Below are 200,867 nucleotides of genomic sequence, written 5' to 3' on the forward strand. Positions count from 1 at the left end.
TTACTAGAGGGAAGTACCCGAGATTTTTCCCACTTAATTGTCCAGGTCATAACGGTATTGGCCAATCAACCTGACCGGCTCACTCAACAGCTCGATGAAGAGGCTGTACTGATTATCAAAGCGGGTGAATTAACGCTGACACTTGGGGAGAAACGCAAAACCCTGAGGCCCGGTAGCGCCGTTATGATCATGCCTGGTGATGAGTACCAAATAGAAAATAAGGCTGCCCAGCCCCTAACCTATTACTTCATTCGATACACCTCCAACGAAGTGCCGGATCTGGATTTGTATCGACTAATGGGTAATTCGTTCTGGGTCGACTGGCGGGAGGTGCCTTCTGTTTCTGATAATCATAGGGAGAGCCGGCGGTTGTTGGCGCCAGCGACCATAATGAGTAGCCGGATTGTTATGCAAGTCACTAAACTCGACCCTGGCTCACGGAGCGATGCACCTCACTCCCACCGGGCAGCTGAACTCCTACTCATTCTGGGAAATCCGGTTCAGGTTAATCTTGATGGGACGTTGAAAGTGGCGAAGGCAGGTGATGTTGTCTTTGTGGAATCGGACGTGTATCACGCTATACAAAATAGCAATCAAGAAGGCAGTACCTACTTATCGTTTCAATTTTAGTCCTCAGAAATGGTCTGGCTAAATCGGGGCACGGCAAGTGCTTAAGAATTGCGGCTAGTTTCCCCCGTAATCACTCGTGTGATCGCGCCAGACTGAGTGCGGATGCACCGTCCCTGGAATATCGCGACTGGGTTGTCCCGAATACTCAATCCAGACACGCGGGCCGTCGATTCGTACGTAATCACCGGGTTGGCTCATGGTGCCACTTCCCGAAAATGCGACGTACGTATTGTCGAGATCGGTCGTGTAATTCGTCAGCACCGTGGCGACTGTAGCCGGGTCCAGATCGTTAACGTAGAGTTTGATGGCGTTCAGTACGAGTTTTTTCTGCGTAGCGCTCAAAGTACCCACTTTGATACCCTGTTTGGTGGTGGGGAATTGACCATCTGCGCCAGGCCCCAGCAATATATCGCGAAACGTAGCCGACAACTTGGCGGTAGTCTGCTCAGCATTAGTCAAGCTACCCAGCATGTCAGCAAAGGCCTGCCGCTCCTGTTCCATCGACTGATGAGTACGCCCATTAATCGTGACAGGTGCGATGGGTTCAACACCACGAAAAGAAGGAGTTAGGCCAATTGCTTTACCATCCTTGTACGTGTTCGCGACAGCGAAATGGTGCCCTCCAAACTGCAATTCCCATAGACCGGTCGCGCTAGGCGTACCCAGAAACGCCAGATAATAATTGCCCGCGTTGAAGGTGCTGGTTTTATTAATGAGCTTACCCAGGTATTCGTCGGCGGCCAGATTACCTTCCAGTTCATCGAATCCCTCATTGGGTACGTTCTGAGCCATTGCAGCTGCCAGCAGGGTTTTAGCCGCTTTGAGCTGGACTTCATTGAGCGATCCCAGCTGGATACCCACCCGCCGGGGACGTTCAGAAAATTCAGGAAAGTTCGACCACTTAGCCGCGTCGGTTTTCGAATAGGTTCGTTGCACCGTGGCTACCTGATCGGCAGAAAGCGTCGCTTTGAAGGCCTCCGCCAGACAAACTATTCGGGCCAGTCCTTTGGCAGATGAACAATCATCCTCTATCCTGGCTAGTGGTATGCCGGGAATAGGATTCGTTGAAAAAGCGTGATATTGACTTTGCAGGGTTACCGTTAAGGAAAGGGCAACCAATCCTGTGCTGTATAGAAGCGAGAGCGATTTCATGCGTTTAAGCTTATCTGGAAAATGAGATTTATTCTTTATTTACCTAGCCATTCCTTGAAATCAGCTAGTCGATCATTACTAACAAACACCTCCTGACGGGGTAATGGCTGCAAATCAAGTTTGAGTTTACTACCCGAATAGGTGTGAATCGTGCGAATGGCCTCCATCGAAACCAGAAAAGCCCGATTGACCCGAAAAAACTGACCAGGGTCAAGCATCGCAATTAATTTATCTAAACTGTATTCCAGGCTAATATGCTGCCCATCGTGGGTAGTGAGCCAGGTGGACTTTTCTTCGTAGTAAAAGTAGGCAATCTCCGATGTGTGGATACTGCGAATTTTGGTACCTATTGTCACCATGAACCGATTTTTATAGGGCGACGGTGACGTTTGCAGCGTTTTGAGAAGAGCGGTTAGATCAGGTTGGGTAACAGCGGTCGCCGACGCTCTCAGGCGTTTAAACTTATCCAGGGCAGCGCCCAGTTCATTGGCGTCAATGGGTTTTAGCAGGTAATCAATACTATTGGTTTTGAAGGCCTGAAGGGTATATTGATCATAGGCGGTCGTAAAAATGACTGGCAACGTCAAGCCCGCCCGTTCAATAAGTCGAAAGCCCGAATCATCTTCCAGATGAATATCCAGAAACAGCAGATCGGGCTGGGGCAAGCCCTGCTGAGCCCTGTCAGCAAACCAGGCAACTCCTTTGGCCACTGAAGTTAACACGGTTAATACTGTTATGGCTGGATCATAGGCCTTCAGCAATCCTTCCAGTCGCCGGGCCGTTAGTTTTTCGTCTTCAACAAGAACAACATTCATGATAGCAACGGTATTTTCACAACAAATTCACCATCCTGTTCACCCACCCAGACCGGCTTGGCAGACAGCAACTGATACCGACTCACGATATTCTGTAGCCCTACTCCGGTCGAGTCATCGGGGTGAGGGCGAGGCTGATACCGATTGGCCACCCGCAGATAGTCGTCCTCCCGACTGATGGTAACAACCAGAGGTTCCTCATCCGACATCTGGTTATGCTTGACGGCATTTTCAACCAGTAACTGAAGTGTCAACGGAGCAATTTGATAACGATCCCGGTCGGCTTCTGCTACATCGATACGTACCTGAAGTCGTTCATCAAAGCGAATCATCAGCAAAAAGGTATACGCTTGAATGAAATCCAGTTCTGTTCGTAGCGGTACGCGTTCATTGTCCCGCTGCTCCAGAATGTAGCGATAGGCTTTCGATAACTGATTGATGAACTCGATCGATAGTTTGGCATCATACTCCACCAGTGACGACAGAATGCTTAAACTATTAAACAAAAAATGGGGATTAACCTGATTGCGTAAGGCAGCAAACTGGGCCTGGGCAGCTTCTTTTTCCAGCCGTTCGGCCTTCACCAGCAGAGCCTGCATTTGTCGGCTTGATCGGCGATTAGCGGTAAGGTAATAAGCAGACAGCAGCGACATCACGACCAACCCATCATTCAACCGTTTGCGTTGCCCTCCACCCTCATTCGGATGCCGGCCATGTGCGAAGTTGGGCGCATGTTTTAATCGGGGAAATTCGTGCTCAATTCCCTGATCCATTCGCCGGTGGGCATGCCCGAATAGATTATTGAAGGTCAATGCGAATAAAGCCGCCACCAGCAACGCGATTAGTTGGGCGATTAATTTAACTTCACCTGGGCGCTGTCCAGTCAATTGCCGGGCAAATTGGCCAAGTAGTTTATCGACCAGACTTATCCATCCCCAGAAGAAGAAAAATGTCATCGTCATTTCGATGGCTAAAAACGGAAGCCTACTGGTCAGGTCCGACCCTTTCAGCGGAAATACATTTAAGTACACCCGGATTGGCATGTAAATCAGCAGTAAACCGGCGGCTAGTCCGGCCGTTTGAGTCCAGGAGAGCGAAGCGGGGTCAGGCTTTTTTGTCATCATAGGAAAGTTAGGCATCACCCAGGATATTCCATTCATCGGTACCAGCTACTAGTCCCAGCATTAAACCAATTACTTTTTTCATGGCTTGTTTACTTATTTATGATGTTTCACCGAATCGTCGATCTGGTGAAACAAAGTTGTCTTAGTAAGGTCGCTCAGAAAAAAGAATGGGTGTGAATGTCTGTTTTGTAGGGTCGAAGGTGGTCTTTTCCCCGGCAAATACGAAACATGAAGTAATGCTGAGAGATTTGTTTAGCTTATCCTTTTAGTCGGTACAAATAGCGCCGGTCCTCCCCTTTGCCTGGAAAACTTTAGTATTTCTTTAGAATCTCCCTATTGATTTGATCAAAAAACAACACTATGAAAAAGATCATGTTAGCCGGTGTAGCCGCTCTTCTGGCCGGAGGACTGTACGCCCAAACCCTAAAGGAATCAGCCGTACCAGCGGTGGTAAAAAGTTCCTTCACGAAGATGTTTCCCAATGCTAAGTCCGTCAAATGGTCGAAGGAAAGCGCGACTGAATTTGAAGCCGAATTCAAAAACGGATCATTGACCCAAGCCGCCAATTTCGATGCTTCAGGAAGTTGGGTAGTCACGGAAACGGAAATTAAAAAGGCAGACTTGCCAGGCCCAGTAGCTAAAGCGATCGCCAAGGATTTTGCTGGCTATAAGACGGGGGAGAGTGAAAAGGTCGAAAAGCCAAATAAGCCCATGTATTTCGAAGTGAAAGTAGAAAAAGGCGAAGTGGGTTATGTTTTAGAGATTTCTCCAGAAGGGAAAATCCTTAAGAAGGAGAAAGATGTATAAGAGAAAGACGAAAAAGAAGGCAAGAAGAATTAAACGTGTCAATCTCCTCACTCCTTAACAAATCCGCCCAACCAGATCTGGTTGGGCGGATTTGTTAAGGAGTGACTTATACACTGTCTATGAGATACAATTCGTAAAAATTTCGGGTCGCTTGACAGTAGTCAATTCGTTTTCTTGCTATAGCGCAATTTTTGTTCGTCTGCACTCTAGTAATTTTGAGTCCCCTAAAACAAGCAAACATGGAAGTATCCGCAAAACTTTTGGAAGACAGCCTACTCGTCATTTGGAATGACAGGAATCCAGAAAGCAGATTGAAAGCAATGAATGAGATTTATGCACCTGACATTCTCTTTTATGAATCCAATGAAGGCCAGGCAATTACTGGCTATCTTGCTATAAATGAGCTGATTTCAGGATTGCAATCCCAATGGCCATCCGAGTTCAAATTTGAACTCACCGGCCCGGCAAAAGTTAACCACCAGATTCAGCACATCGCCTGGAGGCTTGGTATTCCCGGCCAGGCGCAGGCAGCCTCTGGAATGGATGTGGCCATTATTGACAATCACAAAATAAAGTCGCTTCATTTATTTCTGGATGCCCCGGAGAACGGCTAGATTGAAGAGACCATTGCAGTTGACAGAAGCCATCAGAGCTTATGGAAAGATAGCCAGTTCAATCAATCATTTTGCCGATCTGACTGATTCATTAACGATTTGTTTGCTAACTTTTTTTGGCTTTGTGGCAAAAAAAGGTGTCTATTGCACCACTAGTAGGGTGTTACAAACGAGGCATCGTTACTCATAAGTTGGCGATTAAGCGTTCTGGCTGATCATCACAAAGAGCCCTAGTACACCCGACTATTTTTTCAATCCTCACAATCAATACACAACGACATGAGCACGATTCGAGTAAAGGACGGAACCGAGATTTATTACAAAGACTGGGGAACAGGACAACCGATTGTTTTCCACCACGGCTGGCCGTTATCCGGCGATGACTGGGACGCCCAGATGATGTTTTTTCTCAACAAAGGCTTTCGCGTAATTGCTCATGACCGTCGTGGGCATGGACGATCATCTCAAACGGCTGATGGTCATGATATGGACACTTATGCTGCCGATGTGGCCGAGTTGACAGCCTTTCTTGATTTAAAAGATGCGATACATGTCGGCCATTCAACTGGAGGTGGCGAAGTGATTCGTTATGTAGCCAAACATGGACAAGGTCGGGTTGCGAAAGCCGTGCTGATTAGCGCTGTGACGCCCATTATGGTAAAGACTGATGCAAATCCGGATGGTATCCCCATGTCGATATTTGATGAAATTCGCGAAGGTACGGCAACTCACCGACCCCAGTATTTTCAGGATTTTACTCTGCCATTTTATGGCTATAACCGAGAGGGAGCCAACGTTTCGCAAGGCATTCGGGATAACTGGTGGCGCCAGGGCATGATGGGGGGAATCAAAGCCCATTATGATTGTATCAAGGCTTTTTCGGAAACTGATTTTACCGAAGACCTTAAGAGTGTGGATGTGCCTGTGCTGGTCATGCATGGTGAGGATGATCAGATCGTTCCTTTCCCTCTGACAGGAGTCAAAGCCGCTAAGCTGTTAAAACATGGAAGCCTGATTTCGTATCCAGGGTTTCCGCATGGTATGCCAACGACCGAAGCCGCTACGATTAATGCCGATCTGTTGACATTTATTCAGTCGTGATGAGATCAAGGTATAGCTCATTCTGAAAACGAAAAGCGACCATTAATTTGGTCGCTTTTCGTTTAATCGGTGAACGTGTTAAGGGCAAACGTGGATTAATAGAGTCCACAAAATCTACACAGTATTCCCTATTAATTTTTCAAATGCATGAGCTTTTGAATATCCAGCAATGTAATCTGGGTGCCAGTAATGTCAATTAGGCCCTCATTTCGAAAATCACTCAAGGTTCGAATGACCGCTTCAGTAGAAGCCCCTACTAGCTGCGACCAGTTCTCCCTCGATAAGCTCATAGGCAATGAACTAGCAGGAGCAGGCACGTCAGGTAAACCCGCGGGCATCGCATAGAATTTACGCTGAACAAGTAATAATGCTTCAGCGACTCGTTTTCGTACCGTCTGATAGGCCAGTTTGAGCAATCGTTCCTGAGCTTCGGTTACGTTCAGGGCCAACGAGCGCACAAACAGGTTAGCCACATCCTGGCTATTATATAGAAGTGTGAGAAAATCATCTTTGGGTATACTGCATACTTCCGCATCGGTTAATAATTCAGCCGATTCATAATACGTACTACCTCTTAACAAAGCCAGATAGCCCACAAAATCACCATCGCCAACCAAACGAGTGATGAATGTATTGCCAGCTTCATCCCTGTCAATTAGTTTCACCTGGCCATGACGGATAAAATATAAGAAATTCGGGACGCTACCCGCCTGAAAGAGGATCTGTTTCTTTTTGAGCTGACTGGTTGGGTACGTTTCACAAAGTCGCTGGCTGGCCTGGTAGCCATGCGTGAGTGCTTGTCGTAGTGTATCAAACCCCTTGAGTCGCGATTCATTTTTTTCTTTACTGAGCCGTAAAGCGACTACATTGAGCAGCACTACATTTTCAAACGGTTTAATCAAATAATCGTCGGCTCCTAAGTCCATACCCTGCCGAAAATCTGTCACTTCGGCTTTAGCCGATAGAAAGATAAATGGAATACCAGCCATAGCAGGATCTTTACTTAGAATATGACGTACCCCGTAGCCGTCTAATTCGGGCATCATAATATCGCACAGGATCAAATCAGGACGGAATTGTCTGGCGAATTCAATACCCTGTTTCCCATTACTCGCTGAGACAACTGTGTACTGGGCTAATTTGAGAATTTCGGTAATATTCTCCCGCATTTCCAGCGTATCGTCAATAACCAGTATAGTTTTCATGCGGGTAACGACGGTAAGGGTACCTGAACGGTAAAGGTGGTTCCTAATCCCAGCTCACTATGAAACGTAATTGTGCCGCCCAATAGATCGACAGACCGCTTCACGATGTAAAGACCCAGGCCCGTTCCGGAAACGTGGCTGACATTGCGGGCCCGGAAGAAATTGGTAAACAAGTTAGCCTGATCAGGTTCAGGAATACCTATACCCCAATCCCTGACGGAAAGTACCAATTGGTTGCTCTGAACAGCTATCGTCAGCAAAATATCTTTCTCTTCCGAAGAGTATTTACTGGCATTGGACAACAGATTAATAAGTATATTCTTAATCATATAGCCATCGATCGTAATTGTTTCAGGGCCTTCCAGGTATTGATAGATAATGCGCTGTCCAGGTTTGAGGAAGCTCTGCATCTCCTCAATCAGTTCCTCGCAAAAATCGACCAGAACGAGCAACTGCGCTTTATTTGCCCACTTTTTCTGTTCTAACTGGGTAATTAACAGGAAGTCATCCAGTATACGTGTCAGTCGCTGAATAGCTGACTGAATGCGCTGGACATGCCGCTTGCGGTTATCGCCATCATCGACACCACTATACTCATCGATCAGGGTTGCTGAGGAGAGAATAGTAGCCATTGGGGTACGAAATTCATGGGAAGCCATCGTCACGAAATTCGACTTTAGTTCATTTAACTTCCGCTCCTGAATCAGTAGCTGCTCAGTCTGTTGCCGAATCTGAGTTCGTTTGGTTGCATCAACCGCTGTAACAATAATGCGTTCCACCCGTCCATCTATTTCGGGAAAAGGCTCATAAGTAAACTCAAAATAAACCGTTTCCAGCTGTCCATGCCGTTTTAATGTAACGGGTAACTCTGTTCCCACAAAGGGTTGACCCGTACGCAGCACCTCGGTTAAAAGTTCTTCAAATCCTTGGCCTTGCGCTTCGGGTAGGGCTTCAAATATGGGAATGCCCAGCAGTTGCTCTTCGGTACGGTCCCACAACGCACACATAATCGGATTCGTCAACTCAACCACGAATGTCGGCCCTCTAAAAATGCAGATAGCCGTTGGAGCATGGTGGAAAATCCGCTCCAGATAAGCCGCGCTGGACTCCACCCGATGCCGGGCAATTACCTGTTCAGTTACCTCCACAAGCACCACCGTAATACCCGTAATCAGGCCATCTACTTCCCTAAGAGGAACAAAGCTGGCATTGATATAGCCTCTTTGGAGTAGCCCATCGCGTAGCAAAGTAGTGGGCAATTCGTTTCCGACAAATGGAACTCCTGTTTGCAGGACACCCAGAAGTAATTCTTCAAAACCCTGTCCGGCGGCTTCGACAAGTACCTCAAAAGCAGGTTTGCCCAGCATTTGCTCCTGCGTACGACCTATAATCAGGCACATTTGCTGATTAATTAGTTCGGTGATGAACTCAGGGCCACGCATCACCGAAATGGCTACTGGTGTGTCATCCAACAGGCGTTGAAACCTATGTTCAATTTGTTCAAGCTGCGATTGAGTGCCTTGCTCCCAGGTCACCTGCTGGGTAGTGCCTTTAAATTGACTGAGTTCGCCTACTTCATTAAAAAAAGCCTTACCTGTGGATTGTAACCAACGCAGCTGTCCATCATGGCCCCCAATAACACGGTAGGATAATTCAACTTGCTCCCCGGAACGGGCCGTTACTATCCATTGGATAATCCGGCTAATACGAATCACATCATCAGGATGAATAAGTGGAAGAATTTGCTGATATGTAAATTCTTGACCATTAACCACCCCGTAAAGTTTTTTACATCCGTCATCCCAATCAACCAACCTAGTACGCATATCTACGGTCCAGTGGCCTACCTGGCTAGATTCAGATGCTAATTGAGCCTGCTTTAGATAGGCTTGATAGCTTTCCCCCTGTCTAAGTATCTCCTGACAGATAAATAGTACACCCGCAACCAGACCAGCCTCATTCCAGACCGGGCTATATTCAGCAGCCCAGGGTACCTTACTGATGGCACTACCCCGAACTGTAGAAATCAACTCCGCATCGCTCTGGTTTGCCTGGCCTTCAACAAACGCCTGAGTAATATGGTGGGCAATGCTGGGCCACTGATTAGCCCAGCAAGCTTCCCCTCGCTGGCCAAGTGCAGTGGGATGTTTGCCCTGGTTACTTAGGAAGTGACGAAAGGCATCATTGTAAAATTGAAGCCGATCTTCACCCCACCATAGGAACATGGGGAAACTCGAATGCAACATCGTGCCCAGGATCGTGCATAAACTATTGGACCACTTAGTCATTGGTCCAATAGAGGTAGTTCCCCAGTCAAATTGCTGGATTAAGTACCCCATCTCCCCGCTTCCCCTTAAAAATGAAAACGTTAACTGGTTTGGATCAGATTTCATGGATAGAAGTGAAAACGCAGCGCATAAACTTAATCTTATCAAGATGCTACAGTCAAATTTATGACTTTAATCAATCTTTTATATGATTAAAATCATAACAATGTACAAATTTTGTGACCATTTCCATTACACATAGAACTTGATGATTCTATATTTGACAATAAGCTACTTAATAGATTGCATCAAGATTATGAGGCCATTTTCCTCGACTCAAACGTATATGAAAGTCCCGCCAGCCCAAAAAGAACCTCCGCTATGCTCTGGAATAATGCCTGACACGGTGTTTAAGAATTGGATGATAGCCGTCGCATTATTGCTTCAAAACTACAGGCAACTACGCAATTTGCAGGCTAGATATTACCTGGAATTACACTTGCCGATGGCTCATTCGGCTGGGATTGGTCAGTGCTCTCTTCGAGAATTGCAACGGTTGATTAACCTATTTGAGAGCGAAATTGAAGCACTTCTAAAAGACATGAATAAGTCAGGCAAGCAAAGGCCTCTGACTCTTTCTGAGAGTCATAATCAGGTAATCGCCCATACACAGCGCCTGCATCAATTAAATTATCAAGCCCAGCTTCGACTTCAGGTAGCAGACCAATCCGCTTCTTAACAAGCTTTCATCTGCAATAAAAGCACAGACGCTACCACCAGGCCAGGTATCGAATCCATTTTGCCATTGCCCATAAACTCAACAACCCATTGGCCTTGCGAGGTATAGAAGCCACTAGGGTTTGTTATGATCTCCCCTTCAATAATACAACCATGAGCGACAAAGAGTTACTAGCTTTTTCAAAGGCCTATCACAAGCTGATCACACGGGGCATGGGCCCTGGGTTTACCATCCAGGCTGAGGGTCTGGGACTTTTTATTTTAGACCAGCGGGCTGGGTATACGAGGCCGACTAAGTTTCCTAAGGTAAAAAATCTGTTAATCAGCGCCCTATCCCAGCTTCTGCGTACTACCCACTACAAGGCGTTCCAGTTGCAAATGGCAGCCTGGCAGCAAACCATACTCAGCGCTTCGTCTAGTAAGGAGCTTGGCCAATTTTGCGTTCACCTGGCTGAGCTACTGTTTCCGCCGGGTGAAGAAGAGTCCATTTTTACAGGGGAAAAGGGACTTCAATAAAGGGGACGCCTACTTCTTGAGAATCTATTATTCACACTAAACAGACGATCTTATGAACAATGATGATTTACAGCGCTATGCTGGGGCCTTTGAACTTCTTATTAATAAAGGGTTGGGGGCAAAGACCACCCAACCCGCAGGCAGCTTTGAGCGGGTCGTCCAGATCCGAGAAGGCCTGATTCCAGGCACCAAAACACTGACTTCAATTAAAAGCCTGCTAGCCAAGGCATTAATCCGGTTAACCCGCTCGACGGAGTTTAATCACCTGTATTCGAACCTGACGGACTGGCAACAACAGCTTACAGTCATCCGTACCCCCACTGAGCTTGGCCGGTTTTGTGAATACCTGACAGGGGAGTTTTTTCCTAATAGTGATAAGCAGAACGCATGAAAATTTAATCGTGTTTGTCAATTCTCTTCATCACCACTCGCCGATTTGCCTTTCTTCACTTTGGCTCCATTCAGGTTGCCAATTTTATAGCTGAATGTCAGGCGGATACTGGAGTTGTAGATATACTGACGGAAATCCTGGTTGAACTGGGCCGAGTTCAGCACCGATGTAAAGCCCATACCATTGGTCAGAAAATTCTCGGCGGCAAGTCCCAGGCTGCCCCGTTTGTTGGTGAATGATTTGCGGGCACCTAACGAATATTGAGCAAAGCCAATTCGATACCCTTGCAACGCGATGTCTTTACCCCGATAGCCGATGTTAGCCTGAATGGCCCAACCTTTGTCGAATTGTATCTGGCTATCGAATCGGCCACCCCACCGAACACCCGTGTTACTGAGTGGAATGGATAGCCCCGATACATCCAGAGCCAACCCACTGATATAGCGGTACATAATGTCGATGTTCGTATTGACGCTCCATCGAGGGGTAATATTTACCGTAGCGAACAGATTAGTGCCGTAGTTGTATTCCTTACCAATGTTTGATCGGCGGCTAACGACCGCACCGATCAGCGTGTCGGACCGTTGACTAATCGACTGGATATCATCCCGATTGAGTCGCGTGTAAAGTGTCAGGTTCAGGTACGTTTTTTTGACGTAGGTACTATAGCCAAATTCAATCCGGTCGGTTATTTCTGGTTTTAAATAAGGGTTACCGATGGAAATATTGTACGGATTGGCTGCGTTGAAATTGGGGTTCAAATCCTGAACGTTCGGGCGCTGAATCCGGCGGTTGTAGGCCAGTTTAATCGTAGTCGACTCGTTAAGCTTTTTCGATAGATTGATACTGGGCACCAGTTTTCCGTAGTTCGGAATGGAAATCGGCCCCTGGTTTCCTGTCGATGACCCTCCAGTCTGAGCCTGAATGCTGGTGTATTCGTAACGCGTTCCTGCCTTGATCGTGATCTTATTATGCGTCGTTAGTGTATACGACAGATACGCTGCCCCAATGTTCTGGTCATACAACAGGGAACCATCTGGGCGCTGGTTATCAACCGAATACTCAGAGGTTGGGCCCGCTAGTAAGTACTGATACTGGCTGTTCACCCGCCGATAGGTCTCCTTGGCCCCAAATTCCAGTTGTTGGGTTTGGCTGATAGGCGTCTGGTAATCCACTTGCAAAACGAATTCCTGACTGGTATTGAAATTCAGATTCCGTTGCCGAGTGGTCAGGACACCCAGCGTATCCAGATTATTGGCGTCGAAATTATTGGTCAGGTGATTCTGACTGTACTGGGTCGAAATGCTTAATTCACGATTAGGTTTGTCGCCTGTGCCGGGATAGGTATGCAGGTAGTCGATGTTCATATCCACTGAATTCGATAAATCCTGGCTATTCACATCCCGTCGCGACGGTGCGCCTACGATATTTCCATTCAATAAACTGGTCGCCAAGTGCTGGTCTCGATTTAAGTTGCGGAGTCCAAACCGGACACCTCCCGTTAGCGATTGATTTTTTGCGATATCATAGTCCAGCCCCAGCGCATACTGTCCAAACAGACCCTTATCAAAACCATCCGAATGCTGGCGAGTTCGAACGGGCGCAATGGATTCACCCAGAAACGTCGTCTGATTCAAATCTGAACCCGATGGATTGTAAACTCCCCGACCATTGCCGTTCAGACTAACACCCAGTTTCCCTTTTCGGAAACTACCATTCAGCCCCAGCGTGGAGGTTCGATTACCGACACCACCATCCACATCCAGATGCAACCCCTGCAATGTATTTTTCTTGGTGATGATGTTGATAATACCGCCCGAACCTTCGGCATCATATTTTGCCGAAGGGCTCGTAATAACCTCTACCGTTTTAATTAAATCGGCGGGAATCTGCCGCAAAGCATCGGCCAGGTTTCCTGCCAGAATCGATGAGGGTTTGTTATTGATCAACACCCGTACATTGGAACTGCCCTGCAACGACACATTCCCGGTCAAATCGACTGATAGCATCGGCACTTTTTTAAGAATATCCGTCGCGTCTCCTCCTTTAGCCGCCAGATCGACATCGGCATTATACACCAGCCGATCAACCTTATCTTCTACGAGCGCTTTCGTTCCAGCCACGGTTACCTCGTTGAGTGTGCGGGTGCTGGCACTGAGCCGGATAACACCCAGATCCTTAACCTGACCTTTGCCAATTACCACGTTGTCAATTGGTTTGGCGTTGTAGCCCAGAAAAGAGATGAGCAGTTTATAAGTACCGGGCGCTACTTTGGTGAGTGTAAATTTACCTTTGTCATCGGCGACAGTGCCGTCAACCAGTTTATCGGTAGCCGTATTATAAACAGCGATGTTGGCATATTCAACCGCTTTAGTCAAGGTTGAATCGACCACATAGCCCGAAATTTTTGCATTTCCTTTTGACAATGGTTCCCCAACGGTTGCAGGTGCTAGTTGACTAGGTTGACCAGAAGGCGACTGTATAGGCGCTCCGGTGGGTGTTTGAGCCAGCGCAATACTCGTAGTCAGCAAAAAGAGAAATCCCGTAATTTTAAAAGACATAATGAGGGAATAATCAAGTAAAGTTTTTCAAACGCAATAGGCAACCAAGGCCTGATTGTAACTCATTTTTTGTCCTTCCGACGCCAGGAGGAATCTCAAGATTGACTAATACGAAACTTGAGATTTCTCCTGGCGCCGGAAGGACAGAAAACGCCAATTGGTATATAGGAAAGCTTAGATTACAGTGTGCTTAGCTTACTTAATAAACTGGCCTTTTTCGTCAAAAATCAGGTCTTTACCACCTACCTCTGCTTCGTAGGTTTTCTTGCCTTTCGCATCGACGATTTCAGCAGCTTCCTTAATTTTTTTCCCAGCGTAATGTTTGGCCACATACTCCCGAACGGATGCAGGCAACGCCGATTCGGCAATGGTCGTTTCTGTTTCGAGTACATTGCCTTTGGCGTCGATCACTAACGACAACTCCTTCCCATTATGGGTCAGACCTGCCTCATAGTTCCCATCTTCTTTCTCCCATTTCACGTTTTTCACACCCGGATACAATCGGGCAACAGTAGCTTTGGCGGCCGCTGGCACATCAATCGTAAACACAGTTATGGCAGGCGCTGAATGAATTATGTAGTTAGTCAAAGAAACCGAAGCAGCGTATGCCGTAGTGAATATTACCAGGCCACTGATCAATAACGTATACATTTGTTTCTGTTGTTTTAGTTTTCGAATCAAACCTACTACTGGATTCTAAAGCAATTTTGAAGTTGTAGCAGTTAGTAGCCCTATAATGTCGATAGCTACCACTAGCACCGGTTCGTCTTCAGTCGGCAAAATTTTCATATTAGGTTTCCTCCTTTACGCTACCCTCCTATCCGCCTGATTCTATAAAGTGCCGTAGCCACCCCACCCTTACGACTCTCGACACGTAATGACTAGTGAATAGACCATATGAATACAGGCGATCGTCCTTGCAACAGGCGTAGGAGAATATTCGTAATGGGTAACGAAGGCGACGAATTCTTTGTCCCGTAAAACAAACACAACCAAATTCTGTAAAAAATCTGTTTGCAGCCATTACGACGGCCCTAACTTATTTATAGTTCACACAATCAATCGCTTATGACCACTTTCACCCATCTATGCCGGTATATAAACCAGCAGTTCACACTACCGGTATCAGGCATCAAATCGTACCACCGCCTGCAAACCGATTTAGGACTAAACGACATTGAGGCAATCGAAGTGGTCGTTTTTATGGAATTATTGTATGGGCTAACCTTACCCGATGAGACTCTTACGTCTTCACTCTCGGTGGCGCAATTATGTAAGCTCATTGAGCAATATGCAGAAAAAGAACAGCCTGATTCGACATTTCTAGTGTATCGAAATCCACAACAAGTTTTTGCCCGAGTCAGCTAGATCGAAAATCGTCTGTAGTAAAAAAACCTGTTACGTGGTTCCAAGAAGATGGTTTTCAGCCTACCTGTCCCATTGGAGAAAGTTGTTCCAATTACTCAATAAATTTCAGTAAACCGGCATTCGCTTACTATTTCTTCAGTTATTTTTCTAGGGTTTCCTGTTGCCAAAGTACAAAACATTGGGAGCGTCTGAACGAGCGGCAGCGATGTCAAGTTTGCCGTCTTCGTTGAAATCACCAACGGCAAAACCATACACAGTCCCTTTGGAATCACCAAACGAAATTGAGTTAAAACTGCGACCTGTCCCGTCATTAAAAAATACGGACGACGGTGCTTCTACATGGCCAACAAGAATATCAACTTTCTTGTCGTTGTTTAGGTCAACCAGGGTAAGCGCATAAGGAACTATCCTGGAATCAGCGATACGAATACCGGCTGAAAAGGTTTGATCTTTTTGGCCAAAATACAGGCTTACTCCCTTGTTTTCGTCTACAGTTACAATGTCTAGTAGCTTGTCTGCATTAATATCAGCTACGGCTGCCACACGAATAGTGGCGTCAGACGGGCCGAATGGAATACGACGCGTATCTGAAAAGGTGATCGCTGAGCTGCCCAGATATACATAACTCTGACCACCGTCCCGATGTGGTACAACAAGGTCAATAAACCCACCATGATTAATATCCGCAGGGGCTATGGTCGTGGCAGGATAAGGAGCGACTGGGATGCAATTCGCAGTAAACTGCCCTTTCCCGCTGTTTAAGCAGATATAATTTGATGTTTTCCCCAAATCACCTCTGTTTGCCAAAATGATATCCGGCAATCCATCGGCGTTGATATCAGCGACGGACAAATTCCGTGTTGGCCATTCAGGAAGACCAAATTCAGACCCAATCGTGAAACTCCCTTTCCCGTCATTCAGATAAATTCGCTTCGAGTCTGGCGAATCATTGCTAATCGCAATATCAGGAAAACCATCTCCATTAAAATCAGCCAGACCACCGGTATAGGAGCGGTCTGCAACCTTCCCGAGGTTATACGCCTTTCGTATGCCGCCCATTCCATCACCAAGAAGGACGCGGTCTACAATAGGCCAATGCCGTCCCTTCACCAGCAATAGGTCAAGATGGCCATCGCCATCGAAATCGCCCATACTTACGTTCGCCGTTGTATCGACTTTCTCTTCAAGTTGTAACGTATGATTGAAGTCTGGTAAATCCTGAGTAGACTTCCTCTTTTCCTGATTGTGACTGGCAGCATCCTTGTTCTGCTGAGCAAGAATTTCAGGAGTTACAGTACCGACAAGGCAAATAAGTACTAAAAAAAATTTCATAGCAGTTTAGTAAACGTGTGAACTATAACCCCAGCTTGCTTAAAAACGAATCCCGGTATGTTTCGGCAATGGGGATTTCTTTTTGTTGAACATAGACCCGGTTGCCGTCAATATGATTGATCATCGATTTATTGATCAGAAAGGATCGATGCACGCGGATAAATAAATCGGCGGGCAATAACGCGGTCAAGGTGGAGAAAGCCATTTTAGGTAAAAAAGTTGACCCGATAGTCACCACTTTGGTATAGTTACCCTGTGCTTCAATATACAGGCAATCGTCATAAGCCACCTTGTAAATCTTGCCCTCTGACTTGACAAAAAAATACGTTTGCGGGGATGGCGTGTTGGCTTCGGCAACCCGTTTTGGGCTTCCCTGAAGTTTTTCCTTCGCCTTATCCACCGCCACGATAAACCGCTCCAGCGAAAAGGGTTTGAGTAAATAATCACAGGCAGCCAGGTCAAACGCGGTTACGGCATATTCCTCATAAGCCGTTGTGAAGATAACCTGGGGCGAATTTTTCAGGGTATTTACAAAGCTGATACCGGTGAGTACCGGCATGTGAATGTCCAAAAAGATCAGGTCGATCGATTGCTCGGATAAGATCGCTTTAGCCTCCAGCGCATGGCCACATTCGGCAATAATGTGCAGCTCCGGCAAATGGCTACAATAGTTCCGAAGGATCGTTCGGGCGACCGGCTCATCATCGACGATCAGGCAATTGATCATGGCGTTCCTGTTTTATTTTTATCCGAAGCTCAACGGTATAGACGTCATTGGCGGCCTCCTGTCTCAGCGAATAGTCACTCCCATACAATAGCTCAAGCCGCCTAAGCGTATTCGCTAGTCCAACCCCTGACTCTTCGTTCAGGAATTGATCGTTCTGGTTTTCAGATTGATACGAGTTACTCACAGTAAAGCAGATAAAGTTATCCGAAATTTTCAAGGAGATCGTTATGTGAATCTGCGGCACCAATGTGTTTTTGGCATGTTTAAACGCATTTTCCACAAACACAATGAGCACCAAAGGGGCAATCTTACTGGTTGGCGCAATCACGGGTTCGATATCTGTTTGCAGGACGAGCCGGTCACTGATTCGGATTTGCTCAAAATCAATGTAGTTCTGAATATAGTCCAGCTCCTCCTTCAGAGGCACAAATGGCTTTTTGGCGCTGTATACCGAATACCGTAAGAGGTTGGATAGCTTCAGCAGTAAAGCCGGAACCCGTTCGTGCTCGTCAATTGAAATGCCGTATAGATTATTCAGCACATTGAACAGAAAATGCGGGCTTAACTGGGCCTGTAATACATTGAATTCACTTTGCTTTTGTTCGGCTTTGATCTGGGCCTCCTGTACTTCCTTTTGTACAGTTGCCCGAATCAGTTTCAAGAACATACCCATGATCAGGCCAATCAAAAAGAAGGGCATGATGTCGACCCCTAACTCCCAAAGTTCTGCATGCGGATGACTGAATACATACCTGACAACTAACCACTTAAGAACAAGTAACCCCAAACTCGACAGCAGCGTGTAGCCTATAAAACGAACCAGTTCCTTCCGGAGATACCAGCGGCCCAGCAGCCAGCGACCCGTATACATGCAGAGCAGGAAGAAGATACAATCAATCCCCGTCGACCAGTTATTCTCAAATCGATACCCTTGCAACTGCATCAAATACCAGCCCACTCCTAAACCGGCCAAAACGGAGGCCGAGAAAATGAGGTGCAAGCTTAGCTTGTTTCCGCTGATGAGCTGCCGAACGGTTTTCAAGAGTGTAGGACAAGTTTAAGTTGACTGTTTATCGGCACAGCTTGTGCCTATTTTTTTTCGACAGGATTACAGGATTTAACAGGATTATATTGACTAAAAATCCTGTTAAATCCTGTAATCCTGTCGAAAAAGAAACTTGTTTTGCATCCGTTTTCATGGCTCAAAGATCGATGAATCCAACTACCGAAAAAGTTCGGGGGGCCACTCTGCCCGATTGGGGGACGGATCACGACAAACGGGTGACGAAAGGGCTTACCCACCGAAAACACCATTCTACATCCCACTCCACAGCACCCGTCCCCAAAAATTGAGCGTGTTCAGCATAGGATCGATGTTTGGGCAGGATTTCTCACGAACGAGCCTGCCCTATGAACCGCTATTTTTTGTTGCCGCTGGCGATGCTGGCAATCCTCTGTACGCCCACGAAAGCCCAATCGATCACCGGAAAAATCAGTGGGCAAATCCGGGATCCCCAAAACAGAGCCCTCCCAGGTGCCACGGTTATCTTACAGGAAAGGCAGGACTCTACGGTCAAAAAAGTCAGCCTTTCTGATACTGATGGCGCTTTTGAGGTTAAAAACCTACCCAAAGGCGACTATGTACTGAGTTGTTCCTACGTCGGTTTTCAGGCGTACAAAAGTGGCCTTTTAACGATTACCGAAACACAGACTGCCTTACGTCTGCCCGTCATTGTTTTACAGGCTTCCACGCCAAAAACGTTAAACGAAGTAGTCGTTACAGCTAAAAAACCCCTGGTTGAACAAAAAATAGATCGACTCATTGTCAACGTCGATGCCATGCTTACTGCAGCGGGTGGCAATGCCCTGGACGTATTAGCCAAAAGCCCCGGTGTGATGGTGAGCACGAATGATGATATCAGTCTGAATGGCAAACGGAATGTGCTGGTACTGATCGATGACAGGCCCACCTATATGTCGGCGCAGGATCTGGCGGCTTATCTACGATCTCTGCCCGGCGGTTTGCTGGATAAGGTCGAATTGATCAGTAATCCTCCGGCCCGGTACGATGCAGCCGGGGGCGCCATTATCAATATCGTGTTGAAAAAAAACAGAGCGGCTGGTTTTAACGGCAGTTTAAATCTGGGCTATAACCAAGGGCGCTATGGTCGCAGCAACAACGCATTACTCCTGAATTACCGCACCAAAAAGTTCAACATCTTTACCAATAGCAGCTTCAGCCGCGACCGGAATTTCAGCGAAGAAACCTACAGCCGTTATTTTTTTACGGACGCAGGATTACCTCAATCTACTATCCTGCAAACCAGCCAGTCAAACTATACGTCCAATGGCTGGAACGGGCGGATCGGAATGGATTATGTTGCGTCGCCTAAAACAACCATCGGTATCCTGTTTACCAGTTCTACCCGTCCTAAATCCGACCGACTCGATTATACCAGCAATCAATATACTGGCTTAATGCAATTGGATTCGGTATCGAAAGGCTATACCGATGGCCACTATCAATCCAGGAATACTGGGCTCAATCTGAACCTATCGCATAAATTCGACAGTACGGGTAAGCTATTGATGGCCAACGTAGATTACCTGACTTTTCAGACTAACACAAATCAGTTTTCGCCGATTGACACGTATCGACCTGACGGTCAGTTGGCAAATACGCAGGAGCGGCTTTTTATTATCCCCTCGACGGTTCGGATTTATGCGGGAAAATTGGATTATACGCAGCCCTTAGCTGGCAAAGCCGAATTTAGTGCTGGCCTTAAATCGAGTTATGTGATGACTGACACGGAATCGAATTGGTTCAACCAGACAGGAGATGGCTCGGTTCCTGATTATGGAAAAAGCAACCATTTTCAATACACCGAAGCCATCAATGCCGCCTATGTCAACCTGAAAAAGGAGTGGTCGCGTTGGGCCATCCAGACGGGTTTACGCCTGGAGAATACCCAATCAACAGGCCATCAGTTAGCTAACCCAGCAACGGTTGATTCCACGTTTCACCGAAGCTATACCTGGCAATTTCCATCGCTGTATCTATCGTATAAACTCGATAAGCGTGGCGATAACACCCTTGTGCTGAGCTATAGTAAACGGATTCGGCGACCCGGCTACCAGCAACTGAACCCATTCCTGTTTTTCCAGGATCGATACTCCTATTCCGGTGGCAATCCGAACCTGATTCCCGGCTATGGCCAGTCCATTGACCTACGCTATACCTACAAACATTATCTGGGTGTTACGCTTGCCTATAGCTGGGACAAAAATGGCATCAATCCCATTACGAAAGCCGTTGGCGATCAGTTTATTACCCGCCCCCAAAACTTTTACCAGGGTCATTCGCTTGGGATAATACCCAACGTATCGTTTTCACCAACCAGTTGGTGGACAGTCAATATTAGCGCCGTTTTATTAGCCATTAGAAATCAGGGTAATGCAGCGGGTGTGACAATCGATCAACAATCGAACCTTCACGAAGTGGAAACCATGAATCAGTTTCAGTTGGGCAAAACCTGGAGTGCCGAATTGACCGGCTTTTTTCCTGGTAGCCAATTCTTCGCCCAAACCAAAAGCAGCTCGATTTATAACATTAGTGCTGGCCTCCAAAAAACCATTCTCCAGAGACAGGGAACGCTGCGCTTAACTGTAAACGACATCTTCTATACGCTGGTGATGCACAGCCAAACCGTTGCCCTTAACCAGATTTCGGCGTTCTATACCCGACAAAGCGATACACGTCGGGTTGGACTCTCCTTTATGTATCGCTTTGGCAAAGAGGCCAATGCCCGAAAACGGAATACTGTTGGGAGCGCCGAAGATGAGAAGATGCGAACGAATTAAATGGAGACACTTCTACTAAAGCGTTGCCATATCGATCACAAAGCGATAGTTAATGTCTCCTTTGAGCATTCGGTCATAGGCCGCGTGAATGTCTTTTATGTCGATGATTTCAATATCCGCTACGATAGTATGCGCTGCACAAAAGTCAAGCATTTCCTGTGTTTCCGGGATACCGCCGGAGGCTGAACCTACTACACTTTTGCGACCTAATTGCAACAGGCCCACTTGTTTAACCTGAAAGCCTTGAGGTGGAATGCCAACAACAATGTGTATGCCATCCAGTTTTAACAGCGAAAGATAAAAGTCGAAATCATGTTCGGCGCTAACCGTATCGATGATAAAATCGAACGATGATTTTACTTTTTCAACCTCCTCCGTATTACTGGTTACGACAAAGTGTTGAGCACCTAATTTTTTAGCATCCGCTTCTTTATGGGGTGATGTGCTCAGGATGGTTACTTCGGCCCCCAGGGCTACGCCAAACTTCACTGCCATATGCCCAAGTCCACCTAAACCCAGCACGGCTACCTTATGCCCTTTGCCTACTTTCCAATGCTTCATTGGTGAATAGGTCGTTATACCGGCACACAATAAAGGGGCTGCCGCAGCCAGATCCAAGTTCTGGGGAATGCGTACGGTAAATGATTCATCAGAGACAATTGTGTTCGAGTAGCCACCATAAGTTGGTCGGTTGTCCAGATATTTATCCAGGGCATTGTAGGTCGGAATTACTCCATTTTCGCAATAGACTTCCAATCCTTCCTCGCAGTGATGGCATTTCCTGCAAGAGTTAACCAGCGTTCCCACACCGGCCAGGTCGCCAACCTTAAACCCTTTTACGTGGTCGCCAACTTTACTGATGCGACCTACAATTTCGTGTCCCGGAACCATTGGAAAAATACCCGGAAACCATTCATTGTTTATCTGAGCTAAATCAGAATGGCATACACCACAGTATAAAATTTCTACTTGCACATCATGTGCGCCTACTTCTCTTCTTTCAAAGTTCCAGAGCGCTAATGTTTCGTTGGCACGTTGTGCTGCATACCCTTTTGCTGCTATCATTGGTTGTGATTTTTGTTGTTTTGACCGCTGCAAAAGTACCGGCAAGGCATACGCCCCCAGATGTGTATATCAAACAGAAAACTGAGAAAATCAAAGCGTGCTTACGCATGAACGAGAAAGTACCATAAGGGTCAACCCTCTATTGCTTAATACGGGCAATATTTGATTTTTACAGCTTTTTATTTGGTATCAGTAAGTTCAGTCTCTTCTTTTTGATGAATTTTGGGTTCACCAAGGGAACATCACCAAGTGACAAGAGAGGCAATCAGGAACAAGATGAAAAAGACCAATTTAAGTGAAGACCTGAAGCTGGATGATCGTGTTTGGATGCCCGCCGATATCAATAAGGATATTCAGCATTTCAATGTTTTTTATGTCAGGCACAATAACGATGACCGGTTCAACTGTAAACCTTTTAGCAGGAAGTCGTTATATAAAATCAGCCTGTTGAAAGGAAAAACGAGACTTTATTATGCTGACAAAACAATGGAGTTTGATTGCGGGCTGCTATTTTCTAATCCCAACATCCCTTATTCCTGGGAGCACCTGGAATCGGAACAGGTGGCCTACTTTTGTATCTTCACCGATGAGTTTTTTGATCAGTTTATCAACCTCAATGAATACCCCGTTTTCCAACCCGGCTATGTACCACTTTTCCAACTAAGCCCGGAGCAGTTCACTGATTTTGAGAATCTATTCAAACAAATGCTGAGCGAAATTGCGCTTGAGTTCAGTTATAAATATGATTCGCTCAGGGCCATGGTTCTCCAGCTTATTCTAACAGCACTAAAGCTGAACCCTTCTACTTTTCATCGGTATAAGGACTCCAATGGTAGTCAACGAATTGTGTCCATTTTTATGGAACTATTGGAAAGACAGTTCCCCATTGAGTCGACGATGCAGCGGATGGAATTACGCTATCCAACCGATTTTGCCAATCAATTATCCATCCATATCAACCACCTGAACCATGCCTTGAAGCAGGTAACGGGTAAAACGACTTCTCAACTCATTGCTATACGAATTATGCAGGAAGCCCGGAGTCTTCTTCAGCATACGGATTGGAATATCACTGAAATAGCCTGGTGTTTGGGCTTTGATGACCTTCCGCATTTTATTAATTTTTTCAAACGAAACCAGCAACTCACGCCAAAGCTTTATAGAAAGATACAGGCTAGTTGATCGTTGATAAATACAATCTAATCGTTCTACTTCCTATATTTGCCATCAATACGGGAAATGGTGTCTTCCTGATCCAACCGCCCTCTTGAAGGGATGATGGCGCCTATTAGGGCTAAACGTTTTTTCAGCGTTCTAATAGGTATTGTTATATGTCATCATTCCGGTTTCGCGTTCCTCGTTCAATTGCCCCCCTGTTCTGGCAACAACCCATTCTGTTTTTCCTGGCCAAATGGCTACTCCTATCAGCGCTAATCGGCTTGCTGGTTGGCTCAGCCTCAGCGTTGTTTCTGGTATTGCTGGATTGGGCTACCTCATGGCGGGAAGCACATGTATGGGTTATTTCCCTATTGCCCGTTGCTGGATTTCTAATTGGTTGCCTATATCATTATGCAGGCAAAGATGTAGAAGCGGGCAATAATTTATTGCTGGAAACGATTCACCGGCCATCCGGGATCATTCCGTTGAAGATGGCCCCGTTTGTGCTTGTCGGTACCATAACTACCCATTTATTTGGCGGATCGGCGGGCCGTGAAGGAACGGCCCTGCAAATTGGTGGCTCGATTGCGGATCAATTTACCTACTTATTTCGCCTTCGCCCCCGCGACCGTCGCTTACTTCTGATTGCTGGAATTGCGGCTGGGTTTGGTTCTGTCTTTGGGACACCCCTGGCTGGGACGATTTTTGGGCTGGAAGTATTTTTACTTGGCCGGTTGCAATACGAAGGCCTGTTCCCAGCCTTAGCCGCGTCCTTCTTTGCCGATCTGACCACCAGGGCGTGGGGTGTTGGTCACACACACTATCACATTCCCAGCATTCCCTCACTCACCGTTCCACATGTACTCTGGGCGATGTTGGCTGGCATCATCTTTGGCCTTTGCTCGATTGTATTTAGTGAACTTACACATCGAATCAGCGGGTTCTTTAAAACGCATGTAGCTTATCCTCCTTTGCGTCCGGTTATTGGCGGAGCCGTTGTGGCTTTAGCTGTGTTCGGATTAGGCACGACTAAATACATTGGCTTAGGCATTCCCACCTTGATCGCTTCGTTTACAACTCAGCTACCACCTTATGATTTTGCCCTGAAAATCCTGTTTACCGCATTAACGCTTGGAGCAGCCTTCAAGGGTGGTGAAGTAACGCCCTTGTTCTTTATTGGCGCTACACTGGGCAATGCGCTTTCGTTTTTCATTCCCTTACCTACCGGCTTGTTGGCGGGAATGGGATTTGTAGCGGTGTTCGCCGGGGCAGCTAATACACCCCTGGCCTGTACGTTAATGGCCATCGAGCTCTTTGGCGCAGATTGTGGCCCCTATGCCGCTATTGCCTGCGTAATGGCTTACTTCTTCTCTGGGCATCGGGGCATATACGGTTCGCAGGTAGTGGGTCAGTCTAAACATTTGGTTTACCGACGTCATGAAGGCCAAAAGCTGGCGAGTCTGAGATCGATTCAGCGGAAAAATAGACCCTAAAAGCGCATACCATTCTGAAATGAAGTGAGAAGTCATTAATCTCCTAGACTATTCACGATTAGAATTGCATCAGAATTGGGCCATATCTTCGCTTGCATTCCTGCAGAACCATGAGACTTTTAGTTGTTGAAGACGAACCAGCCCTCCGAGAATCCGTTCGTGCTTATATGGAGAAAGAAGGGTACCGTGTATCGACGGCTGGCCGATTTAATCTAGCCTCGCAACAAATTAATGATGCCGACTACGATTGTTTTCTGGTTGATATTGGCTTACCCGACGGCAGTGGACTCGATCTGGTACGTTCCATTAAAGAGAGTCAGCCGCAGGCGGGCATCATCGTGATTTCGGCCCGGACTGGTTTAGACGATAAGCTAACCGGATTAGATCTGGGCGCTGACGATTATCTGACCAAACCCTTTCACCTTTCCGAATTAAATGCACGGGTTCGGTCGGTGCTGCGCCGGCGACTCTTCGAAGGAGAACGCATGATCACCTTCGGCGTCATTAGTATCCAGCCCCAGAACCAGTCGGTTAGTGTAAATGGGCAACCGATTGAGGTGATTGGGAAAGCGTATGAGTTGCTACTCTACTTTATTGCCAATAAAAACCGGCTATTGAGTAAGGCAGCTATAGCCGAACACATTTGGGGAGAGTCGATGGAATTGGCGGAGTCGCACGAGTTTATTTATCAGCATGTGAAGAACTTACGGAAGAAATTGCTGGGCGCGGGTTGTCCTGATTACCTGAAAACGCGCTACGGAGTTGGTTATCTGTTTTCTCTGACACCATGAAAAACCTGCTTTCACTCACCTTTCGGTATTATGCGGCTCTGGCCGCTTTACTGTGGTTGCTGAGTGTCCCTGTTTCCTATTTTATCATTCAGCGCCTGGTTATTCAGGATGTGGATGATGCGCTGTTAGCCCGTAAAACCGAAATTGGTCTCCTCCTTACTAACGATCATCATCAACTCCTCGAATACCTGCCTCGCGCAGACCCAGATGTGCAACTAAAGCTGATCACCAGACAACCGGGTTTTAAACAGCCTATTTCAGATCGGCTCTATGATACGACCTATTACTTACCCCTGCTCGATGAGTGGGAACCTCATCGGGAATTAAAAACCGGGTTATCCGTGAATGGTCAGTTGTATCAACTGCGACTTCGTCAGTCACTGGTTGAACGGGAAGACTTTATTGTGACCATAACTGGCCTGCAAACCGGCGTTTTCTTGCTGTTACTGCTCGGTTTGGGATTAATTAACCGGCAGATGACCCGTCGGCTCTGGCAGCCGTTTACGGATGTACTGGGAATTATTCGACGATTCAGACTTGAAAAAGACCCGCTTCCAGACTGGCCTGCTACGCAGGTACTTGAGTTCAATGAGTTACAAGGTGATCTGACGACACTCATCCGCAGGAACCAGGTTGTGTACGCTTCCCAAAAACAATTTACGGAAAACGCATCGCATGAACTGCAAACACCACTGGCGGTAATATCCGCTGAATTGGAAGTCTTATTTCAGTCAGAAGGACTTCCTGATGAAGAGCTAGCCCATGTACAGCGAGCGACCGAAGCTGTCCAGCGACTGGCGCAACTGAATAAAGCGCTCACGCTGCTCACGCAAATTGAAAATCGTCAGTTTATCGAAGACAAATCAGTGCATATTGGTCAACTCATCGACCGACTGCTCAAGACAAACGCGGAATTTATTCGCCACAAGCAACTTCGCCTGACCTATACTCAGAGCGCTGATCCAGCCGTATTGATGAACCCACAATTAGCCGAAGTGCTGCTGGGAAACTTAGTACGAAACGCCATCCGACATACGCCCACGGGTGGAGACATCACCATCCACTTATTGGCTCATCAATTACGAGTAAGCAATTCCGGTGAATCATTACCGTTTCCCGAAGAGGCAATTTTTGAGCGGTTTGTTAAAAATCCGGCGTTGCCTGAAGCTACCGGACTAGGTTTGGCCATTGCTCACCAGATCGCTGACCGCTACGGCTTATCGTTAACTTACACTTACGAGTCCGATCAACATCACTTCATAGTAAGCTGGCGCATCAATTGACACTGCCTTATCAGAATTCCTTCATAATTGATCGGTAAGTTTAGTCTTCACAGTCAAGTTTTAAAGCTATGTGGTGGATTTATGCATTGGGATCGGCGGTTTTCGCTGCGCTAACGGCGGTTTTAGCCAAAGTTGGTATCAAAGGAGTCAATTCGGATCTGGCCACGGCGATTCGTACGGTTGTTATTTTAGTTGTCGCCTGGGGAATTGTTTTGGGCCGTGGCGGTCTGGAGAGTTTACCTACCCTGACCCGTCAAAACTGGTTATTTCTGATCCTCTCCGGGATGGCAACCGGCTTATCCTGGATTTTCTACTTCAAGGCGCTTCAACTCGGCAAAGTCTCGCAGGTAGCGCCTGTCGATAAGCTCAGTGTCGCCATTGCCATCTTACTATCCGTGCTGTTTCTGGGGGAAGTGCTGACCTGGAAAGCGGCACTCGGTGCTGTCCTGATAATAGGCGGTACGCTGGTATTGATTTTATAAACGTATCCAGAGAACCCTAACGCAGGATTCAGATTTCCATTAGAATTGACCTGTACGTTTGCTTCCCACAATCAAGTTTTCATGTATTACTTGTCTTAAGTCGAGGAAAACTTGATTGAATTTGACACGTATATCCAGAAAATAGACATGGAAAAATGGGTTGCTTACGCCATCATCTCAATGCTGTTTGCCGGTCTTACTTCGGTCATTGCAAAGTTTGGGCTTAAACACGTTAGCGGAGATACGGGCCTGGCTGTGCGTACCGTTGTCGTGTTTCTGCTTGTCTGGAGCAACGCCCTGATTGGGCAAGGGATTAACCAATTTCGTGCCCTGGATCGATCATCAGTTATTTTTCTAGCCATATCCGGCGTCACAACCTCACTATCCTGGATCTTTTATTATCGAGCCATAAAGCTCGGTCCGGTTTCGCAGGTGGCCATGATTGACAAGGGCAGCATCGTTATTGCGTTAGTGCTCTCGGTCTGGATACTCAAAGAACCAATCACACTAAAAACGATGGGGGGAGCCATGCTCATTCTACTGGGCCTTGTCGTTATTGCCTGGAAATGATTATTTAGTTAACAATATTGGCATTTCAGGAAAGCTGTATTCGTTGCTGACCTGTTAGTTGACCGCCTGTTTGAGTTGATCCATAAAGACCCGGAAGAATTTACACCCTTACCATAGGATTCAGATTTCCATTAGAATTGGCCTGTACGTTTGTGCTATAACCCTGGTACTAATCACCAGTTATAGCATATGCGATACACAATAGCTTTCCTACTTGTGATAGGAGTTGCCGGATCTCTACAGGCCCAACTCATATCCGAAAAACAAGTGCCGGTTACGATTCAACAGGCCTTAAAAAAACTTCACCCAACGGTACAGAACCTCCAGTGGGAACGGTCAACACCGTATTACGAAGCCATTTTTACGCTGAATAATAACCACCGGGCGATCAAATTCGATACGAAAGGCCAGGTAGCTGAAACAGAAGTTGGCATTCCTATCGCAACCCTTCCGGCTTCCATTGCTGCCTATATGAAAGCGCATTATCCTAAAGAACGGATTCAGGCTGCGGAGACCGTCACGAAAGCGAACAGCGAAAAGACCTACGAAATTCGGATTACGGGTATGGAAGTCGTCTTTTCCAGTACCGGTAAATTCCTCGAAGAAGAAAAAGATTGACGACTGTATTCACTTACGTTATGAGCGCTATCATTCGAAAACAGCACCACTATTTAAAGCTGGGCCTGAGTTTAGGATTATTATGCCTTGCCGGCCTGATTCCCTTGCTGGCTCAGCCACCTCAACAAGGTTTGGAGGTATACTTAACTAGTGCTCGCCAAACCAGTCCACTGATCCGGGACAATCAGCTTCAGATTCAGGGTAATGCCCTGGAAGCGCAGCGGTTACTGGCGCTCTACACCAAACCATTGGTGCAATTAAACGGGAATGCCCAATTCGCTCCGATTTTTTCCATGGACAATGGAGGAGTAAAACCCGATTTTAACTCCAATGGAGCCAGCCGGTATTACGGTTATGATCTGGCCGTTTCCAATGGAGGGTTGTATCAGGGGTTGGTGAATGTGACCCAACCCATTTCTAATCTGTTTCGGGCCAAAGCCTACGCGGAGCCATTAGCGCTGGCTTCCCAGATTAGTCAGGCTGTTATTGGGTTGGGGCAGCACGATGTAGAGCGGATTGTCACTGATCAATATATCCTTTGTCTGCAGGATCGCTTGCAGGTTCAGTACACCGACAGCCTGCTCCAAGTACTGAGTGATCAACGGCTTATCGTCAAGAAATTCGTCGAATCCTCCCTGCTCAAACAGTCCGATCTAACGCTGGTGGATATTGAAGCCGAAACCCAACGCAACCTGCGGGTGGGTTATCAAACCGCCTATCGGCGGGATGTTCTGGAACTGAATGCTCTGAGTGGGATTGTCGATACAACCCAGGTCGACCTGGCTCCCCTGAACCTGACGATGGCCCCTGATATTGGGTTTGCTGAATCTGGGTTTACCCGACGTTACGCATTGGATAGCCTGACCCTACGCGCCCAGCAGAACATCTTCGAGCTGAAGTACCGGCCTCAGTGGATTTTCAACGCCAATGGTGGTCTCAATACATCGTACCTACCCGAGATCCCGATGCGATTTGGCTTCGGTGCGGGCGTATCGCTGGTCTGGACACTCTATGACGGGCATCAAAAACGACTAAACGCCCAGCGAACGGCCATTTTGCAACAGAGTTACGGCAATTATCGCCGGTTCATGATCAATCAGAATGACGTGCGTCGGGAACGGATTCGCGGAGAATTACGTGGATTGGAAAATCGACTACTCGTCTACCAACAGCAGATCGCGGGCTATCAATCGGTACTGGCCTCCTATCGCCGGGAGCTGTTGCAGGGCCAGTTGCCCATCATCAATTATATCACCGTCGTGAAAAACATGGTAGCCGTCCGCCGGGACGCGCTATTGCTTCAGTCAAACCGACAACTCCTCATCAATGCGTACAATTATTATAACTGGTAGCCTCTGGGTTACTTTGCTACTGGTGCTGGGTGCCTGTAGTTCGTCGGATCAAGCGGGTTCTGCTCCAGCGCAGGATCAGGCGGTTGCCCGCACACCCGTTACGGTACAGGCAATCGGTCGGGGCGGCATCAGCAACAGTCTGACGCTGTTTGGTACCACGCTCTATCTGCGTCGAAACGCGGTTACTGCGCCCGTAGCCGCCTTTATTACCAAAGTTTATGTAAGCCTGGGTCAGCGGGTTCAGAGCGGGCAGCCTCTCTATCAACTCGAGACTAAAGAGCGTCGGGCGCTGGGAAACCTATCCGTTGGGGGCGACTCGGCGCTATTGGGACGGATCATCGTCAAAGCGGCCTCCGGTGGTCTGATTAGCACTTTCGATAAACAACAGACCGGCGATTACGTGTTGGAAGGCACTCAGCTTTGTACCATTGCTGAGGATAATGCGCTGGCCGTTCAGGTCAACGTTCCTTACGAATATCAGGCGCTGGCCAAACCCGGACGGAGTTGCCGGGTTCGCCTGCCCGATGGACGTGCCCTAACCGCTACGTTCCAAACGCCCCTGACAACGGTTAATGCGCTGGCACAAACCCAGAGCGTTCTGGCCCGAATCAATAGCCCTGTGCCCTTGCCCGAAAACCTCACCGTACAAGTCGATGTGACCAGTCAGGCTAATCCACAGGCACAATTGCTTCCGAAGGCTGCTATCCTGAGCGATGAAATGCTCCAACATTTTTGGGTGATGCGGCTAATTAACGACAGTACCGCCGTGAAAGTCCCGGTACAATTGGGCGAGAAGACTACGACCACCGTCGAGGTGAAAAGCCCCATTTTCGGGGCTGGCGATCGAATCATCACGGAAGGCAATTACGGCCTGCCCGATACCGCTCGGGTGCTGGTAAACGCGAAAAAGCTATGATCGAGCAACCAACCGTATCGGAACCCGTTAGCCGGCCCGAACAACCCAAACGGTCGTATTTCGAGGTGTTTAGTCGCCCCATTTTGTTTACCGGCGTGTTGCTGCTTCTGGCGGGTATATACGCTTACACCCGGATGCAGACGAATCTGTTTCCCGAAGTACTCTTTCCACGTGTGTCCATCATCGCCGACAATGGGCAGCAACCCATTGATCGGATGATGATTACCGTGACCAAACCGCTCGAAAGTGCGGTTAAAAAGGTCAATGGAGTGACCATTGTGAAGACCAGCACCAGCCGGGGTAGTTGCACCATCGACGTGTTTTTTGAGTGGGGGCAGGACATTTATACCCAGAAAACCCAGGTGGAAAGTCGCATCAACGAGATTCGGAATTTCCTGCCGCCGGGGGTGAACCTGTCCATCGAGGCCATGAATCAGTCCCTGTTTCCGGTCTATGGATTTACGCTGGAAAGCGACCGGCATGGGCTAGTGGCCCTCCGCGACAAGGCGAATCTGCTCGCCCGACCCTTATTTTCTCAGGTACCCGGCATTTCCAATGTGGTCGTTCGGGGTGGGAAAGCGAAAGAAATTGTGATCCTGCCCAACGCGGTGAAACTGGCCTCGTTGAATCTGTCAATTTCGGCCCTGATGACGGCTATCAATGCCAATAACAACGTGCTTTCCAACGGCTACATCGCCGATTACCGACGGCTGTACCTAACCCTGACAGACACGCGGGTACTGGACGTGGACGCGCTGAGTGCACTGATCGTCAAGAACGACGGCACCCGGATTGTTCACCTCTCTGAAGTGGCCCAAATTCAGGTGCAGGAACAGCAGCAGGAATTTCTGGTGGTCAATGCCAACGGTCATCAGGCCGTACAGATTGATCTGGTCAAGCAACCGGGGGTCAATCTGATTGATTTTGCCAAAAATGCCGAAGCCAAAGCCGTCGAAATCAACCGGATTCTGCCCAAAGGGATGCACGTCAAGCCGTACTACAATCAGTCGGCTTTCGTAGGCGACAGTATTCACAGCGTGATCAAGACCATCTATGAAGGCTTGATTCTGGCCATTCTGGTGATGATCGTTTTCCTCCGCTCGTGGCGAGCCTCAACGGTGGTGTTACTGACGATTCCGGTTACCCTGGCATTTACGGTGCTGGTGCTTTACGTTGTGGGTATTACCATCAACATCATGTCGCTGGGGGCCATTGCCGCATCGATTGGCCTAATTATCGACGATGCCATTGTCATTATCGAGCAGATTTACCGCGTGCATGAAGAGCAACCTAAAAAGGACAAGTTTGCCGTCGTGCAGGAAGCGATTCACAATCTGTTTCCGGCGATGGTCGGTTCCTCGCTCAGCACAATTGTCATTCACTTTCCGTTCCGGCTGATGAGCGGACTGGCCGGTAGTTTCTTCCGGGAGTTATCGGACACGATGCAGATTACGATGGTCTGTTCCTTTCTGGTGACCTGGCTCCTACTGCCCGTACTCCACTTACTAATTGGCTTTAAGCATGAGAAAAATGCCAAACCGATTGATGAAGCTGCGAACGTTCGTCAGTTAAGCTGGCTAACGAACCTGTTCACCAAACCGCTGATTTCCATTCTATTTGTAGCCTTACTCGGTGTGGGAGCGTGGTTGTCCTACAGCAGACTGGAAACGGGTTTCCTCCCCGATCTGGACGAAGGCACGATTGTGCTTGACTACTTTACACCCCCCGGTACGTCCATTCAGGAGACCGACCGGATTCTGCGCGAAGCCGAAAAAGTCATCGTGGCCCACCCGGACGTAGCTACGTATTCACGCCGGACAGGTATACGCATGGCCTTTCGGGGCGTACCACCCAACTTTGGGGACTACTCCATTCAGTTAAAATCGACCCGAACGAAAACCACGATTGAGGTCATCGACGAACTGCGGACGCGCATTCATGCTGTTGAGCCCGTGTTAGATATCTCCTTCGGTCAGCGAATTGCCGATTTGCTGGGCGATTTGATGAGCACCTCTCAGCCAATTGAGATCAAGCTGTTTGGAGATAACTACACTCTGCTTCAGCGTTTATCCAAACAGGCATCGGGGATATTGGAAAAGGTGCCGGGTATCGTCGATGTGAACGATGGGCTGGTCGAAGCGGGGCCATCGCTGGTCTTTGAGCCGGACCAGGAGAAGCTAAGCCAGTACAAGATTGGACTAACCGATTTTCAGACGCAGCTAACCGCTTATACGGGCGGGGTGGCACTGGGGCCAAATGCCGCACAGCCAGTACCATCGCCCGCACAGGCTGCGCTAACAGCCGGTATTCAGGTGGGCTCGTTTCAGGATGGTGAGCAGATGCGCCGAATGGTGCTTCGATTCGCCAATTTTGATTCGAATGATCTGGACAAAATGCGCAACGTACTGATTTTTCTACCCGATGGCACCACCCGGCCCCTATCGTTTTTCTGTAAAGTGAGTGTACTGGCGGGCGAAATCGAGCAGCGACGGGAAGACCTTAAATCGACCGTTGTGCTCACTGCCCGTCTGGATGCTCGTGACCTGGGAAGCGCTATCAAAGAGATCCAGACCCAATTCGCCCAGAAATTACCCCTGCCACAAGGCTATACAGTTGGCTACGGCGGAGCCTATTCAGAACAACAACAATCGTTTAGCGAGTTACTGCTGATTCTAACGCTGGCTTCGCTGCTGGTGCTGGCCGTTCTGATGTTCTTATTCAAAGACTGGTGGCTGTCGGTGCTGGTATTAGTCCTGTCGCTACTCGGCATTACCGGTTGTATTACGGCTCTTTTTGTCACGGGGATTCCTCTAAACGTCAGCAGTTATACAGGCATCATCATGATTGTGGGGATCATTGCGGAGAATGCCATTTTCACCGTCAACCAGTTTGAACATACCCTGCAACGCACTGGTAATGTCGATGAGTCGGTCAACTACGCTATTGCGTTGCGGCTACGCCCTAAACTGATGACGGCTATTGGCGCGATCCTGGCGCTGATGCCCTTAGCGCTCGGTTTTGGGCTGGGCGCTCAAATGCAGCAACCGCTGGCGGTGGCCGTCATCGGGGGGTTTGTGGCCGGTTTGCCGCTGCTGCTATTGGTATTTCCGACCGCGCTACGGGCATTGTATCACCGACGAGAAAAAAAATAGATAAACATGACGTTACGATTCATTCATGGTCTAACAGTCTTTTTCAATCCTATGGTCAGCCAGTGTCTATTTCCGCTTATACCAGTAAATCGTTTGCGGAGTAGCGTTAGGGTTTTCGCTAGTTGTGTAATAGCCCGACCTATCGATAGCCCAGCCAATGGCTTCGCCCTGCGGTTCATTGGCCAGTGGGATAAGTCGGGGCGTACGCTTGAGCGCGTCCGCAACAGACTCCCCCGTTCGGCGGGAGTAGTAAAACAACTGTCCGTATGTACGAATCAAAATTTCCCGATTATCAGGCGAAATTCCCGCCGAAGTCACTTTATCAAAGGGCATCACCAGCAGACGTTTCATCATGATGGTTTGCGTTAACGACTGCGGGTAAGTGGCCTGATACAGTTCCGCACGATCACCTTTCGAGAGGATATATAAATCTTTCGTAGCTGGGTCAATCAGAATAGCTTCGGCATTTTGTGGGCCGTCGGGCAGTGTCAGCCGAATGGCTTCGGCATTAGTTACCGTACCTGTATAGGGTAATTTCTGTCCAGAAATGGTGGGCTCCGGGAATCGGTAGATTATCTTTTCGGGATAGCGCCGTTTGTTATCCCCAATTTCAGCCAGATATACATAGGTTTCACCCGACACAGGCCCTGGCCCAACGGTTATATCTTCCCAGTCACGGTTGGTGGCTCCATCAATGGTAAACCGAGCCGCAACGCTCCCATCTGGTCGTAGTAACTGAATCTGATTAGAATTTCCAGAATCCTCTTCTGTCCATAGAAAGCCCGGATTACGGCGGCTGGGTGCTACTCCCGACGATTCCTCCAAATCGGAGTCGGTCATTGTGCCTATCTGTTTAGGCTGGGCAAATAGGGTGGTATCACTGGCTATATCATCGACTACGTAGCTTACCCTGGGCAATGGATCTGACGTAGCAGCTGTGCTGGTTTCGGATGTCGATTCACCTGATTGCTGACAGGAATTCAGCAAACCAACCAGCAGCACAGGTGGGAGGAGGAATAGATATTTCATAAAACGGAAAATAAATAATCCCCGATTGCGGACGTTCCCATGACCGCAACCGGGGAGATGATCTACTCCGTGATAACCTGACGGACTTAATGCAGGTTCCCTTTGCCGTTGCTCGGATAGGCACCAATGTCCGTACTGGGTGGTGTAATTTCCGTTGAACCAAAGTTGGGACTCACGGGCACCACGATCAGCGGGCTGAAACTGGTTGTGCCTTTGCCAATAGCGGGTGATGTTGACTGTAGGCGGAAGTTCCAGGTCCCTGCATACGTAACATCTGATACTTTCTTCGTTGCTACGTAAGGCAGCGGAAAGTTCACGAACTGTGGGTTGTTTTTCTGAACCACCGCCGACCCGTCATAGACCTGACCAAGCTTATAGCCAGCGGGCAGGAACGACGCAGGAGCGGGAATATCGCTGGTTTGCGGCTTGGTAGTGAAGAGAACCGGATAAATCTGGTTCGCCATCTTCAGCGAATCGACATAGTTGTAGTTATTGCTGTACTTGATATTGGCGGTATCGGCTACCACCAGTGCGTTACCGGCATACGATTGCGTGGCACCCACAATCCGCGGACCATACTTGTCGTTCACCATCAGGTTGTTATAATAGCCACCTTTTGCGCCTTCCTCGAAGTTGATCGAACCCCCACGCCCATCGGCAGAACGACGATAACCGCTATGAACAATAGTGTTATTATAGAACATAAGGTTTGTTTGGGGCTGACCGGGTTTCTGACCATTGTTTGACGCTTTGGGGCCGTTCGTGGCTGAACCAATGACCAGGTTATAGGCAAAGTTCCCCACCGTTCCGCCTTTTACGTTCCAGGCTTCGCCACCCGTGAATCCGCACTTTTCGAAGGTATTTCGCATCACGTTGTACCGGCCACCGAAGGGGCGCATCGGATCATCGACCGAGCCATAAACCCATGAATCTTCCAGAACAACAATTCCATCCGAGTTAGCCGAAGAGACAACATATGCTTTGCCACCGTTCGCGATAAACGACACAGGCGAGGTCACGACCGTACCGCCACCGAATTCAAGGTGCGTCCATTTAATGATGATATTTTTGAACGTCGTTTCGCCCAGGATACCACCCCACAGACCCGCATAAGCTGGATCTTTTGTTACATCGGCACCAGGTGTGTCGGTTTTAGTCGCCGTGGGAACGGTGAAATAGATAGGTTTTTCCTGTGTACCCAACGACAGGAACGAGCCTTTCACGATGAAACTCCACACGCCCTTGCCATCGAAATACACCTTGGCTCCGGGCTGAACAACCAGCGTATCGCCTTCATTGATAAATACATCGCCGGTAACCCGGTAGGTCGAATCGGCCAGGAGTGTCCCTTTCACTACGCCAGATAAGGGCGTTTTTGTACTAATGGCAACCCCGGCTTTAAAAAACGGAGCCGATACCTGTACATCTTCTGATTTGCTACAGCCGGAAAGACCAGCCATCAGCCCGGCAGCTACGGTCATAGCGGCCAATCCCAAACGAATTTGATGGTTCATAGTTGAAAAAATAAATAAGCAATGGGTGATAAAACGACTAGTGTTTATAGCGGAACCCAATCAGATAGGTCTGACCAAACAGATCTTTCTGCACCAAAATCCGATCGGTGCGGAGTTGCTCCGGCAGAGTACTCAGGGTATTGGGCTTAAGAATCTCGGAAATGATCGGGTTATTGAGCAAATTGGTCAACTTGGCAAAAACCGAGAACCGAGTTCCCGAAGCCCGGTTGATCCCGAAGCGTTTCTCCGCCGAAAAATCCAGTTGCGAGGTGCCCCGCTGCCAATAATCCAGGTTCAAATACGGCGACACGACGTTGATCCGCTTACCCGTGTACACCCAGGCCAGTTGCGCATCGACATTGATCCGCTGATTTTTATACACCAGTGATAGGTTCGCAATGTGATCGGATTGCCCCTGCAAAGGCCGTGTCTGCGACGCGTTAGTCACCACGGTTGAGCCTTGGGCATCGCGGCCGTATACCAGTTTCGAGGTCGTAATACTCGATTTGGTAAAGGTGTAGTTACCCGTCAATCCCCAGTCACTGAAGAACTTAGCGAATACTAATTCAGCACCAAAGTTGGTGGCCGTACCGAAGTTAAGCGGCTGGTAGAGCGTATTGACCTGGCTCACCTGGTTGAAGCCATATTCAATCGGGTTCTGGATGTTTTTGTAAAATCCACCGATCAGCAATTGCTGGCTTCCGCCTGGAAATAGTTCATACCGCAGGTCAATGTTATCGGCAACGGTATGCTTGAGGTATGGATTACCCGACTCGGTATAATAATCACCGGGAAACAGCGCCGGAACCAGTTCGAAATAACCGGGTCGGCTAATGCCCCGGAAGTATGAAAACCGGACATTTTCGAGGTTCGACAACTGGTATTTGAGGTGCAGACTCGGTAAGATATCCAGGTAACTGATCTTGCCTGTCTTACCCGTCGAGGTGACCGGCAACTGCGATACATAGGCCTGATTGGTATTTTCGAAGCGAACCCCTCCCACCAATTGCCAGCGACTGGCCAGGGTGACTTTCCCCTGCACATAGCCCGCTGCGATTTGCTCCTTAGCGGTATAATTGTTTCCGTTCGCACTGTCCGACAAGGCCGTTGCCGCGGGAAAGAACGACAGCGTTGCCTGGTTGATGCTCGTGTACACCTGCCGATCACCGCCGGGCAAAACCGTCGATAAGCTGTAATCGTTGTAGTAATTAGTCCGATCTTTATCGCGATACATCCCGCCCACCGATACTTCAGCATTCGAAATCGGGTAGTACGTCAGGTTGAGATAACCCGTCAGATCACGGTCACTGTTGCGGGTCCAGATATAAGTCACCGGGTTAATGAACTGCGATCCGGCGATGGGGTTGCCGTTTATATCGGGTTCTACCCGGTAGGTAACGCTATAACTGGCCCAGCTCGGCGTTTGGCTCTTCGCCTGTGAATACACCGCCGACCAGTTCAATTTAAGCTTTGCGTTGGTTGGTTGTCCCAATAGAATATGGTCGCCCTGCAAGGTGGCACTATAGATGTTTTGCCGCCGGAACACCGACCGTTCACTGGTAGTAATATCCCCAAATTTGGTCAATTGGTCGCCCAGAATGGTTCGGTGTTGTTTGTCATCGAGCTGCATAAAGAGACCGTACAAACTCAGCTTATGGCGATCAGTAAACGCATAATCGAACTTGGCATTCAGCCCCGTCCTGGCCTGTTCGTTGGAGTTAATCCGGTTATCGACCGATGTAAAAATGGGGGTATTCGGCAGCGGGTCTGGACTTGGCTGGCCATTGATGGTGAAAAACGTAGTGGTGCCGCCCCGGTACGTATGCTGGTAACTACCGCCCAGTAAAAAGCCCAGACGGTGGTTGAAAATCCGGTTTCCAATCGACAGGCTAAACAACCCGTTTACAGGCAGTGATATCTTGTTGTAATTGAGCGACGTACGCGAAAACTGCGACGGTTGCGCGTAGGCCGTATTACTGCCCATGATCTCCGAGGGGGAGCGGAAGTTGATGTCTTTCGTACTGAATCCCTGAAAAGGCTGGTTACCAAAAATCTGGCTGTACCCGCCCGATGCGGTAGCCGATAGCGTCAGATAATCCGGTGCCGATTTCATGATCATGTTCATCGAACCCCCAATTGCATCGCCTTCCATATTGGGAGTAAGCGCCTTCACGACTTCCAGACGTTCGAGTAGATCGGCGGGAAAAATGTCCATCGGCACGTAGCGGTTTTTATTATCCGGGCTGGGGATTTTGATCCCGTTGACCAACGTATAATTGTACCGCCGATCCATACCCCGGATGATGGCAAATTGCCCGTCGCCGGTACCATTTCGCACTACCGAAACGCCCGATACGCGCTGCAATACGTTGGCAACTGTAATGTCAGGCAGTAGCGAAATAGCTTTGGCGCCAATGATATTCAGGACATTATCAGCCTTCTGTTCCGTTTTTCGGGTGTTATTCTCCTGTTCCCGATCACCGGATGCCGTCACGACCACCTCGGTTAAGTCGTGGCTACTTTCCGCCAGAGTAAAGTTTTGAACAACCAATTCACTGGCAATGACAACCGTTTTCTGAGTTCGCTGGTAGCTAACATACTGCACCATACAGGTGTATGTCCCGGCAGGAACGCCTTTAATGAGATAACTCCCATCCAGCCCGACCGTACCCCCGAATTTGGTATTGGCCAGACTTACAGTCGCGCCGATGAGTGGCTCGCCGGTTCGGGCATCCATCACGGAGCCTTTCAACGTAGCCGCCTGCACCGAAAGCGATCCAAGTAACAGCAGTAGTGTGTAAAAAATAGATTTCATGTGTATGGCGTCAACTTGTACCCGTGTATTCATTAGTTACCCTGCACCATGAGTGGCTCAATCTGAAACAGCCCCGGCGTGGCTGGATTGATCGTCACTTTTACAGCATGGATATTATCTTCCCCGAAGGTTTGTAGTCGAGTGAAATTGTCTAGATCTTTCTTACCCTTTCCGCCCTTTACGTACAGCGGCTTATCGACCAGAAAAACGTGCGAATCTCCATTGACCAGCAGCACTGGCTTTTTGAAGTCTACGGTCAGCGTCTGGAGCTTTTCTTTCAGGGCAATAAAGGCGTTCGCTTCCTTGGCGTCTTTTGCCGGATTGTACATATCGGCCTGCGTGAATAGCACCACCGCGATGTTGTTAGCTGCCTTCGCCTGAGAAAAAACTTCGTCCAGCCACGCCAGATTAGCCTTATTCCGGTCGTAGAATTCGGCATTGTTCCCCTTCGGATCGGGGTAAAAATTGTTGTTTGTTCCGACTATGTGGACGGTGGCAAACGCGACATTTCCGTGCTGCCAGCGGTTGTTTTCAACGTAGGTAGCAAACTCAGGATGTTTAGCCTGTGAGGTCAACGGTAATTTGGATTTCCCCAGACTGGCTTTCCCATCGAAAAACAGTTTCCGAATGGTGGCGAGTCGCTCGTCGATGTCGTATTTGCCAGGTGTGTGTTTGTTGCAATCCGTCCACTCATTATCACCAGGCGTATAAATCAGCGGCTTATCAAACTGGTTGAAATAGCCGTGAATCTTTTGATAATACGCATCCGAGCAATCATTCTCGCTCGACTTGATATCGCCGACGTGCACATTGAAGACCTGATTCTGTTTGTTCACATCCCGAATGAGGTTCTCGAAACGGCCATAATCTTCGGGAAGATTATAGGGCATATCGCCGAACGCAACAAAGCTAAAGGTCGGTTGTGCAGTGAGTTGTTGGGCTTGGGCAATAGCCCCAAATGCCATTAAGACACTAACTATCAGCAGGAAAGAAAATTTTATTTGTCTCATTGGTATAAAATGGGTCATTAACTAGATTGACTTACCGCAGCTTTACATCACGGCAAATGGTGCCAAACGTTTCGGCATTGAATGCTTTTAAGCTAACCGTTGATCCGTTCACCGAAATCAGGCCCAGTACAGGCGGTTCCGTGAAATACTGAAACTGCTTCATCCAGGGCGTTGCCAGCATCGCGTAGGGCGCCGAACCTCCTCCCCCATTGTTGATGTGATAAAACGTACGGCTCAATTTCAGTTTAGGCAGCGTGTAGCTTTCAGGATACATGGGTGTATCGGGCGTTACGTGCAGAAAAGCGAAGTTGTGTTCGTCGCCCGATAGGAAGGCCAGGAACTTTTTGCTCTTGTTGACACACAAATCCAGCAACTGATCTCTACGCTCCAGAATGCCCGTTTTCACCGGTGTTCCAGCCACTTTCGGCCGTTCAGCGTTGTTGCCTTCGTACCACATAGCCCCATTTGCATGATCGCCATTGGGAAATACGGCACTGTGGACATTGACAAAAATGTGGTCGATACTGGGGTCTTTCTCCAGTTTCTGCATGGTTTCGGTCAGCCACTTGAACTGTTCGTCCATGATATAGCCTTCCGGCGATCCGTCAACACCCGGATAATGCGACTTCCAGTACTCAGTATTCAGGACAATCATCCCCACATTGTCGTAGCTATAGTAGTATACATTTTCCTGGTACGTTGGAAAATCAACCTGCTTGTTATCAGGGTCGTAACTCGCGCCGTCTTCACTTGCTGGGCCGTTGGCTGGGTGCACAAACGCTCGAGCAAACGTGGCCTCCCCTGATTCGGTTTGATACGGGAACCGGTCGATCTTCGGGTTTTTCTTCGTCTCCGGGTCTGGCGCAAACGTCAGGTAATTCACTTCATGATCACCCATACCGGTATAAACCGGAATCTTGTGCCAGAATGGCTCCAAAGCTCGCTTCCAGTTCGTATACTCCATCAGGTGGCCATCTTCACTCGGATTGCCGCCCGTCGTTAGATCGCCCGTGGCCTGCATAAAAACGGCTCCATTGAGTAAAGCGGCTGCCATAATCGCCCGAGATGACTGGTAATTTGTCCCCCCGAAATCACGCTCTCCCCCACCCGACGTTGCCCGGTTTGCGCAGGCAAACGCGAACGTAAAAGGCTTTCGGCTACCCGAAGCAGGCGCTGTTCGAAAGGAATGTTGTTCGGCTCGCGACGCTAACGATATGCTATATACGTTATCCGTGGCAGGCCGCAAACCCGTGACTGTAATCTCGTGGTGAGTCGTTTCCTTCGAATCGCCGAACGTCTGGTTGCCGACCGAAATCGTCGTCTTTACCGGTACCTGCGTTTCATAGGAAATGACACAGCCCGTCGGTGTTAGGTTGTTGATAAATGGCCCTTCAATAACCGTCGGCACGACCGTGTAAGGCCCCTTCCCGGTAAACGCAACCCGACCTTCGTAAATAATTCGCCCGGCATTGTCGAGAACCCGGTAGCCAATAACGCCCTGGCCTTTCTCGCTTAGCTTAAAGAAATCGTTTACGGCTTTAACCGCACCTTTAATGTCCAGCAGGGCTTTTCCATCCTGAATGGCTACCGTACGGGGCAGGAACGCGATGGCAGGGTATTCAGCCTTTTCATTGTATGGCCCATAGGCCACGGTTCCAGTAAAACCCGGTTTGCTGAAATCAAGGAGAATACCAGTATCATTACCAACCGGGTTGCCTACCATCTGCGTCAATGAATAGGCATCTTTTTTATCCATATCAACCAGTTTCTGGCCGTTTCGGGTCAGGACTAACTGGCCCGTTTCGCTATAGTTGAGGCCGGATAAAACAGTGGGTATAACTGGCTTTTCAGACTGAGCCTGGGTTAGGAACGGGCAAAGCGTGGCCAGACAAGCCCCCAATAAGGCTTTATGAACGAAAGACAACATGTGTAGTTGGATGATTAGTTATTCGACCGATTACTGCTTCGGACTTGGCCCGTAAACATACACCCCGAACGTACCGGGTGCAGGTGTTTTACCATCGGCCTGATAATCGGCTCCGCTCAGGTAAATGCGGTGCGTTGTGCCTCGGTGAACCATTGTCTTCTGACCTGGTTTTGTTGTAAGCGTCTGAACAACAGAATATTTATCGGGTGAGTCCTGATGGATGATCGTGACATTACCCTCACCGTTTGAGGTCATGATCAGTTTCAGATCTTTCTCATAAACGACTGCATCGACACCGCCACCAATCGGTAAAGACTGGACGATTTTCCCGGTCGAAGCATCCATCACAACCAGTGCCTGTGGCTTACGGCATACTGAAAACAAGCGGTTCGTACTCGCATCGAAGGCTATTCCAGTCGGTACACCGCCATTGGGAGCCACAGAATACTTGTTTTTTACCTTAAGTGACTTCGTATCAATCTCGAAAATCTCGTTGGTATCTTCGTTGTTATTAAAAACGCTCCCCTTCTCATTCGCTACCGCAAACTCTGGTGCGCCACCCATTTCTACCGTTCCAACCACTTTGTCGGTTGTGGCGTCGATAGCCACTGCATCTCCACTGCCATTGTTAAACACAAAAATTCGCTTCGTACCCTTATCGTACATAACGGCATCTGCCTTCTTACCCGTAACCGAAATCGTTTGCAGGACTTTGAAGGTATTGTAATCGAACACCGTGATGGTGTTATCCGTACCGTTGGTGATGTAACCTTTATTCAGGTCTTTCGCCAGGCCGATACCATGAACGCCCTTCAGACCGGTGATCTCACCAATCTGTTTGTTCGTGTTTAAGTCAATGACGTGTACCCGATCAAAGTGCGATACGAAGAGTCGTTCGCGCTCGCCATCCATTTTCAGGTAATCCCATTTGCCATCGCCTGTGGGCAGGCTGATTTTCTCAATAAACGAATACGTAGGCGTTGTTTGCGCGAGAACTTGTACCTGGCTGGCTCCGACAAGGCAGGCAGCAATCGTAATTTTCTGGATAAAAGAGACCATAGGTTATGGAGTGAAAGGGAAACTAGTTTCGACCCTTTTCGCCAGCAAACTTATAGACTATTTCCAAGACACAACGATACAATAATTTAAATTAATCATTTGATAACAAGAGATTTACAATTAATTAATATTAATTATTTATAGAACAAAAGCCATAATCGATCGACTGCCTTTTGTGGCAGATCTAGCGGTTATGGCTGCGATATGATAGGGTTGATCAGTTTGTAAAATCTACACTAGTCGAACTAGTCCATAAACGACTAGTCCAAAGGAACAGAATGGGAAATCCTGATTTCATCATGACCACAAAAGTGATGGTCAATTTTGAAGCAAATCTGAAGTTTATGCAGATTTGGGGACCTTCTGTCCATAGTTCTAGCGATCCCACTATTAATCCTAAAACCAACTCCATTAAGGCCCAGGCTTGTTTCAAAAATTGGCCCTGTAGCCTTATTCTGCTTAATGAAGTGTGACTCTAAGCGAAAGCCCTACTTCAAAGTCTCTTCAGAATATCCCTGTTAGTTTGTAGCCGTTATCGTAATGGCTAGATTAAATTTTTACCGAATGACAACGAACCAGCTTCAACATCATATTCAGCATCGTTTCGGTCGACTCGCTACCCGTTACCCGGGCCTTGTGCATTGGTTGGCTGAACGTTTGACGACCGAACATTTTCGTGGCTTACCCTTTACAGTACTAGCCGGACTCCTGGTCGTTAATGTGATGGTACTCTCCGAAATTGCCGAAAATCTGGTCAACACCGAGCCAATGGTTCGCGTCGATCACGGCTTCACACAGTGGCTCTTTCGGGAGCGGAGTACATCGATCAGCCAATTGCTCTATGCATTAACCTGGCTGGGTTCTGCTTATGTAACGGTTGCTCTAACACTAGTTGGATCGCTGGTTTTGTACCGCCAAAAAAAGGGGCGCAACATTATAATCCTTTGGATTTTGATGGCTGGTGTCGGCCTGTTTGTGCAGGTTGGCAAACGAACGTTTATTCGGGCACGGCCTACAGAGGTGGCCTATTATACAGAATCAGGCTATTCTTTTCCCAGCGGTCATTCGGCCACGGCCATGACACTCTATGGACTACTCGGTTACTGGCTGGTTCGGGGACGGCGTCGGATTCGGAACCGATGGCTGGTGGGTCTTAGTGCCGTGGGGCTGATTTTAGTGGTTGGTTTCAGCCGGATTTACCTGGGTGTTCATTTTTTGAGCGACGTATTGGGCGGCTATCTGCTAGGCGCCTGCTGGCTAATCGTAGGCATTGTGCTCACCGAATGGCAGCGGACGAGTCATTCAGCCAATATTGGTTAGAATTTTCCAATTGATAGCAGGCTCACGAGGTTAAAAGTTTACTCCTCTCACCAGGAATTAACGAACGAAAGTGGCGAGTAAGAGCCTTTTCAGGACTTACTCGCCAAACGATCGGGTAGTGGTGTAGTTTATCTTAAAATGACTTTAGGATCGGGGCCGGCCACCACCACTAGGCGCAGCCTGTTGTTGCTGGTTATCATTACCACCACCTTCTCCTCCTTTCACATCGTCGTTGTTAATCGATTTCTTCTGTTTGGAGTCCACAAACTTCATCTTGCCAAGTTTATAGGTGAAGGTCAACCGTACACCCGCGTTGTAAAAACTACTGATACTCGATTGACTCAGAATGGACGAGTTCGACTCAGATCGGACCGTAAACGGGTGATTGAAAAAGTTCTCGGCTACTAAGCCAATACTGCCTTTTTTCTGAGCGATGTCTTTCTTGAAGCCCAGGTTATAGAAGGCAAACGAACCCTGGTAGCCCTGCAACTGAATGCGTCGGCCCATCATACCACCTCCACCCTGGAGTCCCCAGCCGTTGCCGATCGTGTAGTTACCAAATAGTCGGCCCCCTAATACCCAGCCCGTATTTGACGCGGAATAAATTGGATTGGCATTGTTATTAGTCAGATTTACGTGCATCAGGTCCAAGCCGCCATTAAGTTGTAGTTTCGACGACAGGTTGATGTTGCCAAACAAGTTTAGCCCGTAAGTATCTTCGTAACCTACATTCTGGTAGGTCGTGCGAATGGCCGTCTGCGCTACATTGTTCACCAGCACCGTTGCCGTATCACGCACGCTGGTGATCTCATTGTTGGTGCGTCGGGCAAACAGAGCAGCCGTCAGGTAAACCGATTTGATGGGCATCGACAGGCTCAACTCGACGTTGTCGGTCAGTTCGGGTGAAAGATAGGGATTACCCTGGCTGATATTGGTGGGATTGGATGTGTTGATGTTGGGATTCAGGAACTGGATGCCCGGCCGCTGAATCCGGCGATTATAGGCCAGCTTCAGCATTTTATTGCCTTTCAGCGATTTCGAGATATTGATACTTGGCACCAGATTCCCGTAGTTGGCCAGCGAAATAGGCGTACCCGTCTGCTCAGAACCAAACCGGGCGTTCAAGATCGTATATTCATAGCGAGCTCCGGCTTTAAGGGTGTATTTCTTGGGCAGCGATGCTGTTAATGAGGCATATGCGCCTACGATATCCTGCTCATAGTTCAAGGAATTGTTTGATCGGGTATTGTCCACTGCGTAGTCGCCGGTTGCGCCCTGGGCCAGGTAGTACGTATAGTCACTGTTTACCTGACGCATAATCCCTTTGCCACCAAATTCCAGAAGTTGCTTCTGCCCGATAGGTGTCTGGTAATCAATCTGAAGCGTTGACTCCCGATTGGTACTAGGATTATCGTTACGCTGCCGCGAGAGAATCGTTTGCATATCGGTTGTGCTCAGCAAGTCGGCAGTGAAGTTGTTTTGCCGGTTATTTTGACTGAAGAGACCTAGAATGCTCAGTTCCTGTTGCGGCTTGTAGGTTTTGGTATAGGTTACGTTGGCATCGATGGTCCCATTGATGTCATTGGTAACCACATTGCGGTCATTGAGCAAGGGCACAGTAACACCAGGTAGATAGGTGGTGGTCAACAAGCCATTCTGGGTTGCGTTGCCGTTTCTGGCTCCATACCGTACGCTGGCCGTCAGCGATGTATTCTTGTCAATCGTGTAATCCCAGCCTAACTGATAGTTACCAAATAGCCGTTCGGTGAGTGTACTGGCATTCTGAATGGTAGTCTGATCACCGGCAGCCGTTTTCGTTGTCTGCGTATTCTGAAACTCGCCTTTCACGTTGTATTCAGCCCGACCAAAGCCACTCAGAGAGAAACCCATTTTACCGGTGCGATAGTTGGCATTCAGGCCAAGCATTGAGCCCCGGTTGCCTAACCCACTGTTTACATCGAGCGTCAGACCCTGCAACGTTGTCTTCTTGGTCACGATATTGATAATCCCACCCGACCCTTCGGCATCATACTTGGCCGAAGGGCTGGTGATGACTTCCACGCTCTTGATCATATCGGCCGGAATTTGTTTCAGGGCGTCGGCTACACTGGCTGCTACGATGGTACTGGGTTTGTTGTTGATCAGCACCTGAATGTTACTACTGCCACGCAAGGTAAGGTTACCGTCGAGATCGACTGTCAGCATCGGTACCTTCCGCATTACATCAGAGGCATCGCCCCCTCGGGTAGTCACGTCTTTTTCGGCATTATACACCAGACGATCTACTTTCTCTTCAAACATCGCAGCCTGCCCAGTCACGGTGGCTTCGGCGAGCGTCTGGACATCGGGAGGCAGGTTCACCACACCCACGTTAATGTCAGACCCTTTTACAATCGTGATCGGGGCTGATGTGCGATTTTTGTAGCCGATAAAGGAATACTGGAGTTTATAGGTACCGGATGCCAATCGGGTGAGTGCGAACCGCCCTTTATCATCGGCCGTCGTGCCGTCAATGGGCTTTTTGGTCTGCACATTGATCAGCGCAATCGTTGCATATTCGACGGGCTTACTAGTCGTCGAGTCCATCAGTATACCCGCAATTTTACCATTTCCCTTGGGCTTGGTATCGGTATCTGTTCCAGGGATAAATGTTTTTTCCTGTTTCTGACCAAACCCATCATTGCCCGGCCCGCCGGGTCGACCGCCAGGGCCACCGGGACCAAACTGTGCAAAAGCCGTACTGGTAACAAAGAACAAAAGGACTATATTTTTCATGGGATTCATCCGCCGTGGCAGGTTATTTTAATGACAGAGCAAAATTGTCAGACAGACCCAGCGTCGGAAAATGAATCTTGCCGAATGGCTGATTTAAGGGGGTGGATCGAATATTTGGAGGGACAGAGCTACGCAAGTGACCTTACAGCATAAGTTTTCCAACTATACTGACTGGCAAGGGGGATTTGATTATACAGTACGAGTACAAACCCCGACCCGATTGCGGTCGGGGTTTGTACTCGGTATCGTTCGCCAGAAAAACGGGTAAATGTTTCAGGCTAGTTTCAGTAAATGAATTACATCATCCTGATAACCAACACAATACATTCTTTTTATTGATTTTTCGCCAAAACTAGTGAATTTTAAGGGCGTAAAGCGGCCCGGTTACTAAACGAATTGGCAAACGCTTCCCGTTATTTCGTTAGAGACTTACAAAACGGCTTTATCTCGTTATGAATACAATCCGACTTCTGCTGGTATGTACCGCGCTGTTGATTACACTAACCCATTGCAAAAAAGATGATGGGGCCACTCCTACTGAAGCCTCACAAACTGATTTGCTGGTTGCCAACAACTGGCGTACCGTTCAGGTATCGACTCCAGATGGTCAGGCTATCAATAAAAGCCGCCTGAATTTGGCCACTCAGGTATTGTATGATCTGAACATGCAGTTTCGTAACGACGGAACTGTTCGCGCTCTCGACCCGAAACAATCCAATTCGGTCGTTAACGGCGGCACCTGGAAGTTAGCTACCGACAACCAATCGATCGACGTAGATGTATCGGGCTTCAAAGGCAACTTCCCAATTATTCAACTGACCAAGAATAAACTTATCCTCCGTCAGCGCGCCCCTGTCGATGGCAAAGACTCCGATATCAATCTGGAGTTCGATCCTACTTTATGAGTAGTATGATTTTTTCATACTTATAGCATACGCTATTCTTCCCCCAATCAGCACTTGCTCCAGAACCTACTTTGGAGCAAATCGAGTTGCTGTGTTTTTTCCTTTCGTAGCCGCTGAATAGCCCAGCCTACTCCAAGATGCTGGACATTTTGGAGTAGGCTGGGCTATTTCTGTTACTATACACTCAACTAACGTCTAATAGCCGGAAATCTCGAAATATGAGAACATGCCTATCTTTAATTATAATATTCTCTATAAATAGATATTTATTGGTATAAATTTTGCTACTATAAGTTTACTATAGGGTATAATCCCTGCATCAGTTTGTGTGTCGACAAACCTATTTTGTAGCTACACTAGCCTGGTGAAACGGCTCTAGAGCGGTCTTTAGGCAAGAATTCTCTTGTCGGAAGGCTAAACCTGGGAAATTTTGCGCCTATTATGATTTCCTACCGTAAACGACTACTGGCTTATTTTAACATTCTGGCTCTGATCAGCCTACCAAGCCGTCGGGATATTGCTTTAGCCTATTTGTGTGGGATTGCTTTATGGACAATTGGCTGCGTATCGTCCAGGCAAGTCGTCTATTTTCAGGATAATTCCGGAACAACAGGTAGTGTCCCAATTGCCGAAGCTTACACACCTCGTATTAAGCCGGGCGATGTACTCTCGATTCAAGTGAGTAGCCTTAACCCCGAAGCAAGTGTCTTCTTCAACCCGTATACGCTTCCAACGGCAACTGGGCGCATACAACAAACGAATACGAACGGGCTACCCGAAATGGCAGGCTATCTGGTAGCAGCAACGGGTGACATTGAGCTGCCCTTAGTGGGCAATCTGACCGTTGGCAATCTGACTGTAAGTGAGTGCAATGCATTGATCAGGCAAAAACTAACGCCCTTTTTAAAAGAGCCAACAGTTAACGTACGCAACCAGAATTTTCGCATTTCGGTGCTGGGCGAAGTAACGCGACCTGCCTTATTCACGATCCCCAATGATCAGATTACCTTGATTGAAGCGCTTAGTTTAGCGGGCGATGCAACCATCTATGGCCGACGGGACAATGTGCTGGTGATTCGGGAAGAAAGTGGCAAAAAAACATTCTCCCGAGTTGATCTAACCCAGCGTAATTTATTCCGATCTCCTTATTACTATCTGCATCCTAATGACATTGTTTATGTCGAGCCAGGTAAGGCACGCGTCGCAAATGCCGACCGCTTTTATCTGGTTGTCCCGACCATATTGAGCGCCCTGTCATTTGTTGCCATCCTACTCACCCGTAATTAATCCATACTCACCCGTTATGTCTACTTCATCCAACTATTCATACGTACCCTACCAGGTGATGGATGCAGATAGCACCTTTCGCACAACGCTGCTTCGCTATGTCCGTCACTGGTATTGGTTCCTGATTGCCCTCGGTCTAATGCTGATGGCCGCCTATTTCTATCTACAGTTTAAGCAACCAATCTATCTGAGTCAAAGCAGTTTATTAATCAAAGATGAAAAAAAGGGCCTCGACTCCGACAATATCCTGAAGGATCTGGAAATTTTCGCCCCTAAAAAAATAGTCGAAAACGAGATCGAAGTGTTCAAATCACACACCTTGATGAATCAGGTGGTGAAAGAACTTGGGCTCGATGTAACGTATTTCCACAACACCCAATACGGTCGGCGGGAGGTGTTTCAGCAATCTCCCCTCCGACTTATCATTGAGCAACCCACCAGTGCTTTGTATCAGGACAAGCCTTTTACGGTCGAGTTCATCAATGCGAATACTATTAAGGTCGCTGATAAGCTGTACTTACTCAATACCAGCGTCCAGACACCCATGGGGCGCCTGCGCTTCTTTCCCCGCCAGACAGTATCGGCCAGCACCGAGCCGTTGTTCATACAAGTAGCGCCACGCAGCCAGACCGCTAATGCCTATTTACGGGTGCTAAAAGCTGAACCTACGAGCAAAGCATCGACAGTCATTATGCTCTCGATTGAGACCGGAGTACCTGATAAAGGCGAAGCCATTTTAAATCGACTGATCGATTTGTACACCAAAGCTTCGGTGCTCGATAAGAATCGAGTGGCATCAAATACACTGAATTTTATTGATGATCGATTACAGCTAGTATCAGGCGAATTACAAACCGTTGAGAAAGGCGTTGAAAATTATAAATCCTCGGAAGGCATTACCGATCTGGGCGTACAGGCTAAAGGCTTTCTGGAAAGTGCTCAACAAAACGATACGGAACTGAGTCAGGTCAATATTCAATTGCAGGCCCTGAACGACATTCAAAAGTATGTGTATAGTCAACCCGAACACCGCAGCGGCACACCCGCAACGCTCGGTTTAAGTGACCCTACCTTACTTGGGCTTTTCGAAATGTTCACGAAACTGGAAGCCCAGCAAGATCAATTAATGCGGACAACTTCGGAGCAGAATCCACTCCTGCAAACCGTTAATAGCCAGCTCCGTACCACCAAGTCCAATATCTCCGAGAATATTGAGTCAATGCGTGAAATTTTGTCCGGAACCCGGCAGCAATTTATGGCCAACAACCGGAAAATAGAGGGTGTTATCCGAACGATCCCGGCCAAAGAACGTATTCTGCTGAACATTACCCGGCAACAGGCCATTAAAAATGATTTATATACCTACCTGCTGAGAAAACGGGAGGAAACCGCCGTTTCATACGCGTCGGCTATATCAGATTCCCGCGTCATTGATGCCGCTCTTACGGATGCAAAGCCCATAAAACCCAATCAATCCTTACTCTATCTACTGTTTGGGCTGGCAGGCTTGGCGCTCCCTGCCATCTTCTTAGGCGTATACGATCTGGTCAATAACCGCGTTATGCACCGATCTGACGTAGAAGAAGGCACTCACGTTCCTATTCTGGGTGAGATCGTCAAGAAAAAGCAGTCGGAAGCACTCGTCGTTGCCAACCGAAGCAATAGCGTTATTGCTGAACAGATTCGAATGTTGAGGACAAACCTCAACTATCTGCGTAGTAGCCAGGAAAGCAGTCAGGTACTCTTATTCACCTCTAGCATTGAGGGCGAAGGGAAGTCCTTTATCTCATTAAATCTCGGTGCTAGTCTGGCATTAGTGGGTATGCGTACTGTGATTCTGGAAATGGATCTGCGTAAGCCCCGGCTTCGCCAATCGCTGAATATGCCCGATGGACCTGGACTGAGTGACTACCTCTCCGGCGAAATAGCCTTAGCACAGATTGTCACGCCAATACCTGACAAAACAAATTACTTCATTATCACCAGTGGAGCGCTCCCCCCTAATCCATCTGAGATACTAACTGGGGCCCGGCTACAGCAGCTTATACTTGACTTAAAAAAACACTTTGATTACGTCCTGATCGATGCCCCACCTATTGGCTTAGTGACTGATGCCCAACTTATTGCGAAGCATGCCGATGCAACACTTTACATCGTTCGGCATGATGTAACGCCAAAGAACTGCCTGAAAATGCTAGAGTCGCTATACCGGGAGAAACGTTTCAACAAACTTAATGTCATACTCAATGCTGTACAGAACGACGCATCCAGCTATTATAGTTATGGTGGTTACAAAAGCGAAGCGTATCAGACCAAAGAAGTGCTGAAAAAGAAGACATTTCTCAGTCGGTTCAACCTTACTTAATTCTGGTATCTTATGGTTTCCGAGGCAATCAAAACCCAGGGGATTGAGAAACGAAAAGCCCAGCTCATTGCAGCCTATTCAATAGGTTATCCAGCCAAACGAGTAGTTGATCTGGTTGTGAGTAGTCTGATCATCGTCTTTTTTCTAAGCTGGATGATTCCGCTTATCGGGATCGCTATTATCCTTACCTCACCGGGGCCTATGATTTTTGTACAACTTCGGTCGGGTCGAAACGGTCGGCAATTTCGGTGTTTAAAATTTCGAACGATGTATACATCGGGTCAGGGCGTTTTTCTGCCAGCTACTAAAAATGATCCCCGGGTTACGCCCCTGGGGCGGCTATTACGCCGGACAAACCTGGATGAACTACCACAGTTTCTGAACGTACTGTTGGGCGATATGAGTCTGGTAGGTCCCCGTCCTCATCCACTCGATTTAGATGCAGAGCACTGGTTCACTCTCCCAAACTATCCCCTCCGATACGGCATTCGTCCCGGTATTACGGGTCTGGCGCAGGTTAACGGCTGCCGGGGCAGCATCAGTTATAATTTGATGATGAAACACCGGGTTCGCTACGACCTGCTATACATCCGGAAGGCATCTTTTGTGCTTGATATCTACCTATGTCTTCGAACAATTAGAGCGATGTTCACCAACAACACGGACGCCTACTAACATTCACTAACCTATCCTGCTTGTGGTTAAATTTATTAATCTAAAACGCATTGATGCCCGAAGTCTGATCGTCTATCGAAACGTAATCGAGTCGATTTTCCTGAAAGGTGCAGGCGTGGTGATTGGTTTCCTGACTGTTACACTCACGGTTCAGTATATCAGTGTCAAAGATTTTGGTATCTGGATGACCATTACCTTTCTGACTAGCTGGTTCAGCTTAGTCGATGTAAGTTTTGGTAACGGGTTAAGAAACAGCTTAGTGCTGTTTTTTGATACGGGAGATCATGAGCAGGCCAAAAAGTACGTCAGTACACTGTATTTTCTTTCGGGTGCGTTTGCGCTGGTACTTTGTGTCATTTTTGGAGCCATTCATTTTTTTCTGGACTGGACAACCCTCCTCAATATTGATAGCGACCAGCCTGCGCTCATTAATACCATCATTACGTATACACTTATCAGTTTCAGCCTACAACTCCTGCTGAAACCAATCACGTCGATTTTGCTGGCCAATCAGCGAGCGGCAGCCGTAGCCTGGATTTTACTAATCGTCAACACGGCGGTAATCGCTCTGATTTATTTCGCGTCAATCTTCCTGAACGAATCGTTATTAGTCATTGCCCACATCTACAATCTGGTACCCGTGCTGGTATTTGGGGGAGCCTCTGTCTATTTTTTTCGTACTGATTATACTCGTTTAGCCCCTGGCTTAAGCTATATAGACGTTTCGTTAATCCGGAAATTAGTGACGATCAGTGGTCAGTTTTTCTTTCTTCAACTCGTCAGTATCATTGTATTTACGTCTGGCGGGCTTTTCATTTCCTATTATCTGGGTTCAGATAGCGTAGCCCCTTATAGTATTGCCAACAAATACTTTAGTGTTTTACCGTTCATTTATGGCATCTTCATTACACCGTACTGGTCAGCTTTTACTGATGCCTACATCAAACAGGATATCGTCTGGATTCAGTCTACAATCCGGCGGCTCAATCTAATCTGTGCTTCCATGGCAGGGCTGGCTTTATTGATGCTGGCCGTGGCCCAGCCACTATTTTCTCTCTGGATAGGGTCGAAGATTCAGATCCCGACCAGCCTTTCTGGTTGGTTGACGGCCTATGTCATCAGTTTTATTTTCCTGAGCAATTACAATTATTTCATCAACGGAGTGGGGCAGATCAAAAAACTTGTCCAGACATCCTTGATCGGTATTGTGCTCTACTTCCCCTTCAATTATGTCCTTTTTCATTTTACTGATGCTGGCCCAGCCAGTGTAGTTATTGCCGGTACACTCTGGAATTGTTTTTTGCTGGTCGTGTGTATAAGCCAATACCGTCAGATCATGAACTCATTGAGCCATAAAACCGAGAATTATGCTCTTCAGGATTAGCAGACTTGTCTACAGAACGGTTCGGTTTGTGAAACGACGGATTTGGCAGGCAGTCCAGCGGCTGATAACTCATCTGTATTTTTACCTGAATGGAGTGCATTATGGCAAAGGAATGAGAAGCTATGGCGTTCCGGTTATCGACATTATGGATGGCAGCCAAATGGTTGTAGGCGAGTCTTTTGTGTTGATCAACGGCATGAATTATAACAACCGGATTGGCAGGCAACAACCCTGTTTTTTCATTGCGAATCTGGGGGGTAAAATTCGTATTGGCGATCATGTGGGTATGAGTGCCACGGCTCTGATATGCCATGAGTCAATCACGATTGGCAACAATGTGACCATAGGCGGCAACACGGTCATTTATGATACAGACTTTCATAGTCTGGATGCGAATCAGCGGGCAGGTTATGCCGACAATGCGCTGGCGGCCACGGCTCCCGTACGTATTGAAGATGGTGCTTTTATAGGTGCTCACGTTACGATACTCAAAGGGGTGACCGTCGGCCATCATGCAGTCATAGGCGCCGGTTCGGTAGTAACAAAGAGCGTTCCGGCCAATCAGATTTGGGCGGGCAATCCAGCACGGTTTGTTAAAGAGTTATCAACGGACGCAGGATCATGAAAAAATATCTGCTGATCATCGTTTGTTGCCTGGTTGCGCAACTTACTCCCCTAGTCTATCGGGCGGTGTTCAACTACAACGAGTATTTTATCTATCCCTCCTTACTGAGCCATACGCTCTTAATCGTACCCATCTTCATCCTATTTCATCTTAAGAATCGCTTTACCAAAGCTTTTTTGACATTCTGGATGCTGTGGCTTTACCTGGGCGAATTTAAAATATTGAATTACTACGCCATCAATCCTTATTACATCTCTATGGATGAAGGCTGTATCATTTACAATATCTTCCTGATTGCCATGAGTGTTGGCATGCTCATTCATGATACAAACTACGTATTCCCAACGAGAACAGAGGAGGGACAGGAAAAAGGCTATTTACTCTACCACGATTTGACCTGGTTTGAATACCCACTCCTCCTTTTTCCGCTCATCTGGTTTGTCGATTTCATTCGAAATGTCGGTTTTATACCCATCTTTTCCGGTAGTGATGTTACCGAAAAAATGTACCATATCAATTATGGCTACGTATATAATTTCGGTTTCTTCAACTGCGTTTCAGCAGTTTTGCTATACGAACGCTTTCTAAAGAGTAGCCGAAAACCAGAAAAGATAGTCTGGCTTTTGATGACGATCCTGGCCATTCTGATTACGTCGATTGACAGTAAGCGTTTGTTCCTGCTGATCTCGATTAGCGCCATCTTTTTCTATGAGAAGATCATGGCGGGCAAGTTTACCATCAACCTGCGATCTGTAATCATGATCCTTGTCGCAGCAGTACTTTATGTTAGCTTACAAAACCTCCGATTGGGTAGTAGTTCAGCCTCTCAATTTGCCAGAGAAGGACTTCCAATGGGTGTTGAGTTTCGGGAATATATTCGAGCCGTAAACGAGTTTAAACCAGGTGAAATTCCAGGGTATGATCTGACTGCGAGTACACTGGCCAATCTGATTAATTCAGCCATTCTGAACGTTGCGGATATCAATAAAGCGGACCTGGTTACAAAGGATAGTGCGATGACGTTTATGACCCTCTTTGACCCAGACAATACAATGGGGATTCGTACGGGCCTGATTTCAGAGCTGTACTTCGCCTATGATTTCTACGGACTGATCATTATGCTTGTGTTCGGGTATATGGTCAGTTATGTTGCCTATGCCATGCTAGCGACCCAAATGAAATCCAATATGATCCTGCTCACCATTATTTTTTCGTTGCTGATGCTGACTGTGTTTGGACAAAGCTCGGTTACCGCTGGCTCGTTATGCGTATTATTTTATTTGCATCTCGTCATTCGGTGGGCCAGACCCTCCCGCTATACAAACGGCGTCGATTTTTTAGGTTTATGAAAAAGCTATCCATCATTACAATAAATTATAACAACGCACAGGGGTTAAGGAAAACCATAGAGAGCGTTGTCAGCCAAGAAAATCCTGATTACGAATATATTGTGATAGATGGTAACTCAACTGATGACAGTGTAGTTGTCATCGAACAATATGCTGACCAGATAACGTACTGGGCATCAGAGTCTAACAGAGGCATTTATGGCAACATGAACCAGGGCATTCAAGAGGCAACAGGAGAATATTGTTTATTCTTGAACTCCGGCGATTGGCTGGTACCGGGCGCGCTAAACAGGATATTACCCCTTTGTAAAAATTTTGATATTTTTTACTGCAATACGTATCTAAGCTACACTATAACCAGGACAAAAGAATTGCGTTACCCCAAAGAATTAACGCTTTTTAGTTTTTACAAAAGGAACATTAACCATCAATCCACGTTGATAAAAACCAGTCTTTTTGACACATATGGTTTGTACAATGAGAAAAACAGGGTTCACTCCGATTATGAATTTTGGATTAAAGCCATAATAATGGGTAACTGTTCATGTAAGCATTTAGACGATTTTTTGGCTTACTATGATATGAATGGCATTAGTTCGAAGCCAAATCCGTCATCACAAGCTGAATTGTTGAAAATTCTGAATACGTATGTTCCACCAAGAATTTTAGCTGATTACCAATATTGGCTAGGAGACAACAAGGTGAGTAAAGTAATACATTGGCTTAAATCTAAAGAAATTTGGTAGTGGCTACCATCACCATTAACCAGTTTCGGACATGAAGGAGTTGTCGAAAAACCTAATCCACTCTCTTTGTCGATAACTCCGCTATGAAACAGAGAATCAAGGCATTCATCAAACAGCGCCCAATACTACTGAAACTAGCCTTAGTCATTCAGACAGGGTCGTTGTTAAAGCCAACACTAACGAAAAAGATTCGGGGGAAACAAAACAAGATCACTGTTGATGGATCGGCTTTTTGTGTGAACTGTGTGGCCGATATTATCGGTCGGTATAATACCATCATTATTGAAGAAGGAGCCCGGCTCAACGGAGTCACGTTCTACATTAGGGGCAATTCAAATCGCATTTTTATCGCTAAACAGGCTCAGTTCAAACGAGGGGGCAGTCTCTGGGTTGAAGATGAACGGTGCGAAATTCGCATTGGGGAACGCACCGAGATCGAAGATGCGCATATTGCCGTTACGGAACCCGGCTCTACCATCCAGATTGGAAAAGACTGCTTACTCGCCTATGATATTGATGTACGGACAGGTGACTCTCACTCCATTCTGGATGCGGTGACCCAACAGCGAATCAACTACGCCAACGATGTGATCATTGACGATCACGTCTGGATTGCAGCTCATTGCAGCATACTGAAAGGCGTGCATATCCGAAACGATTCAATCGTAGCCACGCGGTCGGTCGTGACAAAATCATTCGATCAGGAAGGAGTTATTATTGGTGGTAATCCTGCAAAAATTCTGAGAGAACACATAACCTGGAATCGTGACCGTATTTACGAACCATCAGCCCAGGTTTAGAGCAAATAGCTACCAACAGGCTCCACTCGATTTAATTCATTATAAAGACGAATGATGGCCTGGTAGGACGCTTCCTTTGAATAACGCTTGTATTCCTGGCGACTAGTTTGCGCATACAACTCAAGCTGCTCAGGTTGCTGACTCAGACGGTCAATTACTCGATTCAGATCGTCGCTATTGCCGGTTTTAAATAATAAACCTGTCTTCCCATCCACTACAATCTGATTCAGGTTATCCTGATCGGAGCAGATAATAGGTGTACCGGTTGCAAATGCTTCCAGAATAACCGTTGGTAGCCCCTCATACCATACCGACGGTACAATAAGTGCACGGCAGGTTTTCAGCGCTTCAAGCACTGTAGACCGATCCTGCCAGCCCGTAAACTCCACATGTGGCAACGTAGCGGCTACGCGACTTACGTCCTCATTCAAAGGACCATCACCAATGATTTTCAGCCTGAATACTTTTTTCTGGGCCGCTTCCAGCAGCGTACTAATCCCTTTTTCGGGTGATAGCCGACCAATAAACAGAAAATAATCCTGCCGTTGCCGGGGATCTGCATAGCCTACATCTGGAACAAAATTCGGTTTAACCACCACCTGGGAAGGCGAAAGACGGAGTGACGACGATAGAATTTTCTGGCGGGCAAAATCCGTTAAAACAACAAATCGATCAACGCTACGCCAGATGCCCGTTAGTTTATGAAGCAACGTAATAAAGCTTAGCTGCGCCGATTGTAGGTGTGACTGGCGGAAACAGGCATGGCGAATACCTGCTAAGGGAACTAGTTGTGACAGGCAGGTTTCGCAGGGTATCTTCCCTTCGCGCATGAGCAGGCCATTCACGCATACCAAACGGTAATTATGAACGGTCATGACTACGGGCACACCGCGTTGCTTAGCCGCCCGAATGACAGCCGCCGTAGCGGTGTAGAACAGATTGTGAATGTGAACGACATCGGGTCGAAATCGGTCAATTGCCTGCTTAACACGGTTGGCCGATTTTGTATTATATAGTGATCGGGTAGCTGCACCCAGCTTGCTCAACGCCGTTCCATCGAAGCTTTCGTTGGTGAATGTAATCGTTTCGACAGCTAGTCCATGTTCACGCAAGAGGTCGGCTTCCTGTTGAAAAACAGTGTCCTCTCCCCCCGCCTGCTGGTAATAATTATGGATGAGCAATACGCGTATGGTCATTGCTTCCTTCCTGACATCAGATAGGTTTTCAGCTTGTTCCAGGCCCGCACTGATTTACTAAACTTTCGCCGAAACCGTCGGGCGTACTCAGGATGAACGGACACCTCTTCTGGTAAATGAAATCGCCGAAACGAACTCCGATCCAGCACTGTTTTGTATCGATTATAGACAACCTCAGTGGTCGAATCCACGGAATCGATGCCTATATTGATTGTCTTGGAAACCGTTGGATACACCGTTACGCCACCCTCTTTGAACTCACTATAGCACAGGCGAATATCCCAGGCGTCAATTTCCTTCGTTTTGGCTCGCGTCAACATCCGAACCCGGTCCTGACCATCTTCGTTGAACGCCTGACACGCAGATTCATCGGTTATAAACGTATCAAAATCGGATAGTTCCCAATCCACTCGCTGCCAGCGGTCGGCCCATATCCCCCAGCCCCAGGCGCAGGTTCGTCCGAAGAAATACACATCGGACTGATAGCCCTCGGGACGCGGAAACGGGAACGTATACCCACCGATCGAGAAGACTTTCGGCGTTTCGGCGTACTGTTCCAGGCACTGGTTCATATAATTCAGGAAGTTTGGGCTGGTTACGATGTCGTCTTCCAGCACAATGACCGACGGATGGGTTTGCAGAACAGTAGTAACGCCCTCAATGATCGAATTAGCGCAGCCCTTATTCGTTTCCCGATATACCCGATGAATCGTTCGAAATCCCGTCAGTTTATCCAGAACAGCCCGTACGGCTTCCACTTTAGCCACTTCATCGACTTGCTGGGGCCGGGGTCCATCGACAAAAACATACAGATCGCTTTCTTCAGCTAAGTAGTTGGCCTGTAGGGCTGTAAGTGTTTGTTCAAGTTCGTTGGCGCGTTTGAAGGCAAATAAAACAATGGGAACAGGCATGCAGATGTATGGTGTATGATATAGGATGTATTAGTTTCCAGTTTGACGCAATTGACGAATCCATTGCCTGGTGAGGTAGAAAACAAACAGTGAGTTCGTGATAAAATACCGCGAGAATAGACGGCGTGGCTCCTGAACGAAGCGATACAACCACTCCAGACCAGCGAGTTGCATCCAGCGTGGCGCTCGTTTTTGTATCCCCACCGTTACGGGCAATGCCCCTCCTACGCCGAGCAACACAGCCGGAATTCGGTTCGACAGGGCGGCCATCCATTTTTCCTGCTTTGGGCAGCCCAGCGCCACGAAAACCAGACCCGCTCCCGACGACCTGATACGGTCAATTACTTCGGCTTCTTCGCTGGGCGTGAGCGGTCGAAAAGGCGGAGCGTACATGCCCGCAATAGTCAGATCAGGGTGATGACGATGGCAAAAACTGGCGCAGGTGTTGAGTACCTCTGCCGTCGAACCATAGAAATAGACAGGTATTTCATGCTGGGCGGCTTCCTGAAGTAGTGTAGGCAGCACATCGAGCCCCGTAATACGTTCCTGACGAATCCCATATAGTAAACGGAGTGCCCAGGCCAGAGGTACTCCATCGGCGGTTGTCCAGGTAGCAACATTGACCATGCTGGCAAAGGCCGGGTCATGAACGGCTTCAACAACCATATGTGCGTTAGCAAAACACGCATAACCAGACTGGCGTTGCTGAGCAGTTTGTATTATCTCCCGTATAAATTGACGGTAGGCTATGAGCACCAACTCCAGACTAATAACTGTCTTCCGACCAGCCTGCGACGGTAATAACGTGGACTCAGTAGAGAGCGACATAGCGAAACCCGAATGATCGTCGGGTATTAATAGACGAAAAATCAGGAAGAAGTAACATTGACGAGATCAGGGAAATGTCAACAATATGCTTAACTCGTTAGGAAGCCTGGACTTCTTGACCCTTCCCAAACGAGTTTGCTGTACATTTACAACCGGATGCGTTTACCATCTGACATCGCTTGTGTCTTTCCCATCAATGAATATAGCCAATCAAGTACTAAGTCAATTGCGTGCGCTCGTCAGGAATCAGCCCGCTTCTCCGCCCCTGCAACCCACCTGTTATTGGCAAACGGATATTCACTCGCATTTGCTACCGGGCGTCGATGATGGTGTAACCAGTCTGGAAGACGCACTCACCTGCCTGAAGCAGCTATCGGCCTGGGGTATTCAACGGGTTATTACCACCCCCCACGTTAGTCAGGACTGGCACCCAAATACACAGGCCAGTCTGCTCGCTGGTCAGACAATGCTGCGAGATGTAGTAGCTGAGCACCAGATTCCCATTACAATCGATGTTGCTGCCGAGTACTTACTCGACGATTTATTCCTGGATCTGCTCCGCGCCGATCAGCTTTTGAGTTTCGGTCAGCAGAAGTACGTACTCTTTGAGACCGGCTGGGCGGCAGCTCCACGGTTCGTAAACGAAATAATTTTTCACTTACTGGCCCAGGGCTACCAGCCACTGCTGGCGCACCCTGAACGCTATACGTATTACCATACCGACCTGAAACCGCTGGCTGAATTGCGCAAGGCGGGTTGTCTGTTTCAACTAAACTGGGGCTCGATGACAGGACGATATGGCCGTCGGGTACAGGCGCAGGCGCATCGTTTGTTAACGAACAAATGGGTCGATTTTATGGGGTCGGATATGCATCGTACTGCCGACCTAGACTTGTTTGGCAAACTAATTACTTCGGCCGACTATCAACTTCTGCAACAGCAACCCCTTCGCAATCAGGAGCTCACAACTACATAAGGTCAGCTATAGACCGTTTACTTCTATACTGTATGAATTCGCTACGTTTTGAAACTGAACCCGGATTTTTTATAACAGCCGACGCCTGGGGTGACCCAGCGAATCCGCCCGTACTACTGCTGCATGGTGGTGGGCAAACGAGGCATTCCTGGGGCGACACGGCCCGATGGCTAGCCGATGCTGGCTGGTACGCAATTGCGCTTGATGCTCGTGGACACGGTGACAGCGATTGGTCGCCAGAAGGCCATTATACGATCGATTACCTGGCCAGTGATCTCCGCGCCGTAATTGCTCAACTTGATCAGAAACCAGCTCTTGTAGGAGCTTCCATGGGTGGCATGACAGCCCTGATTGCGGAAGGAGAACGGTTGCCTGGTACTGAATCCATTTGCACAGCCATTGTATTGGTAGACATTGCGCCCAGAACCGAGCAAAAAGGCATTGAGCGAATTTTTGCCTTTATGAGTAACAATCAGGACGGTTTTGCCAGTTTAAACGAAGCCGCCGAAGCTGTTGCGGCCTATCTCCCTCATCGGTCGCGCCCATCCGATAATAGCCGCCTGGAAAAGAATCTACGCTTACGAAAAAGCCCTGACGGCGAGTTGCGCTATTACTGGCACTGGGACCCGACCATGCTGGCCGTCTGGCGACAAACAACTGATCCTTCCAGGCAGATTCAAAATGAAGAACGGTTATATAAGGCTGCTCAGGCACTCATAATACCCACACTCATTGTACGCGGAGGTATCAGTGATGTGGTCAGCGAAAAAGTCATGGCCGAATTTCTGGATGCCGTGCCGCACGTACACAGTGTGAGCGTTGCCAACGCTGGCCACATGGTTGCCGGAGATTCAAATCATGCCTTTACGAAGGCGGTGATTGAGTTTTTAACTAGCGAAAGAACGAAAGAGTGAAAGAGCGATGTATCTTGCTCAACCACTTTTTCACTCCTGCGCTCATTCACTCTTTCGCTCTTTCACCTTTTATGCAAAAAAACAACCCCCGTATCCTTACTGCCTGGACATTTTACGATTGGGCCAACTCGGTTCACTCGCTCGTCATTGTCTCCAGTATTTTCCCGGTTTATTTCTCGGCGACAGCGTTGAATGAAACCGGTGGCCCGATCATCAATTTTCTGGGGCTCTCCATCAAAAACTCGGTCTTGTTTTCGTATACCATTTCGGCGGCTTTTCTGTTTACGGCCATGCTGTCGCCCATTTGCACTGCCATTGCCGATTATAGTGGTAAGAAGAAAACATTTATGAAAGTGTTCTGCTATACGGGAGCTATCAGCTGTAGCCTGCTGTATTTCTTCACGCAGGAAACAACCACCTTCGCTATTATCTGCTTCTGGCTCAGCCTGATTGGCTGGAGTGGCAGTATTGTCTTCTATAATTCGTACTTGCCCGACATTGCTACTGAAGATCAGTATGATCGCGTGAGTGCACGTGGATTTTCGATGGGCTATTTAGGCAGCGTTCTGCTCATGGTCTTTAATCTGCTGGTGATTCTGAAACGCGAGTGGTTCGGTAATATCTCCGAAGCAATGGCCTCCCGAATTGCGTTTCTAACCGTTGGTCTGTGGTGGATTGGATTCGCTCAAATCCCCTTTAGCCGACTGCCAGACGGATTGAAAAAGGCAGGAGAACGAAGTGGTAATTACCTGCTGAATGGCTTCAAGGAGTTGCGTCATGTGTGGACCAATTTACAGGAACGTCCGCTGGCCAAGCGCTTTCTGGTTTCCTTTTTCGTGTACAATATGGCGGTTCAAACCGTTATGTACGTGGCAACTATCTTCGGAAGTGACGAGTTAAAATTACCCGGTCAGAGCCTGATTATCACGATTCTATTGATTCAGTTAGTGGCGATTCCGGGTGCCTACGGATTCTCCCGTCTGTCGGAACGGCTTGGGAATACCCATGCCCTAATGGTGGCCGTGTTGATCTGGATTGGGGTTTGTACTGCCGCCTATTTTGTGCAAACGGAATCCCAGTTTTTTATCCTGGCGGCCGTGGTTGGTCTTGTTATGGGTGGCATTCAATCACTTTCCCGCTCAACGTATTCCAAGCTTATTCCGGCCACTACGGACACCGCTTCGTATTTCAGCTTCTACGACGTGACCGAAAAAACGTCCATCGTTTTTGGTACTTTGGTGTACGGTCTGATTGAACAACTCACCGGTAGTATGCGCAACAGCATACTGGCTCTGCTTGTGCTGTTTGTCATTGGATTTGTGCTTTTATGGCGCATTCCTTCGCAAAAAGTTTATCACAGCCATTTGGAAACAGAGGAAGTTTTGTAAGTTTGTGGCCCGGTTAGCAATAGCCAGCCGGTTTCAAAGGAGGTTAGCTCAGTTGGTTCAGAGCGCTGCTTTGACAGAGCAGAGGTCAGCGGTTCGAGCCCGCTACTTCCTACTAAATTTTAAAAATCCCTCAAATCTGGCTGATTTGAGGGATTTTTATCTTTTACGTGTGTGTGAAGTGTATCAATAACGCTTCTTCAAGTGTATGTAATTAATACTTCTTACCTGCAAGGTGCCAGCACCAAATTTATTTTAAACGATGATCTAACCTAAAACGCCCGGTCAATAGCTTGACCGGGCGTTTTAGTTACTACCTATACACCATCAATGGTAGGGATCAGGTGTCTTTTCTACTCAGTTACTGGTTGTCGTATAGGGGGTGTAGTTTAGGTGAGGCCCGAAACTACCACTAATTTTTCTGTCAACTAGCTACCTTTTAATAAACTCAAAAACCCAGCCCTATGCTAGGTTTTCAATCACCTTCAATGTCGCCGGATCAATCGTCACCTCCCGGTCAAAATCCTGCATAGCCTCATCTGCTCGGATGTATTCGGGCCAGCCGGTGCGGAAATTATACTGCTCAATGCTGTCGCGTTTGGCATACTGGGGCATAATTTCCGAATAAACTAGCCCCTCATTTGTGATTACGTAAAAATTACCGGATTTGCCCACAAACGCCTGGGGGTAGTTGGTTTTTGCCATTATTCAAAGATATAAGAGCCATGGTACTATATAGCAGCCTGGCTTCACAATATATGCGTTTGGACTGTCGATGCCTTTAGGCTACTAAGCAAACTTGTCTGAAAATCCCTGATTTCTCATAAAACTTAAAGTGTTTTTTAATATATCTAATAGATTTTTCATTGAAGGTTCTAGTGCGTTAGGATTAGTTGTATTATCATTCCTTCGAATTGGTTCGTCGCTAACTAAGTCATAATTATTCTCATATAAACTTCGTGTGCCATCATATTTAATATCTTTATTCCATTTTAACTTTAAGAAAACATTTTTATTGAAGATGATTGTCTGGGGGTATAAGATGTATTGCGCTTGATTAAATTGATAATCTGCATCTTTATGAAAGGAAACTGTAAGCAATTCCTTATTATTAAAATTCTCTATCAACAGTTGTAACGGAGCTAATACCTTTATTGCAGAATATTTGTCTCTAATGGCGTAATTAGCGCCGTTTGCATTATAAGATAAAAGCGAATCAAATAAAGTATCAAAGCCTCCAAATATGACAATTAATATTTTGATTATTTTTAAATATTCGAAATCATTAGATTCAATATAAAATTCACTACCTGAATAACCTTTCACTTCTTCTGATGGACGCATATTTGGGTTATGCCTTACAACAAGAGTATAATCTTTTGTGGTACCATTTACTATAACGAAATTGTTCACCACAGGCGCAAAGCGGTGCTTAATAATACTGCGTAACGTTTTTCCATTATTTACAAAATAAACTAAATATTCGCTCAGTAATTTTTTGCCATCCTCGCTTAAAACAGAGCTTATTGCCTCCGACTGGCAATACATAGCAATGGCTTGTGTATTGGAAAATGAGAAAACATCCCTGGAGTAGAACTTTTCAATATAGCCTGTGAAGTCAACCAAAGGGCCATACTTATGCGTGAAAATATGTTGGATATTGTTGTAATCGCAGACCAAGATAATCTTATCGAAACCAAATTTGTTTTGCCCATTGGCAAAGTCCTGATGGACACTAAGGATGTTTAAAATCCTGAAAATGTGTTCTGGATCAAGCCGGTCTAGATCATCAATAACTAATATGGATTGTTTCCCATCACTAGAACGATCAATACCTTTGCGAATCATCTGAGACAAAAGGTCGTCTTCAAATATTGACCCTTTAATATCCTTTGAGCTTTCTAAATATTTTTGTAAACCACTGGCTATAGTATCAAGATGCTGATCAAGCTCTTTTTTATGCTTCTGATAACTCTCATAAGTGGTTAACAAGGAATTCCCAATTTTACCCACCTTACCTACTACGCCAGAAATCGGCTCTTTTAAACCAAGCGCTTCAATTGGAGCTTCCTCTAAGACACTGAAAAGTAATTTAAATATATCTTTTGGGTTGTTAATAAAGTATTGATAGGCATATAAGTCTACTTCATATTTTACCTTAATTTCATTTTTTATTTCATCTTGCTCTAATAGTTGATAAGCAAGGTCATACTTAATATATTCAAAAATATCTTCATTCTGGCTGACAATATATTTAATTGGAGATAGCCAGAAAGTTCTAGCCGATTCTTTAATTGATTCAAAATATTTTCCTAGAAAATAGGTTTTACCACTGCCAAAAGGTGCAGAAAATAGAATACGTTGATTTCCTTCACTGTTAAAATGATTATTAAATGCCTCAAAGGGCCGGTCAATGTTAATTTCTGTCATGATTAACGATTGGTATGGATTATTTACTCTATTTAATTGCTCCAATTTGAACTCCTCGATGCTTCAAATACACATACAAGGTAGGCTTGGCTATCCCCAACTGCTTGGCAATTTCATTCACTGATAGCTTCTTTTCTTTATAAAGACTTTCGGCAATCCGGGATTTATTCTCAGCTTCCTTGGATAAGCCTTTCTTCCGGCCTAGCTGCTGGCCGCGCCTTCGGGCGGAGGCAAGCCCCGCTTGAGTACGCTCCTTTATAACCTCCCGTTCGAACTCGGCTAAACTGGCGAAGATTCGGAAGACTAGTCTGCCCTGGGCTGTGGTGGTGTCAATCGGGTCGTTCAAGCTGATCAGGCCGATACCCCGACTCTCCAGTGTGGAGACGAGTTCGACCAGGTGAGGCAGTGATCTGCCTAGTCTGTCCAGTTTCCAGATAACTACCGTATCACCTTCGCGCACGTGCTCCAGTAATTTTTGAAGTTCTGTCCGTTCGACTTTGGCTCCACTGGCCTTCTCTTGGAAGATCTTCTCACAGCCAGATGCTTTCAAGGCATCTAATTGAAGAGAAAGGTTTTGATCCTGGGTTGATACTCGGGCGTAGCCGATTTTCATAAGTACTAATCGCGTTTACGTTTGTAGATATCTCTCCCTTTCATGCTGTCATCTTCATCTTTAATGAATAATCCTGTATAGAGGGCGTTGAAAAATTCCGATTCGTTTATCGTTTCCCATCGATCATCTATGTAGGCGGAAAATAAAGGCCTATGATCAGCGCTTTGTAACTTTTCTGCATTTTTTAGTTTCCCCGATAGAGATTTCATAGGTAAGGATTTTAGAAGCCTAGGAGCTTCAGTATTATTGGTCTAGAATGGTTCGATTAATCCACTACAATATACGAAAAAATGAACTAATTAATTGAACCGTTTAATCTAACCGAAAAGAAAACGAAAAGTGAGGTTTGGGCGGTGCAGGATGGGTTAGATTATACCACCATTTCAGGTCACTACTCTCTATTAAAGTTCTAGAACAGCTTGCAGTTCATAAATACTAGTCAATCCTTCTACGAATTAGTTCGAGTTTTCAATTGTTGGGGCTACAGTAGCAAAAAACCTCAAATCTGCTCCAAACCATCGTCTTTTCTAATTATGAACTGGATCACACGAGAACGGCCAAAAATCGACCGTCTGGCTTGCCCCTGGCTCATCAAACGATTTATTGACCCGGAAGCGGACATTATTTATGTGCCTGAAGATCGGGTGATTCAGCAAGCGCAGGCGTTAAAGGCCATTCCCTTTGATGTGCCCAATGTCGAATACACACATTACGAAGATCGTTGCACATTCGATTACTTTCTTCAAAAACACGCCCTCACAGACCCGGCTTTGCAAGCAATGGCCCCCATTGTTCGCGGGGCAGATACCGACGATCACGCTTTGGCGGCACAAGCCGCTGGCCTGTGGGCTATTTCAGCGGGGTTGTCATTCAATATCCAGGATGACCAACAATTGTTAGCGCAGGGCATGGTTATTTATGATGCGCTCTATAGCTGGGCCAGGCATCTGCAAACCGTCAAACACACCCAAAGCCCCACCGAGCGGCTATTACTAGAGGTATTACATACCTTTCTGAACCGTGGAGACAAACGAAAATCACCCGCCTGGGTGCATGAATTAAAGGAATTGATTCAAGATCAGATAGACACCAATTTGACGCTGAGTCTGACTGAATTATCAGAAAATTTAGCAATTAATCCGGCCTATGTATCCCGCACCTTTGCCCGCTATTTCGATGACCTTTCTTTTGGCGAATACATTCGCAAATTACGGATTGAGAAAGCCTTACAATTGCTGGACACAACCACCTATAGCCTAACCGAAATCGCTTATCTGACTGGCTTCTCTGACCAGAGTCATTTTACCCGTATTTTTAAAAAGCAGACTGGACAAAACCCCTCTGAATACCGAAAAAAAAGAGTAAAAGGTAAAGCAGATACAAAAGGTTAAATTCATTCTATTTCCTGGCTAACCACCGGCGTATCCTTGTGCCAAAACTGATACGTCATTGATGAAAAGCTCCCGATTCGCTTCTCTTGCTACCTTCCTGTTCATAGCCCTATTCTGGTGTTTGACTGTAGCTCGTGTTTTTGCTCAGACACCACTCCCGCCAACCTATCCGCGCATGGTTGGCTACCTTGGCGTTCTTCACCCATTGTTGACAATTGATGAGCGAGGTTCTGAAACGAACTTTAAGGATTATTATCTGGTCGGCTTTCCTATTGGCCTGAACCTATGGAAAACCAAACAAATCGGCTTTTCGGTCGAAGTGGTTCCCTTGATTCGGGCGCAGGACGGGACTAGTCGCGTGGCCAATGTGCTGTTTCATCCCGGCGTACTGGTCAATCTGGGACATGATTTTACGTTTGCCGGGCGGCTGGCGTTTGAAACATCGGGCCGGTACGGCGTAACGCCCGTGTTCAATAAAATTGTTCGGCATGGTCAAACGCTCAACTATTTTGTGGCAGTGCCTTTGCCCGTGCGTTTCGGTAATGATCGGCCTATGTCAGCAACAATTGGCTTTCAGTTTGGCATTGTTTTCTAGTTCGTTAACCCATTTTTAAATGATTTCAATAAGGCCATGAAACGACGAAATTTCTTACAGACCGCAACAGCAATCAGCGCCATTCCCATCTGTGGGAGCGTATTGGACAATGGCGAACTTACCATAAAAACACCTGCTCTTTCGGTCGAAGATCAGGAAAGTATTGCCAATGCATTAGGCAAAAAGGGAACCTACAACGAAGCTCAAGCCACCTATACCGTACCACTGCCCCGCAATGATTTGAAAGTGACGATCAAAGGTGCGGCAGGCGTTCCTGAGCCGGTGCCGATTCCGTTTGGCTTTGGCGGCTGGGTATCGTTCAAGAAAACGTTGGATGGTAAGCAAACCGTGATGATGAGCGATACGGTATTACTGGAAGATGAAGTAAATCCGTTGATCGACGCTACCCATTCGGCAGGCTTGGAAGTGGGAGCCATCCATAACCATTTTTTCTATGAACAGCCGCGCATTTTTTACATGCACCTGCACGGCATGGGGAGTACGGCAGAACTGGCCAAAAAATATGCCACTGCCATCGGAAATACAAAGCTGTTTCCGGCCAATCAACCCCAAGCAACTACACCCGCTTCAACCACGAGCCAGACCGGCAAAGAGCTTTTCGATCTACCAGCTCTTGATGGGTTGGTAAACTATAAAGGCGTCGTCAACGGCCCTACTTACAAATACACGGTTGGCCGGGACGATGTACAAATTGTGGCTATGGGTGCTGAAATGACAGCCGCCATTGGGCTAAACTCCTGGGCGTCATTTGCTGGCAAACAGGATGCCGCCCACATTGCTGGTGATATTGCCATGCTGGAAGGAGAAGTAAACAATGTAATCAGCGCCCTGCGGAGCCATAAACTTGAAGTCGTGGCCACTCACCACCATATGTTAGGCGAACAGCCACGAACCGTTTTCCTGCACTACTATGGACGAGGCCCGGCGCTCGAATTAGCCAAAGGATTTCGGGCGGCACTCGATCAATTAGGGAAACCGGGAAGCATGAACCATAAATGATTGAAACCACCCTATGAAAGAACAAGCTTCTTACTCACGCAATGACTTGGTACGGTACTTTGTCCGCTTGGGCACGTTGGGGTTTGGTGGGCCACCCGCTTTAGTTAGTGCCATGCACCGCGATTTAGTCATTGATCGACAGTGGATTAGTGAGGACGATTACCGGGAAGGTATGGCGTTGGCTCAATTGGCGCCTGGCCCCTTGGCGGCTCAACTGGCTATCTATATGGGCTATGTTCATTATGGTAGCTTGGGTGCTACATTGGTTGGCCTAGCCTTCGTATTGCCTTCCTTTATTATGGTCGTTGCGTTGGGTTGGGCTTATCAACAGTTTGGGGGCTTGCCTTGGATGCAAGCTATATTCTACGGTATTGGGGCCGCCGTGATTGGCATTGTTGCGAATGGCACGTACAAACTAACGACCAAAACTGTTGGTAAGGATCAATTGAGTTGGGGGTTATTTGCGGTATCTGCTATCGCTACAGCGGTCACAGAATCGGAATTGTTGTGGCTGGTTTTGCTGTCGGGTGGCATCTATTGGCTAGTGAAAACACCCCCTCACTTAATCCGGCCCGGTGTGGGGAATAGCCTTGTTCCCTTTCTGCCACAACTTCAAGATTTCCAAACTAACTCTATTCTTTGGAAGCTGGCAGTTTTCTTTGCCAAAGCAGGCACCTTTGTATTTGGTAGTGGGCTGGCCATTGTCCCATTTTTGTATGGTGGTGTAGTCAAAGAATACGGCTGGTTGACCGAGCAACAGTTTTTAGATGCCGTAGCGGTGGCCATGATTACGCCCGGCCCCGTTGTTATTACCGTGGCTTTTATTGGGTATTTGGTGGCTGGTTTGCCGGGGGCTTGTGTTGCCGCCTTGGCTACATTCCTACCCTGCTATTTGTTGACGGTTCTGCCTGCGCCCTACTTCAAACGTTGGGGTAAGAATCCAAGCATCAAAGCATTTGTTGACGGAATTACAATTGCCGCAGTTGGAGCTATAGCCGGGGCGGTGATTGTGCTGGCCCGCCGTCAGTTAGTTGATATACCGGCTATTTTAATCGCAATAACTACTATCGGGCTACTTTATCGCTTTAAAAAACTACCTGAATTAAGTATCATTGGTGGAGCCGCCATGATTGGTTTGTTGTTGCGTTACATTGTATAATTTGTATGTGAACAGGGTAATGAATCTGTGATGGTCGTTGCAGATTCATTTCTCTATAGTGATGGTCGAAAGCTTATTTTTGCTAATCCCAATGATCTGGATTGGCTACATTTTACTGGACAAAAAGATAAGTAACATCTGTCGTGAAAGGTAACAAGCCTAATCTCAAAAAATGCTCCCGCATGAGACGAAGGGGCGTTTATGTATTTACTCATAAATAGAGTGTTTTGGGAAACGGCCAAGTAGGCTTCCTCTGTAACAATACAAAATATACAATGCGTATTTTGTATTGAAAGTGCGTCAATCGGCGAGTTAGCGGTCATTGAAAACTAACTTGCTACAAACAACATATCACTTAATCGACAAATGGAAAGTTTAACAAGTAAGCAACTAGTTAAAAAGTATTCGGTTTTGATATGTTTGATTACTTCAGGGCTATTAATAGTAAAAGCAACATTGGCCTATCCAGGCGGCTCAGTGCTTGACAAAAATTCTATAGGGTTTGACTGGTCGAAAAATTTCCTAAGCAATTTGTTTGCACCAAAAGCGATAAATGGGTCAGAAAACCCTGGCTGGATTTGGGCACTTATTGGAATGGTATTCCACTCGGTTGGTTATGGAATTTTTTTTATTAACATGTCAAAAAAGATATCTTCAAGACAATGGGCTACTAGTTTAAAATTTATAGGCGCTACCAACATCATACTTATTTTCTTAATCGCAACACCCTTGCATGACTTGGGAGTACTATCGATCATTTTAACATTGATTGGTTTATTTACGATTACTGTATTTATCCTACAGTCAAAACTTCATTTACTTAAAGTCTGCTGTATTATTTGCTTATTAACTTATTACTCTTTCTTTTTCCTTTTTGGTTTAGGTTATTTGGGTTTAGCAGTCATCATGCAGAAAGTATATATTATAAGCTCGATGTTATTAGTTTTAGGCCTAGAGTATTTTACCAACTATGAAGACTTCATTCCAATTAAATCGGGAGGACAAAAAATATAAGCGACGAATCGCTGATGCAGTCCACCAGGCAGTTAAACAATTTGTTGATTAACTCTCCCAACTGAGACGAGGAGGTGTCTATAATTCGGGCGTTTTAGGGAACGTTAGCATCGATGTGGGCTATTCAATCAAATAATTACCGTTTACACATATCCACAGACGGCACAGCCAGGGCAAGCTTACCAACTCAGCTTAGCGAACTACTTTGTCGATCCAGATGGAAACCCCTTAACCTATATCGTTGCCGGCCTTCCCGCACCCCTGACCCCAACAGGCGTCATTATTAGTGGTACGCCCGCCGGCACGGGCAGTTTTCCCATCAGTGTAACGGTGGTTGATCCAGTTTGCCAATCATTTACTGAAATATTATCTTTACAAAATCTTATAAGTCTTCCTTATAAGGACTAGGAGGACGACCTCCCCCATAATGGGATTTAATTCGGGACGACCCGGCTTCTTAAAAGAGGTCAGAGTTATGTCTTGGGTTTATCTAGTTTTTGCTGGACTGTTAGAGGTCGTTTGGGCCTACTTTATGAAACAGTCGGATGGTTTTAGCCGCCTTATCCCATCCCTAATCACCCTCGTTGCTATGATGGCTAGTTTTGGTCTGTTGGCGATAGCCATCCGAACCTTACCATTAGGAACAGCCTATACGATTTGGACGGGCATAGGAGCTGTAGGAGCATTCATTATTGGTATTATCTTTTTGGGCGAACAAGTGAGCCTTCCCCGTTTGATAGCTGCCTTGCTAATTATTGCTGGTCTTATCCTGATGAAACTCAGTTCGAATCATTAAAACTAGAATACGGCCAAACTCAGACACTACCAGAAAAGGCAGGTATTCTACATACCTTGATACAAAATAAACGGTGGATAGTATTCAAGAAACTAAAAACACGAGGGAAGTAGTTTAATTCTACTCAAACCATGACAATACCGAATCATTTACAGAGTCTTCCTATTCAGGGAAAAACTCAATTCGTTTACTCAGAAAAATAGCGATTTCCTTGCCGTGTTCTGCATCATATAAAGTCATATTCAAGCCATCAAGCTCAAAACCATTTCGTTGATAAAAATCAATGGCATCTCCGTTGGTGTTTTGAGTTTCAAGAGTAATAACTCTGACTTGCTCTTGCTTGGCTTCTTCGATAAGCGTAGCCAATAACTGGCTTCCAATTCCTCTGCCTTGATAGGATTTAACAACCTCTATATAATCAATCCAAAACGAATTATTCCACGCTCGTTTCTCCACGATCATCACGCCCACCAAACATTCTTGGTCGAAACTCCCCCAGGAATACCCCTGAGAAATCAACTCATGATAGTGAGCTATCGTTTCTTGATCGACATGCCATCGTTTACTATAAGGCTTTTCAAGTCTATATCGCTGGAGTTTGATTACTATGGTATCAACACTTATTTTTTTCTCAACCTGGTAACTATAGCAGGACGTATAGCCCGAATCGCCAAGTGCCTTTTGGTGCTCGGATGTGAATGCAACAAGCTTTCTAATAGAAATCACAATACTTATTTTTTTGGTTGTATAAGGGGCGTGGCGGTTGCAAAAGTCGGAACCGGTTTAAACTTATCCTTCTATGGTCTTATCTCCTAAGTGCAGTTTAGGCCCAATCGAGCTGAGTTAATTCACTTTACTGAATTCATAAGCAGGCAAGTCTTGAGCCCTGCCTAAATCAATATACATTCGATTCTTATTAATATATAAAACAGGATTACGCACATACCAGTTGTCTTCCCTGGGCTGGGCATTGGTAGTAATCTGTAAATAGTGCCCTACCTGGTACGCTAACTTAACTACTTCATAATCAACCTTGTCAGCTTGGGTGCCATTGTCTATAACGCTAATCTGATTCTCACCGATAACCAGCTCTACATTCGGTAGAGTGGAGTTAAGAACCATGGACGATTGCTTGATCAACTTCCATTTACCTGGTAACCACATCTTTGCCTGTGGCAAATCCAGAGTATAGTCTTTTAAGGGATAGACTGATTTGGTCGTCAATTTAGGCTTAGCTAACCCATTCCATACTTTTGCAACAGCCACGGGAGTATGTTAACCTAGACCAAAAAGCACAATATTGAGCCCCAGATTTTGCATGACCATAAGTTATAGGCCTCCTAGGTAGAGCTAATCACTTTAACGCACTTCGATCAAAGGTGCGCTTAAATAAATATTGCTGACTAAGATTAGTATTAGCAAAACTGGTCCGGCTATTCATACTCGCCGTTAAGCCAATGTATTGCCAGCCTAAACTAGCCAGATAGTTAAAAGCATCGACTAGGTTTGCTCGTTTCTCTACTTGCTTCAGTTGCGCCAGCAGTGCTGTATCCTTAAAAGCCATTAACGAATTTTCGTACCCTAGAAAAAGTTTAAAGGTATTTTGCTCTCTAACGGCTTTGACTGTTGTCTCATTAATGAGGAGGCAATACTTATCAATTTTGTCTTGCGCCAGCAAATGGGAAAGTGGTCCAAGACAGCAGAACAACATAAGGGATAAAGTCAATTGTCTCATATAAATAAGGTGTATTCTATTGTATAATCAATGATATGTTAGCCAAAGTACGAAACTACAGCCTTAATACTCTTGAGTTGTTAATCTCTTGAAACCCTCCTATTGAACTATTAGCCACAGCTTTCAATTGGCTACCCATCAATAGGTTGTTTATGGTTGATGCGTTCTAGCACTGCCTCTAATGCTTGAGCCACACTCACAGCAATATCAGGTTTTACACCCTACCTTTTCCCAATCGGTCTTCGTAATTGGCTTATCCATATAACTCCATAGCTCGACGAGCTACATTATCTCAAAAGTGCTAGTAATTGACTCATTTGAGATAATGTCTTTCCCCACACCACCCGACCTTTGACCTAGTCAAAAACGAAACACAAACACAAATACAATAAGATCATGAAAACGCTCATCAAACCCCTGCTCGTTGCGATCGCCCTGGTGATCACCACTGCCTATACTACTTTAGCTCAAGCTCCTGCCGACGCTCAACCAAGCCCTGCTTTCCAAAGTGGCATCTATACCAACAAAGCGGGGAAATTGCAGATCGCTCTTGATAAACAAACGGGTCATGCCCTTCAGATTCGATTGGCCGATGGCACTGGCCAAATGTTCTTTGTTAAACACGTGGGGAAACAAGAAACCGCCGTTCGCTTACAACTCGATATGAGTGACTTACCTGACGGCGCTTATCAATTGAGCATCACAGACGGCAAGAAAACCACTCAACACACAGTGACGCTGGGAACCCAGAAACCTCAGGATATCAGCCGATTGGTGGCCATCAACTAATAGCCTGCTATCCGCCATACCCTTAATCCGATAAACATGAGTCATCCCGAATTTTGAGAAGCTAATCACAAAATTCGGGATGACTCATGTATCGCTCCTACTTGAGACGAAGGTATCATCATCTATCTGCTTCAAAAATTGGGCGTTTTAGGAAACGGTAATTTAAGGGTGGACTATTCAATAAAATAATTTACCGTTTACACATATCTAAAAAGCTCAATACCAACAATTTAGTAGTATTAGGAAGTACCACAAGCTTCATAAACTTAAACACTCCTGATATGTCTACACGTACTACTACTCGGACGCTCGGCTGGTTAATTGGATTATTACTGCTTGTCTGCTGGAATTTGCAGGCGGAGGTTAAGGCTACTCTCACCAAGACCGATTCAAGTCAGGCTTCAACGTCTATTCGTGAACCCAATACGGCTATCGACCCCACCCCCCTCAGTCTAACGGCCATTGTGGGCGTACCCTTCAAGAAAACGATGCCTCTCTTAGTACCTCTCGATAGCTTACTTTCGTATGATTTGACAGGACTACCCGCCAATGGACTGCGTATTGAACTGGGCAGGCCGCCCGGCATCCAGGGTATTCCGCTGACTTCAGGGGTGGTGAACTTAACCCTGGTCAATAACACAGTCCTCCGCTCGGCCTGGCGACCCATCATTATTACCGTCATCGATGCCCCCCTGCCCCCCCCCCTCAGTCTAACGGCCATTGTGGGGGTGCCCTTCCAGAAAACGATGCCTCTCTTAGTACCTCTCGATAGCTTACTTTCGTACGATTTGACAGGACTACCCGCCAATGGACTGCGTATTGAACTGGGCAGGCCGCCCGGCATCCAGGGTATTCCTATTACCTCCGGGGTGGTGAACTTAACCCTAGTCAACAACACAGTCCTCCGCTCGGCCTGGCGACCCATCATCATTACCGTCATCGACGCGCCCCCTGTCCCCCCCCTCAATTTAACGGCCACGGTGGGGGTTCCCTTCCAGCAAACGCTGCCTTACTTAGTACCTGTCGATAGCTTACTGAGCCTATGGGTGACGGGGCTGCCAGCAAATGGACTGAATTTTGCACCGAGCAGTCCGCCCGCCATCCAGGGTATTCCGCTGACCTCAGGGGTCATGAATTTAACCCTGGTCAACAACACAGTCCTCCGCTCGGCCTGGCGACCCATCGTCATTACCGTCAACCCATCAGCGACTAGCTTCGCCATTACCGGCGTCAACCTCATTAGTTGCCAGACCATCTCGGCCAACCAACGACTACTCACCTTCAACCCCCAATACGTGGGTACCACGGGGCAGCCCATCATTTTTACCGTCTATCAGCAGCTCCCCCTGACCTCCCAACCAGGACCCTACAGCCTCAATCTCGACTCCAGCAATCCAATCATTACCCTGATTGCCCAGCAGAACGGGGTCCTCACCAGCTATAACTATCAGTGGCTGGCGGCCTGTAACAACTCTACCCCCAACCGACCCCCAACCACCACGGGGATTCCCCCACAGACGGCACAGCCAGGGCAAGCCTACCAACTCAGCTTGGCTAACTATTTTACCGATCCAGATGGAAACCCCTTAACCTATATCGTATCCGGTCTTCCCTCGACGCTGAACCTAACAGGGGTCATCATTAGTGGTACACCCTCCGGCACGGGCAGTTTTCCCATCAGTGTAACGGCGGTTGATCCAAGTGGCTTGTTTGTCGCCACCAGCTTCCAACTCACCGTGAACGGGACTACTCCACCCACTCAACCCTTTGCTTTAGTTAGCGTCACCACGAATGGATGTCAGAACCTGGGGGGCAATCAGTGGCAGGTGACATTTACTCCTCAGTATACAGGGCTGACAGGTGAGCCAATCGTGCTGGCCATGACCAATGGAACAATCACGACTCAGGCTGGTCCTTATAGCCAGACCTTATCGACGAATGAGCCGCTGCTGACGCTGATTGCCCAGCAGGGTAATACGACCTCGGCCTATAACTACTTCTGGCTGGCGGCCTGTACTGGGGGTGCCCGACAGGGAGCCAGTGAGGTCAGCAACGGCTTACAGGTTAAGGTGTTTGGGAATCCAATCCAGAGCCAGCAGGTGGACGTAGAAATTAGCGGAGTTATGGGGAGTTGGGTGGAGGTGACGGTCATGGACCTTCAGGGCCGAAGCCATCACCAGCAGCGGTTGGAATGGCCCAGTGATGGGGAACGGATCAGTCTGCCAGTAGGCCAGGGAGCAGGTATGCATCTGGTTCAGGTACGCACGAAGGGTCAAGTTCAAACGGTAAAATTGATCAAGAGCCGGTAAGATTTGTTCAAAAGAGAACAGACCCGCCTAAAACCCCCAAATTCGTTGAATTTGGGGGTTTTTCAATCATAGGAATGAGCACACCAAATAAGGTTCTCAGAAATTAGAACGGCTATCTTCACGTCAAAAAGGTAGATTCACCAATAAATTGATTAGTCAATAATTACTCTAGGTTTACATAATTCCAGTGGCTGTTGCAAAACCCAATGCCTACAAATCCTAGATTGTAATTGGCCTGATAAATAACAAAACGTTGCCAGTTCAACACGCCAGTTCGCAGCAGTATTGACTTTTGCAACAACCAATGCACTTATACAACAGCAAAAACTTAACTAGAACAGGTGAAGTAATTCTTACTTATTTAGAAGATTCAAACCTGACATAAAAGGCACCTGACGCGTGCTTACCCTTTATTGTCACTTTATATTCCGCTCCTTTCTGATTGACCAAGTGAAAGGAATCCGCTTCAGAGGATTCAATCTTTTGATCGAATATGCGTTCTGAAGCTGACTTTATAATAGCCTCCAATTGACCATCCGTTTCTTTGAATTGGTAAGCTAGATAAGTATCATTATCAGGTACATGGAGCGTGAACGTTTGTTTACCATTTAATTCTTTAAACTCGGCTTGAGCAACCTGAGAATTAGAGGTTCCTTGCCAGTTTTTGGTAGAAGAGCACGAACATAGGAACAAGCTGATACCAATGCATACTATAAAACGGGTCATCATGATGGCTTTTAAAGTTAACTAGATAGTGATTCTCTTTATTAGCCAGTAGATGAATAACTGCCTCTCTGGGTTGCATCAGTCAGACACAAATTGTCTTACACTTTGATTATTTCAAGGATAGGATATTAAACAAAGAGCACGGATTAGAGTAATAACCTATTTGTGGAAAGACCGCCTTAGCAGGACAAATAATTCGCCGGAATAATTATAACTTAATCGATCTCATTAGCTTAGATTTATTGATTTGATGAAAGCTCATTTGACTTTGCTACTTATTGGTCTCAGTCTAGTTAGTCAGGGACAAAACAAAGGATTTGTGCTGATTGGCCGAATTGTCGGCGATGATGCCTCCCAAAAGGCCACCTTGTTTCAGCGGGACATTGCTCGAGCCGATACCACGCCAATTGCTAATGGCCAATTCACCTTCACCGGTAAGGTCCATCATCCCTATATTGCTAGCGTTGGTACCGATAAAGCCTGGCAGGGCCTAGGTGTGTGGCTTAGTAATGATACGATACGAGCTAGCTTTAAACTAGACGGGGGGTATCTTCAGCCGATTGAAGTTAGTGGTCCCCCAGAAACCGTGGACTATTTTACCAATCTCAACCAAATAAATGCCTATAATACCTCTACGCTCAGTAGAGCCCAAAAGAACCAACAGGTGGCTGATCTAATCAGTCAGTATGTGGTTAGTCATCCTACTTCCTCTTATTCCTTTTTCCTGGTGAGTATGAATTCCAGAACGTTAGGAGCTAGTTTAAGTAAAGACCTGATAGCCAGGCTATCCCCTGCACTTCAGAATTCACAGGATGCCCAGGACTTAAAGAAGAAACTGCTGAACGAAGAGGCCACGGCTCTTGATAAGACCCTAAATGGTTTTAGCTTGCCCGATACAAACGGCGTGCTCCAGCGAGTTCTTCCTTCCGGCAAGCCCTACACCTTGCTCGCCTTTTGGGCCTCCTGGTGTGCGCCTTGCCGGATTCACAATCGTCGGGATTTGGTCAAGTTATATCAACGCCTTGACCATACCCGGGTTGAGCTAATTAGTATTTCCCTGGATGATAATCGAGCCGCCTGGGTCAACGCCATCGCAAAAGATGGTCTAACCTGGCCACAGCTTTCGGATCTTAATTATTTGTCAGGCCCTATCGCCAAGCAGTTGGCTCTCAATGCCGTACCTCAATTTATATTGGTTGATGGCTCGAATAAAGTGCTAGCAACTACTCTTGACAGTGCGATTCGAATAATTGATAAGAAATAAACTGCTGGTATAAGTACTAATATAGTTAGAAGCCAAAAATCGGCTAATGAGATCGTAGGTTAGGGTCACGCATATTGCTCTTTGATAAATAGCGGCTCTAATACACTACGATGGTCTTCGCCCCATTTTGCAGTCAATTCAATGACGGGGATCAATGTTTCGCCAAGTGGGGTGAGGTTATATTCGACCTTCAAAGGCTTTTGATCAAAACTAGTTTTGGAAACGATACCATGCTCCACCAACTGGTTTAACTGGGTGTCTAACAACCTCCGCGACGCTTTAGAAATTTTGCGATGCAATTCGCCAGGCCGCCTGATGCCAGAATGAATGCTCCAGATAAGACTGATCTTCCACTTCCCATTCATAACTTCCATAAACAAGTGGAGGCCGCAGTCGAGTTCGACGGGTAATTTTTTCTCGTACATCCTTCAAATATAAGCTAGTTGAAGATCTTTTAAATACGGCTGAATTTAGCCCTACTTGATTGTGCTTTACTCGCTCCTGACCTTTGTTGTATGAAACATAAATTATTCGGCACACACACCGGTTTACCAGCTAGCGAACTGATAATGGGTGGCTCACAGTTGGGTGATCGCCGGGGCTATGGCACTACCGCCCAGGACGCACTTCAGATACTCTCGGCTTATGCTGATGCTGGTGGGAACTTCATCGATGTAGCTGACCAGTATCAGTTTGGCGAAGCGGAAGAGACTGTTGGTAGGTTTATTGAGCACAAACGGCACGATTTTATTATTTGTACTAAGTATACCCGAAGCAGTTTACCCGATCCCGCGCTCGCCAATGCCGGTAACCACCGCAAAGCCATGCGTCAGGCAATAGAGGGCAGTTTGAGACGCCTGAGGACGGATTACATCGACCTGTATATACCGCATTTTGATGACGGAGTAACGCCGTTAGAAGAAACCGTTCGTGGTCTGGAAGACCTGGTTACAGCTGGTAAAGTTTTGTATACGGGTTTAGCAAACTTTCCTGCTTGGAAAGCGGCAGCTATTGCTACTGCCATACCGCTGACCGCTATACAAGTTGAATATAACCTATTGCAACGGATAGCAGAACGGGAGTTGACGCCAATGGCGGAACACTTCGGTTTGGGTATGATGTGTTATTCTCCTTTGGCGGGAGGCTTACTGACAGGAAAATATCGGCAGGGGTCAGCTGGGCGACTAACTGTTTCTGCGGCCGACGGTTATCAGGAAGACGAGCGGACAAAGATCATACTCGATCAACTGGAGCTGATGGCCAACGAACTTGAAGCCACTCCTGGGCAGATAGCGTTAGCCTGGGCGTTAAGTAAAGGCGTCTTCCCGATCATTGGAGCACGAACACTAGCCCATCTTGAGACAAGTTTAAGGGCGGTCGATATTCATTTACAGGCTGACCAAGTAAAGCTTCTGGATGAAATTAGCGCCATTGCGATGGGTTATCCTCACGAACTGCTGGCAACCGTGCAGAAAAAATATTGAGCAATGTTGATTGGTATATACGTTTTCGCCTGTGGCATTGCCCCTAAAACTGTATTTTCAGTTATTCGGACCTCCGAAGGCGGTACAAATAGGGCGCTTTATTGGCCGCTCCAGTGAACTTCTTTTCCAGTCGTTCCAGTACATTCTGTTCCAGGATCTTCTTGGGGAAATTATTGGCAGCAAACCCTCGGTCATAGATCGCTTCATAAAGTTGCTGGACCTCTTTCATGGTAAACACCTCGGGTAAAAGGTGGTAGGCAAGTACCTTCTGATCCAGAAACAGGCGCAATGTTTCCAACGCACTTTCCACAATTTCGTTGTGATCCATGACCATCAAGGGCAATTCCTTAATGGAATACCAACCGATCGATTCATCCAGTTCAATCTTCTGAAGCCTTACCTGACTGATATCCACCAGGGCATAAAAGCCAATTGAAATAAATCGCCGGGTGAACCAGTCATACTCTTTCCGGTTGAATCGCCGATCCCCCAGTTTTTCGGCATTCAACTCAATGAGTCGCTCCAGAAAGCCTTTACTGGTACGGGTCGTACTGCCAAATACTCTAAACTGATCCAGATACACATCCTTAATACCTGTTCGGGCTTCCAGAATTCGACCAGCAGCCTCATCAAGATTCTCGTCCTGATAGACAAATCCACCGGGTAAAGACCAAAAATCACCCTTGAAATCTAATTTGGGAATGAGCACCTTGAGTTGACCATCCTGATAACCGAAGATGACACAATCGACCTGAAGCTGTGGGATATAGTTTTGTTCGCTGGGAGAATGCATGTACGGATAGATTGGTAAACAGCTATAAGTGAGTATATAACTGACAACAAAAATCAGATCATTCGCCACCTGTAAATGATCGGTACGGCAATCCAAGGGTCAGTCGGTACGCCCTGTTCATCATGGTGATACAAAGGTAAAGAATTATAAAAATATTATTATCTATTTTTTAGATAATAAAGAGATTTCACGCTTATCTTTGTGAGCATAGATCTGGCTGAAGCCCAATTAACCGTTGAGGGTTGTCCATTAATAGCCAGCACCTTGCACGAAATATGAAAGAGACGATACATCTGCTGGCTAGCCTGCTCATCATAACCATGAGTGGAAGCCGAATTTATGGTCAAACCACTCCAGCCAGCGACACCCTGTTCAAAGCTCCTTATATTGATCAGGATGAATGGCGCGATAAACCAGTGCGTCATCACTATATGCATGGCGGATTCAAGGGAACCGATACTCGCTTCTCGTTTTATTTTCCCTCAAAAGAACAGTACCAGGGCCGGTTCTTTCAGTACATCACCCCAGTGCCGGACAATGAATATTTATCCCAGGGTGCTACGGGAGAAGGAGATAAGATTGGCTTCTCGATTGCCAGTGGTGCCTACTTCATAGAAACCAATGGGGGTGGTAAGGCAGCCATGCCTGGTCCTGGGGCTAACGCCAGCATTGGCGCTTACCGGGCCAATGCGGCTGTTGCGGCCTATTCAAGAGTGGTGGCGACCAAGCAGTTTGGCGGAGGCCGACCCTATGGCTATGCGTTTGGGGGCAGTGGCGGGGCCTTTCGGACCATCTCCTCCATTGAAAATACGAATGGTGTCTGGGATGGAGTTGTCCCTTACGTGTTGGGTTCGCCAATGGCCCTGCCCAATGTATTTACTGTCCGCATGCACGCCATGCGGGTATTACAGCACAAGTTTCCTCAAATCGTGGACGCCCTTGAGCCAGGTGGTAGCGGGGATATGTATGCCGGTCTAAATGACGAAGAACAGGCCGCTCTGCGCGAAGTAACGAAGATGGGATTTCCGCCCAAAGCCTGGTCTAATTACCAGAAGATGGGGATTCATGCGTTTCCCGCTATATATCCTGCCTTAACAGCTATCGATAAAAAATACTTTTCTGACTTCTGGACCGTTCCCGGCTATCTGGGAGCCAACCCGCCAGCTTCGCTGCTTGGTGGGCGAATTCAGCAGGTGAGTAAAATAAAAACGAGTATTACCCAGGAGCAGGCCATCAAACTTGGTCTGGTTCAAGGGCCTTTGCCGGGTGAAGCCCATGGTACAGCTGATGCGGCCTGGAAAGCGATTGGTGAAAAAGGCGGAACCATGCCGGTAGCTTTTCAACTGGATTCCCCCTTGCCTGCCGTTCAGTTTCTGGGTGGTGAATTGATCATCAAGAGCGGTGCCGCAGCAGGCAAAACGTTACTGCTGACCCAGATAGCTGGCGACAAGGTTGTGCTGGGCACTAATGATCTAAAACTTCTGGCCCAGATTAAGTCGGGCGATGAAGTGCAGGTTGATAATTCTAATTTTCTGGCTGCTCAAACCTATCACCGGCACCAGGTGCCGGGAAAAGATTATCCGGTATGGGATCAGTTTCGGGATGCAACTGGCAAACCGATCTATCCCCAGCGTCCCATGCTGATTGGCCCGTTGATGGCGATGGGCGCAACGGGCACCTTGCAGAGTGGAAAGTTCAAGGGTAAAATGATTCTGGTCGAATCGCTTTGGGATACCGAAGCATATCCCTGGCAGGCGGACTGGTATCGATCGAAAGTAAAAGAAACGCTGGGTGACAGTCTGGACAACCATTTCCGGCTTTGGTTTACCGACCATGCGAATCATGCCGACTATATACAACCCGGCGATCCGACGCATATTGTCAGTTATCTGGGTGTCTTACAACAGGCCCTGCGTGATTTGAGCTTATGGGTTGAAAAGGGAGTAGCGCCACCCGCCAACACCACCCATGATGTGGTGGATGGTCAAGTGGTCGTTCCAGCCAGTGCAACAGCCCGTAAAGGTATTCAGCCGGTCATCGATCTGCGGGTCAACGGAAGGAAACAAATCGAGGTTCCTACAGGTCAGCCGGTCAATTTCATGGCACAAATCGAAGTGCCGCCCAATACGGGAAAGGTGGTGTCGGCAGAATGGGACTTTGAGGGAGTTGGCACATTTCCGGTAAAGGGGAAGCTAGAGTCGGCTACCAAAGCAGGCTCCCCCACAACGGTGAAAGCAACCTATACCTTTTCTAAACCAGGAACTTACTTCACCATCCTGCGAGCAGCATCCCAACGTCAGGGCGATACTAAAACACCTTATGCACGAATCAAAAACCTTGATCGAGTGCGCGTTGTGGTTAAGTAGAAAAATAGCTTCGGGCTTAGTATTGTTCGTTTGGGTTCTAACAAATAAGGACGTATTCTCACAAAGTGCTCCTAGTTGAGATGGCAAATTCCTCATCGTTTTGCTTTAAAAATAGGCGTGGCTGTTGCACACCCCAACGACAAGTCGTAAAATACTCAAAGGCACTAACTTTGCTTAATGCCTTTGAGTATTCATATTCACCATAACAATCCGTATTCATTACTCTACTCCGTTCGCAAACTCTTTACCGGGTTGGCTATGGCTGCTTTGATCGATTGAAAGCTTACGGTTGCCAAGGTTATCATCAACGCACCTATACCTGCTCCTGCAAAAACCCACCACGATAAGGTTGTTCTGTATTCATAATTCTGCAGCCAGTTGTTCATGAAGTAGTAAGACAGCGGAACCGAAAAAAGGAACGAAAAAACAACCAGGAACATAAACTCTTTTGATAACAAATTCCAGACAGAAAAAACGGAAGCACCCAATACTTTCCTTAAGCCAATTTCTTTTTTGCGCTGCTCGGCAACAAACGAAGCTAAGCCCAGCAAGCCAAGACAGGCGATGAAGACAGCCAGCGCTGCGAAGAAGGCAGCCAGGTTACCAATACGCTGCTCATCAGAAAATTTTTGAGCATATTCTTCGTCAATAAATGTATAATCAAACGGTGCAGCTGGATTATATTTTTCAAACACCTTCGCTAGTTTACCCAGCGCATCGGGCAAGGGTATGCCTGCTTTCATGCTTACATAGATTACATTAACCCAGCCTGGGTTCACTAAAAAAATGGTTGGCGTTACAGGTGCATACGGCGATTCCATCACCATATCGTTTACAACACCAACTACGATTAAATTCTTATCATCTTTTCGGATGGTTTTGCCCACAATATTTTTCAGGCCGGTGAGTTTTACAGCGGCTTCATTCAGAATGATGGAATTGCTGTCATTAAAATCTTTCGAAAAATCACGTCCTTCTTTTAGCTGCCAGTGGATGGTTTTACCATAGTCCTGCGTGACACTGACGGTACCGAATGATGGCTGTGTTGCCGGGTCTTTCCCTTCCCAGCTATAGCCAATTTGACTGGACCACACACTGGTTACAGGGCTGGATGATTCGGCCATATTTTCAACCACATTGGTGGCCAGTAAATCGCTACGCATGGCATCGTAATGCCCGAAGAGGTCAGGGGTTGTCATATACACAGCGAGTAAGCTTTCGCGGTTATAACCAACCGGGCGATTCTTGGCAAATTGTATTTGTTTATAGACGATGATGGTGCCGATAACGAGGGTAATGGAAACGCTGAACTGTACGACCACTAATACTTTACGGGGCAGCGATGCAAACCGGCCAACACGGTATGTGCCTTTTAAAACGGTTAGCGGGTCAAAACGGGATAGATAGAAGGCGGGGTAACTGCCTGCAAGCAATCCTGTACCTATCGTAAAGCCGACGCATACGATCCAGAAGAAAACATGGCCCAAAGGCAATGTCATTTGCTTATCTGAAAGTGTATTGAACAGCGGCAATACTAACTGCGCAAACAGGAGAGCGAATAAAAAGGCAATACCCGCAATCAACATGGCTTCACTTAAAAACTGGCTTACCAACTGATTTTTTAAGGAGCCAACGGCTTTGCGGACGCCCACTTCTTTACTGCGTTTTTCACTGCGTGCAGTAGACAGGTTCATGAAGTTAATACAGGCAAGCAGCAATACAAAAATGCCAATGATGGCAAACAGATTGACAAATTGTATTCGGCCACCAGCTACTTTACCATTCTTAAATTCACTGTATAGCCGCCAGTTATTCATAGGCTGGAGTACCAGCTCTTCTTGACCATCGCTGGCGGCATTCAAATGCGCCATGGAAGTCAGCTTTATCTTCGCTGTTTCTTTAGTAATATCAACATGATCGTTCAACTGCACGTAACACTGAAAAGACTTATTGTCCCAATGCTTCATCGATTCTTTCACCCAGTCAACCATGCTCACATATTTACCCCACGGTATAAATAGTTTGGCTTCATTCAGGGTGGTATTATGCGGCAGGTCTTCATAGACACCGGCAACTGTATAGTTGGCCTGGTTATCAATTCGCAGCACTTTATTGAGAGGGTCAGCATCGCCAAATAACGATGTTGCGACCGATGCGCTCAACAAAATAGATGACGGGTCCTCTAGACCGTTGATGTTTCCTTTCAGCATGTTTAGGGTAAGCATAGACGGGAAATTTGCTTCCACCCACATGCCCTTCGCCGTAATTTTTTTGTCGCCAGCGGCAAGTTCACGGCTCTGGATCATCGATGCCATGCTCACGTTTTCAAAGTCGCTGCCATAGTTGGCACGCAGCTCATTGCCAAGGGGCGATGCCACAAACCGATTGGTGGTTAACTCACCGCCATTTCTTACCAACGTGGTCATTACCTGCGCAAGCCGGTCATGGTTTTTGTGGTAATGGTCATACGTAAGCTCGTCCCAAATCCACAAGCTGATTAGCATGGCCACAGCCATGCCTGCTGCCAGACCAAGGATAGTAATGGACGAATACCCTTTGTTTTTCCAAAGGTTACGCCAGGCGATTTTAAAATAGTTACGAATCATGTCAGGATTAATTAGTGGTGACGAGGAGTATTCAGGGGTAATGAGAGGGCGGGTGGTAGCGGGTCGCTTCGGAAAGAAACCCCTCTGCCAGTGGGCCAGCCTGGCCAATCGACGCCGTAGGTAATAGGGTCGAATGACTTTCAGGGCTTCCAGACCATACCACCAACGAGCCCGCCGGGGACCGACCTGGTCAAGCCGCTGGGCAAACTGCTCCTGCAAATCCCCCTGCAACTCTTCCAGCAGTTCCGTGGGCGTCAACCAGCTGAGCAGGCGGTCGGCCCAGCGGGGCGGCCCCTGCGGGTTGGGTGAAGGCTTGTTCATGGCTTAGGAAAAGAAAGGAGTGGGTAAGGCCTCCCAAAACCCCATCCGCAGTTGACGCATCTCCCGCAGCACTTGATGACCATCCGCCGTCAGGGTGAATAGGCGTTTACGCCGTCCGCCCCTGGCCAGGGTAGCTCCGCCTAAGACCGAGCCAACGAGGCCTTTTTCCTCCAGGCGATACAAGACCACATGCACCCCCGTGACGGACGTGGTTCGTTGGGTTCGTTGCTTGAGTTCATCGGCAATCGAGACGCCATAGGCGCCAGTGGGTTGTTGTTCCAGGAGGGCAACAGCGAGTAAGACCAACTCTTCAAACTCCCCCAGGTAGGTTCGACTCATAACAAACAGTCTAAAAAAGATATATTTCTTTAGTACTTGTTGAACAAATAAAATGCCAATTATGCAACTGGCTATTTGTCAGATATATAGCCTGATGAATAGTGAATACATGTCCGAAACCGTACAAAAGCTGTCCGGTAATAGATCAGCATGGATCGTTTATATGACCTTCGATTTACACAGGACACATTCTCCTAAAAGGCTCCCAAGTGTAAGGGTGGACTATTCAATAAAATAATTTACCGTTCACACATCCGTAAGGAGTTTACTACCCTGAGTTAAGTAATATTAGGAGATACCACAATCTTAATAAACTTAATCACTCCTCATATGTCTACACGTACTACTTCTCGGAGACTTGCCTGGTTAATCGGATTGTTGCTCCTTGTCTACTGCAATTTGAAGGCGGAGGTTAGGCTTACTTTCACCAAGACCGATTCAATTCAGTCTACAAAGTCTTTTAGTGAACCAAATACGGCTATCGACCCCACCCCCATTAGCCTTACGGCTATCGCTGGAGTGCCGTTTAAGTACAAGATACCGGCCCTACTGCTCCCTACTAATACGATCTACTCCTCACTAGAGCTTCCCGGCAATGGATTACGAATATCCTATGAAACGTATCCTCCCTCTATCGTCGGCGCGCCAAACGCCACGGGCGTCATGAACCTAACCATCAATGCGCACAATGTTGTGAATAATGTGGAGAGTTCAGCCTGGGTACCCATTACCATCACAGTCATTGCCCCAACTCCCATCAGCCTGACGGCTACCGCTGGGGTGCCATTTAAATACAAGCTACCAGTCCTACTGCCCCCCCAAGGCACTGCCTACACCTCGTCAGAGCTTCCTGGCAATGGCTTGAGATTATCGTATGAAACTATTCCCGCTTCCATCGTCGGCGCGCCAAACAGTACGGGTGTTATGAACCTGACTATCAATGCAAATATTACTGTGAATGGTGAGCCAGAGGTAGCTTGGGTACCCATCTCCATCACCGTGATTCCGCCCACTCCTATTAGTCTGACGGCCACCGTTGGGGTGCCATTTCATTACAAAACACCACTCTTGCTGCCTGACATCAGTACACAATACACTGCTAATGGACTGCCTAACAATGGATTGAGTTTGTTTACCGCGACGACTGAGCCTTATATTACGGGTACACCTACCGCCAGTGGCGTGATGAACCTGACGCTCAACGCACACAGTAATGTGAATAGTCAGGAGGAATCGGCCTGGCAACCCATCATCATTACCGTCAATCCATCAGCCACTAGCTTCGCCATTACCGGCGTCAACCTCATTAGTTGCCAGACCATCTCGGCCAACCAACGACTACTCACCTTCAACCCCCAATACGTGGGTACCACGGGGCAGCCCATCATTTTTACCGTCTATCAGCAGCTCCCCCTGACCTCCCAACCAGGACCCTACAGCCTCAATCTCGACTCCAGCAATCCAATCATTACCCTGATTGCCCAGCAGAACGGGGTCCTCACCAGCTATAACTATCAGTGGCTGGCGGCCTGTAACAACTCTACCCCCAACCGACCCCCAACCACCACGGGGATTCCCCCACAGACGGCACAGCCAGGGCAAGCCTACCAACTCAGCTTGGCTAACTATTTTACCGATCCAGATGGAAACCCCTTAACCTATATCGTATCCGGTCTTCCCTCGACGCTGAACCTAACAGGGGTCATCATTAGTGGTACACCCTCCGGCACGGGCAGTTTTCCCATCAGTGTAACGGCGGTTGATCCAAGTGGCTTGTTTGTCGCCACCAGCTTCCAACTCACCGTGAACGGGACTACTCCACCAAATCAGCCTTTTACTTTAGTTAGCCTCACCACGAATGGGTGTCAGAATCTGGGAGGCAATCAGTGGCAGGTAACATTTACTCCTCAGTATACAGGGCTGACGGGTGAGTCAATCGTGCTGGCCATGACCAATGGAACGATTACGACTCAGGCTGGTCCTTATAGCCAGACCTTATCGACGACTGAGCCGCTACTAACGCTGATTGCCCAGCAGGGCAACACGACCTCGGCCTATAACTACTTCTGGCTGGCGGCCTGTACTGGGGGTGCCCGGCAGGGAGCCAGTGAGATCAGCAACGGCTTACAGGTTAAGGTGTTTGGGAATCCAATCCAGAGTCAGCAGGTGGACGTAGAAATTAGTGGCGTAATCGGGAGTTGGGTAGAGGTGACGGTCATGGACCTTCAGGGCCGAAGCCATCACCAGCAGCGGTTGGAATGGCCCAGTGATGGGGAACGGATCAACCTACCAGTAGGCCAGGGAGCAGGTACGCATCTGGTTCAGGTACGCACGGAGGGTCAGGTTCAAACGGTAAAATTGATCAAGAGCCGGTAAGATTTGTTTAGCAGAGAACAGACCCGCCTGAACTAAATTGGCGGGTCTGTTTTTAGCATGAAATCTGCCGATCAAACTTCCTATCTGTAAGTATTGGGCATTAATTCGCCAATAACGCTCCTCCTTGCGACGAAGTAGTTGTCATGTATGTGCTTCTTAAATAGGGCATTTCTTAGTACACTACCGTTTTTACCCACAACAATAGTGCACGGTTCACCAAAGCTGAAAGTTAACTCATTGACAAGAAGCGATCTGCTGGCCCGAGTCTTCCTATAGATGCTTTCTTTATTAGGTACTCAGGTCAACTACTGGTAGTCAGGCAGTACAATCTCATCTTCCTGGCTTTCTTTCTCGGATTTAGTAGACGTAAACAAGCCAAACACCTCCTGAACGGGCTTGCTGGCGACAATACCCGCCACCGTGTTTAACAACGAAACGCCCAGCTGTGTCCGCGGATACACCAGCCAGGGGACACCGGGTGGCAATTTCTGCACAGCCTCCACGTAGGGGCGCATGCGTTTCTCATAAGCCACAAAGGCCGCCTGATAGTCCTGGTGGCTAGCCAGCTCACCGGCCAGCAGGTAAGCCCCCACCATGGCCAGGGTCGTGCCTTTTCCCGTTAGGGGCGTGGGGCAATAGGCAGCATCTCCGATCATGGCCACGCGGCCGTCAAACCAGCGGGGAGCCTTAATCTGCCCCACCTTGTCGAAGTATACATCGGCCGTATCATCCAGGGCGCCTACGATCCGCTCGGTTTCCCAACCCGCCCCCGCTAACTTATCTTTAAGCATTTGTTTCTGCTCGGCAGCAGAAAGGTTGTCATAGGCTTGCTCAGCGGCCATAAAAGCCACGGATGCTCGCATCGTACCCTGTTTATCAGGACGCAGCATCACGATTCGGCGGTCAACGGCAGTGTACCAGCGCCACCAATCATTGTCGGTCTTCTGCCGGGGAATAGTCAGGTACGCCGTATAGAGGCCTAAATACTTGAATACAGGCTCTTCACCAAACACCAGTCGGCGGGTACGCGAGCGGATGCCATCAGCGGCAATGACAAACTGGAAAGTGTCGGTCTTGCCGCTCGAAAAGGTGACATTCACCTGATCGGGCCGCTGTTCCAGAGCCGTGATCGAGTCCCCAAACCAATAGGTTACGTTTTGTTTGGTGCGCTCGTAGAGGATGCTCACCAGATCGCCCCGGATAATCTCTAATTCCTGAGTGCCACTCATGGCCCCGTCTTTAGGAAAGGCCGCGACCACCTGATTATCCTGACCGATGAGCTGAAGTCCCAGCTCCCCTGTATTAGCCGCCCGGATATCGGCTTCAATGCCCATTTTCTGAGCAATGAGCTGGGCGGGACCATTCACGTCAATGTTCTGGCCACCCAGTCGTAGGGCGGGTGCCCGTTCGACTACTGTGACGTTGAATCCGTAGTGAGCCAGCCAGTAGGCCAGCGTGGGTCCCGCAATGCTAGCGCCAGATATAAGAACTTTCCTGGCTTCTGAATTTATCATATGCGTGTAAATGAATTTCGAGTTGATCGAATCGTGGCGCAAACACGCGGGATTGAGTTTATACGCCTAATAAGGTCAATTGGTAGAGTAATAAGGCAGTATGTATGGCCCAGGCCACCTGCCATCCGTATCAACTAAGCGCCTGCCTAAAGGTTCATCTTCCAGAGAAACAGCTCGGTCGCTTAAGAACAAAAATTTGAAGAAATCACCCCCTACTTCGCTAAAAACGAGCGAACCGCCTTTTGTATGGTAGCCGATTCACAGCTAATCACCATATGCCCACAAGCGCTATCGAGTTTCACTAAGGGTACCTGTAAAAACTGGGCCAGTTCGATGGCCCCGTCCGGGGTGACCATATGGTCTTGAACGCCGACGATGACCAGCAACTGGGCTTTGATAATCGATCGTAACTCCGCCATCGGTTTGCCTCGGTAAATATCCATGCCAATCATCGCCCGGAGTTGGGAGGCCCAATCATACGGGTTTCGTTTCCTATAACTTTCCTCCTGTTCCTGAATGAAACCCGGCGCAGCCTCCGATTTTAGGTGTTCCCGAAAATAAACGGGGGTTGTCAGAACTAACTCATGGAGCCTACCTACCGTTCGCATGGCTTCGGCGGAGAAATTTCCGCCTTCTAAAATGCGAAGTTGCGTGCCCCACTGTACTAGATCATAACTACCTTGTTTAGGCGTCCCAATAATGGGAACTACTTTATCCATAAAATCGGGATAAGTCACTAGCCACTCGAAACATTGCATGCCCCCCATCGAAATGCCCATTACGGCCTGTAAATGCGATAGCCCTAACGATTTAGTCACCAGTATATATTCACTACGAACCATATCCCGGATGCTGAATTGTGGAAATAGGGCTTCTGCCTGGGTTGGGCTATTGGATGGTGAGGAGGAAATACCATCCCCCAAGGCATCAACGACAATAGTAAAATACTGCGTACTATCGGCTATGCCTCCTGGGTTGGCGACAAAGGACACGTTGGCAGAAGTCCCCCCGAACCAGGTTGGTACCAGAATGGCGTTTGAGCGAGTCGCATTTAGTTTTCCAAACGTTCGGTAGCCTATTCGACAACTCCGAATAAGTTGACCATTCTCTAGTTGAAAATCACCAATATCAGCAAAGCGTTGCTGAGCCGCCAGTTGATTTGTCAGTAGACACAAGTTGAGGAGAATAGGCATCCACTTCACCCAACAAGCCCGCCTATTGATCGGCAACTGCTGACGATATGGGATCATTCGAGAAACGGTCTTTTTCATAGCATAGCCTTGCCAATAGAAATCTATTCAACAATTGGCGATCAAATCTGGGAAATAATCTCGAAAAGTTAACATTTTCTGTTTCAGGCCATTGAATAGCCCAAATCGGAATATTACAGGATCATTTGGAACCTCTTAAGGCTCATTGATAGTTGCCCCGATTTGCGTATTCTCACTAAAACGCTCCTATGTGAGACGAAGAAGCGTTCATGTATGTACATCTCAACTGGGACGTTTAATGTGATTTGGACCTGAATACCCGGACACAAAACTTAGTTAACCGCTTGTACCGATGAGTAGGATAGATTTTATCGATACAATGCTTCTTAGACATTGTACCTCTTATACACTATGCTTTAGATGATAAATCGTAAAGTTCTTGTATATCTATTGATTACTTTCACCTGGACTTGGACAAACTGGTTTATTGGCTTACAGTATATAGCCAAGGAACTGAATCAAGTGACTACCGATCAGTTTGTTCGCTGCTTTTTCCTGGGCGTCTATGGTCCTGCTCTTGGGGCTATTCTGACCACAGCCTATTTTGGCGGTGTTCAAGGAACAATTGCACTGCTTAAGAAACTAATTATCTGGAAAGCACCACTGACCATCTACGCGGTCATCGTTCTCGCTCCCATATTGGTTTTAGGCATGGGGATCGCCTTATATGCCTGGTTCGTTGGCCCTGTTGGCCCCGTTGATACGCATGCTTTTGCGGTCATTCCCAATCTATTGCTTGCCTCCTTAGTGGCAGGTCCTTTAGGCGAAGAATTGGGTTGGCGAGGTCTGCTACTACCGGAATTACAGACTAAATTTTCCGCGTTGAAAAGCAGCTTACTCATCGGCATTAGTTGGTATGGCTGGCATCTTCCTTTATTCTTTGCTCCCTTTGGCACCCTGGTAAGTGGTCAACCGCTCAGGCTTATTCCATTGGTAATCTACCTGGCCTTTGTTATTTGCCTTTCCTGCGTTTACACCTGGCTAGTCAATAATTCGAATGGGAGTGTGCTGATTGCCATTCTCATTCACCTATCGATTAATGCTGGCATTGCGCTATTATTTTTCCCTGCGTTAAAAGAGGGGGCCAAAACGTGTTATTTTTTAGCTACGCTACCGCTTATACTGATCACCTTGTATCTGAGTAAACGAACCGGTTTTACGGCGACCCTTAGCTCAGATTGATATTAAAGAGAAGCAAGTCAAGTATGGAAAAGCCCCAGTGAACATACTACGTCGATAAGCGGTTCGATCCTTCTACTCCTGCCTGAAGCAAATGAACTGTTACTTTATTGAACCCGGATTAACTGAACGCCCAGTACAGGACGACCATCAGCCGTAACGCCCTGGATCACCACACGTACCGTTCGCACTACGTCCGATAGCGGAAACCGTAACTGGCTGTGTCCCTGGCTATCGGTCTGCATGAGTGGTTTCCAGTATAAAACATCCCGGTAATCGACGGGGCCGGAAATGGAGTCAGTGGCTACTTCTGTATTATAGCGTGGAACGTAGAATTCGCGCTGTACAGACGGGTAACCAATAAATTGAATGGGCTTCATACCCTCTCTGGGTGTCGCGCTTCCCTGCATGGATCGTGATCTTTTTGTGTAAAAAGCAATGACTCCGTTTCCTCCCCGAGCCCCGTATGTACCCGTCGTAATGGCGCTTTTCAGTACTTCGATACGCTCAATATCGGTTGGGCTGAAGAAAAACAAAGCAGTTCCATCTGGATCCTCTATGGGCATACCATCCATCAAATACAATGGTTGTGAAGACAGGCTAAAACTATTTGCTCCCCGTATAGATACCCTATAACTACGCGGTACTGCAGCCCCTTCTCGCCTAACCGTCACGCCTGTTAATCGTCCCTGAAGCATTTCGTATAGATTCTGGAAGGCTGGCGATTTCTCATCAACCACAATAACGGCATCGGCCTCATTGTGCAAACTACGCTGTTGAATATCCTCGGGTCTTTTATCGAATTTCTGCGCTCGAACCGACACTTCTTGCAGCACTTTCGCCGTTTTGTCCCGGTAAAAATCAGTGTTTGCTTCCTGCCGAAGGCGAGCCGCTTCCAGTTGGGCGCGCAACGTTGACCAGTTTGGCACAATTGTTAGTTTACTGGATTCCCATCCTTTACCGGTGGCTTCCTGAACTAGAAAAGCTTCTTTGCTAGAAATGTTTCTTAACTGACGATCAGTGATTCGCGTCAGTAATTGTATCGTATCGGTAATAGCCATTCCCGCCAGTCGAAAGCGCCCCTGTTCGTCAGCGCCAGCCGATTTTGCGAACGATTTCCCGAGGCCTATCGATGCTACAATAATCTGTGCATCGGGTATGGGTTGATTTTTTTCATTCACAATACGCCCCCTGAGCGATACACCACCCAGCGAATCCGTTTCGGGCGTGCCACTGACCCGTCGCCAGCCCTGTGTCAGCAGCAGGTCGTCCAGCGCTCGTCGAGTTTCGGCAGATGGCTTCATGACGTATTGGTTGGGGTTTTCGATACGTCCCCGAAGCTCTCCCGTTAGCAACAAGTGTGTTGACAAGGCAGCATCGGCGGTATCACCAGGCACTTTATCGGCATCGGTAATCGACGCTGATAAAGCGGCTAACGCTGGCAATCCGTTATCGCTCAGATTGAGGCTCAGGCTAACCTGTTCGCGAGGCTGATAACGGGTTTTGTTGAATCCCATCAATACCCGTACTGGCGCAGTGAATTCGGGCACAAAAACTAATCGCTCAGCTTGAGGCTTAGCGATGGCATCATACAGGGTGATTTGCGCCAGACCCGGCAACCAGCTCATCATGGGCAAGCTTATCTTCGCCACCCCATTTTGCAGGAGAATTTTTCGCTGATCGACCACACGGCCATGTTGTTGAATCAGAATATACGCGGAGTCGATAACGGCCCGATTAGCGCTCAGTATGGTCAAGGCCAGACGGGTTGTATCGCTGATCGCATCGGCCGAAAACAACAATCCTTCCGTTTCGGGTTTGGGCAAAGCAACGTGTTGCGACTGATTGTTGTAGGTTAGGTCGGTGTAGTAAGTTCGTTGTGGCTTTGGCTCCATCGACACGCTGGTCATCCCCTGCTGATTGGTCTTGAAACGAACAACTTCAGCTCCCAGGTCGTCGACGATACGTCCTGCGATGGACAAGCCATGACCATTGGACTGGACAATTTTCACCCCCAGACGCGCTGGCAATCCGGCAATCCAGCGACCACCTTCCGGCAAAATCTGAACATCTAGAGGCTGAGGAACAGAATCACTACGTACCGATACCTCGTTCCGTAACAGGTTATAGATCGTCACCGACCGCTCGAAAGCCGGGCGTCGCTGGGCGTCATCCTCATCGGTATAGGCACGCAAGCGATACGTTCCCGTCATGAGTGTATCCGACAGGCGGAAATTACCTTCGCCCCGTCCGTCAACGATACGCACCCACTGGTGTTGCACGAGTTTACCGGTTGCCGCAAGCAGGTCAACATGTATAGCCGTTTCGCCAGTGGCTCGTTGGTGACTAGCCGCGTCGAGGAAGTATGTGCTCATCCAGAGTCGATCGCCAGTGGTGTAAAAGGGTTTATCGATGTGCACAAACAAGGTAGGAGCCAGCAACTTGAATCGCTCGTTGAAGGCCGTCGTGATCCGTTCCAGGCGAGCGTCGGGTGGTGCAAGTTTTCCCGGTGTAACCAACTGGTTACCTGGCTGCGATTCCTTCTCATTGCCTTCGGGTTTCCAGTCGGCGGGCAACATAGTCGATAGCCGATCATTCCCCATCGAGCCTTTCGCTTCCATGCCTTCCGGCATTGTAATAATCCCATCGACAGTCATTTGCAGCTGCCCACTAGGCAGTCTCATTTCTGTATAGGCGTAACGAGCATCGGGATAGGGCGAGAAACCCGAGGTCGCATTCGTATAGAATACGATCAGTTTCATGGGCGAAACCAATTTACGTTCAGTGGCTAATCGACCGGGTTGAATCAAGGTAGCCGTTTTAATGGGAACCAGCCGTTTGTAGTCGCTAACCGCAGCAGCCAGGGTAATAGACCGCCGTTCGAGGGAGATCGGCTTAGTTAGATCTTCCTGATAAACCAGAAAGCCTGACTGCTCGAATGTATTGTTAATTAGGCTGGCCATCAAATGCCGGATGGAGCCTTTGTAAGCCATCAGTCGGTTGCGCTGAAACCGGCTGGCTTGCCGTTCATTCTCAGGTTTTACTTCTTCGAAACGGGCAGTTCCCGCCGAATAAACATTGCCTGACGTAGCAGCATCGAAATGTTGCAGGTCATAAATCAGTCGATAACCCAGCGCCTGATTATCAATAACTAACGGCTCATTAGCCGTTGCGTACAGATGATCTTTATCTTCTTTAAAATTGAGAACTTCGCTGTTGACCAGCAGACACTGTGAGCCAAAGGGTTCGCCGAAGAGTTGCTTTTTAAACTGACGCAAATGCCGCTCCCATTGCTTGGGATTTCCCCGTACGGTTACGGCATCCAGCGTTTGTTCACTCGGTTTAAGCGGGAAATTGGCTTTCTGGGGCGCCGTATTATCGAATCGAATTTTTTGCGTAGTCGGCTGATACCCAACAAATGACGCGGCTATTTCGACCGTACCCAGTGGAATCCCAGCAAGGGTATACGCTCCTTTTTCATCGGTGACAGCCCCTCGCGTGCTGCCATTGACATAGACGTTGGCAAACGGCATGGGTTTTCCCGTCGTGGCATCGGTTACGTAGCCGGTCAGAACGACTGTCGTTTGTCCTTGAGCCAGTAGGGTCGATCCTAAAAGTAGAACGGCCGTTATCCAGCCGATGAAGAACGAGTAACGCATAGTCAGTTAGTAAATTACCCGCTCGAAAAAGAACTCCGTTACGTAATTATACCTATGGCTGTACCAGGCAATAGATTGCCAGTAAATGAGTTGGAGTGATCATCAAAACCGCCCCTTCCAGCCTACAACGGCACTTTGACTACAACTTTCTGCCTTTTGGCTAAAATGATTTTGCTCTGGCTACTGACTTTTGCATCAACAAAAAAGTCAAAGTCATGAACATCGTATTAACAGGCTCCCTGGGTAATATTGGCAAACCGCTCTCCCAGGAATTGGTACAAAAAGGGCACGCCGTTACCGTCATCAGTAGCAACCCGGAACGACAAAAAGAGATTAAAGCTATAGGCGCAAAGTCCGCCATTGGTACCATGCAGGACACCAATTTTCTGGCCCAAATCTTTACCGGCGCCGATATTGTTTACCTTATGGAAACGATGGAGGCCGTTGGGGATAGCTTTGATAAATCTGTTGACTTTATTGGTGAGATCACCCGGATTGGTCAGCACTACAAGCAGGCAATTGAGCGCTCGGGCGTCAAGAAGGTGGTTCACCTGAGCAGCATTGGAGCTCATATGGATCAAGGGAATGGCATTCTTCTTTTCCATCATAACGTAGAGCAGATCCTGAGGCAGCTACCGGCGGAAGTCGCCATCAAATTTATTCGTCCCGTTGGCTTTTATAGCAACATGCTTTCGTTTATACCCACCATTAAACGTCAGGGAGCCATTATTTCTAACTATGGGGGTGATACAAAAGAACCGTGGGTATCGCCAGAAGACATTGCTACTGTAATTTGCGAAGAAATGGACAAGCCGTTTGAAGGTCGTATGGTTCGCTACGTGGCCAGTGATGAAGTATCGCCCAATGAAATCGCCGACGCGTTAGGCAAAGCCATTGGTAAACCGGACCTGCAATGGAAGGTCATTTCCGATGAGCAACTCTTGACTAGCTGGCTGACTATCGGATTTAATGAGCAGGTAGCCAAGGGCTTTATCGAGCTGCAGGCCAGTCAGGGTAATGGCAACTTGTACGAGGACTATTACCGTAACCGGCCAACGCTGGGTACCGTAAAGCTGGCCGACTTTGCCCAGAATTTTGCCCGAGCTTACCACAACGACTAATCATTGATAACCATACAGTAGCCATGTCGACCGTTCAGCGCATTAAAACCATCAGTGAGTTTCACCGGCTCAGGGGCCTGCCGAAACCCGAACATCCGCTCATTAGCGTGGTCAATTACAGCGCTATCCAGCGCACACCGGAAATGAGCTCTGTAAGTTGGGTGCTGAATTTTTATCAGATTTCCATCAAACGGGGCGTGGCTGCCAAGCTTAAATACGGTCAGCAGGCATATGATTTTGATGAAGGCGTCATGTTTTTCATTGCACCTGGTCAGGTGTTCCGCATTGAAGCCGATCCAACCCTGAGCAGTCAGCGTTCGGGTTGGATGCTACTGATTCATCCAGACTTTTTGTGGAATACGCAACTGGCCAGGACCATCAAACAGTACGAGTACTTTGATTATTCGGTGGCGGAAGCTCTGTTTCTATCCGATAAGGAAGAGACGACCATTAATACCATCATTGAAACGATGCGCCAGGAGTACCATGCCAATATGGACAAATTCAGTCAGGGGATCATCATCTCCCAGCTAGAAACCCTGCTGGGCTATGCCGAGCGATTTTATCATCGTCAGTTTATCACCAGAAAAATCAGTAACCACGCGATTCTGGGCCGGCTGGAAGACATCCTGTCGGATTATTTCCGACAGGATGAGTTGGCAAAAAATGGGCTGCCCAGTGTGCATTACCTGGCAGAGGCCCTTACCGTTTCGCCAAAGTATTTGAGCAGTTTGTTAAAAGTGCTGACCGGGCAAACTGCCCAGCAGCATATTCATGAAAAGCTTATTGAGCGGGCGAAAGAGCAATTATCCACCACTAATCTTTCGGTTGGCGAGATTGCCTACGCCCTGGGTTTTGAGCACCAGCAATCCTTCAGTAAACTGTTTAAGGCAAAGACCCAGCTTACCCCGTTGGCATTCCGGCAATCGTTTACCGAAAATTGACGGCTATTGTTGAACTAACTCAATCATATCTGCCAACCAGCGTCATAATTGATCTGGCTTCAAGCTGGATTTCTTTGGAAGAAACAATCGATTTGGCCAGCGTTTTTGTTTCAGTCGTTTTATAACAGTCAAAACGGCCATGACGAATCGTTAATCCATGAAGCGGTAAGGTTATTGGATCAGCTGTCATGTTGATGCAAACCACTACGATTTGCCTGGAACGCATGTCCTTATAAGCCGATATCATACACTGACCAGCCTCTTGTCTGGGATCACTATTGGCAAGCTGGACGGCTACCCGCTTCATACCAGGTCGCACAAACCGAGCGTAGTTGCCAAACGCCCAAAGTTGTTTTGACTCAATCACTTGCCCATCCTGTCGGGCGTTGTCGTGCTTAGTGTAGGTACCATCAGGCCCATTGATATACACCAGTCCATCGCTGTAATTGTACGGATTGATAGCCAGCCACCATTGCCACGACGTTACATTACTTACTGTCAGGTCGTTATGAATAACTTTGGCAACATATAGGCCGTAATCTATGTCTGTGTGGCGGGGGCTGCCGTTGTAGCGCCCACAGATGTCGCCTAGAACACCGAACTCACTTTGCCAGAGCATCGGATTGCCGACTGCTTTAGCGCGTTGGGCCACTTTCTGTCGAACAGCCACTAGCACCGAATCCGAACAGGTAGTGAAGTAGCTGTGATACGCCCAAATCGGTTCAACGTTGGGCAGTTTGGTTAGCAATGCCCCCTGTTTTCCGGCAAAAAAGTAATCCAATTGGTTACCACGACCGCTTTCAGCTTTTTCGTAGAGGAAGTTGAGCTGTCCCGCTTCACCGGTCACTACAGTCGTCGGGGCTTTTTTAGCGGCCAATTTTGCCGATAAGGCTTTCGTGACGGCAGCAATATCGGCATTTTCGGCCGGTGAACCTTCCTGCCCGGCTTTACCGTTTTTTCCGGCTGTCCAGTCCCACTGCGGTTCGTTGATGGGACTCAGGTAATCGAACTTAAAATGATGAGCCACCGTCACTAAAAAATCAGTGAAGGCTTCCATAGCACCAGGCTTGAGATTAATCGACTTGCCTCCTGACGAAAAAGCTTTGCCATTTAGGGTCATCTGTACGGGGGGAGAGTTGGTGAAGCCCAGTGTGTAGCGCACCCCCCGTTGCCGGGCTGCCTGCAAAAACCACTGACTTCCGCCCTGTTTGGTCCAGTCGAAACGACCCAGGTTATCGACAAAACATTCCTCTCGACGCCACGGATCACCAATGTGGCTGCTGTCTCCCTGTTCATAGCTCCCTGCGCCGATATTCATCCGCCATAACGACAGGCCAATTCCCCTGGGCTGACCATCAGGTAGCGTATCCAGACTAAACAACAAGTCAGCAATATGATTTTTCTTCCTTTCATCGTGCCATTTGCCAATAAATTTAGCCGACCAGCAGTCCGATGCGCCAAAACTATGGATAGTCTGAAATTCTTCCCGTAGGTTAATAGTTACTGATCTCCCAATACGTCGAGGCCGATGAGTCGTTTGGCCCGGTGACTCAATGATTCTGACAGAGCTACTTAGGCTGATAAAGACAATCAGGGCGAGCAGACTAATTTTAACCATACTTTTCATTGCCCATAGAGGCTTTCATGTAGTCGATATGATGGGCTACTTCAATCGGTTGATCTGCTCGTAATAATATTTTTTGGTTTGACGTACAGAGGGGAGATTACTCGGCTTATCTTCTGCGTCGCGCTCTACATAAATAGGACCGTTGAAGTTCTGCCGTTTCAACTCCTGAAAAATGGCCGGAAAATCTAACACGCCCGTGCCAACAGGTACATCTTTTAAGCTAGGATCATTATAGGCAGCAATGTCTTTTAGGTGTACGCCAATGACATGTCCCTTTAGTTTTTTTAAGGCATCCACCGGATTGATACCGCTCTTGGGCCAGTGTCCTAAGTCGGCACAGGCACCAAAGTTGGGATGATTTTTTAACGCGGCTAATACCGAATCGGGGTGCCAATATTGACTTACTCCTTTCCAGTGTTCATGGATGGCTACTTTCATCCCGTAAATGCCGGCTAAGCTGTCGATTTCATCCCACAGGTTTACCGGAGGCTCGGCAGTGACAAATTTGGCGCCAAGTTGTTTAGCAATCTCAAATTGTTTTTTCCAGGAATTAACCGTTTTATCCCCGACTATATAGACCGATTCGGCCTGTAAACGTCGCTGATCTATCATTTTTCTAAGTTTGGCCATGCCTCCTGGCGAGAGCTGAAGCATCAACGAATCGTTTAAGGCAGGCCCAGCTTTATGAAATGTATTAGGCTCAATGTAGGTTATGCCTGCACTATCCACTTTCGCTAATGCATCCTGGAAATTAACCGTATGGAACGTCCAGAGAGCAACGCCGAATTTCCATTTATTGACTCCCTTCCCTGTACCAGAGGTTGAGGCATCCTGTCCAAAAGCATTGAATGAGGCTACGATCAATAAAATGATTAGCAGATGGATTTTCATAATCAATTTGACTTGTCTTGTTATATAATGCAAAGAAGAATCCTGCGCTTTATATCTATTGAATCACGACTAATTAGAAGGCAAGCTCTGTCATATACCTACTATAAAACACCTAAATGCTGCTGGGAGCATACCCGTACTGTTTTTTGAAGGCATACGAAAAATGTGATAAGTTTTCAAAACCCACCTCCAGATACACATCTACGGGTCTTCGCTTCTTTTCTGTGATTTGATAATGAGCCAGCGCCAGCCGTTTTTGAGTCAGCCATTTCTGCGGTGACGTATAGAAGGCTTTCTTAAAATCCCGCTTGAACGTAGTCAAACTTCGACCGGTTAAATAACCAAACTTGTCCATGGGCATATTGAACATAAAGTTCTTTTCCATGAACTCAGCCAGGTTGATTTTTCCCGGCTCCTCCACATTACTGATGGTGTTGAATACTTCCTGATCTATCAGTTTCAGAATCGAAATGGCTTCATCCACCTTTGCTTCGGCCAGGCTTTCAGGTAATTCGTTTTTCAGGTTGAAATATGGCACCAGCGAATTAAACAAACTGTCTAGCAACGGATGGGCTGCCATGCATTTAATACCGGTTCTCGGGGACGGGTGAATCGGCTTTATATGATGCTTTATGGCGTACTGCTGCATGGCTTCCGGGGTTAGGTAAATGGCGACTGATTTATAGGGTCTGCCGTCTTTGCCTGTCTTCCATACCTTGGCCAGATCGTTGCGGGGAAAGAAAATGGTATCACCCGCCCCAATGACATAGGTGATATCGGGCAGGATGATTTTCATCTCGCCCGATATCATTCGGATCACGGTATTCTTCTCCACAATCAATTCATCCCGGTAATATTTCTCGTCTGTGCAGGTCAGAAAAATATTGGCCTTGGAAACCGATTGTGTAGTATGCGTTATCATACGGACAAAAGTAGTCGATTAATAGGTACCGGGTTGCATGTTGGCCAGCATCGGTATCGCTGCCGGTTTAACCCCATTGATCTCAATGCCACCGTGCTGCATCATTGGGATCATGTCCTTATACTCGGCCAGAAATGTTTTGGGCGGTGTAGAAAGGGCATCCAGTGAAGCTATTTCTTCGGCGGTTAGTGTCACATCGGTAGCGGCAATATTGGATTCCAGTTGTTGCTCATTGCGCACACCAATGATGGTTGAGGTAACGCCGGGCTTGTTGTTTACCCAACTCAAGGCTACAGCCGCTACATTGGTGTTGTGGATTTCAGCTATGCGTTGCAGTTCGTCGATGATTTGTAGTGCATTTTCGGTAGGTGGATTGCCGCCATTACGGTCTTTCCATCGACCATCTACATTCCCGACATTGGCTCGGGTATATTTGCCAGAGAGCAACCCATTTTTTAACGGACTCCAGGGAGTAATGCCTAAGCCTAACTCCAGAGCCATTGGTACAAGTTCGTCCTCGACGGTTCGTTGCAATAAGGAATATTCGATTTGCAAGCCAATAAATGGGGTCCAATCTTTGAAATATGCGGCCGTTTGTGCCTGTGCAATCTTCCAGGCAGGCGCATCGCTGACGCCGATATACCGGATCTTTCCACTTTGTACAGCCCGATCTAGCGAGCGCATAGTTTCTTCCATTGGGGTCAGAAAATCCCAGGAGTGAATCCAGTACAGATCAATGTAATCGGTTTGCAGTCTTTTTAATGAATGCTCCAGGTTAGTCATCAGCGATTTGTTGCCTGTGCCGCCGGTGTTTGGATTGCCGGGAAACACATTGTTGGCAAATTTGGTCGCAATCACCGTTTCTGTCCGTAGCGAGGAATGCCTACCGATCACATCGCCGATAATGCGTTCCGAATGGTTATTGGTGTAAATGTTGGCAGTGTCAATAAAATTGCCGCCTTTCTCTACGTAGGCGTTGATCATTCGGGTGGATTCATCCACGCTGGCACCCCAGCCCCAGTCTTCGCCAAAGGTCATAGCTCCCAGACAGAGCGGACTTACTTTCAGCCCAGATTTCCCTAGTATTCGATACGATTGTAATGACATTGTTGAGTTGGTTTTGTTATCTGATTGGTCATTCCTGTTAATTGCTCCATAGTCTATTTTACTTTGGTGTGGCAAAATTAGATCGGTATTTAACGGGCGGGTTTGTTTAAAAGGCCGATTTTACTTTGTTTAAAAGGCCTTTCACAATCCACCTCCGATTGGGAGAAGTATAGACATGGATCGATCCATCGAAAAGCGATTAGGAGGCTTTTGTTTGGGTAGTTCTGAAAAATCGTGGTACCCGGATTGTGGGTATGGGAGTTACATGGCTGGAAGAGTTGTGCGACAGCTACGGGTATTTTTTGAGATTGTCACGTTTTGAGTAATGCGCCTAAAGTTTTCGTACTTTGGCTGAATCGCTAAAAAACACCGCAGTATCTTCTTCAGTTAAGAGAGACGAATGGACACGTTAATCAAAATATTGGTGGTAGAAGATGAAATGCTCATTGGGGCAAAAATCTCTATGCTGCTAACCAATCTAGGGTACGAAGTAGCGGGTATACTACCCCGTGGTGAAGAGGCTATTGTGCACGTAGAAGAAAACCGACCCGATATTATTCTGCTCGACATCAATTTAAAAGGGAAGATGGATGGCATTGAGACAGCTTCCCGTAGAGGCTAACATTAAAAAGTATGAGACCGTTTAGGATAATATTATGAATAAGGGAAAGCTGGAGGAGTTCAATGAGACAAATTTTTCCCCGACTGTACTATTTCATATGGCCCCTGAGAACGTGGTCGGAATTAATGATGCGAGAACCTATTACGGGCACTTCCTCACCGGTTTCTCCAGTATTAAATTTAAGATTAAAGAGGTATTTGGACAAGGGAACAAACTCACCAAGCATTGGGTGTTTAGCGGAGTACATACCGGCGACTTTTTTGGAATACCCGTTACTGATTTGCCAGTAACACTACAAGGGTCAACGATAGTCCGTATGGAAAACGGAATTATTATGGAAGAGCAGGATTTCTTCGACAACCTGGACTTACTAACCCAGCTTGGGGTATACTAATACGAATTGCCAACAAAATACCAGAAAGCGTTCTGCTCAAAATCACCAGTTTTTGCAAAACAAGGAAGCAAGTCCCTCAAGGGGCCTGCTTTTGAACTATCTGAAGTTGCCGACCTACTGTCCGTTTCTGTACTCAAGTTTGTCCATTTCTGGACAGATACTTACCTGTTGAGTCATAAAATGGCCCTTTTAAGCGAAATAAACCACTGTTGAAAATTTGGCCAAATATTTGTACGACAAAGTCTATACTAATAACAGCTGCTTTGTTACCATGAAACGAGCATTTTTGGGGGAGTTAGAGGAAGTTGTCCTGCTGACGGTAGCTGCTTTACAGGAATCGGCATACTGTGCTTCGATTACTCAAACCATTGACCAGCAACTGGGCCGCAATATCAGCTTTCCTACAGTCCATACGACCCTACAGCGGTTGGAAGAAAAAGGCGTTGTCTCTTCCCTGATGGGTGGAGCGACTGCCGAACGAGAAGGTCGTCAAAAACGGCTGTTCACCGTCACGGCGGCTGGCCAGCGGGCGCTGATGGAGTGCCGATTAGTTCGAACCCAATTGTGGGACGGTCCGGCGATCCGGCAGATTCCAACCTCAATCATACAGCTATGGGAAGCTTAATTACCGATGACGAAGGTTTTCCTAAGCCGCCCCGCTGGGCTGTCTGGCTACTGAGTCACTTCTGTCCAGGTGGTCTGGAAGATGAACTGCAAGGTGATCTGCTGGAGATGTATACGTACTGGCTGAAGACAGTAGGCGTATCAAAAGCTCGTTGGCGATATGTACTAGCAGTCCTTCGGTTAATTCGCCCTTTTACAAGGTCCAGGGCTAGCCAAACTAAAGATTATACTCACCCGGAATACCGCCAGTTCGAACGCTGGTCCAACGACGTTCGAACCACATTTATAGTTCAACCCGCTATGCTACCTAACTATATCAAAATTGCCTTTCGCAATCTAACTCGCAACAAGATTTATTCCTTCATCAATATTGCCGGTTTAAGCATTGGCCTGGCTTGTGCCATGCTTATTATGCTGTATGTAAAAGATGAAGTAAGCTTTGACAGGTTTCATAAAAATGTAAACAACATTTACCGTATTGCAAAAAAATCAAAACACAACGATGAAAATGGCAGTACTGGGTTTTTACAAGGACCGAGGTTTACGAAAAATATTCCTGGAATAAAATCTTTTGTTCGTGTTCAGGGCGGTTCTGAAGATATAAAAAAAGGAACTGAACTACAGGAGCAGGATGGCGTATTACATGTTGACTCAAATTTCTTTTCTGTATTTACATTCCCTTTAGTAGACGGAAATCCTAAAACCTGTTTGACAGAACCACATTCAATTGTATTGAGCGAAGATGCTGCAATGAAATATTTTGCTACAACTGAGGCTGTCGGCAACGTAATGATGATAAAAGAAGATACCACTTTTGTTTCTTACAAAGTAACGGCTGTTGCAAAACGTTGTCCGCAAAATTCTTCCATACAATTTGATGTGTTGCTGCCTTTCAACGTATCCGATACTGATGCAAAGGACACCCATAACTGGTTTAATTCTTTTCTAAGCACATTTGTAGTACTGGACGACAAAGCAAACCTACAAACTGTGGAAAAACAAATGCAACGCTTTTATGTTGCAGATGCGAAACAAACTTTTGAGGAGATGCTGAAAAATGATGGTGGAGACCACGATCTTTTTTCTATGGGCACTTATTTTTTGCAACCGTATCTTGACATGCATTTGAATATGATGGAAATATTTGCAAGTAATAGTTTAACTAACGCAAGTAATCCGATGCATTCCTATTTACTGTCCAGCATTGCATTGTTTGTGTTGCTGATTGCCTGCATCAATTTTGTAAACCTAACTATTGCACGGTCTATTAAGCGAGCGAAAGAAATTGGTATTCGCAAAGTGGTGGGCAGTGATAGAAAACAATTAATAGTTCAGTTTCTCGGTGAATCGTTTTTGCTCTGTACTATTGCTTTTGTATTAGCTATTGAGCTGGTCCAATTGTTATTGCCGTTATTTAATGAGCTTACCAATAAAGCATTGGTAATTTCCTATTTGTTCGATACAAAATTAATTGCAGGTTATAGTTCTTTATACATTATCACAGGCTTGCTTGCAGGCTTTTATCCAGCATTGGTTTTATCTGGCTATAATCCTGTACAAACTTTGTATAGCCGTTTTCAAATTGCAGGGAAAAATTACCTACAAAAATCGCTGGTAGTCTTACAGTTTACGCTGGCATCGTTTTTAATCATTGCCGCCTGTACAATTTATGCACAGTTTAATTTATTGACCAAAACAGATTTGGGATATGATGATACAAATCTTGTACTGATAAATAAACAAAACTTAAAACATACTGACGCTGCTATTTTTGAAAACGAGCTACTGAAGAGTACAAATATTGTTGGAGTTGGCGCCAAAAATGCAGGTGCCTGGGCAACACTAGGGAAAAATGCAGTTGGTTCTACTATAATTTTTCAAAACGAAACAATTGACGAAAACTATTTATCTATATTAAAAATCCCATTGATAGCAGGCAGAAATTTTTCAACCGCTTATCCTACCGATCCAACTCAGTCTGTTATCGTAAATGAAAGTTTTGTAAAGGCTGCGAAATGGAAAAATCCAATTGGCGAGATAGTAAAGTCAAATCACTCAATATATCATGTAATTGGTGTAATAAAAGATTATCACTTTGCCTCATTAACCAGAAAAATAACACCGCAATTATTTTCCATGAATGGTTTATATGGAGCTTATTATATCAAGATAAAACCCAACACAGCAGCTGCAAGTTTAAAATGGATACAAAAAACATATCAGCAGTTTTACCCAATGAACCCATATTCATACGTGTTTAAAAACGATGAAAATCGGAGACAGTACGCTGAAGTTGAAAAATGGAAACAGATCATATTGTTTGGTGCCGTATTGACTATTTTTATTTCATGCATCGGTTTATTTGGATTATCTGTTTTATCGGCAGAAAAAAGAACCAAAGAAATCAGCATACGCAAAGTGTTGGGCGCTTCAGTACAGCATATTGTTACAACACTTTCAATAGATTTTATAAAGTTGGTTGTAGTAGCGTTGATTATTGCGTCACCATTAGCATACATATCAGCCAATAAATGGCTACAAAATTATCCTTATCGCATCATGTTTAACTGGTGGTTGTTTGCGTCAACAGGATTGTTAGTCATGTTGATTGCTTTATTTACGGTTAGTTTTCAATCTATCAAAGCCGCCATTGCAAACCCGGTGAAGAGCTTGAGAGCGGAATGAGCAATGTGAGTGGGTTTTATATCCTCAAAATGTCCTCTTTCCAAAAGACAGCTGAATCTTCCAGTTAAGCATATTGAGCAGAGCGGTAAAGTAAAATAGACTGGCCCTTTCCTTAAGGTTTATTAGTATGGAGGCATCCGACAACGTAAATCTGACCCTATCCCAGAAAGTCCGGCTGGCAGCCATCGTATTCGCCATTTATTGGCCACTCCGCTTTTATATTAATTTAAATGACTTCGATTTAGGTAAAATCGGGGCATTTTGGCTGGTTATCTGGCTGTCGGAAATTCCCATTACCATTGCGCTCTTCACCTTCTGGCTGAGCCTGCTGGAATGGTTGGAGAACAAAGTAAACGGTCAGTTCGGGCGGCTTTCTCAATTGAACGGTAAGTTTGCTGTCCAACTCGCAACTCTGCTTATTGCAGGTATACTCTCGTTTGGCTTTGATTGGGCTTTTTTTGGGTTATTGCACCAGGCGCGTAAGGCATTCGATCCTTCAGAAAGGTCGATGATTCACACTCAGGCTACTCAAACCATCTCAGACAATAGGGAAATTTTCCACAAAAACGATGGTCAACGGCGTCATAAGGCAACAACTGCGTTAACGGTTATGGCCTTATTGATGGCTTATTATTTAGCGGCCAACCGTCGTAGAGATAAAGTAGTTGCGCAATTGCAGGTAAATGCCGAGCAGTTAAAACGGGAAGCCTCTCAAGCGCAATTTGCCGCCTTGAAAAATCAGGTGAACCCTCATTTTCTGTTTAATAGTTTAAGCATCCTGTCCTCGCTAGTGGATGTCAATCCTAAATTGTCAATTCGTTTTATCAATCATCTTTCCCGGGCGTATCGCTACATTTTGGAACATCGGGATTCTGAACGGATCAATCTGAAAACGGAATTGGAATTCCTGAATGCCTACTGCTTTTTATTGACGATTCGGTTTGACGACCGATTTCAACTCGTCAATACCATTTCTGAGGAAGAATCTGCCCATTTTAGTATTGCTCCGTTAACCTTGCAGTTGCTACTGGAAAATGCCGTCAAGCATAATCAGGTGTCCCGGAAGCAGCCGCTGGTCGTGACGCTGACCATTGAGGGTTATTATTTATTAATCAGCAATCCAATTCTGCTTCGTCTGGCCGATGAAACCTACACAGAAAACTCTACCGGCATAGGTCTGGACAATATTACCAAACGCTATCGATTACTCACCGACCGTCCTGTGCTAGTCACTCAGAAGGATAATACCTTTATTGTTAGTATACCCCTTTTACAATGAACGTAGTCATTATAGAAGACGAAACCCTCTCTGCTCAACGTCTGGAAGTGCTTATAAATGCGTATGACGCATCCATACAGGTACTGGCGATGCTATCCTCTGTTGCCGAAGCGGTTGAGTGGTTCAGGCATCAAACGCCAGCCAACCTACCCGATTTGGTATTCATGGATATTCACCTGGAAGACGGCAGCGCATTTGGCCTCATTGAAAAGATTAAACTGACGATTCCCATTATCTTCACGACAGCTTACGAGACCTATGCCATTCAGGCTTTTAAAGCGAACAGCATCGACTATTTGCTCAAGCCCATTGATGAGGACGAGCTGGCAGCTGCCATCGATAAATTCAAGTGGACTCAGCAGAAACAGCGCCCAATACTTATCAGCCCATCGAAGCCCCTACTAAGCTGGCAGGATACTTCCGACCCATTACCTTACAAGGATCGGTTTATGGTTACAGTCGGAACAAAGATTAAAAGCATTGGTGTGGATCAGATCGCCTATTTTTTTTATGAAGAGAAGACCACCTATCTCACCACTCAGGATGAGCAAACGATGGTGGTTGAATATAGTCTGGATAAAGTAACCAGCACGCTTAACCCCCATCAATTCTTCCGGGTGAACCGAGCCTACTTAGTCAGTTTATCGGCAATCCAATCGATTCATACTTACTCTGGCAGCAAATTAACCCTGAAGCTGCACCCAACTCCCCGGCACGATGTGTTCGTTAGCCCTGATCGGCTACATGACTTTAAGAAATGGCTTGGTAAATAAAGGCCTATACTACCTGCCAGGGCTACTTTTTCGACCTACAAAATTGGACGTTCGACCAAAAAAAATCAGGAATAGGCTGTATCGGTTTGGTTTAGGAGGGCGTAGCTTTCAAATTTATTCGCTGCCCTACTCATAAAGGCCGTCAATTTTCATTAAGTATTAGATAGGATAAAGCAGTCTGGCTTTGCTGGGCTGCTTTTTTGTGTTTGTCGACCTACGTTTATCCGATAATCTTACGCATTCGTCGGTGAAAAACAGCTAAACGCCGATTTGCTCAGACCGTGGTTGGGATACGGACTATATTTGGCCAGGTTTGGCTTATAACCGCCAATGGGTATTACGAATCAGCTGGCGGGGCAACTAGATCCTGTTGGTAGCTTGCTTAATTTTAAAATCATGATGAAGTTTCAAAATCAATGGTCACGACGGGAGTTCCTCACCTCTGTCGCAGGGGCTAGTGCTGCCATGGTGCTGAACCCGCTGACATCCTGGGCTATCGACGAGATCGACCCACGGGTGGCCGCGATCGTAGCCAATACGATTGGCATCGACACGCACAATCATATCGACGTCCCGATCATCGCGGCTGAGGTACCTGGTCCAACGATCGACCTGGTCGGCGAAATGAAACGATCCGGCTTATCGGCCATCTGCATGACATTCGCCGTCGACTATCAACCACTACGCAACCCCGGAGACGCCTACGAACGGTTCAAGAATGGGTTGGCGTCAATGGATAAGCAGTTGGCCCAAAACAACTTGAAGCGCTCCCTTAACATGGCAGACATCCGTGCTGCTCATAAGAAACGCCAGCCAGCCATTATCCAGGCGGTCGAGGGCGGTCACTTTCTTGAAGGGAAGCTGGAGAGGCTCGGAGAGGCTTATAATCAGGGTTTACGGCAGCTGGGCCTGCTTCATGACAATGATGCGGCCGTGCCGCTGGGTGATGTTTACACAAAGGATCCGCAATTTGGTGGATTAACCACCTTCGGGGCTGATGTTCTCAAAGAATGCAACAAGCTTGGTATTCTTGTCGATCTTACCCATGCCAGCGATCAAACGATTGACGCTGCGCTCAAATTGGCGACTCATCCTGTAGTTATTTCTCATACGGGTCTCAATACCCAACTAGGCAGTAATCCGGTCATGTCAAAAATGATGCGGCCAAGGCTTATCAGCAAGGAACAGGCTAAAATTGTTGCCGATGCAGGTGGCGTAATTGGGGTATGGACACACCTGGCCGACTCGCCTTTAGAGTATGCTCAGAACATTCGGGCTATGGTCGATGTCATCGGAGCCGACCATGTCTGCATCGGTACTGATACCAAGTTGACCCCGTCGTATAGATCCCCCAATTCCGGGAATCAGCAAGGCGGTCCTCCTCCGGGAAATAATCCTGGCAATCAGCAGGGCGGCCCTCCAGGTGGAAATAATGGCCAGAACGGTCCGGGCGGTGGTCAAAATCGCGCACGAGTTGGCGAGCGCACGAACGAAGCCTGGCAAGATCAGAAGGTCGGGTTCTATTACGCTGTTGTCGATTCTCTATTAAAGGTTGGCTTTTCCGAAGCCGAAATCGGCAAAATTGGCGGTGGCAATTTCGGCCGTGTGTTTGATGCCTCCACGGCAGGTCACCATTGATATATTGACCAATTTAAGATTCCTCCTGGCATCGAAAGTTGTTGGTTATTGAGTTATGTAGATGATTAACCGCCTACAAATCAATAACCAACAACAATTCCTTCCCTTACCTAAGCTAGTGCTTTTCTGGCCTCGCGGTCAGGATCATTGGCTAAAACGGGGGTGTCATCCAGAATCATGGTCTCCCCATTCTGGGTGGTGTAAGGCTTCCAGTTCGGCAGTCCTCCCCCATTGGGATTGCTGGTTTTAGCAAAATTGAGAAACGAGTGGGCCATCTTGTCCGATAAAGCTCTTGGTCGTTTGCCTCCTCCGGTATGCGTAAGCATCAAATCCGTATTGTAAAACCAAAAACAAATATCGTCGCAATGGAAAGCACGCATCCGACCATCAAATAGCGGGGGTTGCCAGCCAAACCAGGCCACATATACGGGCGCTTTTTGTTGCGATGCCTTCGCATCGGCGCTGGCAACAGCATTCTTTCGGTTCGAAACGATCAGCGCCCAGATCTCAATGGGGCGAGCCTTTGGGAAGTTTTTTGCGTATGCATCGACAACCTCACTGGCTTTATCGCCAAAGCGGGGCTTGATTTTCTCTTTCACTTCGGCCAGAGAAATGCTTTCTAACGAAGAATCTGTCCGATCAGGGTTTTGTTCATGAAACGTGGTGCAGAGAAGCAGCGGAATGTCGGCCGAAAAATGGTTGGGATCACTGAAAAAGGCACCTCCATTCATCGTTACACCATCGGCTACCGGCGCGTATCCGCCCCGCTGGATATTCATCCGTTTCGCTTCGTCGGCCATTTTCTCGACGGCCCGGTTGGCGATGTCAATATACTGCCGCCACGGAATCTGCTGAAGTTTATCGATCTCACCGGGCTTCAGGCCAGCCTCTTCCAGTACTTTCTGCCCTAATTTTTCCGCATACTCCTTATTGACGCCAGCCAGCGAGCTACCGCTCAACGCAACCGCTTTATGAAACAGCCCTTTCGCAGATGGCATATTCATCAGCGTGGTCACTTTGGCTCCTCCCCCAGACTGCCCAATAATGGTCACGTTGTTCGGATCTCCACCAAAATTGGCAATATTGTTCTTGACCCATTCGAGGGCGGCTACCATATCCAGATTTCCCACATTACCAGATGCGGCATGTCCACCGGCGGCTTTCAGATCGGTATAGCCCAGCGAACCGAGCCGGTGATTGATCGAACAGAAAACGATATTACCCAGACGAGAAAGGTTTTCGCCATGATACCCGTCCTGTTCAATCGCGTTCCCGTTGACGAAACCTCCGCCGTGTAACCAGACAACTACCGGGCGTTTTTGGGTGTCCAGTGCCGGTGTCCATACGTTTAATTTCAGACAGTCTTCCGATACATCGTCGTAGTTCCAGTGATCAACGAACGATGCGTAAACATTGGCGTACCGCTTCTCCATAATTTGAGGAGCAGAGTTCCCCCACCAGAGAGTAGGGCGAATATCGGTCCACGGCGTAGGTTTTTGTGGGGGCATGAATCGATTCTTACCCGAAGTATCAGCGCCATAAGGTACCCCTAAAAATTGATGAATACCCCGCAGAATAAACCCTCTGATTTTTCCATGTTCTGTAGTTGCAATAGCAATAGAATCGCCCACAAACAAAATTTGATCGTCTCCGGCTGGTTTTGCGATTTTAGGCATAGGGGCCGTAGCAGCCGTGGATTGGTGAGTTATACCCAAACTGGCTGCGCCAACGCCTAGCGACTGTAAGAAATTACGTCTCGACGGTTTCATCGACTGATTTTAGTTAAAGGTTGAAGAAAACGAATCCCCCGCCGACTGAAACGGGAAGGGTACGATAAAACTTGGAAAGGGCTCAATACGAGGTTTTTACTATTCTTATTTTCGTTCATCCCGCTAAATCCTTCACTCGTCAGGCGAATGCTGAGGCTCGGAAGTTTCGATTTTCAGGGCAGCAGGAGCGAATCTACTTTTGACATGTCAAACAAAAACAAGTAAACAATACACAAATCATGAAAAAGATTCTTCTCCTGGTGTTCGGACTGGTAGCCAATTCAGCATCATTTGCACATTCAGCCAATACACAACCAACTACCGATCAGGCTCGTCTGGTTATGACTGCCGAACATAAAATCAAACTCTACATTCAACCCCTTCAAGCCAAAGGCCAGCTTGCCATCTGGGATGCCAACGGTCGGCCGGTCTACACCTCAACCGTAGCGCTTCAAAAAGGATTGAGTCAGCAATTTGACTTCTCAAGATTAGGTACGGGCACCTACCGATTGACGCTCGTAGCGGGTACAGAAACCCTCTCGAAAACGTTTGTTGTGCAGGCCAATCCCAATGAGAGCTTTGTCGTTCAGGAAAATTAATCGTATACCTGAGTCACCTGAAAAGGCTCGTCTCTTGTTGGGTGACTCAGACCCTATCCTCCGTTCTCGCTTGGCTTCGCCGAGTGAGGACTATAGTTTTAACGGCCTCTGGCCGGAGTAATACGTCAAAAACGGGCCAGAGGCCCTTGAACTAATACTCCTTACTCGGCGTAGCCAAGCGAGAACGGGGGGAATGGGGAATAACGTATAGCGCCCGTTTTATCTGTGCTGGCATAAGCATCAAAGAGCAGTAGTCAGCTGGCGCTCTTTGCCTTTGTACTGACAACATACCATGGTCGCAAAGCTAACTTACCGACAGAAATGGCAATTAGCCATTCGATTACTACTCCTGTATTCTCCCCTAATACTGTATATCAACCTGCCCGAATCTGTTCGAAATCCGATTGGTCTGGTAAAGATATTACCCTTTATAGTAGTCTTCGTTCTGATTGCGTTGGGCTTATATTTCGTCTGGATTACAGCCACTGATTGGATTCAAATTCAATTATTCCGATGGTTTGGCGAGGATTTTTTATTTGATTTCAGCTGGCGGGCTTTGGTGCTGACCATGCTCATCTCACTCGGGCTGGCTCTCCTCTACGCACAGGTTTTCCAACTGATCGTTTTTGGGCTGTTTAAACTGGTTTTTCAGATTGGGTTGCTACCCCAGCATCACCCTAAGACCCAACCCTTTACGCCTGAAGTATTTGCTTATTTAGAGCGAGTGAACAACGTGTTTAACCTGGTTATCATGTTGTCTGCTTTCTATTTAACTATAATTTCCCGCTCCTATCAGCAGATAAAAGATGTACAGCTTCGGGCCGAACGGTCGGAGAAAGAAGCCGCGCTGAGCCAGGTAGAAGCGTTGAAACATCAACTCAGCCCCCATTTTCTCTTCAACAGCCTGAGTATTCTTACCTCGATGGTGCATGAGGACGCCAATCTGTCTGAGCAATTCATCAAGCAACTGTCCAACGTGTATCGCTATATTCTGGAGCAACGGGATCAGGAACTGGTTGCGCTTAAAACAGAGATAGAGTTCATTCGTGCCTACACGTTTCTGCTCCAGATTCGGTTCGAAAACAAATTTGATGTCTTTATCGACATCACTCCATCGCAGCAGGAGCAGTATCGAATTGCCCCGTTATCGCTTCAATTACTGGTCGAAAATGCGGTTAAGCACAATCGAATGTCGATTGCCAAGCCACTACACGTGCGCATTTACTGCCAGGATGATGTCCTGATCGTCGAAAACCGCTGGCTACCCCGCGATCAACCCGAACCTTCGACCGGCGTGGGCTTACAGAATATTATCAATCGCTATGCCCTGCTTACTCACCGACCCGTGTGGTATGGCCATCAGGATCAATCGTTTGTCGTCAAAATCCCCCTCTTATCATGAACGTCGTCATTATTGAAGATGAAGATCGCAACGCCCGCCATCTGGAGCGATTACTAAAAAAGTACGACCCAACGATTCATATCCTGACGCAATTGCCATCTGTAAAAGAAGCGGTTGAGTGGTTTAGCCAAAATGCCAGTGGCCAATCGCCACATCCCGATTTGGTTTTCATGGATATTCACCTGGAAGACGGGCTCGCTTTCCGCATTTTCGAGCAGTTGAATTTAACCCTCCCCGTTATTTTCACGACCGCCTACGAGGAGTATATGATTAAAGCCTTCAAAGTGAATAGCATCGACTACCTGCTCAAACCTGTCGATTTCGATGAGCTGGTAGCGGCTTTGGAGAAGTTCAAAACGATCCGGGCAAAGCCTGAATTACCCGACCTGAACGCCCTGTTTCAGATGATGCAAAAGCCGCATGAAAGCCGGTTTAAAGAGCGATTCATGATTAGTATCGGCACTAAAATTCATAGCGTGGAGGTAGCCCATACTGCTTACTTTTTTTCGGAAGAAAAGGCCACGTTTCTTGTAGCCAGAGACGGGCACTCCTTCCCACTCGAATACAGTCTTGATCAGTTGACGGGTTTGTTAGACCCGAACCAGTTTTTCCGAGTAAACCGTCAGTTTCTGGTGGCCAGACTTGCTATTCAAACCATCCATGCTTTTTCGGCGGGCAAACTAAAGCTGGACTTGCTACCACCATCTCGTTTGGAAGTATTTGTTAGTATGAGCCGTATGTCTGAGTTTAAAGACTGGCTGGGTCGTTGACTTTCTCCAGCCTCTTATTGGTAATTTTCCAGCAATAAATATCAAAAAACATTGCCTAAATTTCATCGAATAGAGAAATCTACCCTATCTTTATTGCGTAAATAGTACACATTGACAAGTAACCTTGTTCAATTAAGGTCGATCTGTTTTCTTACTTTTCTATTACTTTTAAATCAATGCATTTCATGAAAAAAATCGTTTTTACGTTTGCCTGTTTCGTTTCCCTCTCTGCAGCTTACGCAGCTACTTCAACCGGTACAATCCCTCAAATCACTAAGAAGACAAGTCTGGCAGATTCGGTGAATCTAGCCGACTATGTAGGCAAATACAAAATGCAGGGATTGCCGTTTGACTACATTACAATCGGCCTAAAAGAGGGAAAACTCACGATCAGTACGGGTGATCAGGATGGGACACTGACTCCGTTAAAAGAAGCCGATAAATTCGATGCCAATGGCCAGGCTACGCTACAATTCGTGCGGGATGCCGATAAAAAGGTAACAGGTATGAAGCTCGACGCTCAGGGTATGGCTTTTGATGGCAAAAAAGAGTCATAATGAAAAAAATAGTACTTCTGGCCTGGATGCTCCCGGTTTTGGCCGTGGGGCAGCCTTCGCCACTTCAACAGGGCTTTCAGTCCCCGCCCAATGCAGCCAAGCCCCGCGTATGGTGGCATTGGATGAACGGCAACATCACTAAAGAGGGCATTACGAAAGATCTCGAATGGATGAAGCGCGTGGGTATCGGTGGTTTTCAGAACTTTGACGCTAGCTTGTTGACGCCCAGTGTAACACCCAAAAAGCTGGTGTTCATGACTCCCGAATGGAAGGATGCGTTTAAACACACTACTGAGCTAGCCAAAAAGCTTGGGCTCGAAATGGCCATTGCTGGTTCACCCGGCTGGAGTGTAACGGGTGGCCCGTGGGTAGCGCCCAGCGATGCCATGAAAAAATACGTCTGGAGTGAAACACGGGTAACAGGTGGAAAACCATTTTCGGGGAAATTGCCCCAGCCTCCAGCTACAACGGGTAACTTCCAGAATGTGCCCCTGCCCACTGCGAGTGCCTTCAGCGGCCCAACGGGCGAACTGCCGACCTATTACGCCGATGCGGTTGTGATTGCCTATCGTTTGCCTGCCGCAGAAAAATCGCTGGCGACCTTCAACCCCAAAGTCACCTCAAGTGGTGGCACCTTTACGCTTGCCGAACTAACCGACGGTGATGTAGGAAAAAGCCAATTACTTCCACCAATGGAAGTGGGTCAGGACATGTGGATTCAATACGAGTTTGACAGTCCGCAAACATTCAAGGCATTTACGATTGTAGGGGCAAGCAGCGGGGGTGCACTGGCTGAATTCAGAGGGGCGCCCGACAACCGAACCCTGAAAGTGAGCGACGATGGCGTTAATTTCCGCGATGTTGTACCGATTAAGGGCAGTCTGGTGGCGCAGAACACAATGAGCATTGAGCCTACAACAGCCAAATATTTCCGCTTTACGATCAAAACGTTATCCCCTGCTGGTAACCCATTTGCGGCAATGATGGGTGGCAATGCGGACCCAGGAAAACCAGAAGGTGTACAGGTGGCCGAATTAGTGCTGCACAATACCGACCGCGTCGACAAGTTTGAGGACAAGGCAGGTTTCAGCCCCTGGAAAGAAAACACGCCGACGTTAGTAAAGTCCAGCGCCGACGCGATTCCGACCGAAAATATAGTAGATCTGACTTCGAAAATGATCGCCGATGGGACGCTGAACTGGACCGCTCCCCCCGGAGACTGGGTGGTGATGCGCCTGGGCTATTCGATCACAGGACGAAAAAACCACCCTGCTTCGCCTGAGGCTACGGGTCTGGAAGTGGATAAACTCGACAAAGTAGCCGTCCGAAAGTACATCGATACGTATCTGGACATGTACAAAGATGCCACCGGCGGGCAGATGGGTCCGCAGGGATTGGAATATATGGTGCTGGATAGCTACGAAGCGGGCCACATGACCTGGACCAAGGCCATGCCCGAAGAGTTCCAGAAACGGCGTGGGTATGATCTCAAACCCTGGATTCCGGTACTGGCGGGCCGGGTAGTGAAAAGTGCCGAAGCCAGTGAAAAATTTCTGTGGGATTTCCGCAAGACCATTGGTGAACTGATCGTCGAAAATCACTACGAAGTCATCGGTGATGCGCTACACGCCCGAGGCATGAAACGCTATACGGAGTCGCACGAGAATGGCCGAATTTACCTGGCCGACGGGATGGATGTGAAGCGTAAGGCAGATATTCCAATGTCGGCCATGTGGACGCCGGGCAGTCTGGCTGGTGGTGACGAAGAAGAAGTTCGCAGTGAGGCCGACATTCGGGAAGCAGCTTCAGTAGCGCATATCTACGGGCAAAATCTGGTTGCCGCCGAATCGATGACCTCCACACGTAATCCGTTTGCCTGGTATCCGGAAAAACTGAAGCGTACGGCTGATATGGAAATGGCTTCAGGACTGAACCGTTTCGTCGTGCATACGTCCGTACACCAGCCGCTTGATGACAAAAAACCTGGATTTTCACTCGGCCCCTTCGGACAGTATTTCACCCGGCAGGAAACCTGGGCCGAACAGGCAAACGTCTGGATGGCCTACCTGGGTCGGAGTTGCTTCCTGCTTCAGCAGGGCAAACCGGTCGTGGATGTGCTATACTATTACGGCGAGAACAACAACATCACGCAGACATGTGCCGAAAAACTACCCGCTATACCAGTTGGCTATGCATTCGACTTTGCTAACGCGACTGCGCTAACGACTGCACTTCGCGTGGAAGGGGGCAAGCTTGTCGCGTCGAGCGGTCAGCAATACCGGCTGTTGGCGCTGGATGCCTCGGCAAAGACGATGACACTGCCCGTCCTCAAAAAACTAGGCGAACTAGTCAAAGCGGGCCTGAAAGTAGTCGGTGTAAAACCCGAACGCTCACCTAGTTTAAGCGATAGCCCAACGGAGTTTACCGCACTTGTGAACCAGATCTGGAGCAATCCGAATGTATCAACCAAGCCAATAGATGCGGTGTTGAACGAGATAGGCGTGCAAAAGGACGTGGATATAGTTGGGGCTAGTGCCAAAATTTTATACGTACATCGCCAAACCAAAGACACGGATATTTACTGGCTGGATAACCGGAGCGAGAACCCGAACGAGGCTCAGATCAGCTTCCGGGTAACGGGCAAAGTACCTCAGTTGTGGAATCCGCAAACCGGCAAATTGGAGAAAGTATCGTACCAACAGAAAGACGGGCGCACGATTGTCCCGCTCAAGTTCGAGTCGTGGGACGCCTACTTTATCGTTTTCGGCGACAAGGCGACAGTGGCTTCCTATACCAAGCCTGCTGTTACTGAATCACCAGTCGCCAGTGTATCCGGTACCTGGGCCGTTCACTTCCAGGAAGGTCGGGGTGCTCCCCAGCAGGCAACGATGACCAAACTAACGTCGTTGTCCGAAAATGCCGATCCGGGCATCAAGTATTTCTCCGGCACTGCCATTTATGACAATACGTTCGACCTACCAACGGTGACTAAAAACGCATCCTACCTGCTCGATTTGGGTGATGTAAAAAACATCGCCGAGGTGATTGTCAACGGCAAAAATGTAGGTACTGCCTGGAAGAGTCCTTTCCGCCTTGACATTACCGAGGCCCTGAAACCGGGTCGTAATACGGTTCAGGTAAAGGTCACCAACCTATGGGCCAATCGCCTGATCGGTGATGCGCAACCCGGCGTGACCAGCAAAATCACGTACACAACCTTACCGTTTTACCGGGCCGATGCACCCCTACTGCCGTCGGGTCTTCTGGGACCAGTTCGTGTACTAGCCGTCACGCCCACTACGGCAACGGCAGCCCTAAAGCGATAAACGGGTGCGACGATTAAGGGCGGAAACTTATTGAAGTAATCTGCTAAAAAGTACTAAAAAAGCTTCCTCAATCAGATTGAGGAAGCTTTTTTAGTAAACCCACTTATGCTGTTCAGTTGCGGACATACATTGTACGCTTTCGGGCGACGGGCGGCCCTAATTGAATCCGGTGAAGAGTTTACGGAGTGAATAAGCTGTTGTATTCGCTTTGATTTTAATACACATGTACCAAAATAATCACCTAACAAGGCGTTCCGCAGTGGCCTTTAAAACCAATAAATTCGGTCTTTAAAACAAAACCCTAAAAATTCGACCAATCTACCTTTGTTCCAACAAGTTAGCAGTCAACCAATGGAACAATCAACAACAGTAGACAATTACAATGGAGTTCTCCAGAAGCCAATCCATTCAGGCTTCACCGCTACGTCAACCACCGCTGACGTTATTAACGGAATCGACCTTACTGGAAAGACGGCCATCGTAACCGGCGGTTATGCCGGTATTGGCCTGGAAACCGTAAAAACTTTTGTCGAGGCAGGGGCTAAAGTCATCGTACCCGCCCGCGATCGGACCAAAGCCGCAACGAATCTGGCAGGAATCCAGCGCGTAACCATCGAAGCGATGGATCTGATGGACCCATCTTCGATTGATGTGTTTGCCCAAAAATTCCTGGCAACCGATAGTGTGCTTCACATTCTGGTTAACAATGCGGGTATTATGTGGGTGCCGCTCCAGCGGGATGCACGAGGCTACGAATCACAATTAGCCACCAATCATCTGGGTCATTTCCAACTCACTGCCCGACTTTGGCCAGCTCTGAAAAAAGCGGGCGGAGCACGAGTTATTAATGTATCTTCGTACGGCCACCAGATAGCGCCATTCAATTTTGAGGACCCCAATTTTGAGCACCATGAGTACGAAACGTTAATGGGTTATGGGCAATCGAAAACAGCGAACAATCTGTTTGCCGTAGAATTGGATCATCGCGGTAAAAATGCCGATGTGCGTGCCTTTTCACTCCACCCCGGTTCGGTAAACGGCACCGATCTGGGTCGAGTTGCCCCTATGGATTTATTTAAACGGATGGGTACCCATGACGCCAATGGAAATCTGTTCCCAGATGTCGCGAGGAAATTAAAGACCATTCCGCAAGGGGCAGCGACAACCGTTTGGTGTGCCACAAGCCCGCAGCTAACGGCTATAGGCGGTGTGTATTGCGAAGATGCCGATGTGGCCGAGTTAGATTTGGGCACGATTGACCATCGATATGATGAGCCTTCAACCCTTCGAGGTGTACAGCCTTATTCGGTCGATGCGGAAAATGCGCAACGATTGTGGACCTTAAGCGAGGAGCTAACCGGAGTGCTGTTTAAAGCAGATTGAAGGTAGTTGGGGGGCTTGCCCGGCCCCTCCCGCAACGGCGGACCTCCCAAAACGGGAGACGGGTGTCGCATGTTCTCGCTTGGCTTCGCCGAGTGAGGGTTATCTTTTTAACGGCCTCTGGCCGGAGTGAATATTACGTCAAAAACGGGCCAGAGGCCCTTGAACTAATAGTCCTCACTCGGCGAAGCCAAGCGAGAACGTGGGGGGAACGTGAAACTTAAAAATCGTGGGATATCAAGCGCACTACATACATCCTGATTTGAAGCTATCGCGCTTCGATGATAAGTTTTATAAGGCCGATGTGTTGTTTGAACACCACTTGTTGGTGTGGTTTATTTCGGGCGAAACGAAGATTGTGCAGGGAGAGAATACCTTTTGGTTCGGGGCTGGCGACACGTTGTTGTTTCCCCGAAATCAACTGGTTACGGTTATTAATTATCCTAAAGATGGCTTGCCACATCAGTCGGCGGTAATGCATCTTACGCCAAAGCGGCTAACCGATTTTTATGCTAAAAACAGGGTTGATGTTAAGCCTATGCCAACGCCTGCATTTCGCACATTTGATCGGCACCCGCTGCTGAAAAGTTGCCTGGCTTCATTGATTCCCTATTTCGATCTGAACGAATCACTGCCTGATGTGATTGCGGCCATAAAAATCGACGAAGCGATTAACATCCTTCGGACGATTGATACTGATATCGACCATTTGCTGGCCAATTTTGACGAACCCGGCAAGATCAGCCTGACCGATTTTATGGAGCAGAATTACATGTTCAACATGACGATGGATAAATTCGGTTACCTGACAGGCCGCAGTCTGACTACGTTCAAGCGTGATTTTAAAAAGACATTCCAGACGACTCCCCAAAAATGGATTACAAACAAGCGACTGGAGCTCGCTCATTATCAGATCAGAGAGAAAAAGCGACGACCTTCCGACGTTTATTTAGAGGTTGGTTTCGAGAACCTCTCCCATTTTGGTCATGCCTTTAAAAAGCGTTTTGGCTATGCCCCAACCGAACTCGCAGGGTAGTGAATCTGCGGGATTGCTTCTGCTATCCACTCACTTAACAGCCAGATGAAAAGGATCAATCTCATTTGTGGTCGAGTGCTGGTGTAACGACAGGGGCATCGTGATCCGTAGGGCCAGCAGCAGTTGTACCAATTGTTTCATGAAGCCAGTTGAGTTGATCCAGATAAGCCTGCACATTTAGATCATGCCCGGTATCATACCACTTGATCGTCTTGGGGTCAGGAGCCGCCCGATGCAGTTGAGTCGCATTCGCTATAGGAATGGCTGAGTCCTGCCGGCCATTCTGAAAGAGGAATTTAGTGGCTCCCAACTGCTTCAGATAATGAATGGGTTCTAGCGGTAGCATAGCGGCACGCCATCGTTCCTGCTGCTCTTTACTTAGAGAACGAAAGGTTTCACCCTGACTGCCCGGATCTGTAAAATGAGTGACCAACCCGCCATCGGCTACCGATAAAATATAGCTCTTGACACGGGATTCTATTCCTGACAACAATACGCCCATAGTTCCTCCATAACTTCGCCCGACAAAGCCTATCCGGTTGGCATCAACGTCAGAACGAGCAATGAGTAAATCGACGGCTCGCTGCAAATCGACAATTATCTGTACCTGTTCACTACTATCCTGAGGGGTAAACGTCAGAGCCTCTCCGCTTCGACGGGCAAAGGGAGCATCTAAAGCGACTACCACTGCACCATGACGGGCAATATAAGCTGCTCGGGGAATGTAGGCTTTGGCGCTGCTTGGTAATCCATGAGCCAGCACCACTCCAGCAAACGGTCCCTTGCCAGAAGGCACTACCAATATTCCCGTAACTACACCTCCCTTCGGGCTAGGAAAGCTGATTTGACGAATAGTGAGGTCTTTCTGTCGGTTTGTAATCGACTCGTTGATCGGCAAAGGAGTTTGTCGGTCATAACTGAATAGACTGGGACTGGTTACTTGTCCTAACGCACTTATCGATAGGTTTAAGGCAACTAAGAAAAAACTGGCAAGGAACGTGTTTTGTCGCATGGTTTTAAAATTAACCAAAGCTACAAAACACGTTTTTTCTTTGTAAGAATAAGGGGCAAAAATGATAGATCATTATACTTCCGATTGGAGATCTATGTTGCATATGCTTGAATTGGCTGGCTATTGGTTGTAATTTATTAATTCCATCCGGTAAATTCACCCCTGTGAAACACACGCTCAACACCCTTCGACAACAGGCTATTGCCAGTTCGCTTTTTCCACCTACTAGCTTACAGGAAGCAATCGAGCGCCTTGGCTTCGTTCAGGCCGATCCGATTCGGGTACCCGCACGGGCACAGGATCTCATTCTCCGCCACCGGGTTAACAACTATAGAGTTGGCGACCTTGAAAACGATTATCCTTCTCTTAGGCTGGAAGAAGACTTCCTGTATGCTTACGGCTTCATGCCTAAATCCACCTGGCAATTAATACATCCCCGCCCCGAAAGCGAGCTGAGTGCGGCTGACCGGCGCGTGTTCGATCTTGTTGCCAGCAACCCACCTATTCACCCTCGTCAAGTAGAAGCCTATCTGGGTCGTACCCGCGAGATCAATGACTGGGGCGGTTATTCAACCGGAACAACCCGAACGCTGCAGGCGCTCCATTACCGGGGTCTTTTGCGGGTAGCCAGGCGAGACAATGGTATCAAACTATATGAATTGGCCATTCACCAGTACCCTTCGGTAGACCCAGCCGAGCGCCTGCGCCAGTTAGCCCTGTTGATTACTACCATCTTTAGCCCCCTCTCCGACCGTAGTTTGCGAACTATTTTATCACATCTGGCCCGCGCTTCACCCGCCCTCGACGGTCGGAAATCAATCGTTACGCAGCTACTAAAATCCGGCGACTTAGCCCATACTATTGTCGACGGTGTTCGGTATGTCTGGCCAGCTTCGGCCCCGGTCGATTATACACCCAATGAAACGGTACGCTTTCTGGCCCCATTCGATCCCTTGGTTTGGGATCGTCAGCGCTTCGAACATTTGTGGGGTTGGTTGTACCGATTTGAAGCCTATACACCTCCCGCCAAACGACAGTTGGGCTATTATGCGCTGCCCATGCTGTGGCGTGATGAGATGATTGGATGGGTAAACATTGCCAATTCGGCGGGGAATCTGGCAGTAGAACCTGGCTTTAAAAAAGACGTGCCGCTAGAGGACGCTTTTCTACATGAATTTGAAGCAGAAGTAGAACGAGTTCGACTATTTCTGCAAAAGAGACCTGGAAATGACTAACCTCACTGATGAAGCTTGTTCGAGTAACCGTTTCTAAAGCCAATTAAGTTACTGTTTGTCAGGATCAGGAAACGGTTTTATATTTGTGCCGTTAAAACGAATATCATCTCTTCATGTAAGATCTAAGTAAGAAGGATGCCTTCCATCCTACGTTCTGGCCTAATAGAACGTGTTGACAGCAGTTTTGTCAATTCGCCAGTACACTGTCGTTCTGTGTATTGATTTCCACTTAGAAAACATGTGATCCATTTTTCCTTATAGGGCAACAAACTGTTGCTTATCTCACGCTATAACCAACACCATTTCTGGGCTGTTTGGCTATTTGCGTTCCTATTCTTCTCATTCGTTTTTACAGTCAATTCAGCAAACTCATGAGTATTGTCGTGAACTCACTTTCCTATGTACATCCTGACCGGGAAAGCCTGTTTCAGAATATCAGCCTATCTATTGCTGCAGGCGAAAAAGCTGCCCTGGTGGGGAGTAATGGAGCGGGCAAATCAACGCTATTACAAGTTATTGCCGGTAATCTTCAACCAGCAGAAGGTGAACTTATCCTTTCCGAAAAACCCTATTATGTGCCTCAGCATTTAGGGCAATACGATGCCTGTTCAATTGCGCAGGTCTTACAGGTAGATCAGAAGTTAGGGGCGTTACATGCCATTCTCGACGGCGATGTATCTCCTGATAATTTTACCATGCTGAATGATGACTGGACTATTGACGAACGAGTGGCTATAGCCCTATCTTACTGGAAATTAGCTCATTTGTCTCTTTCTCAAAACCTAAATTCGTTGAGTGGTGGTGAGAAAACAAAGGTTTTTCTCGCAGGCATTTTGATTCATTCTCCCGGCATTATCCTGTTGGACGAACCCTCGAATCATTTGGATTCTGCGAGTCGTGAATTACTCTATGACCTTATCAGAACGAATAAGGCAACTAGTCTCGTGGTCAGCCATGACAGAATGTTATTAAATCTGCTGAACACCACATTAGAACTCAGCAAGGGCGGAATCGAGGTTTATGGCGGAAATTATGATTTCTATAAAGAGCAGAAAGAAGGAAAACTCCATGCTTTACAAGCGCAGGTAGACGAGAAGCAGAAATCACTGAAACAAGCCCAGCAAAAAGCAAGGGATGTCGCCGAGCAACGCCAAAAGCAGGAGGCAAGGGGAAAGGTGCAGGGCCAGAAACAATCGTTGCCCCGTATTATTGCAGGTGGTCGTAAAAGTCAGGCCGAACAAAGCACCGCTAAACTAAAGGATGTCCAGGCCGAGAAAATCAATGATCTTTCGGATAATCTGAAGCAAACCAGGGCGCAACTACATGAATCCCAGGCGTTAAAAATAGACCTACGGAAATCCGATTTACATAGTGGGAAGATTCTGATCGAGGCAAAAGGAATAAATTTCGCTTATGGTGATCGACCTCTCTGGCAATCCCCGTTGAGTTTCCAGGTTCGCTCTGGCGATCGGATCAGGATTGAGGGGAATAATGGCTCGGGTAAAACGACACTACTTAGCCTGATGATGGGTCGCTTACAACCAACGGTTGGTGGCATATCGATTGCCGATTTCCAGTATGTATATATCGATCAGGAATATTCAATGCTCGACAATCAATTATCTGTTTTTGAGCAGGTTCAACAATTCAATACGCGCCATCTGTTAGAGCACGAGCTAAAAATGATGCTGCACTATTACCAATTCCCTCGTGAAGCCTGGGATAGAAAATGCGCGGACCTGAGCGGAGGTGAGAAAATGAAATTAACGCTTTGCTGTCTGGCTGTTCGTACAAATTCGCCCGACGTACTGATCCTGGACGAACCGACCAATAATTTGGATATGTCCAGTCAGGAAATACTCACCAGAGCTGTAAAGGATTTTACCGGCTCCATACTGGTCATTTCGCATGACCAGTACTTTATTAATGAAATTCAAGCAGAGTCAACGATCAGACTTTACTCATAAACTCGTACTTGACAGTAAAAGCACCTTAACAAAAGCATAATCTACCGTTGACAACAATACGTATCCTTGTAGTTGCATAGGTATCCGGTAGGATTTACCTTGCAGGTCTTAATCCAGACAACCTATGAGCCGCTTAGCTGTCTTCTTCTTCCTCGCCTGCATGAGCCTGTTTACTCCTCTGTATGGCTGGAATAAGCCCACACATATGGTGACGGGCGCCATTGCCTATCGCGAATTACAAACGACCAACCCGCAGCTTGCATCCCGAGTTGTCGCTATCCTACGGCAGCATCCGAATTATCAACAACTATGGGCCAGTAAACTGGCAGACCCTTCTTTATCCGAAGACGACCGCAACCAGTATCTATTTATGCTGGCCGCTCGCTGGCCCGATGATATACGGGGTAACGCCTATGACCACCCCACCTGGCACTATATCAACTATGTGTATGCGCCAGAACAAGGCATAGCCCGAACCGATACAAGCCTTGCTACCGGAGAAAATATTCTGCAGGCATTCGCCATGAATCGGCAGATTCTGCGTAGTAATGCTCCGGATAGTGCCAAAGCGATTGCCCTATGCTGGCTGTTTCACCTCGCGGGTGATGTACATATGCCCCTGCACACCACCGCGCTGATTGACAAGCAGTTTCCAGAAGGAGACCGGGGAGGGAATCTATTCAAAATTAAAGTCCTGATGAGCAGTCAGACCATCAACCTTCACTCGTTCTGGGATGGTATGCTCCTGGGTGCAGATGATTACCAGTCGGCCCGAAATCTGGCTGTTCAGGTTCGGAAGGCTGTTCATCGGGATCAGTTACCGCAGCTGGGTAAACAGGACATCACAAGCTGGTCAAGAGAAAGCTTTCAGCTGGCACAGGATAATGCGTACAGGAGCAATACCCTCTCGGCGGGTACCGATCAGGAAGGAGCCGTTTTACCGGCAGACTATGTTGCCACGGTTAAGCCCATTGCCCAACGACAGGTCGCTTTAGCAGGTTACCGGTTGGCCGACGAGTTAAGTGCAGATTTGGCAAATTAGTGCTTGATCAAAATAGATTCTGGTGGATTCTATTTTGATCAAGCACTGGTAATAAGTCATTTACAATCCTGAAATGACGCGGGCGTAGACGTTATTCGTTATGTTGCTATCATAGCCATTGGTGGCATCATCGGCCACATTGATCGTGATATTAGCCGTGCTGCCTGAGTTAGCATTGGTTCGGGTGATGCTGAAACCAAGATTAATCGTGTTACCTGCCCCGATCGACTGACCCGCTTTCATCTTCAATGAAATCTGGCGATTATCCACGGTGTTCGTCACAGTCCAGTTAGCGTTACTCACTGCTACATTCGTACCACCCGACACATTGATACTCGTGATGGAGGGAGCAAACGCAAGGGTATACCCTACTGGAGCCGTGGCGGTAATAGCCACACTACCTGCAGTAGTAGAAAACCCATTAACCTCAGAGAGACCCACGACAAAGTTGCCTACACTGCCCGAGCTAGCAAAATTGGCTTGGGGTAGCGTAAGCGTGGGCGATAAATCGGGGGTGGTTGGTTTATAGATTATTTTATAAAGAGCACTGGAATCTCTACTCAGGTAATAGAGATTCCCATCTAATCCTGTCGATATATTGAGGGAGTTGCCTGGTAAGCCGGTGGCAAACGAAGATCGGCTGGGAGGATTTACCGATAAGTCGATGTTGTTTATCCAGCTATTACAAAGATCCTGATAGAAATATTTGCCAATGAAGCTGGATGGATAGTTCGTCGTGACTGGGTTAAAAAATGTTCCACCCGTGAGGGCGCACCCGCTTCCATCAGCCGGGCCGGTATGCGGATAATAAAAAATTGGATTGGTATAGCTTGTACAGGACGGAGTGGTACACACTCCTTCTGCATTCGGCCACCCAAAATTCAATCCTCCCGTTGTGGCATCATTAATTTCCTCCCAGGTACTCTGCCCTACATCATTGATGAAGATTCGGCCTGTTCCGGGCTGAATCGAAATCGTATAGGGATTGCGCACACCATAGGCCCACACTTGTTTGCGCTGTGCAGATCCGGTCGGAAATGGATTATCGGCGGGCGCGCTACCATCGGGGTTGATGCGCAGTATCTTGCCTAGGTTGGTATCCAGGTTTTGCGCATTGGCACCATTCGCATTTTCGCCAACGCCTACATAGAGCTTACCGTCTTTTCCAAACTTCATGGCTCCGCCATTGTGATTGGTCGCTGAACTTAAGGGGTCTAAATCCAGAATAATAACTTCGCTACCCGCTAAGACAACATCGCCATTGGCAGTATACCGACTTATACGATTATGGGGCGGACTACCCGGAATAGTATGATAGAGGTAGATGTAGTGATTCGTTGCAAAATCAGGGTCCAGCACAACACCAATAAGCCCTCGTTCCCCAGCGGCATCTACGGTCAGCGATATAAAAGGTGTAGCTAGGAGCGCTCCATTTTTGATAACTCGTAGATTTCCTCCCTGCTCGGTTACAAAAATGCGTCCGTCAGAAGCAAATGCCATGGCTGTAGGGCCACCAAGGTTTTTCACGACTTGTATCTGGCTAAAGTTAGCGGGGTAAGTCTGCGCATATGCAGCTACAGTAATTACTTGCGCTAGAGCGAAGGCAAGAAGTAATTGATTGCCTTTTCTACCGATCGATTTTGGCCTGTACTCGTAGAAACTTGTCATAAACTGCGGACATAAAGTGAAACAAAATCCTTACTCTATACCGACGAACTAGTATTATTTCTACAATGTTTATTAATATACTATTTTACACATAAAGTGTAACCGATTTGCGAATACGATAGTCTTGTTTCAATTAGAATGCAAACTCGATCTGGAACTCGGTCCAGCCGTCTTCGTTGGTTTTGAGCGAGAATGAAAACTGGTGATTTAGGAGGATTTCGCGGGTGAGCGTTAGACCAATACCCTGACCTTCGGGCTTGGTGCTATAGAAGGGATTGAACAAATTGGCCTCAATATCATTGAGAATTGGCTCCCCATTGTCGCGAATAAAGAGATGGCGAGCCGTACTAATTACCTCGACGCGTTGCCCCGATTCGCAGGCTTCGAGGGCGTTTTTCACAATATTGACCAGCACCTGCTCAATCTGTTCAACATCAACTACCTGAATATTGGCTTCTTTGGCTACGAATTGGAGGTTAACCCCTCGTAACTCGGCTTGCGGCTGCATCAATCGAACGACACTACGGGCAATTTCGCCGATGTCCATTGCTCGTTTCTGGGGCTGAGGCAACCGGACAACATCAGCAAACCGACGCATGAAGCGGTTCAGTCGGTCATTGCGCTCGATGGCTACCCGGACGGCGTGTTGCACATCGGGATCAGCCACGTAGGTATGCGTAACATCGAGAATTGAATTCACGGCCCCAATGGAATTGTTTACCTCATGCGCCATCATCCGAATTACCTTGCTGTAGGCTTTCTTTTCGCTGGCCAGAATTTCTGGTGTAAGCTCTTCAATGATCAGAAATGATCGCCGGAAGCCCCGATCCATGAAGTTCGACCGTAACACTTTGTAGGTTTCGAGTCCATTGGGTTTCATAATCCGCGACTCCCCATCAGCCAGATCGGCGATTTGGGCAAGCAGTGAAAACCCGAGTTCAGCCAGCTGTTTTCCGACGACTTCGTTGGGCTGCACCGATAGCAGTTGACTCGCCTTTGGGTTGACAGACGCCACATTCCCATCGAAATCAAAAATCAGGATCGCAATTGGGGCCGCTTCAATGAGTTTTTCCAGGAAAAACTGCTGCTCAACCTGCCGGGTCCGTTCCTGCCGAAGCTGATCAATCATGAGGTTATAAACGGTTATTAATTCATCGACTTCCTGATTGCCCGTCGGCACAAATTTGACGGTAAAGTCTTTATCCCGAATGGCTTCAATACCCGACGCAATGAACTCCGACGGTTGCTGAAACGCCCGATAGATTCGTACGGCTATGTACCCTGAAATCAAGATCAGGATTTCTGACGCAATAAACCAGAGTTTATTTTCCTGTAATATCCAGCCAATCAGTGCGATGAGGACAAGATGAATGACGGAGATGTAAATCAGGTAGCGGGTTCGTAGGGGTAACTTCATTCCTCAGTTGTGTAGGGAATGCCAAATTTCTCTAATCGACGGTAGAGCGCAAAACGGGTGATGCCCAACGCCCTCGCTACTTTCGCAACTCGATTATGATGAAAGTCCATAGCCCGCTGAATCATCTGATACTCCATCTCCTCCAGCGTCATAGTGCCAACCTGTGGCAGGGAGCTGGCATGAGGCATGGGGCTAGTGCTTGAGGTGAGGTTTCGTTGGAAATCTTCGGTTTGTAGTTCGTCGTTGGATGATAGGAGAACGGTTCGCTCAACTACGTTTTTTAGCTGGCGAATATTTCCCGGTAGTGCGAGGCTTTTCAACCATTTCTGCGCCACTGAACCCACTCGCAGATCTGGGCGATTGTAGATGGTTTTCAGATTGTTAACAAAGTAATTTACCAGTAGCGGAATATCACCAGGGCGCTCCCTCAAAGCTGGTAGTCGAACCGTGATAAGGTTGATCCGATAAAACAAATCTTCGCGAAACTGTCCTTTACTGACCATCTCTTCCAGATTTCGGTTGGTCGCGCAAATGACCCGTACATCCACCGTTCGTGACTTGCTGCTCCCTAGCGGCTCGAATGTTCGATCCTGCAAAACGCGAAGTAATTTAACCTGACTGGCGGGATCAAGATCGCCAATTTCATCTAAGAAAATGGAGCCCTTATTGGCTAGCTCGAAGCGACCTATGCGGTCGGTTTTGGCATCGGTAAAGGCCCCGCGCACATGCCCAAACAGTTCACTCTCGAACAGCGTGGACGAAATACCACCCAAGTTGACTTTTACAAACGGCTGGCGTTTTCGTTGACTATTCTGGTGAATAGCTTCGGCAATGAGTTCTTTACCGGTACCGCTTTCGCCCGTAATAAGCACGGGCGCGTCGGTTGGGGCCACGCGCCCGATGGTCGTCAGAATATCCAGCAGATTCGGGTCTTCACCAACGATGTTATCGAAGCGAAACTGTTGGTCGAGCTTACGGCGACTTGGCGATGCCGCCAGCGGTTGTGCCAGATTTAGCGCCGTTCGGACCGACTGCACCAAATGGTCATTCTGCCAGGGTTTCGTAATGAAGTCCTTCGCCCCGGCCTTCATACCTTCCACCGCAAGGTCGATACTCCCCCATCCCGTAATTAGAATAACCGGCACATTAGGCAGCCGCTCCCGAATCCGACGTAACAACCTCAGCCCATCATCGCCGGAGGTATCGACCGAAAAATTCATATCCAGCAGAATCAACTCCGGCGCTTCTTCATTCAGAACCTCAAAGGCTTCAAACGGGCCATCGGCTACACGCACGGTGAATCCTTCTTTCCTGAACAGTAAGGAAAGCGAGGTTTGAATAGCAATATCGTCGTCGATGATGAGGAGCATGTTTTTCTATCAGCCCACAAATTTATTTGTGGGAAACCACGAATTAAAAATCCCGTCTATTCCAATGGTTTTAACCATTTCTGGGCCAGCATCTTACCGCATAAGTCGTTGAAACGACTGTTGGCAACCACGATTATTTCTATGTCCCACAAATAAATTTGTGGTCTAAAAAACAATCATTCTTCATGCAACGCCACTGCGGGTTGTATCATGGCGGCTTGTCGGCTGGGGAACAGGGCGCAGAGCGTGACAATGCCGTAGATGATAGCGACTGCAATGAGGATAGCGATTATATAAATGCTTGCCTGTAAGTCAAATACGTTCAGCAACGGAAATTGGGCGGCAAACAGCAATCCAATCAGCATGGCAAAGGTAGCCAGTACCCAGATTTCGCTGATGAATTGGGTCGAAATTCCATTGCCCGTAGCTCCCAACGCCCGGCGCAGGCCGATTTCTCCGCGTCGTTTGGCAATGCTCAGGTTCAGGACGCCAAACAAGCCAAGCGCTACATTGATCAGCAAAAAACCACTCACAACCAGCGCAATAATAATGGGGACTAACACAAGATTGCTCTGGTTTTTTCGTGAATCGGTCAGGTAATCGACTTCCACGCTCCAGCCAGTCATCATAGACGCGATGTCTTTCACGATTTTAGCTTCAAATACGGCGTCGGTGCCGGGTTTTACTTTGATTAGCATGGTATCATTCCAGATCGCATCGGTCTTGACCAATTCAAATAAGGCAGGTCTATTGGTCATAAATTCGCCTTTCGCTTTGAAGTTATCGATCACGCCAACAACCCGAAACTTCTCCCCGATGATTTTCCCTAATGGGTTTTCGTCACCAAACAGTCCTTCTTTCGTTTTTTGATTAATGATCACCGGCGTGTATTTGCCCACACTGTCCGCATTGCGATACCACTTTCCACTAGCTACCGACATGTCGAGTGTTTTGGCAAAATTCTCATCGGTTACGTAAAAATCCGCGAGCACTTTCCGCTTATTATACTCAACGCCATTGTTCATCGTGTTGGCCGAAAACGGAAAATTACTGCTCATTCGGGAAACCGATTCTACTTCGGGATATGCTTTCAGGCGTTGCTGGACGCGTTGTAGTTTATCGGCGATTTCGGTCGTGTCCTGGTTCGCTTTAAGGCCTATTGCCCAGACGTTTTCATAGGAAAACCCTAGCGGCTCCCTATAATTTCCAACATTCACAACAATCAATGTTGCCAGTCCGAATAGGACCATAAACGACGCCCAGATCTCTACAATCAGTAAAGCATGCGTCTTCTTCTTGTTCCAGATTAATTTAAACAGATGGGGGATCATGATTAAAGAGCGAAAGGGTGAATGAGCGAAAGAGTGACCAAGTGATCCAGCTTTTCGCTCTTTCACTCATTCACTCTTTCGCGCTTTAAGATTTTAACGCTTCAGCGATGTTTAATTTCGACATGCGCAGGGCGGGTAACACGCCTGATAGCAATCCAAAAATGAGGCAGACCAAGAGACTGATAATGAAGACGTTCAGATTGATTGCCAGGTCGGCGTAGGCAATTATACCGCTGGTATTGATCAGATGAATGACAATCATTGTCAGGCCTAAAGCAATGGTGCCGCCGATGAGTGTAATAAAAATATTCTCGACGATAAACTGCCAGACCAGCGTTTTCACGGGCGCACCAAAGGCTTTCCGAATCCCGATTTCTGATGCTCTTTCCATGATACGGCTAACATTTATGTTCACCAGGTTGATTGCCGGGAGACCCATTAACATGAACATAACAAACGCAATGACACCAAAGAAAATGGTCTTCAGCCCCGCGTTCCCGTCCATAATAGTGCCTACAAAATTTTCCAGATAGGGCTCACTTTTCACATCCAGTATCGCATACTTAAACCCATCCTGAATGCCGGGCAACGGAATTCGGTCGATATGACTCTGAAACTCATCCTGAATCGCTTTTAAATCCGATTTATCTTTAGCCAGTATCATTGCCACATAGCCCCCTCGCATACCGGTATTCTGGTAATTACTTTTGGGAGCGGTATACGGAAAGAAAACGTCTGCGTATGTAAATGGCCGGGTAACCGGGCTGGCTTTTACGACGCCAATCACCTTATAATGAATGTTTTCGATTTCGACATCCTTGCCAACAACGGGTTCAGTAGCGCTCTCAAAATAGTGCTTCTTGAAATCGTCGGTAATTACCAGTACGTTTTCGCCATTGGCAATATTCTGTTCATTGTAGGGTTTGCCTTCCAGAAATTCGAAATCCGTTACCCGCCAGAAATCGGCATCGGTGAATTTGGTATTGAGTTTAATTTTCTGCGAACCCACATAAGCATTCGAGCTATTGATAAACGTGCAGATCGTGACCCGTTCAGGGGTTTTCAGCGATTTGGCATACTCCGTCAGAAATTTGAAACTCATAGGCCCCGACTGCCGGGACGTCCGACTCGAATCCTGTTGAGTCATTTGCATGATATAGAGCGTTCGATCCCGCTTATTTTCAGGGTAATGACTCCCGATCAGGTGATCTAAAAAAGAGGTCAGCACCATCAACACGGTCAGTGTCAGACTAATGCCGAATAGCGTAATGAAGGTGTAGAACGGATGCCGCAGCAACACCTTCCAGGCGATTTTGATGTAGTTCAGTAGCATGACTAATAGCGAAAGAGTGAATGAGTGAAAGAGCGAACTAGTGATCCAGCCTTTCCGCTTTTTCACTAATTCACTCTTTCGCTCTTTATAAAACTTGCGTTCCGTCGAAAAGGCGAATAAGTCGGTGGGTGCGTTTGGCCATTTGTTCGTCGTGGGTAACCATCACGATGGTAGCGCCGTCGTCGTTGAGTTGTTGTAGGATATTCATGATTTCGTTGCCCATCGCACTGTCGAGGTTACCGGTGGGCTCATCGGCCAGAATAATATCGGGATTACCAACAATGGCGCGGGCAATAGCTACCCGCTGCTTCTGCCCACCCGACAACTGCTTCGGAAAGTGCTTCATGCGGTTACTCAAGCCCACTTTCGTCAGTGCTTCTTTGGCATATTCCTGACGCGGTTTGCCATTGGTCGAGCGATACAGCAGTGGAATCTCTACGTTATCGATTACCGACAGGTCGTTGATGAGGTGGAAGCTCTGAAAAATGAAGCCGATCTTCTGGTTCCGCAATCGAGCCAGCTCCTTATCGGTGTACTTCGTTACAGGCTGCCCATCCAGTTGTACAGTGCCTTTGGAGGGTTCATCGAGCAGGCCCATTACGTTGAGCAGCGTACTCTTACCGCAACCCGACGGCCCCATAATGGAAACGAATTCACCTTTCTTAATATCCAGGTTGATGTTGTTCAGCGCCAGCGTCTCAATGGTGCTGGTGCGATAGACTTTTTCGATGTTTTGGAGGTTGATCATGGTTTTTTGTTTTGGGTTAACCTCACCCCCAGCCCCTCTCCTAAAACAAGGAGAGGGGAGCAACGGAAGTCATAAACGCCAACTTTAGCCTAAGTCTTACCAATAATAGATTTGAGAAATCAAGCTAGACGTTAACAACTCCCCTCTCCTGATTTCAGGAGAGGGGCCGGGGGTGAGGTTAAGTGAGCTAATATTTTATTTTCTGGTTCGTTTCAAAATCATACAATGTCAATAAGCGTAGTGTGTAAAACGCCTGCCAGTAATCGCGTAAAGCCAGGGTCGCATCACGTCGGGCGCGGTCTTTCTCCTGCGTGGCAATTCCTAAATCGGTCACACTGAGGTCGCTCAGTTTGAAGCGATCCTGCGCAATCTGGTAGCGATTCTGGCCAATCTGGTCAGCTTTAGCAGTCAGAACCACTTGTTGCCGAAGCATTTGTAAGAGTGTTACCTGCGTAAAGATTTCCTGTTCGAAGGTTAGCTTGTCCTGCTCTACGGTTTGCTGCGCCAGCTCCCGGTTCGCTTTAGCCGTTTCGACAATTGCCTGCGCCCGGCCCCAGGTCATAATGGGCAATGTGAATTGGAGCGAGACGTATTCGCGGTTCTGCGGACGCACATACACATCAAGGAGATTGGGGCCCTGATTCGATAGCCCATACCCCGCCGTAAGTGTCGCGTTCAGGCCGTTGTTTTTGCGGGCTTTTTCCAGATCACGTTCGGCCTCCAGCAACCGTCGTTTAAACGCGATGGCTGCCGCCCGATTGGCAGTGGCCTCGCTGATCGCCCGATTCACATCGACGGTCAGGTCAGGAATCTGGTTAGGGATGGTCAACTCAAGCGGTCGTGTTTGGTTAATGACCGATCGATCGTTTTCTTCATTGCGGTAGCCTATAAACGTTTTCAGTTTCAGCGAAGCCACCGCTGCTGTTTGTCGCGCCGATGCCAGATCTTTTTCGGCATTGAGGACGCTTAGTTGCAGTTGTAACAGATCATTCTGCGAAATCTTGCCGAGGTCAAGCTTATGTAAAGCAATCCGATAAAGTGTATCATTATTCACCCGGTTGGTTTCGGCAATTTGCAGATTTACCTGCGATACCAACAGGTCGAAATACAGGTTTGTCGCGTTCAGTGAAACCTGTTCCAGCGATTCGATCAGTTGCTGATTTCCTTCGGAAAATAACAGCGGCTGAATTTTTCGATCCCAACGCATCGGGTTGAATTGAAACAGCGGTTGCGATAAGCCAATACCAAAGGGAATCCCATTGTAGAGCTTGGTATTTTGAATAAAGTTATCGAACCGCTGGAGCTGCTTCTGGACAAAAATAGTCCCACCTGTCGGGGCAATCGTCTGGCTCAACGACAAATTCAGGATCGAGTTGTTATACGATACCGGCTCAAACTGGATGTTGCCATCGGGCTGGGTTACCTGTATATACGAGCGTGTAAAATTAGGCAACGACCCATCCAGACTAAGTTGTGGCTTGTACTGCGCCAGAAACGAGCGGAAGGCCCAGATGTTGGTGCGCTGTTGCGTATTGGCCCGTTTCGCCGATACCGACTGTGCCTGTGCCAGTTGCAAAACCTCGTTCAAGGTCATGGTTTGTGCCGACACTTGTCCAACTAGGCTAAGCAAACCAAGTATTAGTATAAAAAAGCGGTTCATAACGAGTCTGGGTTAGTGTTTTGGCTCAATGGTGATTTCTTCCAGATGCTCGTACTGACTCAAATCCGTCAGGATAATTTGTTCGCCCGGCTGGACTCCTGACTTTATTTCTACAAAGTCGAAGTTAGACAAACCAAGCGCGATCTCCCTACGGTGCGCCACCTGACTTCCTTTCGGTAACACATATACGTACTGTGTTCGCTTGCCTTTGAACGCAGGCCCGTTCGCTACTCGTACGGCCTTCGCTACCCGGTCAGTGATGACGAATACTTCTACTTTCATATTCGGGCGAAGAGACGCGTGGTGGCTGTTATCCAATTGGATCACAAACTGTACGATTCCATTTTTCACCGCGGGTTTTACCTGCGTAATTAGCCCACGCAGATTGGTTTCGTTTACTTTAACCGTAACCGGCAACCCCACTTTAACCTGATCGGCATACACATCAGAGCATGATCCTTCCACTCGAAAACTGGCCAGATCAGCCAGCTTAGCCAGCATTTCGCCTTCGTTCACCGCCGAACCGATATTCTCATTCACCCAAGTCAGCACGCCCGGACGGTCGGCAATGATGTCGGCCTGTTTTAGTTTATGGGTTAACTCTTTCAGGTTTTTTTCTTCAATCTGCGCCTGTAACGTCGTTTCGCGCAGGCTGGCGCTCATCGACTGCCTATTGTAGCTGAGGTCGTTTTCTAACTGCTTTTTCTCCAGTTCGGCTACACGAAGAGAATTTTCGGCGCGGGTCACATCTTCGCCAGTGCTTCCTCCTACTTTCTGCAACCGTTTGGCGCCTTCCAGATCAGCCCGTAAGCGATTGATATTGAGCAGTTTTATTTGATCGTTCACCTCGGCATCGTACAGGCTTTTATTCAGTTTCATACGTAGCTGATCGATGCCGTTCCGTTTCAGCGCCAGTTGATCATTGAGTTTTTCAAGTTCAATTTCGGTGAGCGACTTATCGAGATCCAGAATTGGCTGACCCGCTTTTACTGACGTACCCGGCATGAGTAATACGCGTCGGATACTGGCCCGAATGGGGCTGGTATAAATCTGCTCATAAGCCGGAATGACTTCGCCTGTTGCGTTAAGGGAGTTTTCGACCGGGCCGATTTCAGCGGTTGCAAGGCGAATTCGATCAGCTTCGACAGAGGTTTTGAGCGCGTTCCGTGTCCAGAGAATGACCAGCGCCAACGCCACAACGGTCGTTACCCCAATGAGCAGGTTCCGATTGCGGCCACGATTGGCAATTTCTGGGGCAAGTTCTTTATCCATTTTCTGTGTTGTATTACACAGATAGAAGGCCAAAGAGTGTGCCAGCAGTTATGCAACTACCAATCAAGTAGTTAACAAAAAACAGCAATAAAAAAACGTGCGATTTCGCACAGGTTATTGCCGTTTCGCACAGTTACAAATACCCCCCCCTGAAGGGGGTTTAGTTCACTGGTGAGCAGAGCCCCCTTCAGGGGGGGGTATTTGCAGATAGGTTCTGGCACTTCCGAAAGGTTTTCGTACCTTTTTATCCCATTACCAGAGCCAATGGATATCCCTTCAAAAAATGACAAAAGTTAGCTTTACAATCCTCTTTCAATTTCTCTTTTTTATCTCCTTTGCCCAGCAGAATCTTGTTCCCTATGTCCACCCATTGATTGGCACAGAAAAAATGGGGCACACCTTTCCGGGTGCTACGGTGCCATTTGGGTCAGTTCAATTAAGTCCCGATTCGGATACATTATCGTATGAGTTCAATGGCAAGTACAACGGCGATGTTTACCGGTACTGCGCGGGTTATAAATACGAAGACAAAACGATTGTTGGGTTTAGTCATACGCACTTCAGTGGCACTGGCCATTCGGATTTGGGCGATTTTTTAATCATGCCAACGCAGGGCGCTTTGCAACTCAATCCAGGAGTGGCGTCGAATCCAAAGGGCGGGTACCGATCAGCGTTTTCCCACGCGAACGAGGTGGCCGAAGCGGGTTATTATAAAGTCAAACTCGATGACCATGCCATTACGGTTGAATTGACAGCTTCCAATCGGGTTGGGTTTCACCAGTATACCTTTCCCAAATCTGATCAGTCGCACATTATTCTCGATCTGATGCATGGCATTTACAATTATGAGGATAAAGGTGTCTGGACGTACGTACGAGTGGTAAATGACACATTGATAACGGGTTACCGGCAAACGAACGGCTGGGCACGTACCCGAACGGTGTATTTCGCCCTATCATTCTCGAAACCGTTTAAATCTTATGGCCAGAAAAATCTGGATAAAGTACAGGTCTACAAGGGCTTCTGGCGCAAATTCGACCAGACGAAAAACTTCCCGGAAATAGCGGGCAAGAAAATCCGTATGTATTTCGATTTCGATACGAATGAAGGAGAAAAAATAAAGTTGAAGATGGCCATTTCGCCGGTTAGTCAGGAGAACGCGTTGGCCAACATGCAAGCCGAAATCCCGCACTGGGACTTCGAGCAAACCAAAGCACGGGCTCAGGCTGATTGGAATAAAGAGTTAACTAAAATCCAGATCGATGCTTCTGAAACGGATAAAGTGAATTTCTATACCTCACTGTATCACTCGTTTATTAACCCAACGATGTACATGGACGTCAATGGCCAGTATAAAGGATTGGATCAGGGCGTTCATTCGGCATCTGGGTTTACCAATTACACGACGTTCTCGCTTTGGGATACATACCGGGCACTCCACCCGTTTTTCAATCTGATTCAGCCCGGACGGAACAATGATATGGTACAATCCATGTTGGCTCATTACGACCAAAGCACCCTAAAAATGCTGCCTGTCTGGTCGCATTACGCCAACGACAACTGGTGCATGAGCGGATACCACAGCGTATCAGTACTGGCCGATGCAGTGATCAAGGGAACATTTAAAGGCGATGCACAGAAAGCCCTTGACGCTTGTATTGCCACCTCCAACCATCGTGATTATGAAGGTATTGGAGACTATATCGACAAAGGGTATATTCCTGAAAGCGCCAATAGAACCTCCGTATCAAATACGCTGGAATATGCGTATGATGACTGGTGCATTGCCCAATTAGCCAAGAAGCTGAATCGCTCTGATGTATACGCCACCTACCTGAAACGTTCCGAAAACTGGAAGAACGTTTACGATACGTCCATTGGGTTTATGCGTCCCCGATTGGCCAATGGCTCGTTCAAACCCGAATTCGACGTTTATAAAACGGAAGGACAGGGTTTTATCGAAGGCAATTCCTGGAATTTCAGCTTTTTCGTTCCGCAAAATCCAGCGGCTCTAATGCAGGCAATGGGTGGTCCTAAAAAGTTTGCGAATCGGCTCGATTCGCTCTTCTCGATGCATCTGCCAGATGAGTTTTTTGCCGAAACCGAAGACATTACCCGCGAAGGAATCATTGGTGGGTATATTCACGGCAACGAACCGGCCCACCACATTGCCTATTTGTACAACTGGGCGGGGCAGCCCTGGAAAACACAGGAACGTATCCGTATGATCCTCAACATGCAGTACAAATCCACGCCCGACGGTTTGGGCGGCAACGACGACTGTGGGCAAATGAGTGCCTGGTACATGTTCTCGTCAATGGGATTTTATCCAGTAGCACCCGGCTCAGAAGAGTATTCGCTAGGCAGCCCTTCGGTCAAAAGTGCCCGTCTGAATCTCGAAAATGGGCAGACATTTACCATCGAAGCCATCAATCAGGGCGACAAAAATGTGTATGTGCAAAAGGTACTGCTGAATGGAAAGGAACTAACCCAGCCCGTCATTACGCATACAGACATTATGAAAGGCGGCAAGTTGACGTTTTACATGAGTGCAAAGCCAGCGAAAAAGTAGGTTGCTATTTTCCGTAAAATTTGCAACCTATTTTTTGTCATTCCGACCTCAGGAGGAATCTCAAGCTTCATATTAATCAAGCTTGAGATTCCTCCTGAGGTCGGAATGACAAAAAATAAATCAATGATAAAACCTTTCTACACCAGCACCGCTCCACCATCAACCGTAATGATCTGACCAGTACTGAATGGCTGTCTTAGTAGATATAGATAGGTTTGTGCAATATCCTCCGCTTCGCCAACCCGTTTAACGGGCAACGAACTTCCAATCTGGCTATACATACCCTCCCGATCAGCGTCTGACATACCCGACCACAAATTGGTTTTTACTACCCCCGGCGATACAGCATTGACACGCACTGGCGCAAGTTCCATCGCCATGGCTCGGGTGAAGCCCTCCATAGCGGCACAAATGCTCGCACCTAACGACCAGCCAGCATTGGGTCGCTGACTGGCAATACCACTAGTCAGCACAATGGAGCCGTCTTTACTCATATGCGGATATCCATATTTAACGGCCATAAACGCACCCCAATAGCGAATATTGAAGTACGAACGAGCCTCATCAAGTTGTGCATTGGCAAGATTACTTAATTTAATCCCTTCTCCAGCCGTATAAACAAGGTGATCAAATCCGCCTATCTGATCGAAAAAGCCGACGACTTCCTGCTCATTGGTTAAGTCCACACGATACCCTTCGCTACCTTCTGGCAGTTCGGTTAAAGCCTGATCAATACGTTGTTGATTGCTGGATGCAATAATAACTTGTGCCCCTTCTGCCGCGGCTGCTTTGGCGGTTGCCAACCCAATACCTGAGCTCCCTCCTATTAATACGACTCGTTTCCCAACTAAAAAACCGTTCACTGTTTGCTGATTCATAACCTGATTTATTTGCTTTTGACGCAGCAAATTTCCCTCAGCGAACGGGAGTTTCATTTACCAAATGGTAAAAACGGAATTGGTGAGACAGACATACGCCATATCTTTGGAGATATGGCGTATGTCTGTCTCACCAATTCCGTTTTTAAAAGCTATTTCTTCGAATCCGGCTCAGCGATTGTTGGGTAATGCCTAAATACGACGCAATACTCTGTAAGGACACCCGCAACGCAATCTCCGGCTGGCGGATTAAAAATTGTTGATAGCGCGTCATGGCATCCTCCCCTAAATAGGCATTCCGAATCTGAATTTTGTACAGCAGTGTCTGTTGCGTCAGTTTATCAATCAGCTCTTTCAGGTAAGGGAAGCGATCGTAGAGAAGCAATAAACTGCGTTTCGGCAGGACAATCACTTGTGTAGGGCAAGCCGCCCGAATACTTTCTCTGGCCGGAACACCCCGATTGAAACTGTCCAGAATGGTTACCAGTTGGTTTTCTTTCAGGAAATAGTGAGTCAGTTCCCGCCCCTGCTCGTTCTGGGTAACAATGCGCACAACTCCATCGCAAATGAAAAAGAGATTCGTAGCAATAGAACCCTCTTTGAGCAGATAGTCGCCCTCAGCCAGGCTCCGATACGACAATTCCTGCTGAATCACATCGACATCGGCCGACGGAATATTCTTAAAAAGACGTAAATAAGTAAATAAGGGGACAAACCGAGTTGCATCCTGACGCTCTGTATGTGGTTCGGTATCCATGCTAAAAACAGCTTAAAAGCGGAACGATGAAATGGCCCGCATTGATCGCCATAAAAATAGCTATAATCCAGGAACCTGCTTGATTATGCCTTTAGGTTGATAACGGATTCGTTTGCCGAAAACAAGTCGAATATAGTCCGCATTAGTATTGATTAATCCTTGCGAGAAGGTTCGATTCATCAACGTGGACGACCCATATAATCCACCATAAAAGATACTTGAGCTATAGCCAATCGTAGCCGATGCAATTCCCTCCCAGCCAAGCTGTAGCCGACTTTCGGTGCCCGTCAACTCGTTATGGGTTTGTTGCAATAAAATCGTTGCCCCCGGTCGTACGGTGAAACTGATAAAATAGTGCTTGCGAAAGACAATCGTCTGGCTATAGCCTAGATCAATGCCCACGGCCAGCGATTTTAGGTTTAGCAAACGAGACTCAGGCCGGAAATCATCGTGCAATGCCGAAGGTACTATCGATGAATCAGCCCGAATGAGCTGATAGGTTAGCGATGTGCCAACGTTCCAGGAACTTGCCCCTTTGCGTTGCTCCTCGCGCTGAAGCAACGCAGCAGGAGTCGAGAGTTGTAGCGGATTAAACTGATATAACAACCGGCTTGACACAGTCTGACTTCGCAGATCGTCCCGATATGGATAGGCGGAATGATGGTCAAACCAGTTTGCTTCAAGAATGTCAGGATTGCTGATATAAAAACCCCGATAAAACTGATACTGGGTAGATAACCAATATCGTCGGTTGTTTAAATTGATAGTAATCCCAAATGGTTTTGTCTTCCCCCTCAGATCGTTGTTGTAACCGAAAAAAGGAAGCTTAACCGTTATTTCCGTTCCGAACCACTTGTAGTTGATACCCGGCCCGAGGGTCCAGGCCAGGTTGGGCCTATAGATTAATGAATTGGGCGATCCAGCCACACGCAACGTATAATCCTGCCGGTCGCTGACAATATAAAAATGTAACTGCCGATAATAGGTCGTTATGTACGCTCGATCAACCCGTGGGATCTTGGTTTTCAACAATGTATCCAGCGGAATACCTAACAGGCTAAGTCCCTGACCATAACTACCAAAGTGGCTCCCGATCAGCAGGATAAGCAGTAACCATCTACCCCGTAAACCTTTACCCATGCTTTAAAACAGGAAACTATCTTGCCATTAACATGAGCAAAATAGATAATGTTTTTACAAGACTACGACCGCTTTACCGATTACCTTACGTTCCATCATGTCGGTGAGCGCTTGCGGAGCTTCGGCCAATGTATAGTGCTTCGAGATATAGGGTGAAATTTTACCTTCCATCGCCCAAATGGCAATGTCCTGCATATTTTGCTGGCTCAGGGCGGCTTCTTTCTGCGTAAACATGCCCCAGAAAACACCCACCAGCGAGCTTCCTTTAAGCAGCGCCAGATTGAGTGGAATTTTCGGGATTTCACCACCAGCAAACCCAACGACCAGGTATCGCCCTCGCCAGGCCAGCGAACGAATGGCTGGCTCTGCCCATTTATCACCAACAGGATCGTAGATGACGTCAACGCCTTTGCCCTGTGTGATGTCTTTGATACGTTCGCGCAGATCTTCTTTGGTGTAGTTGATCATGTAGGTAGCCCCTTTCTCGTTGCAGACAGCCAGTTTTTCGTCGGAGGAAGCAGCTGCAATGACCGTAGCTCCCATCATATCGCCTAATTCAACCGCAGCTAAACCTACCCCTCCGGCAGCTCCCAAAACCAGGAGCGTTTCGCCAGGCTGAAGTTGCCCGCGATCTTTCAGTGCGTGATACGACGTTCCATACGCATACATGGTCGATGCGCCTGTAATGAAATCCATTCCCTTTGGTAGTGGAATCGTGGTTCGGGCATCCGAAATTCGCTCTTCGGCCAATCCGCCATGCGAGCCGAAAGTAAATACACGATCGCCGGGTTTAACGTGTTTTACACCTTCGCCCACCGATGTCACAATACCCGATGATTCACTCCCTGGCGAAAACGGCAGCGGAGGTTTAAACTGGTACATATTCCGAATCGTAAGTGTATCCGGAAAATTCAGGCTACAGGCTTTCGTCTGAATCAACACTTCGCCAGGACCAGGCACAGGCGAGGGAATGTCTTCGAGTGTAAGCGTATCGGGCAGGCCGTACGCGCGGCAAAGAATAGCTTTCATGTAGTTTTAAAATTTATCCTCAAATGCAGTGGTTCCGTCCAGTCGATTAAAGCGAACGAAATCTACTGAACCCGTGCCTTCAAATTCGTAGCTGACACCTACAATATCGGTAAACGCATTGGGTGCGATAGCCTCATACGCCTTTTTACCACCCACAAAAAGTTGCACGTGTTTATTTCGAACCTCACACCGAACGTCTACCCACTTAGTCAAATCGGCACCGAAGGCTGACAAATCCGTGGTCTTTGCCTCTGCATAATGGCCAGCCAGGTATAAGTTCAAATCGGCGATACAGCCCTTCGCCGACAGCGGAATCGATAAGTATTGATTTTTGCACAGCACTAAGATATGAACATGCTGGCACGCCGAGGACCCTTTTCTGAAGTCATTCTTCACCCGCGTTTCGAATACAAAATTTCTGGCGTTGAGTCGCTCAAACTCACGTACATAGCGATAAAGCACTGTTGGGGGCTGGGGTTGCATCGGAATATTATGGGCCTCAATAGCTGCAACCGACAAACCCAGGGCACCATTATGGATAGCTTCTTCGGGTTTAACGTAAACCGGAACGGGATTCCGCATAACAGCTACGTGCCAGCCATCCGACAGAATCATCAGATTGTGTTGCTTCACGATCTGCCTGCCTATCACCAGCTTGGCCCGATAGTAGCCCGGCGTATAATAAATAGAGGTGTATTCGTGACCATTCTTTGGTACCAACTCGCGCCGATTCGGGTCCCACGATTGTTGGATAAATACCGAATCGGTGGGCGAGGCTGTAGCGTCATAGTGAAAAACGACCGAGTTCGGAAGCCCTTTCGTCACCGGTCGGCTACTGAATGAGAAGTCGGCAGAAGAGAGTGGCTCTGGCGTAGCATAATTCAGAAAAAAGACCAGCGTCCCGACGATTCCAGCCAATAACCCACCCCCAATCCACCAGCGACGTTTGTCAGATGAACGGCGCAATTGAACCGGTTCTGGCACAACCGCCGGCATTTTTTTTAGATGCTCAGGCTGGACAATCGACTCGTATTGAGGCAAACCGTCTTGTGGAAAATCATTCTGCGGGGCATCTTTAAAATGCGACCAATTTTCATAGCCAACAAACTGCACCAGGGCATTGAGCGTGGTAGCTGTAGGGGCAGAATCGTAGCGCACGCGTCCCCAGACTCGTTTTAGGGTGGTCACACTTAAGGAGATGCCCGTTTGATCGGCAATCTGCTCACCAAGCCGCTCAAAATCCTGGGTAGACCAACCGTCGCTTCTCCCCCAGCCTATTTTCTCCTCAATCAACCGACGGCAGCGGGTGAGTTCTCTATCTTCCTGTTGCGTAATCATAAAAACCTACTCATCAACCACTTACTCTCTTGTGCAAACTTGAACAGAAGTTGAACGCCATTGAATGGCTCTTGTGTGACGGGCTTCGCAAGTTTGTTTTCGTTCGCGCTTAATTAACCAAATGTACTGAAACAAACGATGAAAAAACGGCCGAAAGTCTTTGTATTTCTGCTTCTGATGCTTGCCCATCTAGTCAATGCCCAAACCGCAGTCCCATACGGCAACAATCTACAAGCTGGCCACTATTACAACGTAGGCGATGCCAAAATCTACTACGAACTCTATGGAAAAGGCAAACCTATTGTGCTCCTGCATGGCGGCCTGTTCGGGTACATTGATGAATACGAATTCCTGATTCCGAAGCTAGCCCAAACGCATCAGGTCATCGCGATTGGCACTCGTGGACATGGCAAATCGGAGATTGGTACCAAGGCGTTTTCGTACCAGCAACTCGCCGACGATGCCTTTGCCGTCATCAGGAGTATAACCAAAGATAGCGTGCTCGTACTTGGTTTCAGTGATGGCGGAATAACGGGCTATAACCTCACGGCTACGCACCCCGAGCTGGTTCGAAAACTGGTTGCCATTGGATCACCCCAACGATCAGCTGACCGCGTTTTGTCCGTTCAGGAAGAAGGTAAAATGACACCCGAACGGCTGGACAAGATGGCTCCCGATTTCGTAAAATCCAGAAAGGCGATTATGCCCGACGCGAGCCGGTGGAGCGAGTTACTGGATAAGCTTGACGTGCTTTGGAATCAGCCGACGTTCATTTCCGACGCGGCTATTCGCCAAATCAAATGCCCCGTTCTGGTCATGGCGGGTGACAAAGACCCTTATTTCAAGACTGAAAAAGTCGTCGAAACAGCCCGGATTTTTCAGCATGGCACCTTGTCCATTATTTCAGGCTGTGGACATGTCGTACTCTATTGCAACTTCCCGGCGGTCTGGGAAGCAATCGTTCCATTTATCAATAAACCCTCAAAATCATGAAAATCGTTGTATTGACGTCACTTATCGGCTTGATCAGCCTGAAAACGATCGCCCAGTCGGTTGAGAATTACGGCGACTTTTCGACCAGGCAATGGACATTCAGCGGAAAGACAGCCAAGGCTGATTACTTAGGCAAGCCCGCAATCAAGCTCATTCGCGAAAAGGAAATCGCTACTGGTGCCACTATCGCCTACCTCAATAACTACACTTTCTCAGACGGAAGTATCGAGCTGGACATTGCGACACCGTTGCCCAAATCGACGATCTCATTCCTGGGGGTGATTTTTCATTTTAACGAAGTTGGTACTGAGCCACGCTACGAGTGTTTTTACTTCCGTCCGTTCATGTCGGGCCAGTTGGGAGCTATGCAATACATGCCCATCAACAACGGCCTTGTCAACTGGCAAGACTACCAAGCCGCTGTTTATCAGGGTGCTCCAGTTTGTAAAACGCAGCAATGGTTCCATGTCAAAATCGATGTAAAAGGACCGATGGCCACCGTTTTCGTGGATGGTAAGCAAGTGTACCAGATCAAGAATCTGGCTCGTGGCAGTTCAAAAGGATCGGTTGGACTCTGGCTGGGCAACACCCCTGAAGGTTATTTCGCCAACTTCAAGGTAACCAAAGCCGCTACAGCCGCCAGTAAACCGATGAACTAACAATGACTAATCAGCATCGATTGATATTCACTATGAAAGCAGTAGTATTTTTTTTAGTAGTCGTAATTGGTAGTCAGGCAGTTGCCCAAACCACGGTACCGTTCGATTCGTCAGCCTGGATTTATGAGGGGAAGGTTACCAAAGAGACTTTTCAGGGTAAAGATGGCATTCGCCTGACCGATGGTCGTATTACTCTGAAAGACAATACGTTTAAAAACGGCATCATCGAATTTGACATGACCCTATCACCGGAGCGCAACTTCCCCGGATTTGCGTTTCGTATGCAGGACAGAAACAATTTTGAGCACATATACCTGCGGCCCCATCGGGTGGGTAATCCTGACGCGATTCAATACATACCCATTTTTAATGGGCAGGATTCCTGGCAATTCTATTATGGCGACGGCTATTCAACAACCGTCAACTATCCCATGAATGAGTGGGCGCACATTAAATTGGTTGTTCGGGACACTCAGGCCGAGGTATATATTGGCAATCCAACTGAACCATCTTTGGTGATTCACCAGCTGAAACGTGAGCCCAAATCAGGTCGAATCAGCCTGGATAACGGCGCGCCATCAACTATTCGTTTTGCTAATTTTCACTATACCAAAACAGATAATCCACCGATGGCGGGTAAGTTCAAGCCCGCAGCCGGGTACTCTGTTGAACTGGCAAGTTTCCAGCACCTTCGACGAAAAGCTACTACAAACCGACTATACGATTCCGCAGTCAGTCGCTAACCAATTAACCTGGAATACGTTAACTGCCGAAAACTCAGGAAAACTCAATGTATCCAGAATTCGTAAACGTAGCGAAGCAGCCAATACCGTATTCACTAAACTGACAATCGTTTCCGATAAACCGCAGATCAAGAAATTAAACCTCGGCTTTAGCGACCGCGCCAAAGTGTATGTCAATGGTCGGTTAGTGTATGCAGGTCAGGATGAATTCCTGTCTAGGGATTACCGCTTTCTGGGCACCGTTGGCTATTACGATGAAATTTATCTCGATCTGAAGAAAGGACAAAACGAACTCTGGATCGCGGTCTCCGAAAACTTTGGCGGCTGGGGTGTTCAGGGAAAAATTGCGGATCAGAGTGGCCTGACGATTAAACCATAGCCTTGTGCAACGTTTTCAATAATGAGCCATCTCTGAGGTAGTTTAAGGTTTCTTTTAGTGTGTTTTAGTCCCTCTCCCGTTTTGGGAGAGGGGAGAAAAACGCCGATTCGGAGTATTTCTCCATAAACTCAAAATGACCTTTCTGAAACAATCTCACCCATCTACTTTACGAAACCTCACAACCTTATTGATTGGCTTTGGGTGTACATTCTCCCTGTTTGTCCAGGCTCAAAACCTCCCAAGTCTGTTAACCGAACGACCGTTTAACAGTACATTTTCGATTGTTGCGTATGATGCCAAAGCACAACAATGGGGAATTGCCGTAGCCACGAACAACATTTATGTGGGCAACTCAACGATCTATATTCAACCGGGTGTGGGGGCTATTTCGGTCATTGCCGAAACATTGCCCGATTATGGTATCAATGGACTAAAGCAGTTGAGTCAGGGAAAACTGCCCGAAGAAGCTATCAACTTCACGCGTCAAACCGATGATCAAGCTGATTATCGGCAAGTATCCGTCGTGGACAAGCAGGGACGAGCTTATGCGTTTACAGGCCATTCCCTGACTTACATGAAAGGACAGGCAGGCCATCGAATTGGCAATGGCTATGTCGTTATGGGGAACCAACTGGCCGACAGCGTTTTAACGCGAATGGCGCACACCTATGAACAAGCAACCGGAACCCTCGCTCAACGGCTGGTTGCCAGTCTCATTGCGGGGCAAAAAGCGGGTGGTCAGGTAAATGGTAAGCAGTCGGCGGCTCTTGTGGTAAAAGAGACTCAGGATGAGTGGTTCAACCAAATCGATCTTCGAGTCGATCATTCTTACACGCCGTTCGATGATCTTCATCGGCTACTCAATTATCACAACGGGCGACCTTTCCTGAATCAGGCCATCACTCAACTACGCATGGGCAACCGGGAACGGGGCATGGGATTGCTGCACCGAGCCGATACACTAGTCAAAGGATGGTATGGTATCTATAGCAAACTGGCAACGGCTTATAGTCTGGCTGGTCAGGATGAAAAGGCCCTCGCTGTCATTCAGGATGCCTTGCAACACGAACCGGCCTGGCGAGAGAATCTATCGGCGTTTTACTATTTGCGATCTTACCCGACTTACAGGAAATTGATCGACGAAACTAAATTTACCGTCAAGGACTGGAGTAATGCCATCCAGCAAACACTTAATCTTGGAAAGGCCGCAGAAGCCCTGAAATTAGCCAATCAACTGGCAGACCGTTATCCGCAGGCCACCTACATTGCTTACCTGCAGGGCAATGCATACAAGGCTAACAAAGACGTAATCAACGCCAAGGTCTGCTACCAGAAAGCGCTTCGACTAGATCCGCAGAATGCCGATGCCCGACGCGCTCTACAAACGTTACCTTAATAGGTTTATTGATTTATAAACTGATATGACCCCGTTGGGGTCATATCAGTTTATAGCCTAATTTGGGGTGATTCCTTTCCTATTTCTCAATCAACCGAGCCCGTATCGTTATTAATGCTTCTTCATACGATGCGCCAATTGGAATGGCGTGGCCTGCTACTGTAATTTCCTGACGCGCCATTTTTTCAATCTTATCAACGGCCACGCAAAACGACCGATGGACGCGTATGAAGCGATCTGTCGGCAAGGTTTGAAGCAGATCGCCCATTGTTTGCCGACTGAGTAGCTTCCGATTTTTCAACATGAATATCAGATAGTTACCCTCGGATTCAATGTACAGAATATCGTCGAGCATCACTTTTTCTTCCTCGTAACCTGTCTTTACAAAGATGAACTCCTGCCCTTTATCGGAACGTAATGTATGCATATCGAGTGCTTTTGTGCAGGCTTTCAGGAAGCGGGCTAATGAAAATGGTTTCAGAAGATAATCAACGGCGTCCAGCTCAAAACCCTGCACGGCAAAGTCGGAGTAGGCGGTGGTAAAAACAATCATCGGAACTTTAGGCAGGCATTTAACTACGTCAACACCCGAAATATCCGGCATTTTGATATCCAGAAAAAGCAGGTCAACACGGTTGGTCTGCAACCAGGCAATCGCATCAAAAGCATCGGTAAAACTCGCTTTTAAATCCAGAAACGGGACTTTAGCGGCATGGAGTTTTATGACTTCCAGAGCCTGGGGTTCATCGTCGATGGCGATTGCGGTAAGGGTCATGTTCAATTGATTAATTTGCTTTCGTCCAATGCTCGCGACCCCAGGCAACCAGCCCTGTAATGGTACCATCCTGAGCGGCTTCAAATTTAACCGGGCCACCGTCATCTTTCGCGAAAAAGTCAAGATCCGATTCGGGCTGTAAGGTAAATTCAAAATTATTCCAAAGCTGTTTTACCTGTAAGGCATTGTCCGTTACAGATAGTTGAAGGATGAGTTTCGGGTAGTCTTTTATGGTATACTTTCCAGCCATGGTCGCTAGTTTCTGTTGCGATACCTGAGCCAGCTTTTTCATAACAGGCTTGAAGTCAGACCAGCCATAGGCAGCTGAAACACTACGCATCAGCTCGTAAATCAAGTCCATTCCACTATCGGAATTGGTCATGATCACGACGCCCTGGCCCGTTTTCGCAAACCCATATAAAAAGCATTTATAACCCGCATTGCTACCCCCATGACTGAACACCAGCGCATTACCCGCTCCTTTCACTTCGGGCCCCAGACCGTGGTTACCTAGCTCTTTGGTTAGCATCAACTTTGTCATTTGTTCTGACAATACGTGGTTAGCCTTCCCTTGTAGCGATTGTTGGACTTCAATAATGTACTGAGCCAAATCGGAAGGCGTTGTCCATAGACCAGCAGGCGCCATTTCGGGGTAGGTGTGCCAATCGCCGGGAATCTTTTTCCCATTTCCAAAGTGGGCGATACTAGCGTTTACTTTCCTGGCATCGGGCAACGGCTGCTCGTATGTACTGTGCTGCATTCCAAGTGGTGAGAGCACCGTTTTTTGCATAAACGCCGGAAACGTTTCGCCTGTTATATCGGTAATGGCCTGTTGCATAACTACATACCCACCACCCGAATACCGCCAGCGAACACCGGGAACGGTATCTGAAACGACGGCTGGCGAATTGGCCGGTTTTTCGCCAGTCAACACCTGAACGACAGTTGGCAGCTCTTTCCCCTGGGCATACCCGCCAAAACCATGTACCGTCAGTCCAGCGGTGTGCGATAATAGACCCCGCAACGTAACGGGTTTCTGCTCCGTGAACCGCGATGAAGGAATTTTCCAGCTTTTGAGGTATTGATTGATATCGGTATCCAGACTCAGCTTCCCTTGCTCAATCAGTTTCAGTGCACCCAGCGCCGACACGGGTTTACTGATCGAAGCCGCCTGAAACAGGGTTTGCACATTGGCTTTTTGCAGACTGTCGGCGCTGAGATAGCCATACGCTTTCGCCCATTCCAGTTTTCCGTTATTGACCACCGCAATACTCACAGCGGGCACATGAAGCTGCCGCATCCGCTCGACGATGGGGTAGTGAATAGGTGATTCACCAATTAATTGTACGGGCGGCATCAGGCCGGTTTCGATTTGCTGGATTTTCTGAACGAGATCTGGCGTCTGCGACGTTTGCGCTTGCCCAAACACAACCGGAATAAGCCACAGGAGAAGTAGGATCGTAATGAGGTATTTCATGGTAAGACAATGGGGAAAGAGCGAATGAGTGAAAGAGCGAAGCTAACAGTACCAAATCACCAGTACACCAGCGTCAGAGACACAAAATAGTCCTGCTCCGATTGCTGAATATCGAGTTGGTAGCGACCGGGATAAATCAAGTCCAACCGCTTGCGAACATTGTCGAGCCCTACGCCGGATTGATCTTCTTCCGGATCGTGGCGATCTGCGGTTTCTGTTTGTTTAAGATGCCGGGAGTTATGCACTTTGAAGTACAGGCGGGTCTCATCCAAAGTCAGGGTGATGTAAATCCAGGACGGATGCCGGAGACGGATGCCATGCTTAAACGCATTTTCGACAAAGGGCGTCAACATCATAGGGGCCAGATAAATGGCACGTTTCGGTTCCTGAATGTTCACCCGGATTTCGATAGGATGCGTTTCGTCGATGCGCATCCGCTGAATCTCAATGTAGTTGCGCAGGTACTCAACCTCCTTGTCGAGCGGAATACGGTCGCGGTTATTTTCCTGCAACATAAAACGCATCATGTCGCCCAATTTCTGGATACCATCGGCCGTTTTTTCGCTGTTTTCTCGCAGTGCTGTAGCATACAAACTATTCAGTGCGTTGAACAGAAAGTGAGGATTTATCTGCGCCTGTAAGCTCGACAGTTCTGCCGATTTGGCCGAAACCTGCGTCTGAAGCACGACTTTTTCTTTGCTCATTATCGTCCGTACATAGGCAATAACTAGCGCGCTCGGTACAACAATACTCAGGGTAACTATGATTGGGTCGGCGGAGTGCATGACAAACCCGGCAGCCGCTGCCCATAATATTGTAGTCGCCAGGTAGGCTAAAAATAGAAAGAGTAAGCAAGTACTAATTAGCACGACTTCTGACGACCGGGGAGCTCGAAAGGCTGGTAAAATATAGGCGTAGGCATAGGCTTGAAGAAATAGAATTTGAATCCCGATACCCAATATCATCAACATGTCCCGATTCCCGCCCTGCCATAAGGTTGGGGGCAGATTCAGCACCAACGCCAGACTAATCAACGTAGCTATCATCCCCACAAAAGGCAGGTAACTAATCCGTTTTTGCTGCTCAGGAAGTTCTGTTACCAGATTCTGATGCACATAACTGAATAGTTGAAAAAGCAGTTGATAGGCCAGCAGGAAAATTCCCAACCCGATTGCATCAGCTAAAACCGTCCGTTTGCGGTACAGCGAAAACACCTTCAGACCGATAATATTGTCGAGGGTATCGTATTGATATCGAACGTGTAACTTTAGGAAATGATATGCGAACGTACTTGCCAGCAACAGCATGATAGTCAGCACAATGAATATCCCCGCTTTCTGGTCGTTGGTGCGATCCTGGATGAGTGGGTACGCCAGATTATGAAAGATGTACCACGCTCCCAACACGAGACACACACCCGCAATCAGCGGAATATTGTTGTTCAGTGTATGGTTATAAATGGCCAGATTTCGCCAAACAACCGACGAAGGAACCCGGTTGCTTTCGGCAATCTCGACCATAGCGTTGATCCGGTTAATCTCTTCGATCAATCGCCTGATGACATAAATAACCGCTGTGCTCAGTACGAATACCAGTTCATAGCGACGGATAAGCTGCAAGTCCCGCATTGCTTTGGTTGATTTTTGACCAAAACTAAGCGGGACTCACAAGCGTCGGCGAAAAATGGGGTGAACTGGTAGAAAAATGGGTTGAAATAGTGTGGAGCATGGTGCGCGGAGCAAGGAATAGTAATACCCCTGCTCCGCGCACCATGCTCCACGCTCCTATTCAGACCGAAGAGAACGTACTGGATTCATTAGGGCCGCTTTCACACTTTGAAAGCTCACTGTCAATAACGTAATCGCCAGAGCACCAGCGCCCGATACGGCAAAAATCCACCAGGATAACTCTGTTCGATAGTCATATTTCTGAAGCCAGTTGTTGAGAAAGTAGTAAGCGATAGGCGTAGCGATACCAAAGGCTATTATGACTAGAATCACAAAATCTTTTGACAATAATCCCCACAGATTCAGGACGGAAGCCCCTAATACTTTCCGCACGCCAATTTCCTTTGTACGCTGTTCGGCAATGAATGAAGCCAGTCCAAAAATGCCTAAACAGCTAATAAAAATGGCCAGGACCGCAAAGAAGGACGCCAGCTTGCCGATCCGTTCTTCATCCCCGAATTTTTTGGCGTATTCGTCATCAATGAACCTGTACTCAAACGGAATAGCCGAGTTGTATTTTTTGAACACTCGTTCAATTGTTCCAATCGCATCGCTACTCGGCGTATTTGGGTTAATTTTGAGAATGATCGTGTTGAGGTCGCCTTTTCTGAGGTAGAAAAACGTTTGTTTGATGGGGTCATACGGGTTTTGCGTCACCATGTTTTTGACGACTCCAACGACATGTACCAGTTTATCTCCCCATTTTATAGTTTCGCCGATGGGCTGTTTCATGCCCATGTAGTTTACAGCCGCTTCATTGACGATGACGCCTGATGAATCGCTCGCAAAGTCGGTTGAGAAATCCCGACCTTCTTTAATTTTCCAGTCGACCGTTTTGCCAAAATCCTGTGTTACGCCCAACGTTACAAACTCCTCCTGCATGGCGGGATCTTTCCCTTTCCAACTCAATCCACTATTGGTCAGATACGTATTGGTTATCTGCGTTTCCGATTCGGCTACGTTCAACACAGCGCCTGTCTCTAGCAAATCGTCTCGAAAGGCCTGAAAATGATTCCGAATATCGCCCGCATTAATGGTCAGCAAACTACTTCGGTTATAGCCAATCGGGCGGTTCTTTGCGTACTGAATTTGACGAAACACGATGAGCGTTCCGATGATCAACGTAACAGATACGGTAAATTGAACGACCACTAATAGTTTACGGGGAACGGCGGCAAACCGACCAACTCGAAACCGGCCCTTCAGGACTTTGACGGGCTGAAATGACGACAAATACAATGCCGGATAACTACCAGCAATCAGGCCCGTAAGCAGACTGAATCCTACGCCTATTAGCCAGAAGGCAGGCGTTTCCCAAAGAATTGCCATCTGTTTATCAGCCACTTCATTGAAAACAGGAAGGATGAGCTGTACCAACAGCAAGGACAGCAAAAAAGCAATGATTACAACTAATAGCGATTCGCTAAAAAATTGACTTACCAGTTGACTCCGAACAGAACCGACTGCTTTACGGATACCTACTTCTTTAGCTCGTTTCTCGGAGCGAGCCGTGCTTAAATTCATAAAATTGATACAGGCCAGCAGCAGCACAAACAGGCCAATAATGCCAAATAACCAAACATATTGAATGCGACCACCGGACGTAATGCCGTTCTTAAACTCGGAATACAGATGCCAGTTTCTCATCGGTTGAAGGAAAATCTCAGGATTATTCCGCGCTCCTTCCTTACCGACCCTATTCCGTTTAGCATGCTTAATGAGGGCCGAGACCGTATTCATATCGGCCTTGTCAGCCACTTGAGCAAATGTCTGAAACCAACTGGCACCCCAGGGATTTTGGAGAATTTGTTCTAGTCCTTGACTTTTTACCATTAACTCCCAGGGAGCAATAAATGACAGATTGGCAAAGCTGGAATTAGTGGGCAAATCTTCGTAAACGCCCGTTATTTTCACATCCAGCTTATTATCAAGCCGGATGATTTTATTCAGCGGATCGGCATTACCAAAAAATGCCTTTGCTACTGATTTTGAGAGCAGAATTGAATTAATGTCCTGTAAGCCAGAAAGTGACCCTTTCAGCATCGTCAGCGAGAGCATGTCGGGGGCTTCTGCCTCCATATAATTGCCGCCCTTCGTTAGCTTCTTTTCGCCGAGCGATAATAAATGGTCACCTATCCAGCCTGCTCGTACTACATAGGTAAAGTTATTGCCATAGGTCGTTCGCAGTTCAGGTCCAAGTGGCATGGCTACGTTCGACCAGGTCTGAACTTCGCCGTCAAAGGTTTGATTCTGCATGACCTGGGCAATTCGGTCGTAGTTCGGGAAGGATTTATCGAACGATATTTCGTCATAAACCCAAAGGCCAATGAGCATCGCCACGGCCATACCCACAGCTAATCCACCAATGTTGATGAATGAATACACCTTGTTTTTGACCAGGTTACGAAGAGCGATTTTGAGATAATTACGTAGCATATCAGGACTTAGGAAAAAGGTGGTCGGATATTGGGATGGGGTACGTTTAATCATCGAAGGCCGCACATAAGCCAGCACTTCCCGCCAGTAACGCCGTCGGGCGTTGGTTTCTCCATATTTCGCTACTCGAAGTGCATAGCGTTCATGCAAGTCGCCGAGCACCTCTTCCCGAAGATGAGGAGCACAGAACCAGTTAAGAAGACGGTCAGCTAAGCGGGGCGGGGTCATGGCTTTGGGCAGGGAGCGCGGTGCATGGGGCGGGGAGCACCGAGCATGGCTTTACCCCTGCCCCGCGCTCCCTGCTCCACGCTATTCAGATCGTAGGGAAGTAACTGGATTCATCAAAGCAGCTTTTACACTTTGGAAGCTTACTGTCAGCAGGGCGATTAGTATCGCGAGCAAACCCGCCAGTCCGAAAATCCACCAGGATAATTCTTCTTTGTAGGCAAACCCCTGCAACCATTTATCCATTGCCCACCACGAAATCGGGGTCGCAATGACAATGGCGATGACCACGAGCCTGAGAAATTCGTTGGACAGCAAACCGACAATGCTGGCGACCGATGCCCCTAATACCTTTCGCACTCCGATTTCTTTCGTACGCTGTTCGGCGGTGAAGGAAGCCAGTCCAAACAAGCCTAAACAGGCAATGAAGATGGCAAGAAAGGCGAAGTAGTTGATCAGTGTACCAACAATCTGTTCGCTTTTGTACATACGTTGAAATTCCTGATCAGCAAAGGAATACGTAAATGGAATCTTCGGATTAAGCTGTTTACAGAGCGTTTCCAGGCTCGCCAGTGCCTGTTTGGTCTGGCCGGGTTGGGTGCGTACCATCAGATTACCATAGGTATTATTTTCGCCAAACCACATAATGATAGGCTTGATGGGTTCATGTAAGGATTGAAAGTGGAAATCCTGCACAACACCGATGATTTTGCCGGGCTTTCCCCAGAATGTTAGCGGCTGACCGACTGGCGATCCGGCGGTCCGGTTTTTGTAGCCGATACGCTGCGCAGCCTGTTCGTTAATCACATACCCTCCTGAATCGGTTGAAAACGCACGAGAAAAATAGCGCCCTCCCATTAATTTCATATTCAGCACCTTATCCATATCGTAGCCGACCGAAACCTGTGCAAAACCAACACTAACCGTTGGATCTTTCCCTGGCCAGTCGACCCAGGTTGTATTACTTCCTATATCACCAGGTTGGTAGTCCATTCGGGAAACGCCCTGAATACCCGGCATCCGTTGTAGTTCCTGCTTTAGCGTCGCGTATTTTGGCAATAAATCGCCTTCCATCGGGACATAAATCAGGTTTTCCCGGTCGAAACCCAGATTTTTTGTCTGAATGAAATTGACCTGACGATACACCACAAACGTACCAATAATCAAGAGCATCGAAATCACAAACTGAAATACGACTAACCCTTCCCGAAACCGAGTTGCCCCCGGCCGAATGGTCAATAAGCCCTTTAATACACGTACCGGCTGTAACGACGACAGAAATAAAGCTGGATAACTGCCTGCCACAATACCCGTAATGGCCACAATACAGCCCAGGGCTACCCAAAAGTCTACCTCCGCAAAAGGCATCGCCACTTGTTTGCCACTCAGTTGATTAAAGCTCGGCAATAACAAACCGACCAGTAAAAGTGCCACCAGAACAGCTACGATGGTAAGTAAAAGTGTTTCTCCCAAAAACTGTGTGATCAGCCAGGATCGCTCGGCGCCCACTACTTTGCGGATACCCACTTCTTTGGCCCGCTTAGCCGAGCGGGCTGTACTTAAATTCATGAAGTTGATGCAGGCAATCAACAACATAAACACAGCTACGATGCTTAAGAGACGTACATAGTCGATGCGCCCACCCGAAATTTCTCCGTTCTCCGTTTGGTCGTGCAGGTAGATATCGTTAAACGGTTGAAGAAACAACTCAACATCGAACTGGCTGGCATTTTTTGAATTTATGCCCAGGTAGCTCCGCAGAAAATGTTTGATTTTGGCTTCGAAAGCGGGTACATCCGCGTCGGGGCGGAGTTGAACAAATGTCCACGGACTTGGATTGCCCCATCCGCTGGCCCAGGTATGCTGACGTTTCATAAAATCCTCCCAGGGAAGCAGGAAATCATAGTTTTGCGAGGTGTTCGGAGGCAAATTCTCAAAAACAGCGGTAACCTGATAATCATCCTTATTTTCAATGCGAATGGATTTACCCATAGCCGCCTGAGGGCTGCCAAAATAGGATTCCGCCAATTTCCGGGAGATGGCCAGACCGTTGGGCGATTTCAGCGCAGTCTCAGGAGAGCCGATCAATAAGGGAACACTGAATAACTTGAACCAGTCGGCCCCTACCCAATCGCCCACCTCCTTGTTAATTTTATTGCCTACACTAAATGCCATGTGTGCATGCCGATTCGTATAACCCGTTGCGCGTACGATTTCTGGAAATTTCTTCGGCAGTTCCTGTGCCATAAGTGCCGGTGTCGATGGCATAGCCATTCGTTTACCATCAGATAATTGCCGCCACATAACTCGATACAACTGTGGCCCGTTGGCGTGGTAGCGATCTACACTGAGTTCATCCCGTACCCATAGAAAAATCAGCAGACTACAGGTCAGCCCCAGTGCCAGCCCCAGAATATTAATAAGTGAAAAAGATTTGTTCCGCCAGAAGCTGCGAAGAGCGATTTTGAGATAATTACGTAGCATGTCAGGACTCAGGAAAAAAGGTGATGAGAACTCACTAGATTGTCGTTTAATCATCGAAGGCCGCACATAAGCCAGCACTTCGCGCCAATACCGTCGTCGGGCATTGGTTTCTCCATATTTCGCTGCCCGAAGTGCATACCGTTCATGCAGGTCGCCGAGCACCTCTTCCCGAAGGTGAGGAGCACAGAACCAGTTGAGCAGGCGGTTAGCGAAACGGGGCGGTTTCATGGAGTGAGCTTGGAGCGCGGTGCAGGGGGCGGGGTGCACCGAGCCTGGTTTTGGCCCTGCTCCGTGCTCCTTGCCCCACGCCCACCCTATTCAGATCGTAGAGAGGTAACTGGATTCATGATAGCTGCTTTGATAGACTGGTAGCTAACAACCAGTAGCGTAATCGCGATGATCGAAGTACCCGTTAACAGGTAAATACTGGCCCCGACATCAATACGGTAAGCGAACGTCGACAACCATTTTGTCACGACCCACCCGGCAACCGGAAACGCGATAACCATAGCGATCACGACCAGTTTCAGGAAATCTTTGGATAGCATCACAACGATATTATCAGCGGAAGCACCCACTACTTTCCGAATCCCGATTTCTTTCTGTCGTCGCTGTGCCGTAAACGCCGTTAAGCCAAACAGCCCCAGGCAGGAGATGACAATAGCCAATCCAGCAAAGTAGCGGGATAGAACTGCCACTCGCTGTTCCGAGGCATACAAGGTCTGGTAATCCTGATCCACAAACTTGTAATCGAAGGGAAGTCCTTGATTGTAGCGTTTATAAAGTTGCTCAATCTGACTCAGAACGGCCTTTTCTTTTCCCGCTTTAATTTTTACGAGGATATTACTGGCATGAGGCTCAAAGCTTAAAAAGAAAGGTGCTACTTTTTTATACAGTGACTCAAAATTAAAGTCTTTAATGATGCCAACAATTTGCTTTTTAGCTCCCCACATCGTCACCGTTTTACCAATCGGATTTTTAAGTCCCATAGCGGCAATAGCGGCTTCGTTAAAGATTACTTTTGAACTGTCGGAACCAAAATTCCTTGAAAAAGAACGCCCTTTTGTTACATTAAGATTTAACGTTTCGACAAGGTCATAATCTACGTACAAACCGCTAAATTCAACCCGTTCTGTTTTACCTTCCCAATCAATGCCTCCGCCCCCACTATGGCTACCAATTAAATCGCCACTCATGCTTGAGGCATTTACGACGTCAGGAATCGCTTTTACTTCGGCAAGAAAAGCTTGCTGGTGGTCTTTGATTTTTCCTTCATTCGAGAAATGAATAATATTCTCCTTGTTATAACCTAAGTTTTTGGTCTGAACAAATTCCATCTGTTTGTAAATAACCAAAACGCCAACAATAAACAGGACTGACAAGGCAAATTGAAATACGACCAGTCCTTTGCGTATCCACAACTGACTTAACGACGTTTGCAATTTGCCTTTCAGTACGGTCACAGGTTTGAAACCCGACAAATAAAAGGCAGGATAACTCCCCGCTAGAAGCCCCGTAATGAGCGTGATTATGAGAATGATAAGTCCAGGCTTAGGGTCAAAACTAAGGCTGAGTTGCTTTCCGGTGACGTCGTTGAATACGGGAAGGGCAAGAGAAACAAGCAGGAGTGCGACCAATAAGGACAAAAAACTCATCAAGGTAGACTCACCCAAATACTGAAAAACAAGCGTTGATCGGGTGGCTCCAACTACTTTTTTAACGCCCACTTCTTTCATTCGTTTCGACGCTTTTGCCGTCGACAAATTCATAAAATTGATGCAGGCAATAATCAATATGAATAGCGCTATCACGGAAAACAGTTTGACGTATTCAATTCGTCCACCGGTGGGCACGCCGTTTACATAGACATTGTGCAGGTACTTATCAGAGTATCGTTGTAGAAATAGTCGACCAATCCAGTGCAGGTTTTTTGTGCCGTTTGCCGCTTTGAATTTATCCCTAACAAACTCCTTGATTTTTGCATTGAATTTATCGGCATCAACACCTTCTTTTAGGGTAATATACACGGTGATTCGATTGCTATCCCAGTTGCTATCCATCGTGCTTTTTGCGAGATATAACTCGTTTGTCAGGAGTATATCAAACGTTTCGGATGAGTTATGCTGGGGTTTCTCAAATACACCAGCAATTTTATAATTGCCCGTATATTTTCCTTCATTCCAGTGAATGAGTTTATTGATTGCGTTTTCGGTGCTACCGAATAAGTTGGCAGCTAGTTCATCAGAAATTACGATCGAATTTTCATCCCGAAGAACCTGATTTTTATTCCCCCGAATGAGGGAATACGAGAAGACATTGAAAAAGTCAGCCCCCGCAAACTTGCTCACCGCTTTCACATGTTTATCGTCAACCGATACGATTCCATCAGATAACCCATCGGAGGTGGGGACGATGTGTTCTATTTCCGGCATCTCGGCAGCCAGCGCTGGCACAAGGAGGTCAGAATTATTTTCATACGTTTGAATGTCGTTTGGCCCCTCTTCCAGGTTCCTCATGATCTGATATAATCGACGATCATTCGCGTGAAATTTGTCAATCGTTAATTCGTCGTTCACCCACAGGTAAATCATGACGATACACGCTAAACCCAGCGAAAGGCCAATTAAATTGAGAAACGTAAACAGGCGATCCTGCAGGAGATTTCGCCAGGCGATTTTGAGATAATTACGTAGCATATCAGGACTTAGGAAAAATGGGTTTGGAAACTCAGATGGTTGTCGTTTAATAATCGAAGGCCGTACATAGGCCAGCACCTCGCGCCAATACCGCCGTTGGGCATTAGCTTCTCCATACTTCGCTGCCCGAAGTGCATAGCGTTCATGCAGGTCACCTAGCACCTCTTCCCGAAGATGAGGAGCACAGAACCAGTTGAGCAGGCGATCAGCTATATACGGCGGTTTCATAATGTAGTACCGACCGTCTCGGTCGGCTGTTAATACTTTTTATCAACCCGACCGGGACGGTCGGTACTACAATTACTCGCTTCGCAAGCTTTTTACAGGATTTACCAGAGCCGCTTTAATACTCTGAAAACTCACAGTTAGCAAGGTGATTACCAGCGCTCCTGCGCCTGATACGGCAAAAATCCACCAGGACAATTCCGTTCGGTACGTATACTTCTGGAGCCAGCCCGATAGAAAATACCAGGCAATGGGCGTAGCGATGCCAAACGCAATGATGACCAGCACCACAAAATCTTTAGAGAGCAATCCCCACAGATTCAACACCGATGCGCCCAGCACTTTGCGAACGCCAATCTCTTTGGTACGTTGCTCAGCTACGTAAGAAGCCAATCCAAACAGACCCAGACAGCTAATGAAGATGGCCAGGATGGCGAAGAAACTAGCTAGTTTGCCAATACGCTCTTCGGCGGCAAATTTCAAGTTATACTCCTGGTCAGCAAATTGGTACTCGAAGGGCGCCGATGGAATGAGCTTTTTGAAAACCGCTTCAATTTTTGGCAAGGCTTCGCTGGCACTTGTGTTCGGGTTGATTTTAATATGTATCCAGTTGGTGCCTCCATGTGCCCGGATCATAAAGATGGTTGGGAAGATCGGCTCGTAGGGCGACTCCATAACCATATCTTTAATGACGCCTAAAATTTTGTAATTCATAAGCGGCATTTCCTGAAATTTCCAACTCACCGCTTCACCAACCGGACTCTTTAAGCCCATGTATTTGGCAGCCGCTTCGTTGATCACCATTCCTGACGAGTCGGACGTAAAGTCTCTCGAAAAATCGCGACCTTTTACAAATTGCCAGCCTACGGTTTTCCCATACTCGGGCGTTACGACTAACGTGCCGAAACTATCGGTTAGCGATGGACTTTTGCCTTTCCAGCTAAAGCCCCCGTTTCCTGACCATACTTCGGTTACCCGCCCCATCGACTCCGCCATTTCCGATACGACACCGGTCTGCTTCAGCTCATTTCGAAGGATTTCGTGTTTTCCATAAAAATCATCCGATTTCATCGAGACCAGGAGTAGCCCATCACGTGTATACCCGACCGGGCGATTCTTCGCATACTGAATCTGACGATAGATAATAATGGTGCCGATAATAAGGGTTACGGAAACCGTGAATTGCAGGACCACCAGCACCTTACGGGGTACAGCCGCAAATCGCCCGACTCTAAACGTGCCTTTCAATACTTTTACAGGTTGAAAAGAAGACAGATAAAGTGCGGGATAACTACCTGCCAGAAGCCCCGTTAGACCGATAAAGCCCAGACTCACCAACCAGAACCAAAGATTACTCCAGGGAATGACCATTTGCTTGGCAGCCAGCTCATTAAACCAGGACAAAGAACTTACTGTCAGAAGGATGGCCAGTAAAAAGGCGACAATAACAACCAGAAAAGACTCACTATAAAATTGATTGATCAACTGACTACGTATCGAACCTACCGCTTTTCGAATCCCAACTTCCTTTGCCCGTTTTTCGGAGCGGGCTGTACTTAAATTAATGAAGTTGATGCAGGCCAGCAGTAGAACGAATGCGCCAATAATTCCAATTAACCAGACCTGTTGAAGCGGTGCGGTATCAATTACCCCTCGCTTATAATTATGCAGATGCCAGTCCCGCATCGGAAGCAAAAAGACCTCCGGCTTACGCTTGATTTCTTCTTTAAAGTTCGCCAGATTTTTTATTTCGGCATCTTTTATCGCGGCAGAGACTGTCTCAACATCCGTGTCTGGATTGATTTCTGCGTAGATTTTCAAAAAATGATTCGCCCAATCATTCATGGCGCGCTCCTGAATCCAGGGATTATCTGAAACCCATAACTCAAACGGTGCGATGAACTTAAGATCGTGAAAATGAGTGTTCTGCGGCAAATCTTCATAGACCCCCGTCACTTTGACGTCTAGCTTGTTGTTGATTTTCATCAACCGATTGATGGGGTCAGCGTCGCCAAACAGCGCGTTGGCCGTTGCTGCCGACAGCATAATTGCATGGGGATCGGTCAGCCCCGACCGGCTTCCATGAAGCATCTTCAAGGTCAGCATTTCGGGTGCATCGGCATCCATAAACAACCCCTTCCTCGACACCTTCTTATCACCAGCCGACAGGACATTATCAATGTCCCATGAGGCCATCACAATGTGTTTGAAATAGGCCTTATAGTTCTTTTTAAGCTCAGTACCCAACGGAAACTGCACAGATGAATTCACGCCAACGCCCTGTTCGCCATACTCAAATGAGCGTACCTGAGCAATCCGGTCGTAATGTTTATGGTAGGTATTAAAGGATAGTTCATCATAAATCCAGAGGCCAATGAGCATTGCTACAGCCATGCCGGTTGCCAGTCCGCCAATGTTGATGAGTGAATAGGCCTTATGCCTGGCCAGATTCCGAAAAGCGATTTTCAAATAATTACGTAGCATGTCTGTATTTGTTGGTTTAGGAAACTCAGATGATTGTCGTTTAATAATTGAGGGTCGCACATAGGCCAGCACTTCACGCCAGTAGCGCCGTCGGGCTCTAGCTTCTCCCCACTGCTGCGCCCAGAGTGCATAGCGTTCGTGCAAGTCACCGAGCACCTCTTCCCGAAGGTGAGGAGCGCAGAACCAGCTCAGCAGACGGTCAGCGAAGCGGGGCGGGGTCATAGTGAAGAATGTAGTGTTAGAGTGAAGAATAAATAATCAACGTCCAATCATTTTTAAAATCTATTTATCACTCTACATTCTTCATTCCGAACGAAGTGATTTAACGGGGTTCATCAAAGCCGCTTTCATACTCTGGAAACTCACCGTCAGCAACGTCAATAGTAGCGCACCAGAGCCCGACAAGGCAAAAATCCACCACGAAATCTCGGTTCGGTACTCGTATTTCTGAAGCCAGTTGGTAAGGAAATAATAAGCGATAGGTGTGGCGATACCAAAGCCAATACCGACCAGAACCACAAAATCTTTCGAAAGCAATCCCCACAGATTCAGTACAGACGCGCCCAGTACTTTCCGAACACCAATTTCCTTCGTGCGCTGCTCGGCCACATACGACGCCAACCCAAACAGGCCCAGACAGCTAATCAAAATGGCCAGAACAGCAAAGAACGAAGTCAGTTTTCCAATACGTTCTTCCGTACGAAACTTGGCGGCATATTCATCATCAGCAAATTTGTATTCGAAGGGTGCCGACGGAATGAGCTTTTTAAAGACTGCTTCGATTTTGGGCAACGCATCGCTGGTGCTTATGGCCGGGTTAAGTCTGATATTGATCCAGTTAGGATTCCCAAATAAACAAAAGACGGTGGGTTTGATCGGCTGAAATGGCGACTCCATGACCATGTCTTTTACTACCCCTATTATTCGAAACGGCTTTTCTATATTGTTCGTCATCCATTGGCTTTTCCAGTGAATCGTTTCGCCAACCGGCTTCTGCAAACCCATCAATTTGGCAGCCGTTTCATTAATGACAAAGCCACTGGAATCTGAAGCAAATTCTTTCGAAAAATTGCGCCCCGCTACAAACTGCCAGCCTACGGCCTGGGCGTATTCGGGCGTAATCGATAAAGTAGCAAATTGGTCGGTCGACGCTGTCGTCAGACCTTTCCATCGGAAGCCCTCATTTGTCGACCAGACCCCTGTAATTGGACTTTGTGATTCGGCCACGTTGGTTACAGCACCCGTATTTTTCAATTCGGTACGTAACAAATCGGTTTTTCCGTTAAAATCGTCCGACTGCATGGGTACCATCAACAAGCCAGCCCGCGAGTACCCAATCGGGCGATTTTTGGCAAATTGAACCTGACGGTAAACGACGAGCGTGTAGATAATCAGCGAAATAGAAACGGTAAACTGCATTATGACTAACACCTGACGGGGCAGGGAGGCAAAGCGTCCCATCTGCACTCTCGCTAACCCGGCCCCTTTCAATACCTTGACTGGCTGGAAGGATGTTAAATACAAAGCCGGGTAACTACCTGCCAGCAAACCAGTCAGTAACATGAACCCGAGACAAGACAGCCAGAAAAGCCCATTTCCCCAAAGGATCGTCATTTGCTTGGCAGCCAAATCGTTGAACCAGGGCAAAGTCATTGTTACAAGTAGGATTGCCAGCGTAAAAGCCAGCAATACGACCAGAAAAGATTCGCTAAAAAACTGGCCAATCAGTTGAATTCGAAGCGAACCAATCGCCTTTCGAATCCCTACTTCCCGGGCCCGTTGTTCGGAACGGGCAGTGGACAGATTCATGAAATTGATGCAGGCCAGCAACAACACAAAAAAGCCAATTAAGCCAACTATCCAGACGTATTGAATAGGCCCATCGCTAATAACCCCGTTTTTAAAATCGGAATACAAATGCCAGTTACGCATGGGATTCAGCCACATTTGCGGGTTCGTTGCAGCTTCTTCCTTCATGCTCTCCAGGCGCCTGATCACATTCAGTTCCGAATCTTTTATGCTGGCCGTGACCTTGTCGAAATCAGTATTGGGCTGAATTTCTACATAAATAAAGAGCGCATGGTTGTCCCATTTTTTCTGGCTCATATAGGCATTCGTCGCCACGAAATAATCCCAGGATGCCAGAAACTGAGTGTCCTGTAGTTGCGTATTCTGCGGTAAATCTTCGTAAACTCCGGTCACACGTACATCCTTATCGGTACTGATCTTCACCTGTTTACCCATTGGATCGGTATCGCCAAACAACGCGCTAGCCGTGGACGCCGACAGCAAGATGGATTGTTGATCCTGTAAGCCTGCCCAAGTTCCTTTGAGCATGTGAAGCGTAAATAGTTCAGGCGCTTCGGCCCCAATAAATCGTCCTTTTTTTGAGAGCTTCTTTTCGCCAGAAGAAAGGATATGATCACCTGTGTGCGTAGATGTTACAATATGCTTAAAGTGACGTTTGTAGTTTGTCGTCAATTCATGAATGAATGGATAGGGTAATGATTGAGACGTCTTTGTCTCGTCATGCACAACCTGATTTTGCATGATCTGTGCAATCCGGTCGTAGTTTTTATGGTACGTGTTAAACGACAGTTCGTCATACACCCACAAGCCAATGAGCATCGCTACAGCCATGCCCACAGCCAGCCCGCCAATGTTGATAAAGGAATACCCTTTGTTCTTGACAAGAGTCCGAAAAGCGATTTTCAAGTAATTTCGTAACATATCAGTAGTTGTTGGGTTTGGGTAGGCTGAAGGTTGTCGTTTGATAATGGAAGGCCGCACATAGGCCAGCACTTCGCGCCAGTAACGCCATCGAGCATTAGCTTCTCCCCGCTGTTGCGCCCATAGTGCATAGCGTTCGTGCAGGTCGCCGAGCACCTCTTCCCGAAGGTGAGGAGCGCAGAACCAGTTCAGCAGACGGTCAGCTATATACGGTGGTTTCATAAGGTGCAAGATGCCTGGGGCAGGACAAGAAGTGCCGTGCTATTCAGAACGTAACGCAGTAACTGGATTCATTAAAGCAGCCTTTACAGATCGGTAGCCTACGGTTAAAATGGCAATGATGAATGTGACTGAAATCGCTAAAAGAAAGATTCCCGCGCTGAGCTTGATCCGATACTGAAAATCCTCCAGATAGCGATTCATAGCCCACCATCCAAGCGGGGCCGCTATGGCAAACGCAAACACGAGTAACTGGGTGAACTCTTTTCCAAATAGCCATATAATTTGGCCGGAATTGGCTCCCAATGTTTTTCTGACGCCAATTTCTTTGATCTTTTGAGTCGCCATGAAGGAGATCAATCCGTACAACCCCAGACAACTAATGAAGATAGCAATGCCCGCAAAAAGCTCAATGAGTTGCAGGATCAGCTTGTCGGTTTCATAGAACCGGGCAATCTGATCGTCAAGAAACTGGTAAGAATAGACGTTGGCGGGATACATCTCACTCCAGATCTTTTCGATCGAAGCCAGGGTATTCGGCAGGTCTTTGGGATTGACTTTGATGGCGCAATTGACATAATTACTAACACTGGTTGTCAGGCAGACAGCATCAATAGATCGGCGGAATGACTTATTGTGAAAGTCTTTTAACACGCCCACAATAGTCCCTGTTTGTCCGTTGATGCTCGCAGTTTTACCCAGTATTTGCCGGGGATTTCGAATTCCTAATTTTTTTACGGCCGTTTCGTTCAACAAATACTCCCGCGTGGTATCTGACGGGTACAGATTTCGGCCTGCTATTAGTGTCAGGCCAAACGTGGCTACATAATTGGGATCGCCCGCCTTATAGTAAATCGTAAACTTTTCGGGTTCCGGGCGCGAATCATACTGGATTCCCGTATCAAAATTATTTTCTGGAGAGGCCGGAGCCGCATTGCAGAAGGCGGCTTTTTTCACGCCTGCAACCTGCGATAAACGAGCGCTCAACGTGCTAACCTGCGCCGACGAATGCTCTGGCACAGGTAGCATAACGATGGCATCTTTATTGAACCCCATATCGGCCTGACTGTTATAGCGCATTTGGCTCATAACCACAATGGTACCAATAATGAGCGTCTGTGAGATGGCAAACTGCGTAACAACGAGTACGCGTCGCACCGAAAAACCACCGGCCTGTTTAACCGACAGCTTCCCTTTGAGCGCCAGAATAGGCTGAAAACCACTGATAATCAATCCTGGATAGGAACCGGAGATAAACGTAACCAGGACGACTAAAGCCGGCAAAAACGTAAGTAACCGGTAATCACTCAACAGATTGAGCGTGAGCCGGGTTTGCACTAATTGATTCAGGTAAGGTAAAGCCAGATAAGCTACCCCTAAAGCAATCACAGCAGCGATACTGGCAATGAGGGCTGTTTCTGTAATAAACTGCCTGAAGAGTTGTATCCGTAAACTCCCCAGCACTTTGCGAACGCCAATTTCTTTTGAGCGGCTTACCGCCTGCGCGGTTGCTAAGTTTATGAAGTTAATACAAGCCGTAACGAGCAGAAAAAGCCCAATTAATGACAGCGTCAGAAGCTGATTTTTGGTAATAAAGCCCCCCAATTTAGGATTGACATGAATATCGGCCAGTGGTTGTAGTTTAAATCGAAAATTGCCGGCTTCCTTCGCGCTATAGTATTTTTTGTTGAGACTCGTCAGTGCTTTCTCTACGTTCGCTGCCGACTCTCCTGCTTTTAATTTCAGGAAACAATTCATTCCTCCGTAAATACCCCCCCAGGTATCCAGCCAGGGATTGGTTTCCTTAAGGGTTACATACGACAAATAAATTTCCTCCCGACGATCCGTATTGACGGGTAAGTTTTTTAGTATTCCCGTAATCCGGAAATTGGTTTTGTTATCCAGTCGAATAAGTTGGCCGATGGGCTCCTGCCGGCCAAAATATTTAGTAGCCAGATTCTGTGTAATCACCGCCGTATTCGGTTCTTTAAGCAGGTTCTTTTTGGAGCCCGCTACCAGCGAAAAATCCATTAGCTCTAGAAAAGCAGCCTCGGCATACGCTACGCCATGAGCTTCCTGAAACTTTTTATTCTCTTTCGATGCAGGCAGCGAGATCAGACCACCAAAGCCAACAACGCGGGCAACTTTATCGAAAAAGGGGTAATCCTGTTGCAAAGCTTGTCCCAAAGGCGCCGGAACAGAGCCAATCTGATTGTCCTGGTCTTTAGGCATTTCGGCAATGACACGATATAGTCGATCGGCATCTGGTTGAAACGTATCAAAACTCAGATGGTAATTCACGAACATAAAGATGAGTATGCCACAACTCATGCCGAGCGCAAGACCTAGTATATTAATGAGCGAATACGATTTTTGGCGCATCAACGTACGCTGGGCAACAGTGAAATAATTCCGTAGCATAGCTGTATTTGTTGGTTTAGGATATAAATCAGGTTGTCGTTTCATCATTGAGGGCCGCACATACGCCAGCACTTCGCGCCAGTAGCGTCGTCGGGCTCTAGCTTCTCCCCGCTGCTGCGCCCATAATGCATACCGTTCATGCAAGTCACCGAGCACCTCTTCCCGAAGGTGAGGAGCACAGAACCAGCTCAGCAGACGGTCAGCTATATACGGCGGCTTCATAGCGGGGGTAGGGCTATTCCGATCGTAAGGATTTAACTGGGTTCATTAAAGCTGCTTTCACACTCTGGAAACTTACGGTTAGTAAGGCAATACCGACAGCCAGCAGGCCCGCCAGACCGAGCATCCACCATTCCACATCAATCCTGTAGGCAAAATCCTGCAGCCATTGATTCATGGCATACCAGGCAAGAGGACAGGCAATAAGAATCGCTAGTACTACCAGTTTCACAAAATCTTTAATGAGCAATTGTGTAATGCCCGGTACAGAGGCTCCCATAACTTTTCGAATGCCAATCTCTTTTGTGCGTCGCTCAATTACAAAGGCAGACAGCGCAAACAATCCCAGGCTGGCAATGACAACAGCTAACAGGGCAAATACAGAAAACAGCTGTTGTGTGCGTTGCTCACTGGCATAAAAGGTCGCGAATCGATCATCAAGAAAATGATATTCAAGCGGACCATTTGGACTAAAGGCATCCCATTGATTTTTTAAGTCGTCAAGAAAACCAGCGACATCAGTGGTTTTAATTTTTATAACGATGCCTCCAAAATTATTGCCCATCAGCATCATGAGTGGGGCAACCTTTTGTTTTACAGAAACGTAGTTAAAATCCTTAACGACACCTATAACTTTATATTCATGCTGACCCGATCTAACAATTGATTTGCCCACAGGATTTGTCCCACTCCACCCTAATTCGCTAACGGCAGACTCATTAAGAATTACCCCAGAAATAGAATCAGTTGGAAAATCTCTGGAGAAATTCCGTCCCTGTAGCATCTGTATTCCCAACGTTCGTAGGTAAGCATAATCTACATGAAAAATATTCATATGGATTTCGGTTCCATTCGAGGTTTCATTTTTAGGATATACCTGCGTTCCATCCATCATTTCGCCACCCGGAAAATATCTTGAATTAGTGGCTGTCAGCACACGGCTATTTTGCAAAAGCTGATCCTTAAAAGCAAGTTGATTATTGCCCAACAAACGTGTGTCGGGCAGGGCTATAACCTGATCTTTATCGTATCCCAGCTTTTTAGTCTGCATGTATTGCAGTTGCTTATACACAACAATCGTAGCAATAATTAAAATAGTAGAGATAGAAAACTGGAATACGATTAAACCATTATGTAATGGTTTCTTTTGAGGGCTTTTTGTAAACAGTGATCCTTTTAATGTTTTAATAATCGTAAAAGAGGACAAGAAAAAAGCGGGATAAATACCAGCTACTATTCCAGATAAGAAACTGACCACAAACACGGTAAGTACAGATTGATACTTCAGAAAAAAGGCGAAGCTGATCGTCCTGTCTGCAATCTGATTAAAATAAGGTAAGAATAAGAGAGTGAGGATATAAGCGAATAGCATCGAGAAAAAAGTGAGCAATACCGACTCCGTAAGGAACTGAACGATCAATTGATTTTTTATTGATCCCATTACTTTACGAACCCCTACTTCTCTTGCGCGCTTTACTGCCTGGGCAGTAGAAAGATTAGTAAAATTAACGCAGGCTAACAGCAGGATAAACAGCGCTAAGATTGAGAAAATATAAACGTATTTTATGTCACCATTAGGTTCCAATTCATATTTGCTATTTGAATACAGATGAATATCTGTAAGCGGTTGCAATAGAAAACGAAAGGTATCTACTGATTTCTGGGCTTCGGCCAAACTTACTCCCATATCGCGCTGCACTTCTGGAACTACATATTTTGCTACGAGTTGTGGAAATTTTGCTTCCAGCTTTTTAGGGTCAGCTTTATCATTTAATTCCAGATACGTATAAAAACCAATGTTGCTCCAGGTTGGATTCGTGATATGGCGCGTTGATAAACTCAAAAATGCATCATAATGAAAATGTGAATTATCGGGTACTTTTTCGATTATACCCGTCACTTTATACGCTGTTCGCTGAGTGCCAATCGCTACTGATTTTCCGATCGGATCTTCAGTACCAAAATATTTTTCAGCAAATGCTTTTGAGAGAACAATACTGTTGGGGGCCAAAAGAGCATCTGTGGCATTGCCTTCAATGAGCGGAATAGAAAATAGTTGTAGGAAATTTGGGTCCGCAAAAGCGATATGTGCTTCTTTAAATTGCTTCTCTTTATATTGGACATAATCACTGACAGGTAAAAGTCGTACAGATGCTTTCACTTCGGGAAACGCATTTTTAATTCCTTCCCCAACTCCTGTATCTACATTCGGATAAACAGCAACATCGCCATTCCCAATAAGGGATACATTTAATCGATATATATTTTTGGCATTCGCAGGATACGTATCATAACTCAGTTCAGTATAAACAAACACCGAAATCAGCATAAAGCTGGCAAGGCCGATAGCCAATCCGAAAATGTTTATAAACGAAAACGTTTTATTAGTGCGCAGGTTACGCCAGGCAATTTTGAAATAATTTCGTAGCATATCAGTAAGTATTGGAGTAGAATACATTTCAACCGTTGGTTGTCGTCTAATCATCGAAGGCCGCATATAAACCAGCACCTCCCGCCAGTAACGTCGTCGGGCTTTGGCTTCACCCCACTGCTGTTCCCAGAGTGCAAATCGCTCATGCAAATCGCCCAGCACTTCCTCACGCAAATGAGGAGCGCAGAACCAGTTGAGCAGGCGATCAGCTAAAAAAGGCGGCTTCATAATGTAGTACCGACCGTCCCGGTCGGGCGTAATACTAGGTCTATTCACCCGACCGGGACGGTCGGCGTTACAATTATTCCGACCGTAAGGATTTCACCGGATTCATCAACGCTGCTTTCACACTCTGGAAGCTCACCGTCAGCAGCGCAATCACGATGGCTAGCAAACCCGCCAGAGCAAAAATCCACCAGGATAGTTCTTCTTTATAGGCGAACCCCTGCAACCATTTAGTCATGGCATACCAAGCTAATGGTGAGGCAATTACAATGGCCACCACGACTAGTTTCAGGAAATCATTGGACAGTAAACCGACAATACTGAATACCGACGCGCCTAACACCTTCCGCACACCAATCTCTTTGGTACGCTGTTCGGCCGTAAACGAAGCCAGTCCGAACAAGCCCAGACAGGCAATGAAAATGGCCAGAAAGGCGAAGTAATTGACCAGTTCGCCAACAACCTGCTCACTTTTATACATGTTCTGATATTCCTGATCGGCAAAGAAGTACGTAAAGGGAGATGTTGGATTAAGTTGCTTGCAAATCGCTTCCAGACTTGCCAGTGCCTCTTTCGTCTGACCGGGTTGGGTACGTATCAGGAGATTCCCATACAGATCCGTTTCATTCAACCGGATAATCAACGGCTGAATGGGGTCATGTAACGATTGAAAGTGAAAGTCCTGGACAACGCCGATGATTGTACCCTGCTTTCCCCAGAACGTTAGCGATTGTCCAATAGGATTTTTATAGCCAATTCGACGGGCTGCCTGTTCATTAATAATGTATGCGGCCGAATCGGTAGCATAGGCCCGTGAGAAATCACGACCAGCCAATAGCCTGGTCTTCAAGACCTTCTCCATATCATACCCAACACCTGTGTGGGAAAATTGAATTTTGATAGTCGGATCTTTCCCAGTCCAGTCTGCGTCCCCCGTGCTTTGTGCAATGAAGGTAGGTTTCATATCCATGTGGCTAATCGATTGAATCCCCGGCATAGTCATCAGCTCTTGCTTTAGTACCGTGTATTTCTTCGACAATCCACCTTCCAGCGGAATATAGATCAGATTCTCCCGATCGAAGCCCAGGTTTGTCGTTTGAATGAAGTTGACCTGACGGTACACGACAAACGTTCCTATGATGAGTAGCATTGAAATTACAAACTGAACCACCACCAGCCCCTGTCGGAAGCGAGTAGCACCCGGTCGAAACTTCAGCGCGCCCTTTAATACCCGAACAGGTTGTAGTGAGGAGAGAAACAAGGCAGGATAGCTACCTGCAAGAATTCCTGTGATGGCGACTATGCCCACTAAGGCCAGCACAAAATTCAGTTCGCCAAACGGCATGGCGATTGCTTTCCCTGTTAGTTCATTAAAGCCAGGGAGCAGCAATGCAATCAATAATAGGGCTACTACGACGGCTATAAACGTCAATAACATAGCTTCGCCAATAAACTGGGCAATCAATCGCGACCGCTCGGCTCCTACCACCTTGCGGATACCCACTTCCTTGGCCCGTTTCGCCGAGCGGGCCGTTGCCAAATTCATGAAGTTGATGCAGGCAATCAGTAGGATAAACACGGCTACGATACTGAACAACCGAACATATCCAATGCGCCCGCCAGCGATTTCGCCGTTTTCGGTTTCCGAATGCAGATAGACATCTTCAAAAGGTTGTATGAACAATTCAATATTATAACTGGCCAGATTTTTAGGATCAATCTCTTTATTATAGCCCCAGAGAAAGTTCTTGATTTTAGCCTGAAAAGCAGCTAGATCTGTATCAGGCCGCAATTGTAGAAACGTTCTGGGTCCCTGATTTCCCCAATCTTTGGCCCAGCCATTGCGCTTCTCGAAATCGACCCAGGGAAGCAGGAAATCATATTGATCATTTGTATTCTGAGGTAGATTCTCAAAAACTGCCGTCACCTGATAAGCTTCATTATGATCAATCTGAATAGCCTTACCGATAGCTGCCTGCGGGCTATCAAAGTAGTTTTCGGCTAATTTCCGGGAAATAGCCAGGCTGTTAGGTGTTTTTAGCGCCGTTTCGGGCGTACCAGCCACTAGCGGTACGCTGAACATCTTGAACCAGTCAGCACCTGCCCAGTTGCCTTTCTCCTTATTCACTTTATTATTGACAGAGAATGTCAAACTGCCCCCCCAAGCGAAACCAGCGGCTCGAACCACTTCCGGAAATTTCTTCGGCAGTTCCATCGAAATCGGCCAGGGCGTACCGGGGCCTGCTGTGCGTTTGCCGTCACTAAACTTCCGCTCCATCAGTCGATACAACTGCGGTCCATTGGCATGGTAACGATCCACGCTGAGTTCATCTCGAACCCACAAGAAAATCAGCAGGCTACAGGTCAGGCCCAACGCCAGACCCAGAATATTAATGGCCGAAAAGGATTTATTCTGCCAGAAATTTCGAAAAGCGATTTTGAAATAGTTACGTAGCATATCGGGGCCTAGTAAAAAATGGATTGAGTATTCATTATCAGTAGGTTGTCGTCTAATCATCGAAGGCCGCACATACGCCAGTACTTCCCGCCAGTAGCGCCATCGTGCACGAGCCTCTCCTACTCGCTCCACGCGCAACGCATAACGTTCGTGCAAATCGCCCAGCACTTCCTCACGCAAATGAGGAGCGCAGAACCAATTGAGCAGGCGATCAGCTAAGCGAGGTGGTTGGTTCATTGCGTGGAGCAAGGGGCGGGGTGCAGGGGCACAGGGCCAGATTTTCCCGGCTCCGTGCTCCTTGCTCCACGCTATTCCGAACGAAGTGAAGTAACTGGATTAAGCAAAGCCGCTTTTATACTTTGGAAACTGATGGTTAGTAAGGTGATCGCCAGGGCACTTGCACCCGAGGCTGCAAAAATCCACCACGACAACTCCGTTCGATACGTGAAATTCTGTAGCCAGGTATCCAGCGCGTAGTAAGCAATGGGCGAAGCGATAGCAAAAGCGATGATGACTAACAGGACGAAATCTTTCGAAAGCAATCCCCACATGTCCAGCACCGAAGCGCCAAGCACTTTACGGATACCAATTTCTTTGGTGCGTTGCTCGGCCATAAAAGAAGCCAGTCCAAACAAGCCCAGACAGGATATGAAAATGGCAAGGATGGTGAACACGAAAGCCAGATCACTAATTCGCTCTTCTTTAGCAAACTTCCGGGCATACTCCTGATCCGCAAACTTATAATCGAAAGGGGCCGAAGGAACAAGTTTCTTAAAGACAGCTTCCAGGTTGGGGAGTGCCTCTGCTACGCTTACGTTCGGATTCAATCGGATATTGATCCAGTCATAGGCATTCTCCAGAAAGAAAACAGTGGGTATCGTCGGCTCGTAAGGCGATAGGGCTACCATGTCTTTTACGACGCCCAGAATGGTGTAGGCTTTCGGCTTACGCCATTCTGGACCCCAGGTAATCGTCTCGCCAACCGGATTTTGCAGTCTCATTAATTTGGCAAATGATTCGTTGACAATGAAACCCGCAGAATCACTGGCGAATGCTCTGGTAAAGTCTCTGCCTGCGGCAAATTGCCAGCCCACCGTTTTACCATACTCTGTGCTAACCGGCAAGGTACCGCATCCGTTAGGGCAGGCTATATCTGTGCCTTTTCGGGAAAATCCACCATTCCACATGGTGATGTTCGTTACCGCACTCCGCGATTCGGCCACTTCATCTACATAGCCTGTTTTCTTCAATTCATACCTGAGCAGCTCAATTTTACCCTTGAAATCGGCTGTTTGTTCCTTAATCATCAGCAGCCCTTCCCGGCTATAGCCAATCGGGCGATTTTTAGCGTACTGAATTTGTCGGTACACGATTAACGTACTAATAATCAGGGTAACTGAAACCGTAAACTGGACGACGACCAATACTTTTCGGGGCATTGACGCCAACCGACCAGTGCCCAACGCGCCCAGTCCCGAAGTGCCTTTCAGTACCTTGATCGGCTGAAAAGAGGACAAATAAAGAGCCGGATAACTTCCTGCTAAAAAGCCGGTTAGTAGAATAAACCCAAGGATGACCAACCAGAAATACAGGCTGGTTGTGGGAAACACTAGCTGCTTGGCGGCTATATCGTTAAACCAGGGCAATGCCACATTTACCAGGAGTAGCGTGACAATAAACGCGATGGTAATGATCAAAAAAGACTCACTAAAAAACTGACTAACCAACTGAGTACGTAACGAACCTACCGCCTTCCGAATCCCGACTTCCTTCGCTCGTTTCGCCGACCGGGCCGTCGATAAATTCATAAAGTTGATACAGGCCAGCAGCAGAACAAACGCCCCGATCAGGCCAATCAGCCAGACCATCTGTACAGGCCCCAGATCATCGACGTAAAAATTGCCATACAAATGCCATCGACTCATAGGGAGCAGGCTTATTTGCGGATGACTGGCCAACTGATCCTTAACTCGGGCTTTGTCAAGTTTTTTAAGGTTGTTGAGTTCGATATCTTTAATGGCAATCGAAACCTGGTTAATATCGGTTTGCGGCTGAAGCTGAACATAGATCGAGAGAAACCAGTTGTTCCATTGCTGCTCCTTTACCCAGGGATTGACCGAAGTCCACAAATCGAAAGGGGCAAAAAAATTCACCTCATGGAATTCGGTGTTGTGGGGCAAGTCTTCATAAACACCGGTCACCTTCGCATCCATATTACCGTTAATCTTCACGAGCTTATTCAGTGGATCTGTAGTGCCGAAGATCGCCTTAGCCGTCGAGGCCGATAATAAGATGGAATGTGGATCGTTCAGCCCTGCCCAACTGCCTTTGAGCATGTGCAGCGAAAGCATGTCTGGAACTCCACTTTCAATGAATTGTCCTTTCTGGCTAATTTTTATTTCGTCCGTAGCCAGAATATAGTCTTCGGCTTCCCTGGCTATCAAAATGTGTTTGAAGTAGTCTGAGTAATTCGCTTTCAGTTCAGTTGCCAGCGGATAAGGCAATGTGGCATTCGAATATCGTTTCCCATCTTGCCGACCTAGCTCCCTGACCTGGGCAATGCGGTCGTAGTTTTTGTGATAGGTATTAAAGGAAAGTTCATCCCACACCCACAATCCATTTAGCATCGCAACGGCCATACCAATAGCCAACCCGCCAATATTAATAAAGGAGTACGCCTTGTTTCTGGCAAGATTGCGAAAAGCGATTTTTAGATAATTGCGCAGCATTGTTGTATTGGTTGGATTTGGGTACACACTAGATTGTCGTCTAATAATCGAGGGCCGTACATAGGCCAGCACTTCGCGCCAGTAGCGTCGTCGGGCTTTGGCTTCGCCCACCTGCGCTACCCGTAAGGCATACCGTTCATGCAAATCGCCTAGCACCTCTTCCCGCAGATGTGGAGCGCAGAACCAGTTGAGCAGGCAGTCAGCTAAAAAAGGCGGCTTCATAATGTAGTGCCGACCGTCGCGGTCGGGCGTAATACTAGGTCTATTCACCCAACCGTCCCGGTCGGCACTACAATTACTCCGAACGAAGTGAGGTAACCGGGTCCATTAAAGCCGCTTTCACACTCTGAAAACTCACCGTTAGCAAGGTGACCACCAACGCACCCGTGCCCGACGCGACAAAAATCCACCACGAAATCTCCGTATGGTATTTGTATTTCTGGAGCCAGTTATCGAGGTAGTACCAGGCAATGGGTGTGGCAATGCCGAAGGAAATAAAGACCAGCAGCACAAAATCTTTTGAGAGTAAGCCCCACAGGCTGAACACCGATGCGCCTAATACTTTCCGAACGCCAATTTCTTTTGTACGCTGTTCAGCCACGAACGAAGCCAGTCCAAACAGGCCCAGACAGGAGATAAAAATGGCCAGTATAGCGAAGAATGTAGCCAATGTGCCAATGCGCTCTTCGGCAGCAAATTTTTTGGCGTATTCCTGATCGGCAAATTTGTAGTTGAAGGGCGATGCAGGATTATATTTCTGAAAAACAGCCCCAATTTTACTGACTGCTTCACTGGCACTTGTATTGGGGTTCAGCTTAATATTTACAAAATTTCCGCTGAAATTGCCCAGGTAAAAAAGCGTTTGCTTTACAGGCTCATAAGGCGACTCCATCACCATGTCTTTAATGACGCCAATCACTTTATAGGTCAAAAAACCATCCTGGGTTTTTTCTCTGACTATCTGACCCACTGGATTTTTCAAACCCATAAATTTCACAGCGGCTTCATTTAAAACCAGGCCCAATGAATCAGTGGCGAATGCTCTTGAGAAGTCCCGACCTTCTTTAAATTGCCAGCCTACCGTTTTACCAAATTCGTGTGTTACACCAATGACTGCAAAATTGGCGTCCTGATTCGGGTCTTTTCCGGCCCAATCAAAGCCCCCGTTATTATTCCAGACACCCGTCAATGGACTTTCTGACTCGGCCATTTCGACAACTGCCCCCGACTTTATTAGATCGTCGCGAAAGGCGTCGTAATGATTATGAATATCAGCCGTAGTCGTCTGTACGTAAAGCAATCCATTCCGGCTATAGCCAATGGGTCGATTTTTGGCAAATTGAATCTGTCGAAAAACGATGATGGTACCGATGATCAACGCAACGGATACAGTGAACTGGATAACAACCAATACCTGACGAGGAATAGCTGCAAAACGACCTACCCGGAAAGTACCTTTCAGGATTTTAACGGGTTGAAACGACGATAAATAAAAGGCGGGATAACTGCCCGAGATCAGCCCAGTAAGGAAGCAAAAACTGATGCCCAACAGCCAGAATACAGGTGTTGACCAAAGCATGGTCATTTTCTTATCGGCAACGTCGTTGAAAAATGGCAGAATGAGTTGCACTAAAAGCAACGAAATCGCAAAAGAAATGAAAACGACTAACAGCGATTCGCTTAAAAACTGACCAATTAACTGACTACGAATTGACCCGACTGCTTTGCGAATACCAACCTCTTTAGCCCGTTTTTCGGAACGAGCCGTACTCAGGTTCATGAAATTGATGCAGGCCAGCAGCAGAACAAACGCCCCGATAATCCCAAACAACCAAACAAACTGAATCCGACCGCCTACGTTTACGCCGTTTTTAAATTCCGAATACAAATGCCAATTGCTCATTGGCTGGAGGAAAATTTCGGGCTTTTGCTTGGCTTCTTCTTTATCTATATGCTGGAGTTTAGCCTCTTTTATCTTTGCGGATACAGCCTCCATACCGGCTGAATGATCGGCAAGCTGGACAAAGATTTGAAACGAATTATTACTCCACCTATCCTGAGAATTTTTCACCCAGTCGCGGATAGCCACATTCACCTGCCAGGGAACGAGGTAATCAAGGTTATTGAATTGAGTATTATAGGGTAAATCTTCGTAGACGCCCGTAACTTTCACAGCGATTTGATTATCTATTTTCAGCACTTTACCCATTGGATCACCTTCGCCAAAAAAGGCATTAGCCACGGATTCGGAAATCATAATGGAATAAGGCTCTTTCAGCCCCGCCCGTGTGCCTTTGAGCATCTTTAACGAAAGCATGTCAGGGGCGCCTGGTTCGATATAATTACCAGCCTTCCACAATTTCTTATCGCCAACCGATAACGTATGGCCTTCTGTCCAGGAGGATAACAAAACGTGCTTGAACTCACTCCCATAGGTTGTACGCAGTTCGTTGGCTAACGGTAAAGGCACGGAAAGTTGCGTAACAGTTTCACCATTCACATTGTAATGCTGCATGACCGTTGCAATACGGTCGTAATTTTTATGGTATTTGTCAAACGACAGTTCATCATAAATCCAAAGGCCAATCAGCATAGCTATGGCCATACCAACGGCCAGCCCACCAATATTGATGAACGAATACACCTTGTTTCTGACCAGATTTCGAAACGCGATTTTCAAATAATTCCGTAGCATGACTGTATTTGTTGGATTAGGATATGTACCGAAGCGTCGGTGATGCGGCACTCCGACCGCCGGTTGTCGTCTAATAATCGAAGGCCGAACATAGGCCAACACTTCTCGCCAATACCGACGTCGGGCCTTGGCTTCGCCCCATTGGGCTACCTGTAAAGCATAGCGTTCATACAAATCACCGAGCACTTCCTCCCGCAGATGCGGAGCACAAAGCCACTCTATGAACCAGGTAATCCATTTCGGAGCATACTGATGATTCGGCTTTCTCGAGCTTGATTTTTCAGGCTTCATAACTGGCTCAGAGTTATTACTGCCAATCCAGTAATAAATGTGAATCGATGCGCTCCCAGAGTCGGTTTCGAACGGCACGCACATCCTGCAGGATGCGGCCACCTAACGCCGAAACGGTGAACAGGCGCTTCCGGCGTCCTCCCCGCTCGGCGGTAGCTTCGCCCAGAAAGGACGAGACATATCCTTTCTGCTCCAATCGTTGCAGAGCAGCGTGAACTGCACCTGTACTAACCGAATTGCCCGTTTCCCGCTCAAGTTCTTCGGCAATGACAACCGAATATGCTTTGGGGGAAAGTGCGGCTACAGCCAGCAAAACTACCTCCTCAAACTCGCCTAAATCACTGCGTCGCATGAACCGAACGTTTGGCTATTGAACATTAGAATCTGATTTCCTCTATTTCCGTATATCAAATGATCTGCCAAAAGAAAAAAAGGCCTAATCCAGGCTAAAAAGGGCTTTTCTTACGTGCAGAGGCTTATATACATTGTCCGTTTATGGACAAAAAGTGTACGCATCTGGACAGGTTCCGGCATAAAAAAAGGCCGCGTTACAACGCGACCTTTTTCTTATCTGATGGAGATTAAGAACAACTCTTAATTGCCAACCATAAATACTGCATTACTAAACAACAGCTTACCATTGTACCAGAAACCCCGGAATAGCGGATCATCGGCCAGGTACACAATACTACCCCGACCATAGGTCTGAACACCCATGAGCAAGGTATTTTTCAGTTTCTCTTTAGCGTTTTTACCCGAAAAACCAGCTACATAGTTGTCGGTTTTTAAATAGCCAACATTCCAGCCATCTTTCAGGAAATCGAAATTAAAGGCGTTCTGGACAAGTGAGTAATAACCGTTTGTCAGCCCAAAGCCTAGTGGGTGAGTCGTATCGATATTCACCCGATAAATACTGCCGGGTATGTCATCAGAAATAGCTGCCCGCTCCCGGTTAGCGTAGGTTGTGACGGAATCGGCAGCATTCCCCTTTTTAGCTTTATCCTTATCAGCGGGCTTGTCTTCTTTCTCTTTCAGGGCAAAGCCGTCTTTACCGGCCAGAAATGATGCAGCTCGCTCCATAGCAATGAGCTTCCCTCCTGCCCGAACCCATTCTTTGATGGCCGACAGAACTCGCTCATTCAGGAAACGACTGTAATTGTAGTTCGTTGGCAGAATGAGTACGTCGAACTTACTCCACTCAACGTTGCCCAGCGAATTCATGTCCAGCAATGTGATCGGATAATTCAACTCCTGGTCGAAGAAATGCCAGACTTCACCGGCCGAAGGAGGTGGCGTACCATCGCCAAGTACAACAGCCACTTTCGGCGCTTTAAGACCTGTCACATAATCCGAACCAAAATCGGAACCGGTCGTTACAAAGCCTGTTTGCACGCCTACTACATCCGCACCTGCCTGAGTAGCAGCCTGCATTACCAGCGTACCCAGCCGATCACCAACACGCTCATTCCCTGTTCGGGTAATAATTAGTGTGCCAGATGGATACGTTTTACCCTCAACTTCAAATTGCTTTTCAGCGGCTCTTACCCGAATTTTCTGTTTCAGTAAGGACGCCAATGTTTGCACAGCCGGCACCGACTGCCAACGAACGAGGTAGGCATAAGCGGTAGCGGGCAACGTAGCCGCAGCGGGGGCAGTGGGAGCCGTTGATGTAGGTGTCAGGCGAGTGGTAACGCCATAAGTTTGTAAGCCAAACGCGTAGGGTAACGACCAGGCCGTAATGTCATAAGTCGCAGAATCCTCCAGCGCCGAATTTTGCTCGAACAGGATTTTAAGCAGGGTAGATTTAGGCTGATAGGCGCTAATCACAATATCTTCAGCCGCTACCGATACACTTTTATCCGTCTTCTGAGTGGTGTAATTGAACCCACCAGCTACCGTCTGCGCTTTACCTGCATAGCCAAAACTGATTTTGTTACGGTCCAAAAGTTGTTGCAAAGCCTTCAGGCGCCCAGCATCGCCATTTGATTTGATCACGTAGCTCTTATAAGCGCCAATGGGCGTGTTCCGCGATTTGTCAAAGAACTGACCGAATTCCTTCACTATTTCGGCAGGCCGATCGGCTACTGATTCTAGTGTAGCAATACTGGCCGTATAATGGTGATCGATCCGCTGACGAAGGGTAAGCGTATCGCCGTCCGCTTTTTCAATCGCTAAGCCAGCCCGGCCGCTTCCCCCCTGCTCGTAGGTCATCCCAATGGCACCATTATAGGTTGGATACGTGTCGCCATAGCTGGGGTAAAATAAGTCGAAGCGTTCGCGGGTGTAATAGAGCCAGCCACTTTTGTCGAAATAACGGCTGCAGTATTCACCAATCGTTTGCTGGAATTTTCGTTGGTATGGAGTGATATCTTCGTGATACGGCTTGGCAGAAGGCGCAAAATAATAGGGACTTTCAACCCCCATCTCGTGAAAATCGCCGTGCAATTGGGGCATCCATTGCTGATAAAGCGCCATTCGTTGCTGCGTAATTTCCTGCGTTTGCCAGGCCCAGTCGCGGTTAGGATCGAAGAGGTAATGTGTATAACGACCACCGGGCCAGGGCTCGCTATGTTCGCGGGCCGATGGTGTAGGGTTCGGATTACGGCCAAGCATCTGATTATACCAGTTCACATAACGATCGTGGCCATCGGGATTCAAACCGGGGTCAAGAATAACGACTGTCGAATTCATGATTTTCTGCGAAACGGCATCGGATGTATTTAATAACCGATACAACACGTCCATAAACGCTTCGGAGCTAACGGCCTCATTGCCATGAACGTTGTAGCTAAGCCAGGCAATAGGTGGTTGAGCCGCCGATGTTGGGCTTCCCTCCATCAGGCCAATACGCTTTAAGTTGTTGGTCCGAATTTCTTCCAGGCGAGCCATGTTTGCTTCTGACCCAAGCGCCACAACCATGAGCTGGCGACCTTCGTAGGAAGTTCCATAGGGAATTAGTTTAATACGATTGGGTAGCTGCCGGGCTACCTGTTCGGCATAGGCTATTACACGGTGATGGGGGGTAAATCGGTCGCCAATCTTGTAGCCAAGAAACTGGGCGGGTGATAACAAGGTAGTTGATGAAGAGGTAGACGTTTGAGCCAGAGCTGACTCGGTCTGGACGGATAACGACGCGACCGCCAGACCCGCCAGCAATAAAATGTGTTTCATGTATGCGATGAAAAAAATGAGAAAGCTAACCTCCTCAAAAATAGCAGTAAATCGACCACAAACCCTTTTTTTAGAAAAATTTTAGTGGTCAGTGTTGCATTTTAAAAACATCGCCTTACCTTTGCACCACGATTCGCCACCAGGGCAGCCACAAGCCAAACTGATGGGTCTTTTAAACAAGACGGCCGATTCGTCTAGCGGTTAGGACATCGCCCTTTCACGGCGGTAACACGGGTTCGATTCCCGTATCGGTCACTAACAATTGCCACTGCGGTGGAGCAAAAGCCCTGAATCTTCAATGATTCAGGGCTTCTTTGTTTTAACTCAAAAAGTCTGTTTGAGCCAGGTTAATCACCTGCTGAAACGGTGGTTTTAATGAACGAATAGGGAGGCAAATCAACACCCTTGAAGCTTCTGAGAGTAACTAAGGTTTTCCAGGGGTAATTGAAAATAAGTTGATTAAGAGTCCCTTTGACCAGATTCAGTGTAAATCGTACCGTCCTACCGTTATCTGACCAGTCCAATCCATTATTTTGTCGGGTAATCTCCAGACGCTCCTGTTTCAACTTACCCTGTTCGCTGACAGCCCGGATTACATCAAATGAGCTAAGCTCTTTCATGGGCTCGGAGAAGTGAATCACAAAAGTAGCAAGGGTATCTTCAATCGTTTTGTTGGCCAGGTTACAATCGGTGATCAACGGCTTACTAAGATCGGGTTGTCGCAAACCAATCTGTTTAATGAAGATTGGGTATAAGTCCTTGAGTGTCTGTCCTGGTTTACGATAATGATAAAGTGTAGCCAGCTCCCTGTTAAATAAGGAACTGGCGTAAAAGCCACGGGTTTCATTCTGTAGTGCCCAATCGGTATTGACTTTGGCAGTCACGTCTGGGAAATAAGTTTGGGTGTAGAGATCATACACCGCCCAGGTCATATACTCATTAAACGTAGCCAGACTATCCTGCTCATAGCCACTGCCGGTATCCCATTTCTGATTACTAAAGTTAGCCTTCAGCAAAGTCCGGTATTGATCTGTAAGGGGGTTAACAAAGGCATGATCCAATTCGGTAAAGAGCATATGGGTACCAGAAGCAATCGCTTCCTGACTAACCGTACGAACGGCTTTACCGGTCAGCAAAAAATTGGGTAACGTGATAAAATCCGTGCCCACATCCCCTACCATCCGGTGACAGTTCATACGCCCTACCAACGGAGACAAGACAATGGCATAGGAGGTAATTTCCTGACGTTTACCCAATTCTTTTTCTAAGAATTGGAGCATCTCTGGGTAACGTTGCGAGGCTAGATAATCAGTTGCCAGACGTTGATAATAGGGAAGATGATCTTTATAGAATTGTCGAAAACCGGTGACCTTTACAAAGTCGTCGACCAGTTCCAGGTTCTCTTCAAACGGGTTAAAGCCTCGATTTGCCGTAAACGCCAACGTCCTGACCAGATGGCTATCTTTATTAAAATCGAACGCATAGGCATCCGTTCTGAAGCTGAGATAACTTTCCCACTTTTCCCGCGAATAATTCACCTTAGCCAGCAGCGGGTGGCTGGCATACTGGTCAAAGTGCAGCCTCACTTCCTGGTAGTAGGCCGATTGTTGCGACACCTCCCAGGGATCGCTTTTTCCATAGTCGGTAAGGGCTAAAATAATGTTAGCCAGCTCATAGGTTTCGGATAATCTGATGAGTTGATGATCCCTGGTTTCTGCTTTACCGATAAGGCAGGAAGCGGCCAAAATGAGCACAAGTAGGACGGCTGATAATTTTGTCATCAGAGTGGTGATAAAATTTGAGTGTATATATCGGCTACAGGTTTAGCGCTTTCTTTATCACTTCTTTTTTACCTCTGGATATCGGCACTTCTGTACCATTGGTCAGCAGCAGAAAATCGCCAAATTCTTTCTTCCAGCTTTTGATAAAGGCTGTGTTCACTAAATGAGATTGATGACAGCGAATGAAGCTATAGTCCCGGAGAATTTCTTCGTATTCATAAATGGGTTTGCAAACAAGCAAGGCGTCGCCGTCGACTAAAAAGAAGGTTGTATAGTTGTTAGACGATTCACAGCGAATGATCTCACTGGTCTTCACAAATCGGGTTTCCCTAGTGGTCGCCAACGCCAGACGCTGCTCTTCTTTAGAGGGCTGGGTCTTGAGCAGTTGCATCAGATTTTCCAACTGCTGATTCTGGACTTTTAGCTGTCGTTGTTTACTAGCTTTAGCCACCGCTGCCTGCAACTCAGCAATATCTACGGGTTTGAGCAGATAATCTACTGCCGCAAAACGCATCGCCTGAATGGCATACTGATCATAGGCCGTCACAAAGATGATTTCAAAATCGTACTGAGCCAGGCTACGTAACATGGCAAATCCATCCTGATCGGGCATCTGAATGTCCAGAAAGAGCAGGTCTGGTTGATAGGTATACAACCCCACTTTACCCTGTTCGGCACTCAACGCTACAGCGCATACGTCTACCTGTGGACAGTACATTGCTAGCAAGGCCCGAAGGTTGTCCAGGTTATGTTGCTCGTCATCAATCAGAATCGCTTTCATATAAACCAATGCGTAAAAATTAAGGTCACTTCGGTACCAGTGGGCAAGTGGCTGTTGATCGTTAAGCTTATAGGCTGCTCGCTGTTAAGCTCGTTTACTAACTTGATCCGATCGCGGGTAAGTTTTAAGCCAAAGCCATCGGTAGCCTCATGAGTCGCAAAACCGCGTCCGTTATCGGAGATTCTGGTGATTAAGGTGTTGTCTATCTTTTCAAGCTCGATGTTAATCAGGCCTGATTGCTGTAAGGCAGCAACCCCATGTTTGACTGCATTTTCCAGTAAGGGTTGCCATAACAGAGAAGGTACATTGGTCGTATACACATTAACCGATTCATCGACATGGATGGCATATTGGAACCCAAACCGAAGCTGCTCAAGCTTGAGGTATGTATCCATCGTTTGCAATTCTTCGTTGAGAGAGGTTTCCTCCTTACGGCTTAACGAGTCTCGCATCAACCGGGCGAAATCCGACAAATAATCATTGGCCCCTTTGATGTCCTGTCGGTTAATCAGTCCCTGAATCGAGCTCAGGGCGTTGAACACAAAATGAGGATTAAGCTGGGCGTAAAGTGCCTTTAGCTCTAGTTGCAGCTTTTGCCTGTTGGCTGTTTCCTGCTGAGTTTTACGCCGTTGCCGAATCAACAGGTTCACGAATAAGAGGAGCCCCAACACTACAACACCCATAAGAATAGCTATGAGTTTGAACCAGATGGATTGGTACCACGCAGATTCTACGTCAAAACGATATTCGGTTACGTGTTGAGGCTGTACCAAGTACCGTATACGTAGCCGATACTCACCGGGCAAAAAATCTTTAAGCCAGATAAAGCTGTTCGCATACTCGTTACTATGCCATGGATGCATCACCTGGTCGTTGCGGATCAGCTGATATTGAATCTGCTCTTTCGAATAAATATCGGCATTCAGAAAAAAGATCAGATTGGTATTGGTAGCTGGTAAGCGAAGATCTTTGTCCAGGGACTGAGTCAGGCCAGTATCTTTTTCGTTGGCCCAGGGATATTGCAGCTTTTTCAGAAAGGTATCAAAGTTGGCTGAGGTATAGATGTTCGACACACTCGGCCGGATTGATTCCCAGGCTACCATAGACGTCGCGATGATCTGCTGATCACTCGTTTTTCTGACATCTACAATCAACATCTTTCCCAAAGGCGCTTTGTAACCACCCAGATAAGCCATTTGGGGTAACCCCGCGCTTTTGATCAGGGCTGAATCTGTAAAATTAGCGATAGACTTCCACGGCACGATCACGTTTTGAGTGGGATAGTCCATAACCCGGAACTGATAGCTATAGGCATTGGTCCTGTTCACCCCGTGCAGGAAAAATTGCGCTCTGGCGGTATCAAAAGTCGTACGGGCAACCAGGTTGGCAGGCCGTATCTTTTTAAAGGAATTATCCCTGGCTAGGTCATAAAAATAGGCGCTGTTGCCATGCGTTTTCCAGAAAGAGTTGTTCGCCTTGGGTATGGCTAAGATCAACGCCACAGTTGAGACTTTGTCCATAGCTCCAGAAGGGAAACTCTGCGAGTAATCTCCCCAATTGATCTGGGCATAAAGGGGGCTAACTATATGGATGAGGAAAAGAATAACTAAGCTTCCCTTTTTCATGGCGTTTCATCTGTGCCACAAAGGTCTACTCTTCTTTTTATAAATATAGATGAACTGTGAATCCGGTCTCTGTGGCTGTGAATCGTGCTTATTGGGCAGCTAAACAGGAATCAGAAAGGGGCTGCCTGAGCCGCAGGCATCAGATATAACGTGGCCATCGGCACCATGTCTCCACTTTCATCAGGATGTGGTGTTTGTTCTAATAAGGGCGCTTTGACGACAACCACCCGATACGGTATTGACTTACGATCTTCATTGACGATGGCCATCTGATGCTCAGTTCCTACCTGAAAAGTTGGCCCAAAAGCAGTATCAAAATCTACCCAGGCATCCGGAGCAAATTGAGTGGCTGACCGCTGGGAAGTATCCGTATAAAGCATTAATCGTAATAATACTTGTGGCGTTAACAGAGTTGCGTTTCCTTCCTGAACATCCATATGATATAGTTATCACAATACAAGATAAGTAAAACATAAAGTTAATAAAAACCAGTATTATTTCTGATAAAGGGAGACTTTTATTAAAAACGATTTCTTTAAACGCCCATACCCTACAAGGCGGTGGTTGGCATCAAAATAGTCCACTATTTTTGGCGTTCTTCGTAAAACAGGTCAATCTTAATTTGCAGGGCTAGCATGCCTGGATCGACTTTACCTGAGAAATAACTCGTCACCAGGTGTATGGCCTGATGCAGAAGTCGACACTCTTCCAAATCGAAAGTTTGCAATTTTCTTAACGCCTACAATTCCACCGGTGTCTGTTGCTCAATATAGCGAACCGATATAGTTGTATTCCTGGAGTTCAGCTTACGACATCATTTAATTTTTCATCGGATCAACCTAGTACTTTGGGGTCTGCTCGTTGGCAATTGCCTACCCTTACGATCCAGAAGTAGAAGCTAACTGGATAGCCAGCAAAAAGCATAATCAGATAACTTAGTAGCAAAATCCTCTGACAACGTTAACCCGCCTTTACACTGGAGTTTGTTGTGACTAGATAGCAAACTCCAGTGTATTCAGCAGAATGAAGAAGTTAATCAATTCGATTAAACGAGCTTAAATGCTATTGAGTTTGATGACTGGCCGCTGCCTAGTCATATTCGCCAGGTAGACCGATTGGCTCGGTCGTAAGCCACGAACCTATTCGTTCCGTAAGGATTTCACTGGGTTCATCTGGGCCGCCTTCACGCTCTGAAAACTCACCGTTAGCAGCACAACTACTCCCGTTACCAGTAACGATAGCAGAAACATGAGCGGGCTCATCGAAATCTTATAGGCAAAGTTGTTTAGCCAACTTGTCATGACCCACCACCCCAAGGGTGCCGACAGCAAAAAAGCAATGCCAATCAGCCGTACATACTCCCGGCTAAACAGCCACAGAATACTGCTTACACTGGCGCCCAGCACCTTGCGCACGCCAACCTCCTTCCTTCGTTGCAACACCATGAACAAAACCAGGCCATATAAGCCCATACAACCGATAAACAAGGCAAGCCCGGCAAAACAGTTGATCAGCCGACCCATGGTTTGTTCTTGCTGATAAGCCTTCTGGAGTTGCTGTTCCACAAACTCCGGCTCGAAAAAACTATCGGGATAAACCTGATTGTATACCCGCTCTAACTGACTCAACGCCCGACTATAGTTGGCCGAACTCAATTGAATATTGGCCGAATAGAAGCCACTCGCTAACGTAGTCATAAACAATGGGTTTATTCCCTGTTTAAGATCCAGCTGATTGTAATCGGTTAACACCCCGACAATCTCCAGGGGAGCAAACCCCTCTTTGTGCAAGAATCTGCCCAATACTTCTGCCGGGCGGTTAAAGCCCAGTCGGTGCATGAACGTTTCGTTGATAAGTGCTTCACGGGCCGTGTCGGAAGGATGCAGGTTACGTCCGGCTACTAATTTCAGACCATACAGGCCCACATAATCAGCATCAATCCAAGTCTGCTGGGGTGTATACGGCTCTATTTGAGGACGGGTGTCGAAACGTACCCGGGTTTGGCTGGTCATGCCTGACTGGGGAGGTCCACCCAGTGAATAGCTGAATTGGCCTACATCGGGTAGGGTTGTAGCCAGATTCCGGAAAGTACTCAGTTTACTTAAGTCCTGGGTGGGCGTGTTGGGCAGACTCACCGTCAGGATAGCATCCTTTCGAAAGCCCAAATCCTTATTCCGAACATAGCTGAGTTGATAAGCCACCACGACCAATCCGATAATCAGCAGCTGAGAAATAGCGAACTGGGCGGTCACTAGTCCCCGTCTGAGGGAGAACCCGCCTGCCTGCTGTGTAGTGAGCCGTCCGGCTAAGGCAACGACGGGTCGGAATCCCGCTACAACCAAAGCTGGATACAGACCCGCTAGCAGAATGACCGCTACTACCAATAGGGCTATCCACCCGATCACTGATGGTGAAAAGTAAAAGGTAAACCGAAATGGGCCATGCAGGTAGGTATGAACCAGCGTTTGCCCATACCAACATACGCCAGCCGCCAGCACTAAGGCGAGTAGGACAATGAGCGTCGTTTCGCCCATGAATTGCCAGAATAACTGGGCTTTAGTACTGCCCAATACCTTCCGAACACCTACTTCCCGAGCCCGGTTGAGAGCCTGTGCCGTGGCCAGGTTCACAAAATTGATACTAGCCGTACCGACCAGCAACAGGCCGATCAATACCAGTGAAAGCAGCAATTCCCGGCTCACCCCACCATACTCGGGCGATAAGTGCATGTCGCTAAAGGGTACGACAGGGTAAGATGTCTCCTTGATTTGGTTGGGATTGTATTTCTTGACAAATGACAGAAGCTGCCGATTCCAGTCGTTAACAGTGAAACGGTCGTTGAACAGGGCGAAACAGTGTGTACTGCCATTTGTGTTGTTAAACGGTTGATCTTCAGGACGGGTACCGAGCTGGTCTTTAAGTGAGCCCCAGGAAGCCATGATCGAGTACGCCAGATCGGTATCATCCCGGTAGTCCGCAAACACCCCAACTACCCGGGCGGGAATGCGGGCATCGAGTCGGACGACCCGGCCAACGACGCCGGTTGTCGTACCGAAACAATTACGAGCCATCTCGGCGCTCATGACAACCGTACCTGGTTGACTGAGATCATCAGGTCCTCCGGCCAGCCAGCTATAGTCGAAAATGCGGAAATAGGCCGGTTCAACAAAAGCACCCTTATAATTTTTATCCTTGATTTTCTTGTCGTCTCCATTGGCAACGGGTACCACTACCAGCGGTGCATACCACTCATCCAGCATCGCCACCTGGTCAATATCAGGGTAATCGGTATGAATCGCCTGCCCCAATGGATACGGGATGCCCTGAATATTGATATCACCGGTAGGCGACGAAAAGCGGGAGGTAAATTGATAGATTCGGTTGAAATTATGATGGTAGTGGTCCGTTTGGTAATGGTAGCGGACCAGTGCGAAAATAAGCAGTGCACAGCCCATGCCCAGGGCCAGCCCGGTTACATTAATGAAGGCGTAGGCCTGGTTCTTTCGTAGGTTACGCCAGGCAATGAGAAGATAGTTTCGGATCATAGCGGGTTGTAAAGAAAAGTTAGTCTTTGAATCGGGTTGAGAACGGTGGTCTGGCTGGCTAGTTCTGGTTAAGGCAAAAGGACGAATTAGCCGTAAGACGGCCAGCCCATACTGCCAACGGGCGCTTGATACGCCTTTCGTCTGTACCCAATAGGTGTACATCTCCAGCATATCGCCCTGCAATTCGTCTTCGGCTCCTGGTGGACTAAAGCGACTCAGTAGCCAGCTAGCCCAGCGTGGTGGTCTTCCGCCTTTGGTTAAGCGCCCCATAGCTGTAGAACTGGAGTTGGAATCTGCTCCCACAAGTAAGTCCGCAGGTGTCGACACTCGATAAGTGCCTGCTGACCTGCTACCGTTACAGTAAATAGCCGTTTCTGACGGCCTCCCCGCTCGGTGGTTGCTCCACCCATCAGGGAAGAGACGAAGCCTTTTTCCTCTAGCCGTTGCAGAGTGGTGTGGACAGTTGGAAAGCTAATGCTGCGGGCCATTTGCTGGTCAATAGTTTGCGTAATCGAGGCACAATAAGCCGACTTTTGCAGCGCGGCTACGGTCAGCAAGACGATCTCTTCTAACTCACCTAAAAAGGGTCGTTTCATAATCGAAAGCGGTTGAAACTGGGTATCATCTAGATTAGTATAGATTTTGTCGTACAAATACCTTACCAAACTCTTAAAAATTGGCTTGATGGCCTCGCAAGGACTATTTTAGGCCGTTGGTAGATGATAAGCTGTCCATTTCTGGACAACTCAATGTTCAGAAATGGACAGGGCCTGCGGTTTTACCAAGAGGTACAAGCTAATTCCATTGAAGCTACTATGGTTTCTACTCCGTCCGTAAGACTTTGGCGTGGATGGTATTAAAAAATTGAGGGGTTAGTCCGATAAAAGTAGCGATATGTTTCTGGGGTATGCGATTGATCAAATGCGGATACTGCTCCCGAAAGTGAATATATCGCTCTTCCCCACTCATGGACAAGAGTTGCAGGCTTCGTAGGTGTTGACTTACCAGTGACTGCTGATAGGATAGCCGGAAAAACCGCTCAAGGGCAGGCGTTTTTCGCATAAATTCCTCCAGATCAATATGACTGAACTGATAAAGCTCCGAATCCTCAACGGCTACGATGTTGACAAACGAAGGAGCGGAATGGGTCCGACTGTACAAATCGGAAATCCACCAATCCTCGGTTGCGAAATAGAGGTTATGCTCAATCCCACCCGAATCCAGGAAGTATGTTCGCAAACAACCTGAGTTCACATAGTATTCATGATGACAGATGCTACCTGCCGGCAAAAGTGCCTCTTTTCGTTTGAGGCTTTTGATGGAGAACATAGCGCAGAACTGCTCTTCTTCATCTGCCGTTAGAGACGTGTAGCGCCTGATGTTTTCCAAAAGACTGATGACCGACATAACAATAAGAGTACGCGTAAAACCCACAAAAATCGCACTTCCCGCTCGGGTAAAAACTAAGGTACCTTAATTTTTTTCTCCCGAGTATGCCAGAGTTTTGTGAACAAACTCTGTAAGTTCATGATGCGGATAACTGAAGGGCGCCTGGGCTTTGAATCACCTGGCACCCGTTACCCACCGGCCAAAAATAGCTGTCGGGAGGATATAGCACTGGCCCGAGTGCACAAAAGGAGCGCAGGAAACACTGGCCCAAATGACCCGATTTGTTACGAATCAGACGTTGAAATTGGTGTAGCTTCCCGTAAACACAAGCAACTTCTCTAGTATACCCATGACATCCCCTTTAGAATCGAACGAACTAACTGATCGGCAGTCCATTCGGGCCCTGATCGATGCTTATGCTCACCACGCTGATCGCCGGGAAACCCAGCGGCAGGCAGATCTTTTTACAGAAGACGCTAAAATCGAAGTTTATCCGGGTGAACCTGGTCAACACGAGCCAATTACGACTATACAGGGGCACCAGGCATTATTGGCTGGCTTTGCTGACCTGAAAACCTATGATGTAACCCAGCATGTGAATGGTCAGCATACGGTAGTCCTCGAGGGAGACCGGGCAACTGGTGAAGTTTACTGTTTAGCTCATCACATCTGGATAGAGCATGGCCAGCGGATGTTCATGGTTATGGGCATTCGCTATTACGACACGTACGTTCGAACAGCAGGGAGGTGGCTCTTTGCTGAACGAAAGCTCATCATTGATTGGACCGATAAACGCCCCTCCAATCCTTAGTAAACGTACCGATCAAGAGCTACTGGATACCTCCCCAATGATCAGATCGTAGCGTTCTTCACGGAGCAGTTGGCCCCACTGATTTAGTTCAATCGACGTACTTAGCGCAAAGCCTGCTTTTTTGTACATGGAAATAGCCTTTTGCTGCACATCGGTCGTCAACAAATAAACCCGTCTGAACGCTGTTTCTGTACAGTAGGCAAGGGCCGTCTCCAGAAGCTTTTTGCCGATGCCGGTACCTCGAAAAACGGGATGAACCAAAAACCATCGTACTTGAGCTTCATCATTAGGCCGGCTTTGAATCGCAATACAGCCGATGATCTGGTCATGATACAGCGCTAGCCAGATTTTATCTTTATCCGCATTATAATGCTCCAGAAAGTCATAAAACGTCTTAACCACATAGCCTTCAAAGGCCTGCGAATAGCCTTCTTCCTGCGCATACAACACACCATGTAAATAAATTAAGTAGCCAATATCACCCGGCTTCAGCCCTTCCTGGTAGACAACCTGTTGGGCCAGAAGTTGACTGGTATAATTCGTAGAGAACAGATCTTCAATGGTTTTCATCGCATTGACAACCATAGCTCGTTCGGATGGGCTCAACTGGAGAAGAAACTGGTCGATCTGCTCATCGGATTTGGCTTGCAGGACATCCAGTAAAGCACGTCCTGCTTCTGTCAGTTGGATGTCATAAGCCCGACCATCGCTGGCAGAAGCTACTTTGGTCAGTAAGCCTCGGTTTGATAGGAGCTTGATGATTCGACTGAGGTAGCCTTTGTCCAGGTTGAGCTGATCACTTAGCTCCTGAGCAGTTAGCGAATGCCGCTGACCAATCTCGTATAAGACCCGTATTTCTGCTAACGAGTACGAACTTTGCAGAATGTGTTGATTGAGTAGTCCCAGGTGGGATGTGTAGAAGCGGTTGAACGACCGGATTTGTTTTATTTCCCTTTCCATTATGCAAAGCTAGCAATTAGTTGCTTTTGGCAACTAATTGTCAATAAGTTTATCGGCACTAGATGAAATGATGTAAGCCGTTCTCAACGTAGCGAATCAATAATTCAGTTGCAGAACGCTATTCTCACTGATGATGGATATCTAAAAAATGACAATAAATGGCGCATTCGCACGATTAAATTATTCTAATAATTTTTCCAATAAAATACCATATATATAGTACAAAATAAAGAAATAAGTCCTTTATAGCACTCTTAAATAAAGCTATTGTTCAGTTGGTAGCTATAAAATATCTCAGTGGAAAAGAACTGGTAAGCTCGTTCGAGGCTTAAAGATTATGGATAGGTACTGAAACGATGATTAAAGGACTTTTACTGATTTTGATGTTTTACTGGCTTGGGGAGGCAGTCAGTGTGTTAATCAACGGATTTATTCCGGGGAGCGTTATTGGTATGCTTTTCTTGTTTGGCTGCCTAATGCTGAAATGGGTTAAGCCTGGGCAGGTACGCGAAACGGCAAAACTACTGACGGGAAATATGGCCTTGTTTCTAACACCCGCATCGGTGGGGATTATGCTGTATATCCAACCGCTTTTACAAGCTATCGTACCCATTGCTGTGGCAATTGTAGTCAGCACAACATTGACCATTCTGGTCGTAGCCCTTGTTCAACGATTTTTTGAAACAAGAGCAAAACGTAAACAATACGCCAAATGACCCCTATAGCTACTCAATTTAAATCGCTTTTCTCAGGTGAACTAGCCTCCTTATTGCTGGTCCTGGCTACATTCTGGTTCGGTATTTATTTAAACAAGCGTTTTAAGCTTCCTTTACTACAGCCAATCCTGGTTTCCCTTACACTGGTAGTTCTATTTCTGAACTTTTCCGGCATAAGCTATGCAACATTCTTTGCTCAATCCCACTTGTTAACTTTTATGGTTGGCCCTTCGGTAGTGGCCCTGGGCTATGTGCTGTTTGAGCAGATAGAAAACTTTAAAGGGCATATTGGCTCTATTCTGCTCAGCGTTTTGGTTGGCTGTATTGTGGCAATTGTCAGTGTCGTGCTAACGGCAAAAGCATTGGAGGCCGATTCAGTGCTGTTAGCCTCCTTAGCGCCTAAATCGGCCACTATGCCCATTGCGGTACAACTATCAAAAAACGCGGGTGGCGTACCTGAATTAACGATTGCGTTCCTTGTACTCAGCGGTCTGTACGGTGGCCTAATTGGTCCATCGATTCTACGGCTAGCTGGCGTAAAGAGTAAATTAGCGATTGGGCTGTCGTTGGGGGCAGCCTCCCACGCCATAGGCACAGCTCGCGCGCTGGAATTAGGCGCTATTGAAGGGGCGGCCAGTGGATTAGCCATTGGGATAATGGGCATCCTTACGGCATTGGTACTACCCCTGCTAGAGAGACTACTCTATTAAAGTACAAGGGTTAGCGTGCAGGCCCAATCTCCTAAGAGGAGAAATATACCACTTTTGCCATCTTTTCCACCGTCTTTAAAGTTAAACCTACTCCCTGTATAGTAGGTCTGATGACCCCTTGTGACTGGTTGTAGCTTTGATTCATCAATCGAACCAAAAACCAAAAACAACTTTATCTCAGTCATGAAAACGGCTTATCTGGTTATCCTCTTCACTGTTTCTGCTACCCTTTGCCTTTCCTCGTGCAGCAAAAAGTCCGACGATGTAATGCCTGCTCAAACCACAACTGCACCTGTAACTGTTCAGACAACACCTACTCAATCAACTACTCAGACTGCGGCTGGATTTCAGGTCAAAGTAGATGGGTATCTCTATACGCCTGACTTTAATTATGCCCTCACTACCTCTCCGGGCGATAATGACTACTTCGGCGTATATGGACTCGACAGTAAAACGGGAAATTTGGTGGCGCTGCTCTTACCCAAAACGGTGGGCGTGGGGACTACTCCCATTAACACGGTCAATATGGGGATTATGACGGTGAACCAATATGATTTCTCGACCCGCAATGGGGGCACGGGAACGGTGACGATTACCAAAAAGACGGCCACCAACGTGATTGGCACGTTTAGTTTTACGGCTTATGATGCTTCGGGCACGCTCAAAAGCAATTTAACGGAAGGCAGTTTCAACGTGGCTTTTAAGTAACCGACTTGAGGTTAGCCTTTTAATAGAGATTACCCCATAGAAACGGTCGAACTGAATCGACTCTTTCTATGGGGTAATTTGCTTATACCGGGGAGGGGCCAATTAGGCATCATTCGAACAGGGACGAAGAGCCTAAAACTAGCCACTAATAGATTGCCTTCTTATTAGGTTAACGTGCTATTTTAGGGAATATTGCTTGAATAGAAATTTAGTTAAATAATTGATTAACAGATAGTTATTTTAAAATTACTTGATTTATATTCGCGGCTCGATCATGAGATTTTTGCGCACAGCCAGCATAAGTAGGCAGAACGTTTAAGCGAAAATTCGTCTATTGATCAGCATCTACGATTCATTCTTTAAGCATAGCAGATGAGTAACGCGACAGAACAACAAGAACGAGAATTCCTGGCGGAGGTCAAGGAAAAACTTACATTGGCTATCAAACGTATCGATGACGCTGTAAGGCAATTTTCCGATGAGCTCAGAGAGAAAAAGCAATATATTCATGAACACCAGTCAGGTATGGATGAAGCCGATATGGTGGCTGCGGACCAATCTATTAACCGGATGGCGTTTACAGGTGGAGCAGCCGTAGCCAGAAAACATAAGCTACTTAAGCTTGGGCAATCCCCGTACTTTGGCCGCATTGATTTCATCAACAGGGATAATGAGCGGTCGATTGTGTACATCGGCATCTACGCCTTCGCCGACCAGGGGCAGCGTACGAATTTGATCTATGATTGGCGAGCGCCGATTTCTTCCATGTTCTATGACTTCGAGCTGGGCGAAGCGTCCTATCCAACACCTTCTGGAATAGTTCATGGCAACATTGCCTTGAAACGTCAATACAAAATCAGAGATGGCCACCTGGAGTTCATGATCGAAAACGACGTGAACATTCATGACGACGTTCTTCAGAAAGAGCTTGCCAACTCGTCGGACGACAAGATGAAGAACATTGTCGCTACCATTCAACGGGATCAGAATGCCGTTATCCGGAACGAAACGGCTTCGGTAATGGTCATCCAGGGCGTGGCTGGCTCGGGTAAAACATCGATTGCTTTACATCGAATTGCCTTCCTGTTATACCGCTTCAGAGATACCATCGCGGCAAAAGACATTCTCATTATTTCTCCCAACAAAGTATTCGCTGATTACATTTCCAACGTCCTGCCCGAACTGGGGGAGGAACACATCCCGGAAATGGGCATGGATGAACTGGCCAGGGACTTACTTGAAAAGAAATACAAGTTCCAGACGTTCTTCGAGCAGGTGTCAACCTTACTGGATGGAAAAGACCTGGCTTTTATCGAACGCATCCGCTTCAAATCCTCGGCTGACTTTCTCAGCAAGCTGAATCAATACCTGCTTTATATTGAGAATAACTACTTCAGGGTTAGCCAGCTCCAGGTTGGCCAAACCCTGGTTCCTGCCTCATTTATTCGTGAAAAGTTCATGGCCTACCACCGGGCTCCTATCTTAAAACGATTTCCGCTGGTGGTCAAAGATGTTCAGTCGTATGTAAGCCTTAAAACAGGTCAAAAGCTTAGCGGGCAGCAGAAAACAAAAATCTGGGAAGCCATTCCTCGCATGTTTACGTTTAACAATGTACTAGACCTTTACACGGATTTTTACCGCTGGCTTGGTAAACCTGAGCTTTTCAAGATCGACCACCGCCTGATAGTAGAATACGCCGATGTGTTTGCCCTGATTTACTTCCGCATACGGCTGGAAGGCCTCACCACCTATAATCATGTTAAGCACTTGCTGGTGGACGAGATGCAGGATTATACACCCGTCCACTATGCCGTCTTGTCAAGATTGTTCCTTTGCCGAAAGACTATTTTGGGCGATGTAAGCCAGACCGTTAATCCCTACAGCGCTTCATCAGCCGAAATGATTGAGGGCGTGTTTCCTCAGGCCGACGTGATCAGACTTTATCGAAGCTACCGATCAACCTTAGAAATTACGGCCTTTGCGCAGCGCATCATACCCAACCCTAATATTATCCCGATGGAAAGGCATGGTCAGGAACCTACAGTGACTCGCTATAACAACAGCAATCAGGAATTAGAAGCCATTAACCAACTGATTACAACGTTTCAGGAATCACAAAATAGATCACTTGGCATCATCTGCAAAACAACCCGACAGGCAGCCGATACGTATGATGCGCTCAAAGCGCCAGGCGTTCATTTGCTCACCAGCGAGTCGGCGGACTTTGAAGAAGGCGTTATCGTCACGACGGCGCACTTGGCGAAAGGCCTTGAATTTGATGAGGTCATTGTGCCCTTTGCTTCGGCCGATACGTATAGAACAGAGGCCGATAAGCAAATGCTCTATATCGCCTGCACACGAGCGATGCATCTCCTAAGGGTGACTTATTCTGGCGAGCTCACCGAATTTTTGTCGGCATAAAGGAAAACCTAACGGGAAGAGGGATCAGATGAATCCTTCTTGTGTGAAAAAAGACTATAGCTTACTCAACAACATAGTGGCCAAGTTACAACGTCAGCGAGAGAAGTGCCTCGGTAACCACTCTAAATTATATATTCATTTGCTTACAGAATTGTACAGTGGAGTAGAAATAGAGAAAGTCTATTTTTATATAACTGGTAGGCATTTTTCTGCTTAGATAGTTGCGGAATAAGGTTTCAAATTGACCATTTTATTACTTAAATA

154 protein-coding genes, 2 tRNA genes, 1 pseudogene and 1 riboswitch (1 of these 158 running past the window's edge) are annotated in these 200,867 nt (G+C 47.3%); of the genes and pseudogenes, 79 read left to right on the forward strand and 78 right to left on the reverse strand.

Going from position 1 to position 200,867, the window contains the following annotated elements; genetic code table 11:
• Nucleotides 1–630 carry the 3' portion of a cupin domain-containing protein gene (locus tag GO755_RS26755; protein WP_157588383.1) on the forward strand. 132 nt of this gene lie to the left of the window's left edge, so the window shows 630 of its 762 coding nt (coding positions 133–762); its start codon lies beyond the left edge, outside the window; the stop codon is at nt 628–630.
• A 54-nt stretch (nt 631–684) separates the two neighbouring features.
• Here GO755_RS26755 and GO755_RS26760 read toward each other — a convergent pair whose 3' ends face one another.
• From GO755_RS26760 to GO755_RS26770, 3 genes are read right to left on the reverse strand one after another with little or no spacing between them, the layout of a single operon-like run.
• The gene (locus GO755_RS26760; RefSeq protein ID WP_157588384.1) at nt 685–1,782 is read right to left on the reverse strand and encodes a DUF3500 domain-containing protein; all 1,098 of its coding nucleotides are present in this window, start codon (nt 1,780–1,782) and stop codon (nt 685–687) included.
• A 35-nt stretch (nt 1,783–1,817) separates the two neighbouring features.
• Nucleotides 1,818–2,597, reverse strand: a complete 780-nt coding sequence (locus GO755_RS26765; RefSeq protein ID WP_157588385.1) for a LytR/AlgR family response regulator transcription factor — start codon at nt 2,595–2,597, stop codon at nt 1,818–1,820.
• Nucleotides 2,594–3,721, reverse strand: a complete 1,128-nt coding sequence (locus GO755_RS26770) for a sensor histidine kinase (protein WP_227687096.1) — start codon at nt 3,719–3,721, stop codon at nt 2,594–2,596. Before GO755_RS26770 ends, GO755_RS26765 begins: the two co-directional genes overlap by 4 nt.
• Before the next feature lie 360 nt (nt 3,722–4,081).
• Here GO755_RS26770 and GO755_RS26775 point away from each other — a divergent pair, with 360 nt between their 5' ends.
• The 3 genes from GO755_RS26775 (at nt 4,082) to GO755_RS26785 (ending at nt 6,243) form a co-directional block, all read left to right on the forward strand.
• Nucleotides 4,082–4,528 (forward strand): PepSY-like domain-containing protein, encoded by a 447-nt coding sequence (locus GO755_RS26775; protein WP_157588386.1) that lies wholly within the window; start codon nt 4,082–4,084, stop codon nt 4,526–4,528.
• Between the two features lie 239 nt (nt 4,529–4,767).
• Nucleotides 4,768–5,142: a hypothetical protein gene (locus GO755_RS26780; protein ID WP_157588387.1), complete on the forward strand. Its 375-nt coding sequence runs from the start codon at nt 4,768–4,770 to the stop codon at nt 5,140–5,142.
• Nucleotides 5,143–5,421: 279 nt separating this feature from the next.
• Nucleotides 5,422–6,243, forward strand: coding sequence for an alpha/beta fold hydrolase (locus GO755_RS26785; protein WP_157588388.1), 822 nt, complete (start codon nt 5,422–5,424; stop codon nt 6,241–6,243).
• A gap of 131 nt (nt 6,244–6,374) precedes the next feature.
• Here GO755_RS26785 and GO755_RS26790 read toward each other — a convergent pair whose 3' ends face one another.
• Together GO755_RS26790 and GO755_RS26795 are read right to left on the reverse strand one after the other, a co-directional pair.
• Complete coding sequence (locus GO755_RS26790) at nt 6,375–7,448, reverse strand: response regulator (RefSeq protein WP_157588389.1); 1,074 nt, start codon at nt 7,446–7,448, stop codon at nt 6,375–6,377.
• Nucleotides 7,445–9,736, reverse strand: coding sequence for a PAS domain-containing protein (locus GO755_RS26795; RefSeq protein WP_198174940.1), 2,292 nt, complete (start codon nt 9,734–9,736; stop codon nt 7,445–7,447). The genes GO755_RS26790 and GO755_RS26795 overlap by 4 nt, the downstream gene beginning before the upstream one ends.
• A 325-nt stretch (nt 9,737–10,061) precedes the next feature.
• On the opposite strand from GO755_RS26795, the gene GO755_RS26800 reads away from it, so the two are divergent.
• From GO755_RS26800 to GO755_RS26810, 3 genes are all read left to right on the forward strand, one after another.
• Complete coding sequence (locus tag GO755_RS26800) at nt 10,062–10,454, forward strand: hypothetical protein (RefSeq protein ID WP_157588391.1); 393 nt, start codon at nt 10,062–10,064, stop codon at nt 10,452–10,454.
• A 152-nt stretch (nt 10,455–10,606) separates the two neighbouring features.
• Nucleotides 10,607–10,969 (forward strand): hypothetical protein, encoded by a 363-nt coding sequence (locus GO755_RS26805; protein ID WP_157588392.1) that lies wholly within the window; start codon nt 10,607–10,609, stop codon nt 10,967–10,969.
• A gap of 52 nt (nt 10,970–11,021) precedes the next feature.
• The gene (locus tag GO755_RS26810) at nt 11,022–11,360 is read left to right on the forward strand and encodes a hypothetical protein (RefSeq protein WP_157588393.1); all 339 of its coding nucleotides are present in this window, start codon (nt 11,022–11,024) and stop codon (nt 11,358–11,360) included.
• Nucleotides 11,361–11,377: 17 nt separating this feature from the next.
• Here GO755_RS26810 and GO755_RS26815 read toward each other — a convergent pair whose 3' ends face one another.
• Nucleotides 11,378–13,921, reverse strand: a complete 2,544-nt coding sequence (locus GO755_RS26815) for a TonB-dependent receptor domain-containing protein (RefSeq protein ID WP_157588394.1) — start codon at nt 13,919–13,921, stop codon at nt 11,378–11,380.
• A gap of 195 nt (nt 13,922–14,116) precedes the next feature.
• The gene (locus tag GO755_RS26820) at nt 14,117–14,572 is read right to left on the reverse strand and encodes a PepSY-like domain-containing protein (protein WP_157588395.1); all 456 of its coding nucleotides are present in this window, start codon (nt 14,570–14,572) and stop codon (nt 14,117–14,119) included.
• Between the two features lie 417 nt (nt 14,573–14,989).
• On the opposite strand from GO755_RS26820, the gene GO755_RS26825 reads away from it, so the two are divergent.
• Nucleotides 14,990–15,289 carry an acyl carrier protein gene (locus GO755_RS26825; RefSeq protein ID WP_157588396.1) on the forward strand — a complete coding sequence of 100 codons (300 nt, stop codon included), beginning with the start codon at nt 14,990–14,992 and terminating at the stop codon, nt 15,287–15,289.
• A 147-nt stretch (nt 15,290–15,436) separates the two neighbouring features.
• Here GO755_RS26825 and GO755_RS26830 read toward each other — a convergent pair whose 3' ends face one another.
• From GO755_RS26830 to GO755_RS26840, 3 genes are read right to left on the reverse strand one after another with little or no spacing between them, the layout of a single operon-like run.
• Nucleotides 15,437–16,621, reverse strand: coding sequence for an FG-GAP repeat domain-containing protein (locus GO755_RS26830; protein ID WP_157588397.1), 1,185 nt, complete (start codon nt 16,619–16,621; stop codon nt 15,437–15,439).
• A 22-nt stretch (nt 16,622–16,643) separates the two neighbouring features.
• A complete protein-coding gene (locus tag GO755_RS26835) occupies nt 16,644–17,348 on the reverse strand; it encodes a LytR/AlgR family response regulator transcription factor (RefSeq protein ID WP_157588398.1) in 705 nt (234 codons plus the stop codon).
• On the reverse strand, nt 17,323–18,390 hold the full coding sequence (locus GO755_RS26840; protein WP_157588399.1) for a sensor histidine kinase: 1,068 nt from the start codon (nt 18,388–18,390) through the stop codon (nt 17,323–17,325). Before GO755_RS26840 ends, GO755_RS26835 begins: the two co-directional genes overlap by 26 nt.
• Nucleotides 18,391–18,545: 155 nt before the next feature.
• On the opposite strand from GO755_RS26840, the gene GO755_RS26845 reads away from it, so the two are divergent.
• Entirely contained in the window at nt 18,546–18,701 is a 156-nt protein-coding gene (locus GO755_RS26845) for a hypothetical protein (RefSeq protein WP_157588400.1), read from the forward strand.
• A gap of 57 nt (nt 18,702–18,758) precedes the next feature.
• Complete coding sequence (locus GO755_RS26850) at nt 18,759–21,209, forward strand: outer membrane beta-barrel protein (protein WP_157588401.1); 2,451 nt, start codon at nt 18,759–18,761, stop codon at nt 21,207–21,209.
• Nucleotides 21,210–21,224: 15 nt separating this feature from the next.
• Here the strand turns inward: GO755_RS26850 and GO755_RS26855 are convergent, their stop codons facing one another.
• On the reverse strand, nt 21,225–22,274 hold the full coding sequence (locus tag GO755_RS26855) for an NAD(P)-dependent alcohol dehydrogenase (RefSeq protein ID WP_157588402.1): 1,050 nt from the start codon (nt 22,272–22,274) through the stop codon (nt 21,225–21,227).
• Between the two features lie 276 nt (nt 22,275–22,550).
• Between GO755_RS26855 and GO755_RS26860 the strand changes: the two genes are divergently transcribed.
• From GO755_RS26860 to GO755_RS26905, 10 genes are all read left to right on the forward strand, one after another.
• Nucleotides 22,551–23,456, forward strand: a complete 906-nt coding sequence (locus GO755_RS26860; protein WP_157588403.1) for a helix-turn-helix domain-containing protein — start codon at nt 22,551–22,553, stop codon at nt 23,454–23,456.
• A gap of 44 nt (nt 23,457–23,500) precedes the next feature.
• A riboswitch (Fluoride riboswitch) is annotated at nt 23,501–23,569 on the forward strand.
• 36 nt (nt 23,570–23,605) lie between these two features.
• Nucleotides 23,606–24,925: a voltage-gated chloride channel family protein gene (locus GO755_RS26865; protein ID WP_157588404.1), complete on the forward strand. Its 1,320-nt coding sequence runs from the start codon at nt 23,606–23,608 to the stop codon at nt 24,923–24,925.
• Nucleotides 24,926–25,035: 110 nt separating this feature from the next.
• On the forward strand, nt 25,036–25,716 hold the full coding sequence (locus GO755_RS26870; protein ID WP_157588405.1) for a response regulator transcription factor: 681 nt from the start codon (nt 25,036–25,038) through the stop codon (nt 25,714–25,716).
• On the forward strand, nt 25,713–26,999 hold the full coding sequence (locus GO755_RS26875; RefSeq protein ID WP_157588406.1) for a sensor histidine kinase: 1,287 nt from the start codon (nt 25,713–25,715) through the stop codon (nt 26,997–26,999). The genes GO755_RS26870 and GO755_RS26875 overlap by 4 nt, the downstream gene beginning before the upstream one ends.
• A gap of 68 nt (nt 27,000–27,067) precedes the next feature.
• Nucleotides 27,068–27,481 carry an EamA family transporter gene (locus tag GO755_RS26880; protein ID WP_157588407.1) on the forward strand — a complete coding sequence of 138 codons (414 nt, stop codon included), beginning with the start codon at nt 27,068–27,070 and terminating at the stop codon, nt 27,479–27,481.
• Between the two features lie 111 nt (nt 27,482–27,592).
• A complete protein-coding gene (locus GO755_RS26885) occupies nt 27,593–28,051 on the forward strand; it encodes an EamA family transporter (protein WP_227687097.1) in 459 nt (152 codons plus the stop codon).
• Between the two features lie 189 nt (nt 28,052–28,240).
• Nucleotides 28,241–28,669 (forward strand): PepSY-like domain-containing protein, encoded by a 429-nt coding sequence (locus tag GO755_RS26890; protein ID WP_157588408.1) that lies wholly within the window; start codon nt 28,241–28,243, stop codon nt 28,667–28,669.
• A 20-nt stretch (nt 28,670–28,689) separates the two neighbouring features.
• A complete protein-coding gene (locus tag GO755_RS26895) occupies nt 28,690–30,021 on the forward strand; it encodes a TolC family protein (protein WP_227687098.1) in 1,332 nt (443 codons plus the stop codon).
• Complete coding sequence (locus tag GO755_RS26900; protein ID WP_157588409.1) at nt 29,996–30,937, forward strand: efflux RND transporter periplasmic adaptor subunit; 942 nt, start codon at nt 29,996–29,998, stop codon at nt 30,935–30,937. Before GO755_RS26895 ends, GO755_RS26900 begins: the two co-directional genes overlap by 26 nt.
• Nucleotides 30,934–34,089 (forward strand): efflux RND transporter permease subunit, encoded by a 3,156-nt coding sequence (locus GO755_RS26905; protein ID WP_157588410.1) that lies wholly within the window; start codon nt 30,934–30,936, stop codon nt 34,087–34,089. The genes GO755_RS26900 and GO755_RS26905 overlap by 4 nt, the downstream gene beginning before the upstream one ends.
• 66 nt (nt 34,090–34,155) lie before the next feature.
• Here GO755_RS26905 and GO755_RS26910 read toward each other — a convergent pair whose 3' ends face one another.
• From GO755_RS26910 to GO755_RS26935, 6 genes are all read right to left on the reverse strand, one after another.
• The gene (locus GO755_RS26910) at nt 34,156–35,118 is read right to left on the reverse strand and encodes a hypothetical protein (protein ID WP_157588411.1); all 963 of its coding nucleotides are present in this window, start codon (nt 35,116–35,118) and stop codon (nt 34,156–34,158) included.
• Between the two features lie 86 nt (nt 35,119–35,204).
• Nucleotides 35,205–36,632: a hypothetical protein gene (locus GO755_RS26915; RefSeq protein WP_157588412.1), complete on the reverse strand. Its 1,428-nt coding sequence runs from the start codon at nt 36,630–36,632 to the stop codon at nt 35,205–35,207.
• A gap of 37 nt (nt 36,633–36,669) precedes the next feature.
• Complete coding sequence (locus tag GO755_RS26920) at nt 36,670–39,447, reverse strand: TonB-dependent receptor (protein WP_157588413.1); 2,778 nt, start codon at nt 39,445–39,447, stop codon at nt 36,670–36,672.
• 32 nt (nt 39,448–39,479) lie between these two features.
• Nucleotides 39,480–40,457 (reverse strand): metallophosphoesterase, encoded by a 978-nt coding sequence (locus GO755_RS42330; protein ID WP_262887029.1) that lies wholly within the window; start codon nt 40,455–40,457, stop codon nt 39,480–39,482.
• A 31-nt stretch (nt 40,458–40,488) separates the two neighbouring features.
• Nucleotides 40,489–42,384, reverse strand: a complete 1,896-nt coding sequence (locus tag GO755_RS26930) for a metallophosphoesterase family protein (RefSeq protein ID WP_157588414.1) — start codon at nt 42,382–42,384, stop codon at nt 40,489–40,491.
• Between the two features lie 30 nt (nt 42,385–42,414).
• Complete coding sequence (locus GO755_RS26935) at nt 42,415–43,443, reverse strand: YncE family protein (protein WP_157588415.1); 1,029 nt, start codon at nt 43,441–43,443, stop codon at nt 42,415–42,417.
• 564 nt (nt 43,444–44,007) lie between these two features.
• Here GO755_RS26935 and GO755_RS26940 point away from each other — a divergent pair.
• Nucleotides 44,008–44,763 carry a phosphatase PAP2 family protein gene (locus GO755_RS26940; protein ID WP_157588416.1) on the forward strand — a complete coding sequence of 252 codons (756 nt, stop codon included), beginning with the start codon at nt 44,008–44,010 and terminating at the stop codon, nt 44,761–44,763.
• Nucleotides 44,764–44,907: 144 nt separating this feature from the next.
• Here GO755_RS26940 and GO755_RS26945 read toward each other — a convergent pair whose 3' ends face one another.
• Entirely contained in the window at nt 44,908–47,538 is a 2,631-nt protein-coding gene (locus tag GO755_RS26945) for a TonB-dependent receptor domain-containing protein (RefSeq protein WP_157588417.1), read from the reverse strand.
• A 452-nt stretch (nt 47,539–47,990) separates the two neighbouring features.
• Between GO755_RS26945 and GO755_RS26950 the strand changes: the two genes are divergently transcribed.
• The 9 genes from GO755_RS26950 to GO755_RS26990 all read left to right on the forward strand — a co-directional run bounded on the left by GO755_RS26950 (nt 47,991) and on the right by GO755_RS26990 (nt 57,674).
• Nucleotides 47,991–48,443, forward strand: coding sequence for a hypothetical protein (locus GO755_RS26950; protein WP_157588418.1), 453 nt, complete (start codon nt 47,991–47,993; stop codon nt 48,441–48,443).
• Between the two features lie 441 nt (nt 48,444–48,884).
• Nucleotides 48,885–49,730 carry a polysaccharide biosynthesis/export family protein gene (locus tag GO755_RS26955; RefSeq protein WP_157588419.1) on the forward strand — a complete coding sequence of 282 codons (846 nt, stop codon included), beginning with the start codon at nt 48,885–48,887 and terminating at the stop codon, nt 49,728–49,730.
• A gap of 16 nt (nt 49,731–49,746) precedes the next feature.
• A complete protein-coding gene (locus tag GO755_RS26960) occupies nt 49,747–52,095 on the forward strand; it encodes a GumC family protein (protein WP_157588420.1) in 2,349 nt (782 codons plus the stop codon).
• Between the two features lie 12 nt (nt 52,096–52,107).
• A complete protein-coding gene (locus tag GO755_RS26965) occupies nt 52,108–52,770 on the forward strand; it encodes a sugar transferase (protein ID WP_157588421.1) in 663 nt (220 codons plus the stop codon).
• 22 nt (nt 52,771–52,792) lie between these two features.
• Nucleotides 52,793–54,154: an oligosaccharide flippase family protein gene (locus tag GO755_RS26970; protein WP_198174941.1), complete on the forward strand. Its 1,362-nt coding sequence runs from the start codon at nt 52,793–52,795 to the stop codon at nt 54,152–54,154.
• A 28-nt stretch (nt 54,155–54,182) separates the two neighbouring features.
• Entirely contained in the window at nt 54,183–54,779 is a 597-nt protein-coding gene (locus GO755_RS26975) for an acyltransferase (protein WP_317165966.1), read from the forward strand.
• Nucleotides 54,776–56,128: a hypothetical protein gene (locus GO755_RS26980; protein WP_157588424.1), complete on the forward strand. Its 1,353-nt coding sequence runs from the start codon at nt 54,776–54,778 to the stop codon at nt 56,126–56,128. Before GO755_RS26975 ends, GO755_RS26980 begins: the two co-directional genes overlap by 4 nt.
• Complete coding sequence (locus GO755_RS26985; protein WP_198174942.1) at nt 56,125–56,874, forward strand: glycosyltransferase family 2 protein; 750 nt, start codon at nt 56,125–56,127, stop codon at nt 56,872–56,874. The genes GO755_RS26980 and GO755_RS26985 overlap by 4 nt, the downstream gene beginning before the upstream one ends.
• Before the next feature lie 83 nt (nt 56,875–56,957).
• Nucleotides 56,958–57,674 (forward strand): acyltransferase, encoded by a 717-nt coding sequence (locus GO755_RS26990; protein WP_157588426.1) that lies wholly within the window; start codon nt 56,958–56,960, stop codon nt 57,672–57,674.
• On the opposite strand, the gene GO755_RS26995 is transcribed toward GO755_RS26990, so the two are convergent.
• Genes GO755_RS26995 through GO755_RS27005 form a run of 3 tightly spaced genes read right to left on the reverse strand, consistent with a single transcriptional unit; the run spans nt 57,671 to nt 60,609 of the window.
• On the reverse strand, nt 57,671–58,870 hold the full coding sequence (locus GO755_RS26995; RefSeq protein WP_157588427.1) for a glycosyltransferase family 4 protein: 1,200 nt from the start codon (nt 58,868–58,870) through the stop codon (nt 57,671–57,673). The genes GO755_RS26990 and GO755_RS26995 overlap by 4 nt on opposite strands.
• Complete coding sequence (locus GO755_RS27000) at nt 58,867–59,781, reverse strand: glycosyltransferase family protein (protein WP_157588428.1); 915 nt, start codon at nt 59,779–59,781, stop codon at nt 58,867–58,869. Before GO755_RS27000 ends, GO755_RS26995 begins: the two co-directional genes overlap by 4 nt.
• A gap of 30 nt (nt 59,782–59,811) precedes the next feature.
• The gene (locus GO755_RS27005; RefSeq protein ID WP_157588429.1) at nt 59,812–60,609 is read right to left on the reverse strand and encodes a WecB/TagA/CpsF family glycosyltransferase; all 798 of its coding nucleotides are present in this window, start codon (nt 60,607–60,609) and stop codon (nt 59,812–59,814) included.
• 196 nt (nt 60,610–60,805) lie between these two features.
• On the opposite strand from GO755_RS27005, the pseudogene GO755_RS41575 reads away from it, so the two are divergent.
• From GO755_RS41575 to GO755_RS27025, 4 genes and pseudogenes are all read left to right on the forward strand, one after another.
• A pseudogene (locus GO755_RS41575) lies at nt 60,806–61,480 on the forward strand (tyrosine-protein phosphatase); the annotation flags it as partial.
• The gene (locus GO755_RS27015; RefSeq protein WP_157588430.1) at nt 61,453–62,499 is read left to right on the forward strand and encodes an alpha/beta fold hydrolase; all 1,047 of its coding nucleotides are present in this window, start codon (nt 61,453–61,455) and stop codon (nt 62,497–62,499) included. The pseudogene GO755_RS41575 and the gene GO755_RS27015, both read left to right, overlap by 28 nt.
• A gap of 71 nt (nt 62,500–62,570) precedes the next feature.
• The gene (locus GO755_RS27020) at nt 62,571–63,887 is read left to right on the forward strand and encodes an MFS transporter (RefSeq protein WP_157588431.1); all 1,317 of its coding nucleotides are present in this window, start codon (nt 62,571–62,573) and stop codon (nt 63,885–63,887) included.
• Between the two features lie 37 nt (nt 63,888–63,924).
• Nucleotides 63,925–63,999: transfer RNA gene (locus GO755_RS27025), tRNA-Val, on the forward strand.
• A 347-nt stretch (nt 64,000–64,346) separates the two neighbouring features.
• Here the strand turns inward: GO755_RS27025 and GO755_RS27030 are convergent.
• The 4 genes from GO755_RS27030 to GO755_RS27045 all read right to left on the reverse strand — a co-directional run bounded on the left by GO755_RS27030 (nt 64,347) and on the right by GO755_RS27045 (nt 67,136).
• A complete protein-coding gene (locus GO755_RS27030; RefSeq protein ID WP_157588432.1) occupies nt 64,347–64,589 on the reverse strand; it encodes a hypothetical protein in 243 nt (80 codons plus the stop codon).
• Nucleotides 64,590–64,673: 84 nt separating this feature from the next.
• Nucleotides 64,674–66,314 (reverse strand): P-loop NTPase fold protein, encoded by a 1,641-nt coding sequence (locus GO755_RS27035; RefSeq protein ID WP_157588433.1) that lies wholly within the window; start codon nt 66,312–66,314, stop codon nt 64,674–64,676.
• A gap of 28 nt (nt 66,315–66,342) precedes the next feature.
• Nucleotides 66,343–66,927, reverse strand: coding sequence for a recombinase family protein (locus GO755_RS27040; protein ID WP_157588434.1), 585 nt, complete (start codon nt 66,925–66,927; stop codon nt 66,343–66,345).
• A 5-nt stretch (nt 66,928–66,932) separates the two neighbouring features.
• On the reverse strand, nt 66,933–67,136 hold the full coding sequence (locus tag GO755_RS27045) for a hypothetical protein (protein ID WP_157588435.1): 204 nt from the start codon (nt 67,134–67,136) through the stop codon (nt 66,933–66,935).
• 324 nt (nt 67,137–67,460) lie between these two features.
• Between GO755_RS27045 and GO755_RS27050 the strand changes: the two genes are divergently transcribed.
• The 6 genes from GO755_RS27050 to GO755_RS27075 all read left to right on the forward strand — a co-directional run bounded on the left by GO755_RS27050 (nt 67,461) and on the right by GO755_RS27075 (nt 72,902).
• Nucleotides 67,461–68,318: a chromate resistance protein ChrB domain-containing protein gene (locus GO755_RS27050; protein WP_157588436.1), complete on the forward strand. Its 858-nt coding sequence runs from the start codon at nt 67,461–67,463 to the stop codon at nt 68,316–68,318.
• A gap of 61 nt (nt 68,319–68,379) precedes the next feature.
• A complete protein-coding gene (locus tag GO755_RS27055; protein ID WP_198174943.1) occupies nt 68,380–68,913 on the forward strand; it encodes a hypothetical protein in 534 nt (177 codons plus the stop codon).
• A gap of 36 nt (nt 68,914–68,949) precedes the next feature.
• Nucleotides 68,950–69,933, forward strand: a complete 984-nt coding sequence (locus GO755_RS27060) for a DUF1259 domain-containing protein (protein ID WP_157588437.1) — start codon at nt 68,950–68,952, stop codon at nt 69,931–69,933.
• A 13-nt stretch (nt 69,934–69,946) separates the two neighbouring features.
• On the forward strand, nt 69,947–71,092 hold the full coding sequence (locus GO755_RS27065; protein ID WP_157588438.1) for a chromate transporter: 1,146 nt from the start codon (nt 69,947–69,949) through the stop codon (nt 71,090–71,092).
• Nucleotides 71,093–71,458: 366 nt separating this feature from the next.
• The gene (locus tag GO755_RS27070) at nt 71,459–72,106 is read left to right on the forward strand and encodes a hypothetical protein (RefSeq protein ID WP_157588439.1); all 648 of its coding nucleotides are present in this window, start codon (nt 71,459–71,461) and stop codon (nt 72,104–72,106) included.
• 532 nt (nt 72,107–72,638) lie between these two features.
• On the forward strand, nt 72,639–72,902 hold the full coding sequence (locus tag GO755_RS27075) for a DMT family transporter (protein WP_449448584.1): 264 nt from the start codon (nt 72,639–72,641) through the stop codon (nt 72,900–72,902).
• A 162-nt stretch (nt 72,903–73,064) separates the two neighbouring features.
• On the opposite strand, the gene GO755_RS41580 is transcribed toward GO755_RS27075, so the two are convergent.
• From GO755_RS41580 to GO755_RS27090, 3 genes are all read right to left on the reverse strand, one after another.
• Nucleotides 73,065–73,628: a GNAT family N-acetyltransferase gene (locus tag GO755_RS41580; protein ID WP_157588441.1), complete on the reverse strand. Its 564-nt coding sequence runs from the start codon at nt 73,626–73,628 to the stop codon at nt 73,065–73,067.
• Between the two features lie 117 nt (nt 73,629–73,745).
• Nucleotides 73,746–74,168, reverse strand: coding sequence for a hypothetical protein (locus GO755_RS27085; RefSeq protein WP_157588442.1), 423 nt, complete (start codon nt 74,166–74,168; stop codon nt 73,746–73,748).
• 88 nt (nt 74,169–74,256) lie between these two features.
• Nucleotides 74,257–74,637 carry a hypothetical protein gene (locus GO755_RS27090; RefSeq protein ID WP_198174944.1) on the reverse strand — a complete coding sequence of 127 codons (381 nt, stop codon included), beginning with the start codon at nt 74,635–74,637 and terminating at the stop codon, nt 74,257–74,259.
• A 396-nt stretch (nt 74,638–75,033) separates the two neighbouring features.
• Between GO755_RS27090 and GO755_RS27095 the strand changes: the two genes are divergently transcribed.
• The gene (locus GO755_RS27095) at nt 75,034–75,426 is read left to right on the forward strand and encodes a T9SS type A sorting domain-containing protein (RefSeq protein ID WP_157588444.1); all 393 of its coding nucleotides are present in this window, start codon (nt 75,034–75,036) and stop codon (nt 75,424–75,426) included.
• A gap of 281 nt (nt 75,427–75,707) precedes the next feature.
• Entirely contained in the window at nt 75,708–77,735 is a 2,028-nt protein-coding gene (locus GO755_RS27100; protein ID WP_157588445.1) for a hypothetical protein, read from the forward strand.
• A gap of 357 nt (nt 77,736–78,092) precedes the next feature.
• Here the strand turns inward: GO755_RS27100 and GO755_RS27105 are convergent, their stop codons facing one another.
• Entirely contained in the window at nt 78,093–78,464 is a 372-nt protein-coding gene (locus GO755_RS27105) for a hypothetical protein (RefSeq protein ID WP_157588446.1), read from the reverse strand.
• Between the two features lie 247 nt (nt 78,465–78,711).
• On the opposite strand from GO755_RS27105, the gene GO755_RS27110 reads away from it, so the two are divergent.
• Nucleotides 78,712–79,725: a TlpA disulfide reductase family protein gene (locus GO755_RS27110; protein ID WP_157588447.1), complete on the forward strand. Its 1,014-nt coding sequence runs from the start codon at nt 78,712–78,714 to the stop codon at nt 79,723–79,725.
• Between the two features lie 65 nt (nt 79,726–79,790).
• On the opposite strand, the gene GO755_RS27115 is transcribed toward GO755_RS27110, so the two are convergent.
• Complete coding sequence (locus GO755_RS27115) at nt 79,791–80,150, reverse strand: winged helix-turn-helix transcriptional regulator (protein WP_157588448.1); 360 nt, start codon at nt 80,148–80,150, stop codon at nt 79,791–79,793.
• Nucleotides 80,151–80,240: 90 nt separating this feature from the next.
• On the opposite strand from GO755_RS27115, the gene GO755_RS27120 reads away from it, so the two are divergent.
• Nucleotides 80,241–81,209 (forward strand): aldo/keto reductase, encoded by a 969-nt coding sequence (locus GO755_RS27120; protein ID WP_157588449.1) that lies wholly within the window; start codon nt 80,241–80,243, stop codon nt 81,207–81,209.
• A gap of 61 nt (nt 81,210–81,270) precedes the next feature.
• On the opposite strand, the gene GO755_RS27125 is transcribed toward GO755_RS27120, so the two are convergent.
• Nucleotides 81,271–82,002 carry an NUDIX hydrolase gene (locus tag GO755_RS27125; protein WP_157588450.1) on the reverse strand — a complete coding sequence of 244 codons (732 nt, stop codon included), beginning with the start codon at nt 82,000–82,002 and terminating at the stop codon, nt 81,271–81,273.
• 275 nt (nt 82,003–82,277) lie between these two features.
• On the opposite strand from GO755_RS27125, the gene GO755_RS27130 reads away from it, so the two are divergent.
• Nucleotides 82,278–84,368 carry a PKD domain-containing protein gene (locus GO755_RS27130; RefSeq protein WP_157588451.1) on the forward strand — a complete coding sequence of 697 codons (2,091 nt, stop codon included), beginning with the start codon at nt 82,278–82,280 and terminating at the stop codon, nt 84,366–84,368.
• 224 nt (nt 84,369–84,592) lie between these two features.
• On the opposite strand, the gene GO755_RS27135 is transcribed toward GO755_RS27130, so the two are convergent.
• A complete protein-coding gene (locus tag GO755_RS27135) occupies nt 84,593–87,295 on the reverse strand; it encodes an ABC transporter permease (RefSeq protein ID WP_157588452.1) in 2,703 nt (900 codons plus the stop codon).
• Between the two features lie 3 nt (nt 87,296–87,298).
• A complete protein-coding gene (locus GO755_RS27140; protein ID WP_157588453.1) occupies nt 87,299–87,634 on the reverse strand; it encodes a PadR family transcriptional regulator in 336 nt (111 codons plus the stop codon).
• A gap of 330 nt (nt 87,635–87,964) precedes the next feature.
• On the opposite strand from GO755_RS27140, the gene GO755_RS27145 reads away from it, so the two are divergent.
• Nucleotides 87,965–90,010 carry a hypothetical protein gene (locus GO755_RS27145; protein WP_157588454.1) on the forward strand — a complete coding sequence of 682 codons (2,046 nt, stop codon included), beginning with the start codon at nt 87,965–87,967 and terminating at the stop codon, nt 90,008–90,010.
• Nucleotides 90,011–90,315: 305 nt separating this feature from the next.
• On the opposite strand, the gene GO755_RS27150 is transcribed toward GO755_RS27145, so the two are convergent.
• The gene (locus tag GO755_RS27150) at nt 90,316–91,524 is read right to left on the reverse strand and encodes an FAD-dependent monooxygenase (protein WP_157588455.1); all 1,209 of its coding nucleotides are present in this window, start codon (nt 91,522–91,524) and stop codon (nt 90,316–90,318) included.
• A 212-nt stretch (nt 91,525–91,736) separates the two neighbouring features.
• A complete protein-coding gene (locus GO755_RS27155; protein ID WP_157588456.1) occupies nt 91,737–92,795 on the reverse strand; it encodes an alpha/beta fold hydrolase in 1,059 nt (352 codons plus the stop codon).
• Nucleotides 92,796–93,155: 360 nt separating this feature from the next.
• Between GO755_RS27155 and GO755_RS27160 the strand changes: the two genes are divergently transcribed.
• Nucleotides 93,156–93,977 (forward strand): CPBP family intramembrane glutamic endopeptidase, encoded by an 822-nt coding sequence (locus GO755_RS27160; protein ID WP_157588457.1) that lies wholly within the window; start codon nt 93,156–93,158, stop codon nt 93,975–93,977.
• 104 nt (nt 93,978–94,081) lie between these two features.
• Here GO755_RS27160 and GO755_RS27165 read toward each other — a convergent pair whose 3' ends face one another.
• A complete protein-coding gene (locus GO755_RS27165) occupies nt 94,082–97,633 on the reverse strand; it encodes a carboxypeptidase-like regulatory domain-containing protein (protein ID WP_157588458.1) in 3,552 nt (1,183 codons plus the stop codon).
• 215 nt (nt 97,634–97,848) lie between these two features.
• On the opposite strand from GO755_RS27165, the gene GO755_RS27170 reads away from it, so the two are divergent.
• Complete coding sequence (locus GO755_RS27170) at nt 97,849–98,754, forward strand: SDR family oxidoreductase (protein WP_157588459.1); 906 nt, start codon at nt 97,849–97,851, stop codon at nt 98,752–98,754.
• Between the two features lie 23 nt (nt 98,755–98,777).
• Entirely contained in the window at nt 98,778–99,698 is a 921-nt protein-coding gene (locus GO755_RS27175; protein WP_157588460.1) for a helix-turn-helix domain-containing protein, read from the forward strand.
• Between the two features lie 19 nt (nt 99,699–99,717).
• Here GO755_RS27175 and GO755_RS27180 read toward each other — a convergent pair whose 3' ends face one another.
• From GO755_RS27180 to GO755_RS27195, 4 genes are all read right to left on the reverse strand, one after another.
• Entirely contained in the window at nt 99,718–101,325 is a 1,608-nt protein-coding gene (locus GO755_RS27180; RefSeq protein ID WP_157588461.1) for a glycoside hydrolase, read from the reverse strand.
• A 36-nt stretch (nt 101,326–101,361) separates the two neighbouring features.
• Complete coding sequence (locus GO755_RS27185; protein ID WP_157588462.1) at nt 101,362–102,216, reverse strand: sugar phosphate isomerase/epimerase family protein; 855 nt, start codon at nt 102,214–102,216, stop codon at nt 101,362–101,364.
• Nucleotides 102,217–102,328: 112 nt separating this feature from the next.
• Complete coding sequence (locus GO755_RS27190) at nt 102,329–103,138, reverse strand: helix-turn-helix domain-containing protein (protein WP_157588463.1); 810 nt, start codon at nt 103,136–103,138, stop codon at nt 102,329–102,331.
• Between the two features lie 18 nt (nt 103,139–103,156).
• Nucleotides 103,157–104,245 (reverse strand): aldo/keto reductase, encoded by a 1,089-nt coding sequence (locus GO755_RS27195; RefSeq protein ID WP_157588464.1) that lies wholly within the window; start codon nt 104,243–104,245, stop codon nt 103,157–103,159.
• Nucleotides 104,246–104,645: 400 nt separating this feature from the next.
• Here GO755_RS27195 and GO755_RS27200 point away from each other — a divergent pair, with 400 nt between their 5' ends.
• From GO755_RS27200 to GO755_RS27230, 7 genes are all read left to right on the forward strand, one after another.
• Nucleotides 104,646–104,867 (forward strand): response regulator, encoded by a 222-nt coding sequence (locus tag GO755_RS27200; protein ID WP_157588465.1) that lies wholly within the window; start codon nt 104,646–104,648, stop codon nt 104,865–104,867.
• A gap of 34 nt (nt 104,868–104,901) precedes the next feature.
• A complete protein-coding gene (locus GO755_RS27205; protein ID WP_157588466.1) occupies nt 104,902–105,261 on the forward strand; it encodes an ester cyclase in 360 nt (119 codons plus the stop codon).
• A 271-nt stretch (nt 105,262–105,532) separates the two neighbouring features.
• On the forward strand, nt 105,533–105,886 hold the full coding sequence (locus GO755_RS27210; protein ID WP_157588467.1) for a PadR family transcriptional regulator: 354 nt from the start codon (nt 105,533–105,535) through the stop codon (nt 105,884–105,886).
• Entirely contained in the window at nt 105,874–108,570 is a 2,697-nt protein-coding gene (locus tag GO755_RS27215) for an ABC transporter permease (protein WP_227687099.1), read from the forward strand. Before GO755_RS27210 ends, GO755_RS27215 begins: the two co-directional genes overlap by 13 nt.
• 127 nt (nt 108,571–108,697) lie before the next feature.
• The gene (locus GO755_RS27220; RefSeq protein WP_157588468.1) at nt 108,698–109,849 is read left to right on the forward strand and encodes a sensor histidine kinase; all 1,152 of its coding nucleotides are present in this window, start codon (nt 108,698–108,700) and stop codon (nt 109,847–109,849) included.
• Complete coding sequence (locus GO755_RS27225; protein ID WP_157588469.1) at nt 109,846–110,622, forward strand: LytR/AlgR family response regulator transcription factor; 777 nt, start codon at nt 109,846–109,848, stop codon at nt 110,620–110,622. The genes GO755_RS27220 and GO755_RS27225 overlap by 4 nt, the downstream gene beginning before the upstream one ends.
• 465 nt (nt 110,623–111,087) lie before the next feature.
• A complete protein-coding gene (locus GO755_RS27230; RefSeq protein ID WP_198174945.1) occupies nt 111,088–112,260 on the forward strand; it encodes a dipeptidase in 1,173 nt (390 codons plus the stop codon).
• Between the two features lie 110 nt (nt 112,261–112,370).
• Here GO755_RS27230 and GO755_RS27235 read toward each other — a convergent pair whose 3' ends face one another.
• A complete protein-coding gene (locus GO755_RS27235) occupies nt 112,371–114,029 on the reverse strand; it encodes a carboxylesterase/lipase family protein (protein WP_157588470.1) in 1,659 nt (552 codons plus the stop codon).
• Nucleotides 114,030–114,268: 239 nt separating this feature from the next.
• Here GO755_RS27235 and GO755_RS27240 point away from each other — a divergent pair, with 239 nt between their 5' ends.
• From GO755_RS27240 to GO755_RS27270, 7 genes are all read left to right on the forward strand, one after another.
• On the forward strand, nt 114,269–114,628 hold the full coding sequence (locus GO755_RS27240; RefSeq protein ID WP_157588471.1) for a T9SS type A sorting domain-containing protein: 360 nt from the start codon (nt 114,269–114,271) through the stop codon (nt 114,626–114,628).
• A 292-nt stretch (nt 114,629–114,920) separates the two neighbouring features.
• Nucleotides 114,921–116,030 carry a sensor histidine kinase gene (locus tag GO755_RS27245; RefSeq protein WP_157588472.1) on the forward strand — a complete coding sequence of 370 codons (1,110 nt, stop codon included), beginning with the start codon at nt 114,921–114,923 and terminating at the stop codon, nt 116,028–116,030.
• The gene (locus GO755_RS27250; protein WP_157588473.1) at nt 116,027–116,800 is read left to right on the forward strand and encodes a LytR/AlgR family response regulator transcription factor; all 774 of its coding nucleotides are present in this window, start codon (nt 116,027–116,029) and stop codon (nt 116,798–116,800) included. The genes GO755_RS27245 and GO755_RS27250 overlap by 4 nt, the downstream gene beginning before the upstream one ends.
• A 185-nt stretch (nt 116,801–116,985) precedes the next feature.
• Complete coding sequence (locus tag GO755_RS27255) at nt 116,986–117,357, forward strand: DUF3471 domain-containing protein (RefSeq protein ID WP_198174946.1); 372 nt, start codon at nt 116,986–116,988, stop codon at nt 117,355–117,357.
• Nucleotides 117,357–120,683 (forward strand): glycosyl hydrolase, encoded by a 3,327-nt coding sequence (locus tag GO755_RS27260; protein WP_157588475.1) that lies wholly within the window; start codon nt 117,357–117,359, stop codon nt 120,681–120,683. Before GO755_RS27255 ends, GO755_RS27260 begins: the two co-directional genes overlap by 1 nt.
• Before the next feature lie 351 nt (nt 120,684–121,034).
• Complete coding sequence (locus GO755_RS27265; RefSeq protein ID WP_157588476.1) at nt 121,035–122,066, forward strand: SDR family NAD(P)-dependent oxidoreductase; 1,032 nt, start codon at nt 121,035–121,037, stop codon at nt 122,064–122,066.
• A gap of 226 nt (nt 122,067–122,292) precedes the next feature.
• Entirely contained in the window at nt 122,293–123,099 is an 807-nt protein-coding gene (locus GO755_RS27270; protein WP_317165968.1) for a helix-turn-helix domain-containing protein, read from the forward strand.
• A 61-nt stretch (nt 123,100–123,160) separates the two neighbouring features.
• Here GO755_RS27270 and GO755_RS27275 read toward each other — a convergent pair whose 3' ends face one another.
• A complete protein-coding gene (locus tag GO755_RS27275) occupies nt 123,161–124,111 on the reverse strand; it encodes an alpha/beta hydrolase family protein (protein WP_157588477.1) in 951 nt (316 codons plus the stop codon).
• 164 nt (nt 124,112–124,275) lie between these two features.
• On the opposite strand from GO755_RS27275, the gene GO755_RS27280 reads away from it, so the two are divergent.
• From GO755_RS27280 to GO755_RS27290, 3 genes are all read left to right on the forward strand, one after another.
• Complete coding sequence (locus GO755_RS27280; protein ID WP_198174947.1) at nt 124,276–125,346, forward strand: DNA glycosylase AlkZ-like family protein; 1,071 nt, start codon at nt 124,276–124,278, stop codon at nt 125,344–125,346.
• A 371-nt stretch (nt 125,347–125,717) separates the two neighbouring features.
• Nucleotides 125,718–127,313, forward strand: a complete 1,596-nt coding sequence (gene abc-f / locus GO755_RS27285) for a ribosomal protection-like ABC-F family protein (RefSeq protein WP_157588479.1) — start codon at nt 125,718–125,720, stop codon at nt 127,311–127,313.
• A 124-nt stretch (nt 127,314–127,437) separates the two neighbouring features.
• A complete protein-coding gene (locus GO755_RS27290) occupies nt 127,438–128,355 on the forward strand; it encodes a S1/P1 nuclease (protein ID WP_157588480.1) in 918 nt (305 codons plus the stop codon).
• A gap of 60 nt (nt 128,356–128,415) precedes the next feature.
• On the opposite strand, the gene GO755_RS27295 is transcribed toward GO755_RS27290, so the two are convergent.
• The 8 genes from GO755_RS27295 to GO755_RS27330 form a co-directional block, all read right to left on the reverse strand.
• Complete coding sequence (locus GO755_RS27295) at nt 128,416–130,023, reverse strand: PQQ-dependent sugar dehydrogenase (RefSeq protein WP_157588481.1); 1,608 nt, start codon at nt 130,021–130,023, stop codon at nt 128,416–128,418.
• Between the two features lie 133 nt (nt 130,024–130,156).
• Nucleotides 130,157–131,440 (reverse strand): sensor histidine kinase, encoded by a 1,284-nt coding sequence (locus tag GO755_RS27300; protein ID WP_157588482.1) that lies wholly within the window; start codon nt 131,438–131,440, stop codon nt 130,157–130,159.
• The gene (locus GO755_RS27305; RefSeq protein ID WP_157588483.1) at nt 131,437–132,810 is read right to left on the reverse strand and encodes a sigma-54-dependent transcriptional regulator; all 1,374 of its coding nucleotides are present in this window, start codon (nt 132,808–132,810) and stop codon (nt 131,437–131,439) included. The genes GO755_RS27300 and GO755_RS27305 overlap by 4 nt, the downstream gene beginning before the upstream one ends.
• Nucleotides 132,811–132,986: 176 nt before the next feature.
• Nucleotides 132,987–134,141: an ABC transporter permease gene (locus GO755_RS27310; RefSeq protein WP_157588484.1), complete on the reverse strand. Its 1,155-nt coding sequence runs from the start codon at nt 134,139–134,141 to the stop codon at nt 132,987–132,989.
• Nucleotides 134,142–134,226: 85 nt separating this feature from the next.
• Entirely contained in the window at nt 134,227–135,474 is a 1,248-nt protein-coding gene (locus tag GO755_RS27315; protein ID WP_157588485.1) for an ABC transporter permease, read from the reverse strand.
• 85 nt (nt 135,475–135,559) lie between these two features.
• Complete coding sequence (locus tag GO755_RS27320) at nt 135,560–136,222, reverse strand: ABC transporter ATP-binding protein (protein ID WP_157588486.1); 663 nt, start codon at nt 136,220–136,222, stop codon at nt 135,560–135,562.
• Between the two features lie 187 nt (nt 136,223–136,409).
• Complete coding sequence (locus GO755_RS27325; protein ID WP_157588487.1) at nt 136,410–137,882, reverse strand: TolC family protein; 1,473 nt, start codon at nt 137,880–137,882, stop codon at nt 136,410–136,412.
• A 12-nt stretch (nt 137,883–137,894) separates the two neighbouring features.
• Entirely contained in the window at nt 137,895–139,154 is a 1,260-nt protein-coding gene (locus GO755_RS27330) for an efflux RND transporter periplasmic adaptor subunit (protein WP_157588488.1), read from the reverse strand.
• 283 nt (nt 139,155–139,437) lie between these two features.
• Here GO755_RS27330 and GO755_RS27335 point away from each other — a divergent pair, with 283 nt between their 5' ends.
• Nucleotides 139,438–141,726 (forward strand): GH92 family glycosyl hydrolase, encoded by a 2,289-nt coding sequence (locus GO755_RS27335; protein ID WP_157588489.1) that lies wholly within the window; start codon nt 139,438–139,440, stop codon nt 141,724–141,726.
• A gap of 137 nt (nt 141,727–141,863) precedes the next feature.
• Here the strand turns inward: GO755_RS27335 and GO755_RS27340 are convergent, their stop codons facing one another.
• From GO755_RS27340 to GO755_RS27360, 5 genes are all read right to left on the reverse strand, one after another.
• Nucleotides 141,864–142,661, reverse strand: coding sequence for an SDR family oxidoreductase (locus tag GO755_RS27340; protein WP_157588490.1), 798 nt, complete (start codon nt 142,659–142,661; stop codon nt 141,864–141,866).
• Nucleotides 142,662–142,749: 88 nt separating this feature from the next.
• Complete coding sequence (locus GO755_RS27345; protein WP_157588491.1) at nt 142,750–143,361, reverse strand: Crp/Fnr family transcriptional regulator; 612 nt, start codon at nt 143,359–143,361, stop codon at nt 142,750–142,752.
• Between the two features lie 60 nt (nt 143,362–143,421).
• Nucleotides 143,422–144,501, reverse strand: coding sequence for a DUF4421 family protein (locus GO755_RS27350; protein ID WP_157588492.1), 1,080 nt, complete (start codon nt 144,499–144,501; stop codon nt 143,422–143,424).
• Between the two features lie 54 nt (nt 144,502–144,555).
• Nucleotides 144,556–145,530 (reverse strand): NADPH:quinone oxidoreductase family protein, encoded by a 975-nt coding sequence (locus GO755_RS27355; protein ID WP_157588493.1) that lies wholly within the window; start codon nt 145,528–145,530, stop codon nt 144,556–144,558.
• A 6-nt stretch (nt 145,531–145,536) separates the two neighbouring features.
• Nucleotides 145,537–146,868 carry a hypothetical protein gene (locus tag GO755_RS27360; protein ID WP_157588494.1) on the reverse strand — a complete coding sequence of 444 codons (1,332 nt, stop codon included), beginning with the start codon at nt 146,866–146,868 and terminating at the stop codon, nt 145,537–145,539.
• Between the two features lie 138 nt (nt 146,869–147,006).
• Between GO755_RS27360 and GO755_RS27365 the strand changes: the two genes are divergently transcribed.
• The 5 genes from GO755_RS27365 (at nt 147,007) to GO755_RS27385 (ending at nt 151,038) form a co-directional block, all read left to right on the forward strand.
• A complete protein-coding gene (locus GO755_RS27365; RefSeq protein ID WP_157588495.1) occupies nt 147,007–147,861 on the forward strand; it encodes an alpha/beta fold hydrolase in 855 nt (284 codons plus the stop codon).
• Nucleotides 147,858–148,520 (forward strand): family 16 glycoside hydrolase, encoded by a 663-nt coding sequence (locus tag GO755_RS27370; RefSeq protein WP_157588496.1) that lies wholly within the window; start codon nt 147,858–147,860, stop codon nt 148,518–148,520. The genes GO755_RS27365 and GO755_RS27370 overlap by 4 nt, the downstream gene beginning before the upstream one ends.
• Nucleotides 148,521–148,552: 32 nt before the next feature.
• The gene (locus GO755_RS27375; RefSeq protein WP_157588497.1) at nt 148,553–149,263 is read left to right on the forward strand and encodes a LamG domain-containing protein; all 711 of its coding nucleotides are present in this window, start codon (nt 148,553–148,555) and stop codon (nt 149,261–149,263) included.
• Nucleotides 149,187–149,642, forward strand: coding sequence for a hypothetical protein (locus GO755_RS27380; RefSeq protein WP_157588498.1), 456 nt, complete (start codon nt 149,187–149,189; stop codon nt 149,640–149,642). Before GO755_RS27375 ends, GO755_RS27380 begins: the two co-directional genes overlap by 77 nt.
• 133 nt (nt 149,643–149,775) lie before the next feature.
• Complete coding sequence (locus GO755_RS27385) at nt 149,776–151,038, forward strand: DUF1028 domain-containing protein (protein WP_157588499.1); 1,263 nt, start codon at nt 149,776–149,778, stop codon at nt 151,036–151,038.
• 79 nt (nt 151,039–151,117) lie between these two features.
• Here GO755_RS27385 and GO755_RS27390 read toward each other — a convergent pair whose 3' ends face one another.
• The 15 genes from GO755_RS27390 to GO755_RS27460 form a co-directional block, all read right to left on the reverse strand.
• A complete protein-coding gene (locus GO755_RS27390; RefSeq protein ID WP_157588500.1) occupies nt 151,118–151,813 on the reverse strand; it encodes a LytR/AlgR family response regulator transcription factor in 696 nt (231 codons plus the stop codon).
• A 10-nt stretch (nt 151,814–151,823) separates the two neighbouring features.
• Complete coding sequence (locus GO755_RS27395) at nt 151,824–153,290, reverse strand: serine hydrolase domain-containing protein (RefSeq protein WP_157588501.1); 1,467 nt, start codon at nt 153,288–153,290, stop codon at nt 151,824–151,826.
• A gap of 56 nt (nt 153,291–153,346) precedes the next feature.
• Nucleotides 153,347–154,918: a sensor histidine kinase gene (locus tag GO755_RS27400; RefSeq protein ID WP_157588502.1), complete on the reverse strand. Its 1,572-nt coding sequence runs from the start codon at nt 154,916–154,918 to the stop codon at nt 153,347–153,349.
• 156 nt (nt 154,919–155,074) lie between these two features.
• The gene (locus tag GO755_RS27405; protein WP_157588503.1) at nt 155,075–157,681 is read right to left on the reverse strand and encodes an ABC transporter permease; all 2,607 of its coding nucleotides are present in this window, start codon (nt 157,679–157,681) and stop codon (nt 155,075–155,077) included.
• 81 nt (nt 157,682–157,762) lie between these two features.
• Nucleotides 157,763–160,390 (reverse strand): ABC transporter permease, encoded by a 2,628-nt coding sequence (locus tag GO755_RS27410; RefSeq protein WP_227687100.1) that lies wholly within the window; start codon nt 160,388–160,390, stop codon nt 157,763–157,765.
• 86 nt (nt 160,391–160,476) lie between these two features.
• A complete protein-coding gene (locus GO755_RS27415; protein WP_198174949.1) occupies nt 160,477–163,086 on the reverse strand; it encodes an ABC transporter permease in 2,610 nt (869 codons plus the stop codon).
• A 72-nt stretch (nt 163,087–163,158) separates the two neighbouring features.
• Nucleotides 163,159–165,789: a permease prefix domain 2-containing transporter gene (locus GO755_RS27420; protein WP_157588504.1), complete on the reverse strand. Its 2,631-nt coding sequence runs from the start codon at nt 165,787–165,789 to the stop codon at nt 163,159–163,161.
• 81 nt (nt 165,790–165,870) lie between these two features.
• Nucleotides 165,871–168,519 (reverse strand): ABC transporter permease, encoded by a 2,649-nt coding sequence (locus GO755_RS27425; RefSeq protein ID WP_157588505.1) that lies wholly within the window; start codon nt 168,517–168,519, stop codon nt 165,871–165,873.
• 39 nt (nt 168,520–168,558) lie between these two features.
• Nucleotides 168,559–171,159, reverse strand: coding sequence for an ABC transporter permease (locus GO755_RS27430; protein WP_227687101.1), 2,601 nt, complete (start codon nt 171,157–171,159; stop codon nt 168,559–168,561).
• Nucleotides 171,160–171,172: 13 nt separating this feature from the next.
• Entirely contained in the window at nt 171,173–173,815 is a 2,643-nt protein-coding gene (locus tag GO755_RS27435) for an ABC transporter permease (RefSeq protein ID WP_227687102.1), read from the reverse strand.
• Nucleotides 173,816–173,888: 73 nt separating this feature from the next.
• Nucleotides 173,889–176,507, reverse strand: a complete 2,619-nt coding sequence (locus tag GO755_RS27440) for an ABC transporter permease (RefSeq protein ID WP_227687103.1) — start codon at nt 176,505–176,507, stop codon at nt 173,889–173,891.
• Nucleotides 176,508–176,578: 71 nt separating this feature from the next.
• Nucleotides 176,579–179,221 carry an ABC transporter permease gene (locus GO755_RS27445; RefSeq protein ID WP_157588536.1) on the reverse strand — a complete coding sequence of 881 codons (2,643 nt, stop codon included), beginning with the start codon at nt 179,219–179,221 and terminating at the stop codon, nt 176,579–176,581.
• Nucleotides 179,222–179,294: 73 nt separating this feature from the next.
• Nucleotides 179,295–181,985 (reverse strand): ABC transporter permease, encoded by a 2,691-nt coding sequence (locus GO755_RS27450; RefSeq protein ID WP_198174951.1) that lies wholly within the window; start codon nt 181,983–181,985, stop codon nt 179,295–179,297.
• A gap of 16 nt (nt 181,986–182,001) precedes the next feature.
• On the reverse strand, nt 182,002–182,337 hold the full coding sequence (locus tag GO755_RS27455; protein WP_111340480.1) for a PadR family transcriptional regulator: 336 nt from the start codon (nt 182,335–182,337) through the stop codon (nt 182,002–182,004).
• 242 nt (nt 182,338–182,579) lie between these two features.
• The gene (locus tag GO755_RS27460; RefSeq protein ID WP_157588506.1) at nt 182,580–185,156 is read right to left on the reverse strand and encodes a M14 family metallopeptidase; all 2,577 of its coding nucleotides are present in this window, start codon (nt 185,154–185,156) and stop codon (nt 182,580–182,582) included.
• A 183-nt stretch (nt 185,157–185,339) separates the two neighbouring features.
• On the opposite strand from GO755_RS27460, the gene GO755_RS27465 reads away from it, so the two are divergent.
• Nucleotides 185,340–185,411 (forward strand) — tRNA-Glu (locus GO755_RS27465).
• 92 nt (nt 185,412–185,503) lie between these two features.
• On the opposite strand, the gene GO755_RS27470 is transcribed toward GO755_RS27465, so the two are convergent.
• The 7 genes from GO755_RS27470 to GO755_RS27500 form a co-directional block, all read right to left on the reverse strand.
• Nucleotides 185,504–186,937 carry a DUF4932 domain-containing protein gene (locus GO755_RS27470; RefSeq protein ID WP_157588507.1) on the reverse strand — a complete coding sequence of 478 codons (1,434 nt, stop codon included), beginning with the start codon at nt 186,935–186,937 and terminating at the stop codon, nt 185,504–185,506.
• Nucleotides 186,938–186,971: 34 nt separating this feature from the next.
• On the reverse strand, nt 186,972–187,718 hold the full coding sequence (locus GO755_RS27475) for a LytR/AlgR family response regulator transcription factor (RefSeq protein WP_157588508.1): 747 nt from the start codon (nt 187,716–187,718) through the stop codon (nt 186,972–186,974).
• Nucleotides 187,715–189,343: a sensor histidine kinase gene (locus GO755_RS27480; protein WP_157588509.1), complete on the reverse strand. Its 1,629-nt coding sequence runs from the start codon at nt 189,341–189,343 to the stop codon at nt 187,715–187,717. Before GO755_RS27480 ends, GO755_RS27475 begins: the two co-directional genes overlap by 4 nt.
• 110 nt (nt 189,344–189,453) lie before the next feature.
• Nucleotides 189,454–189,780 (reverse strand): hypothetical protein, encoded by a 327-nt coding sequence (locus GO755_RS27485; RefSeq protein WP_157588510.1) that lies wholly within the window; start codon nt 189,778–189,780, stop codon nt 189,454–189,456.
• A gap of 702 nt (nt 189,781–190,482) precedes the next feature.
• The gene (locus GO755_RS27490) at nt 190,483–193,158 is read right to left on the reverse strand and encodes an FtsX-like permease family protein (protein ID WP_227687104.1); all 2,676 of its coding nucleotides are present in this window, start codon (nt 193,156–193,158) and stop codon (nt 190,483–190,485) included.
• Nucleotides 193,146–193,484, reverse strand: a complete 339-nt coding sequence (locus GO755_RS27495; protein WP_157588511.1) for a PadR family transcriptional regulator — start codon at nt 193,482–193,484, stop codon at nt 193,146–193,148. The genes GO755_RS27490 and GO755_RS27495 overlap by 13 nt, the downstream gene beginning before the upstream one ends.
• 226 nt (nt 193,485–193,710) lie before the next feature.
• Nucleotides 193,711–194,295, reverse strand: a complete 585-nt coding sequence (locus tag GO755_RS27500; RefSeq protein ID WP_157588512.1) for a Crp/Fnr family transcriptional regulator — start codon at nt 194,293–194,295, stop codon at nt 193,711–193,713.
• 120 nt (nt 194,296–194,415) lie between these two features.
• Between GO755_RS27500 and GO755_RS27505 the strand changes: the two genes are divergently transcribed.
• Together GO755_RS27505 and GO755_RS27510 are read left to right on the forward strand one after the other, a co-directional pair.
• Nucleotides 194,416–194,619: a hypothetical protein gene (locus tag GO755_RS27505; protein ID WP_157588513.1), complete on the forward strand. Its 204-nt coding sequence runs from the start codon at nt 194,416–194,418 to the stop codon at nt 194,617–194,619.
• A gap of 7 nt (nt 194,620–194,626) precedes the next feature.
• A complete protein-coding gene (locus GO755_RS27510) occupies nt 194,627–195,088 on the forward strand; it encodes a nuclear transport factor 2 family protein (protein WP_157588514.1) in 462 nt (153 codons plus the stop codon).
• Between the two features lie 12 nt (nt 195,089–195,100).
• Here GO755_RS27510 and GO755_RS27515 read toward each other — a convergent pair whose 3' ends face one another.
• On the reverse strand, nt 195,101–196,048 hold the full coding sequence (locus GO755_RS27515; protein WP_157588515.1) for a bifunctional helix-turn-helix transcriptional regulator/GNAT family N-acetyltransferase: 948 nt from the start codon (nt 196,046–196,048) through the stop codon (nt 195,101–195,103).
• Between the two features lie 356 nt (nt 196,049–196,404).
• Here GO755_RS27515 and GO755_RS27520 point away from each other — a divergent pair, with 356 nt between their 5' ends.
• The 4 genes from GO755_RS27520 to GO755_RS27535 all read left to right on the forward strand — a co-directional run bounded on the left by GO755_RS27520 (nt 196,405) and on the right by GO755_RS27535 (nt 200,603).
• Nucleotides 196,405–196,764 (forward strand): CidA/LrgA family protein, encoded by a 360-nt coding sequence (locus tag GO755_RS27520; protein ID WP_157588516.1) that lies wholly within the window; start codon nt 196,405–196,407, stop codon nt 196,762–196,764.
• A complete protein-coding gene (locus GO755_RS27525; protein WP_157588517.1) occupies nt 196,761–197,474 on the forward strand; it encodes an LrgB family protein in 714 nt (237 codons plus the stop codon). Before GO755_RS27520 ends, GO755_RS27525 begins: the two co-directional genes overlap by 4 nt.
• Nucleotides 197,475–197,657: 183 nt before the next feature.
• Nucleotides 197,658–198,182, forward strand: a complete 525-nt coding sequence (locus tag GO755_RS27530) for a DUF6252 family protein (RefSeq protein ID WP_157588518.1) — start codon at nt 197,658–197,660, stop codon at nt 198,180–198,182.
• A 372-nt stretch (nt 198,183–198,554) separates the two neighbouring features.
• Nucleotides 198,555–200,603 (forward strand): HelD family protein, encoded by a 2,049-nt coding sequence (locus GO755_RS27535; RefSeq protein WP_157588519.1) that lies wholly within the window; start codon nt 198,555–198,557, stop codon nt 200,601–200,603.
• Nucleotides 200,604–200,867: the final 264 nt, after the last annotated feature.

Origin of the sequence: Spirosoma arboris (genome assembly GCF_009754945.1) — a bacterium.
GTDB lineage: Bacteria > Bacteroidota > Bacteroidia > Cytophagales > Spirosomataceae > Spirosoma > Spirosoma arboris.

Excerpts from the sequence above, each read along its gene's own strand:
- GO755_RS27000 (WP_157588428.1), bottom strand. The coding sequence starts at position 59,781 with ATGCCTGTTCCCATTGTTTTATTTGCCTTCAAACGCGCCAACGAACTT.
- GO755_RS27365 (WP_157588495.1), top strand. The coding sequence starts at position 147,007 with ATGAAAAAACGGCCGAAAGTCTTTGTATTTCTGCTTCTGATGCTTGCC.
- GO755_RS27250 (WP_157588473.1), top strand. The coding sequence starts at position 116,027 with ATGAACGTCGTCATTATTGAAGATGAAGATCGCAACGCCCGCCATCTG.
- GO755_RS26995 (WP_157588427.1), bottom strand. The coding sequence starts at position 58,870 with ATGACCATACGCGTATTGCTCATCCATAATTATTACCAGCAGGCGGGG.
- GO755_RS27200 (WP_157588465.1), top strand. The coding sequence starts at position 104,646 with ATGGACACGTTAATCAAAATATTGGTGGTAGAAGATGAAATGCTCATT.
- GO755_RS27170 (WP_157588459.1), top strand. The coding sequence starts at position 97,849 with ATGAACATCGTATTAACAGGCTCCCTGGGTAATATTGGCAAACCGCTC.
- GO755_RS27325 (WP_157588487.1), bottom strand. The coding sequence starts at position 137,882 with ATGAACCGCTTTTTTATACTAATACTTGGTTTGCTTAGCCTAGTTGGA.
- GO755_RS26910 (WP_157588411.1), bottom strand. The coding sequence starts at position 35,118 with ATGAAATATCTATTCCTCCTCCCACCTGTGCTGCTGGTTGGTTTGCTG.
- GO755_RS26765 (WP_157588385.1), bottom strand. The coding sequence starts at position 2,597 with ATGAATGTTGTTCTTGTTGAAGACGAAAAACTAACGGCCCGGCGACTG.
- GO755_RS27220 (WP_157588468.1), top strand. The coding sequence starts at position 108,698 with ATGGAGGCATCCGACAACGTAAATCTGACCCTATCCCAGAAAGTCCGG.
- GO755_RS42330 (WP_262887029.1), bottom strand. The coding sequence starts at position 40,457 with ATGAGACAAATAAAATTTTCTTTCCTGCTGATAGTTAGTGTCTTAATG.
- GO755_RS26790 (WP_157588389.1), bottom strand. The coding sequence starts at position 7,448 with ATGAAAACTATACTGGTTATTGACGATACGCTGGAAATGCGGGAGAAT.
- GO755_RS26955 (WP_157588419.1), top strand. The coding sequence starts at position 48,885 with ATGATTTCCTACCGTAAACGACTACTGGCTTATTTTAACATTCTGGCT.
- GO755_RS26900 (WP_157588409.1), top strand. The coding sequence starts at position 29,996 with ATGCGTACAATTATTATAACTGGTAGCCTCTGGGTTACTTTGCTACTG.
- GO755_RS27350 (WP_157588492.1), bottom strand. The coding sequence starts at position 144,501 with ATGGGTAAAGGTTTACGGGGTAGATGGTTACTGCTTATCCTGCTGATC.
- GO755_RS27315 (WP_157588485.1), bottom strand. The coding sequence starts at position 135,474 with ATGCTACTGAACTACATCAAAATCGCCTGGAAGGTGTTGCTGCGGCAT.
- GO755_RS27125 (WP_157588450.1), bottom strand. The coding sequence starts at position 82,002 with ATGCATTCTCCCAGCGAACAAAACTATATCCCACAGCTTCAGGTCGAT.
- GO755_RS26980 (WP_157588424.1), top strand. The coding sequence starts at position 54,776 with ATGAAAAAATATCTGCTGATCATCGTTTGTTGCCTGGTTGCGCAACTT.
- GO755_RS27455 (WP_111340480.1), bottom strand. The coding sequence starts at position 182,337 with ATGCGACGCAGTGATTTAGGCGAGTTTGAGGAGGTAGTTTTGCTGGCT.
- GO755_RS26960 (WP_157588420.1), top strand. The coding sequence starts at position 49,747 with ATGTCTACTTCATCCAACTATTCATACGTACCCTACCAGGTGATGGAT.
- GO755_RS27500 (WP_157588512.1), bottom strand. The coding sequence starts at position 194,295 with ATGTCGGTCATCAGTCTTTTGGAAAACATCAGGCGCTACACGTCTCTA.
- GO755_RS26945 (WP_157588417.1), bottom strand. The coding sequence starts at position 47,538 with ATGAAAAATATAGTCCTTTTGTTCTTTGTTACCAGTACGGCTTTTGCA.
- GO755_RS27140 (WP_157588453.1), bottom strand. The coding sequence starts at position 87,634 with ATGAGTCGAACCTACCTGGGGGAGTTTGAAGAGTTGGTCTTACTCGCT.
- GO755_RS26920 (WP_157588413.1), bottom strand. The coding sequence starts at position 39,447 with ATGAAATCTATTTTTTACACACTACTGCTGTTACTTGGATCGCTTTCG.
- GO755_RS27110 (WP_157588447.1), top strand. The coding sequence starts at position 78,712 with ATGAAAGCTCATTTGACTTTGCTACTTATTGGTCTCAGTCTAGTTAGT.
- GO755_RS27530 (WP_157588518.1), top strand. The coding sequence starts at position 197,658 with ATGAAAACGGCTTATCTGGTTATCCTCTTCACTGTTTCTGCTACCCTT.
- GO755_RS26850 (WP_157588401.1), top strand. The coding sequence starts at position 18,759 with ATGAACCGCTATTTTTTGTTGCCGCTGGCGATGCTGGCAATCCTCTGT.
- GO755_RS27175 (WP_157588460.1), top strand. The coding sequence starts at position 98,778 with ATGTCGACCGTTCAGCGCATTAAAACCATCAGTGAGTTTCACCGGCTC.
- GO755_RS27420 (WP_157588504.1), bottom strand. The coding sequence starts at position 165,789 with ATGACCCCGCCCCGCTTCGCTGACCGTCTGCTGAGCTGGTTCTGCGCT.
- GO755_RS27150 (WP_157588455.1), bottom strand. The coding sequence starts at position 91,524 with ATGATAAATTCAGAAGCCAGGAAAGTTCTTATATCTGGCGCTAGCATT.
- GO755_RS27430 (WP_227687101.1), bottom strand. The coding sequence starts at position 171,159 with ATGAAGCCGCCGTATATAGCTGACCGTCTGCTGAGCTGGTTCTGTGCT.
- GO755_RS26965 (WP_157588421.1), top strand. The coding sequence starts at position 52,108 with ATGGTTTCCGAGGCAATCAAAACCCAGGGGATTGAGAAACGAAAAGCC.
- GO755_RS27375 (WP_157588497.1), top strand. The coding sequence starts at position 148,553 with ATGAAAGCAGTAGTATTTTTTTTAGTAGTCGTAATTGGTAGTCAGGCA.
- GO755_RS27385 (WP_157588499.1), top strand. The coding sequence starts at position 149,776 with ATGACCTTTCTGAAACAATCTCACCCATCTACTTTACGAAACCTCACA.
- GO755_RS26820 (WP_157588395.1), bottom strand. The coding sequence starts at position 14,572 with ATGTATACGTTATTGATCAGTGGCCTGGTAATATTCACTACGGCATAC.
- GO755_RS27535 (WP_157588519.1), top strand. The coding sequence starts at position 198,555 with ATGAGTAACGCGACAGAACAACAAGAACGAGAATTCCTGGCGGAGGTC.
- GO755_RS26870 (WP_157588405.1), top strand. The coding sequence starts at position 25,036 with ATGAGACTTTTAGTTGTTGAAGACGAACCAGCCCTCCGAGAATCCGTT.
- GO755_RS27230 (WP_198174945.1), top strand. The coding sequence starts at position 111,088 with ATGGTGCTGAACCCGCTGACATCCTGGGCTATCGACGAGATCGACCCA.
- GO755_RS26875 (WP_157588406.1), top strand. The coding sequence starts at position 25,713 with ATGAAAAACCTGCTTTCACTCACCTTTCGGTATTATGCGGCTCTGGCC.
- GO755_RS26845 (WP_157588400.1), top strand. The coding sequence starts at position 18,546 with ATGGCTCAAAGATCGATGAATCCAACTACCGAAAAAGTTCGGGGGGCC.
- GO755_RS27145 (WP_157588454.1), top strand. The coding sequence starts at position 87,965 with ATGTCTACACGTACTACTTCTCGGAGACTTGCCTGGTTAATCGGATTG.
- GO755_RS26810 (WP_157588393.1), top strand. The coding sequence starts at position 11,022 with ATGAACAATGATGATTTACAGCGCTATGCTGGGGCCTTTGAACTTCTT.
- GO755_RS27190 (WP_157588463.1), bottom strand. The coding sequence starts at position 103,138 with ATGATAACGCATACTACACAATCGGTTTCCAAGGCCAATATTTTTCTG.
- GO755_RS27450 (WP_198174951.1), bottom strand. The coding sequence starts at position 181,985 with ATGAAGCCTGAAAAATCAAGCTCGAGAAAGCCGAATCATCAGTATGCT.
- GO755_RS27075 (WP_449448584.1), top strand. The coding sequence starts at position 72,639 with ATGAAACAGTCGGATGGTTTTAGCCGCCTTATCCCATCCCTAATCACC.
- GO755_RS27030 (WP_157588432.1), bottom strand. The coding sequence starts at position 64,589 with ATGGCAAAAACCAACTACCCCCAGGCGTTTGTGGGCAAATCCGGTAAT.
- GO755_RS27490 (WP_227687104.1), bottom strand. The coding sequence starts at position 193,158 with ATGGGGCGCTTAACCAAAGGCGGAAGACCACCACGCTGGGCTAGCTGG.
- GO755_RS27095 (WP_157588444.1), top strand. The coding sequence starts at position 75,034 with ATGAAAACGCTCATCAAACCCCTGCTCGTTGCGATCGCCCTGGTGATC.
- GO755_RS26935 (WP_157588415.1), bottom strand. The coding sequence starts at position 43,443 with ATGGTCTCTTTTATCCAGAAAATTACGATTGCTGCCTGCCTTGTCGGA.
- GO755_RS26865 (WP_157588404.1), top strand. The coding sequence starts at position 23,606 with ATGTCATCATTCCGGTTTCGCGTTCCTCGTTCAATTGCCCCCCTGTTC.
- GO755_RS27020 (WP_157588431.1), top strand. The coding sequence starts at position 62,571 with ATGCAAAAAAACAACCCCCGTATCCTTACTGCCTGGACATTTTACGAT.
- GO755_RS27245 (WP_157588472.1), top strand. The coding sequence starts at position 114,921 with ATGGTCGCAAAGCTAACTTACCGACAGAAATGGCAATTAGCCATTCGA.
- GO755_RS26940 (WP_157588416.1), top strand. The coding sequence starts at position 44,008 with ATGACAACGAACCAGCTTCAACATCATATTCAGCATCGTTTCGGTCGA.
- GO755_RS27040 (WP_157588434.1), bottom strand. The coding sequence starts at position 66,927 with ATGAAAATCGGCTACGCCCGAGTATCAACCCAGGATCAAAACCTTTCT.
- GO755_RS27210 (WP_157588467.1), top strand. The coding sequence starts at position 105,533 with ATGAAACGAGCATTTTTGGGGGAGTTAGAGGAAGTTGTCCTGCTGACG.
- GO755_RS27395 (WP_157588501.1), bottom strand. The coding sequence starts at position 153,290 with ATGAAATACCTCATTACGATCCTACTTCTCCTGTGGCTTATTCCGGTT.
- GO755_RS26890 (WP_157588408.1), top strand. The coding sequence starts at position 28,241 with ATGCGATACACAATAGCTTTCCTACTTGTGATAGGAGTTGCCGGATCT.
- GO755_RS27275 (WP_157588477.1), bottom strand. The coding sequence starts at position 124,111 with ATGCGACAAAACACGTTCCTTGCCAGTTTTTTCTTAGTTGCCTTAAAC.
- GO755_RS27120 (WP_157588449.1), top strand. The coding sequence starts at position 80,241 with ATGAAACATAAATTATTCGGCACACACACCGGTTTACCAGCTAGCGAA.
- GO755_RS27415 (WP_198174949.1), bottom strand. The coding sequence starts at position 163,086 with ATGAAACCGCCGTATATAGCTGATCGCCTGCTCAACTGGTTCTGTGCT.
- GO755_RS27205 (WP_157588466.1), top strand. The coding sequence starts at position 104,902 with ATGAATAAGGGAAAGCTGGAGGAGTTCAATGAGACAAATTTTTCCCCG.
- GO755_RS27505 (WP_157588513.1), top strand. The coding sequence starts at position 194,416 with ATGATGCGGATAACTGAAGGGCGCCTGGGCTTTGAATCACCTGGCACC.
- GO755_RS27060 (WP_157588437.1), top strand. The coding sequence starts at position 68,950 with ATGAAACGACGAAATTTCTTACAGACCGCAACAGCAATCAGCGCCATT.
- GO755_RS27195 (WP_157588464.1), bottom strand. The coding sequence starts at position 104,245 with ATGTCATTACAATCGTATCGAATACTAGGGAAATCTGGGCTGAAAGTA.
- GO755_RS26985 (WP_198174942.1), top strand. The coding sequence starts at position 56,125 with ATGAAAAAGCTATCCATCATTACAATAAATTATAACAACGCACAGGGG.
- GO755_RS27035 (WP_157588433.1), bottom strand. The coding sequence starts at position 66,314 with ATGACAGAAATTAACATTGACCGGCCCTTTGAGGCATTTAATAATCAT.
- GO755_RS27355 (WP_157588493.1), bottom strand. The coding sequence starts at position 145,530 with ATGAAAGCTATTCTTTGCCGCGCGTACGGCCTGCCCGATACGCTTACA.
- GO755_RS27235 (WP_157588470.1), bottom strand. The coding sequence starts at position 114,029 with ATGAAACCGTCGAGACGTAATTTCTTACAGTCGCTAGGCGTTGGCGCA.
- GO755_RS27335 (WP_157588489.1), top strand. The coding sequence starts at position 139,438 with ATGACAAAAGTTAGCTTTACAATCCTCTTTCAATTTCTCTTTTTTATC.
- GO755_RS27460 (WP_157588506.1), bottom strand. The coding sequence starts at position 185,156 with ATGAAACACATTTTATTGCTGGCGGGTCTGGCGGTCGCGTCGTTATCC.
- GO755_RS27255 (WP_198174946.1), top strand. The coding sequence starts at position 116,986 with ATGAAAAAAATCGTTTTTACGTTTGCCTGTTTCGTTTCCCTCTCTGCA.
- GO755_RS27015 (WP_157588430.1), top strand. The coding sequence starts at position 61,453 with ATGGGTCGATTTTATGGGGTCGGATATGCATCGTACTGCCGACCTAGA.
- GO755_RS27180 (WP_157588461.1), bottom strand. The coding sequence starts at position 101,325 with ATGAAAAGTATGGTTAAAATTAGTCTGCTCGCCCTGATTGTCTTTATC.
- GO755_RS27155 (WP_157588456.1), bottom strand. The coding sequence starts at position 92,795 with ATGAAAAAGACCGTTTCTCGAATGATCCCATATCGTCAGCAGTTGCCG.
- GO755_RS26950 (WP_157588418.1), top strand. The coding sequence starts at position 47,991 with ATGAATACAATCCGACTTCTGCTGGTATGTACCGCGCTGTTGATTACA.
- abc-f (WP_157588479.1), top strand. The coding sequence starts at position 125,718 with ATGAGTATTGTCGTGAACTCACTTTCCTATGTACATCCTGACCGGGAA.
- GO755_RS27515 (WP_157588515.1), bottom strand. The coding sequence starts at position 196,048 with ATGGAAAGGGAAATAAAACAAATCCGGTCGTTCAACCGCTTCTACACA.
- GO755_RS27440 (WP_227687103.1), bottom strand. The coding sequence starts at position 176,507 with ATGAACCAACCACCTCGCTTAGCTGATCGCCTGCTCAATTGGTTCTGC.
- GO755_RS26990 (WP_157588426.1), top strand. The coding sequence starts at position 56,958 with ATGAAACAGAGAATCAAGGCATTCATCAAACAGCGCCCAATACTACTG.
- GO755_RS26815 (WP_157588394.1), bottom strand. The coding sequence starts at position 13,921 with ATGTCTTTTAAAATTACGGGATTTCTCTTTTTGCTGACTACGAGTATT.
- GO755_RS26780 (WP_157588387.1), top strand. The coding sequence starts at position 4,768 with ATGGAAGTATCCGCAAAACTTTTGGAAGACAGCCTACTCGTCATTTGG.
- GO755_RS27185 (WP_157588462.1), bottom strand. The coding sequence starts at position 102,216 with ATGAAAATCCATCTGCTAATCATTTTATTGATCGTAGCCTCATTCAAT.
- GO755_RS27360 (WP_157588494.1), bottom strand. The coding sequence starts at position 146,868 with ATGATTACGCAACAGGAAGATAGAGAACTCACCCGCTGCCGTCGGTTG.
- GO755_RS27330 (WP_157588488.1), bottom strand. The coding sequence starts at position 139,154 with ATGGATAAAGAACTTGCCCCAGAAATTGCCAATCGTGGCCGCAATCGG.
- GO755_RS27050 (WP_157588436.1), top strand. The coding sequence starts at position 67,461 with ATGAACTGGATCACACGAGAACGGCCAAAAATCGACCGTCTGGCTTGC.
- GO755_RS27100 (WP_157588445.1), top strand. The coding sequence starts at position 75,708 with ATGTCTACACGTACTACTACTCGGACGCTCGGCTGGTTAATTGGATTA.
- GO755_RS27495 (WP_157588511.1), bottom strand. The coding sequence starts at position 193,484 with ATGAAACGACCCTTTTTAGGTGAGTTAGAAGAGATCGTCTTGCTGACC.
- GO755_RS26800 (WP_157588391.1), top strand. The coding sequence starts at position 10,062 with ATGAAAGTCCCGCCAGCCCAAAAAGAACCTCCGCTATGCTCTGGAATA.
- GO755_RS27115 (WP_157588448.1), bottom strand. The coding sequence starts at position 80,150 with ATGTACGAGAAAAAATTACCCGTCGAACTCGACTGCGGCCTCCACTTG.
- GO755_RS27165 (WP_157588458.1), bottom strand. The coding sequence starts at position 97,633 with ATGCGTTACTCGTTCTTCATCGGCTGGATAACGGCCGTTCTACTTTTA.
- GO755_RS26830 (WP_157588397.1), bottom strand. The coding sequence starts at position 16,621 with ATGAAATTTTTTTTAGTACTTATTTGCCTTGTCGGTACTGTAACTCCT.
- GO755_RS27045 (WP_157588435.1), bottom strand. The coding sequence starts at position 67,136 with ATGAAATCTCTATCGGGGAAACTAAAAAATGCAGAAAAGTTACAAAGC.
- GO755_RS27370 (WP_157588496.1), top strand. The coding sequence starts at position 147,858 with ATGAAAATCGTTGTATTGACGTCACTTATCGGCTTGATCAGCCTGAAA.
- GO755_RS27525 (WP_157588517.1), top strand. The coding sequence starts at position 196,761 with ATGACCCCTATAGCTACTCAATTTAAATCGCTTTTCTCAGGTGAACTA.
- GO755_RS27520 (WP_157588516.1), top strand. The coding sequence starts at position 196,405 with ATGATTAAAGGACTTTTACTGATTTTGATGTTTTACTGGCTTGGGGAG.
- GO755_RS27475 (WP_157588508.1), bottom strand. The coding sequence starts at position 187,718 with ATGAAAGCGATTCTGATTGATGACGAGCAACATAACCTGGACAACCTT.
- GO755_RS27260 (WP_157588475.1), top strand. The coding sequence starts at position 117,357 with ATGAAAAAAATAGTACTTCTGGCCTGGATGCTCCCGGTTTTGGCCGTG.
- GO755_RS27435 (WP_227687102.1), bottom strand. The coding sequence starts at position 173,815 with ATGAAGCCGCCTTTTTTAGCTGATCGCCTGCTCAACTGGTTCTGCGCT.
- GO755_RS26785 (WP_157588388.1), top strand. The coding sequence starts at position 5,422 with ATGAGCACGATTCGAGTAAAGGACGGAACCGAGATTTATTACAAAGAC.
- GO755_RS26795 (WP_198174940.1), bottom strand. The coding sequence starts at position 9,736 with ATGACTAAGTGGTCCAATAGTTTATGCACGATCCTGGGCACGATGTTG.
- GO755_RS26905 (WP_157588410.1), top strand. The coding sequence starts at position 30,934 with ATGATCGAGCAACCAACCGTATCGGAACCCGTTAGCCGGCCCGAACAA.
- GO755_RS27405 (WP_157588503.1), bottom strand. The coding sequence starts at position 157,681 with ATGACCCCGCCCCGCTTAGCTGACCGTCTTCTTAACTGGTTCTGTGCT.
- GO755_RS27295 (WP_157588481.1), bottom strand. The coding sequence starts at position 130,023 with ATGACAAGTTTCTACGAGTACAGGCCAAAATCGATCGGTAGAAAAGGC.
- GO755_RS27345 (WP_157588491.1), bottom strand. The coding sequence starts at position 143,361 with ATGGATACCGAACCACATACAGAGCGTCAGGATGCAACTCGGTTTGTC.
- GO755_RS27290 (WP_157588480.1), top strand. The coding sequence starts at position 127,438 with ATGAGCCGCTTAGCTGTCTTCTTCTTCCTCGCCTGCATGAGCCTGTTT.
- GO755_RS27390 (WP_157588500.1), bottom strand. The coding sequence starts at position 151,813 with ATGACCCTTACCGCAATCGCCATCGACGATGAACCCCAGGCTCTGGAA.
- GO755_RS27410 (WP_227687100.1), bottom strand. The coding sequence starts at position 160,390 with ATGAAACCGCCCCGTTTCGCTAACCGCCTGCTCAACTGGTTCTGTGCT.
- GO755_RS26915 (WP_157588412.1), bottom strand. The coding sequence starts at position 36,632 with ATGAACCATCAAATTCGTTTGGGATTGGCCGCTATGACCGTAGCTGCC.
- GO755_RS27225 (WP_157588469.1), top strand. The coding sequence starts at position 109,846 with ATGAACGTAGTCATTATAGAAGACGAAACCCTCTCTGCTCAACGTCTG.
- GO755_RS27300 (WP_157588482.1), bottom strand. The coding sequence starts at position 131,440 with ATGAAGTTACCCCTACGAACCCGCTACCTGATTTACATCTCCGTCATT.
- GO755_RS27485 (WP_157588510.1), bottom strand. The coding sequence starts at position 189,780 with ATGGATGTTCAGGAAGGAAACGCAACTCTGTTAACGCCACAAGTATTA.
- GO755_RS27470 (WP_157588507.1), bottom strand. The coding sequence starts at position 186,937 with ATGACAAAATTATCAGCCGTCCTACTTGTGCTCATTTTGGCCGCTTCC.
- GO755_RS27130 (WP_157588451.1), top strand. The coding sequence starts at position 82,278 with ATGAAAGAGACGATACATCTGCTGGCTAGCCTGCTCATCATAACCATG.
- GO755_RS27105 (WP_157588446.1), bottom strand. The coding sequence starts at position 78,464 with ATGATGACCCGTTTTATAGTATGCATTGGTATCAGCTTGTTCCTATGT.
- GO755_RS27480 (WP_157588509.1), bottom strand. The coding sequence starts at position 189,343 with ATGAAAAAGGGAAGCTTAGTTATTCTTTTCCTCATCCATATAGTTAGC.
- GO755_RS27135 (WP_157588452.1), bottom strand. The coding sequence starts at position 87,295 with ATGAACAAGCCTTCACCCAACCCGCAGGGGCCGCCCCGCTGGGCCGAC.
- GO755_RS26825 (WP_157588396.1), top strand. The coding sequence starts at position 14,990 with ATGACCACTTTCACCCATCTATGCCGGTATATAAACCAGCAGTTCACA.
- GO755_RS26930 (WP_157588414.1), bottom strand. The coding sequence starts at position 42,384 with ATGTTGTCTTTCGTTCATAAAGCCTTATTGGGGGCTTGTCTGGCCACG.
- GO755_RS27340 (WP_157588490.1), bottom strand. The coding sequence starts at position 142,661 with ATGAAACTCCCGTTCGCTGAGGGAAATTTGCTGCGTCAAAAGCAAATA.
- GO755_RS27510 (WP_157588514.1), top strand. The coding sequence starts at position 194,627 with ATGACATCCCCTTTAGAATCGAACGAACTAACTGATCGGCAGTCCATT.
- GO755_RS27065 (WP_157588438.1), top strand. The coding sequence starts at position 69,947 with ATGAAAGAACAAGCTTCTTACTCACGCAATGACTTGGTACGGTACTTT.
- GO755_RS27090 (WP_198174944.1), bottom strand. The coding sequence starts at position 74,637 with ATGAGACAATTGACTTTATCCCTTATGTTGTTCTGCTGTCTTGGACCA.
- GO755_RS27265 (WP_157588476.1), top strand. The coding sequence starts at position 121,035 with ATGGAACAATCAACAACAGTAGACAATTACAATGGAGTTCTCCAGAAG.
- GO755_RS27310 (WP_157588484.1), bottom strand. The coding sequence starts at position 134,141 with ATGATCCCCCATCTGTTTAAATTAATCTGGAACAAGAAGAAGACGCAT.
- GO755_RS27305 (WP_157588483.1), bottom strand. The coding sequence starts at position 132,810 with ATGCTCCTCATCATCGACGACGATATTGCTATTCAAACCTCGCTTTCC.
- GO755_RS27425 (WP_157588505.1), bottom strand. The coding sequence starts at position 168,519 with ATGAAACCACCGTATATAGCTGACCGTCTGCTGAACTGGTTCTGCGCT.
- GO755_RS26855 (WP_157588402.1), bottom strand. The coding sequence starts at position 22,274 with ATGATAGCAGCAAAAGGGTATGCAGCACAACGTGCCAACGAAACATTA.
- GO755_RS26835 (WP_157588398.1), bottom strand. The coding sequence starts at position 17,348 with ATGATCAATTGCCTGATCGTCGATGATGAGCCGGTCGCCCGAACGATC.
- GO755_RS26895 (WP_227687098.1), top strand. The coding sequence starts at position 28,690 with ATGAGCGCTATCATTCGAAAACAGCACCACTATTTAAAGCTGGGCCTG.
- GO755_RS26860 (WP_157588403.1), top strand. The coding sequence starts at position 22,551 with ATGAAAAAGACCAATTTAAGTGAAGACCTGAAGCTGGATGATCGTGTT.
- GO755_RS27005 (WP_157588429.1), bottom strand. The coding sequence starts at position 60,609 with ATGTCGCTCTCTACTGAGTCCACGTTATTACCGTCGCAGGCTGGTCGG.
- GO755_RS27320 (WP_157588486.1), bottom strand. The coding sequence starts at position 136,222 with ATGATCAACCTCCAAAACATCGAAAAAGTCTATCGCACCAGCACCATT.
- GO755_RS27055 (WP_198174943.1), top strand. The coding sequence starts at position 68,380 with ATGAAAAGCTCCCGATTCGCTTCTCTTGCTACCTTCCTGTTCATAGCC.
- GO755_RS27445 (WP_157588536.1), bottom strand. The coding sequence starts at position 179,221 with ATGAAGCCGCCTTTTTTAGCTGACTGCCTGCTCAACTGGTTCTGCGCT.
- GO755_RS26880 (WP_157588407.1), top strand. The coding sequence starts at position 27,068 with ATGTGGTGGATTTATGCATTGGGATCGGCGGTTTTCGCTGCGCTAACG.
- GO755_RS27215 (WP_227687099.1), top strand. The coding sequence starts at position 105,874 with ATGGGAAGCTTAATTACCGATGACGAAGGTTTTCCTAAGCCGCCCCGC.
- GO755_RS27160 (WP_157588457.1), top strand. The coding sequence starts at position 93,156 with ATGATAAATCGTAAAGTTCTTGTATATCTATTGATTACTTTCACCTGG.
- GO755_RS26770 (WP_227687096.1), bottom strand. The coding sequence starts at position 3,721 with ATGATGACAAAAAAGCCTGACCCCGCTTCGCTCTCCTGGACTCAAACG.
- GO755_RS27240 (WP_157588471.1), top strand. The coding sequence starts at position 114,269 with ATGAAAAAGATTCTTCTCCTGGTGTTCGGACTGGTAGCCAATTCAGCA.
- GO755_RS27400 (WP_157588502.1), bottom strand. The coding sequence starts at position 154,918 with ATGCGGGACTTGCAGCTTATCCGTCGCTATGAACTGGTATTCGTACTG.
- GO755_RS26805 (WP_157588392.1), top strand. The coding sequence starts at position 10,607 with ATGAGCGACAAAGAGTTACTAGCTTTTTCAAAGGCCTATCACAAGCTG.
- GO755_RS26760 (WP_157588384.1), bottom strand. The coding sequence starts at position 1,782 with ATGAAATCGCTCTCGCTTCTATACAGCACAGGATTGGTTGCCCTTTCC.
- GO755_RS26775 (WP_157588386.1), top strand. The coding sequence starts at position 4,082 with ATGAAAAAGATCATGTTAGCCGGTGTAGCCGCTCTTCTGGCCGGAGGA.
- GO755_RS27070 (WP_157588439.1), top strand. The coding sequence starts at position 71,459 with ATGGAAAGTTTAACAAGTAAGCAACTAGTTAAAAAGTATTCGGTTTTG.